Origin of the sequence: Rahnella sp. PD4, from assembly GCF_049199325.1 — a bacterium.
In the GTDB taxonomy this organism is placed as follows: Bacteria; Pseudomonadota; Gammaproteobacteria; order Enterobacterales; family Enterobacteriaceae; genus Rahnella; species Rahnella perminowiae.
On record NZ_JBLZQF010000005.1, the window covers coordinates 19,264 to 249,949 of the forward strand.

Here is a 230,686-nt window from a genome sequence, read left to right on the forward strand (position 1 = left end):
GCATTTAAATTTCCCGTCTCCGCTAACCTCCCCGCCCCAAACCCCCCAAACTGGGCTAGTCATAGCCCTCTTTGGTCGGTTTCGGCGCAAGAGACCATGTGATAAATGTTAGTGGGAAACCGAAATTTTCTCGATCAAGCGTTTAAAGACGGGGCCGTGGGGATCACCCCCCACAAACTTTCCCCACCGCCTTCTCAAACCTTTCCATCCCTTCGCTGATGTCAGCGAAATCAATCACCAGTGAAGGCGCAAACCGCATCACGTTTGGTCCGGCGACCAGCATCATCAGCCCGGCTTCTGCGGCGGCGGCATGGAATTCTCCGGCACGGTTTTTATACGCATCGGCAAGCTCGGCGCCGATCAGCAGCCCCTGACCACGGAACTCGTTGAAGATGTGATATTTCTGATTGATGGCATCCAGCGCGCTGATGAATTTCTCGCGGCGTTCGTTGATGCCAGCCAGTACATCAGGTGTATTGATGATATCCAGCGCAGCTTCAGCCACCGCACAGGCCAGCGGGTTGCCGCCGTAGGTGGTGCCGTGTTTGCCCGGCTCCATAACGGAAGCCACTTCTTCAGTTGCCAGCATGGCACTGACCGGGAAACCGCCGCCGAGCGCTTTGGCTGTGGTCAGAATATCGGGCGTCACGCCGTAGTGCATATAGCTGAACAGCTTGCCGCTGCGTCCCATACCGCTTTGTACTTCATCCAGAACCAGCAGCGCCTGATGTTTGTCACAAAGCTCGCGCAGGCCTTGCAGAAACGCCTGGGTAGCGGGGGTAACGCCGCCCTCCCCCTGCACCGGCTCAACCACAATGGCGCAGGTGTGGTCGTCGATCACCGCCTTTACGGCATCCAGATCGTTGAACGGCACATGCACAATGTCAGCGGGTTTCGGGCCGAAGCCGTCGGAGTATTTCGGCTGGCCACCCACGGAAACTGTGAACAACGTGCGACCATGGAAGGCGTTATGGAAAGCGATGATCTTACTTTTGTACGGGCTGTGACGGTGTGAAGCATAGTAACGCGCCAGTTTAAAAGCCGCTTCGTTGGCTTCAGCGCCGGAGTTAGCGAAAAATACACGGTCGGCAAAAGTGGCATCGATCAGCTTCTGCGCCAGTCGCAGGGCGGGTTCATTGGTAAATACATTACTGACATGCCAGAGGGTTTCGCCCTGCTCATGCAACGCTTTCACCAGTGCCGGATGGCAATGCCCGAGCGCTGTCACAGCAATACCCCCTGCGAAATCAACATATTCATTCCCTTGCTGATCCCAAACGCGACTGCCTTTACCTTTCACCGGAATGAATTTCGCCGGTGAATAAACCGGTAAAATGACTTTATCGAATGTACCCCGATCTACCGCTGATTTTTCTGACATTACTCGTCTCCCCACTGCCATTAATATGAAAATATAATCACAAAATATGCATAAAAAATCACAGACAGGCAAACGAAAATCGCACCCGAGGCGGAAGTAATTTTTTCAGCAATATTAACTGATTAGATTTTAAGGAAATTATCCAGAAGCTGGTGCCCCTGCTCGCTCAGAATGCTTTCAGGATGAAACTGAACGCCATGCAGGGGCAAGGTTTTGTGCATGATGCCCATAATGTCGTCGCGATCACCACTACGTTCTGTCCATGCCGTGACCTCAAAACAGTCGGGCAGCGTCTGTGGCGCGACCACCAGAGAATGGTAGCGCGTCACGGTCAGCGGATTATTCAGCCCGGTAAAGACGCTTCTGCCGGTATGGCGGACAGGTGAGGTTTTGCCGTGAATGGCCTGCCGCGCACGGACGATTTTCGCGCCGAACGCCTGCGCCATCGCCTGATGCCCGAGGCAAACGCCAAGAATCGGTAAACGGTGGGAGAAATGGACAATGGCGGGCAGGGATATGCCCGCCTGATCAGGCGTACACGGGCCCGGAGAAATCACCAGATGTGAAGGAGAAAGTTGTTCAATGTCGGAGAGGGTAAGCTGATCGTTACGCATTACTTTCACTTCTGCGCCCAGCTCGCAAAAATATTGATAGAGGTTGTAGGTGAAGGAATCGTAATTGTCGATCAGCAGCAGCATAGTATACCCGGTAAAAGTCGGAGAATTTACCGGGCAATTCTACGCATTTTTCAGCGCGGGCTCAGTATTTTGTCGCTTAATGTTCTTCCGGGATTTCACTGACAACGGTATTAAAAATTGCCACCAACCCTGATTCATCACCAAATACCGCTGTTTTATTGGCTGCCAGCCAGCTTTCCCGATCCACTTTAGACCAGTCAATGTCGTAGCCAGCATGAATGACCAGTTGCTCGATAAAAATGCGCAGCGCACGACCATTCCCTGTGCGGAACGGATGCAGCAAATTCAGCCCGGTATAATAATGAGCCAGTCGCTCAGCAAGATTATCCAGCGGTAAGCCGATCAGAAATTTCTCCTCTTCCAGTTCCTGCATCAGCGCATTGCCCTCTTTTTCAATGTATTCGAAATGGCAAAACGGCGTGTCATCCTTATAAATATCGATCTCACGGAACTCGCCTGCCCAGGTATAAATATCCTGGAACAAGGACAGATGCACCGCACACAGATGCGGCAATCCCATCACTGAAGGCCCAAGCGGCATCGCTGACGCGCGCAGGGCAGTAAACGCCAGTTCAGCCTGCAACAGCCGATGCTCTTCACGTATTTCCAGCCGGTTTTTGAGCACATTGATGCCGGGATAATAATAAGGGTCGGCACCGGCCACGAGTTTATCGTTCATAGTGCTTCCTCAGTTCGGTGAGACGTTGTGAAATTTGTTCGTTGTCTAACGTGATAACCTCAACCTGCAAACCATCAAGCGCACTGCTGGCCTGAAAGTTCTGCCGCTGACGTTCGCGAAAAAGTTTTTCCTGCTGCCTGAGTGTCAGTTTCTTCGCCATCATTTCCTCCCTGGGTACAGCTATTCGGGCATATACCTTGTGGAGTTAAGTATAGACAGAGAAAAAAGGGCGCCAGCCTCAGCGCCCTAAACTCGGATTATTCAACAGCGATAGGGGTCTCGTTCACGTCTGTTTTATGATCTGCCTGAAGTGTTTTCACCCGATCCTCAAGCTGTTTCACCGCCTGCGCATCCGGCAGAAGTGAATATTTCAACTCAAAGACCGTGCTCTGGCCGGGTTGCAGTTGTTTCACGCGGCCTTGTTTACGTTCGATAGTCACCGGATAGGCATAGTTAGTGCCCGGTTCGATACCCGTAACGTAACCCTGCTTCAGGGTGTCGGTATTTTTCCACAGCGTCAGCAGCGGCAACTGATGGGTATCGAATTCAATCGATGCGCCCTTGTTCCCCGCTTTGTTCACTACGCCGGCAATCGTTTTACCCTGCGCATCCGCCAGCGGCACCATGTTAAAGACCATCTCATCAAAGCCTTTGGTCGGCCCGGCGTAAGTCTGCCAGTCTGCTAAACCTTTTTTGGCGTAATCATTGAACGGAGAGATTGATTTCAGCGGCGCAATGAAACGGGCACCCTGCTCAAGGATCGGCTGACCGAAATTACTGTGATAAATAATCTGATAGTCGTGCGGATAATCCGACTGGTTAGTCAGGGTGTCGTGAATAGTCCACGAATGGCTACCCGGCACGTAACGCAGTTCAGTCCAGGTTTCCAGCTTGGCTTTCTTAAAGGTATCTTCTTTCAGCAAGCCACGCACTGTGATTTCATGAGGGGCTTTATCGGCGATCTCAACCACCACTTTCGAGGCGGGTGTATTGCCTGCCCGGCCGTGCAACGTATAAATCATGCCGTCGGCAGTAACAGGATGTCCGGTCCATTCAAAGCCGCAACGCACCATCATTTCGTTGAAACCTTCCAGCCAGCCCACACCGTTACGGCTTTCAAGATTGATGTACGCAGGATTGACCACTTCCTGAACCGGAGAATCCCAGCCTAAGCGAATGTTATCGCCGGTCACGTGCAATAAATCCATCCCGCGCGTCGGGCTGAGAGCGATGGTCAGTCCCTTGCTGGTAATGGTAATAACTTTTGACCCTTCCTGTTTGCCACCGTGTAACACTTTTTGTTCGATGCTGAAATCGGTTCCCGCAATGTTCAGCTTTTTGCTATCAGTCTTCCAGTTTCCCAGTTCTGTACCGGCTTCAGCATCCGTCAGCACGATAGTTTGTGCAGCAGCTTGCCACGAAAAAAGCCCCAGAACGATCCCGGTTGCGAGTAATTTTTTCACAATAACCCCTTTTTGCTGAATTGATTTAGCCCAAAAGCAATTCAGCCTACAAACTCCGTCAGGCGAAAAATGTGACAGCCTTCAAGTTGAGCGTTTTTGAGGCTAAATGGCAGATGGTAACGTGCCCGGCTTCGCAAAAATTGTTTGGTTGAGGGAAAATTTGCACATGAAATTGAGATCTGAAACAAGAATGAAGGTTCATAAGCTGATGCGTTTCAGCTTAAGCGTGTTAGCAGACAGGCAATAAAAAGCCCCCGGAACCGGAGGCTTAGAAAAACAGTATTCTGGAAGAAAGGCTGAGAAATTAAGGCAGCACTTTCGCAGACAGGATCACAATCGGCGTCGTCGGCACGTTCTGATAAGGCCCGACATTATTGGTTTTGACCTGAGACATTTTGTCTACCACATCCATCCCTTTGATGACTTTACCGAATACGGCATAGCCGAAATCACGCTGACCGTGATCGAGGAAGGCGTTATCTGCCACATTGATGAAGAACTGGCTGGTCGCGCTGTCTTTATCGGCAGTACGCGCCATGGCGATGGTGCCGCGCAGGTTGCGCAGGCCGTTATCCGCTTCGTTCTTGATGGGCTCTTTGGTCGCTTTCTGCTGCATGTCAGCCGTAAAACCGCCCCCCTGAACCATGAAACCTGGGATCACGCGATGAAAAATGGTGTTGTTGTAATAGCCGCTCTGGGCGTAATCAACGAAATTCTTTACAGAAACCGGTGCCTTCGCACTGTCGAGTTCCAGTTCGATATTCCCTGCTGAAGTGGTCAGCATGACGTGGGTTTGAGCGGCCGCAAGAACGGGCGACATTGCAGTCAGGGATAGCAGCGCAGTGAGGGCCACTAAAGTACGTTTAAACATGACAGTTCCTTTCTCCAGAATACAAACAACAGATCTTACTGATTCTAAAGAGCCTTTACGCTCAGCGCCAGACCTTTACTTTTATTTACGCTTGAGAATAAATATTCTAATTATTTCAAAATATTACACCCTGTTTTTAACGGTCTTAACTGTTGAAATCTACAGGGTAATCTTCATGAAGATGGATGACCGTTTTTGCGAGCTGTGTTTGCGCGATCAGTACCCCTTCGCGCACGGAATATTGTACCGGCGTCTGGCGGCGTACGGCATCAAAACCACTTTGCGCCGGCAGGATCACCAGGCTGGCAGCATTGCCGCTTTCAAGACCATAACCTTCCAGATTCATAGTCCGGGCGCTGCAGGTGGTGATGAGCTTCAGCCCGTCATCAATTTGCTGATATCCCATTAACTGGCAGACATGCAACCCCATATGCAGTACCTGCAACATATTCGCGGTACCAAGCGGATACCACGGGTCAAACACATCATCATGCCCGAAACAGACATTGATCCCCGCCTCCAGCATTTCCTTCACACGCGTTATACCGCGGCGTTTCGGATAAGTATCAAACCGCCCCTGCAGGTGGATATTGACCAGCGGGTTGGCGACAAAGTTGATACCGGACATTTTCAGCAGGCGGAATAAACGCGAGGTATACGCCCCGTTGTAGGAATGCATTGCCGTGGTATGACTGGCGGTGACGCGTGGTCCCATATTTTCCCGCAAGGCCAGCGCGGCCACAGTTTCGACAAAACGCGACTGTTCATCGTCAATTTCATCGCAATGGACGTCGATCAGCTTGTCGTATTTTTTCGCCAGTTCGAAGGTTTTATGCAGTGATTCAACGCCGTATTCGCGGGTGAATTCGAAATGCGGAATAGCGCCTACCACATCCGCGCCCAGCCTCAGCGCTTCTTCCAGCAAGGCCTCACCGTTCGGGTACGACATAATGCCTTCCTGCGGAAACGCCACAATTTGCAGCGTGATCCACGGCGCGACTTCGGCTTTCACTTCCAGCATGGCGTTGAGCGCCGTCAGCGTCGGGTCAGACACATCCACATGAGTGCGCACATGCTGGATGCCGTTGGCAATCTGCCACTTCAGGGTTTGCCATGCGCGCTGTTTAACATCTTCATGCGAGAGCAGCGCTTTGCGTTCAGCCCAGCGCTCAATGCCTTCGAATAACGTGCCGGACTGATTCCATGCTGGCTGACCGGCAGTCTGGGTGGTATCAAGATGGATATGCGGTTCGATAAAAGGGGGGATTGCCAGCCCGCCTTCAGCATCAAGGATATGTTTGCCGTAATCGGCATTGTCCAACTGGGGGACAATCTGGCGTATCACGGTGTCGTCGATGTCTATCTGCCATAACCCTTCACGGCCAGGCAACCTGACATTTTTAACGGTACGCAAAAGAGTTTTCTTCACGCATTACCTCACCATTTTTAGAAAGACTGTGTTGTGGTTTTTTAAAAGCCAATCCTAGAACAATAGCCTGAAAGTGTTTATAAATCGAAAGGTTACACAAAAACCCAATGAAATCAGTTAAATACCCCCTAAGGAGTATATTGGGATCGGCTTGATTTGCATCAATACCCCCTGTTACGCGCGGGTTATGTTTAGCCTCAGAAAATCAATATTGAGGCAATTATGAGCAAAGTCAGAATCGCGATGATTGGCAACGGCATGGTCGGCCATCGCTTTATCGAAGATTTACTGGATAAAGCAGAACCGGATCAGTTCGATATCACGGTGTTTTGTGAAGAGCCGCGCGTGGCCTATGACCGCGTCCATCTTTCCTCTTATTTTTCCCACCATACTGCGGAAGAGCTGTCACTGGTTCGCGAAGGATTTTACGAAAAGCATCATGTCAATGTGCTGATTGGCGAAAGGGCAATTACGCTCAACCGCAGTGAAAAAGTCATTCACTCCAGCAGCGGTCGCACGGTGTATTACGACAAACTGATTATTGCTACCGGCTCCTACCCGTGGGTGCCGCCGATTACCGGTTCTGATGGTCAGGATTGCTTCGTTTACCGCACCATTGAAGACTTACATGCCATCGAGGCCTGTGCCCGTCGCAGTAAACGCGGTGCGGTGGTCGGGGGCGGTTTGCTCGGCCTCGAAGCAGCCGGGGCACTGAAAAACCTTGGCGTAGAAACGCACGTTGTCGAATTTGCGCCTGGCCTGATGGCGGAACAGCTTGATACACAGGGTGGCAGCCAGCTTCGTCAGAAAATCGAAAGCATGGGCGTACGCGTTCATACCGCCAAAAATACGCGCCAGATTGTTCAGGGCGGCAGTGCTGCCCGTAAAACAATGGAATTTGCCGACGGTACTTTCCTCGAAGTCGATTTCATCGTGTTCTCCACCGGTATCCGACCGCAGGACAAACTGGCACGTCAGTGCGATCTGCAGATCGCCCCGCGCGGCGGCATCGTGATTAATGATCAGTGCCAAACCAGTGACCCGGACGTCTATGCCATCGGCGAATGTGCCTCGTGGAATCAGCGGACTTTTGGACTGGTCGCGCCGGGTTACAAAATGGCGCAGGTCACCGCCGACCATTTACTGGGTCGCGATAACGCTTTCACGGGTGCCGACATGAGCGCCAAACTGAAACTGTTAGGCGTCGATGTGGCCGGTATCGGCGACGCCCATGCCCGTACGCCAGGCGCGCGCAGCTATGTCTATCTGGATGAAACCAAAGCATTGTATAAACGCCTGGTCGTCAGCGAAGATAATAAAACGCTGCTTGGCGCAGTGCTGGTCGGCGACACCAGTGATTACGGCAATCTGCTGCAACGGGTACTGAACAGTATTCCTTTGCCGGAAAATCCGGATGCGCTGATCCTGCCCGCTCATGCAGGCAGTGGCGGCGCAGTGATGGGCACTGATGCCCTGCCGGAAAGCGCACAAATCTGTTCGTGTTTTGACGTCACCAAAGGCGATATCATCAAAGCAGTTCAGGGTGGCTGTCTTACCGTGGCGGCGCTGAAATCAGCAACGAAAGCTGGCACTGGCTGTGGCGGCTGTATTCCGCTGGTGACGCAGATACTGAATGCCGAACTCAGCAAACAAGGCATCGAAGTTAACCATCATCTTTGCGAACACTTCGCGTATTCGCGGCAGGAGCTTTATCACCTGATCCGCGTTGAAGGCATCCGCTCATTCAACGATTTGCTGAATAAATACGGCAAAGGCTACGGCTGCGAAGTCTGTAAACCAACCGTCGGCTCGCTGCTGGCCTCCTGCTGGAATGATTATGTGCTGAAATCGCAGCACACGCCGTTGCAGGACACCAACGATGTGTTTCTCGCCAACATGCAAAAAGACGGCACCTATTCCGTTATACCGCGTTCGCCGGGTGGTGAAATCACGCCGCAAGGCTTGCAGGCAATAGGTGAAATCGCGGCTGAGTACAATCTCTACACTAAGATTACCGGTTCACAGCGTATCGGCATGTTCGGCGCGCAAAAAGACGATTTACCGGCCATCTGGCAGAAACTGATCAGTGCCGGATTCGAAACCGGTCAGGCGTACGCCAAAGCCCTGCGCATGGCGAAAACCTGCGTTGGCAGCACCTGGTGCCGTTATGGTGTGGGCGACAGCCTCGGTTTCGGCATCAGCCTGGAAAACCGCTACAAAGGCATCCGTACCCCGCATAAAATGAAATTCGGCGTATCCGGCTGTACCCGTGAATGCTCTGAAGCACAGGGCAAAGATGTCGGGATTATCGCGACAGAAAACGGCTGGAATCTTTATGTCTGCGGCAACGGTGGCATGAAACCACGGCACGGTGATTTACTGGCCGCCGATCTGGATAATGACACCCTGCTGCGTTATCTCGACCGTTTCATGATGTTCTACATCCGCACCGCCGATAAGCTGCAACGCACCTCGGTCTGGATGGATAACCTCGAAGGCGGTATCGGCTACCTGCGCAAAGTCATCATCGATAACAAACTGGGGCTTAACGATCAACTGGAAGCCGAACTGGCACGCCTGCGTGAATCGGCCGTTTGCGAGTGGCAGGAAACCCTGAACGACCCGGCTGCGCAAACCCGCTTCAGCCATTTTATCAACAGCAGCCAGCGTGACCCGAACGTGCAGTTTGTCGGTGAGCGTCAGCAGCATCGTCCGGCGCGTCCCGACGAGCGTATTCCGGTGAGACAAATCGCCGGCGGGGAGGAAGTATTATGAACCAGTGGTTAACACTTTGTTCCGTCGACCAGATCTTACCCGCCTGCGGTGTATGCGCGCTGGCAGGCGATCAGCAGGTTGCGCTATTCCGTCCTTACGCTGATGAGCAGATTTTTGCCCTGTCGAACATTGACCCGTTTGCACAGGCCAGCGTGCTGTCACGGGGGATTATCGCGGAACATCAGGGCGAGTTGTGGGTCGCCAGTCCGCTGAAAAAACAGCATTTTCGTCTGACCGACGGAGTCTGCATGGAAGACGAACAGTATTCAGTTCCGGCTTACGAGGTCCGTGTACAGAACGGCAATGTGGAAATCAATACCGCCAGCCTTCAGTCTGTAGCCGGCTAAACTGCACGCCTTCCACGCCGCCTCCGGGCGGCGTTATTATCTGTTCCGCCACATCAGTTTGATAGAGAAGCGTCCATGGATTATTTGCCCCTCTTTTGTCAGTTAAAAAACAGAGCCTGTTTACTGGTTGGTGCCGGTGATGTTGCTGAACGTAAAGCGCGTCTGCTGCTGGAAGCTGGCGCAGAACTGACGGTGAATGCCCTCACCTTTACACCGCAATTTCAGATGTGGGCAGACGAAGGTAAAGTCCGCCTGTTACGCGGTGAATTCTCACCACTGCTGGTGGATGAAAAATGGCTGGTGGTCGCCGCGACCAATTCCGACCTGGTAAATCAGGAAGTCAGCGAAGCCGCAGATCACCGGCGCGTGTTCTGTAACGTGGTCGATGCACCGGAAAGTGCCAGCGTGATTATGCCGTCAATCATTGACCGTTCTCCGCTGATGATCGCCGTGTCTTCCGGCGGCAATGCGCCGGTGCTGGCGCGTTTACTGCGCGAACGTCTGGAGTCCATTCTGCCGCAGCATCTGGGCAAACTGGCGCAGATTGCGGGCGGATTGCGGGCGCGGGTCAAGACATGCTTCCCTGATGCCTCCGAGCGCCGTCGCTGGTGGGAAAAACTGTTTAACCATCATCGCCTGGCGCAGTCGCTGGCGAATAATGACACTGCGCAATCCCACGAATATCTTGAAGCATTATTCCATGAACCCGTGGATAAACATGGCGAGGTCATTCTGGTCGGTGCCGGACCGGGCGATGCCGGATTACTGACACTCAAAGGCTTGCAGCAAATGCAACTGGCCGATGTGGTGGTTTACGACCGTCTGGTTTCCGACAGTGTGCTGAATCTGGTTCGTCGTGACGCAGAGCGGATTTTCGTGGGCAAGCGCGCGGGACATCATTGTGTACCGCAGGAAAGCATCAATAAAATCCTGCTGGAACAGGCCCAGATGGGCAAACGCGTTGTCCGGCTGAAAGGGGGCGATCCCTTTATCTTTGGTCGTGGTGGCGAAGAACTGGAAGCGCTGAAAGCCGCAGGCATCGCGTTTTCCGTGGTGCCGGGCATCACGGCGGCCTCCGGTTGCTCCGCTTACAGTGGCATTCCGCTGACCCACCGCGACCATGCACAAAGCGTGCGGCTGATCACCGGTCATGCGAAGCAGGACGGCATTGTGGACTGGGCCTGCATGGCGCAAAGCCAGCAAACGCTGGTTTTTTATATGGGGCTCACGCAGGCCGGAGAGATTCAGCGCCGTCTGCTGGAAAACGGTCTGGCTGCAGAAACACCTGTCGCACTGGTAGAAAACGGCACCAGCCAGCAACAGCGGGTGGTGACAGGGATGCTCACAGAGCTCGATAAGCTGGCGAAAGAGGTGCGCAGTCCCAGTCTGATTATTGTCGGCAGTGTGGTGAGCTTACGTCAGAAACTTAACTGGTTTGCCAGCGAAACCGTGGTGGTACAACAGAATTGAGCACACCGCTTTCCTGAGGTCTTAAAGCAAAAAACCACGTCCGCAGACGTGGTTTTGATTTAACAATCGAAGTAGAAATTATGGAAGCGTGACGAAGCCAATCGCTTCATAAGCTTTCTTCAGTGTCACGCTGGCACGGGCACGGGCTTTCTCAGCGCCCTCTTTCATTACCTGTTGCAGATAAGCCTCGTCGCTGCGGAAACGGTTAAAACGTTCCTGCACGTCGGTCAGCATGCCTGAAACCGCTTCGGCAACCGCACCTTTCAGATGACCATACATCTGGCCTTCGAATTCCGCTTCCAGCTCCGGAATGCCTTTGCCGGTCACACCGGAAAGAATATCCAGCAGGTTAGAAACACCCGGCTTGTTTTTAATATCGTAACGGATGACAGGCGGCTCTTCAGAATCCGTCATCGCGCTTTTAATCTTCTTGGTCACCGCTTTTGGATCTTCCAGCAGGCCGATCACGTTTTTACGATTGTCATCCGACTTAGACATCTTCTTGGTCGGTTCCTGCAATGACATAACCCGCGCACCGGATTTCGGAATAAACGGCTCCGGCACAGTAAATACATCGCCATACAACGCGTTGAAACGGCTGGCAATATCTCGGCTGAGTTCCAGGTGCTGTTTCTGATCTTCACCGACCGGTACCTGATGGGTCTGGTACAGCAAAATATCCGCCGCCATCAATACCGGATAATCGAACAGACCAGCGGTAATGCTTTCGCTGTTGGATGTCTCATAGCGCGCAGATTTATCTTTGAACTGCGTCATACGGCCCAGCTCACCGAAATAGGTATAGCAGTTCAGCGCCCAGCTTAGCTGGGTATGTTCAGGAACATGAGACTGCACGAAGACAGTACTTTTCTTCGGATCAATACCGACCGCCAGATACAGCGCCAGCGTATCGAGGGTTGCTTTACGCAACTTCTCCGCATCCTGACGTACGGTGATCGCGTGCAAATCGACGATACAGTAAATGCATTCGTAATCGTCCTGCATTTTGACCCATTGACGCAGCGCACCCATGTAGTTGCCAATGGTCAATTCGCCGGAGGGCTGTGCGCCACTAAATACGATGGGTTTACTCATTTTATGCTTCCTGATCTTTTAAAGATGACAGCCCTAACGTGGGCAAAAGGTCGGCGAAATTATCCAGTACGCGATCGGGTTTGGTCAGCGCGATAGTTTCACCGTAGTTATAGCCATAAGTCATGCCCACACACGGACAGCCAGCGGCTTGTGCAGCGTGAATATCATTGCGGGAATCCCCCACAAAGACCATTTCACTGGCACGCAATCCAAGCAGTGCCAGCGTCATATAGACCGGCGCCGGATGCGGTTTTTTCGCCACGACATCATCACCGCCAATCACGACCGTGAAATAGCTGTCGATGCCTAACGATTGCAGTAAAGGCGCAATGAAAGGCGTCGGTTTGTTGGTCACCAGCCCCATGGGCATGCCTGTGGCTGCCAATGCTGCCAGCGTCTCTTTGACTTGCGGGTATAAGCGGCTGCCACCTGCGGCGGTATCGGCATAATAATGATCAAATTTATCGCGCACCGTCTGCAGGAAAGCTGGCGATAAATCGCCTCCGGCCCAGCGGACGGCACGTTCTACCATGACATCAGCGCCATTGCCAATCCAGGTACTAAGACGCTCAACGCCTGCGGCAGGTAAACTGAAATCACGCAGCGCCATATCCATCGCTTCGGAGAGACCCGGTGCGCTATCGACCAGCGTACCGTCGAGATCAAAACCTAAACCGCGCGCCTCAAGGAGCTCAGACATGCGAGACCTTAGCCAGTTCACTGCGCATATGGTCGATCACCGTACGGTAATCCGGCTGATTAAAGATAGCGGAACCGGCGACAAACATATCTGCACCCGCTGCGGCGATTTCACCGATATTTTCGGCCTTCACTCCGCCATCAACTTCCAGACGAATGTCATAACCGCTGGCGTCAATGATCTTGCGAACCTGACGCAGTTTATCCAGTGTGCCCGGAATAAACGACTGACCTCCGAAGCCTGGATTCACCGACATCAGCAGGATCACGTCGAGTTTATCCATCACGTATTCGAGATAGCTCAGGGAGGTCGCCGGGTTAAACACCAGACCGGCTTTACAGCCATGGCTTTTAATCAGCTGCAGTGAGCGGTCAACATGTTCAGACGCTTCGGGATGGAAGGTAATGTAAGAGGCACCGGCTTCGGCAAAATCCGGGATCAGGCGATCAACCGGTTTAACCATCAGATGAACATCAATAGGTGCGGTAATGCCGTAGTTACGCAACGATTTAAGAATGGCTGGCCCCATCGTCAGATTGGGAACGTAGTGGTTATCCATCACATCAAAATGGACAACATCTCCGCCCGCTTCCAGGGCTTTGGCTGTATCTTCACCCAGACGGGCAAAATCAGCAGACAGAATGGACGGTGCAATCAAAAACTGTTTCATCCGCTTCTCCAAACGATAGGTTTACCCGATGATCACCGGCTGACCGGCCATCAGCGATATAGCGCTAAAAGTTCATTCACCATGCTGCGCTGGGCAACTTTACTGCTGATAGTACGGCGCGCTGACACACGGTGCAGCTGTTTCGCCTGAGCGTACCATTCCAGCGTCAGAGGTGTTTCGTGGTTGGAAATCAGCACCGGCACATCGTTCTCATTAGAAAGCTGATACGCCAGACGAGCCAGATTGCGCTGATCATCCATGCTAAAACTGTTGGTGTGGTACGCCGTAAAATTTGCTGTCGCAGAAAGCGGGGCATAAGGCGGATCACAATAAACCACCGAGCCAGACTGTGCTTTCAGCAAGGTGTCCTGGTAATGCTCACAAACAAATACCGCATGCTTCGCTTTTTCAGCAAACCAGTAGAGTTCTTCTTCAGGGAAATACGGCTTTTTATAACGCCCGAAAGGCACATTAAACGCGCCACTGAGATTATAACGACACAGGCCGTTGTAACAATGGCGGTTAAGATAGAGGAAAAGTACCGAACGACGATAAATATCGCTGCTGGCATTAAACTCAGCCCTCAGGACGTAAAAACGATCTGATTCGTTAAACTCTGGCGTGAACAGCACACGTGCATCACGCACGAATTCTTCAGTGCGTGTCTTCACAATGTTGTAAAGATTGATCAGGTCGTTGTTGATATCCGCCAGAATATAAGCGTCATACTCGGTATTCAAAAATACCGAGCCCGCGCCAACAAAAGGCTCAATCAGACAATCTCCCACCGGAAGATGACGTTTGATGTCATCAATCAGCGGGTATTTGCCGCCAGCCCACTTCAAAAACGCGCGGTTCTTCTTCATGCCGTCAGTTAGCTACTTATACAATTCACAGCCGCGGATTGTATCCTGTTTTTAGACAGCAAATCGCGTTGAGATCAGTTTCATTTTTTCAGGTCTTGCTGTACCTGATGTACAGGTTTGACCCACGGTTTTTTAGCCTGAACTTCCGCAGGCAGACTGGAAATAGCACGTTTGGCCTCTGCAGAAGAAGCATAGTTACCACTTACCAGTACAAACCACGGCTTCCCTTCGCGGGCGGTCTGATAAACCAAATAATTTTTCAGGCCCTGCTGTTTTGCAAACGCATTCAGTGTATTGGACTGAGAAGCACCGCTCAGTTGCAGGGTAAAGTGCGTACCTGGTGCAGACTTAATGCCCGACATGCTACCAGAAGCTGCGGCCGGTGCAGATGCAACCGGAGCAGATGACGCAGTGGACTTCGTTACCGGCGTTTTCGCTGTATGCGATGCCGTAGCGGCTGTTTTATGCTCAGCAGGCTTCGAAGTATGAGCAGGTTGCGCATTTCGCGAAGCTTGCGCAGGGCGTGTATGGGTGGCTGACGGCTGAGAACCTGCCGGGGCCTGAGTACGTGCTGAACCATTAACGGTTGCGGGTGCGGTCGGCAAAGAAGTCAGTGACTGAGCTGCGGGTGCCATGCTGCCTTGTGCCACACCATCGACCTGATTTTGCTGGGAAGAGAGCGCATCACTCATATCACCCGGCAAATCGACACGTTCTTTCGCCTGACCATTATCCGGAACAGGCTGAGCTTCAGTTGGTGTCGGGGAAACTGGCGGTAAACCGATACTCTTCGGTTGCTGGCCATCGGCTGGCTGCTGACCGTCTATAGCTTGCGCTGTATTGGCCTGAGCCTGAGCAGAAGGCTGAGCAGGTGCCGCCGCATCATTACCCGCGAGACTAATGTCTTTCGGACCATTGTTCTGCTGAGCAGGCTGGCTGGAGGAAGATGACTTCATGGCAGAGCCGATACCGACAATCAGCAATACCAGCACCACAATACCGATGCCGATCATCACGTACTGACGGGATACCGCAACTTTTGGAATGGAAGGAGACGGTTTGCGCGCGCGCGGTGGGCGGCGATCGCTGGTGTCTGGTTTGAGATCGTCTTCCGGTGTTAAATCATCCATCTAAAACCTCCAACCCGGCAAAAGCCTCAAGAGGCTTTACGCGGAGCAACTATCCTGACTAAAAATATAAAGCTTTGCTGGCAAACGTAAAATCGATCGTTATGTGGCCACCATGATGACCACTGTCTTAACGGCAATCTTCAATCGAAGCCAGCACCATTTCATGCGATACGCCGGAGCGTACTTCCGACTGACCTATTGCTTTCGGCAAAACCAGACGCAGCTCGCCAGCCAGTACTTTCTTATCACGCATCATGTGCGGCAGATAGGACTGCGCCTCCATAACTTCAGGGCCGGTCACAGGTAAACCCGCACGGGTCAGCAAAGTTTTTACCCGGGCTATGTCACCCAGACTGAACTGCCCAAGGCGATGGGCCGTATAACAGGCCATCACCATACCGGCTGCCACAGCTTCGCCATGCAACCAGTTACCGTAACCCATTTCGGCTTCAATAGCATGGCCGTAAGTATGGCCCAGATTCAGCAAGGCGCGCATGCCGTTTTCACGTTCATCGGCGGCCACAACCTCGGCTTTCAGCTCGCAGCAACGGCGGATGCAATATGCCAGCGCATTCATATCCAGCGCCAGTAAAGCTTCCATGTTGTCTTCAAGCCAGACAAAGAAATCAGCATCCAGAATAATGCCGTATTTGATAACTTCTGCGAGACCCGAAGACATTTCACGGGCAGGCAGCGTTCGCAGACAGTCGAGATCAACCACTACCGACGCAGGCTGATAAAACGCGCCGATCATGTTTTTTCCGAGTGGATGGTTTACCGCCGTTTTACCGCCAACGGAGGAATCAACCTGAGAAAGCAGCGTGGTTGGCACCTGAACAAAGCGCACACCGCGCTGATAACTGGCTGCAGCGTAGCCGGTTAAATCACCGACGACGCCACCACCAAGGGCGATCAGAGTCGTATCACGTCCGTGCGGCTTTTTGAGCAACGCGGAGAACACATCATTGAGAACAGTCAGGGATTTGTATTGTTCACCATCAGGCAAAATAACCTGATCAACACGAACGCCTGCCTGCTCCAGCACTGAACGAATAGCGTCCAGATAGAGAGGGGCCAGGGTTTCGTTGGTCACTATCATGACCTGATCGCCTGCCTTTACCGGCATAAAAGAAGCCGGATCGTGGAACAATCCGGCAGCAATCGTAATGGGGTAGCTACGCTCCCCTAACGTTACGGTAATCCTCTCCATGTCGTGCTCTGTGACCTTCTTTAACTGACACCCTCAGGCAATGATGAACACCAATAATCAGTTACTTTCCAGCATATTGATAATCTGGTTGGCAACGACTTTGGCACTTTGATCATCGGTACGAATAGTGACGTCGGCAATCTCTTCATACAAAGGATTGCGTTCTCTCGCCAGTGCTTCAAGCACTTCACGTGGCGGAGCACTCACTTGTAATAATGGACGTTTTTTGTCGCGTTGTGTACGCGCCAGTTGTTTTTCGATAGTAGTTTCAAGATAGACGACAACGCCACGCGCTGACAAACGGTTACGGGTTTCACGTGATTTCACGGAACCGCCACCAGTCGCCAGAACAATGCCTTGTTTTTCGGTCAGTTCGTTGATCACTTTTTCTTCGCGGTCGCGGAATCCGTCTTCGCCTTCCAAATCAAATACCCAGCCCACATCAGCTCCGGTACGTCGCTCAATTTCGTGATCGGAGTCAAAAAACTCCATATTGAGTTGCTGAGCTAACTGTCGACCAATAGTGCTTTTGCCGGCACCCATAGGCCCAACCAGAAAGATATTGCGTTTCTCTGCCATGTTTTTCGGTATTACTAAGACAATTCGTTGATGATAACCCGCCCCGCCAATCAAATTAGCGGCGGGACCTAAACTGAAACCTCATGAGCGATATAGTGCGAGATCAGAAAAAAATTATCTCAACACTCTTGGTAGTTTGGCAACCGAATAAATCACTTTGCACGCCGCAGGAGGGAAACCGTACGTTTTTATCGGCGTGTCTGTCGTAATAAAAAGATCACGGTGCTCAATTCGGTAACCCTTGTAAGCTAAATCGACGGCAGCGTCAAACTCAGAAGCCTCTTGCGACACAAAAAGTTGCATACGCTCAACGTTATTGTGCAATTTACAGAGCGTCAGAATGCCCTTTTAACGGGTAAGGATTAAGGTCGGGGTGATGAAAATCACCAACTCACGCCGCTGTTCATGGGTGTACTGGTGTTTAAACAAGGAACCGACCCCGGGAAGGTCGCCGAGGACAGGCACTTTTGTGTCCGTTTTTTGGTTTTTACGCTGAAATATCCCGCCAAGCACGATAGTTTCTCCGTCTTTTACCGTAACCTGAGTTTTGATTTCCTGCTTATCAATCGCCAGCGCCTCACCTTCGGACTGCTTAATGCTCCGGCCCGGCATGTTCTGGCTAATCTGCAATGCCAGCTGGATACGACCGTCACGCTGAATTTTCGGCGTAACCTCCATTCCCAGCACCGCTTCTTTGAATTCAATCGACGTGCTGCCACTCGCCCCGCTGGAAACCTGATACGGGATTTCCGTACCCTGTTTAATGCTGGCAGTCTGCATGTGCGCCGTCAGCAACCGCGGGCTGGCGATAATATCGACCTTGTCTTCCTGCTCAAGCGCCGTCAGTTCAAGCTCAAGGATCCGCCCGCTGATATGTGCAAGATTAAAACCCGCAGTAAATATCGGATTTTCGACCGGCATGCCCATACTAAAATTATTCATACGCACGGCTTTTGTAATGGGTTCCTCACCGGTAAACCCCCAGCGCACACCCAGTTCGCGCAGGCTTTCACTGTTCATTGTGACTATATGTGCTGCCAGTTGAACCTGCTGAAGAGGTAAATCCATTTCCTTTATCCAGGGTGCCACAACATCCAGCGCAGCCTGCGTGTCACGTAATAAGAGTGTATTGGTGCGGGGATCTGCAGAGGCATTACCTTTTGAAGATAACAGCGAGCCTTTCTGCGCGTTCAGGCTAAGCGCCGTCTCTTTCGCATCTGCGTATTGCAGAGGAACGGTAAGGCTGATCAGCGGGCTGTGGAGCGCCTGCTGGTCGGCTGCCTCTTTCAACCGCTGTTGTACAACCTGCGGATCTTGTTCAGGCGACACAATTAAAACGTTGCCCTGCAACTGGCTGGTGAGATGGTTCATTTGCAGAATAATGTCGAGCGCCTGCTGCCACGGCACTTCCTTGAGTTTCACACTCATCTGCCCTTCAAGACCCGGTGCAGTGATCAGATTCAGTTGCCGGAAATCTGCCAGCGCCTGTAATACCAAACCGACCGGAGAGGACTGAAACTCCAGCGAAATCAACGGTGGTACATCAGCTTTCACCGGGCTGAGGTATAAACACAGCAAACACGGTACAATCCGCTTAGTCACGTATTTCATTATTTCCCTTTCCCTGGAGAATCCTTGCCTTTACCCAGCCTGATAATCTGACGCAGTGCACCGCAACGCGCATCACTGAGGCTGAGTTCAACCTGCGAACTGCTGAGTGCTTCAACCGTCCATTGCGGCACTCCAAATTGCGTACCCGTTTCGACTTTACTCCAGCGCCCTTGCGGTGAAAGCAGCCAGCCATAACGCTCCCCGCCGGCATCTGAAATCCCGCTAAGGCGCCATTCAGATACCGTAGAAAAATCAGCACAGGACGGCGTCTGTGGCACACTAAACGGATCACGTACGACATGCGGCGCGACGGCAGCGGTAAAAAATCCTGCCGCTGACGTGGTTTGAGTCAGTAACACTGAGGCTTTCATCCCGGCATCACCGGTGGTGTGTAAATTCAGCTCGCTGAATGCAGGCTGCCCGGGACGTTGCATCAGCGCATAAAGAAAATCCATCAGTCCGGCAAAAGTCACCTGCAATTGCAATTCACCCTGTGGTTCTTGTTTCGGTTGCAAAACTGGCTTCCAGCGAATCAGTACGGCCTGAGCGTCTTTCAGCGGCCGGGAAAACGCTTGCTCAAGCGGCAGGATTTCGTGTTGCAATGTCGCATTGCCGGCCAGTTCCTGCTCCAGGCTTTCCAACGGAACCCTGAGCATCAACGCCCTCTGAGCCTGGGAAAGGGTCTGCCGTGCGGTGTAAATCTCCCGTTTCAGTGTGTCGTGTTGCTGCCATAACCCGCGCAATACAAGCTGATACAGCGTCAAAGCCAGAATGAGCAGACATGCAGTCAGTATGCACACCCGCTGCCAGCCGGGTTTTTCCATCAGCGGATCAATATGCTCTGCCAGTAAACCGGTCATTGCACTACTCCCGGCGCAGGCAGGGCTTTTTCAGGGCGAAACTGCGTTTTCATCACGAAACTCAAGTTATTGTTGGGTTGCTGCTGTACATCAGAAAGACTGACTTTACTGAGCAACTCTCCTGCTGACAGCATTTCGCTCAATGCCACAATGTCGTGATATATCCGCCCTTCGCCTTTTAACGTCATCACTCCCTGATGCTCCGTCAGTTCCGTCAGCCAGAGTTCTTCGGGCATCTCTGACGCGAGTAACACCAACAATTGCAGATAATCCCGGCTCCGTTGCACACGCTGGTGGCTTAAAAGACGCGATTCAGCCAGAACCTTTACCTGTTCCGATGCTGCCTCCACACGACGCTGACGGAGCGTAATCTTTTGAATATCTGAATGTAACGCTGACAGTTTCACCTGTAACAGCGCCCGTTCCTGCACCAGGAAAGTGGCCAGAAGCAAAGCACCGGCCACCACAGAGACAGGAACAGAAATAAAAATTTTCAGCCAGAAACGCATCAGCTTTTGACGGCGCAACTTTCGCCACGGTAATAAATTGACCTGTAGCATCAGTTATCTGCCTGCCGGATAGCCAGCCCGACGGCAGGCGCGAATGCACCGGGATTTGCCGGCAAAGGCGCGGACAATTGCACGATCGCGCTTAATGGCGACCAGCATTGCATTACCGCAGAGGACGATTCACCGCTGTAATAGTCCTCCGCATGGCATAACGCAGCCGCGCGATACTGTGTGCGAATCTTCTGAGAGACCGTGTTTTCAGCGCCGGCCTCTGCATAATCCAGCATGCCAAACTGGAACGGCAAACTGTGCGGCGAAGCCCAGAGAAAGAGATCATCAAGGGGATGGATCAGCAATGCATCACCCGGAACGCCTGCAGCACAGGCCGCCATCTGAAGGGCGCAGGGAGTCAGCTCAATAGTGTCCGGGAACAACCGGGCCTGCGCCATGCAGTGCATCCACTGTTCGATTTCCTGCTGCCTTGCCGCCGTAACCACCAACTGATTATCGCCCTGCGGGTCAGCCCGGTAGTCCATCACCAGATGCTCCATAGCCAGAGGAAACTGTTTTGCCGCGTTAGCGAAGATAAACGCACTGCGCTGCGGCTCACCCAAACGGGCATCGGGCGCGGCCATGCGTTGTTGCATAATACGTTGCGCAGGAAGGCTGATTCGTAATGAAAAAGACGTCGGCAGCGTTTTTCGCCAGCACGATAAAATGGCGATCAGCGGCGCGCTCTCATGTAATATCCCCTCCCGCAATGTGAAAGGAGGCAAAGGATGTTGCCACCAGTGACGCAATTGCCAGCCATGACGCCGCCGCTGAACGGCGATCGCACGGGCAAAACCGGCTTGAATATCCAGACCTACCTGCCATGCTTGTAGTCGCATTTTCGCCCAATCTCCATATCGTCAGGTAAATAAAAGAACGTATCCATGTTGCTGGCTTGCCTTTATACTACCGCGCGGTTGTTTATAAACTGCCCAATTGACACTTAATGGGAAATCTCAGGTGAAGTTCGTAAAGTATTTATTGATTCTTGCAGTGTGTTGCATTTTGCTGGGAGCCGCCTCGATCTTCGGTTTGTATAAATATATCGAGCCTCAGTTACCCGACGTCGCCACGCTTAAAGACGTGCGCTTGCAAACACCGATGCAGGTTTTCAGTGCCGAGGGTGATTTAATTGCCCAGTATGGTGAAAAGCGCCGTATCCCACTGAAACTCGACCAGATCCCACCGGAACTGGTGCATGCGTTTATCGCGACTGAAGACAGTCGCTTCTATGAACATCATGGTGTGGATCCGATCGGTATTTTCCGTGCGGCTTCCGTTGCGATGATGTCAGGCCACGCCTCACAGGGCGCGAGCACCATTACCCAGCAGTTGGCTCGTAACTTTTTCCTGAGCCCTGAACGCACACTGACCCGTAAAATTAAGGAAGCATTTCTGGCCATCCGCATTGAGCAGATGATGTCCAAAGATGAAATCCTCGAGCTGTATCTGAATAAAATTTATCTCGGTTATCGTGCTTATGGCGTCGGTGCCGCTGCACAGGTTTACTTCGGTAAAGATGTCAGCCAGCTAACGCTCAGTGAAATGGCAGTGATTGCCGGGCTGCCCAAAGCACCGTCAACCTTCAACCCGCTGTATTCGCATGACCGTTCTCTGGCCCGTCGCAATACCGTACTGGCACGTATGCTGGATGAGAAATACATCACGCAGGCCCAGTATGATCAGGCGCGTGCTGAGCCGTTGGTCGCCAATTATCATGCTCCGCATATCGAGTTTTCGGCGCCGTATCTGACCGAAATGGTGCGTCAGGAAATGGTGAAACGTTATGGCGACAACGCTTATAACGATGGCTACATGGTTTACACCACCATTACCAAAAAAACCCAGCTTGCTGCCCAGGAAGCCCTGCGTACCAACGTGCTTAATTACGATATGCGCCACGGTTATCGCGGTCCGTCAAATCAGCTATGGAAAGTAGGTGAACCGGCGTGGGATCAGAACAAGATTGTCCAGTCGCTGAAAACGCTGCCGGTATATGGTCCGCTGTTCCCGGCCGTTATCACCGCAACGGATGATGCTCAGGCCACGGCGACGATGTCGAACCGCGCGGTTATCAGCCTGCCGTTCAGCGGCATGCGCTGGGCGCGACCTTATCGTAATGACAATGCTCAGGGCCCGACCCCGAAAAAAGTCACTGACGTGGTACGTCCGGGTCAGCAAGTTTGGGTACGTAAAGTGGGTGATGACTGGTGGCTGGCGCAGGTGCCTGATGTCAACTCAGCCATTGTTTCGCTCAATCCAAACGACGGTGCCATTGAAGCGCTGGTTGGCGGGTTTGACTTCAACCAGAGCAAGTTTAACCGCGCCAACCAGGCGGTTCGCCAGCTCGGTTCGAACATCAAGCCTTTCCTGTACACAGCAGCAATGGACAAAGGTCTGACCCTGGCGACCATCCTGAATGACATGCCAATTACCCGCTGGGATGCCGGTGCCGGTACTGACTGGCGTCCGAAGAACTCACCGCCAACGTATTACGGTCCGATTCGTCTGCGTCAGGGGCTGGGTGAATCCAAGAACGTGGTCATGGTACGTGCTATGCGTGCGATGGGAGTGGATTACGCAGCTGAATATTTGCAGCGTTTTGGCTTCCCGGCTGCGAACATTGTTCATTCCGAATCACTGGCGTTAGGTTCTGCTTCATTCACCCCGTTGCAGGTTGTGCGCGGTTACGCCACCTTGACCAACGGCGGTTATCTGGTTGACCCGTATTTCATCACCAAAATTGTGGATGAATCCGGTCAGGTGCAGTTTGAAGCCAAGCCTAAAATCGCCTGCCGTACCTGTAATATTCCCGTTATTTATGGTGATACGCAGAAATCTGCCGTACTGTCGGATGACAATGTAGAAAACGTTGCCACATCCACCACCAATAATAATACCAGTGTGCCAACGCCACAGCTTGAGCAGGTTCCACCGAACTCGCCGCAGGTTGATGCCGCACAGCAATACGCGCCACATGTGATCAGCACACCGCTGTCATTCCTGATCAGTGATGCGTTGAACTCCAACATCTTCGGCGAGCCCGGCTGGATGGGAACAGGCTGGCGCGCAGGACGTGACCTGAAACGTCACGATATTGGTGGCAAAACCGGTACAACCAACAGCTCGAAAGATGCCTGGTTCTCCGGATATGGCCCTGACGTGGTGACCTCAGTCTGGATTGGCTTTGACGATCACCGTCGTGATTTGGGTCGCTCAACGGCTTCCGGTGTGATTGCGGATCAAATCTCCGGTGCCGAAGGCGGCGCGAAAAGTGCTCAGCCGGCCTGGGATGATTACATGAAAGCCGTGCTGGAGGGCGTGCCGGAACAGCCGCAGACCCCGCCTCCTGGTATTGTGACGGTGACTATCGATAAGAGTACCGGTAAGCTTTCTGACGGCGGTGGCAACAGTCGCCCTGAATACTTTATCGACGGGACTCAGCCGACAGAACATGCTGTGCATGAAGTCGGGACAACCATCATGGATAACGGTCAGGAACACGAACTGTTCTGATGCCTGAGCTGTAAAGCAAAAAGCCGGTCTGCGAAATGCATGACCGGCTTTTTTAATAGTGTTTACCGCGGGATCAGCGGGCGTTACGCATCAAAAAATCATGCGCCAGGAATAATGCACTCACGTTGCGGGCTTCGCAAAAATCCGGATGCTGCAGCAGTTCCATCATACGTGACACTGGCCAGCGAGTTTGTGGCAAAGGTTCCGGTTCGTCACCTTCCAGACTTTTCATATACAAATCTTTGGCAATGACGATATTCATGCGGCTTGAGAAGTAAGAAGGCGCCATGGTCAGTTTTGCCAGCACATCAAAGTGCCGCGCGCCATGCCCCACTTCTTCCATCAGTTCACGGTTCGCCGCCTCAAGTACGCTTTCACCCGGGTCGATCAGTCCTTTGGGGAAACCCAGCTCGTAGCTTTCAATGCCTACGGCATACTCCTGAATTAACAGCAGTTCATCATCAATGATCGGCACAATCATCACTGCTTCACGATCGGAAGGACGCATGCGTTCATACACGCGTTCGACGCCGTTGCTGAATGTCAGATCAACAGATTCGATGGTGAATAATCGCGAACGGGCTACGGTTTCCACCTTCGTAATTTTCGGTTTTTGCAGGTGTTGTGTCATCTTATCCCCAACTTATTATTCACCTGACCAGAGGTGTTCTAATGGGTTCGTTTGTCTGTTCAAAGGCCACTAACGGTAGTCATTGTGCGTTAATGAACGCCAGCATCGCAATCTTTACTGAAAAACTGTCTTTGTCCCGTGTATTTTTCGGACAAAATATCATTAAAAAATCACCGTCATTCGCGCAAAAAAAACACGTTACCTCATGGCTGTCACATTTTTGCTTTAACAAAAACACTCTCACTTCAAAATAGGATTATACCGATACCCGCCGATTCCCAAATGCAGGTATTCTCTAGCATGGTATTTTTATGCGCACGATTCAGGCAAACAATAATAAAATTCCTATCAAAAAGGCGTTCATGCGCAAAATGTGCATTTCGTTTATGTATAATACTTTCACAGAGTTGACGTAAGTCACCCACGTCTGAACGGGGATCGGATGAGCACAGTAGTCGTGACACTGGTGTTGTTGTGTATCGCAATTATTGCTACAGCGTCTTATTTTTGGCTTGTATTGCGTCGCCGCCAACGCGACGAGTCCGTCGTGCGTTTCTCCACACCGAGTCAGCGCAAACTCTCTCAGAAAGAACGCGATGCAGTTGAACGCTATCTGCGGCAAAATGAAGGCCTCGGCCAGACGCCAATTACCCACCGCAATAATCTGATTATCCTGCGCGATAAACTGACGCTGACCACTAAAAGCGAAAATGTTTATAGCCTGACCCGCGCAATCACCCGCTATGGTGTAGCGAGTGAAGATCCTAACAAATGGCGTTACTTCCTCGATTCTACTGAAATTCACCTGCCGCCATTCTGGGAGCAATACATTGCTCAGGAAAATCAGGTCGAGCTGATCAAAACGCAGAGCCTGCCGCTGGTCATTTCACTCAACGGCCATACCCTGACCGACCACGTTTACGAAGGCCCCGCGCCGGTTTCAGCGGTGATACCTTCGCAGCCGCAAAATGCGTCTATCCGGCACGAAGAAAGCGAGCATATAGAACTGGTCAAAGTGCGCCGCGAAACGCGTGAAGAGCATGCGCTGACCCGGTCGAACGGCGTAAAAGAAGCGGTGGCCGTTTCCGCCATTCTGCTGCTGCTTTTTATCACGCTGCAAAGTCCGGTGATATTTCTACCCTGGTTGCTGACGCTTTCGGCAGGGTTAGCTGTCTGGGTTATCTGGCGCTTAGTGTCCGAACGTTTAGGTAAAAATCGCAAGGAAATCCATTGCCTGCGTGGCTTACCTAAACGCTGGGGTTTGTTTGGTGAATCCAAACAAGGGGATATCAGTAATATTTCACTCGGTGTGGTAGACCTGATTTATCCGCCTCACTGGCAGCCCTATATTGGCCGTGATCTCGGACAGCCTACGGATGTAGAAGTCTATATGAACAGCCACGTCGTGCGTCAGGGGAGTTATCTGACACTCCACGAGGAAGTGAAAAAATTTCCCCTCCAGCAGTGGGGAAGAAATCTGGTGCTCGCCACCAGCGCCTTCCTCCTGCTGCTGGCGTTACTGGTTTATGTGCCGCTTGGCCTGCCGCTCAAACTCAGCGTTGCCTGGTTGCAGGGAGCACAAAGTTCGCAGGTTAACAGCGTACAGGAACTCGAAAAGGCGGCTCTGCGCGTCGGCGATACCTTGAAAGTTCAGGGTTCCGGGATGTGTTATGTACCACCGTCGGGCAGCCGTTCCGCAACGGGTTTTATGCCTTTTGATTGTTCAGCGATTTACTGGAATACCGCGACGCCTCTTCCGGTTCCGCAGTCAGAAATTATTGATGCCGCTACGGCGCTGCAAACAACGGTGAACAACCAGCTGCATCCCGGTCAGAACCAGACGCCTGAGCAAAACATTAATCCGCAGCTGGCCACCGCCATCGAAAAATCCGGGATGATCCTGCTTGATGATTTCGCAGATATCGTGCTGAAAACCGAAACGCTGTGCGGAAACAGCAATGATTGTGTTCGGCTGAAAAACGCGCTGGTGAATCTGGGCAATTCGAGCAACTGGAACTCACTGGTGAAGCGGGCACAGGCGGGCACATTGCAGGGGATTAACGTTCTGCTACGTCCGGTCAGTGCGCAATCGCTGAGCGAACTGGTGAATAACGCAACATCTTCTTTCTTTGTTCAGGAGACCCGTCGTGCTGCTGACAGGCTTAACAGTCCGCCACCGGGTGGGTTCCTGATAAGCAATGATGAAGGACGTCAGCTGATTGAGATGCCAGCTCCTCCGGTGAGTGTATTCGCTAACCCGCCGCAGGAACAGTGGAAGCAGTTGCAACAGTTATCAACACTCTTGCTGCATACCCCTTTCAGTGCGCAGGGCGTGATCACCAGTATCAGTATCGATGCTAACGGAACCCGTCACATTTCGCTGCACAGCGAGCCGGATATCTCAACGCTCTGGCGTTATCTGGGCACCAGCTTATTACTGTTATTGTTGATCGGTGTTCTGGTGGTTAATAGCCTGCTGTTTATCCGCCGCTTCATCAAAGATAAGCGCCGGATAGACGATATTCAGCAATACTATAATGCCTGCTTTCATCCCACGCTGATGCCCATACCCGCGCAAAAACTGGGTTGAAAAGCACCGGGCGTCCCTGCGTCCCCCGGTCAGATTATGCTACCCTGACGCCCTTCCCTGCTTTCATATATTTGTCCCTGCGGCTTCTCACAGCCGCAAGAACATGGAGTTTTCATGTCCCCTGATTTTGACTGGCAATGCATCGATACCGTTTTACTGGATATGGACGGTACATTGTTGGATCTGGCTTTTGACAGCCAGTTCTGGTTGCAGGATGTCCCGCTGGCCCTCAGCCAGCAGCGTGCGATCCCGCTTGAGAACGCACGCCAGTTAATTCATACCGAATACCTTGCCGTTCAGCACACCATGAACTGGTATTGCTTCGATTACTGGAGCGAAAAGCTAAGCCTGGATATCTACCAGATGACGACAAACATCGGCAAAAATGCGCGGCTTCGCGACGATACCCTGCCTTTTTTAGCTCATCTGCGTGAAAGCGGACGGCAAACAATTCTGCTCACTAATGCGCATCCACACAGCCTTTCCGTTAAAATTGAACATACCGGATTAGATCAGCACCTTGATTTACTCCTTTCCACCCACACATTTGGTTATCCGAAGGAAGATCAGCGGTTGTGGTCTGCCGTTCAGCAGCAAACGGGCTTTAATCCCGACAGAACCCTATTTGTCGATGACGGTGAACCTATCCTCAATGCGGCAAAAACCTTCGGCATCCGCTATTGTCTGGGTATAGAAAACCCAGATTCGACCATGGCAAATAAGTCATTTGATGGACATCCTTCCATCAATGACTACCGCAGCCTGTTGCCTGCAATTCACCCTGTAACAGGCCCGGCGAAGTAATACCGGTATGCTCAGGGGAGGGTTATGAAAGGTAAAACGCAAGACGACGATAATGCAGTGCGCCTCGATAAATGGTTGTGGGCGGCTCGTTTTTATAAGACCCGTGCGCTGGCACGCGAGATGATTGATGGCGGCAAAGTGCATTACAACGGTCAGCGGGGGAAACCCAGCAAGCTGATAGAACTGAATGCCGAAATTACCTTGCGCCAGGGAAATGATACAAAAACGATCATCGTTTTGGGGCTCACCACTCAGCGCCGCAGTGCGGAAGAAGCACAGAAACTGTATCAGGAAACCGGTGCGAGCATTGCCAGCCGGGAAAAAATTTCCGAGGCGCGCAAAATGAATGCGATGCCGCACCCGGACAGACGTCCGGACAAAAAGGAACGCCGCAACCTGATCAAATTTAAATATGGCGATACTGAATAAATCTTCAATCTTTCGATGAAAGAGGAAGGATTTACGTTCGCTAAACAGAGAGAAAACTATGTCTAATCACGACCAACTGCATCGCTACCTGTTCAGTCATCACGCCGTTCGCGGTGAACTGGTCTCACTCAAAGAAACCTTCCAGCAGGTTATTGCCGGTCACGAGTATCCGGCCGAAGTGCGTACTCTGCTGGGTGAAATGTTGGTGGCGACCAGCCTGCTGACCGCCACCCTGAAATTTGACGGCGATATTACCGTGCAGTTGCAGGGCGATGGCCCGCTGAAACTGGCCGTGATCAACGGTAACAACAAGCAGGAATTGCGCGGTGTGGCACGTCTGCAGGGTGACATCATCGAAGGCAGTACACTGAAAGAGATGATTGGCAACGGCTACATGGTGATCACTATTTCTCCGACCGTTGGCGAACGCTATCAGGGCGTCGTGGGGCTGGAAGGCGAAAATCTGGCAGAATGTCTGGAAAACTATTTCATGCAGTCTGAACAGCTACCCACCCGCATCTTCATCCGTACCGGTGAAGTGGAAGGCCAGCCTGCTGCAGGTGCCATGTTGTTACAGGTTCTGCCAGCGCAAGATACAGACCCGGAAGAGTTCAGCCATCTGGCACAACTGACCACCACCATCAAAGCGGAAGAACTGCTGACTCTGCCGGCAAATGAAGTGCTTTATCGTCTGTATCATCAGGAAGAGGTCACGCTGTATGAGCCACAGGATGTGTGTTTCCGTTGCACCTGCTCCCGCGAGCGTTGTGCCGCCGCGCTGCTGACGCTGCCGGATGAAGATATTCACGAAATGCTGGAAGCTGATGGCAAAATCGAGATGCACTGCGATTATTGTGGCGCAGACTATGAATTTGATGGGATGGATATGGCGACGCTGAAAGCCAGCGGTGATGTCCATTCCGGAGATGATCACATTCATTGATCGTTGATACGCTCAGCCTGAGGGACTTTTCACTGAAAGGTCCCTTTTTTATTGCTTTTTCATAACCTCGCTTGCACACCTTTCGGGTTTTTCATCACAATTCTGGAAAAACATTCACATCTGCCGTTATTCTTTGAGACCTGTCGCGGCACAAAAGCGATATATACCTACAATAACAACTGATTTATCCCTATTGACGGGATCCAAGTTCAGCAAGGAGCAGGGAAATGCCAACCACTATCGGTATCACCGCCGAAACACTCTCCCAGTATGGGATCCACCAGAATAGCGAAATTGTCTATAACCCTGATTACGAAACTCTTTTTGCAGAAGAGACAGCCCCGGGCCTGGAAGGTTATGAACGCGGGCAGGTGACAGAGCTTGGCGCCGTGAATGTCGATACCGGCATTTTCACCGGCCGCTCGCCGAAAGATAAATACATCGTCCGTGATGACACCACCCGCGATACGCTCTGGTGGGCTGATCAGGGCAAAGGAAAAAATGACAACAAACCGCTGTCGCAGGAAATCTGGACCTCATTGAAGACGCTGGTCGGCAAACAGTTATCCGGGAAACGTTTGTTTATTGTCGATGCATTCTGCGGTGCTAATGCTGACTCCCGCCTGAAAGTACGCTTTATCACGGAAGTCGCCTGGCAGGCGCATTTCGTCAAGAACATGTTTATCCGCCCGGAAGCAGGTGAACTGGAAAATTTCGAACCTGATTTCATCGTGATGAACGGCGCCAAATGCACCAATCCGGACTGGCAGACACAGGGCCTGAATTCTGAAAACTTCATCGCCTTCAACCTGACCGAGCGCATCCAGCTGATCGGCGGCTCGTGGTACGGCGGCGAAATGAAGAAAGGCATGTTCGCGGTCATGAACTATCTGCTGCCGTTGCAGGGTATCGCGTCAATGCATTGCTCGGCAAACGTGGGCGAAAAAGGTGATGTAGCGGTATTCTTTGGCCTCTCCGGGACAGGTAAAACCACCTTATCCACCGATCCCAAGCGTAAGCTTATCGGCGATGATGAACACGGCTGGGACGATGACGGCGTGTTTAACTTTGAAGGTGGCTGTTATGCCAAAACCATCAGACTCAGCCAGGAAGCCGAGCCGGAAATTTTCGGTGCGATAAAACGCGATGCCTTGCTGGAAAACGTGATGGTCAGCGAAGACGGAAAAATCGATTTCAACGACAGCAGCAAAACCGAAAATACCCGCGTCTCTTATCCGATTTATCATATTCAGAATATCGTAAAACCGGTATCGAAAGCCGGCCATGCCCGCAAAGTGATTTTTCTGACGGCCGATGCTTTTGGCGTACTGCCGCCGGTTTCACATCTGACACCTGCACAAACGCAATACCACTTTCTGTCAGGTTTCACCGCCAAACTGGCCGGTACCGAGCGTGGTGTGAATGAGCCTACCCCCACCTTTTCTGCCTGCTTCGGTGCAGCATTTCTGATGTTGCACCCGACGCAATACTCTGAAGTACTGGTGAAGCGTATGGAAGCCGCAGGGGCTCAGGCTTATCTGGTTAATACCGGCTGGAACGGCACCGGCAAACGTATTTCGCTGAAAAATACCCGCGCTATTATCGATGCGATCCTCAACGATACCCTTGATGAAGCGGAAACCTTCACGTTGCCGCTGTTTAATCTGGCAGTGCCGGTGGTTCTGCCAGGCGTTGACACGCACATTCTGGATCCGCGCAATACTTACGCCAGTCGTGAGCAATGGCAGGAGAAAGCCGAGCACCTGGCACAGTTGTTTATTAATAATTTCGATAAATACACCGATACTCCGGCCGGAGCTGCGCTGGTCAGTGCAGGGCCGAAACGTTAAGTTTCAGACACTTTTAACAGGCGCGGGCTCCCGCGCCTTTTTTATTGCAACCGGCACAGCCGCATTTCAGAATAACAGTATTGCTGACAGAGGAGCCTGTTATGGCGACAATTACCGTTCGTAACCTGGATGATGAAGTGAAGGAATTACTGCGCATCGCTGCAGCCAGAAAAGGCCATTCGATGGAAGAAGAAGCACGTTTAATACTGAAACAGGCGCTGACCACTGCGGTGCCTGGTTTTGGTCTTGGCAGTCAGCTTCGACAACGTTTCTCTTCCCTGAGCGTGGAACACCTGGAACGACCACCGAAATGATTATCCTCAATACCGCCGTCATCCTTGAGATGATTAGCCCCGGACCGCAAAAGAACGTGCTGCAATGGCTGGATGCGCAGGACGCAACACAACTGTACCTGACCAGCCTGAACGTCGCGGCGCTTTTCACCTGGGCGGATAATCTGCCGGAGAACCAGCCGAAGGCCGCACTTTCCGATGCCTTACTGGAGATGTTAAACCAGGATTTCGCCGGGCGTCTGCTGTCATTTGATGCTGCCAGCGCACTGTATTACCCGGAGGTGCTGACATTATCAAAGGCGGCCAATATCGTGATGTCGGAGCGTGATATGCAGCTTGCGGCGATTTGCCTGCACCATCAGGCGAGGCTGGCTACGGATCACACGGAAGTGTTTGCCCATACGGGCGTGGTGTTAGTTAATCCGTGGGATACAGCGGAGACGCCGAGATGGCGGGAAGAAGCGGCAGAGTATTATGTGATGAGCAGGAAGAGTTGAGGGGTGGATTGCCGGCACTGGCCTTTCACTGCACGCTTCGCCCGCTGACTTTGCTTCCGGTGCTGCAGCGACAACCGTAAAACGCCCTCCCTGCCTCCCCTTCGCAGGGGGAGGAGCACAACTGCCTTTGAATTTAAGATCGTGCGGGCGGTTCAGAAACGTGCTGAATGACAGGTTGCAGACTTGAGGCTGCAATCCCGAATTAAGAAACCGAAACTTTCACCTGCCTGAATAAAAGGGACTATTAAGGCCCCCCTTAATCAAACCGGTTTCTGCTGAACCGCCACCGCTTTCAGCATCTCCACCGGCAACGGCAAATATGCGCGAATCCGCAATCCTCCCCGGTCACTTTTCCCGATATCCAGCGTGCCCGAATGGGCATCAATAATGCGCTGAACAATCGCCAGACCGAGTCCGGTTCCGCTGGTGGTTCGCGCACTTTCACCACGCACGAAGGGCTGGAACAAATGCTTAAGCTGGTCAGGTTCAATGCCCGGACCATCGTCCTCCACCTGGAACCAGGCCCGCTGCAGTTCGCGGCCACTGCTGACTTTAATCCAGCCGTCGCCGTATCGGGCGGCGTTGACCACCATATTGACCACCGCACGTTTGATCGACAGCGGATGCACATTAACCAGCAATTCACCGTCGGCCAGATCAGAATCTATTTCACGCTCATACCCGCTTTCCGTCGCGATCACTTCACCCAAAATACTGTTGAGATCGGTGATTTCTGTCGGCATCTCCTGGCCGGTGCGCAAATAATCGATGAACTGCTCGATGATGGCATTGCACTCTTCTATGTCTTTATTGATCGACTCAGCGAGATAGCTATCATCATCACCCATCATTTCTGTCGCCAGACGAATACGCGTCAGCGGGGTACGCAAATCGTGGCTGACACCCGCCATCAGTAAAGTACGGTCATCAGCCAGCAATTTGACACCGGCTGCCATCTGATTGAAGGCTCGCGTAACAGAACGCACCTCAGACGCACCGTATTCACGCAGTGGTGGCGGAATAATACCTTTACCGACCTGCAACGCCGCATGTTCCAGCTCGACCAGGGGTCGGTTCTGAATACGGATAAACAGCCAGGCACCACCAATCGCCAACAACATAATCGCCAGCGTATAGCGGAATAACGGAGAGAAATCGCCCTGATGGATTTCGGTTAGCGGGACACGCACCCAGATGTCAGGCGACAACCAGGTTTTCAACCACACCACCGGGGTATTTTTATTGACCTCGACGCGCACGTCGGTAGGGCCACCGAGCTGCTGTGCCATCTGCTGACTGAGGAATTCGTAATGCTGCGCCCAGCGCAAACCACTCTCCTCTGCCGCAGAGTTGGTATAAAGAGAAATGCCCAGTTCGCGGTAGATTTCGCGACGAAATGCCGGTGGCACAGCCAGCAACGTCCCATCCTCCAGCTGCAACCGGTCGGTCATCAGCATACGCACTTCGTATGCCAGTACCTTATTGAACTGTTGAAGGCTGGGCAGAATGGCGAAATTCAGCACCACCAGATAGGTCGTCACCAGGCTGACGAACAGCAAGGTGACGATTAATAACAGGGTTCGGGCAAACGAGCTACGCGGTGAAAAGCGTATTCGCTTCATGCCTTACTGCCGTCCGGTACAAACACATAGCCCAGGCCCCAGACTGTCTGGATATAGCGCGGATGCGCCGGATCTTCTTCTACCATGCGGCGCAGACGGGAAATCTGCACATCGATAGAACGTTCCATCGCACTGTATTCACGGCCACGCGCCAGATTCATCAGCTTGTCACGGGACAGCGGCTCACGCGGATGGCTTACCAGCGCTTTCAACACGGCAAACTCGCCACTGGTCAGCGGCATAGGTTCATCTTCGCGGAACATTTCGCGGGTACCGAGGTTCAGTTTGAATTTACCAAATGAAATGACCGCTTCTTCCTGAGAAGGTGCGCCTGGCAGTTCATTGGCCTGACGGCGCAGGACAGCACGGATACGGGCCAGCAATTCACGCGGGTTAAATGGCTTAGGAATATAGTCGTCGGCACCAATTTCCAGCCCCACGATACGGTCTACTTCTTCACCTTTTGCCGTAACCATAATGATCGGCATCGGGTTGCTCTGGCTACGCAGGCGACGGCAGATCGACAAACCATCTTCACCGGGCAGCATCAGATCCAGAACCATCAGGTGGAATGATTCACGGGTCAGTAAACGGTCCATTTGTTCAGCATTGGCAACGCTACGCACCTGGAAGCCCTGTTCAGTCAGATAACGCTCAAGAAGTGCGCGCAGACGCATATCGTCATCGACCACCAGAATCTTGTGATTTTCTTGCATTTAAATCTCCCAAAGGCGTGAATGCCTGAAGCTTGTATTGTTAGAAAAGTCAGCTAAAACAGACAGCGTTTAATGGTATATATTCTAGTCGAAATTGTAACAATGATTATGGATTTCCTAATTTATCAACAATATCAGAGGAATCTTCCGCACGCGAAGGATGGTTTGTTACCGTTTGTCCCCCTCATCCCCGTTACCGCTCCTGCGCTGGGTTGTTCACTACCTGACCATTTATGGCAAAAAGCCCCCTTTCGGATGACTTCAGTAAAGAAATTTGCGGAAATTTCATAGAATCTAATCATTCGTTTAATTAATAATAAAGAACTTATAAATAACACTCCCTTTTAAAAGCCGATCAATTAATGATCAATTGATCAAGGAAATAAATCAATCAAACATTAATGATCATTAATAACTATATATCCGCAGGGAAAATAAAAGTGCTTTAAATTCATAAGCCGCCATCCTCTATTCAATGGATAAAACTGTTGATAGAATCCGACGAGAAAAGGTGAGTGATAGGTTTTATTAAAATCTATTCAACTTATCTTTTGTTAACCTTCACTTTTTATTTCAGAATGGATGCAAAATGAAAACTAAGCTCAAACTCTTAGCGGGTGGGATATTTATGGCTATGGCAGTCAATAGCTATGCGACTGATGGCGCTATTAACTTTCACGGCGAAATAATCACTCAGGCGTGTATCATAAATGGCTATCAGGATATTGATGTTCCACTAGGGACTTATTCAGCTGCCCAATTTGTGAGTGTCGGCGATCCTTCACCAAAAATACCTTTCACTATTCCATTAACGAATTGCCCCTATGCAGAAGATGGCAGTGAGGAAACAGATCATTTCCGTATCTGGCTGGAAGCACCTACTGTACCCGATCACCCGAATCTGATTCAGATTGCGGATGAATTCAAAGATGGCACCTCTGCGACAGGGGTCGGCATCCGTATCGTAGATGCAAAAACACCAAGCACACCTTTAGAAATCAACACACTACCGACATTGACTTATAACATTGAAGGCGACGTCATGAATGTGAATCTGATGGCCTATTATGAGTCTTTTGCTGCTGCTACGGCGATCACTGCTGGTCTGGCCGATGCTGTTGTTAATGTCACGTTAGATTACCGTTAATTTCTACCCCCCCGTTCAGGCAGGCATATCAGCCTGCCTGTTTTATGTTATGACAATTAATTGTTGTTAATTGCAGGATGCGATGACATGCCTAAAATAATTAGATTATCAATAAACATTCTCCTTATTTATTTGCTTGGCTGTCAGCTGTGTTACGCTGGCGGTATCATTGTTGGCAGAACACGAATCATTTATGAGGCGGATAAAAAAGAGGCATCACTCCCTCTGACAAATAATTCAGAAAATATACCTTTCCTGATTCAGTCATGGATTGACACAGGGGATGGGAAAAGTCGAGGGCCTTTTGTTGTCACGCCGCCATTGTTCAGACTAAATGCAAAACAAGAAAATGCTCTTCGTATTTCGTATACGGGCAGTGAATTACCATCCGATAAAGAATCCATATTCTATATAAATGTTCGGGCAATTCCCTCTTCTCCCAAAAATAATACAAATGAACTTAAGTTGGTGTTTAAAAGCCGCATCAAACTTTTTTACCGACCACAAAATCTGTCGGGTCGTAGCGCTGAAGCTTACAAATCACTGACGTTTTTCCGGGACCATAACGAGCTCCGAATTACCAACCCGTCTCCTTATTACGTCGTTTTTAGTTCACTTAAGCTGGGAAATACGCCGTTGAAAGATACTGACATGATTGCGCCCGGAGCTCAGATAACGGTGAAACTGCCCCCCGATATTTCTGGAAATATCATCCGCTGGGGAGCCATCAATGACTTTGGCGGCAGTTCTGCTTTTGAAGAACGCACTCTGTAATTCCCCATTTTCTGGCAACCAACATTACGTTTTCCATAAGAGATTCTATGACGATATCGTTTGATGACAATCATCGTGCAATACGCCAGCAGGCACACGCCGTCTCTTCTTGCCGGCGGCGTATTCTTTTTAAACTGTGCATTGTGAGTATGCTGGTGCACATTGCGCTGACTTGTCAGGCACATGCAGAAACATCTGGTGAAGTCTATTTTGACCCGAGATTAATGGAGCACTCCGGTCCTGAAACCGGACCCGTGGATTTGTCGATCTTCACCCTCAGTGATAAAGCCCAAATAGCCGGGACTTATGACACCACGATTTACGTTAATCAGAAAAAAATCCTGCAGCAGCAGATACGTTACGATCAGGCAGCCGATGGTTCGCTTGTTCCGCAAATCACCCCGGATTTACTGCGTGCGTTAAACGTGAATGTTGATGCTTTTCCTGTATTAGTCGCGCATGAACATAATGCCCCTTTGCAGCATCTCTCCGTCTATATTCCTGCTGCGGATGCAAAACTTGATTTCAACCTGATGAAACTCGATATCAGTATTCCTCAGGCCGCGATGAACAACCGGGCGAAGGATTTTGTTGATCCTGCCAGATGGGATGACGGCGTTCCGGTCTTGTTTTCCAACTACACTTTTTCGGGCGCAAAGCGCGAGAACAGGAATGGCGGTGGTGATTCCAGCCAATATTTGAATCTTCAGAATGGATTTAATGCAGGCCCCTGGCGTTTTCGTAACTACACCACTTACAGCAGTAACGAGGGAGAGAACTCATGGGATGTCATCTCCACAAACGTTGAGCGGGATATCAAATTTCTTAAATCTAAAATGATTATCGGAGAAAGCTCCACACCTGGAGATATTTTCCCCAGCCAGCAATTTACCGGTATTCAATTGTCCTCAGACGACAACATGCTGCCCAACAGCATGAAAGGATTTGCGCCCACGATCAGGGGGATCGCTAACTCCAATGCTGAAGTTACCATTAGACAAAATGGCTACATCATTTATCAAAGTTATGTCGCGCCAGGTGCTTTTGAAATAACAGATTTGTATCCCACGGCCTATAGCGGAGATTTAGAAGTTACAGTTAAAGAAGCCGACGGGACTGAGCGACGTTTCAATCAGCCTTTTGCTGCCGTACCGGTTATGCAGCGTCCGGGGCGGTTAAAATACAGCGCGACTCTGGCCAGGTACCGTGCGGCAGATAAAAATGACCGCGAACCTGAGTTCGCACAGGCCACCGCAATTTATGGGGTGACTAACGATATCACTTTATACACCGGCACCCTGCTTTCAACCGATTATTTGGCCGGAATTGCTGGCACAGGTTTTAGCCTTCATTCATTAGGTTCAGTCTCTTTAGACATGACTTATGCCCAAACGACTTTGGATAACGATCAACGTCATACCGGGCAATCTTATCGAATACAGTATTCCAAAAATATCGAAGCCACGGAAACCAACGTGACATTGGCTGGGTATCGTTATTCAACGGCAGGTTTCTATGACTTCGATGAAGCGAATGAACACCAGGACGACAACGAATCCTCTTCTCTGGACGGTCATAAGCGCAGCAAATTTCAGGTGAGTGTTAACCAGGGATTATGGGAAGGCACGAGCATGTATCTTTCGGCTTACCAGCAGGATTACTGGCAGAGAAGTGACACAGAGAAAAATCTCGCACTGGGGCTTAACTTCAGCCTCTACGGAATCAATTATAACCTGACGTACATCTACAGCCGTCTGGAAGATGAAGACAGTGATCAGCAGTTCGCGCTGAATGTCCGTATTCCGTTAAGTCGCTGGCTGCCAAACAGCTGGGCATCCTATAACGCGACGCAGCAAAAAGGCGGTGATACCCGTCAGCAGGTCGGATTAAGCGGAACAGCATTAGATGACAATCGGCTAAGCTACAACTTGCAGCAAAGCCACACGGATCACGGAGGCGGCAACAGCAGCAGTCTTTATTCTTCATACCGTGCGGCTTTCGGTACACTCAATGCAGGTTATAACTATGACGATGTTACCCGGCAAACCAGCTATGGCATGTCGGGTGGCCTTGTAGCCCATTCGCACGGTATTACCTTATCTCAGCCTCTCAGTAATTCTTTCGCCCTGATAGATGCAAACGGGGCCAGTGGTGCGCGGATACAAAACATCCCGGGGTTGAAAACAGACTGGCGTGGTTATGCGATCGTCCCTTATCTGACGCCTTATAGCGAAAATCGTATTTCTATCGATACCACGACTTTACCGGAAGATGTTGATGTCAAAAATAATTCAGAAATAGTAATTCCTAATAAAGGCGCCATGGTCACGGCTCACTTCGATGCGCATATCGGCGTAAGAGCATTAATCAAACTGGTTCAACCCGGTAATAAACCCGTCCCCTTTGGAGCCGTTGCGGTAAGTGAAGATCAGACGCTGGAAAATATTGTTGATGATGGCGGTATCTTGTATCTGACAGGGCTCACCCCGGAAAAAATGACCGTGCTGCATGTGAAATGGGGATTTGCAGCAAGCCAACAATGTCGTGCGAATATCAAAGTGAAAACATCCGGGAAGTCTGTGCAGACTCTCACGGCTCAGTGCATTTAAGGATGAAGATGAAGATAAACAAAGGGAAGCAGAGGATCACCCTCCTCGCGCTGGTATTAGCATTGTCAGGTACGTATTCCTCTTCAGCCCTTGCAGGGTCGGAAGCCTGCGAGCCCAGCACGGGCAGCGCGCTGTCTTATGACAATTCGCTCAATGAAGACATGAAAGCAGAAGAGAATACCGTGGGTAAGTCCTATGAACGTGCATTTAATGCAGGTCATCAGGGTTACCAGATAATGTGTAATTGCTCAGATGCCGATGTGAGTACCGATGCCATACTGATCCTTTATGCCCTGAAATCCTCTTTACCGGCCGGACATACAAACAATTATTATAAAATTAATGATCATCTGGATGTGATGACACGTATCGCTATTCCTAAAACGTCAGAGCCAGTGATTGTTCCGGCGAGTAAAATCAGTGATGCCACACGACACTGGGATAAGGACGGAACGGGAATTTGCCCACAGCAAAGTACACAGGACACCTTGACCACTGGCTCGGAAGGCAGCCTGTCGTTCTACGTCACAAAACCCTTTGTGGGTCAGCTGGAAATCCCGCGTACTGCGGTAGCTGAAATCTATGCAACGTCTGCAACATCATCCTCATACAGCACAAAATCGACTGTTCCGGTCGCCATTGTTTATATCGGCGGTACCATTACGGTTCCTCAAAGTTGCGAGATCAATAAAGGTGAAATTATATCGGTAGATTTTGGCACCATTAGCGCGGCCACATTTACCCGGCTCAAACAACCACCGGAGAATTTCCGACCTAATACATTCGATATCGTTTACGACTGTACGCAAAATGGTCTTCCGGTCATTCCTTCCGGCAACAAATTAACCATGACGCTCGAAGCAGAAGATGTGGTTGATCAGTACTATCTGGTGGGCAGACGCCGTGCTAAGGATAATGTGGCCGATATTGGCATCACTGTTTTAGATAGTGGCGGAATATCTATCCCGTTCAGAAACGGCATACTGCCTATGAATCAGAACGGTGAGGGGCAGATAACCCTGAGTGCCTACCCCATCAATCTGGTCGGCGGTAAGTTGGAAACCGGTGAATTCAGCGGGGTCGCGACCCTGAAAATTGATATTAAATAAGTGCTAAAAAGGCAGCCTTGATGCTGCCTGTTCTCTTCAGAGCATCCTTCTTCAGTTCACAATCTCTATATTCACTAACCGGCTGTCCGCCCTTCCATGATCGTCGACCGCACGGATACGGTACTGGCCGTTATTGATGGGCCGCCAGTTGATAGCAGATTTGCTGGCAGAGCTGCCGAGGTAGATGTCATCGACAAACCAATACACCGTTTTACTGTCCGCATCCGTGACCGCATTAAAGGCAATCCGGTCACGACCTTGCAGTGACTGCCGCAGCGTGTAAGTGGTATTTTTCAGTGGTGATGTGATGCGCGGAGGATTACCGCTGACATCCACCCCCTCATCTTTGCAGTGATTGACCGGGGGTTTGCGTTTTGGCAGGCCTGCCTGTGCAAACACATTCGCCAGATCCGATGGCCAGAACTCAAACACTTCCGTACGGGTTTCGTCTTCCTCATAAGGTGGGCAGGCCACCTCACCGGTGAGTTTATCGAGACGTACCGGCCGGTAAACCGTATCAACTTTGATCGGCGACTTGCCCGGAATAAACCAGGTTTTCCCTTTTTGCTGGCACCACGGGGTTGGTAAATCACCACTGGCGAGGCAGATATCAACCCGCTTCAGCCGCTTCGGAAACGGGCGTTCAGGCTCCTGCAAATCAGGATAACTGGCGTTAATGTTGTCGATAATATTGAAAAATAACGGCGCCGCCGCCTCTGCGCCGACAAACACGTTGTTGCCTTTACTGTCAAAATTCCCTTCCCATACGACTAACACATAAGGCCCGAAAACCCCCACGCTCCAGGCATCACGAAAGCCCCAGGAGGTGCCGGTCTTCCAATAAACCGGCAGCGAAGACGGCGCCTGTGCCAGCGTATCGCCAGGTCGGCGGTGCTGGCGCAGCATGTCGAGTGTCATAAAACTGGCTTCCTCACTCAGCAAACGCACTGGCACCGTCTGGCGTGGATCGGACTTTTGCATCCGCAGTGGTTGCAACACACCCCGGTTCGCCAGCAGGGCATACAGTTTTGCCAGTTCCTGCATCGTCACCTCCCCGCCGCCCAGCACCAGCGACAAACCGTAGTGATTTTCGCCGGACATATTGGCGATGCCGGACAGACGCAGGAACTGATAGAACGTTGGCTGGTGAAGCTGTGACGCGACATAGACGGCAGGAATATTGCGACTGAAATTCAGTGCATCAGTTGCGGTCACCGGACCGAGAAAGCGGCGATCAAAGTTCTCCGGCGCGTAGGCACCAAACGCGGAAGGCACATCCTTCAGGATAGTCATCGGGTGCAGGACACCCTGTTCCATGCCCAGCGCATAAATGAAGGGCTTGAGCGCTGATCCCGGCGAGCGTTTGGCATTGGTGCCATTTACCTGCCCCTGAATCGCACGATTGTAATAATCCGCAGACCCAACCAGCGCACGCACACCCATATCACGGGTGTCGACCAGTAAAACGGCGGCATTGTGAATACCACGGTTTGTATTGCGGGTGATAAATGCATTGACCTGACGCTCGGTCAGCCGCTGCAAACCCGCATCCAGGGTAGTATCAATTCGGGTATCCGTGCGGATAACCTGCGGGTTTTGCTGACGTAACTGTTCAATGAAATGTGGTGCAATGTATGGCATCCGCTCGGGCTGGCGCATGGCCAACGGCAATCGGAATAATGAAAGCTGGCTGCTGTCTGTCGCATAATGCGCCTGCCAGCGCAGGAAAAGCCGATTACGTGCCTGCGTCAGCGCCGCACCGACAACACCGGTTTTAGGGTCGATACGGTTGCTCGGCGATTGCGGCAAAACTGCCAGCGTCATGGCTTCCGGTAACGTCAGGTATTTCGGGGCTTTGTTAAAATAGATCAGGCTGGCCGCGCCAATACTTTCAATATTTCGTCCGTACGGCGCGTTGTTCAGATAGGCTTCAAGAATGTCATGTTTGGAATAACTCAGCTCCAGTTGCACAGCACGCAACACCTGCATGAATTTACCGGATGGCGTGCGGGTATTCAGATGCCAGCGCATTCGCGCGAGTTGCATTGTGATGGTCGAGCCGCCCTGCATCTTTTCGCCAGCGATATAGCTGCGCCAGAAACCCCGCATCAGGCTGAACGGATTGAAACCGGGGTTATAATAGAACTCGCGATCTTCGTGCAGCAACAAGCTTTTCACCGCCAGCGGAGACACCTGTTCCAGCGGCGTCCACAGCCGGTAGCGATCATCGTTCGCCAGCGTGATACGCATCAGCGTGCCCTGCCGGTCATAGTAAACGGTGGAAAAAGGTTGCCCTTGCGAAAGAGGCGGATGCGGCCAGAGGCGACACGCCACCATAATCAGCACCAGTAAAAAAACCGCCATTGCTATGTTTTGCAGTTGACGTTTGGCTGTTTTGGAAAATGCGGGAAAGGTGATCATCTTGCTACTCAGAACAGGTTACGCCCCGCCGTAAACGACGGGGCTCTGCGTTTTGTTATTTTTCAGCCACTGCTGTGTCATCCGCCGGCACGACCACCAGTTTTTTATCACTGACGGACAAAGCCTGAACATCACGATTGTACATCGCCTCACCGTAGGCTGGCGGAATGAGGAAGCTGCCGGTATTGGTGGCTTTAATCTGATACACAAACTCCTGCACATCGGTACTGGCGCTGCCATAAATCACCACGCGATCTTCACGAATATCGCTGTAATCCGGTGCCCATGTCGAACCCGATGCCGCCAGTGGTGACTGCCATGACGTAGAAGCCTCTGCGCCATTGTTTTCCTCATCACTGTCAGATTCCGGCTCCGGTGGTGTTTGCTGCACCACTTCAAAACCACCCGGCAGCAAATCAACAATCGCCAGATTACTTTGTCCTTCCTGCGAATTAGCGCGAACTTTCAGATGTACATTGATCTTCTGCCCCAGCGTAATCTGCGTCACCGGCTTACCCTGCTCATCGGTGTAATCGCGGGTGATTTCCAGACCACGGGAAATGGCTTTCTCCGGCGCGGCCAGATCGTAGCCCGCCTGCGTCACCACATACCAGGCTGGCGCATTGTTGCTGTTTTCTACCCGGATAGCCTGCGCGTCAGCAGTGAAATTCGCTTTCGCAAACAGCCCCTGAACCTGAGAAATCAGCTGCGGTTCGACGTTTTTCGTTTTGCTGATCTGCGTGATTTTCAGCGCATCCGGCACTGTCGCCTGCGCCGCCACCTGTGTGGAATAACTCTCCAGCGCCAGAATGCTCATCGCCGAGGAATACGTCGTATAGCGCTCTTCTTTCAGCGCTTTAACCATATTTTCCAGTACCTGCGGCGGAATGGCCGACACTTTTTCCGGGAAGTGACGGGTGATCAGATACAGCCGCGTCGCGTCCTGCACCAGCGGATCAAAATAACTTTGCGTCCACCAGGCTGTGTCATACGCCTTGCTCAGTTGCTTCCAGGTTGGCTGTAACAACGTATTCGCCTCATCATCCATTTTCAGCAAACGGTATGACGACGCCAGATACATCGCGCTCAGATCGGTTTCCCAGCTCTGTGGATAACGCTGCTGTAATGTGTCCTGCACCGAGGCCAGTAAACTGGTGGTGATTTCACCCTGACGGGTTAGCAGATATACCGCCCATGCCCGCAGACGCAGGGTATACAAATCATCGTTCTGATTGGCTGCCAGTTCGCGCAGCGCCGAATTGGCCTCTTCCAGCATACCTGCAGGCAACGCGATGCCCGCCGCTTTGGCTTCCAGCAAATATTGCACCACGTACGGTGTGACAAACGGATCGGTTTGCGGCGATGAACGCCACAGGCCAATCGCGCCGCTGTCGTTCTGACGTGAACGCAGCACCGCCATCATGTCTTTCAGTTGCTTGCTGCTGTCCGCCGGGCTGAGATTGCCGCGCATTTCCGGATGCATTGTTTCGAGGATCAACGGCACGGAGCGGCTGACAATCTGCTCAGAACAGTAATACGGATAATCCGCCAGATATTGGGATAAGCCGCGGGTCAGCACTAACGGCGAGTTGGATACCGCTGCCGTGCGCACCGCATAAGCATCAAACATCTGGCGCAGGTTATCGACGTTCTGACTGCTGCCGCTCATACGCCCCATCACTGACTGCGTGCGGAACGGCATCGCCGGGCGCACCGACGTACTGATCGTCCGGCGGCTGGTTTTATCTGCATACTTCGCGACAAACACCAGCGGTGCATCGCCCGGCAACGCTTTGGCGCGCAGACGGAAGTTAATCACGCCTTCGCGTTTTTCTGCCAGTGACACGTTTTGATCGGCGTTACCCACCACTTCAAGCTGCGGCGGTACGGTCAGGTGAATCGCAACCGGGATGCTTTTGCCGTTCAGCCCTTCGAGGTTATTGCTGACCCCGACGCTGACATCAAACTCATCGCCCGGTGCCACCATCGACGGCACGTTTGGCGTCATGATGAAGTTGTCGCGCACGGTCGCCGAGGTCTGCGCTTTCCCTATTTTGTCCGGCGTGACGGAAATCGCCATCACGCGGATTTTACCGTTAAAGTAATCCGGCACCGGATAATTAAACTGCTTCTCACCGTTCACGTCGGTAATACCCGACCAGTACGCAACGGGCTTATCGCGCTTACGTTTGAACGGATTGACGTTCAGATCCAGCCCTTCACCAGCATCGCCGCCCGGCGCGGCGGCCAGCTGCATCAGCTTGCTGAATTCCGGCAGGATAAGATCCAGAATCTGCGCGCTTTCCACACCCAGTTCGCGTTTACGGAAGAAATACTCCAGGGGATCTTTCAGGCGATAACGCGCCACCTGCAAGATACCTTCATCCACAGCAAACAGCGCCACCTGTTGAGGCCCCTCGGTTTTCACCGTCATGACCAGATTTTCGCCGGGTTTAATCACTTCAGGCGCGTTGACTTCAAGACTGTTCTGCCGTGCTTTGGTGCTGATTTTGAACGGCATCACCCCGTAGCTCAGCGGACTCATGAAGATTTCATTGGAATTCACATCACGCACGAACTGCACGTTAATGTAACCGTTGCCTTCCATTCCCGCCGGTACGCGAATTTTCTGCACCGAACTGGTGGTGTCGGTATGGAACCACTGCCAGCTGTACACTTTATCTTTCTCAATAGTGATCAGCCCGCTGCCGGTGTACGGCGCGTTAACGGATACCTCGATTTCCTCACCTGGCTGATATTCCGCCTGATTGAGTTTCAGCTTCAGTTCAGCATTTCTGTCCAGCGAACGGCTGAGATTGGCGTTACCGGCCACGGTATAGCCAATGCGGTTCAGCACATTGCCTTTCGCATCTTCAATGACCAGCACGAAATCACCGGGTTTATCCGTCGCCAGCGTCAGGTTGTTGCACTGCGCCGTCAGCGAAAGCGGTTGTTCCGACAACGGCACTTCCTTCATTTTCGACTGATATTTGTAAACGCCGGAATCCTGTTTGGTCAGCACTGAAATGTATTTCTGTTCAATCAGCGCAACTTTCAGGTCCGGCAGCGCAATCTGTTTTAGCGACGGGTCGATCGCAATAACGTTCAGATGTCGTGCGGCATCGCGGTTTATATAGCCTAAATCACCGTCGGCTTTTACGCCGATCAGAGAGTCATATGGCGATACCAGCACCCGCGCCGTCGCAGCCACGGAACGGCCACCACCGGCCACAAACGCCTCGGACAGCAGTTGCAGCTGGTACGTCGCGTCAGCATAAGATTTCAGATCCAGCGGGATATTCGCCGCACCATTTTCGTCGGTCTTGCGGTCTTCCAGCTCGGTTTCGAAACCGTCGCTGTTCTGACGGTTCTCGTAAAAAGCGTAATCCGGGAATTGATCGAAGCTCGGATACATCGGGCGCAGCGTCAGTCTGGAGGTCACACGCCTGTCCTGCGCGGGCGTACCGAACAGGTTCTGTACGTCGATACTGGCCTGCAATTCTGACGGTTTCACCCAGCCCTGCCTGCGGTCCGGCGTCAGTTGCAGTTTCACCTTCAGTTGATCCGGCTCGAACTCTTTGACGTTGACCGAGGTATGGCCCAGCAAAGTGGAAGAGGCATTGTCTTTGCCAATCAGATACAAATAGATGTTCCATTCACCGGTTGGTGAATTATCGTCAGTGGTATAACTCAGCTCATTGAAACCGCTGGCACCGAGCGTCAGCGGAATAGTGCTCATCAGCTTGTCGCGCGGATCGTGAATTTCAGCCCGCACCGGCACACCCGCCAGACCGTTGCTCCAGTCGGCGGCGCGGGTAATCAGTCCGATATTGAAGGTGTCCCCCGGACGGTAAACGCCACGATCAGAGAACAGATAGCTGCTCAGCGTGCGCGGGTCGTTCGGCGTGATTTCGCCATCGACATCAAAACGGGAGAAGTCGAGACCGCGATCGTTATTCCGGTCCGCCGGCAGGAAGGAGACATCGCCCTCCTTTTCCACCAGGAACATCACCGGCTGGCGTTCAAGGGTATAAACGTCCAGCGCAGGGAAGCGCACATGACCGTCAGCACCGGTGGTTTGTGTCAGAAGGGTAATGCCGTTTTTGGCAATCACGGAAACTTTCGCGTTCGCCACCGGCGCACCGCTGTGGATCGACTGCACAAACACATCACGTGTTTTATCCTGTGAACGCTTGGCAATAATCCCCAAATCGGTGACGACAACAAAACGTGAGTCGCCGACCGGTGCTTCTTCTTCGCCCTGCCCATCGTCCTGATAGACATTGCCGGCGTCATCAGTTTCCGGTTTATTTTCTTTCTTCTTCGGATCCCATTCCGACAGCGTCAGCAGGAATACGCCACGATGTGACGCCGGATCAGTGGAGAGGTAACGCGAAAGATCGACGCCCTGATAATTCACGTCGCCCGGTTTGTCGTTATTGACCGCCGTCTGATAGGTAAAGTGCTCGGTAAAATATTCGTCATTCAGGCGGTTAAATTCCGCCGATGAATACTCACGGCTTTTGAATGACACAATGTGTTGCAGCTGGCTTGGGATCACCCGTTTAATGTCCAGACGCAGGCCCGGCACGTTGCGTGCCGCCACGCTGATTTGTTTGTCACCGCTGACCGATAACAGCGAGCCCTGCGACATAAATTGCAGGGATTTCGGATAATCCGGAACCGCGACGATGCGGTACACTTTTTCCGGCATTTTGTAGCCACCGGAAGAGGTCAGAATATTGTCAATTTCCACCAGCATAGCGCGGCGGGCAGGCGCATCGAAGCGGAAGCTGAACTGCGGCTGATAATCGCTTTCCGCATCATTAAGCTGGATATTCAGCGGCGTGGACTGCGCGAGTACATTGTTTTCGACGCTGTCAACGGCCCAGCTGGCATAATCATCCGGGCCTTTGGCCTCGTCCTGATCATTTGGATTGTGCTGTGGCAATAGCCAGACTTTGACTGCCTGGCGGATATCTTTATCTTTCACCGCGTCGCTGAAACCGACGATCAGCGCCCGCTGACCTTTCGCCCCATCGGCATCCACCACCTGCGCACTGGCTTCATTCACCGCCAGGCTGTAAAGCGTCGGCACAGACACCACGGCATTTTTAGTCTGCGCAGTCGCATTCGACGGCACGGTCGATGTAATGCCTTCGCCAAGGGTGACACGCACCGAACCGCCGTGATCGAGCGGTTTCAGCGGCTCGGAATGTACCCAGGCGTTGAGTTTTTTCTGGTCATAGACCACAGAGTAATTGAGTTTCGACTCAGTTTTCGCTTTACCTTCGGTCAGGCCAAGCGAAATCTGTTTTTCGAAACTGGCAACATCCACCGGTGCATTGAATTTAACGTTAAAAATCGCGCTGCGTTTTTGCGGGTCCTGTGGATCCTGATAGTACTCAGCCTGCCCCAGCTGATAATCGAACGCAGGGGCGGTGAATTCATAACGGGTTTTCGCCAGCTTGATTTGCGGCGCAAGCAGGACATCAGGCGTAAAGTTCACGTCATATTTTCTGCCCATCGGCAGCGGATTTTTAGGGATGAAAACCAGCGTGTAGCCACTCACCCATTTCCATTCACCTTCGGCGGCAGGTTTCAGGGAAATCCCTTTTTCAACCACTTTGCCAACATCAGTTACGGGCGCGGCAGAATGGCGGAAATTGAAAATCACCTGCTGTGATGCAGGTTTTTGCGCGGCGTAATTCACAGCTTCAGGTCCGCTGACACGCACGCTGGTGTCCTGATACACCCTCGGGGCCGGGTCGATAGGCTGCGGGCGGCTGAGCCACCAGTGCCAGCCGTAAACGCCCGCCCCTGCGGCGCACAGCAAAACAAGAATCGCCAGGCTGATGGTTTTCGGGTAGTGATCTACGCCATTTTCCATGCGCGTAACACTGCGCTTAAGCCAGCCGGAAGTGGCTGCCCACCAGGCAGGCGCACGCCAGTCGATATTGCCGACCACCGGTTTGAAGACGCGACCCAGCAGGCTCAGTATAAAAGCCAGCACGCGGAAAAAACCTTTTATCAATATAAAAGGCAGACGAAGTAAGAATTTTAATAAATCCATTTGCTGCTGTACCTCTAATCCCTGTGAACTATCGCCAGAAGTGATATTTTTATGTGAATCAGGACTGTTATTAAATTCAACGCATTGCGCCGCAGGATAAAGATTATTTGCCCGCAAAGCCATCAGATATAGCGTAGCAGTAACGCAGAATTTCCGGCTGATTTCTGCGCTGCCAGCGGCGCCATTGTATGAAACAATAGCCGGAGAATGTTGAGGAAAGCGACAGGTGACATGAAAACCAAACTGATTACCCGTGAAGGCTACGACAAGCTCAAAACTGAACTGGACTTCCTGTGGCGCGAAGAGCGACCGGAGGTGACCAAAAAAGTCACCTGGGCCGCGAGTCTGGGCGATCGCAGCGAAAATGCTGACTATCAGTACAATAAAAAGCGGCTGCGCGAAATCGACCGCCGCGTGCGTTATCTGACGAAATGTCTGGAGCAACTGCGCATCGTCGATTACTCACCACAGCAGGACGGAAAAGTGTTCTTTGGCGCGTGGGTGGAGGTGGAAAACGACGACGGCGACATCAAGCGCTTCCGTATTGTCGGCTATGACGAAATTTTTGGCCGCAAAGACTACATTTCTATCGATTCGCCGATGGCGCGCGCCCTGCTGAAAAAAGAAGTGGGCGACAGTCTGGTGGTGACCACGCCGGTCGGCGACGCAACCTGGTACGTCAATGAAATTGAATACGTGAAATGATCAGCTAACTCCCAAAACACGCAGGTGGATGGCCTGATGACTGGCATTTTATGTCTTCAAACCGTATAACTGTGCCCTGCTTTTTTAAACGAAAAAACTGATACCAGACCTATGAATGATCAACTGAGCCGCATTATCGCAAGTGAATTGCAGGTTCGCCCGGAGCAGGTTGCTTCCGTGGTGCGTCTGCTGGATGAAGGTAATACCGTGCCGTTTATTGCACGGTATCGTAAGGAAGTCACCGGTGGGTTGGATGATACCCAACTGCGTCAGTTGGACACCCGTCTGGGTTATCTGCGGGAGCTGGAAGACCGTCGCCAGACCATTCTCAAATCCATTGAGGAGCAGGGAAAACTCAGCGACGATCTGGCGAAAGCCATCAATACCACGCTGAGCAAAACCGAGCTGGAAGACCTTTACCTGCCGTTTAAACCAAAGCGTCGCACGCGCGGACAAATCGCCATTGAAGCCGGACTGGAACCGCTGGCCGAACTGTTGTGGAACGCGCCGCAAAATGAGCCGGACGCTGCTGCCGCAAAATTTGTCGATGCAGACAAAGGCGTAGCGGACGCCAAAGCCGCACTTGACGGCGCACGTTATATTTTAATGGAACGCTTTGCAGAAGATGCCTCGCTGCTGGCAAAAGTCCGTGATTATTTGTGGAAAAATGCCCATCTGACCTCCCGGATGGTGGAAGGTAAAGAGCAGGAAGGCGCGAAATTTCGCGACTACTTCGATCATCACGAACCGATTTCCCAGGTACCTTCGCACCGTGCGCTGGCGATGTTCCGTGGCCGCAACGAAGGTATTTTACAGCTGGCGCTGAATGCCGATCCACAGCATGACGAACCGCCAAAAGAAAGCTATGCCGAACAACTGATCATCGACCATCTGGGTTTGCGCCTGAACAATGCGCCTGCTGACGTCTGGCGTCGCGCCGTGGTCAACTGGACATGGCGTATCAAAGTCCTGCTGCATCTCGAAACTGAACTGATGGGCACCGTACGTGAACGCGCAGAAGATGAAGCAATTAACGTTTTTGCCCGTAATATGCACGATTTGCTGATGGCCGCGCCGGCCGGTATGCGCGCCACCATGGGGCTTGATCCGGGTTTACGTACCGGTGTGAAAGTCGCCGTTGTGGATAACACCGGTAAACTGGTGGATATCGATACCGTTTATCCCCATACCGGTCAGGCGGCAAAAGCCGCGCAACAGGTTGCCGCGTTGTGCATCAAACACAACGTCGAACTGGTGGCGATCGGCAACGGCACCGCGTCGCGGGAAACGGAACGTTTCTTCCTCGAGCTGCAAAAACAGTTCCCGGCGGTAAAAGCGCAGAAAGTGATTGTCAGCGAAGCCGGTGCATCGGTGTATTCCGCTTCCGAACTGGCGGCACTGGAATTCCCGGATCTGGACGTTTCTATTCGCGGAGCCGTCTCCATCGCACGTCGTTTGCAGGATCCGCTGGCTGAGCTGGTAAAAATCGACCCGAAATCCATCGGTGTCGGTCAGTATCAGCACGATGTCAGCCAGAGCCAGCTGGCGAAAAAACTCGATACCGTCGTGGAGGACTGTGTGAACGCCGTGGGTGTCGATCTCAACACCGCTTCCGTTCCTCTGCTGACCCGCGTGGCGGGCCTGACCCGCATGATGGCGCAGAATATTGTCAGCTGGCGCGATGAAAACGGTCAGTTCCGTAACCGCGGGCAGTTGCTGAAAGTCAGCCGTCTGGGGCCAAAGGCCTTTGAACAATGCGCGGGCTTCCTGCGCATCAACCACGGCGATAATCCGCTCGACGCCTCGACAGTTCACCCGGAAACCTATCCGGTCGTGGAACGCATTCTGGCAGCGACACAGCTGGCACTGAAAGATCTGATGGGTGATTCCAATGTGTTACGCGGCCTGAAAGCCAGCGAATTCACCGATGAGCAGTTCGGTGTGCCAACGGTCACCGACATTATCAAAGAGCTGGAAAAACCGGGGCACGATCCGCGTCCTGAGTTCAAAACCGCCACCTTTGCCGATGGCGTCGAAACCATGAACGACCTGATGCCGGGTATGATCCTCGAAGGTTCTGTCACTAACGTTACCAACTTTGGTGCGTTCGTCGATATTGGCGTCCATCAGGACGGTCTGGTTCACATCTCATCGCTTGCGAACAAATTCGTCGAAGATCCTCACACAGTGGTGAAGGCGGGTGACATCGTGAAAGTCAAAGTGATGGAAGTCGATCTGCAACGTAAACGTATCGCGCTGACTATGCGACTGGACGAACAGCCCGGCGAAGCACCGGCACGGCGTCCTTCCGCACCGGCGACAGATTCCCGCGATAATCAGAAGCGTCATTCACCGGGCAAACCGGCGGGGCGCAATGCGGCTCCTGCCGGTAACAACGCGATGGCCGATGCGCTGGCAGCTGCACTGAGTAAAAAACGGTAATTTTCCTTTTGCTCCTCTCCCTGTGAAAGCCGCTGATAATCAGCGGCTTTTTTTACGCCTCTTTTTTCGACACTTTTTAAACTCTCTCCTAATGAATCAATCACTGAGGTAAATCAATAAAACGCACATCCCGCAGGCATAGGATAGCGACGCGGTGGAGATACCCGCGAAGAGGCCCACCTCTTTTCTTTTGTCTCCATACGCGTACTAATTATGATAATTATTCTCATTTGTACTTCTTTGTGTATTCAGTGCACCGCCAGTTTCAGGCTGGCCATTTCGCACCAGGGACAATTTCAGAGCAATATTTTTAGCAACATAAATCGCCAGTCAGTGGAACCACCGGGCAAGGACGCACGGCGCAAAATCACTAAAACGCCGTCATCCATTAATGCCTGATCGCCTCGCGAGGAATTATGCAACTTCAGTCAAAACGTGCTTATAAAATTACCGGCTTTTCACACGAAATCAGCCCGGCTTACCGGCAGAAACTGCTGTCACTCGGGATGTTGCCGGGTTCATTTTTCAACATAATCCGCGTGGCGCCGATGGGCGATCCGGTACAAATTGAAACCCGCCGTACCAGCCTGGTGGTCCGCAGAAAAGATCTCGATCTGCTGCAGCTCGAGATGATGGCCTGATCCCCCGTCAGGCCGGTGACAGTACATTTTTCGCGGCGGGCCTTGCGCTTGCATATTCACCTTTTCTCACACGCAGACTTTAACGTATGAAACCATTAACTATCGGCCTGATTGGTAATCCGAACTCAGGTAAAACCACCCTTTTCAATCAGTTAACCGGTTCCCGTCAGCGTGTCGGTAACTGGGCAGGCGTCACTGTCGAGCGCAAAGAAGGTCAGTTCGCCACCGCAGAACATCAGATTACGCTGGTGGATTTACCCGGTACCTACTCCCTGACCACCATTTCCGAGCAAACCTCGCTCGATGAACAAATTGCCTGCCATTACATTCTTAGCGGCGACGCGGATCTGATGATCAACGTCGTGGATGCCTCAAACCTCGAGCGTAACTTGTACCTGACGCTGCAACTGCTGGAACTGGGCGTACCGTGCATCGTGGCGCTGAACATGCTTGATATCGCCAAAATCCAGAACATCAATATTGATATCCCTGCGCTGTCTGCCCGTCTGGGTTGCCCGGTGGTGGCGCTGATCTCTACCCGGGCCAGTGGCATCCAGGAACTGAAAGTTGCCATCGACGCATTGCCTCAGGTGGCTGAGCTGGAGCGTGTGCAATATCATCCGCTGCTGCAACAGGAAGTCGATGTGCTGGCCGCCGGCATGCCGCAAGACATGTCGCTACAACAACGCCGCTGGCTGGCGCTGCAAATGCTTGAAGGGGATATTTATAGCCAGACACACGCAGGCAACGCGCACGCTTTATTGCCGCAGGTGAAAGCCCGGCTGGCTGAGCAAAAACTGGAAGACCCGGCGCTGCTGATTGCCGATGCGCGTTATCAGAGTATCGCGACACTCTGCGCGGAGGTCAGCAATTCTCATCTCACGGCACCGAATAAACTGACGCAGGTGCTCGATCGGGTGATCCTCAACCGCTTTCTGGGCGTGCCGGTTTTTCTGCTGGTGATGTATCTGATGTTCGTACTGGCCATCAACATCGGCGGCGCGCTGCAACCTATTTTCGATATCGGCTCAGCTGCGATTTTCATTCAGGGTATGCAGTGGATAGGCTTTACCCTGCATTTCCCGCAGTGGCTGACCATTTTTCTGGCGCAGGGGATAGGCGGCGGTATCAACACCGTGCTGCCGCTGGTGCCTCAAATTGGCATGATGTATCTGTTTCTGTCATTCCTTGAAGACTCCGGTTATATGGCGCGTGCCGCGTTCGTCATGGACAGACTGATGCAGTCACTGGGTCTGCCGGGCAAATCCTTCGTACCGCTCATTGTTGGCTTCGGCTGTAACGTGCCGTCTATTATGGGCGCCCGCACGCTGGATGCACCGCGTGAACGTCTGATCACCGTGATGATGGCGCCGTTTATGTCATGCGGTGCACGTCTGGCGATTTTCGCGGTGTTCTCCGCGGCCTTTTTCGGACAGGACGGCGCATCCGTAGTGTTCTCGCTCTATCTGTTAGGCATCGTGGTCGCCATCCTGACCGGCCTGCTGCTGAAATACACCATCATGCGCGGCGAAGCCTCACCGTTTGTGATGGAACTGCCGGTGTATCACGTTCCGCATCTGAAAAGCCTGCTGCTGCAAACGTGGCAGCGTCTGAAAGGTTTCGTGTTGCGGGCCGGTAAAGTGATCGTCATCGCCAGTGTTTTCATCGGTGCACTGAACAGCTTCTCGTTCAGCGGCAAGGCGGTGGATAACATCAATGACTCGGCGCTGGCGTCAGTCAGTAAAGTCCTGACACCGGTGCTCTCACCGATGGGCGTCCATCCTGACAACTGGCAGGCGACCGTGGGGCTGGTGACCGGTGCCATGGCAAAAGAAGTGGTGGTCGGTACGCTGAATACGCTCTACACCGCCGAACACATCACCCATGAAGGTTTCGATGCGGCCAGTTTCAATCTGTTCGATGAACTGGGCGGTGCGGTGAAAGCAACCTGGCAGGGCCTGAAAGACACCTTCAGCATCAGCGTGCTGTCAAACCCGATCGAAGCCAGCAAAGGTGACGGCGAAATGGGCGTCAGCTCGATGGGCGTCATGAGCACCAAATTTGGCTCGGCGATTTCGGCTTACAGCTACCTGATCTTCGTATTGCTTTACGTGCCTTGCGTCTCGGTGATGGGGGCGATTGCCCGTGAAACCAGCCGCAGCTGGATGACGTTCTCCATCTTCTGGGGACTGAATGTGGCGTATTCGCTGGCCACGCTTTTCTATCAGGCGGCGACGTTCAGCCGTCATCCGGCACACAGCGCCGGTATGATCCTGAGCGTGCTGATTTTCAATGCCATCGTTTTAACCGCCCTGCGCAAAGCCCGCAGCCGGGTCAGCATCCATCTGCATCCGCGCAATGTGGCGGCCTGCTGTAAACCCGCTACCGGCAGCGACTGTCACTAGGAGATAAAATGACCAGTCTGATTCAGGTTCGCGACACTCTCGCACTGGCCGGACGGGCAGATGCCCGCCAGCTCAGCCATCAGCTTAATGCCCCACAGCCGCTGGTGCAGGCGATGCTTGAACGGCTGGTCGCCATGCACAAAGCAAAAGTCATCGAAGCCGATGACAACTGCCTGAGCGGCAGTTGTCAAAGCTGCGCCGACGGCAAGAAGTGCCTGACAATTTCTTACACCCTCATTCCCTGATACCGGCCTTTCCGCCCTTCCTGAATAGTCGCCCGGCGGCTATTCAGCTATCATTTCAGACCGCAACGGCCTACAACGCGCCGCAGGAGCCTGCATGATCGACAGTGAAATCACCTTCCGTAAACTCGAAATTTTTCTCGCCTATATGGAAAAGCAAAACATCACCCGCGCTGCCGAACAACTCGGTCTGAGCAGCGTCAGTGTGCATCGCGCCCTGCATTCACTGGAAGAAGGCTTGCGCTGCCCGCTGTTTATCCATCGTGGCCGCAATCTGCTGCCGCTGCCTGCCGCTGAAGCGCTGCTGGAGCACGCGACGCAGGTCATTGAGCAAATGGAGCACGGGATTCTGGCGACCCGGCGTGCCGCCGGTTATGGCGATAAGCGGCTGAAAGTCGGCACGTTATATTCACTGACACTGGAAACCATTCCGCGTCTGATCATGGGGCTGAAACTGCGCCGTCCGGAGCTTGAACTGGAGCTGGTGATGGGGTCCAACAATGATTTACTGCACAAGCTGGAAGACGGTCAGCTGGATGCCATTCTGATTTCGACCAGTGATTCCAACGTTGATGCCCAGCGTTACGATCAGTTGCCCCTGTTTCAGGACGATATTTTCCTCGCTGCCCCGGCCAGCGCTGAGCTGGCTTCAGAAGGCACAGCAGACTTACGCGATTTCAGACAGAAGAAATTCGTGTCGCTGGCCGAAGGGTTCGCCACCTATCACGGCTTTCAGGAAGCCTTCCAGGTCGCCGGTTTCGAGCCGGACATCGTCACGCGGGTGAATGATATTTTCTCGATGCTGAGTCTGGTGCAGGCGGGGGTTGGCTACACCCTCATTCCAGGCAGAATGAAAGGCGTGTATGAAAATACGGTGAGATTACTGCCACTGGCAGAAGCCTATCAGATGCGCCAGACCATCTCGCTGGTCTTCCCGCACAGCCGCGAGCACGACCCGAATTTGCTCGCCCTGGCCGCTGAAAGCCGGATGTATGCGTTAACGAGCAGAAAGCGCTGACAAGCGCTCGCTGTTTTGCGCAATCAGCACAACCGGCCAGTGCGTTTTATCAGGATGGTGGCTCCAGATAGCTGATTCCGGAATGCTCACGCCGTCATAACGCATTTTCGAACCGTCATAAGGGTAAAACTGTCCTTTTTCCGTATCATGTTGTTGAATCGTATTTCATCGATGATTTCAAACCGTCTGGTCAGAGTGGTTGGACAATAGCACGTTGCACAATAATCAAACAATGCAATGTGTTTTCATCACCAACCTGTCATGCCTTTACTCAGCGTTCGTTTTCCCGTAACCGTGTTGCGAGACGTGCCGCAACCTGCATGCCCGACTGACAGACAGACAGCGCTTCACCCTGCTCCATCGCGCGGCGTGTCAGGCCGGTCAGCACCGAGCCCGGCGGCATTTCTATCGCCAGCCGCACATCACGCTGATACGCAGCGACCATGGCATCCCGCCAGTTAACGGTACGCGCCATGTTCATTGCCAGATCGCCGGCGATTTTTTCCGGCTGCCAGTACACACGTCCGGTCGTTCCGCTGAGATAACCGCAGGCCGGACGGGAAAGATGAATCTGTTTAAACGCCTCCGCCAGTTTTGTCGCAGGCTCATCGAGCAGCGCACAGTGTGACGGCACACTGACCGCCAGCTGATGTGTTTTCTGCGCGCCCCGTGTTTTGGCGAGCTGCATCACCTGTGCCATGGCGGCATCGCTGCCCGCAATCACCAGTTGATCTTCCGCATTAATATTTGCCAGATACACCGGTGATGTGGCGCTGTTGACCTGAGCCACCAGTTCCTCAATCTGCGCCTGACGCAGGCCGGTGATCGCTGAAAGACCAAAGCCATGGGGATAAGCCTGCTGCATCAGTTCACCACGCAATGCCACCAGCCGGACGGCATCACCGAAGCCTAGCGCACCGGCAATCACCGCGGCTGGAAACGCGCCAATCGACAGCCCGCTGCAAAAATCCGCCTCAATCCCTTCGGCCTGACATTGTTTCGCCCAGACCACACCGGCAATCAATAAGCACAGTTGTACCGCACGGGTGGAACGCAAAGCATCGGTGCTGTCGAGCAACAGGACGTCTTCACCCAGTGCGAGACTTGCCTGTTCGATAAGAGAATGCGTGAGCGGATTATCCGGCAGGCGATGCAGCATCTGCGGCACCTGCGGCCCTTGTCCGGGGAAAGTAAATAAGATTTTCATCGTGCTCCTTGCTTCTTTTGGCCGGTATCACTCTGCCGGCAATTGCCACGGGTCGCGCACCAGCAACGGGCCGGACGCCGTTTTCAGCATGATGTCACCGCCACGCAGCCATTCGCTGAGCGCAAATCCACCCCGTGGTGTATTGATCTGAACATCGGCGCGGCAGGGCAGCCGCTGAAGCTGGTCGTAAAAATCAGAAAACTGAGAGGGTTCTGCCGGCGTGTCGCAGCGCACCAGTAAATCGAGATCGCTGTCGGCGTGCATCACCGGGAGATCACTCACCAGCGCATACGCACAACTGCCTGTCACCCCCCAGACGAAGGGCCATTGCAGACTGCACAACGTAATCAGCGCCTGCACCGGTTGCTGAGACACAAACGGCGAGTGTAAAAGTGCGTTGACGTCGCTGATCAGGGATTCCGGTGTGACAACCCGCATCACCGCCGCCGGATCAATCCAGGCGGCGGCCCGCTGAATGCGGGTCAGCCCGCGAATACCCACCGGAACCGCACCGTCAGCACGCTTATCGCGACGCACCACCAGCGGCAGCGCCGTGCGCCAGCAGGTGTTCACCCATTCGGGTAAACCGCCGTCGTTCTCAAGCGCTGAACGGTCACTGATCCAGACAAAATCATGGGCACGCGGGTCAGACATATTCAATCCTTGTTTAATGCAGGGCTGCCGTTAACGAGATAAACAGCGGCAGGGTCACGATACACAAAACGGAACTGATCAGCAGTGAGGCTTCAGCATCCGGAGACTGCACGCCGAAACGGTTACCGAACACGATACCGAAGAAACCGGCAGACAACGCAATCATCAGGATAGCGGTCACCGCAACCTGACCACTCAGGCCAAACGCCAGAACCAGACCCCAGGCGATGAACGGCTGGATCAGATTTTTCGCCACACAAGATAACAGCACCGGACCGTTAATTTTCAGTTTACGGGCTGACAGAATTACACCGGTCAGGAACAGCGCAGACGCAGTCGCTGACAAACCCAGCGGCTTGATCGACGCCAGGAAGATTTCCGGCATTTTAATGCCAATCGCTGACAGGATCACGCCCAGCAACGGTGCCCAGACGATCGGTTTTTTCACGGAACGCCACATCAGAACCGGCAGCAGTGTCAGGGAAGACCCCTGATTTTCACCACTGAGACGCGCTTTTTCACGTTCCAGAATCAGCAGACAGAACGGTGTCATCAGCACGGAACCGCAGGCGATAGAGACCGCAACGGACAACGATGTTGATGGCGCATCACCCAGCACGCTGCTCAGAATAGGCAACCCCAGCGCCGCATAGTTTGGCAGGGCTACGGTCAGCGTCAGAACGGCAGCGTCCTGCGGCGATTTTTTAAAGACTTTGGTGCAGATAAAGTAAATCGCCGCATAGGTGATCCACATGGCCAGCACCAGCACCAGAATCAGCGGTGACTGCTCCACAATGCCTGACCACGGGGTCTGTACGGTGGCGGCAAACAGCGCAGCGGGTAAAGCAAAATCCATCACGAATATATTCAGTAAAGAGACATTCTGGTTATCCACCATTTTCGCTTTCCCGGCGTAAAAGCCGAGGATCATGATGACGAAAATAGGGGCAAGCGCGTGCAATATTACGTAAGTCATAGCGTTTTTCCTGAGGCAAACAATGATTGCTCAGTCGGCGCCGGTGCGATGGTTTTTTTAGTATGACAGTCCAGTAGCAGACAACAGCAGGCCCTCACCCTGACGGATATGTCAGGGCGGGAACCCGCAATGCGGCTGCGTCACGCTGTTTGCAGGTGCGTTACCGGTTGAGACTGAAAGTGTTAAAGAATTACCATTCCTGACGCATCTGCTGGCGAACGCGCTGCGAACTTGCGCGGTTTTCTGCACCCAGACGGTTGCTGAGGCTAACGCCTTCTTTGCGTGCGTCCTGGATATTTTGCCAGACAGCGTTTTCTACGCTGCTGATGTCATCGGGTGTGGCGTTGTCCGGGTCAGCGATGTCGAGTAATTGCGACAGCAGACCCAGCGTGGCGTAGTTTTCGATGTCGTAAGCCATCGGCGGGATGGTGGCAGCCAGTTTTTCCAGGGCATCCACAGAACGCAGGGTGATACGTGCGGCAGATTCTTTGCCCATTGCATGGATCATTACGCCGTTGTTTTTGAAGGCGATCAGTTTGTTGGCCTGATAACCGTGCGCCAGAAATGCGCCTGACATCGCTTTGCCGACAATCAACCCGACCACCGGATGTCCGGCCAGACGGGCTTTGGCATAAGCGCCTGCAGCACCGGCCAGCGCCTGATGGATGCCGAATGCTTCTTCGCGACGACCATACGCCTGACTTGGCACGTCAATCACCGCCACAATGGCACGTTTAGTACTGGCATTGGCGTCAGCGTCAATCACGTTGTTGACCACTTTTGCCAGATTCCAGCCTTCAAGCAGACCGACCTCGCCGCCCGCTGCACGCGGATACTGATTATTCTTGTCCGGTACCACGGCGATAAAACGCACGGACTGGTCATTTATTTTGCCGTCTGCCGCTTTCACGGAAGGGCAAAGACCGCTGACCGGAGTGGCGTCTTTGGTCAGTTCAGCGAACCAGTAATCACCCCGACTGGCTGCGTTACTCTTTACATTGCTCATGCGCGATCCTCCCGGTTAAACAAGGCTTCCGTCACTTCACGGCTGGCCTGCTGCGCGGTGTCAAAACCGGTCAGTTTTGGCAGATAATAATCATATTTATCAGAACGATGACTCACCGGAACGCCTTTTTTGATGAAGGCCAGCATGCTGTCTTTCACCTCAGCGAGGGAGTCTTTCACCAGTGCATCAACAAAACCGCTGTGATAACGCACTTCGCCACCGGTCATGCTCCAGATGAACGGGCGGTCACGGGAATCGTATTCATCGATACCGGCTTCCTGTTCAATTACCTGCGGACCGTTCAGACCGAGGCGGGCTTCACGGGTGACAATCAGATAGCTGCACAATGCGGCGGCAATCGACATGCCACCGAAGCAGCCGACGGTACCGGCAACCACGCCGATCACCGGCGTATAGCGGCGTAAATCAACAATAGCAGCATGAATATCAGCGATGGCGGCAAGGCCCAGATTGGCTTCCTGCAAACGCACACCGCCGGTTTCAAGCAGCAGAACGGCCTGCGTCGGGATACCATTACGGTTATCTTCTGCCGCCATTTCCAGCGCAGCGGCCATTTTGGCCCCGGACACCTCCCCCATGCTCCCCCCCTGGAAGCTGCCTTCAATTGCCACAACCACCGCCGGCTGACCGTTAATCTGGCCTTTAGCAACGACCATGCCGTCATCGGCCTGCGGCACGATACCCTGCGGTTCCAGCCACGGTGACATAATGCGTTCAAACGGCCCGAGCAGTTCGCGGAACGTTCCGGCGTCCAGCAGTTTACGGGCGCGCTGACGGGCGCTCAGTTCGATAAAGCTCTGATCCTGAACGGAAGTATCAGTTGGCATGTTCAGCCTCCTCAAAGACCTGTTCGATACGCAGACGGGCCACCCCTGGTGTAGCGCCAAAATCATTGATGTCGAGATGGCCTGCCGGTAATTCACGCAGTGCGTTCAGACGGTTAAAAAAGTTCTGCCATAAGGTATGGCTGCCGTCGACGGACGTGGTGACGATAATTTTCAGCGTATTGGCTGTGTCAGGTTCATACAGCGCTTCTAAATCGCCGGACCCTACCACGCCTGCTTCGGCGCGGCCTGCCAGCGGTTTTGCCGCCGGGTAGTTAAATTCAAAACGTTCCATAACACCTCTTTGTACTGATGTTAGTTAATGCGTATCCGGTTCAGACCACGCTCACGCGGTCCAGGAACAGCGTCGCGGCCAGTAAATCAGCAGCACCGCCGGGAGATGTGTTGTCCGCCAGCATCCGGTGTTCGAGATGACGCAACAGCTGTTTACCTGCCAGTGTGCTCATCCCACCCGCTTCCAGCACGGCCCGCGCGCCCTGATGCATCGCTTGCAGGGCAGGCAAACCACCGCGGGACAATACGCAGGTATCTGCCAGCGAGGTCATCACCGCCAGTAAGGCATCGACCTGTGCTTCGCTTTCGCTCGCACCACGGGCCCGGCTGTCATGAAGCTGCGGCAGTGCACAACCGATAATGTGCGGGAAACCGCTTTGCGCCTCTTCGCGTGCACCCGGCACCTGATAACGCTGCACGGCGTGCGAACCTTTACTGAATTTTTTCGGACTGAAAGCATCGGGCAAGGCCGCAATTTTCGCGGCGCGCTGCGCAATATGCCCCGGCAGTAAACTTTCCGGCTGCATGGCGACGGCGCTGACCAGCAACCCCATCGCCCAGATAGCGCCCCGGTGAGTGTTCACGCCGCCGGTTTCCGCCATCATCTGCGCTTCTCCCGCCCGGCCTAAACGTCCCACTTCCTGACGCAGGGCGATATCCGCCGGACGCTGCCAGCTGTGTAACGCCAGCAAAGAGAAAGTGGACGTCAGGCTGCGTGCCGAACGCACCATCAGATTTAAACTTAAATCCTGATGAGCCCCGGCACTCCGGCTGTCTACCAGACCCGGTTTCGGACTCAGCCGCGCTTCGTCGATCAGCGCCTGCGTCGCCGTTTCTGCCAGCCTTTCGGCCAGTTCTTCCGCTGTCAGCACAGCGCCAATCGCTAAAGTTTGCGGCATCGTGATCACCAGCTACGGAATTTGGCTGGCGGGTTATACAAACCGCCTGACCAGTCAACCAGTTCGCTCACGCTGCCAGCCGCCAGTAAAGAGCGGGTGGCGTCAGTGCGGCGAATGCCCATGTCTTCCGGGAAGACCACCAGTTCCTGACGGCGCAGATCGGCAACGCGTTTGGCGTCAACACCCAGACCGATATCAGTGATACCGGCGACTGCCGCCACCATCGCACGGCGCTCTTCGAGAGAACGGGCGCGGTAAAGATAGGCGATGCCTTCTTCGGTCAGCACGTGGGTCACGTCGTCGCCGTAAATCATCACAGGTGCCAGAGGCATTCCGGATTCTTTACCCACATCGACGGCTTCCAGTTTCTCAACAAATGTCGGTTTGCCACCGGCCTGGAAGGTTTCCACCATCTGTACAACCAGTTTTTTACCGCGTGCCATCGGGTCCGGCTCTTCAATCATGTCGAGCCAGGCTGGCGTGGAGTGACGACGACCGTGCGGGTCATGTCCCATGTTAGGCGCACCACCGAAACCGGCCAGACGACCACGGGTCACGGTGGAGGAGTTCGCCAGGCCATCAACCTGCAAGGTGGAACCGATGAACATATCTACGGCGTACTGACCTGCCAGCTGGCAGAACGCGCGGTTAGAACGCATGGAGCCGTCGGAGCCAGTGAAAAACACGTCAGGACGGGCGCGGATATATTCCTCCATTCCCAGCTCGCCACCGAAGCAGTGAACGGTTTCCACCCAACCGCTTTCGATGGCCGGGATCAACGTCGGATGCGGGTTCAGTGTCCAGTGTTTACAAATTTTGCCGCGCAGACCGAGCCGTTCGCCGTAGGTTGGCAGCAGCAGTTCGATGGCTGCCGTGTTAAAGCCGATACCGTGGTTCAGCGACTGCACGTTGTGCTTCGCGTAGATGCCTTTAATGGCCATCATGGCCATCAGCACGTGAACCGGTTTAATCAGACGTGGGTCACGGGTGAACAACGGTTCGATGAAGAATGGCTTGTCGGCGACGACCACAAAATCGATCCAGTCACCCGGGATATCCACGCGCGGCAGGTCGGTATCTTCATCAACCAGTTCGTTAACCTGCGCAATCACGATGCCGTTTTTGAAGGCTGCGGCTTCGACCAGCGCCGGGGTATCTTCCGTACTTGCACCGGTATACAGGTTGCCTTTGCGGTCAGCTTTGAAGCCCGCGATCAGGGCAATGTTCGGCACCAGATCAACATACAGGCGGGAATACAATTCGATGTAAGTGTGGATCGCACCGATTTCCATCTGACCGTCTTCCAGCAGTTGCGCGATACGCAGGCTTTGCGGGCCAGAGAAGGCGAAATCGAGCTTACGGGCGATACCGCGTTCGAAGAGATCCAGATGTTCAGCGCGGCTGACGCTCGGCATGATCATATGCAGGTCATGCAGCTTTTCAGGGTTCACTTTCGCCAGTGAGCGGGAAAGGAAGTCAGCTTGTTTTTGGTTGTTACCTTCCATCACCACGCGGTCGCCGGAGGCAATCAGCGTTTCGAGGATAGGGATGATTTTATCTGTGGGTAATACTTTACCCTCGGCCACGGAACGGACACTGTCGATACGCCGTTGTTTTTCATTGCGGCGGGTGTCCCACACTTTCGTGGTCTGCGGATGTTGCGGCATGCCAAACCTCCCTGGGTTGAGCTTGCTGAATACTTCCCGGCGTGATGAAACGAGACGATGTTGGGAAGTTCAGTCAAGTGGCGGTTGCATCACATTTGACCTGTTTTGATAGCCTGCTAAGTGTAAGCAGCGAAGAATATTCCATCAATTAAGCGGCCTGACACTTCATTACCCTGAGAGTAACGATCTGCCGTATTTCTTTAAAAACAAATTGATACCGGACAAGGAAAGAGAAGGAGTGCACAGAAAATGAGAAATAAAAAAGGGATGCCCGCAGGCATCCCGGAAATCAGAACAGCTCAAAAGGGATTATTTGAAGACTTCAGCCGTTGCTGTGATTTTCTTCTTCTCCTGAGCCGCAATCACAACATAGTATTTGCCACCCTTTTCATCAGCCAGTTTGGACAGCTCTTCTTTCGCATCCATCGGCGCGGTGTATTCATTGCTGGTCGTGATCACGCCCAGGCTGGTGTAACCTTTATCTTTGGCTTCTTCTTTCGAGATCATCTCAGCCGCCATTGCGTTGAGTGAGAATAACCCCGTCAGAATTGCCGCAACGATAATTTTATTTGATTTCATGACTTTACCTCTAAATTGGATGAATAGTTCTCAAAGAAAGCAGTCAACATATGAACAGCAGGTGCATCTGCGCTGGCATGACCTTCATGGTTAAACACCAGTAAACTCCCCAGAGACGCAAACAGGCTCGCGCAACAATTTACGCCCGCCTTTCACCCCGTCATCATCGGCTTAAGTATTAGTCACCCTTGGGAATTAGCCAGAAAATTGAAAAAAATATTTACATTGGTTTTCAATCTGCAATCAGGAACCGCCCGACAATTTCACAAAACGTTTCCGGATGGGAGATAAACGGCGCATGCGCGGCCTTTTCGATAATTTCCGAACGGGAACCAGGCAGAATCGCATCCAGCAGGGGTACCATTTTGCGGGGCACCAGTCCGTCCAGCGCGCCGTAAATCCGCAGAACAGGCAACGTCAGTACAGTCATCGGCTGGCGTAAATCCACATTGCGTAAGATCTCCAGCCCGCCATTAAGCACATCGACAGAAGGCACCGGCTGACCCAGCACAATGGATTTCAGCAGGCGCGCATCCTGACGTGCGCTGTCGCTGCCGAGCGTCTGCAGTGCCAGAAAGCGCTCGACCGTGCGCTGAAAATCTTCGCTCAGCTGATGCTGGAACCCCTTCAGCACATCGGGGCGGATACCCGGCCAGTCTTCATGAGCCGTAAAACAGGGTGATGACGCCACGGTAATCAGTTTTTCCACACGTTGTGGCACACTCAGGGCTATCTGGCTGGCCACCAGACCGCCCAGTGACCAGCCCAGTAATGAGGCTTTTTCCGGCATGGCGGTGAGCACGGTTTCTGCCATGTCTTCCAGCGTCATCGCCCCGAATCCCTCACTGCGGCCATAGCCCGGCAAATCAATCAGATGCAGACAAAAATGCGGCGCAAGTCGCTCTGCCGTGTAACGCCACACTTCGGCATTCAGTCCCCATCCGTGAAGCAGCACAAGATGGCGATCTCCTTCGCCGATAGTCTCCCGATAAAGCGTATTCATAGCGTATTGTCCGTGTCTGTCTGTTTGGCAAAAGGAACCCGCCACTATGCTAACAATTGCCAGCCGCTGTTGGCTATGCCAGTGTCCGCTGCATCTCCCGGTTCAGGGTATTTGCAGCCTGTGCATGAAATATCTGCCGGTTGCCCCGCCCTGCTGTCTTCGCTGCGGATTGCCTTCCGCCGGGGGCAAAACCGATTGCGGACGATGCCTGTTGAAACCGCCACCCTGGGACGCGATGATCTTCGCCAGTCCTTATGAAATGCCGCTGAGCGAGCTGGTTTTGCGGTTCAAATTCTCAGGACAACCGGAACTGGACACCACGCTCGCCCGTTTGCTGTTGTTACGCTGGCAGGAACGCTACCGGATGAGCAATCTGCCCAGACCCGATGTGCTCCTCAGTGTACCGCTGCATCAAAAACGCTATTTTTCGCGCGGGTATAATCAGAGTGAATTGCTGGCGAAGCCGCTGGCACGATGGCTACATTGTAAATATCTGCCCAATGCCCTGAGCCGTGACCGGCGTACACCGCCGCAACAAAGCCTGAGCGAGCGAGAAAGAAAGTGGAATCTGCGTAAAGCATTCACCTGCCATGTCAGCCTGCGCGATAAGCACGTGATGTTGCTTGACGATGTGGTTACGACCGGCAGCACGGTGCGGGAAATCAGCAAAATTCTGCGCAATCAGGGCTTTGCTTCGCTGCAAATAGCTTGTATTTGCCGGACTTTACAGGCTTGAGCACGTGCTGCTAACACACTGGCAACGTGAAGGGTGACGGGTAAAAACAAAGGGCGTATTATAACCAACCAGAGTAGTCAACTATTGAGCGAATGTTATGATCCTTATTACCGATGCTGCCCAAGAGCACTTTGCCAAATTACTGGCAAACCAGGAAGAAGGCACCCAAATCCGCGTATTCGTGATCAATCCCGGTACGCCAACCGCAGAATGCGGTGTCTCTTATTGCCCACCTGACGCCGTGGAAGCGACGGATACCGAACTGAAGTTCGAAAAACTGTCTGCTTTCATTGATGAATTAAGCGCACCTTATCTGCAAGACGCCGTGATCGACTTCGTCACCGATCAGCTCGGTTCCCAGCTCACGCTGAAGGCACCGAATGCCAAAATGCGTAAGGTTTCTGATGATGCACCGCTGATGGAACGTGTTGAATATCAGCTGCAATCGCAGATTAACCCGCAGCTCGCCAGCCATGGTGGCCGTGTTTCCCTGATGGAAATCACCGATGACGGGATTGCCATTTTGCAATTCGGCGGTGGCTGCAATGGTTGTTCAATGATTGATGTCACACTGAAAGACGGCATCGAGAAAGAACTGCTGCAAAACTTCCCTGAGCTGAAAGGCGTTCGCGACCTGACCGAACACCAGCGCGGCGAACACTCGTTCTACTGATCGCCTGAGCACATTTCAGTCTCCATCATCAAGGGTTCAGCACTGCTGAGCCCTTTTTATTGCCTGTTTCCCCCCTTCCGGATGTGCCCTTGATGGTACAACCAGACCCGCTGTCAGCGCCTGCGGATTGCGCATAAAACAGAGGCAGGGGAAAAGGAATCGTGTAATACAACACGTCTCAGACCTGCTTTTTGCCGCAGGCGTCAGGCACGGAACACACACTTCCCCGGATGTCATTTCTAAGGAAATCACTGTCTGTCCGGAGTCTGTTATGAAAAAAATCTTACGCGTTTTAGTGCCTCTCGCAGGTCTGTTCGCCCTGACACCGCTGGTGTCTCATGCGGCGTCCGGCCAGTCGAACGTCTCCTGTTCCTACAGTCACACGCTGGGCGACGATGCCATTCTGATGTTTGGTATGCCCAATCATGCGATGCTCCATGACTTCTTCGGTAACACCAGCACGGATGCGTATTCCACCTACGATACGTTGCAGGCAAAACCGGAAACCACCTGCGACAACAGGGCAGATTCCACCGCCTATTGGGCACCGACCATGAAACTGCCTTCAGGTGAAGTGGTGAAGCCGTCGTATCAGAAAACCTACTATCAGGCTAACTCGGTAGAAAAGTATCCGCTGACGCCTTTCCCAAAGGGGTTACAGTTGCTGGCAGGGGATCACGTGGGCACCGCACCCAATCCGCACGTCAGCTTCTTGTGTGCCAATGGGAACGGCTACACAAACACCGCCGATCAGGTCTGTGGTTTGCGCTCAGGCGGGGATGCCGTGCAATTCAACATCGGCATTAACTTCCCTAACTGCTGGGACGGCGTTCATCTGATACCGGTAAATGGACAAGCGAATGCCACGTATGACTCAAACAATGTCTGTCCTGCGGCTTTTCCGGTGAAAATACCTAAGGTCAACATGAACATTGCCTACGTGTTGCCGCAGATCACCTCACTGGATACCAGCAAAATACAGCTTTCGCTGGACCCTGAAATGGTCGGTGATCAACGCATCGAGAAGTGGGGCAGCATTTACACCGCCCATGGAGATTTTGTGAATGGCTGGCCTGAACAGTCAGCGAAATACATGACCGACTTGTGTATGAATCTGGCTTTCGATTGCAGTAACAGTATTCCTTTCAGTTACGAGCCTGCACTGGAAGACACGGTCGTCAGCAGTACCAACAGCAGCACCAATTACGGCACCAGCACGTTGCTGACCGCCAGCGACAACTGGAAAAACGGCGGTCATGCCAGTAACCCGGAAAGCCTGATCCTGTTTAAGTTTAAAATTCCTGCACTGCCGGAAGCCATCCCGGCCTCTGAAGAGGGATTGTTCGTCTACCGTCTGCGGGTGTTTGGTGGCAATGCGGCTTCCAGCGCCACCGGCAAGCTGAATGTCTACAGCACATCCACGGACTGGGATGGCAAAACAGTGAACTGGGATAACCATCCGGCAACGGATTACCAGTCAGCTGGCACCATCTCGATGAATAATAACCGTCAGTATCGCGACGCTATCGTGGATACGGCTGTTCGCCAGGCGCTGGCAGAAGGCAAAACGGAAGTCGCTTTCTACCTCGGTGGTGACCAGAATGGCGGAACCTATACCTTCGATTCCACCGAAACCAACCATCCACCGTTGTTGATCGTGAAAGGCTACAAGGCGGTAACAGAGAATTAATCACAGCGGCCTGAGGAAACTCAGGCCCTTTTCTGCCTCCTGGATTACCCCTTTCGCCGTTTGCTCAAATCGGCCAGCAGCGCATCAATATGCTCATCGCCAAACATCTCCTCCAGCGTCCGCGACAACTTGCGTCGCCAGTTGGGGTATTCGGTATTGGTGCCCGGCACGTTCACTGGTGTGGACATGTCCAGCCAGTCTTCCGGTTGCAGGCCCAGTAATGCGCTGGCACTGCCCGCCAGATAACGTTGTAAACCCCGGTTGAGCAGCGGTGTCATCGGCATATTTTCAGCACTGCGGCGGGTCGATTTCGGTACACATTGTTTCAGATGCAGCGCATTAAGAAGCCCCTGCTTGCTACGTTCGCGCTCCCCGCGCAGTTTTTCCAGCACGTGTGGATCCGGGTATATCCCCAGAGATGCGCCCAGTGTTAAATCACCGCCTTCCCAGTAACCCCGCAACGTGGGTAAATCATGCGTGGTCACGGTCGCCATCGCTTGCGAAACATAGTCTTCCGGCGGGTGGTACCGGAAGTTTTTATCGTGTTCGAAATACAACACTTTGTAGGAATACACGCCGCTATCACGCAGACTGGCGAGGATTTCTTTCGGCACGGTGCCCAGATCTTCACCAATCACCATGCACCGATGCCGCTGGCTTTCCAAAGCCAGTACGCCGAGTAAATCCTCCAGCGGGTAACGGACATAGGCACCGCTGCCCGCGTCCTGGTCAGCAGGTATCCACCACAAACGCAGCAACCCCATCACATGATCGATACGCAATGCGCCGCATTCCGCCATATTTGCCCGTAGCAAATCAATAAACGGCTGATAGGCACGGGCTTTCATTTCGTGTGGATCAATGGGTGGAAGCCCCCAGTTTTGCCCCTGAGGTCCGAGAATATCGGGCGGCGCGCCGACTGTGGCATTCAGACAATACAGCGCCGGATCGGACCAGGTTTCCGCACCGCCTTGCGCCACGCCCACCGCCAGATCGCGGTATAAACCAACGGGCATCCCCAGCTCCACGCTGCGCTGATAACATTCAGACAGCTGCGTATGCGCCAGCCATTGCTGCCACTGATAAAACGCAATTTCACCGGCGTAACGCTCACTGAATTCATGTACGTCTGCACTTTTCGCATCGCGATAGGTATCCGGCCACACCGGCCATCCCCACTCGCCCAGCCCCTGATCGCGCAGATGCACATGCAATGCATCGAACAGTGCTTGTTGCCGCAGACTGTCACCGCCTTGCGCCACGAACTGCCGGAAATCCTGCTTACGCGTACTGTTTTCCGGCAGCCCGCAAAACAGCCGCCATGCCAGTTTCAGCGCCGCCAGTTTCAGTTCCATCACCCGCGGATAATCAACAAACCCGGCGCTGCGCACCTGCAATAACGCATCACGCGTCTCAATAGAATGCCACCAGGTTTGTGCCTCGCTGCTGCTGGTAAATTCCTCCACGGCACTGACATCGATATAGGTCAGATTCAGCCAGCGGCGGGACGAGGGACTGTACGGGCTGGCACTTTGTGGATTCGCCGGGTAGAGCGCGTGTATCGGATTCAGTCCGACGAATGCCCCGCCGCGCTGGCCGACTTCTTCGACCATTTTTTTCAGGTCACCAAAATCGCCGACGCCCCAGTTATTCTCCGAGCGCAACGTGTAAAGCTGAACGGTCGCGCCCCACAGTTTTTTTCCTGCCAGCAATGCTTCAGGCTCATAACAGCGCGGCGGCACAACGATTATCCGGCAGGGCCAGACGTTGCCGTTTTGCGATAACGTCAGCAGGTGATAGCCGGCAGGCAGCAACACACCGAGATCCAGCGCCTTGCCTGCGGCGATCTCACCCTGTGTCTGGCTGCCATTTTCCTGCGTCAGTTGCCAGCTAAATACACCACTGACTTCCGGTGTCACCAGCACTTTTTTGCCTTGCGTAAATACTTTAACGGGCGGCACAGGTGTAACCTCCGGCACATAAGCCGGATCACGCCCCATAGCGGCCAGCAAGGCGACACGCGTGTCATCGGACACTATTTCCACGTCATCCGTCATATTAATGAAACTGTCTACAATGCCTGCCCGGCGCGCGGCCTCAGCAAGTTGCTTATTCTCCATATCGGCTCCTATCTTTTAGCCTGCCAGATGCGTTGCTGGTAATCGCGGACGGAGCGGTCGGCGCTGAACATACCTACGCGGGCCGTGTTGAGCAACGTACGGCGTGTCCATTCATCGGCATTACGGTAAAGCGTATCCACTTCTTTTTGTGCCTCGCAATACGCGGCAAAATCCGCCAGCACCAGATACGGATCACCGCCATCGAGCAGACTGTTCAGCATCAGATCGAAGGCTTTTTTGTCACCATTGGCATAAAAGCCGCTGGCAAGCTCATCGAGAATCGATTTGAGATGTTTGTCCTTTTTGACCCACGCTTTCGGCTTATAGCCTTTTTTCAGCTGCGCTTTCACTTCATCGACCGTCAGACCAAAGATAAAAATATTGTCCTCACCGACCTGTTCGGCAATCTCGACGTTTGCGCCGTCGAGCGTACCGATAGTCAGCGCACCATTCAGCGCCAGTTTCATGTTGCCGGTGCCGGAGGCTTCCTTACCGGCAGTTGAAATCTGTTCCGACACATCCGCCGCCGGGATCATCAGTTCTGCCACTGAGACACAATAATCGGGAATGAACACCACTTTAAGACGATCGGCGACGATCGGATCATTGTTGATCTTCTCCGCCACCTGATTGATCGCATAGATAATGTTTTTTGCGAGGTAATATCCGGGCGCAGCCTTCGCACCAAACAGAAAAACGCGCGGCACGATATCCAGCTTAGGGTTATCGCGTAACTGGCGATACAGCGAAAGAATGTGCAACAGATTGAGATGCTGACGTTTGTATTCGTGCAGACGTTTAATCTGCACATCGAAAATCGCCTCGGGATTAAGCCTGATGCCCATGCGCTGCCAGACATATTCCGCCAGCCGCACTTTGTTATCGTGCTTAATTTTGCGGTACTGTTTGCAGAATTTTTTGTCTTTGATGCCGTCTTCCAGACCTTTCAGCAGGTCAAGATTGTTGACCCAACTGTCGGTTTTCAGCCGTTCATCAATCAGTGCCGACAGCGCCGGATTACACTGTTTCAGCCAGCGGCGTGGCGTGATGCCGTTGGTCACGTTATGGAACTTTTCCGGCCACAACTGGTAATATTCCGGGAACAGATCTTTGACCACCAGATCTGAATGCAGCGCCGCAACACCGTTTACGGCAAATCCGGCAACCACGCACAGATTCGCCATACGCACCTGTTTGTCATGATGGACAGCAAGCTTCGCCCAGACCGCCTCGTCGCCGGGCCATTGTTTGCTGACCCGTTTCTTAAAGTCAGCATTAATCTGTTTGATAATCTGAAAATGACGCGGCAGCAGACCGCGCACCAGACGCTCGTCCCAGGTTTCCAGCGCTTCCGGCATCAGCGTATGGTTGGTATATGCGAAGGTACGGCTGGTGATACGCCACGCGTCATTCCAGCTCAGCTGATGTTCATCGATCAGTACGCGCAGCATTTCAGGAATGGCGATAGTCGGATGTGTATCGTTGAGCTGGATAACTTCATAATCTGGCAGCTCGCTGATTTTACGACCCAGGAAATGGTGACGCCGCAGGATATCGGCCACCGAGCAGGCACACTGGAAATACTGCTGCATCAGTCGCAGACGTTTACCGGCCTGATGGTTGTCGTTCGGATACAGGACTTTGGTGAGTTTGGCGGCATCGATACCCTGTTGTTCGGCTTTCAGAAACTCGCCGTCATTAAACTTTTCGAGATCAAACGGATGAGGGTGCGTGGCTTCCCACAAGCGCAACGGTTGCGTGATGCCGTTGCGATAACCCATCACCGGCAAATCCCAGGCTTCACCGCGCAGGGTAAATTCCGGTTCCCAGCGTGAAACGCCCTGCTCATTCTTTACAATTTTACCGCCAATACCGACATTTACCGCCAGCGAGCTATTATGGCGGAACCACGGATATTCGCTGCGATGCCAGTCGTCCGGTGATTCTTTCTGTTTACCATCGACAAAACGCTGGCGGAATAAACCGTACTGATAATTCAGGCCGTAACCGATACCAGGTTGCCCGACCGATGCCATCGCATCGAGATAACAGGCCGCCAGCCGCCCCAGCCCGCCATTGCCCAGTGCCGGGTCGATTTCTTCTTCCAGCAGATCGGTCAGGTTGATATCAAAAGATTCCAGCACAGTGGCAATTTTTTCATACCAGCCGAGATTAATCAGGTTATTGCCGGTCAGACGGCCGACCAGAAATTCCATCGAAATATAGTTAACGTGGCGGGTAATTTTTTTATTTTTACTGCTGACCGGCTCGCTTTGCGGGGGAAGTTGCTCAGCAACGGCGGCACTGACGGCATGCCACCACTGGTGACGGGTCATATCAGAAGCTGAAGTAAGTCCGAACGCTTGCCACTGGCGGGTGAGTGCTGACAAAAAAACATCTTGCTTGAACGTGATCTTCGACATAGGGCAGTCTCTTTTCTGTCTGAGGGGACGGAATACTTCCGTGAGAAAAAGCCTGATTGCAGTAAAAAGCGTGATCCCAATATCTATGTATAAACCCTATGCTGGAAAAATGCTCACTGCGGGAGAGGGGAAAAATGCATGAAATCATGTCGGAGGGGTGACGGTGATGCCATTAATACCCCATCCCTGCCTCCCCTGCGAAGAGGGAGTTGAAGTGGAGTTTTAATGGCCTCTCAATAGCTATTATTTCTGCCCGTAATACGCATCCGGCCCGTGTTTACGGCTGAAGTGCTTGTGCAATAAATAATCGTCCATCGGCAATAGGTCGCGCCGGATTGTACCGGTGATCCACGCCATTTTAGCCACTTCTTCCAGCACCACAGCGTTATGTACCGCCTGCTCCGGCGTAGTGCCCCAGCAGAACGGACCATGCTGGGCAACCAGGATGCCCGGCATATGCAGCGGATCGGTGCCGGTCAGCGACGCGGCGATCACCTTACCGGTTTCCAGTTCGTACTCTCCGCCGACCTCCTGACGCGACAATGGTCGTGTGCACGGAACGGCACCGGCAAAATAATCCGCGTGCGTGGTGCCGAGCGGCGGGATGGCGATCCCGGCCTGCGCCCATGACGTCGCATAGGTCGAATGGGTATGCACAATACCGCCCAGCTGCGGAAAACGGGCGTACAGCTCAAGATGCGTTGCGGTATCTGAAGACGGTTTGTAATGCCCTTCCACGATGCCACCTTGCAGGTTCAGCACCACCATGTCACGGGCCTGCATTTTCTCATATTCCACACCGCTCGGTTTAATGGCAACCAGGCCGCGTTCGCGGTCGATACCGCTGACGTTGCCCCAGGTAAATGTCACGAGGCCAAAAGCCGGTAGCGCCATATTGGCTTCAAACACGCGTTGTTTCAGGGCCTCCGTCATAAGGTGTCCTCCATGTTCAGCCCGGCTTTTTGCATTTTATCGATCACCCAGGCGCGGGCGTTGCGCACTTCCTGTATCGGATCGGCAGCGGTTTCACTCCACATTTCGATAAGATACGGCCCGCGATAACCGCTTTTTTGCAACGTCGCAAAGCAGCGTTCGAACTCCACCACACCGCTGCCGAAGGGTACGTTTTTAAATATGCCGGGCTGCGTGTCTTTAATATGTACGGCAACGATATGCCCCGCGCCACTTGCCAGTTCCATCTGCACGTCGTTATCCCATGCCGACAAGTTGCCGATATCAGGGTAAAGCTGAAACCACGGATTGTTCAGATAATGTGTGTAGCCGAGCGCTTTGCTGATCGAATTCATCAGCGGATAATCCATGATTTCCATCGCCAGCGTGACCTGCGCACGGCTGGCCATTTCAACCGATGTCTGTAAGCCATCACGAAAACGTTCACGGGTATTTTCATTAGCCTGCTGGTAATACACGTCATAACCGGCAAGCTGGATCACGCGGATGCCTAAATCCTGCGCCAGCACGATAGCCTTGCGCATGATTTCCAGGCCCTGATTGCGGGTTTCATCGTCTTCGGCACCAAGCGGAAAGCGTCGGTGTGCGCTCAGGCACATCGACGGAATGCGGATGCCGGTATGCGATATTGCCTCCACCACCCGCAAACGTTGCCCGCGTGACCAGTCAAGCCGTGCCAGCCGGTTGTCGGTTTCATCCACCGACATTTCAACGAAATCGAAGCCCAGTTCTTTCGCCAGTGTCAGGCGCATCAGCCAGTCTTCGCCCGCAGGCAAGGCTTTTTCATAGATACCGAGCGGAACGGCTTTATGCATCATGCGGTGTTCCTTAGCCCCAGAGCTGGCGAATGGATTTTTTAAACTGACGTGCTGCATCAACCGGATCTTTGGCGTCGCGGATGCTGCGACCGGCGATAAAGACGTGCACAGGAATGTCTTTAAACAGCGGCAAATCTTCCAGTGCCAGTCCTCCGGTAATGGTCACTTTGAAACCCATGGCAGAAAGATGTTTAATCGCCGTGATATCAGCATCGCTCCAGGCCACACCGGCGGCCTGCGCGTCGCGGCTGCGGTGATAAACCACCTGCTGAATGCCTGCGTCACGCCATTCCTGCGCCTGCTCCCACGTCCAGTAACCGGTCAGTTCAATCTGCACGTCGCCGTTGAATTCTTTCGCCACTTCCAGCGCACCTTTGGTGGTGTTGATGTCAGCACAACAAATGACCGTCACCCAGTCAGCATTAGCTTCGAAGCACATCCGCGAGAGAATCTTTCCTGCATCCGCGATTTTGGCATCGGCCAGCACAATTTTTTCCGGATACAAAGCTTTAAGGTCGCGTACCGCACGCACACCTTCGGCGACGCACAAAATAGTACCGACTTCGATGATGTCGACTTCACCGGCGATCAGACGCGTGGTCTTGTAAGCGTCGTCCATTGACTGGTTATCCAGCGCCACCTGCAACATAGGTAATGAATGAGACATAATGAATTCCTTCTCTGCTAATGAATTAGTGAACCGCCGTGGCGGAGGTCAGGTCGATCAAATCCAGTACCTGTTGCGCGGTGGTACAGGCGCGCAGGCGGTCAAAATTGGCTTCATCATCAAAAAGGTTTACCACCTGCATGATGCCAATCTCCTGATGTGCGTTGGCATCCACCGCCGCCAGCGTAATAAGAATGTCCACCGGATCGTTATCTTCGTGGTTGAACACCAGCGGTTTTTTCAGTGTCACCAGCGCAAAGCCAGTTTTAATCACACCTTCTTCCGGGCGACCATGTGGCATGGCAAGCCCGGGCGCGATCACGAAATACGGTCCGAAACGTCCGACACCATCCAGAATCGCCTGGTAATAACGCGGCTCAACCACACCCGCGACGACCAGCATATCGACGCCAATTTTCACCGCGTCCTGCCAGGTTTCTGCCTCAGCATTCAGGCAAATCGAGTTATTTTCAGCCAGTGAATCTCTCAGTTTCATGGCATGTTCCTTATTTTCTCAGATCAGCAGAAAAATGAGCGTTGATGACGGCCATCACTTTCGGGCCGAAGTCCGCCGCCGACAGCATATTGCGGACACCGACCACATATTTATTGCCGCTGACAGTAATTTCATCCGCCACGTGGGTAGACGCGACGATAATGTCCGCACTGCCCAGCTCTGATTTGTATTCACCCACCGCGCAACTGTTCATGGTGTGGTCCACACCCTCCTGTGTCAGGAACTGACCGATTTTCATCTTCATGATCATCGAACTGCCTTGCCCGCAACCGCATACCGCCAGAATTCGTACTGTCATGGGAACCTCATTGGTTTGTGAGAAGTCATTAGTGAGAAGTGGATTGATTAAGGGTTTGTTTTTCCGCGTCTTCTTCAGCGCGCAGTGCGCGACCGGCAAAAAACATATACAGCAGTGCGATCACCACGATAATGCCCATAAAAGCAATGCCGATACTGAAGAAGCCCTGCATCATTGGCGGTGCCAGAATCGACCAGTCGGCCATGCCCATCCAGGCACTCAGGCCGGTGAGTTTAATGGCCCATACACAGCCGAAAATTTCGATCATTCCCATCACCAGACAGATTTTCAGCGCTGCGCGCCAGCCGCCGAAGTGGTTGGCAAACACGCCGATTGTGGCGTTGGAGAAGAACATCGGGATAAAGCCGGGAATAATCATGATCGAAGAGCCCATGCCGAACAGAATGCCGACGGCAATCAGCTGGCCGATAGTGCCCCACATAAAGCCCCAGACCACGGCGTTCGGTGCAAAGCTGTAGATGGCCGCACAGTCGATGGCCAGAACGGCACCGGGAATTAAGCGTTGAGAGATGCCGTTAAAGGCTTCGGTCAGTTCAGCGACGAACATCCGCACGCCCTGAATGATGATGAAAATCGCCACCGCAAACATCAGACCGGTTTGCAGAATGTAGATGGTCCAGTGAGTTTTTCCGGCCATTTGCTGCAGGGTGTCGAGGCCGAAGGAACACAGGATGATGCCAAAGAACACCGTCATCACGATGGCGGTGGAGACGATATTGTCATGGAAGATATTCAGCCAGCCGGGCAATTTGAGGTCTTCCACGCTGTCTTCTTTTTTACCGAGATATGGCGCGATTTTATAGGCTATCCACGACGCAAATTGCTGCTGATGACCTATCGAGAAACCGCTGTTTTCAGTCACCGCCTGCGTCGGTTTGTACATCATGTTTGAGGTGATGCCCCAGTAGAGCGACACCAGAATGGCCGTTGACCAGATGGTCGTCCACATCGGATAGCCCATGATGAAGAAGAACACCGCAATCAGCCCCGCCTGCTGGAACATGATGTGCCCGGTGAGCATGATGGTGCGGATGCCGGTGATACGGCGGAATATCACCATCAGGATATTCAGTGCAAGGGCGATCAGCACCGCATATCCGACCCAGCTGTAAGCCTCACCCATGCGTTCGACTGTTGCCATCATTGAAGCGTAGGTGTCTGAAATGGCACCATTAATGCCATACACTTCTGAAAGTTTCGCCACCACCGGTTTGAACGTCCCCGTGAGAATGCCGGAACCTGCCTGTAGCAACATGAAGCCGATGATGGTCTTGATCGTGCCTTTGATGATCACCGTGGCGCTCTTTCTGAGCAGGATGTAACCGAGCATGGTCACAATACCCAACAGCAGCGGCGCGTTGGTCATTACCTGATTAAAAAATACGGTGAAGATGGTGTAGAGGAATTCCATAAGACTCTCCGTCTGACCTTGTTTGATCTCTTCAACGCGCTCACACATCAAACTTCGCGCTAAAAAGTGAGGGACAGACGCACTCTAATGCTCACATCGAATCAGATAAAGATTCACAATGATTATTTGTGAGCAGTCTCGCAAGATATCGTCATGAGCTTGAATTTATTTATGCATCCGAAACTTTATATTTATTCGATATTTCAGTTATATAACTCTATAAAAAACATCTCATCATACCCTAGATCCGGTCACTCCCCCTGCTGGCAGGCATTTCTTGCCATGGAAAAACCCGCTTTAAAATCATTGTCACAATGAATTTTCAATGATAACTTTCGCACAAATAAATCATATTTAATCATTAAATGATTTATTGTGATTCTATTTTCAAAGCAAATTCAAATGAGGAAATATTATGAGCAAAGTAGAAACGATCAGCCGCGAGTCCTGGATCCTCAGTACCTTTCCGGAATGGGGCACCTGGTTAAACGAAGAAATCGAGCAGGAAAAGGTCGCGCCGGGCACGTTTGCCATGTGGTGGCTGGGCTGCACGGGGGTCTGGCTGAAATCAGAGGGCGGTGCGAATATTTGTGTCGATTTCTGGTGCGGCGTCGGCAAGCAAAATCACAGCAGCCCGTTGATGAAAACCGGCCACCAGATGCAGCGCATGGCCGGTGTGAAGAAGCTACAGCCGAATCTGCGCACCACGCCGTTTGTGCTCGATCCCTTTGCGATCAGGGAGATCGACGCAGTGTTATCCACTCACGATCACAATGATCATATTGATGTGAACGTCGCCGCTGCCGTCATGCAAAATTGTTCTGCCGACGTGCCCTTTATCGGCCCGCAAACCTGCGTGGACTTGTGGATGAGCTGGGGCGTACCGGCAAACCGGTGCATCGTGATGACGCCGGGCAAAGTGGTGAGAATCAAAGATGTGGAAATCCACGCGCTGGATTCTTTTGACCGCACGGTGCTGATCACCCTGCCCGCCGGCCAGAAAGCTGCGGGCGTATTACCCGATATGATGGATCAGCGTGCAGTGAATTATCTGTTCAAAACGCCGGGCGGAAACCTGTATCACAGCGGCGACTCGCACTATTCCAACTACTATGCCAAACACGGCAATGAGTACCAGATTGACGTGGCACTCGGCTCGTACGGCGAGAACCCGCGCGGCGTGACCGACAAAATGACCAGCGTCGATATGCTGCGTATGGCGGAATCACTGAGAACCAAAGTGGTGATCCCGTTCCATCATGATATCTGGTCTAATTTCCAGGCCGATCCCCAGGAAATACGTGTGCTGTGGGAGATGAAAAAAGACCGTCTGAAATACGGCTTCAAGCCCTTTATCTGGCAGGTAGGCGGCAAATTCACCTATCCGGATGATAAAGATAATTTCGAATATCATTACCCGCGTGGTTTTGACGACTGCTTTAGCACAGACACGGATTTACCGTTCAAATCCTTCCTGTAAGACATCTTTCTAAAAGGCGGAGGCAACAGACTCCGCCGTTTTATTAACAATGTAATTGCCATTACTGCTCGTTTATAATCACGCGGTAATCACCTATTCACCTGCGGAGCCACCATGACTGAGCCACAACGCCACAATGCCATTCTCGATCTGCTACAACGCCAGGGGCAGATTTCCGTTGCCGATGTGATTGATCAATTTGATATTTCACCGGCCACGGCGCGTCGTGACATTACCAAGCTCAATGAACTGGGGAAGTTGCGTAAAGTGCGCAACGGCGCGGAAGCCGTTAATCAGCCACGTCAGAACTGGACACCGCTGAATATTCACCAGACGCACAATCTCAACGAGAAAATGCGTATCGCTAAAGCAGCAGCCGAACTGTGCCTGCCGGGTGAAAGCGTGGTGATTAACTGCGGTTCGACGGCATTTCTGCTGGGCCGTGAAATGTGCGGAAAAGACATTCAGGTCATCACTAATTATCTGCCGCTGGCTAATTACCTGATTGAGCAGGAGCACGACAGCGTGGTGATCATGGGGGGGCAATACAATAAAAGTCAGTCCATTACGCTGGCACCTCAGGACGGCGACGCCAGTCTGTATGCGGGGCACTGGATGTTTACCAGCGGTGCCGGGCTGACCCCCGACGGCCTGTACAAAACTGATATGCTTACCGCAATGGCCGAACAGAAGATGCTCAATTATGTGGGAAATCTGGCGGTGCTGGTCGACAGCAGCAAAATCGGTCAGCGTGCAGGCATGTTGTTCAGCCGCACCGAACAAATTGATGTGCTGATCACCGGCAAAGAAGCGAACGATGAAATCATCGGACAGTTACGCCAAAAAGGCGTGAAAGTGATCCTGGTTTAACTTTATCCCTTCTCTTTGTCTGGTCTTAGTTGTGCCATTATTGGGTAGAATGTGGGCATCACCTTTTATGAGGCACGACCAGAATGGAACAATTTGAAGCAATCAGCGTAGAACAAGCCCGTAACCGCCTGACAGCTGGCGAAGCGGTGATGGTCGATATCCGCGACCCGCAAAGCTTCGGCGCAGCACATGCACCGGGTGCCTGGCATCTGAGTAACGACAGCCTGCCTGAATTTATTCAGCAGACCGATGCCAAAACACCGGTGCTGGTGATGTGCTATCACGGTATCAGCAGCCGGGGTGCCGCACAGTTTCTGATCTCTCAGGGTTTCGAATCGGTCTACAGCGTTGACGGCGGTTTCGAAGCCTGGTCAAAAACTTTTCCGCAAGATATTGAAGTCTGATCCTCTCTTTATTTGTCCCTGGCGCAAGCTATAGTCTTTATAACCAGGCTATCGGGTTTGCGCCGAAAATATTCTTAAGCCGAAAAAGCTACCTTTCTCCAGTGTTGATATAATTTCCGCCTACTATCGACAGGATTTCAAGATGAAAAATCTGAACACTTCACGTTCTTTAGGGTTGCGTACGCTCGCCGTTCATGGTGGACAGCAGCCCGATGCTCTGACCGGCGCCATTGCCACGCCAATCACCGCCGCATCGGCATTTTCATACCCGGATTTCGACAGCGGCGCACGCCGTTTCAGCGGTGAAGAACCGGGCTATATTTACAGCCGTTTCGCCAATCCGACCGTGGCCGTTTTCGAACAAAAACTGGCAGTGCTCGAAGGCGCAGAAACCGCCGTCGCCTGTGCCAGTGGCATGGCGGCGATCAGCGCCACGCTGTTTGCCCTGCTGGTTCCCGGCGATGAAATCATTCATATCGGCACGCTGTACGGCGGTACCGAAGGCGTAGTGCGTAATTTGCTGCCGCGATATGGTATCAAACCGGTTCACGTTGCGAATGTGAATGAACTGGAAGCCGCATTCACCAAAAATACCAAAGTGGTACTGGTGGAAACTCCCGCTAATCCGGGGCTGGATATCGCCGATCTGGCAGAAATCGCGCGTCTTTCCAAAGCGGCCGGTGCGGTCAGTGTGGCGGATAACACTTTCGCCACGCCGTACCTGACACGTCCGCTGGCGCTGGGTATTGATATCGTTCTGCATTCCGCGACCAAATACATCAGCGGTCATGGCGATGCGACCGGCGGTGTGGTGGCCGGTTCGGCGGCGTTGATCACGCCCATCCGTACCCTGAGTCTGAAACAATTTGGCGGTAACCTGAGCCCGTTCGAAGCCAGTTTGCTGATCCGCGGCCTGAAAACACTGCCGCTGCGCGTCGAAGCCAGTTCGCTGAGCGCACAGGCGGTGGCGGAATTCCTCGACAGCCACAGCGCGGTAGATACCGTGTTCTATCCGGGGCTGAAACAGCATCCGGGACACGCCACCGCCTCACGCCAGATGAAACTGTTTGGCGGCATCATGGCGATTGAGCTGAAAGGCGGGCTGAACGCCGCACGGACTTTCCTTGATAAGCTGAGCATTATCACGCAGGCGGTCTCGCTCGGCGACACCGATTCGCTGGCCTGCCATCCGGCATCCACCACGCACAGCGCCGTCGCGCCGGAAGTCCGCCGTCAGAGCGGTATCACCGACGGGCTGGTGCGCATCAGCATCGGTATCGAAGACACCGAAGACCTGATTGCTGATCTGCAACAGGCGCTTGAAGGGCTTTAAGGGCTTGATTTTGCAACACCGTCATCCGGCGGTGTTGCAAAAGACTTCGATCCTCATCACATCACTATAATTTTCTATTCGCAGATAACCGCACAGCATGCCTAAATTCCCCTCCTTTATCCTTCTGACGTTATAATCGACATCCCCCACGCTGGCAGATAAGGTATTGCCCTAAAATGACGGCAACAAATCAAACAATTAGGGAAACCGCTTAACGCTATGGTGCGCATTCTTAATCTGAACAACCCCCGCCTCGCTCAGGCTTTTGTCGATTACATGGCAACGCAGGGTTTTACGCTGACGATGAAACATGAAAGTCAGGAAGTGCAGCTCTGGCTGGAAGATGAATCCCGCCTGGAAGAAGCCGAAAAGCAGGTGGCGCTGTTTGTGCGCGATCCGCTGCATCCGCGCTATCAGGAAGCCAGCTGGAAAACCGGCAAGGCGCAGCCCAATTTGCGGATGTCACATACACCTTTTCTGAAAACCCTGCGCAGCCGCGCCGGCCCCCTGACGATTGGCATGATTGTGCTGAGTCTTGCAGTGTTTATCCTGCAACAGATGGTCGGCGACGAACTGGTGATGAACTGGCTGGCCTGGCCGGACAGTTCACGCGTTTTCCAGTTATGGCGCTGGTTCACTCCGGCTCTGATGAACTTCTCCTTTATTGCCCTGCTGATTAATCTGGCCTGGTGGTGGTATCTCGCCAGCCAGATTGAGATGCATCTGGGCAGCGGCAAACTGTTTACCGTGACTCTCATTTCAGCCCTGATCAGCGGCTGGGGCCAGTCAATGGTCAATGGTTCGTGGTTCGGTGGTTTGTCCGGTGTGGTTTACGCGCTGATGGGTTACGCCTGGCTGACCGGCCAGCTGAAACCGGAAAGTCGTCTGTACGTCCCCGGCGGATTACTGGTCATTTCGTTGATTTTCATGTTCATTGGTTATGCAACCGGCGGCGCGGCCGTGTCGAATGCCGCCCATGCGTTTGGTCTGGGTCTCGGCCTGGTCATGGCATTTGTTGATACGCGCACTCCGCGCAACAAAAAAAGTAAGTAGGGGATTCGGGTGAAACAAACACAACGCCATGATGCCATTATCGATTTAGTTCGCCAGCAAGGCTATGTCAGTACCGAAGAACTGGTGGAACATTTTGCAGTCAGCCCACAGACTATCCGCCGTGATCTCAATGATCTGGCTGAACAGAATAAAATTCACCGTCACCATGGCGGCGCGGCCTTGCCGTCCAGCTCAGTGAATGCGGCATACAACGACCGTAAAGTGATGTGGTCGGAAGCGAAAGCGCGTATCGCCGAACGCGTCGCCAGCCAGATCCCTGATGGCTCAACGCTGTTTATTGATATCGGTACCACGCCGGAAGCCGTGGCACACGCACTGCTTAACCATAAAAATCTGCGCATCGTGACCAATAATCTGAACGTTGCGACACTGCTGACGGCCAAGGAGGATTTTCGTTTATTCCTCGCAGGCGGCGAAGTACGTGCCCGCGATGGCGGTATCATGGGCGAAGCAACGCTGGATTTCATCTCACAGTTCCGCCTTGATTACGGCATTCTCGGCATCAGCGGCATTGATATGGACGGTTCACTGCTCGAATTCGACTATCACGAAGCCCGTACCAAGCGTGCCATTATCGAAAACTCCCGCTGCGTTATGTTGGTAACCGACCATTCCAAATTTGGTCGCAATGCGATGGTTAACCTCGGCAAAATGGATCTGATCCATTACCTGTTCACCGACAAACAGCCGCCGGACAGCGTGAAGCAAATCATCGATAAGTACGACGTACATCTCGAACTCTGCTGATTTTCCTGGATTTAGGGAGCGTCGCTCTGGCGCTCCTGCTTTTCTTCCCCCCCATCCGCCAGACCAAAACGAACAATTTCGAAAAATTCCACGCGTAGCAGCGTTCGGTTTCGTCCTCCCTTTACCATTTTGCTCGAAACCGCCACAAAAATGTTACCTCCATCACGCATAATTGTTTTTATTTGGTTAACGCTTGGCTTGTATGTCGATTCTCGATTACAATCATGAGCGAAAACGAACATAAAAGAGCTATTGCGAACATCTGGAGGAAGATGACGTGGAAACCAAAGACTTGATCGTAATTGGTGGCGGTATTAATGGTACCGGCATCGCAGTAGATGCAGCTGGCCGCGGGCTGTCTGTTCTGCTGCTTGAAGCGCAAGACTTGGCCTGCGCGACCTCTTCGGCCAGTTCTAAACTGATCCACGGTGGCCTGCGCTATCTGGAACATTACGAATTCCGTCTGGTCAGCGAAGCGCTGGCCGAACGTGAAGTGTTGTTGAAAATGGCACCGCATATTGCTTTCCCGATGCGTTTCCGTTTACCGCATCAGCCGCATCTGCGCCCGGCCTGGATGATCCGCGCCGGTTTGTTCCTGTACGACCATCTGGGCAAACGCACCAGCCTGCCGGCCAGTAAAAGCCTGAAATTCGGCAGTGATTCTGTGCTGAAGCCAGAACTGACCAAAGGTTTTGAATACTCGGACTGCTGGGTTGACGACGCGCGTTTAGTGGTCGTCAATGCCCAGGAAGTGGAAGCGCGTGGCGGCGAAGTCCGCACACGTACCCGCGTGACCCGTGCATGGCGTGAAGACGGACTGTGGATGGTGGAAGCCGAAGAGATCGATACCGGCAAAACCTTTACCTGGCGCGCCAAAGGTCTGGTGAACGCCACCGGCCCATGGGTAAAACATTTCTTCGACGACGGCCTGAAGTTGAAATCACCCTATGGCATCCGTCTGATCAAAGGTAGCCATATTGTGGTGCCGCGCGCGCACAATCAGCCTCAGGCTTACATTCTGCAAAACGAAGATCACCGCATTGTGTTTGTGATCCCGTGGATGGATGAATTCTCGATCATCGGGACAACCGACGTGGAATATCACGGCGATCCGAAAGAAGTAAAAATTGATGATAAAGAGATCGGTTATCTGCTGAAAGTTTACAACGATCACTTTAAGAAACAGCTGACCACAGAAGACATTGTCTGGACCTACTCCGGCGTGCGTCCGCTGTGCGATGACGAATCAGATTCACCGCAGGCTGTCACCCGTGATTATACCCTCGACGTTCACGATCAGGATGGCAAAGCGCCGCTGCTTTCTGTATTTGGCGGCAAGCTGACCACCTACCGTAAACTGGCGGAACACGCACTGGAAAAACTGGTGAAGTACTATCCGAAAGCCGGCCCGGCGTGGACCAAAACGGCAATACTGCCTGGCGGGAAACTCAATGGTGACCGTGATACTTACAGTGCTAATTTGCGTAACCGTTTCAAATGGTTACCGGAACCTCTGGCTCGCCGTTATGCGCGCACCTATGGCAGTCAGACAGAGTTGCTGCTGAATGGCGCAACCAGTCTGGCGTCGCTGGGCGAAGATTTCGGTCACGGATTCTACGAAGCAGAACTGCGTTATCTGGTGGAAAAAGAGTGGGTTTCACAGCTTGATGATGCCATCTGGCGTCGCACCAAACTTGGCATGTGGCTGGATAAAACCCAGCAACAACGCGTTGCTGAATGGCTGGAAACACACAAACAGCAGAAGAAACATTTGTCGCTGGCTTCTTGATTTAATCAGCTCCCCCCCTTCGCAGGGGGAGGAGCTGAAAGTCCCATCTTTATTCCCGTTCTACAACTTCACCGGCTTAATGTTCCAGATCTCATCGGCGTATTCCTGAATGGTACGGTCCGAGGAGAAATAGCCCATATTGGCGATGTTATGTAACGTGCGTCGCGTCCACTCCTCCGGCAGTTTATACAGCTCATCGACTTTATCCTGCGTATCGACATAACTGCGATAATCCGCCAGTACCTGATAGTGATCACCGAGGTTGACCAGCGTATCGAACAAATTGGTGTAACGCTTCGGCTCGGCCGGACTAAAGACGCCAGTGGCGATTTGCGTCAGCACCTGATGCAGTTCGGCATCCTGCTCGAAATAGATATGCGGGTTGTAGCCCTTGCGGCGTAATTCCTCGACCTGTGGCGTGGTGTTGCCAAAGATAAAGATATTCTCCTCACCCACATGTTCGAGCATTTCGACATTGGCACCGTCCAGCGTGCCTATCGTCAGTGCGCCGTTAAGGGCAAACTTCATGTTACTGGTGCCGGATGCTTCAGTGCCCGCCAGCGAGATTTGCTCGGAAAGATCAGCTGCCGGGATAATCAGCTGGGCCAGACTGACACTGTAGTTCGGAATGAAAACGATCTTGAGTTTGTTAGCCACACGCGGATCGTTGTTGATCACCGCCGCCACGTCATTGATCAGCCGGATGATCTGCTTCGCTGCGTAATACGCCGAGGCCGCTTTACCGGCAAAAATCACCGTGCGTGGCACCCATTCGGCGTCCGGTTCTTCGAGGATACGGTTATAGCGGGTGATGACATGCAACACGTTCATCAGCTGACGTTTATATTCATGGATGCGCTTAATCTGCACATCAAAAAGACTTTTCGGATCAACCACGATGTTCAGCTTCTGGGCAATATACAGCGCCAGCCGTTTTTTGTTGTCCAGCTTGGCCTTACGGATTGCCTGCAGGAAGCTCGGATAATCCAGATTCTGCTCCAGTTCCGCCAACTGGCTCAGATCAGAACGCCAGGTCTTACCGATAGCATCATCAATCACCGCTGACAGCGGTTTATTGGCCAGCGCCAGCCAGCGGCGCGGCGTGACACCATTGGTTTTATTACAAAAACGGTCAGGATAAACACGGGCGAAATCGGCGAACAGCGATTGCACCATCAGTTCGGAATGCAGTTCGGAAACACCGTTAACTTTATGACTGGCGATCACAGCAAGCCACGCCATCCGCACTTTACGACCGTTGCCTTCATCGATAATCGAGACCCGTGACAGCAGGCCATTATCATTGGGGATCTTTTCCGCCACTTCTTTCAGGAAGTGATCGTTAATCTGGAAAATAATCTCCAGATGACGTGGCAGGATCTTACCGATCATGTCTACCGGCCAGGTTTCCAGAGCTTCACTCATCAGCGTGTGATTGGTGTAAGAGAAAACGTGACACACAGTTTCCCACGCGGCTTTCCACTCGAATTTATGCTCATCGATGAGCAGACGCATCAGCTCAGGGATCGACAGCACCGGATGCGTGTCATTGAGGTGAATGGCGATTTTATCGGCCAGATTGTCGTAAGTATGGTGCGTGGTGTAATGCCGGTTGAGGATATCCTGCACGGTTGCCGACACCAGGAAATACTCCTGCCGCAAGCGCAACTCGCGACCGGAGTAGGTCGAGTCATCGGGATACAACACGCGGGATACGTTCTCAGAGTGGTTTTTGTCTTCCACCGCCGCGAAATAATCACCCTGATTGAATTTACCCAGATTGATTTCATTACTGGCCTGCGCGCCCCACAAGCGCAGCGTGTTGGTGGCGTCGGTATCGTAGCCGGGAATGACCTGGTCATAGGCGCAGGCAATGACTTCTTCCGTTTCCAGCCAGCGGGTTTTGATGCCTTCATGTTGCACACGTCCGCCGAAACGCACTTTATAACGGGTGTTATAACGCTGGAACTCCCACGGATTACCGTATTCCAGCCAGTAATCCGGCGCTTCTTTTTGCTCACCGTTGATGATGCTTTGCGCGAACATACCATATTCATAACGGATGCCGTAACCACGCCCCGGCAGCGCCAGCGTTGCCAGTGAATCAAGGAAACAGGCCGCCAGCCGCCCGAGGCCGCCGTTACCTAAACCGGGATCATTTTCTTCCCCGATCAGTTCTTCCAGATCAAAGCCCATTTCATCAAGCGCGTTTTTCAGGTCATCGTAAATGCCCATCGCCAGCAGCGCATTGGAAAGCGTCCGTCCAATCAGAAACTCCATCGACAGGTAATAAACCTGTCGTACGTCCTGTGAGGTTTGCGCCCGGTTAGAACGCAACCAGCGTTCCACCATACGGTCGCGCACCGCAAACAATGTGGCGTTCAGCCAGTCGTGTTGTGTCGCAATAGACGGATCTTTGCCGATGATAAACATCAGTTTATAGGCAATAGAATGCTTAAGCGCTTCGACACTGACTGTCGGTGAGTTGTAATTAAACGGTGAAGTCATAACGTTACATTCCCGATCAAGTTAGCTGCGTTCAGGGTCAGGACAGCAGGCGGTTGTACAGGGCAAGATATTCCTGTGCAGCCACCTTCCAGCCGAAATCAATACCCATGGCGTGTTGCTGGACGTGTCGCCAGTGTTTCGGTCGGCTCCACAAAACAAATGCCCGGCGGATCGCATTTCCCAGCGATTTCCCCGTTGCTTCTTCAAAGACAAAACCACTGGCCGTTCCGTCGGCCAGATTTTCCAGCGCACAATCGACCACCGTATCAGCCAGCCCACCGGTGCGGCGCACCAGCGGTAATGTGCCGTATTTAAGGCCATACAACTGGGTTAAACCGCAAGGTTCAAATCGGCTTGGTACCATAATGACGTCCGCCCCACCGATAATACGGTGGGAAAACGCTTCGTGATAGCCAAGTTGCACGCCAACCTGCCCCGGATTATCTGCCGCTGCCGCCAGAAATGCCTGTTGCAGCACCGCATCACCCGCGCCCAAAAGCGCTAACTGGCCCCCGCGTTCGAGCAAGTCCGGTAAGGCTTCAAGCACCAGATCCAGCCCTTTCTGGCTGGTCAGACGACTCACAACCGCAAACACCAGACGCGAATCATCAACATCCAGTCCCATCGCCCTTTGCAGATAGGCTTTATTGACCGCTTTGGCGCGTAAATCCTCCGCATCGTAGCGTGCCGACAGCAACACGTCATCACGTGGCTGCCAGATGGCTTCATCGACCCCGTTAAGGATCCCCGTCAGTCGCCCCTGCATTTCACGTTCCAGCAGCAAAGATTCCATGCCGTAACCAAATTCGGGACGGGTGATTTCTTTTGCATACGTCGGGCTGACGGTCGTCACGTGATCAGAATAGAACAGACCGGCTTTCAGAAAAGATATCTGGCCATAGAATTCCAGCCCGTGCATCTGAAAGAACTCGCGCGGGATATACAGCTCATCGAGATGATGTGCACCAAACAATCCCTGAAACGCCAGATTATGTACGGTGAAAATCGTCCGAACGGGCGCATTGCGGGCGCGGATATAGGCGGAACACAGCCCGGCGTGCCAGTCATGAGAATGGACAATGTCAGGCCGCCACTGCGGATCGAAATTCAGGGCCAGTTCACAGGCCATCCAGCCCAGCAGCGCAAAGCGCAAATGGTTATCCGGATAGGCGAACGACGATTGATCGTGATACGGGCTACCGGGACGGTCATACAATCCCGGTACATCAATAATATAAATACCCACGCCATCAAAATAACCCAGTGAAAGGGTGACATCCCCGGCAAAGGTGGCCAGCGTACCAATCACCTGCGTTTCCCCCAGCCCTTTTTTGACGTCAGGGAAAGCCGGAATGAGTACGCGGACATCCGCGCCCTCCGCAATCTGAGCGGCGGGTAATGCACCGGCGACATCCGCAAGGCCGCCTGTTTTTAATAGCGGAAACAGCTCAGAACAAACATGTAAAACCTGCATTCGCGCTCCTGATTATCCCGGTCATCCCGGCGCTCACCAGGATGACGAAAATTCGTATTAATATCGTCTGTTTAAAGCTTCGCCAGCATTGCGCGGGTCACCAGCACTACGCCACCTTCCGAACGGTAGAAACGCCGGCTGTCTTCCTCGGCATTCTCACCAATCACCATGCCTTCAGGGATCTGACAAGCGCGGTCAATGACGCATTTGCGTAAACGGCATGAACGACCGACATTCACATCCGGCAGGATGATGGCCGAATCGATATTGCAGAAAGAATTGACCCGTACCCGCGGGAACAGTACGGAATGCACCACCACCGAACCGGAAACAATCACACCACCGGCTACCAGTGAATTCATGGTCATGCCGTGACTGCCGGAGCGATCCTGTACAAATTTGGCGGGCGGCAGCGGCTCCATATGAGTCCGGATCGGCCAGTCGCGGTCATACATATCCAGCTCCGGCGTGACGGAAGCCAGATCCAGATTGGCGCGCCAGTATGCCTCCAGCGTACCGACATCACGCCAGTACGGCGGCGCCTCATCGTTTTGCGTGACACAGGAAAGACCAAACGGATGCGCACGGGCAACGCCCTGACGGGTCAGTTTGGGGATCAGGTCTTTGCCGAAATCATGGCTCGACTCTTCACTCGCCATGTCTTCTTCAAGCATGCGAAACAGATAATCTGCATTAAAAATGTAGATGCCCATGCTCGCCAGCGCCATATCGGGATTGCCGGGCATCGGCGGCGGGTCTTTGGGTTTTTCAACGAAACTGGTGATGTGATAATCCTCAGTGACGCCGATAACACCGAATTCACTGGCTTCGGCGCGCGGTACTTCCAGGCAGGCGACGGTACATTCACCGCCTTTCTGCACATGGTCGATCAGCATCCGTGAGTAATCCATTTTGTAGATATGATCGCCCGCCAGGATCACCACAAATTCGGCCTTATAACGACGGATAATATCCAGATTCTGATAAACCGCATCGGCGGTCCCTTTGTACCAGTGCTCGGTACTGTGGCGTTGCTGCGCCGGGAGTAAATCCACAAATTCGTTCATTTCTTCATTGAGGAAAGACCAGCCACGCTGGATATGCTGAACCAGCGTGTGTGACTGATATTGTGTGATTACGCCGATGCGGCGGATGCCAGAGTTCAGGCAATTTGACAGGGCAAAATCAATGATGCGGAATTTCCCGCCAAAATGAACGGCGGGTTTTGCCCGGGTTGCGGTCAAATCTTTCAACCTTGAACCCCGTCCCCCGGCAAGGATTAATGCCACGGATTTCAGCGGCAACTGTCTTGCCAGCATGACCGGGTCCCGGTTATCTAATGTCGCCATATCTGACTCCTTCATTTTTATAATGACCGGCTCTGTGGAGTGAAATCTTGTAGGACACAGAGGGTTTTTGCTGCCGCCCGCCATTGCGAGCCTTCCATGACACGCCGGGGTTCCTCATCAAAAAGCACGCTGTTGAACGGTGCCACCGGCTGCCAGTTTCCCGACGGCAGGTGCAAATCTACCTCGTGCAGTGAGGCATTAACGATAACCAACCAGCGCTGTGACAGGCAGATTTGCAGCCACTGCTGCGGACCCTGCTCCCAGTCACCGGGACTCATTGGTTGCCCTTGTTGATTCAGCCATTGCACCTCCCCGCTGCCCTCCTGCCACCAGCGGTTTTGCGCCAGTGCCGGAATTTTCCGGCGCAGCGCAATCAGTGCGCTGGCATAGGCCATCAGGCTTTCATCAGCGCTTTCCCAGTCGAGCCAGGTCATCGGATTGTCCTGGCAATAAGCATTGTTATTACCCGACTGGCTATTACCGAGTTCATCACCGGCCAGCAACATCGGTGTACCCTGTGATAAAAACAGCGTCGCCAGCAAGGCCCGCTGGCTGAGACGGCGCTGCTGTAATATGTCATCAGGCGCCTCCAGCCCCTCCTGACCGTGGTTTTGGCTGAAATTTTCGTTATGGCCGTCGCGGTTTTCTTCACCGTTAGCCTGGTTATGTTTGTGGTTAAAACTGACAAGATCGCGCAACGTGAAGCCGTCATGTGCCGTCAGCATGTTGATGCTGGCGTAAGGTTCACGCTGTGCCGGGATGAACGTGTCGGCAGAGCCTGCAAAACGCCCGGCAAACCGACCGAGGGCAAGATCGCCATGCAGCCAGAACTGACGCATATTGTCGCGCCATACATCACTCCATTCGGCAAACGGTGCCGGGAAATTCCCCAGCTGGTAACCGCCGGTACCGATATCCCACGGCTCAGCAATCAGTTTGATTTTTGAGAGAACATCATCCTGCTTAATGGCCATGAACAGCGGTGACTGAGCGGAAAACTCCGGCGTTCTGCCGAGAACTGTCGCTAAATCAAAGCGGAACCCATCAACGTGACATTCGCGTACCCAATAATGCAGGCTGTCGATTGTCCAGGCGATCATCTCCTCATCCACCAGCCGCATTGTGTTACCGCAACCGGTCATGTTGTTGTCAGAGCCGTCGTCGTTGAGCCAGTACAGGCTGGCGTTGTCGATGCCGCGAAAAGAAATAAACGGACCGTCGATATCCAGCTCGGCGCTGTGATTAAACACCACGTCCAGGATCACCTCGATACCCGCCTGGTGCAGCGCTTTGACTGCCGATTTAAATTCATTCAGCGCCGATACACCGCCCAGTCCGCTGGCATAACGCGGATCCACAGCGCAAGGCGCCAACACGTTGTAGCCCCAGTAATTGCTCAGTCCGAGGCGTTGCAGGCGCGGTTCGTCGGCATGATGCTGCACCGGCAACAGTTCTATTGCGGTAATGCCCAGATGCTGCAAGTATTCAAGCATCACCGGATGTGCCAGCCCGGCATAGGTGCCGCGTATGGCGGCCGGAATATGCGGATGCTGGCGCGTCAGGCCGCGGACATGTGCCTCGTAAATCACCGTTTCGCCCCAGGGTTTCGCCGGGGGTTTATCATCACCCCAGTCGAAATTTCCGGCGACCACCACCGACTTAGGCGCAACCACGGCGCTGTCTTTCTCGTCCGGAGCACCGGTACCGCCGGTGAACCGTGCGTTGTCGAGCAGTACGCCGTCAATCGCGCGGGCGCTCGGGTCAATCAGCACTTTTTTCGGGTTAAACCGGTGGCCCTTTAGGGGATCGAATGGCCCGTAAACGCGGTAACCGTAGCGCTGCCCGGCTTTGAGATCTGGCACAAATCCATGCCAGAGGTTGCCGGTTCGCCCGGTCAGGGGCAGATGCTGCTCACTGCCGGTCTCATCAAAAAGACATAACTCCACTTTTTCCGCATGGGCGGAGTACAGGCAAAAATTGACGCCGTTATCTCTGAGATGCGCACCAAAAGGCGCGGGCAGACCGGGACCGGGCTGTTTCATTACGCCTCCCTTCGCAAATAAACCGTCGCCAGCGGTGGAATGGTCACGCTGATCGAATGGTCACGCTGATGATGGCTGATATTCTCACTGTAAATATCGCCGCCGTTGCCGACATTGCTGCCACGGTAGTAATGCGAATCTGTATTGAGGATTTCGTGATAGCGACCCGGACGGCTGATACCGATGCGATAATGCTCGCGCGGGACCGGCGTAAAGTTACTGATGACGATCACTTCACCGCCCTGTTCGTCACGGCGGGCAAAGGCGAAAATCGAGTTTTCATGATCGTCGACCACCAGCCATTCGAAGCCACGGGGATTGTAATCCAGCTCATATAACGGCGCGTTAGCCTGATAGACCAGGTTCAGGTCGCGTACCAGATGCTGTACGCCGCTGTGCCAGCTGCTCGGATCGTCGAGCAGGTGCCAGTCGAGACTGGCGTCGAAATTCCACTCACGCCCTTGTGCAAATTCATTGCCCATAAACAGCAGTTTCTTGCCCGGGTGCGCCCACATAAAACCGTAGTAGGCACGCAGATTAGCGAATTTCTGCCAGACGTCGCCGGGCATTTTATCCAGCAAGGATTTCTTACCGTGCACCACTTCGTCGTGCGACAGCGGCAAGATAAAGTTCTCGCTGTAGGCGTAAAGGACGCCGAATGTCATGAGATTGTGATGATATTTGCGGTGAACAGGATCAAGCTGCATATAGGTCAGGGAATCGTGCATCCAGCCCATATTCCACTTGTAATGAAAACCCAGCCCGTTGGCATCCGGTGGCATGGTGACGCCAGGATAATCGGTCGATTCTTCTGCCAGCGTCACCGCACCACCGAGTTCACGTCCGATTGTCTGGTTGGTGTATTTGAGGAAAGAAATGGCTTCCAGGTTTTCGCGTCCGCCGTAATAATTCGGGATCCACTCTCCGGGTTTACGGCTGTAATCGCGGTAAATCATGGAAGCCACTGCATCGACACGCAGGCCGTCGATACCAAACCGCTCAATCCAGTAAAAACCATTGCCTGCCAGGTAGTTACGCACTTCATGGCGACCGTAGTTATAAATCAGCGTATTCCAGTCCTGATGATAGCCTTCACGCGGATCGGCATATTCGTACAGCGCGGTGCCGTCAAACTGTGCCAGACCGTAGGCGTCGCTTGGGAAATGTCCCGGCACCCAGTCAAGAATCACGTTCAGCCCGGCGTTATGCGCCGCATCGACAAAGGCTTTAAATTCCATGGGCGTACCGAAACGACGGGTCGGCGCGTACATACCAAGCGGCTGATAACCCCAGCTTCCGTCGAACGGATGTTCATTGACCGGCATCAGTTCAATGTGCGTAAAGCCCATCCATTTAGCATAAGAAACCAGTTGCTCGGCCAGTTCGCCATAGCTCAGCCAGAAATTATCATCAGCATGACGACGCCATGAACCCAGGTGCACTTCATATACCGAAACCGGCTGATTCAGCGCATTGGCTTTCTTTCTGCTTTCTGAATGCGGCACGACGTCGGGTAATTTCCGTACGCACGAAGCGGTGTCCGGACGCATCTGCGCCTCGAAAGCATAAGGGTCGGCGCGCAGGCTGACCTGCCCGCGGCAGTCGATAATTTCGAATTTATACAGCTGACCTTCGCGGACAGCGGGAATAAAGAGTTCCCAGATACCGTTTTCTCGGCGCTGACGCATCGGGTGCCGGCGGCCGTCCCAGAAGTTGAATTCACCGACCACGGAAACCCGCATGGCGTTCGGTGCCCAGACGGCAAAACTCACCCCCTCGACGCCGTCCAGCGTTTGCAGATGCGCGCCGAGTTTTTCGTAAGGCCGCAGGTGTGTGCCTTCTGCCAGCAGCCAGATATCCAGTTCCTGCAACAGCGTGCCGAAACGGTACGGGTCATCAATCACCTGGAGATTCTCGCCCCAGCGGACCTCCAGCTGGTAACGAAACGCATTTTTACGGCGTGGGATCAGGCCGACAAAGAAACCGCGGTCGTCGTAGCGACGCAGTTCTGCCACCTGTTTACCTTTTTCTACATCAATGACCCAGACCTGATCCGCATCCGGCAACAGGGCACGTACTTCCAGCCCGGCAGCCACAGAGTGCATTCCCAACAGAGAAAAAGGATCAGCGTAGTGGCCAGATATGATTTGATTAATGACGTGCTGATCGGGAAGTACAGACATGTATTACGTCCTATGATTAATTAAATCAATAAATCCAATAAAATCAGTCAAGTATTCAATGCGAAACGTGATCCTAGTGTGCTCCCCTTTTTATCGCCGCTTTGTGATCCGGCTATGTTTCAGTTTTGCCAAAAGGTGCGTGATCACGCTTACGGTCACAATTTCCAAATAAGTGCTTATTTCAGCTTCTCAAAGAGGCAGAGCTCTTCTACTAAGCATAGACAAAGGTTCGAAAAATCAGCGTGAAGAAACCAATGAATTTTTCACAAAATGAAATTCAGAGAGTTGCGCTGGAAAAAGGCGGATAAAGGGGGAAGAGAATGATGGCAGAATTAAAAACGGGACACCGTGCTGGTGTCCCGTGAGAAGTCATCGTGAAGAAAACAGGGCAGTTTTCAACCTGGCGGCGGATTACAGAAGAATTCGCAACATACGTCGTAAAGGTTCTGCCGCGCCCCATAGCAGCTGGTCACCGACGGTGAACGCTGAAAGATATTGCGGGCCCATGTTCAGTTTACGCAGACGGCCGACCGGCGTGTTCATGGTGCCGGTGACTGCCGCTGGCGTCAGTTCACGCATCGATAATTCGCGGTCATTCGGGATCACACGAACCCAGTCGTTATGCGAAGCCAGTATCTGTTCGATTTCCGGCACCGACACGTCTTTTTTCAGTTTCAGCGTAAACGCCTGGCTGTGGCAGCGCAGCGCGCCGATACGGACACACAGCCCATCTACCGGAATAATGCTGGAAGTGCCGAGGATTTTGTTGGTTTCCGCCTGACCTTTCCACTCTTCTTTGGTCTGGCCATTGTCGAGCTGTTTATCTATCCACGGGATCAGACCGCCCGCCAGCGGAACACCAAAGTTATCGGTTGGCAACGTGCCGCTGCGGGTCAGCGCCGTTACGTTACGTTCGATATCCAGAATGGCGGAAGCCGGGTTTTCCAGCTCTTTCGCCACGCTGTTATGCAGCATTCCCATCTGGGTCAGCAGTTCGCGCATGTGCCGCGCACCGCCGCCGGAGGCCGCCTGATAGGTGGCGACAGACGCCCATTCGATGAGACCATGAGCGAACAGGCCGCCGAGCGACATCAGCATCAGACTGACGGTACAGTTACCGCCCACAAAGGTTTTGATGCCTTTATCAATGCCCTGACGGATCACGGCGTTGTTGACCGGGTCGAGGATGATTATCGCGTCATCTTCCATTCTCAGAGAGGATGCTGCGTCAATCCAGTAGCCAGACCAACCGATTTCACGCAGCTTCGGATAGATTTCATTGGTATAATCGCCGCCCTGACAGGTGATTATAATGTCCAGTGCGCTCAGGGCGTCCAGATCATAAGCATCCTGCAAGGTTCCGGACTGACCCGTGAAAGAAGGCGCGGCCTGACCGTGCTGAGAAGTGGAGAAGAATACCGGACGGATAGCGTCGAAATCGCGTTCTTCAATCATGCGTTGCATGAGTACAGAACCGACCATTCCACGCCAGCCAACGAAACCTACATTTTTCATAATATCTGTCCTGCCCTGAGGGTGATAACTGCTTAAAACGGCTTGAACGCGCGTTTGCACTCAGTGAGTGCCTGTTTTGATGCACTGCGCCCCATTAACGCGCGGGTCTACCACCTTACAAAATGTAGTAGAAGTGGCAAGTGAATTTAATCAATAGTGCGGCTTTTAATAGCAGCGCAACTTATACCCTCAATAATTCGAGTTGCAGGACAAAAGTTTCCGCTTTTGAACAGCGCTTGCGCTGGCCCTGCGAGTAACGCGACAAGCTCAGGAAGTCTGGGGAGCTTAGACAACTAAGTGACCGGCGTGAGTGAGCGCAGTCAACGCATCTGCGACTTGAAGTATGACGGGTATATAACTGGCATTTTTTCTGAGGTAGTTATGACCGAAATGATTTCAGCAACTATTTTGCTGTTTTTAATTATGGATCCGCTGGGTAATTTACCGATTTTTATGTCGGTATTAAAACATCTCGACCCGAAACGTCGCCGTGTGGTGTTGATCCGCGAAATGCTGATCGCACTCATCCTGATGCTGATCTTCCTGTTCGCCGGTGAAAAAATCCTGTCGTTTCTGAATCTGCGCACTGAAACTGTGTCGATTTCCGGCGGTATTATCCTGTTCCTGATCGCCATCAAAATGATTTTCCCGTCGGAAGAGAAAAGCAGCAGCGGACTGCCTGCCGGTGAAGAACCCTTCCTCGTCCCGATGGCGATCCCGCTGGTCGCCGGTCCGTCGATTCTCGCCACGCTGATGCTGCTTTCGCACCAGTATCCAAACCAGATGAGTCACTTAACGCTGGCGCTGTTTATCGCGTGGGGCATGTCGATGGCAATCCTGTTGCTCTCAAACTTGTTCCTGCGCCTGCTGGGTGATAAAGGCGTCAGCGCCCTCGAACGCCTGATGGGCCTGATTCTGGTCATGCTCTCGACGCAGATGTTCCTCGATGGGATCAGGGCGTATCTGAAGATTTAGCGACAGAAGAAATGAAAAAGGCGAGCCATCTGGCTCGCCTTTTTTACGCTATCCGTTTGCCGTCAGACGACCATCGACAGCAGCAGGCATCCCGCCAGACCGCACAGGGAAATGATGGTTTCCAGCACCGACCAGGATTTGAAGGTTTCGACAATGCTCAGGTTGAAATATTCCTTGAACAGCCAGAAGCCCGGATCGTTGACGTGCGAGAAAATCACGCTGCCGGAACCGACGGCGATCACCATCAGTTCAGGACTGACGCCGGTCGTGGCGATCAGTGGTGCGGCAATACCGCCCGCCGTAATCGCGGCCACGGTGGCAGAACCCAACGCGATACGCAGAACCGCTGCGATAGACCAGGCCAGCAGGATTGGCGACAGGTTGCTGCCGTGCATCAGAGCCGCGATGTATTTTTCAATACCGCTGTCCACCAGCACCTGTTTGAACGCCCCGCCACCGCCGATAATTAACAACATCATCGCGATGATTTTGATGGAGTCGGTCACAGTCGCCATCACATCTTCCATCTTGCGGCCACGGTTCAGACCAAAGGTGAAGATAGCGATCAGCACCGCAATCAGCGTTGCCATCACCGGGTCGCCGAAGAATTCAGCATACGCCAGCACCGGATGGCCTTTCGGCAGGATCATTTCGCAGAGCGCGCGAAACGCCATCAGAATGACCGGCACCAGGGAGGTGGCGACACTGACGCCAAAGCCCGGCATCTCTTCTTCCGTGAAGGTTTTCGGGTTAAACAGACCTTCCGGCACCGGTTTGTCGATACCTTTCAGGAAACGCGCATACACAGGACCGGCCAGAATAACGGTCGGCACCGCCAGCAGCGAACCAAACAACAGCGTTTTACCCATATCCGCATGGAAAATCGTCGCAATTGCCGTCGGGCCAGGGTGCGGAGGCAGGAATCCGTGTGTGACGGATAACGCGGCCGCCATCGGAACGCCGACATACAGCAAAGGCAGACGCGCTGCCGCCGCCACAGTGAAGACCAGTGGCAACATCAGCACGAAGCCAACTTCATAGAACAGGGCAAACCCGACGATGAAACCTGTCAGCACAATCGCCCACTGAATGTGCTCACGGCCAAACTTTTCGATAAGGGTGGTCGCGATACGTTGTGCACCACCGCAATCTGCCAGCATTTTACCGAGCATGGCACCGAAGCCCATGATCAGCGCAAGACTGCCAAGCGTGCCACCCACCCCGTTTTTGATTGAGGTGATAACTTTATCGACCGGCATTCCCTGCATAATCCCCACCGCCAGCGCGACAAGAATCAGTGCAATGAAGCCATTAAGCTTAAATCGGATCATAAGTAACAACAGCAGTGCGACACCCACCGCTACAATAACTAATGGCATATTCTTCCCCTTATGCTGTCACTCAGGTATGGCTAAAAACCGGGTGATGCATTATTTTTAGTTTTCAAGATGTTGTAGGAATTAACAGTGCAACGGGTACAGACCGCGACCGCTAAAACAGCAGTGCATTCCTTTGTGATATTAGTCACATCTCCATTTGTTACCGGTATCATGATACCGGTAACATGCTAATATTAGGACTCACTACGCAGTCAAAATGTTCATTTTGGGATAGAGATCATACTTATGGCAGGACAAAGCATCATTCTGATGGGCGTGTCAGGCAGCGGTAAATCCACCGTCGGCGCGGCACTGGCCCGTGAAATTAACGCGAAATTTATCGACGGCGATGATCTTCATCCCCGCGCCAATATTGAAAAGATGGCCAGCGGCACGCCCCTGAACGACGATGATCGTGCACCGTGGCTATTACGCCTCAACGACGCGGCTTACAGCCTGCGCCATAAAAATGAAACCGGCATCATTGTCTGTTCCGCACTGAAGCGCCGTTACCGCGACGCCCTGCGTAAAGACAACGAAGGCATGGTATTTATTTACATGAAAGGCAGTTTTGAGGTGATTGCCGAACGTCTGAAAGCACGCGCCGGACACTTCATGCCGACCGATTTGCTGCGCAGCCAGTTTGAAGCACTCGAAGAACCCGGCGAAGACGAGCCGGACGTGTTGCGCGTAAATATCGATCACAAGTTTGAAGGTGTGGTGGATCGCTGTATCGCGGCTTTGAAGACGGTACAGAAGTAAGACTTTCCCCTGCGAAGGGGGATGTTAAGACCGGGGAAGTCGGGAGCGGGGTTTAATGGCAGCGCTGTCATCCGCAAAACCAACACCCCATCCCAGCCTTCCCCTCGTGAGAGGGGAAGGCGCAAAGAAATCAGATACTTCCGCCCGCAGAAATCGTAAACCCTACATCCACCATTCTCGGCACCACTTCTTCGCCGCGAAGTCTCGCCAGCAGGCGTTCGGCGGAGATTTGCCCCATTTTTTCACGCGGCGTCAGGACGCTGGCGAGCGGTGGCTCCATCGTTTGTCCCATGTTGTGTCCATGAAAACCGGCAATCGCCATTTGTGAAGGAATTTTCAGTCCCTGACGCTGGCATTCAAAGAATGCACCTGCCGCAAGGTCATCGTTGGTACAGAAAATACTGTCGATTTGTGGCCAGTCTTTTTGCGCCTGTCGCAATAACTCAGCACCACCACTGTAACTGGAAGAGCGGCTGGTCATCACACTGTAAGGCTCCAGACCGGATTCACGCATCGCCTGCTCGTAACCCTGCTGTTTAATAAGGGTACGTTCGTCCTGACGTGCGCCGAAATACACCACATGACGATGGCCGCGCGCGATAATTTGCTGAGTCATCTGCCGTGCGGCTTCAAAGTTGTTGAAACCGACCGCCAGATCCACGCAAGGCGATACGCAATCCATCATCTCTACCACCGGAATACCGGCTACTTCGATCATCTTCAGCGTACGCGCAGTGTGATGCCGCTCGGACAAAATCAGTCCGTCGATATTGTAGGAGAGTAACGAGGTCAGACGCTGTTCTTCACGTTCCTGGCTGTATCCGTAGTGCGCCAGCATGGTCTGATAGCCATGAATATCGGTCACGCTCTCAATGCCGCGCAGCACTTCCGCAAACACCTGATTGGTCAGCGACGGCAGCAGCACGCCGATAGCGCGACTTTTAGCGTTAGAAAGAATGTCAGGGGCGCGGTTGGGGATATAACCCAGCTCATCGAGTGCTGCTGAAATTTTTTCCTGCAACGCGCCGGAAACCTGTTCAGGATTACGCAAATAGCGGCTGACCGTCATTTTTGTGACGCCCACTTTGTCGGCAACATCCTGGAGTACGGGTCTTTTTTTCTTCATATTCATCAATGGGATGGTGCCGCTGAAAAGGTTAAAGGATCAGAGAGTGATGTTAGCAAACATTCGCGCAGGCGGATATCCGTTGCTGCGCGACATGAGAGGTTTGTCAGGAAGGTAAAGAGAGCTGGCCGCGAACCGGCGCGCTGATGTTGGCGGAAAACTGGCCGGTCAGCAGCGCCATCGCCCGTTGTGCCAGCGTTTCCAGCGGATAGGCAATGGCCGGAACGGCAGAAACACCCGGCGGCAACGTACTGTCGAGGCTAAACACCATCACGTTTCCCGGCACAGTGCGCCCGTGATGCATCAGCTGACGAAGTGCGTCCTGTGCCGACGAGTCATCCGGCACCAGCAGGGCATTGAACGGCACATTCTGTGCCAGCAGTTGCGTCAGTGCGTGTGAGCCGCTGTGAACCAGCCGGCGGTCGTAGGGCAGCAGGAATTTCTCCAGCGCCAGATGATATCCCTGCAGAATTTGACCTGCCGTATCATCATTTTCCGGGTTAATCAGGGCAATCTGTCTGCGCCCTTGTTTCAGCACATACTGACAGGCGGTTTCGGCCGCAAAGCTGCGGTCAAAATGAATACTGCGTGCAGAATCCGCATCCAGACAATCAATGGTAATGACGTTGTCGGGCAGCGTTGGCAAAGGAAAGCGTGCGCCGATCACAATCATCGCATCGCACAGGCCGCGGCCAATCTCGTCCACAGAATGCCTGAGACTTGCCGCGTCAGTGGCAAAACGCAGCAGCAAATATTTCTGATTCAGCCGCAACTCTTTTTCCAGAGCGTGGAGATAACCGGTCGACTGATTGATGTTTTCGGTCGCGCAAATGACCCCGATACAACCGGTGGATTGTGTAGACAGCGACTGCGCAATCACACTTGGTTTGTATTGCAGTGTTTCAACCGCCTGCATCACAGCCAGGCGGCTTTCTTCTTTGACACCGCGGCTGCCACTGAGGACACGGGACACCGTCGCTTTCGACACCTTCGCCAGCCGCGAAACGTCGTTAATGTTTGCCATGTCTTTCCTTGTGTTAATCGAAACCGTTATTTTTAGAAACTGCCGCGAACCATTCGCCGCTTTTCTTCACCGTGCGTTTCTGCGTTTCCAGATCCAGCTGGATGAAACCATACCGGTTTTTATAGGCATTCATCCATGACCAGCAGTCAATAAATGTCCACATGTGATAGCCGAGACAACCGCTGCCTTCCTGTAAGGCACGGTGCAACCATTTCAGGTGCCCGCTGACAAACTCGATGCGGTAATCATCATCAATCCGCCCTGCCTGTTCAAAGCGCAGTTCATTTTCCACACCCATGCCGTTTTCGGAAATGAAACAACGCGGATTACCGTAGTTTTCCCGCAGATTAGTCAGAATATCGTAAATGCCCTGCTCATAGATTTCCCAGCCACGATGCGGGTTCATTTTACGCCCCGGCATGACGTAGTTATCAAAGAACCATTCCGGCATAAACGGACTTTCAGGATTAACCATACTGTCGCGGCACTGAATGCGGCGCGGCTGGTAATAGTTAATGCCGAGCAAATCTACCACGCCCTGTTGCAGCAGTTCTTTATCGCCCTGCTGACAGGCCGGAAGCTGACCGTGTTTTTTCAGCAATTCCACCAGTTCCTGCGGATATTCACCTCGCAGCGCCGGATCAAGGAAACTGCGGTTAAACATCAGATCAGCAATATTCGCGGCTTTCAGATCAGCCGGATTCTGCGAACGTGGATAAGACGGCGTGAGGTTAAGAATGATACCGATTTCGCCACCGGGATCACGGGCGCTATAAGCTTTTACCGCCAGGGAATGCGCCAGCATGGTGTGATACGCCACGGTGGCGGCACGTTTGAAATCCACCACATTCGGATAATGGAAATCATACAGATAACCACCTTCCACCGGCACCACCGGTTCGTTGAACGTAAACCAATGCTTGACCCGGTCACCAAACAGTTCAAAACAGGTATCGGCGTATTTTGCATACGCCTGCACCACGTCGCGGTTTTCCCAGCCGCCGATTTCCTGCATCGCCATCGGCATATCGAAGTGGAACAGATTGATAAACGGCTGCACACCCTGCGCCAGCATTTCGTCGATCACCTGATTATAAAACGTGACCGCTTCCTGATTCACGTCGCCACGTCCGTTGGGAATTAAACGTGCCCAGGAAATCGACGTGCGGAAGGTGTTGTGATTCAGCTGTTTCAGCAGCGCGATATCCTCGCGCCAGTTTTTATAAAACGTTGAAGTATCCTGCGGGCCGACGTCATTGTGAAAGCGTGTTGGCTGCTGTGAATACCAGTGATCCCACACCGTGGCACTTTTCCCGTGGCTCAGGGATTCACCTTCGGTTTGTGGCGCCGAACTGGCACTGCCCCACCAGAATTCTTTTGGAAATGCGTATTTCATCGTTATCCTCGCTGTCCGTTAGCTGTACGTTTTAACTGATATTTAACTGTTTGCCGGCACGGCATTGCCCGCCGTTTGTGCCGTGGCTTTTTCCGCTTCCTGTTTCAGCAACGTACGTTCATAGGCTTTCAGGAACGGGTAGTACATAACGGCTGATAACACCATACAGAACAGGCACATAATTACCGGACTGAATGCCCAGTTTGCGGCCCATGACGCACCAATCGGTGCAGGTGTTGTCCAGGGTGTGAGCGAGACCACTTGCGCGACCCAGCCGAGTTTTGTGGCGGTGTAAGCAAAAATAGCATTCAGCATCGGCACCAGCGTAAACGGCAGGAAGAATACCGGATTCATGATAATCGGCGTGCCGAACAGGATAGGTTCGTTAATGTTGAAGAAGCTCGGTACCACCCCCATCCGGCCAATAGTACGCAGATGCACGGCCTTGCTGCACAGCAAGAGAATCGCCAGCGGTAAGGTCGACCCTACGCCACCAATCAACAGATAGTGATCCCAAAATCCTTGCAGGTAAATATGTGGCAATGGCGCACCGGCCTGTAACGCCGTCTGGTTAAGCGCCAGATTGGTCATCCAGAACGGGTTCATGATGCCAGTGACAATCAGTGCGCCATGAATCCCTGCAAACCACAGCACCTGGCAAATAAACACTGAAATTAAAATCGCCGGCAGCGAATCCGATGCAGAGACCAACGGTGCCAGCAAATGCATGATGGCTTCAGGAATAATCATGCCGGTGGTGGACTGAATAAAGAGATTCAGCGGATGCAGCGTGGCGACAATCACTACCACCGGGATCAGAATTTCAAATGAACGTGCCACACCGGTCGGCACTTCTTTCGGCAGGCGGATGGTGATGTTGCGGCGTTTGAGCAACGCATACACTTCAGCGGCATAAATCGCTGTCAGAATGGCGGTGAAGATACCTTCGCCGGAAAAATATTGCGTGGAGATTTGTTTGTCATGATACGGCGCGGCCACCAGCAGAAACGCCATAAATGCCAGTAAACCGGTCATGATCGGGTCAAGCTTATAATGCTTACCGAGGCTTGCACCGATACCTACCGAAATGAAAAACGTCATGACGCCCATGCTCAGATACCACGGCAACATCAGTTGTTCGCGGTATTTCAGCGACAAGTCCAGCCAGCCGCGCGCGAAGCTCATGGTCGTGTCCGGCGAGAAAGGCGGGAAGATAAAGACCAGCATGAACGAGCCAATAATCATAAATGGCAGCGCTGCGATAAAGCCGTCGCGGATGGCAATCACATGCCGCTGCTGACCGACACTGCCCGCCAGTGGCGTGATATGTTTTTCGATGACGTTAACCATCGCCTGATAGAGGCCACTCATACGCGGCTTCCTTCCTGTGCGATCAGACCAAAGGCAAAGTCGAGCACGTTATCACCGCGCTGCATGCCATAATCCATCATGTTGATGGTCTCGACCGGAATGTTGAATTCTGCCGCTCTGGCAGATAAATCAGCCTGCATGTAACGCACCTGCGGACCGAGCAGCACCACCTGATAATCACGGAATTTTTCATCAAACTCGCTGGCACCGAATGCGTCAATCTGCACCTCTTCTCCGCGTTCCGCAGCCACTTCTTTCATCTTCCGCACTAACAAACTGGTCGACATCCCCGCTGAACAACAAAGCATGATTCTTTTCATTTTGCTTCACTCCACGATGATTTATGTTCTGCCCGTTTTAATCTGCTGAGGGTATTTGAGGTGTTATGGAAACCGGTTTCCATCGCTATACCCTCGATGTGCGAACAGGCTCAAAATTTTGACGGGGGATTTGTTGCAGGTGTGAATGGCGTCACGAAGCGCAAAATTAAACAATGCAAAAGCGGGGAAAGAGGCTAAGGGAGAGAGCGGCATTGATACAAAAGAAAAAGGCGACCGGAGTCGCCTTAATAACCGTGAATCCTCAGACTGGCGGCAGATCGAACAGCAAGATTTCGCTGTCTTCATCTGCATGAACGGACAATGCCGTTTCATCCCAGACAGCCAGCGCATCACTCTGCCCGGCTTTCTTACCGTTGATGGAAACGGTGCCTTTTACCACCTGGATCCACACGCGGCGATCAGCTTGTATCTGGTAAACCGACTGCTCATCTTTTTTCAGTGCCCAGCGGGACAACTCCATATCCTGGAACACCTTCAGCGAACCCTCGCGGGCATCCGGTGAAAGCACTAACTGGCGGCCCTGCGGCGCATCGAACATGCGCTGTTCGTAACGCGGTTCCAGCCCTTTCTGATTTGGAATAATCCAGATCTGATACAGGTGCAATTTACGGTCGCTGTTACCGTTGTACTCCGAGTGCGTCACCCCGGTACCGGCGCTCATAATCTGGAACTCACCGGCCTGGATTTGTTCTTTATTGCCCATGCTGTCCTGATGTTCCACGGTGCCTTCCAGCACATAGGTCAGAATTTCCATGTCTTTATGCGGATGCTTACCAAATCCCTGCCCTTCATCGATGAAGTCTTCATTAATCACCCGCAATGCGGAGAACCCCATGAATTGCGCATCGTAATAATCGGCGAAAGAGAAAGTGTGCCAGCTTTCGAGCCAGCCGTGACTGGCGTGACCGCGTTCTTGTGCCTGACGTAAGTAGATCATGTTCAACTCTCCTCAATGTTTTCTCTAGTCTAGTCAACGGCTGAGAATAAGAAAGCGTAAAAACTTCACTCCTCTGTTCAAAAAATATGAACAAATGCAGGCCATTCAATCCAAAGGATTTGTGGGAGATGAGGCAAATGTTCGTATGCCGGTTGCTTAATTGCCTATCCGTACAATACTCAAAGAATAAATTCCTTAAGGTAAATTAATGTGACTTCTGTTCCCGGAAATTATCATGATTAACCACTGCAAGTTAATCGCAGGGATCACCGGCGGTATTAATCATTATCAGGCGCATCACGTGATATTCACGCACGGTAAGCGGTTATTCACAGATAAGGCATTTTCCTGGCCGTCTTATTTTATCGGACAGAACAATATCATGATAAATACCACATCCGTTGTGCCAGGCCGTACAGGGCCACATATTGTGGTTGAAAATACGGAGATATAACAAAGTAAAAAGCTCACCCTGAGCCTTAAAAGGATCCGCCCATGAAAACGTTAAATCGTATATCGGCACTGAAGGATTATAAATTACGGCAAGATCATAATGTCTTCGTTAATGGTTATTTTCAGGCCGGTGACGGCGGTGGCGGCCATTATTACTGGGACAAAAACTGCGTTCTGCCCGCCAATAACGGCACCGTCATCCGTTCTGATCACTCGGACACTGGACGCTGGCTGCTTATCCATCAGGGCGTGGGCGATTTCCGCACTTTCGGTGTTCTCAATGCTGATCAACCCGCCGACGATGCGCTGGATGCATTAGTCAATGACCCGGCCATCAGCCAGATCTTCGCTTTTTCAGATTTGCTCTTTCAGCGCCGTCATCGCTTCTCACGTTCAGACATCACCCTGGATTTCCAGAACAACCGAATTTTCACCACAGGCATTGCCAGCGCACCGGCCAATGACCCCTTTGCTGCTGTGCTGTTTTTCCAGGGCACGGTGACCGGCATGCCTGTCACCTTCACGCTGACGGAAACGTTACAGGAGCAAACAGATATTTTCCCGGTAGCGGATTCGTCAGTTTTTCAGGTGGGCGACTGGTATGCGGTTCAGGTGACGGCGGTGAAAGGCGCGGCAGAACGGGAACTGCAAAAACTGGTGGAAATTATCGCCATTCCTGACAGCACACATATTCAGATTGATTATTACAACGGCTGGGAATTGCTGGCCGGCAGGATAATCAGCTGGCAGAAAGTCGCACCGGTCAAATTCGTCACCGTCAAAAATATACAGTTCTTTGGCGCGGGTGCTGATCAAATCACCGGCAGCCATCCGGTGGCGTTTGAATTCGCGGTGTATGCCAACGTCGAAGGTATCCATTCGACGGGCTCCTTCTGGCCGGTGGTAATGCGCCGCTGGAATACCCATTATCTTACGAAGCAATGTTCTCTCATCAATCCGCCGAACACAGCTTTTGGCGGTGCCGGATACCTGACCCAGCAAATCTATTGTCTTTACGGCCAGGTCAGTGATTGCAGCGTCGCCAACGCGCGGCATTTAAATGATTTCACGGCGTCGGCGTATTGTCTGGTCGAAAATTGTCATGCAAGCGGACAAAGCGCGGAAAAAGGGCCGTTTGTGACCCACGGTCAGTACGAACATGATCTCACCTATACCGGCAACTCAGGCCTGATGACTTTTGCCAATTCCGGTGCGACCTGGGGAGGCAGCGCCAAACGTATCAATGTACGTAAACACGTCTGCCCGTGGTTTGTCGCACGCACCGGCGTGAGTGAACTCACGCTGGAAGATGTTGTGGTGATGGCTAACGACACTATCCCGCAGTCCGGGATGTTGTGGGTGAATGCCGACGGTTTGCAGATGACCGGCTGTACCGCTGACCGCACGCTGATTATCAGTCAGGCATCGCAACGCGCTGCGCGCCCGAATGTCATCCGTCAGTGCCAGTTTTCCCTGCCGGAGGACGGCGCACCGGTAGTACAAAGCAACGTCACCGCCGCTCTCACCTTTACCGATACAGTATTTAACGACATCAACGGGCAGGCTTTTGACAGCACCGCGCCGCTGAATTTTGTCCGCTGTACGTTTAATGCCACCACAGAATTTGCACCGCTCACCCTGAAATCCTCCACGCTGTCGGTTCAGGCATCACAGTTTAATCAGGCCGGTTTCGTCCTTTCCGGCACTGGGGCGAAGCAAATTGATATTCTTTCCTCGACGATGGTGCAGGCTACATTGGATTTCACTGCTTTCACCTCACAGCCCGCCGGTTCATTGATGTTTCTTAACAACCGCCTGTCCGGCAGCGCTGTCATTGCACAGCCTCCCGCCGGAGAACGGGTAATATGGCAGCAGAATATGATTTTTGCCTGAAACAGGCTCGCCAGAAATATGAAAGGTTTTTCGAAATAGTTTGAGTTGTGGAAAGGCGACCAGCGAGCGAATCCCCGGGAGCATACACAAGTATGTGACCGGGGTGAGCGAACGCAGCCAACGCATCCACAGCTCAAAATATGAAGAAAAAAAAGCCAGCACCCGGCTGGCTAAGTAATACTGGAAGCAATGTGAGCAATGTCGTGCATTCATGGGGACCCGTTTGACCTTGGTGTGAGGCCATCCCCGGAACGCATGGCAATAGTAATCATTATCATTCGCACTTGTAAAGCTTTATTTTTATCCAACATTCGATTGACACTTTTCCTAATCCTGATAAATCTGGTGGATATTCAAACGGTAACCACCATAAGAGGAGTGTCGCCATGAGCGAAATAGTCATTCGTCACGCTGAAGCCGCAGATGCAGAGGCGCTTCATCACCTATACGCTCAGGTTCCTGTTTACAGCGACACGCTACAACTCCCTTATCCATCTGCCACGCTATGGGCAGACAGGCTTGCTAATGCCACACCGGGTCGGTTTGCGCTGGTGGCGTGCATCGACGGCAAACTGGTGGGCAACCTCACCCTGATGGTCGAGCAGCCCTGGCGCCGCCGCCATGTGGCAACTTTCGGCATTGGTGTGGATACACAATTTCAGGGAAGAGGCGTCGGCAGCAAGCTGATTGCCGCCGCCCTTGAGTTGTGTGACAAATGGCTGCACGTGATCCGCGTCGAGCTGACAGTTTATGCCGATAATGATGCCGCAATCGGGCTGTATAAAAAGTTCGGTTTCAGCGTGGAAGGCCTTAGCCCGAGCTACGCAATGCGCGACGGCGAGCTGGTGGATACGCTGCACATGGGCCGCATCCGCCGCATCCCGCAGCCGGCTTAACCGGCAGAGGCGCTGGTTTCATGTGCGGGCTGACGTAACAGCAACCGCACTACCAGCGCCATTGCCATCAGCACCAGTAACGCCGAGCCAGGATAAATCGCATCAATCCCGGCCTGTGCCATCAGCATTCCGGCCAGCGGGCCGGTAATCCCCAGTGATAAATCAAGAAATGCCGAATAAGTCGCCAGTGCGCTGCCCTGATTTTCCGGCGGCAACTTTTTGACTGCCACCACGCCCAGCGCCGGATACACCAGCGAAAAGCCTACGCCGGTAATGAAAGCACCGGCCATCGCTGCCCACGCTGTCGGGGCGAGAAACACCATCATCAGCCCGATAATTTCCACCACAAAACACACCAGCGCTACGCGTAATCCGCCAAAACGGTTGATACTGTTGGGTAATAACAGCCGCATACCGACAAACGCCACACTGAAAAATGTCAGGGAAAACGCTGCGCCCGGCCAACCTTTCACGGCGTAAAACAGGGTGATAAAGGTGGCAATCACGCCAAACCCGGTCGAGGCCAGCGCCAGCATCATGCCATAAGGCAATATTTTCCCCAGCACCTGCCGGAACGGGATTTGCGTTGAGGCTTTCGCGACCACCGGCGGCTTGCGCCACGCGGTGACCAGTGCCGTCAGCGCCACCAGCATGATGCACACCGACAACAGTGTCAGGCCGCCGAAACTGAAAATCAGTACGCCAAGCGGGGCGCCAATCGCCATCGCGCCGTACGTCACCACTCCGCTCCATGAAATCACTTTGCCGATATGCAGGGAGCCGACCACGCTGATCCCCCACAATGTTGAACCGGTTCCGGCAAAACTTTGTCCGACACCCAACATCACGCGGCCGAGACATAATAACGCCAGACTGACCGCCGGCGCGGCGTCAAATCCCAGCGCCAGCAGATAGCACACGCCGCTGAGCAGACAGCCGCTCAGCCCGAACATCACCACCCTTTTTGGCCCGACTTTATCCGCATAACGCCCGGCATACGGACGGCTCAGCAACGTCGCGAAATATTGCAGGCTGATCACCAGTCCCGCCCAGAAGGCGCTGTAACCGAGATGCTCGTGCACATAACCCGGCAGGATCGCCAGCGGCAGGCCGATGGTCAGATAATTGGCAAAATTAAATACCAGAATGGAGAGAATTCGCAGCGTGGTCTTTGCCGGATGGGTGGCCGTTAAATCAGGCGAAGCAGCGTCAGGCATGGAAATTTGCATCTCACGAAAAGAGGGTTCAGGCATGTTACGAAGCCGTAAAGGAATATTTGACTTTATTAGTAATAGCGTCCTTTCGCAACAAATTGAACCGCTGTTTTACTCAGGCTTCCCGGTACTGCCATCAAAGTGACACATCACTGTCATGCGCGCTGATTATGGTCGGTAGACTTCAACCGGAGGACATCCTATGTTCAGCATGGATACCCTGTTTCAGGATCTCGACCCGCAGCATAAAACCCCTTCCTGGCAACGCCGTCTGTTAAAAATCCTGTTCCGCGAAAAAGAATTCCACCGTTTTGCCGATCAGTATCCGCACCTGAAAGGCATTGATATGGCCGAGCAGGTGCTTGAGCATTTTAATATCCGCTGTGAACTGACAGAGCGCGACCGGGAGCAGATCCCGAGCTACGGCCCGGTGGTTATCGTGGCGAATCATCCGATTGGCACGCTGGATGGACTGGCGATATTGCATGCGGTGGCGTCGGTGCGTCCGGATGTCAAAGTGGTGGCAAATCAGTTGCTGTCACTGGTGTCCTCACTCGGCAGCCTGATGATCCCGGTGGATAATATGGGCAACCGCACACGGCGCAATCAGGTCACTCAGATGCAGGAACATCTGGAAAATCAGGGCGTGCTGATTGTCTTCCCGGCGGGCGAAGTCTCGCGCATGAGTTCGAAAGGTGTGCGCGACGGAAAATGGCACACCGGTTTTATCCGCCTCGCCGCCAAAGCCCGTGCGCCGGTCGTACCGGTGCATATCAGCGGCAGTAACAGCATGCTGTTTTATATCAGCTCCATGATTTACCGCCCGTTCAGTACGCTTTTACTGGTGCATGAAATGTTTGGTCAGCGTGGCAATAGCCTGACGCTTAAAATCGGGGCGCGCATTCCTTATACCAGCTGGCACGACGGACAAATGCAGGCGGGCGATCTGGCGGCGCGTTTTCGTAAACATCTTTACCGCCTCGGCGCCGGCAAACCGGGTTTGTTCCATACCGAGACGTCGATTGCCCGCGCGGAAGACCGTGCAGTCTTGAAACACGCCCTGGAAGCCAGCGAAGTGTTGGGCAAAACGCCGGATGGCAAAATGATTTACCTGTATCGCCGCCACGGTGAAGACACTGTGCCGATTTTGCGCGAGCTGGGGCGCTTACGCGAAATTGCGTTCCGCGCCGTTGGCGAAGGCAGCGGACGCCGTCGTGATCTCGACGGCTACGATGACGATTACTATCATCTGGTTTTATGGGATCCGCAGGCGCTGGAAATTGTCGGCGCATACCGGTTTATCCCGACCGCAGAACAAGTCGCCAGCAAAGGACTGAACGGGATCTACAGCCAGAGCCTGTTTCAGTACGGCCATCAGATGGACCCGATTCTGGCGCAGGGTATCGAACTCGGGCGCAGCTTTATTCAGCCCGCCTACTGGGGTAAACGCGGGCTGGATTATCTGTGGCTCGGTATCGGGGCGTATCTGGCGAAATATCCGCAGACACGCTACCTGTTCGGACCGGTATCGATTTCCGGCGGGATGCCGCTGCCCGCCCGTGATTTACTGGTCGCGTTTTACCGCCTGTATTTCTCTCCGGCCTTACCGCTGGCGACATCCCGGCGCCCCTATCCGGCGTCGTTGCCCGACGTGTTAGCCCAGTTTTGCGGCGATGATTATCAGGAAGATTTGCAACGCCTGAAACGCCTGCTGGCAAATCTCGGCTGCAGCATTCCGGCGTTGTATAAACAATATTCCGAACTTTGCGAAACCGGCGGCGTGCAGTTCATTGATTTCGGCAGCGATCCTGAATTCAATAACTGTATCGACGGGTTAGTGCTGGTAGATCTCAGCCAGCTAAAACCGGCGAAGTTTGAGCGTTATATTGCGGTGCATCAGATAAATGAAACGCATGCAATGCATGAAAATTTATAGGAAGGCATCACGCAACTTCTTGATTTGATGTTTGGCAGGCGATCAGTCGTTACTGTATTATTCCCGGGCTGCGGCACATCCGCAGTCCGGGAATTGCAGCCCGGCTTGGAAAACAACAGTGCGATAATATATAGCTATCCTCTGTTGCAGCCTTGTCACATCCGTCGGAAATTATCTGATGTTCTATGGTGGCTCAGGCGGGGCTGACTTCGGTCAGACCGGGGTCCAAGCCGGTACTGCAATCTCCGTCTGGGCTACCACCCAAAAGAGTATTGCAGCTCTTCTTAGGGGTAGTAATCACTGCTTAACTTGGACAAGCAACATGAAACATGTTTCTCATAATCCTACCTTTCTACCGTTCCCCGATTGCTCAACGAGCCCGAACATTTGGGGAGGTGTGCAATGAAAACCTACCAATATGAAGATTGGCATTCCGCCGATATCATCGCCGGGCTACGTAAAAAAGGCACCACACTTGCCGCCGTTTCACGCGCCGCAGGTTTATCTTCCTCTACACTGTCCAACGCACTTTCCCGCCCATGGCCGAAAGGCGAATTATTGATTGCAGAAGCACTTGGCCTGGTGCCTGCGCAAATCTGGCCGAGCCGATATTATGATCACAGAGGCGCAGAGATCAGGAAAGTGCTCAGAAAATAAAAAATGAAGTCATTAAATAGTCGGGAGCGGCATTCCGGCGCTGTATAAACAAGACTCCGAACTTTGCGAAACCGGCGAAGTTTGAGCGTTATATTGCGGTGCATCAGGAGATGCAGAAAGCGTAATTCCCCTTTCGGAAGCCGGCTTAAAACCGCCAGTATCGTATGCCTCCCCGGCACCGGGGAGGCATTTTCGTGCAACACCCCCTGCCGTTTAATACATCCATCGAATCAATAAATAATTAATTTTTATTCACAGGGGATATTTAATTATTTTTTACAATGACGCAGACGTTTTTCTAGCAGGAAACTCCATTCCCCTCGAGCAATTTTTGCATTAGCCTTAATTCTTGTTTATAAATATAACGTAGCGGGTCAGCACCACCAATAACGTTGTGGGAGTCAACCAATACCAGGCATGGAAATGATCTGGGCGCGGCTTCAGAAAGAACACATGCCAATTCCTCATCAGTAAAGATAGAGGAATTCAGGGGATCGTTATTAATATTTAAATAATCTTTTATAAACCATTTTTCAAATGAGGCGTTATCAGTAAGGACTTTCATAAAACCTTTTCTGCTCTGTTCAGTGAATGCCATTATTAGGCCGCCCTCTGAGTTCATACACAATAGAAATTTTTAAAAATCGTGATTTGAAATATTTTGTGACCTACATCATGTATTTGATTAAAAGGATGATAATACTCTTGTGAGCAATAAATTTGACTATAATTTGATCAAAACTCTGGTCCTGGTTTATGAAACCAAAAGCATGAGTAAATCGGCGAAAGCACTGGGGCTTTCTTCCCCAACGCTGACCTATGCATTAAACAAATTGCGTGATTACTATAACGATCCGTTATTCATCAAATCCTCCAGAGGGCTTAAAGCGACGCCCGTTGCCAATCAGCTATATCCGAATTTCAAGAAAATTGACGAAGACATTGCGAACTCTGTGATGATAAGCGGCAAAAATTATCCTGAGGTTGCTGATGTTATCATCAGAACTAATACTATGGTTGAATATTTCCTGATGGATAAACTGCTAAAAAATAATAAATTGCGGGAAGGTATTAATTTCACGTTTAATAACCGGATCATGCTTGAAGAACAACGACTCACCGCACTGGTCTCACGGGAGGTGGATATTGATATTGGCTCGGCCATAAAGCATAACCACTCGTTTATTTCTACCCGTATCGCACAATCAAAAATTATTGGCTTATGCCGTCAGGGACATCCGCGGATTAAAGAAAATTTAAGCCTGGAACAGTGGATGAAAGAAGAGCATGCCGTACTCAGTTCTGCTGAAACACACGCCTATCTGCCGGAGAAATTATATGCAAATTTCCATCAGCGAAATATCCGTTACCGCTCAAATTCATTGCTTAATATGCTGCATTGCATAGAGAAAAGCGACTTTGTTATGTTCTTCCCGGAGTTCCTGCTGAAACATATTCCGCACTATTTTAATTTGCAAACGGTTGCTATACCCTGGATGGAAAAAGATACGATGGATGTTTATGCCTATATTCATAGCAAGGCAAAAAATGACGAACGACTGCTGCATATAATTGATTTACTGAAACTGTAGAAGCGGGAAAACTCACCCTTGCGCGCAAAAACGGAAGGGATTCTTTGTTATTTCAACGTCTCTTCCATCACCGGCAACGGCCTTTGAAATCGTCCGCCATTGCCATTTTCAGTAACAAATCATGGCCGACATAATTGCTCCAGTTGAAGGAATTTTGTAGAACCACTACCGCATTTTTATGCTTTTTATCGAAGCCAATATAACTGGAATACCCACCGATATAGCCGACCTGATAAGTAATAATCTGTCCATCTTTATAATCTGTGACCCAGGCGATGTTAGCGGCTTCCATTTCTCTCTGGAAATAAATCTTTTCCGTGGTCTGAATAGCGGCACTGAGAGCCGCAGATTGTGAATCATCAATATGCGCCCGCAAATATTTCAGCAAATCATCAGCATTACTGTAAAGGCTGGCCGCCGCCACCATATTGTTCGAGAAATGCCAGTCAGGCACCACGTCGCCACGGCGGATAAGTTTAGGCTGATCCCCTGCATGACCAATCGCGCGGTACGGATAGGTTTTTAACTGGCTGGCATAAAAACTGGTGTTACCCATTTTTAAGGAATCAAAAATAAAGGTATAAGATAATTGCTGAATATCTTCACCGGTTTTTAATTTCAAAATATAACCGAGCAGTGCATAGCCTAAATTAGAATATTGTGGCTGACGTAATAACGGCCTTTTAAAAGACGACAGGTCATCGACCACGGCATCGCTGTCCAGCTCATGATAGAAATTGTCGCCGGTATATAAATACTTAAGGAAACTTTCCAGCATATCTTTGGTCATGTTCTGACGGGGCAAACCCGAAGTGTGCGTCGCCAGTTGCAACAGGGTGATTTTTTTGGCGTCCTCGCTCAGCGGGGTATTTTTTGGCAGGAGATCCACCAGTTTGTCATCCCACTTGAGCTGTCCTTTATCGACCAGCCCCGCCACCACTTCTCCCGTCACACCTTTACTGACCGAACCGAGTGCAAACAGGGTTTCGCCATCAATCCTGTAACCGTTCACCGCGTTGGTATAACCATAGCCCCAGGTTCTGGCCGCGCCGTTATTTCTGATGATCCCGATCGCCATGCCGCTGGATTTTTCTTTGTGCAGGTACCGCCGGGCTACGGTATCCACCATGTCGTCAAGATTTTGGCTACAGGCCAGCTGCTTCACTTCATGCGGATTTTCTTCAACCTGCATATCGGAAAGTGTGCCGCACGCTGTCAGAAGCAGTGGAAGCATGATACTTAAGCCCGAAAATCGTCCCGTGATTCTTTTCATTTTATTGATTTATAAAGATAAATAGCACGGTGGCAATTATGAATAAACATCAGGTGACCTTGTGACAGAGAAAGAGACATGCCGGATGGGCGCGGGCAGGTCGCAGACTGTGTTATTTCCTCGCGCTTTTCAATGAGAAATTGCCGTGTTCCTGATGTTCTTTTTAACAACCTTCCTGATCCGTCGGAAATGATTCAAAAACCGATCCAATGAGAATGAAAAATCTCTTTAGATGCATAAAAAATCATTCGCAACATTATTTATGAACATTTTATTAACGTAAATTATTGAATTAGATCGGTTTAATTAACGTTAACGCAATTTTTGCCGATAACCGTGATTCACATCCTGTCTTTTTCCTGAAGGCGGGACTTTTAAAATCAGGGGAAAATATGAACATCACACAACGTCTTTTACTGACGTTCTCGCTGCTTTCTGCGGCCCTTATCTCAATGGGCGTCGTCGCAATCATGTTGATTTCGGGTTTCCAGGACCGGTTTGAATATGTTCAGGTCAATACGATCCCTTCAATTAAGGATCTCAATAATCTTATTGATCAAAGCAATAAGCTTTCTCTCACCCTCTATAAACATCAGAGCCAGACCGATAACGGTAAAATGCCTGAAGTAGAAACCCGCATTCAGCAGCAGATTGCCGGGCTAAAAACGCTGACGGATTATTATCTGCAGCACAACATCTCAGATGCTGAAGATGAAAGGCTGACACACGTGGCTTTTGACAATATTCGTAAAGTGGAAGAGAAACTTCCCGCCTTTCTGACCTCTTCACGAGCGCATCAGGACGATGTCACTCTGGCAATGATTGAGGGCGACGACAGTATCGGCGGGGCTATCCGTCAGCTCATCGCCGATTATCGCAAACAGCTTACCTTAAATATCAACATCGGTGAGGGGCTGCGGGCCATCAACCACAGCATTTTCAACACCACATTGTGGGGAATGGGCGGCAGCGTGACGATCATTATTCTGCTGTTGGGATCCTTCGCACTGGCCACCATCCGTCGGGTACGAAAAAGCCTGCTGGACATCGGCGGGATTATGGCCGTCGCCAGCGAGCGGCTGGATCTGACCGTAAGCGCCGATGACAGCCGTCATGATGAAGTGGGCAATATGGCCCGCGCGTTCAATAGCCTGATGCAACGCGTATCCGGAGCGCTGCTGTCTGTGAGCGCGGCTTCCCAGTCCGTCAGCAGCGCCTCGGCACAAATCGCGGCCGGTAACGAAGACCTCTCCTCGCGCACCGAGCAGCAAGCAGCTTCTCTGGAACAAACGGCCGCCAGCATGACCGAGCTGAGCGAGACGGTTCGCCAGACGGCTGACAACACGCGTCAGGCCAGCCAGCTGGCGGGTAACATGAATGCACTGTCGGAGAAAAGTGCATCATCACTTGAGACGATGCTGGGTACGATGGGTGATATCCGCAGCAGTTCACGCAAAGTCACTGAGATCATCACGCTTATCGAGGGCATCGCCTTCCAGACCAATATTCTGGCGTTAAATGCCGCCGTGGAAGCGGCACGTGCCGGTGAGCACGGTAAAGGCTTTGCTGTTGTTGCAGGAGAGGTCAGAAATCTTTCTCAACGTTCGACCACCGCCGCGCGTGAGATAAAAGAACTGATCGACCTTTCCTACAGCCTGATCGAAGCCGGTGCCCATCAGGCGGGCGATGTCGGCGAGAACATGAACTCCATGGGTAATGCCATCCGTCAGGTGACTGATTTGGTCAACGAGATTGCCGCTGCGGCAACAGAACAGAGTCAGGGGATTTCTCAGGTACATCAGGCGGTCAATCAGATGGATGACGTGACTCAGCAGAACGCCGCGCTGGTAGAGGAAGCCTCTTCAGCCTCGCGCTCGTTGCAGGATCAGGCTGACGGCCTGGCGAGACTGGTCGGCGAATTCCGTCTCAGCGACGCCACGGCTCAGCATCAGTCCCGGGCAAAACCGGCGCGGGCACTAGCCGCCCTTCCACGCACGGAAAAGCCGGGTGCGCACTCCACAAATGAGTCCGACTGGCAAAGCTTCTGATCAGGCTTTTGCCGTCGTCTCGTTACCGGGAGAACGTCATTATGGAAAATCTTCAGGAGCATGCCGGCCATCTGGAAAAACACAGGGCGCTGATCGAGAGCTTCGAACAGATGGCGGTGCTGGTGAATCAGCTTGCTACGGGAGAATACCGTTCACTGGATTTGTACATTAATAACTGCCGACATTTCCGCGATCGCAGTCTGGAAGTTCAGGCGGTGCTGGCAGATAAGCGTTTTGAAACCTACCTGATGCGCAATGATATTACGCTGTATTACAGCATTCACAGCGTAAATATGGCCTTCGGCATGATGACCAATATGCTGGAAAATTTGAAAGGTTTTTTGTCCTGAGAAGGTGTTACCGGGGGACTCCAAAACGCCAGTCAGGCTGCCGTTCACGACAGGAGACTATGAGTTCAAAGTGACCGTATCCTAAAAGTACGTTTTAGCTGACCCCGCTACCTCAGAAAGGGTGGCGGGGTTTCTTGTGGTTCGTATTATTGGGTTTTACGCGTAGACTGCCCAACCTCACAAACCCGCTGTGATTATCCCGTAATAAAAACAATACCGCCCACAGGTGGCATTAAAACATCTGGACAGATAAACGCGGCAAGCCGCTAGCCTGCTTATGCAACCCAGCGGCCTTGCTCACCGGCGTGAACCGCTCGCTAAACACGACATAGGATCTGTCGGTCAGTGGCGACCACTACCCTATGTCGTGTTTTTCTGCTTTTGAGGGGGGAGATTTTCCTGTTTGACATCAAAATTAGATTTTTTGTCGAGGTGCTCTGGATCACGAACTTTAATGTCTCAAATGCAGGTGAGATCACCAACTATTTATTCAGATCACCATTTTTATTATTGCAAAACACCACCAGATCCTGCGCACAGGCCCACGCCGAACTCCACGCCCACTGGAAGTTATATCCACCCAGCCAGCCGGTGACATCCACTACTTCACCGATAAAATACAAGCCCGGCACCTTAGCGGCGGCCATGGTTTTGGACGACAACTCTTTGGTATCGACGCCGCCAAGCGTCACTTCTGCCGTGCGGTAACCTTCGGTGCCGTTGGGCTGAACCTGCCAGTTTTGCAGTTGTTCAACCAGTTCCGCCTGCTGCGGCACATTCAGCTGTTTCAGCGTGACGTCCGGCAACTGACCCAGCGTTTGCAGGCACTCCACCAGACGTTTCGGCAGTTGCATCGCCAGCGTATTTTTCAGGCTCTGATTCGGGTGTTCCTGACGCTGCGTATTCAGAAACGCCGCCAGATCAACATCAGGAAGTAAGTTAACGCTCACAAACTCACCCGGCTGCCAGTAGCTCGAAAGCTGTAAAACTGCCGGACCGGACATGCCACGATGGGTGAAAAGAATGCTTTCACGGAAAACCGTGCCGTCTTGCGCAGTCAGAACCGCAGGCACTGACACGCCGGAAAGCGTCTGCAAATGATCGAGCAGCGGTTTGTGCAGGGTAAACGGCACCAGACCGGCGCGGGTCGGCAGCACTTTCAGGCCAAACTGTTCCGCCAGACGGTAACCGAAGGGTGTCGCGCCCAGCCCCGGCATGGAAAGCCCGCCGCTGGCAATAACAAGTGAGTGAGTGCTTACAGTGGAGCCATTCACCTTGATGACAAAGCCATTTTCGGTTTTCTGCACATCGGAAATCTCGCTGCGCAGGCGTACATCGACATTGCCCAGCCCGCATTCTTTATCGAGCATGCTGACGATTTGCTGTGCCGAGTCGTCGCAGAACAACTGCCCGAGGGTTTTCTCGTGCCAGGCGATGCCGTAACGGTTGACCATATCGATGAAATCCCACTGGGTGTAACGCGCCAGCGCGGATTTACAAAAATGCGGATTTTCGGAAAGATAGGCAGCGGGTTCAGCATAAAGGTTGGTGAAATTGCAGCGTCCGCCGCCTGACATCAAAATTTTGCGTCCGGTTTTTTTGCCGTTATCCAGCAGCAGAACCCGGCAGCCACCTTGTCCGGCCTGCGCCGCGCAGAACATGCCTGCCGCACCTGCACCAATGACTACCACATCAACCTGTTCCACTTTCGGCCTCTCTTTTACGGAAATTCAACTACGTTTTACATAAGGTTCGCCCTGTTTACCGGGGCGTTGAGCCGCGGATTGTAAGGGACAGGCGCCTGTTAAACCAGCCAACAGACCGTTTCCTGAACGTCGTAAGTAAATGTTTCAATCACCAAAGGAGGAATAACTTTTTGATAAATAAAAACTTAACCAAATCCAGGGTAGATATTGGACTGTTTTTAGTCAAAAAAATGTCATATTTTCCTTTTCCCCTCCCCCTGTTCTCGCAGATAATGCGCGGCGTTCATGACCACTAACTGGCGTAACAATTATGCTGCATCTATTTGCCGGATTGGATATTCATACCGGTTCGTTATTGATTCTCGCGTTACTGTTTGTTCTGTTCTATGAAGCCATTAACGGCTTCCATGATACGGCCAACGCAGTGGCAACCGTCATCTATACCCGGGCAATGCGTTCGCAATTAGCGGTCGTGATGGCAGGGGTATTTAACTTCTTTGGCGTCCTGCTCGGTGGTTTGAGTGTGGCTTATGCCATCGTTCATTTACTGCCAACTGATTTGCTGCTCAACGTGGGTTCTGCTCATGGCCTTGCCATGGTGTTTTCTATGTTACTGGCGGCGATCATCTGGAACCTTGGCACCTGGTATTTCGGCCTGCCGGCGTCCAGTTCCCATACCCTGATCGGCGCCATCATTGGCGTAGGGCTGACCAATGCATTAATGACTCACACCTCTGTGGTCGATGCGTTAAACATCCCCAAAATGATCGGTATTTTTGCCTCACTGATCGTCTCCCCGCTGGTCGGGATGATTATGGCAGGTACCATGATTTTCCTGCTGCGCCGTTACTGGAGTGGCAACAAGAAACATGCACGTATCCACCTGACCCCTGCTGAACGGGAAAAGAAAGATGGCAAGAAAAAGCCGCCATTCTGGACACGTATCGGCCTGATCCTGTCGGCTATCGGCGTGAGTTTCTCTCATGGCGCTAATGATGGTCAGAAAGGTATTGGCCTGATCATGCTGGTTCTGATTGGTGTGGCTCCGGCGGGTTTTGTGCTGAACATGAGTGCAACCGGTTACGACATTACCCGTACCCGCGACGCCGTGACCCACCTCGGACAGTATTATCAGCAACATGCTGATGCCGTACCGCATGTGGTAGCACTGACACCGATAGTGCCTGCACCTGATGTTAATATCGCACCGACTGACGAGCCCAAAGTGTTCCACTGCGACAGCAGCCACGCACTTGACGCCATTGGTCGTGCGCAAAGCCTGCTGACTAATCTGCAATCTTATAGCGACCTGTCACCGGACGAACGCAGCCATATGCGTCGCCTGCTGATGTGTGTTTCTGATACTGCGGATAAAGTGGCGAAGCTGCCGGAAACTTCCGCCGCAGATAAACGCTTCCTCGGCGAGCTGAAAACCGACATTCTGCAAACCGTCGAATATGCACCTATCTGGATCATTATCGCGGTAGCGCTGGCGCTGGCACTGGGTACCATGATTGGCTGGAAACGTGTTGCGACCACCATCGGTGAGAAGATTGGTAAGAAAGGCATGACTTACGCACAGGGGCTGTCAGCACAGCTTACTGCGGCAGTGTCCATCGGCGTAGCCAGCTACACCGGCATGCCAGTTTCCACCACGCATGTGTTGTCGTCTGCCGTCGCGGGCACCATGATTGTCGATGGCGGCGGTGTGCAGTCGAAAACCGTGAAAAACATCGCGATGGCGTGGATATTAACCCTGCCGGTGTCGATTGTGCTTTCCGGTGTCCTGTACTGGATTGCCCTGAAGCTGATCTGATGCTTGTCTGACAGGCAGTAAAAAGGCGACCTTGCTCAGCAGGTCGCCTTTTTTGTTTCCTTATTCACTCATCCTCCCTCACGTTTCTTTCAGTTTCTAATACCAGATCAGCATCGCTAACATACTGATTAATATTAAACCGACCAGTGCCGTAGTCAGGATAAACTGACCGCGAACCCGCTCACAACGGCGAATAAACTCAGGATCGTGATGTTCAACGTAGCGCTGAGCATAAATATAGCGTACCAACCTTATTTGCTTGCCAGGCTGACCGTGAGCCGTAAAAAACCCTCCGCCATCGACGTACTGATACAACAGCGGATCGCACCCCCGCAGAACCACCAGCAATGCGCGCAAAGAAGAGTAATAGCGCAGCATATTCACTACACATACAAAACATAAAGCCCAAAACAGCGCAACGGGACTGATCATGATTCCCCCTCAAGGCGAACTGACACCGCGCAATGCGCCCGTCATGCTGGCACACACCCGGCGTTTCGCCCTGCCTTTCCGCAATTTCACACCCCCGGGCTACCTTCGCCCGCCCTCTTTTCGTACCACAGAAGATTGCCAAAGCAGGAGACGCCTGCATTATTGAGTGTAGGAAACGAATCCGAAACTGTTCATATTATTTATATCTATGGATTCTCAGATAAGGAAATGGGATCTGTATGCTTGATTTATTTAACCATTTTGGCGCTATACTGACGTCATGACATCCGCATGACGCTGATATTGCTATTAACCGACTTATGGAAGGAGTTTTCTTATGGCTTACAAACACATACTTATTGCTGTGGACCTGTCGCCGGAGAGCAAAGTTCTGGTCGAGAAAGCCGTTTCCATGGCGCGCCCGTATAACGCCAAAGTGTCCCTGATCCACGTTGATGTGAACTATTCAGACCTGTATACGGGTCTTATCGACGTTAACCTGGGCGACATGCAGAAACGTATTTCCGAAGAAACCCATCACGCGTTGAACGAACTGTCGCAAAATGCCGGCTATCCGATTTCGGAGACCCTCAGCGGCAGCGGTGATCTGGCGCAGGTGCTGGTAGATGCCATCAACAAATATGGCGTGGACTTAGTGCTGTGCGGCCATCATCAGGATTTCTGGAGCAAGCTGATGTCCTCAGCACGCCAGTTGATTAACACCGTTCATATCGACATGCTGATCGTGCCATTGCGCGATGAGGAAGAAGAAGCGTAAGAGGCGTTGCTGTTAATATTGTAAACAAGCCCGCTGGTTTTCACCTGCGGGCTTTTTTTGTCTTTTTGCCTGGAGAATACGGGTCGATTCCTGAACAAAGGATTAATCTGTATATACAGAATAGGTGATTATCAATATATAAATCACATCCCTCTGTTAATTATGAAGAATATTCAAACAGCATGGGTATATACGGAAGATGTTTTCATACAGGATGTATTATGAAAATCCAGTGTTCACCGGCAGTGAAAGAGAAATTGTTCGTAAAATATAATGTTGTGGAGAAAGAGGTCTTCGAATGCTTTGCTAACCGCGAGGGGCATTATCTGAAGGATACCCGCGAAAAGCTGGCAGCAACACTCCCAATTTAGAGGAAGATATTATGACGACCCGCCATGACGCTCAGGATAATGCAGAAATGTGGGATAATCGCGAACTCGGAGCATCGGAGGAGCATGCAGAGGCAGTTAACCCTTCTCTGGCCGCTGAATTTGATGACATGATGGAGCTTCAGGCCATCTCAATAAGGTTGCAAAAATCGCTGCTGAATAACCTGAAAACCATCGCGGCACATCACCAGATTGGATACCAGCCGATGGTCAGGGATTTACTGACGCGTTTTGCAGAAGCAGAAATGAAAAAGATCCTGATTGACCAATTAAACAAGATCGACGAAGCACAGCGGGATCGCGAAAAAACGGTGCCGGTTACTGAGTTTATTGAAGATTTGCGTAATCAGGCATGAAAATAAGAAACCAGAACGTATGTGCAGCGCTTTCTGGTTTCTTATTAATCATGCGATGCCTTTGGTTACAACGGCGTATAGATATCAAACCGGTGACTTTTGGTCACGACAGCGGCCTGGGCGGCGATATCAGCCATCGGCGGTGCGTAGTCCGGGCGTTTGACCACAATACGTTTAGTCGCTAAACGGCGTGCCGGTTCCAGCAGGCCATCCGCATCTTCATCCGGGCCGACTAATCCCTGAAATACCCGCATCTCTTTCTTCACCAGCGCACTTTTCTGTTTATGCGGATACATCGGGTCGAGATACACCACTTCCGGTTTTGGCGATAGTGCAGCCAGCGCTGTCAGGCTTGAGGCATGCAGCAACGTCATACGCTCGCGCAGCCACGGGCCGATTTCTGCATCGCGATAGCCGCGCGCCAGCCCGTCATCGAGCAGTGCCGCCACTACCGGATTGCGCTCCAGCATCCGCACCTTACACCCCAGGGACGCCAGTACAAACGCATCACGGCCCAGCCCTGCGGTGGCGTCAACGACATCCGGCAGATAGCTGCCTTTAATGCCGACGGCTTTGGCTACTGCCTCACCGCGTCCGCCGCCGAATTTGCGACGATGCGCCATCGTGCCGCCGACAAAATCGACATAAATCGCGCCGAGTTTTGGCTCGTCACGTTTGCGTAATTCCAGACGTTCAGGCGTCAGCACCAGCGCCATTACGGCATCCGGGTCAGACGTCAGATCCCAGCGCTGCGCCAGAACAGATAAGGCGCCTTCATCGGCGCCTTCTTCACACAGTAAACACACACTCACAGGCAGAGGTTATCCTTTGATTCCGTAGTGGCGCAGCATAGCATCCAGCTGCGGCTCACGCCCGCGGAAGCGTTTGAACAGCTCCATCGGCTCTTCGGAACCGCCACGCGACAGAATGTTATCCAGGAATGACTGGCCGGTTTCGCGGTTGAAAATGCCTTCTTCTTCAAAGCGGGAATAGGCATCGGCAGACAACACTTCCGCCCACAGATAGCTGTAATAACCCGCCGCATAACCGCCCGCAAAGATGTGGCTGAAAGCGTGCGGGAAACGTCCCCACGACGGTGACGGTACCACGGCCACCTGTTTTTTGATTTCTGCCAGCGTTTGCAGGATTTGCGCACCTTTGGCCGGGTCGTACTCTGCATGCATACGGAAATCGAACAGACCGAACTCCAGCTGACGCAGGATAAACAGCGCCGCCTGATAGTTTTTCGCCGCCAGCATCTTATCCAGCATCTCTTTCGGCAGGGGTTCGCCGGTTTCAAAATGACCGGAGATAAACGCCAGAGCGTCCGGCTCCCAGCACCAGTTTTCCATAAACTGGCTTGGCAGTTCGACAGCATCCCACGGTACACCGGCAATACCGGCAACCCCCGGCGTGTCGATGCGGGTCAGCATATGATGCAGTCCGTGACCGAATTCATGGAACAGCGTGGTGACTTCGTTGTGCGTAAACAGTGCCGGTTTGTTGCCCACCGGACCGTTAAAGTTACAGGTCAGGTATGCGACCGGTTTTTGCAGTTCGCCGTCCGCTTTGCGCATACTGCCCACGCAGTCGTTCATCCATGCGCCACCGCGCTTGTGTTCACGGGCATAAAGATCGAGATAGAAGCTGCCGCGCAGGTCGCCGGTTTCATCGAACAGATCGAAGAAACGCACATCTTTGTGCCAGGTTTCCACATCTTTGCGCTCTTTGGCGGTGATACCGTAAATACGTTTCACCACTTCGAACAACCCTTCCAGCGCACGCTGTTCAGGGAAGTAAGGCCGTAACTGCTCGTCGTTAATGGAGAACAGGTGCTGTTTCTGTTTTTCGCCATAGAACGGCAAATCCCAGGCTTCCATCTCATCCACGCCGAAATGTTCTTTGGCGAAAGCACGCAACTGCGCCAGTTCCTGCTCGCCCTGCGGACGCGCACGTTTTGCCAGACCGCTCAGGAAATCGATCACCTGTTTCGGGCTTTCCGCCATTTTGGTGGCAAGCGACATATCCGCAAACGAATCAAAACCTAACAACTGGGCCAGTTCGTGACGCAGCGCCAGCTCTTCGGCCATGACCTCACTGTTGTCCCACTTACCGGCATTCGGCCCCTGATCGGAGGCACGGGTGGCAAACGCACGGTACATCTCTTCACGCAATTCACGGTTTTCGCCGTAGGTGATCACCGGCAGATAGCTCGGGATATCCAGTGTTAACAGCCAGCCTTCCTGCTCTTTAGATTCTGCCAACGCTTTTGCAGCGGCCAGTGCGCTTTCGGGCAGACCTTTCAGGTCATTCTCATCAGTGATGAGTTTGCTCCAGCCCATGGTGGCATCGAGCACATTGTTACTGTAGGTCGAACCCAGTTCAGACAGGCGCGCGGAAATTTCGCCATAACGCTTTTGTTTGTCCATCGGCAAGCCAATGCCGGACAACTCAAAATCACGCAGCGCGTTATCGATGGCTTTTTTCTGAGCCACGGACAGTGTGCTGAAATGTTCGCTGTCTTTTAAATCGCGATACGCCTGATACAAACCGGCATGCTGCCCGGTCCAGGTGCTGAATTCAGACAGAATTGGCAGACATTGCTCGTAAGCTTCACGCAATTCCTGGCTGTTTTTTACGGCGTTGAGATGCCCGACCGGCGACCAGATGCGGCTCAGGCGATCGTCACTTTCGGCCAGCGGCTGACACAGGTTTTCCCAGGTATAAGGTGCGCCCTGGGCAACAACGCGTTCAATCGTCTGACGGCTTTCTTCGATAGCGGATTTCATCGCAGGGACAATATGTTCGGGCTTGATCGCAGAGAAAGGTGGCAGGGAGAACGGTGTTAAGAGCGGATTCGACGCATTTTGCTGTTCAGTCATAGGGCCAGTCCTTCGTAATAGCGTTTGGGGCTGATGCGCCTGTGGCGCACCACGCCGTGAATTCGGGTCGTCTTAAAGATGACGTAACTTCTAACATGCGGTCAAGTTACGGTGAAATCAATGGGTGGCGGCGGGATAGTCTTTAATGGATAATGCCGCGAAGCCGCAGGAGAAGCCGCACATGTTGAGTTACCGCCACAGTTTTCACGCAGGCAACCATGCCGACGTACTGAAACACACCGTTCAGAGCCTGATCATTGAATCTCTGAAAGAAAAAGAAAAACCCTTCCTTTATCTCGACACCCACGCGGGTGCCGGGCGCTATCAGCTGAGCGGCGAGCACGCCGAACGCACCGGCGAATATCTGGAAGGCATCGCGCGCATCTGGCAGCGGGACGATATTCCTGAAGAACTGGCGGCATATATGTCGGTCGTCAATCACTTCAACCGCAATGAAAACCTGCGTTATTACCCGGGTTCGCCGCTGATTGCCCGTCAGCTGTTGCGCGAAGATGACAAGCTGCATCTGACTGAACTGCACCCGAGCGATTTCCCGCTGTTGCGCAGTGAGTTTCAGAAAGATGACCGCACCCGCGTTGCCCGCGCTGACGGTTATCAGCAACTGAAAGCCCAGTTGCCACCGCCTTCACGCCGTGGGCTAATCCTGATGGACCCGCCGTATGAAATGAAAACCGATTATCAGGACGTGGTAAAAGGCATTCAGGAAGGCTACAAGCGTTTTGCCACCGGCACTTACGCGCTGTGGTATCCGGTGGTGATGCGTCAGCAAATCAAGAAAATGCTGCGTGATCTCGAAGCGACCGGCATCCGCCGTATTCTGCAAATCGAGCTGGGCGTGCGCCCGGACAGCGATCAGCGCGGCATGACCGCTTCCGGCATGATCGTGATTAACCCACCGTGGAAACTCGAGCAGCAGATGAACAACGTGCTGCCGTGGTTGCTCAAAGTGCTGGTGCCTTCCGGTACCGGTCACACCACAGTTAACTGGGTTGTGCCTGAGTAAAAGCCTGCATAAATTGCCGGAGCCTTTTTTCAAAGGTTCTGGCTATCAAACCTATCACAATCATTGATCCAATCTTTTCCACAACACGTTAAACTCTTAGCCAAATTTTGAGATTAATGACGCTGTATCAGTGTCTCCATTTTTCACAACTTACGGATAAAACGATGACCAAACATTATGACTATCTGGCAATTGGCGGCGGCAGCGGCGGTATCGCATCAATCAACCGTGCAGCCATGTATGGGAAAAAATGTGCGCTGATCGAAGCTAAAGAGCTTGGCGGCACGTGCGTCAACGTGGGTTGTGTTCCGAAAAAAGTCATGTGGCATGCCGCGCAAATCGCAGAAGCGATCCGCAACTACGGCCCGGATTACGGTTTTGATACCACCGTTAACAGCTTCAACTGGAAAACGCTGGTCGCCAACCGTACCGCTTACATCGACCGTATCCACACCTCGTACGACAACGTACTGGGCAAAAATAACGTGGATGTGATCAAAGGTTTTGCCCGTTTCGTTGACGATCATACCGTTGAAGTGAACGGTGAGCAGATCACCGCAGATCACATTCTGATCGCCACCGGCGGACGTCCGAGCCATCCGGATATTCCGGGTGCAGAATACGGCATCGATTCAGACGGTTTCTTCGATCTGACCGAAATGCCAAAACGCGTTGCGGTTGTCGGTGCAGGGTATATCGCGGTGGAGATCGCCGGTGTGATGAACGCACTGGGTGCCGAAACGCATCTGTTCGTGCGTAAACATGCACCGCTGCGGACTTTCGATCCGCTGATCGTCGAGACGCTGGTAGAAGTGATGGAAACCGAAGGTCCGGCACTGCATAAAGAATCCATTCCGAAAGAAGTGGTGAAAAATGCCGACGGCAGCCTGACGCTGAAGCTGGAAAATGGCCAGGAATTTGTTGTCGACAGCCTGGTCTGGGCGATTGGCCGCGAACCGGAAACTGACAACTTCAACCTGAAAGCGACTGGCGTGAAAACCAACGATAAAGGTTACATCGTCGTCGATAAGTTTCAGAATACCAGCGTAAACGGCATTTACGCCGTGGGTGATAACACCGGTGCGGTTGAACTGACCCCGGTGGCTGTTGCCGCCGGTCGTCGCCTGTCAGAACGCCTGTTCAACAACAAGCCGGACGAACATCTGGATTACAGCAACATCGCCACCGTCGTGTTCAGCCACCCGCCAATCGGTACAGTGGGCCTGACCGAACCGCAGGCGAAAGAGCAGTTCGGCGAAGACAACGTAAAAGTCTACAAATCAGCCTTCACCGCCATGTATACCGCCGTCACGCAACACCGTCAGCCATGCCGCATGAAGCTGGTATGTGTCGGTAAGGAAGAGAAAATCGTTGGCATCCACGGCATCGGTTATGGCATGGATGAAATGTTGCAGGGCTTTGCGGTCGCACTGAAAATGGGCGCAACCAAGAAAGACTTCGACAATACCGTCGCTATCCACCCGACCGGTGCCGAAGAGTTTGTGACCATGCGCTGATAGCGTCATGCTCTTGCCGGAAAAGTGTTATCTCCGGCAAACAAAAGGCTGAGGATCTTATGATCCCCGGCCTTTTTTTATAGCGCTATTTACACTGCAGGAAGCAAAGAACACAGCCGGTTATCACCGTAGTGATCTCAGTCCAGCAAAATCACTTTCGGGCTGTCTGCCTCGAATAAAGGTTTGCAGAGGATTTTATAACTGTCGCGGTCAAAATGCGGCACAGCAGTATCAAAGGCTTTGGCGGCTTCCAGCGTTTTCACTGTCCCCAGGTAAAACCAGTGATTAATGACGTGATAATCGGTCAGTCCGTTGGCTTCTTCGGCGATGGCAATCCGTCCCGGATACGGCCAGCTACGAATTTTCAGGGCGCTGAGTGCTTCCCGCAAACGTGCCTGATGGGCCTCCTGTGATTCTTTGCCACAACAGACTCCGGCGCATTTGCCCAGTGAAAAGCGGAAACATGCGCGATTTTTTGACAGCTTTTCCAGCCCCAGCGCGCCGTAACATAGCTTTTCCTGATCGGCGATCTCACGGATCTTTTCGACTGCCGACATCCTGGTTTTAAACAACCCAAACAGGTCTTCGCTGTGCGAAAAATCCACATCATCGCTGAAAACGATGCTGGCCGTCAGCCCCTGAAGCCGGATGGAACACAGCTTACGGGCAGTGCGCAGACGCTTATTAAACAAAGGTCTCCGGGTTTTGATCAGATCAGATTCCAGCAATAAGGCGCCGACTTCCCCGATCGTTTCAATAAATTCAATATCACGGGTCATATGCAGGAGTTTGGCTTCGCCAGGATTGCGGAAGTGCGACATGACCCGGCTGCGGATATTCACGCTTTTACCGATATACAGCGGAAAGGCATTATCATCACCGTAAAAAATATACACGCCGCTGCGGTTGGGCAAATTTTCTAAGGTATGACGAAGATGCTCAGGGTACTGATAGAGCTCGGTAAAAAGCTCTTTCTCGGGATTCCACAAAATAGCTGACCTGTTTTTCTCTGATAACTTTTCTCTGACACCTTTTTTGAAACTTTTCTAAAACAAAAAATGCCGTATAAAAAACAGACGGATAATACTGGTGATTTATACAGCCTTCAACCTTTGTAGGAAAAATCTTGTGTAAATATTGAACGTCAGGATTTACGCCTGGGTACGCAGCTCTATATATTCCTGACCATTCAGCAGGTTAGCTAAGGTTTTTTCACGGTTTTCCCGCTGTCCGGATTGTATCCACTGGTAAAGATTATCAATGTTATCGAAACGGACCAGCACGGTGTAGATAGTTTCCCCATGAACCGGCCGCAAGATTTTTACACTTTGGTAACCGGTAAAACTTGCCGCATCGGCCATCAGTTTCTCCAGCCAGGATTCATATTCCGTCAGCTTATCCCGCCGTACGCCATGGGTTATCACCAGAGTAATGTGGTCAGGTTGGTGCGGATAAGTCATCAGATATTCCTTCTCATTAACCGTTGTTCTGGTTAACTGAATGTTGCGTTATATTCATGAACGATACGAAATCAATACAGTCATTCATAACGGAAATATTTTGGGTTGTTGTTAAACAATTTTTGGGGTGGGGGAAATAATGCGATTAAGCCTTGAAGCGCTGCTGATCCTGGATGCGCTGGACAGACACGGCACTTTTGCCGCTGCGGCTGCCAGACTGTTTAAAACCGCTTCTGCACTGAGTTATACCGTGCAGAAAATGGAAAGTGATCTGAATATCAAGCTTCTGGACCGCTCAGGCCACCGCGCGACATTCACACCCACTGGCCGTCTGATGTTGGAAAAAGGCCGCGTACTGCTGCGGGCCGTCAGTGAGCTGGAACAACAGGCGCAGTACGTCGAAAGCGGCTGGGAAAGCAAACTGACCATCAGCGTCGATGCTTCCGTCCCGTTCGCGCTGCTTGCGCCGCTGATCGACCGTTTTTACGCAGAACATCAGCACACCCAGTTATTGTTCCGCCACGACGTACTGGCGGGTTGCTGGGAAGCGCTGAGTTACGGCGAAGCCGACATCGTATTCGGTGCCGTGCAGGAGCCGGTGACGCGCAGCGGCATTGAATACCGCCCGATCGGCTGGCTGGAATATGTGTTTGCAGTAGCAAAGCATCACCCGCTCGCCTCACTGCCGGAACCGCTGGTGCGTGAGCAAATCCGTCAGTATCGCGCGGTGGTGGTTCACGACACGTCCCGCCACGGTACAGGGGCTGATTTACGCGTGCTTGATGAACAGAAAATGCTGAGCGTTCATGATTTTAACGCCAAAGTTCACGCACAAATTGCCGGGCTGGGTTGTGGCTATTTGCCGCGTTACCTCGCCGCGCCGCATCTCGAAAGCGGTGCGCTGGTGGAGCGTCGTCTCGATACAGAAACCCGTCGCGATCAGGCTTTTATGGCCTGGAACGAAAATGCCACCGGCAATGCCGCCATGTGGTGGCGCGAAAACTTACAGAATTTCGACGGTATCGCAGCGGTGTATAGCCTGGAATAAAAAAAGCCGCATTATGCGGCTTTGTACTGCGACTAACGTACCGAAAGGTAATGATGTACCTGAGGTTTATTTTCTCCACGGTGATAACGTGTCACTTCGCTTTGCAAATCGGCATCGGCATGCGACACACGCTGATGCTGACGCAGATGCTCTTGCCAGGATTCCACCAGGAACCATTCCACCAGACGCAACGGATCATCGCTGTGCTCGGTGATCCCCCACGCATAAGCCCCGTCACGGCGGCGTGCCAGCGAAAGTTTGCGGATTTCAGCCAGAAACGCCGGACGATCTTCCTGTGCAATCATATATTCAATCTGGATCATCACCGGACCGCGATCGCCCTGCACATCCCCTTCCACGACCGGATTATCCCAGTGCCCGGCAGGTTGTAAATCCGCCTCGCCAGCGGGCAATTTCAGCCGCCAGCATACCAGCGCGGCGATAACTAATCCGCTGCCGGCGAGTAACAGCGCCCCGACCAGACCGGTTTCCCGGGCAATTAAACCCCAGAACAAACTGCCCGCTGCCATCGCACCGTTAAACACCATCAGGTACACTGCCAGCCCGCGGCCACGCACCCAGTCAGGCAGTACCGCCTGCGCCACACCGTTCATGGAGGTCAGCGCGATAATCCAGCCAATCCCTAATACCACCATCAGCACCACGGCCAGCCATTTTTCCGGTGATGTTGCCAGCAGCAACATGACGGCGGCGGACAGTAAGGCGGAAAGCAGCACCAGTCCGTCAGCGCTCAGTTTCCGGCGTAAACGGGGCAACAGCAGCGCACCGAAAATCGCGCCGACGCCCACTGCGCCAAGCAGAACACCGTAGAATCCGGCAGTACCGTGCAACATATTACGGGCAATCAGCGGCAACATCGCCCAGATGGCGCTGGCGAAAGCGAAGTAAATCGCGGCACGCAGCAGCACACGGTGAAGTTCCCGGCTGGCTTTGACATATCGCAGCCCCGCACGGAACGCACCCAGGAAGTGCTCCGATAACTCATTTTTCGCTTTAACCGGACGCTTCCACCACAGCAATGCGCCGATGACAAAAACATAGCTCATGACATCTGCGCCGTAAGCCGCACCGGCACCGAGGCTGGCCAGCAGCAAACCTCCGCCAGCGGGACCCACCGCCCGGGCAATGTTGATCCCCAGTGAATTCAGCGCGACGGCATTTCTCAAATCTGAACGGGGCACCAGTTCCGGCACAATCGCCTGCCAGGCAGGCCCCATCAGCGCGGCACCGATACCGCCGATAAAGGTCAGTGCTACCAGGTATTCTACGGTCAGCAAATTATTGTGTGACAACAGAAGCAAGGTTCCGCTGACACCTGCCAGCAACAACTGAACAAAAATCAGCAGGCGGCGACGGTCAAGAATATCGGACAGCACACCCGCGGGGATCGCCAGCAAAAAAATCGGCAAGGTTGCTGCGGTTTGCATCAGCGCGACCGCCGCAGGGTTTGATGACAGCCCGGTGACTAACCACGAGCTGGCCACATCACGCATAAAACTGCCGGTATTACCGAGAATGGTTGCCACCCAAATCGTGGCAAATAATCCTTGTTTCAGCGGTGAAAAAGCGCCGCCGGTCGCAACAGTATTCTGGCTCATACCCGCCCCTTAAGGTCATCCCAGGCAACATAGATAAAAGCGCCGGACAGCCCGATATGCTCGAAGAAACCGTTCATCATCATGGCGCGTTCCTGTCCCGACACCTGCCAGAAGGCATTTGCCATAAAATTGGCGCTGAAAGTGAACAGCGCCAGCGCCAGCGCACCCGCCCGGCGAAAGCGTCCGGTAAGAATCAGTGCCGAAGCCGCCAGTTCCAGCACAATCACCGCAGCGGCCATGGGCGCGGCCGGTGACAAACCGAAATGTTGCATCTCGGCAATCGCGCCGGGAAAATCGAACAGTTTGACGATGCCACCCTGCAAATACGCGGCACATAAGGCCAGCAGGGCCAACCAGCGGATGACCGCGAAAGGGATAACAGGTGCCGACAGGCGGGAAACAGGGGCATGACGCATGATGTCTCTCCTGCCGGAACCCGCCTGAGCACGGTTCCGGCTTAATGGATAAATGAAGAAGGTTACGCTTTACGCTGCGGGGCTTTGTGCACCATGGTGTAGGCGTAATCGACACCCATACCGTAAGCACCGCTGTGTTCACGCACCAGATCCATAACAGCGTCGTATGTCTCTTTACGTGACCAGTCGCGCTGATACTCGAGCAGAACTTGCTGCCAGGTCACCGGCACTGCACCAGCCTGCACCATACGGTCAATGGAACGTTCATGAGCGTCCACGCTGGTGCCGCCGGAGGTGTCGGTCACCACATACACTTCATACCCTTCTTTCAGCGCCATCAGTGCCGGGAATGTCAGACACACTTCGGTCCACAGGGCGGAGATGATCAGTTTTTTGCGGCCTGTGGCTTCAACGGCTTTCACGAATGCTGCGTCTTCCCAGGAATTCATTGAGGTACGCTCAATCGGTTTCACATCCGGATGCACCGCCAGTAATTCCGGCCAGATATAACCGCTGAAGCTTTCCGTCTCGACCGAGGTGTAAATCACCGGCACGTTAAAAACTTTGCCCGCTTTAGCGAGAGCGACCGTATTATTTTTAAGCTGCTGGCGATCGATATTCGCAACGCCGAAGGACATTTGTGGCTGATGGTCGATGAAAATCAGGGTGGAGTTCTGTGGGTCCAGCAGATCGAATTTAGACATTTTCATTTCCTCTCAGAGTGCATTGTTAGATTGAGTGTTTGTATTTAACGTCGTGCTGTTGTGCTGCTGGAATTAACAATAGGTCAGGACATTAAAAGCGGATAGCGGAAAGAATTTGGCAACTTGTTCAGATTTTTTTGACAGGTATTACCCTCTCTATATGCCCGATAATACCCATTAATTTCAGCGCGATAGGAACAACAAAATCTTTTAACAACTTATCAAAAACATCCTGTTATCAATATTTCCCTGCCACGCCTAATGTTGTTTTCAACACAACACACGACCCGTATAAAACCTGCAAAATAATCGCTGAGGAAATCTATAAATGAGCACATTCAATACACAAGACGGCACTCAAATTTATTTTAAAGACTGGGGTAAAGGTAAGCCGGTATTATTCAGTCACGGCTGGCCGCTGGATGCTGATATGTGGGACAGCCAGATGAATTTCCTGGCCGATCGCGGCTACCGGGTTATCGCTTTTGATCGCCGTGGTTTTGGCCGTTCAGAACAACCATGGGAAGGTTACAACTACGACACTTTCGCCTCTGATATCAATGATCTGATTGAACATCTCGATTTGCAGGACGTGACGCTGGTCGGCTTCTCCATGGGCGGCGGCGACGTCACCCGTTACATCAGCCGTTACGGTTCAGAACGCGTCACCCGCCTGGTCCTGCTGGGTGCGGTCACACCGCTGTTTATTAAAACGGATGATCATCCGCAGGGTGTGGATAAATCCGTATTTGATGGTATCAAAGCCGGTTTACTGAAAGACCGTGCACAGTTCATCAGCGATTTTGCGACACCGTTCTACGGCACCAATCAGGGGATGACCGTTTCTGATGGCGTGATGACGCAGACGCTCAACATTGCACTGATGGCGTCGCTGAAAGGAACTGTTGATTGTGTTACGGCCTTCTCTGAAACGGATTTCCGCCCGGACATGGCGAAAATTACCGTACCGACGCTGGTTATTCACGGCAGCGCGGATCAGATAGTACCGTTCGAAGCCACAGGCAAACTGGCAGCAGAAATGATTAAAAACGCAGAGCTCAAAATCTATGAAGGCGCACCGCATGGTTTTGCTGTGACGCATCAGGATCAGCTGAACGACGATTTACTGGCATTCCTGACCGGTACTGCTCAGCGGTAAACAACGTCATCCGCAGAAACGAAAAGGCATTCCCGCAAAGGAATGCCTTTTTCTTTTGAGCCTGTTTTAAGCACTTCTTTTAACAAAGCAGCCGTCAGACTACCGGCAGTCTATCCAGAATCGCCTGTGCGGTATTCACGTCCGTCACTAATGAATTAATCATGCCTGAACGCACGGCACCGATAATCCCTGCCGCTTTTTCCGGCGTTGCCGCCACGCCGATAGTCAGCGGCGTTTTGCGCAACTGTTCAACCGAGGCCGCAATCATTCGCTCCTCGCCTTCCCAGTGCAATAACTCGCCCGTTCCCGTGAAGTAATGGCGCAGCACATCGCCTGCGGCATCGCTCAGCGCCTGCTCGCCGGGTGTCGCGGTGGTGGATTCGCTCGGCTTCGGCGTATGCGTCAGTCCCACACCGACAATCGCCGCATCGAGCCTGTCCCACAGTGAAATGATTTCCTGCACACTCGGGTCCGAGAGAAACGCATCACGCAATTCCGCAGAAGAAAGATAAGGGGCATGCAGGAAATACGGCGTGCCTTCCATCTGTTCCGCTGCGCGGCGCACGAACTCGGTTATCTGAAAATGCGGCGCAGATTGTTGCATACCGCCGTTGAGCGCCACGGTCATGATCCCCGGCAGACGAGGCATACCGGCCAGCGTGACTTCGCGCACCGCCCTTCCCCAGCCAATACCGAGCACCGATCCCGCCCCTAAACCGGCGTCCTGTAAAAGAGAAGCCAGCGGCGTCGCCAGTGCGCCGAGCACATTGCCCGGCGGCGCATCCACAACATACGCCTGTTTGAGCCCGAGACGTTTTATCAGATCTGCCGTCATGTCTTCCGGTGAAGATAATCCCACCACTTCGATGCGTACAATCCCCGCCGCGCGGGCTTTATTCAGCAACCGGGAGATGGTTGCCGTCGACACATCCAGCTTGCGTGCAATCTCCACCTGAGACATATCAGACTCGTAATGCAGCTTCGCTACCAGATGCATCATGGCACGCGTTGCTGCAATATCTTGCAAAATTGGCTCTTTCAGCTTGAAATTCCTTTCAGTAATGAATTACACTCAAATCGTCGATTGAGGGATTATTGCGCAACACCTGTAAAAATGCAATGTGCCGGATCGGGCTTCAACCCTTGTAATACGGCATGTTACGCGATTTTCCACCCCGTTTATCCAGGGGGTAAACACAGAACGTCCAGTGTAATCGAGATTTTTTCATCTGTAATAAATTTCACGCAAAGGAGAGTTCCATGTCAAAAATGTCCACCTCAGAATTACGCAGCTATCAGCAGATTTGCGGTAAAAATGGCGCAATGATGGTGATCGCCTGTGACCAGCGCGGCGCCATGCGCAGCCTGCTCGCCAGCGATCCGCAACAACAATCTGCCATTTCAGAGCACGAACTCGGGCTGATTAAAGCCGACATCACGCAATATCTTGCCAGCAAAGCCTCCTGCGTACTGGTCGATCCGGTCTGTGCCGTGCCGCAACTGGTGGACAACGGCATCATTGCCCGCGACACCGCGCTGCTGATTGGCCTGGATGCATCAGGCTGGGATAATTCGCCGGAAGGTTATCGTCTGTCACGGCTGGTGGAGAATGTCGATGCGCGTCGTGTGCGTGAGCTCGGCGCGACCGGCGGTAAAATCATGGTGTATCTGCGTTCCGATCAGGAAGCGGCAAACCGTCATAACATTGATATTCTGCGCCAGTGCATTGAAGATTTCGCCCGCGAAGACCTGCTGCTGGTGGTGGAGTTCCTGACCTATAAACTCGACAACGAAACCGGGGAAGAATATAAAGAAAAAGTCCCGTCTCTGATTTATGGCGGCACGAAGATTTGTCTGGAATGCGGGGCTAAGGTGTTGAAACTGCCCTATCCTGGCTCAAAACAAGCCTGTGCTGACATCACGAAACTCGCGGGTGACGTGCCGTGGGCCGTGCTTTCTGCGGGCGTTGACCATTCCACCTTCCTCAAACAAGTGGCGGATGCCATGAGCGAAGGCGCATCAGGCGTTATCGCAGGCCGATCATTGTGGAAAGACTGCATCTCACTGGACCGCAATGCGACAAAATCCCGTCTGGAATCGCTGGCTGTACCGCGTCTGAACGAACTTCAGGCCGTCATTGAGCAGCATTTCCATGCACCGGCACACAACCAGACACAACAGGTGGAACATGTCTGAAAACAGAAGCGCCTCACGAAATGGCTTTACCGGCAAACGCGTCATCCTGGTGAACGGGATCCCGGCGTCAGGTAAAAGCCGACTCGCCGTTGAGCTTTCTGCATACAGCGGCTGGCTGCAACTGTCGCTTGATGGCATTAAAAACCCATTTCTTCAGCGATTAGAGAATGTTGACCGTCCTTTTAACCGCGTGCTCGGGCTGGCAAGTTATCAGGTTATCTGGGACATCATCGGCGGCGCGCCTCAGGGCAGCACTTTTATTGTCGATGCGTGGTTTGGTTTTCAGCCCAAAGAGGTATTGCAGGATTATCTGCAACGGGCGGGCGCATCACAGGTTGTGGAAATCTGGTGCCAGATTGATGCTGAACGTGCGGCCGAACGATTTTCCTCACGACTGGGCGAACGTTTACCGGGACATGTCGGGGCAGAATATATTCCCGAATTAAAAATTCTCGCCGGAAATGCACGACCAATAACCTCAGGGCCAGTGTATTCTGTGGACCAGAATGTTATCGGACAAAATAAGCCTGTGAACATTGTTGATATTCATACGTGGATAATTAATGCATTCCACACACAACTCCAATAAATACCTGAACAAAGGAAATATTTATTTACTGAAAAAGTAAGTTAATTCTGATATCGGGATATTGTTAACCCTCTACTATCATTCATTCTTTCAGGTTGTTTGAAATTATTATCGTTCATTGATGGCTAATAGGATTGGACAGATCACAGTTTTTATTTTAATTAAATATCATACTGAGAAAAGACCCTATTCATATGAAGAGGTATTATGTTAAGCGACTGGATTAATGAAAACAACACGCAAATCATTAGCAAAACAGATGACTGGAAAAGTGCAGTAGCAGTTGCCGTACAACCGTTAATTGATTCGGGCGCAGCGGAAAATCGCTATCTTCAGGCTATATATGATATGCACCGGGAGATCGGACCTTATTATGTTTTGGGCGAAGGTATTGCGATGCCACACGCCCGGCCTGAAGAAGGGGTTAACCGGACGGCACTGTCTTTGGTCATTGTTTCAGAAGGCGTTGAGTTTGGCAGTGAAGGTAATGATCCGGTTTACGTTATCTTCGCGCTGGCCGCGGTGGACAGCCATTCGCACATCGAAATGATTGCCAGCCTTTCCCATCTGTTCTGCGATGACGAGGCAGCGGAACGATTAAAACGCAGTAAAAACAAACAGGAAGCATTAGAGATTATCCGGCAGTTTTAGACGTGAAGTGAAAAAGATAAACATAACCCTTTATGAACACCTACAAAGAACGTAAGGAAAAATGATGAAAAAGCTATCAATCCTGGCGGTATGCGGTGCGGGTCTGGGCAGCAGTTTTGCCTGTGAAATGAGTATCGAAGCGGCACTGAAGGATCTGGGTGTGGAAGCCGATTTATCACATTGTGATATTTCCAGCGCCACGTCTTCAAGAGCTGACATTATTATGACCGGCGAGAATTTCAGATCGCAATTTCAGCATTACACCATTAATGCCAATATTATTTATCTGAAACGACTGGTGGATAAAAATGAAATAAAGACCAAGCTGACGCCTATTCTTCAGGAGATGGGGCATCTGGCCACGTAATAACACGCTGTCTTAATTCACAATACGTATAAATTAAATCAACAGAACAATTACCGTGAACTCTACAGGGGACGCTTATGTCTTTCCTTCACTTTATTGTCAATGATGTATTAGGCCAGGCATCAATATTAATATCACTGATCGCCATGATTGGTCTGATAGCATTAAAGAAAAGCACCGGGCAAGTTATTACCGGCACATTAAAAACGCTTCTGGGTTTTTTGGTTCTGCTTTCCGGTGCAAGTATTATTGTTAATGCCCTGACCTTTCTGGGTGAAATATTCCAGAAAGGGTTTCATATGCGCGGGATTGTTACCGACGTCGGTTCTATTGCCGGTATCGCACAGCAAACCCTCGGGCGTGAAACCGCATTAATTATGGTTCTGGCGTTTATCGTCAATATCCTGATTGCCCGCCTGACCCGTTTCAAATATATCTTTCTCACCGGACAGGCATCCCTGTGGATGGCCACGGTGTGTTCCGTTATCGGGTATATGGGCGGTTTGCGCGGTACGGAACTGATCCTGACCGGCGGCATTATTGCGGGCATTATGGCCGTCGGGATGCCGGTGCTGGCTCAGCCGATCGTGCGTAAAATCACCGGTTCCGATGACATTGCACTCGGCCATTTTTGCACCATCGGTTATATCGTGCAGGCGGGTGTGGCGAAAATCACCGGCGATGTCAGTAAAAGCACCGAAGATTTCGAGCTGCCGCAATCTTTCTCTTTTCTGCAGGACACCTACCTGTCGATGATGGTGGTGATGATCCCGATTTACCTGATCCCGGCGATTGCCGCAGGGCCGGAAGTCGTCGCGCCTTACGCCAATAACGTCAACTATCTGGTCTATTCGTTCCTGCAATCCATTCAGTTTGTGGTCGGCGTTTATGTTCTGCTGTCGGGTGTCCGCCTGTTGCTGGCGGAAATCGTACCGGCATTTCGCGGCATCGCCCTGCGCATTGTCCCGAACGCCATTCCGGCACTCGATTGCCCGGTGCTGTTTCCGTATGCACCGAACGCCGTCATTATCGGCTTCATCTCCACCACCATTGGCTCCGTCATCGGCATGTTCCTGTTTCCGAGCCTCGGGCTGGCGATGATTTTACCGGGCATGCTGACCAACTTCTTCGCGGGTGGCACAGCGGGCATCTTCGGCAATGCTGTCGGCGGGCGGCGCGGCGCAATTATCGGCGGCATCTTCCACGGCCTGTTTATCACCCTGCTGCCTGCGTTGCTGCTGCCGCTGCTGGGTAAGTTCGGCTTCTCGAACGTGACGTTCAGTGACTCAGACGTCATCAGCGTCGGGCTGGTATTCGGCCACATTCTTAACTTCTTCCACTAAGCGAACCGGAGAGCCTTCTTATGGATAAAAGTTTGGACACACGCATCGGACAAATTTTAGCGCAACAGATGCCGCCGCAGGCGTCGGCGAAAGCACTTAATGAACTGGGAAAACAGTATCAGGAACAGCAGGATCTGGACGCGGCCATTGCCTGCTGGGAGCAAAGCATGGCCTGTTATGGCAAACCCGGGTTTGCCCAGGCTCAGCTGATGAAAGCCTACAATGCCCGGCGGCGTCAGTGCTCTGAAGCCGGTGACGGCAAAGGGCTGGAGCAATATTCTGAGAAAATCGATGCGCTGATGCAGCAAAGTAAGGATGCAATCCGCTACGGATTCTGAGGGAGCCAAAAGCCAGAACAGAGGTTCCGGCTTTTGTTTTTCACGTCTTTATTCTTCTCAATCCTTCCGTAGAATAGATTTTGCCCCCGTCGTGAGGGCCTAATAACGAAGGATTTACTATGCCGATGATCCGTTTGGAAATGTTGCCGGGCCGCACTACTGAACAAAAACGCGATTTTGCCCGTGAAGTGACCCGCCTGGCGGTAGAAACGCTTAACTGTAAGCCTGAAAGTGTGGATGTGATAATCACTGAAATACCAAAATCACATTGGGCAAAAGGGGGCGTATTACCGGAAGAATAATAGGCGGGATTAAACGCCGTCAGCCAGCACAGAGAATGTGCTGGCTGAGCCGATAAAACGGCCAGAAACGTGATTACTTTTGCAAAGATTTCGTCCGCTGCGCAAAGCTCTTGCGCAATTTTTGCAGTTTCGGCGGGATCACCGCCATGCAGTAACGGTTCTGCTGTCCTGCGCCATCCCAGTAATTCTGGTGATAACCCTCGGCCACGTAGACTTCACCGAGCGGTTCAATGCTGGTGACAATCGGATCACTGTGATCATGTTGCGCACGCAGTATTGCCGCTTCCGCCTCTGCTTTTTGCTGGTCGTTAGCCGGGAAAATCGCTGAACGGTATTGCGTACCGACATCATTCCCCTGGCGGTTAAGCTGGGTCGGATCGTGCGTCGCAAAATGGATATCCAGTAAATCGCCGTAGGTCAGTTTTTCCGGGTCAAACCCTACACGGATGGCTTCCGCATGGCCGGTCGTGCCGGTGCAAACCTGTTCATAATTCGGATTCGGACGACGCCCGCCGGTGTACACACTTTCCACCGACTCCACGCCGATGACGTCTTTGAACACCGCTTCCGTACACCAGAAACAGCCGCCACCGAAAATAGCGTATTCGATTGTCATACAGACTCCTTCACTGAGGGGGTAGAAGAAATATGGGGACGAATAGCATTGAGATAAAGGTATGGCATTAAAAAAACAGAATGTGAAATTTTATCCCCGGTAAATGATATTATTTTGCACCCGCTTATTTCCCTGTAAATAGTGTTGATATTTCGTCTGATTGATCTGGCTTTTTTTTCGTGGCAGACTCACTGGCATTGAAATACATGGAATTCCCCTATGAAAGACGTCATTGAAGGTTTCCTCAGATTCCAGAAAGAAGCGTTTCCGCAACGCTCTAACTTATTCAAAAAACTCGCGTTAAACCAAAATCCTAAAACCTTGTTTATCTCCTGTTCTGACAGCCGGCTAGTGCCGGAATTGGTCACGCAGCGTGAACCGGGCGAACTGTTTGTTATCCGTAATGCCGGTAATATTGTGCCGCCATTCGGGCCGGAACCGGGCGGCGTTTCCGCCACGGTAGAATATGCCGTCATGGCGCTGGGCGTGAAAGATATCGTGATCTGCGGGCACTCCAACTGCGGCGCAATGAGCGCCATTGCGAACTGCACCTGTCTGGATCACATGCCGGCAGTCGCCCACTGGCTGCGTTATTCCGATGCCGCGAAAGCCATCAATGAATCCGTCGAACACGAAAACCCTGAGGCCCGCGTCAACGGTATGGTGCACCAGAACGTCGTTGCCCAGCTCAGTAACCTGCGCACACACCCTTGCGTTGCCGTCGCGCTGGCGAAAGGGGAAATTACCCTGCACGGCTGGGTTTATGATATTGAATCGGGTTCTATCGAAGCTTTCGATGCGAAAAGCGGCGCTTTTATTTCGCTGTCTGATAACCCTGAAGTCAGAGCCAGTTAATTAAAACATCCGGAACATTTGTAAATAATGTTCCGGATGATAAATCATCGACTTAAGTCTTATTATAGTGTTGTCTTCACCTCTGCCGTAATATCCCCCTGCCTGAACGACAGTTAACCGATTTCTCTTTTACGCCACAGCGAGAATAATTGATGTCTGTTATTACGTTAAACCGTCTGGCCAATTGTCCTGCCGCACAGTGGGATGCGCTGGTGCCTGCGCAGCAGCCTTTCCTGAGTCATGCATTTTTATCCGCGCTGGAAGACAGCGGCAGCCTGGGGCCACATTCCGGCTGGCGTCCGCAGCACCTTCTCTGGCAGGAAAACGGCGAAATCTGCGCCGCCATTCCCGGCTACCGCAAGCACCATTCTTATGGCGAATATGTGTTTGATCAGGGCTGGGCAGATGCCTGCCAGCGTTCAGGCATTGCTTATTACCCGAAATGGCTGGGCGCCGTACCCTTCAGCCCGGTGACCGGCGCAAGGTTGCTGGGTGAGGAATCGGCGGTGATCAATCTGTTACAGACATTGCCTGATTATCTGGAAGAGAATGGACTGACCGGTGCGCATATTAATTTTACTGACGAACGCGCCAACCGGCTGATGGGCGATCAGGCGGTCTGGCAGCACCGTCAGGGCCTGCAGTATCACTGGCAAAACCGTGGCTACCGGGATTTTCAGGATTACCTCGACGCGCTGACGTCGCGTAAGCGCAAACAGTTTCGCAAAGAGCGGGAACAGGTGGCGTCACAAGGAATCAATTTTGTCTGGCGGGAAGGTGCGCAGGTCACAGAAGCGCAATGGGATTTCGTCTATGCCTGTTACAGCAATACCTATGCAGTTCGCGGCCAGTCGCCGTATCTGACCCGCACTTTTTTCAGCCTGCTGGCGGAAAGAATGCCGCAGGCTATCCGCGTGGTGTTTGCTCAGCAAAACGGCCGCGACGTGGCGATGGCCTTCAGCTTAATCAGCGGCGATACGTTTTATGGCCGCTACTGGGGATGTGTAGCGGAATTTGACCGGCTCCATTTCGAGACCTGTTTTTATCAGGGAATGGAATATGCGATTGCCAGCGGACTGGCGCGTTTCGACGCGGGGGCACAAGGGGAACACAAGCTGCTGCGCGGTTTTGAACCGGTGATCACCGACTCCTGGCACTATTTACGGCATCCGGGTTTGCGCGATGCCGTGGAGGATTTTCTGGTGGAAGAACGTGCCGCCGTGCAGCGCTGGGCCGATGAAGCCCGTGAAGTGCTGCCCTACCGGCACGACGTCTGTTAAGTGCGGCCTTAATCCATACCGACAAAACCGCCGGTCTGGTGTTGCCATAAGCGCGCATAAAGACCACCGTGCGCCAGCAGCTCGGCGTGATTGCCCGTCTCGACAATCTGTCCTTTTTCCAGCACCACCAGGCGATCCATTTTGGCGATGGTCGATAAGCGGTGTGCAATCGCAATCACCGTTTTGCCGCCCATCAGCGTCTCCAGACTTTCCTGGATTGCCGCTTCCACTTCGGAATCCAGCGCCGACGTGGCTTCATCCATGATCAGGATCGGGGCGTTTTTCAGTAATACACGGGCAATCGCAATACGCTGACGCTGCCCGCCGGAAAGTTTAACGCCGCGTTCGCCGACATGCGCATCCAGCCCGGTTCTGCCCAGTGAATCATAAAGCTGCGGGATAAATTCATCGGCACGCGCCTGACGGATTGCCCGCTGCAACTCTTCTTCCGTCGCGCCCGGCCTGCCATAAAGCAGATTATCGCGGATTGAACGGTGCAACAGTGAGGTGTCCTGCGTGATCATACCGATTTGGGCGCGCAGGCTTTCCTGAGTGACCTCCGCAATATTCTGCTGATCAATCAAAATACGGCCACCGTCGATGTCATAAAGACGCAACAGCAGATTGACCAGTGTGGATTTCCCCGCGCCGGACGGTCCGATCAGACCGATCTTCTCGCCGGGGCGAATCGCCAGATCCAGATTCGGGATCACCCGGCCACCTTTGCCGTCATTCTCTTTTCCATAGTTAAATTCAATATGATCGAAATGGATCGCACCCTGATCCACTTTCAGCGCTTTCGCCTGCGGAATATCCGTTACCGTCAGCGGCCGCGCAATGGTGTGCAGGCCATCCTGTACCATGCCGATATTTTCAAAAATACCGTTCACCACCCACATGATCCAACCGGACATATTCACGATACGAATAACCAGACCCGTCGCCAGCGCGATAGCCCCGACGCTTATCAGCGACTGCGTCCACAACCACAGAGCCAGACCGGTGGTGCTGACAATCAGCAACCCGTTCAGCGTGGTGATCGACACATCCATCCCCGTGACCAGGCGCCCTGCCAGCTGGGTTTTCTCGGTCTGTTCAGTGATCGCTTCGCGCGCGTATTTCTGTTCAAGATCCGTATGGGCGAACAGTTTAAGCGTTGTGATATTGGTGTAACCGTCAACGATACAACCCATCAGCTTTGAACGCGCTTCCGATGATTGCACCGAGCGTTGTTTCACGCGCGGCACGAAATAACGCAGACAGATACCGTAGCCAAAAATCCAGATAATCAGCGGGATCATCAGCCGCCAGTCCGCCTCGGCAAACAGGAATAACGCACTGGCGGCATAAATGACCACATGCCAGATGGCGTCCACCGCCTGCACCGCCGAATCGCGCAGCGAGTTACCGGTCTGCATAATGCGCTGGGCAATGCGTCCGGCGAAATCGCTCTGGAAAAAGTTCAGGCTCTGTTTGAGGACATACTTGTGGTTCTGCCAGCGGATCATGCTGGTCATGCCCGGACTGATGGTCTGGTGAACCAGCAAATCATGCAGCCCGATAAATACCGGCCGCAGGATCATCGCGACCGCCGCCATCCAGAGAAGCTCGCCCCTATGGTCGGTGAAAAAACTGCCCGGCGGGGTGTCCTTGGTCAGGTCGATAATCTGGCTGAGATAGCTGAACAGCGAGACTTCGATCAGCGCACCGATCAGCCCCACCACCAGTAAAATAGCGAAACTCGGCCAGACCTGGCGCAGATAATAAACATAGAAAGGCAGTACCTGATCCGGCGGCTCAACGGCCGGTGCCTCACGGAAGATGTCGATCATTCGCTCGAAACGGCGAAACAGCATAGCGGATCCCCTTTATGATATCCCTGTCGGCGTTGCTGGTTTCCATGCCATTTCAACGCCGTAAAGGGCAAAGCTTAGTGCAAATCACGGGGAGTATGGCCGGTTATTTCTTCAGCACAGCATCTTTTTGTAACAGCGACAGGACAAACGCCAGCACCATCACGCACGCGGCTATCAGATACACCGAGTGCAGCGCCGAGCCAAAGGCCTGCAAATAATCAGCACGGATGGCGGCCGGTAATTCCTGCACCGCCTGCGCACCCAGCGAGCGCGGAAGCACCGTGCCTTCGGGGATCAATGCCCCCAGCTGATCACGCAGCACATGGGTAAAAATCGCACCAAACATTGCCACGCCGATGGAACCACCGATAGAACGGAACAGCGTCACCCCGGATGTTGCCACCCCCATCTGCTTCATCGACACCGCATTTTGCACCGCCAGCACCAGCACCTGCATCACCATGCCCAGCCCGAGACCGAGCACACCGATATAGAGATACAACATATGCACCGGTGTGCTGACTTTCAGAAAGCCCAGCAACACCATGCCGGCAAAACTCAGCAACGTCCCGATAATCGGGAAGATGCGGTAGCGCCCGATGCGGCTAATCAGACGTCCGCTGATAACCGAGCTGACCAGCAGCGCGGCCATCAGCGGCAACAGTTGCATCCCGGCTTGTGACGGCGACGAGCCTTTCACCACCTGCAAATACAGCGGCAGAAAGGTCATCGACCCCATCAGAGACATACCGATAATAAAGCTTATTGCACAACTCAGCAGGAACGTACGGTCACGGAACAGGCCCAGCGGAATAATCGGCTCTGCCGCCAGCGTCTCTTCATAAATGAAGCCACCGAGGGTCACAATACCGAACGCCAGAATGCACCACAGCTGAGGATCTGACCACTGATACACCGTGCCCCCTTCGCTGGTGAACAAAATAATGCAGGTCAGCGCCGCCGCGAGATAACCCGCACCGAGAAAATCAATTTCATGGCGGATACGCGCGGTCTGCGATTTCAGGGCCACACCAATCACCAGCAGGGCGAAGATCCCCAGCGGCAGATTGATATAGAAAATCCAGCGCCATGAAATATGCTCAACCAGAAAACCGCCAATCAGCGGCCCGATAACTGTCGCAAGGCCAAATACACCGCCGAATAACCCCTGATATTTACCGCGCTCTGCAGGCGGAATCACATCACCGACCGCAGCCATACTGACCACCATCAGCCCGCCGCCGCCCAGCCCCTGTAAAGCACGCATCAGGATCAGCTGAGTCATGTTCTGCGCCAGTCCGCACAATACGGAACCGAGCAAAAACACGATAATCGCCGTTTGCAGCACAATTTTGCGGCCGAGCAGATCACCAAACTTACCGTACAGCGGCACCACAATCGTGGAGGCCAGCAGATATGAGGTCACCACCCACGAGAGCTGTTCCATCCCGCCGAGTTCACTGACGATGGTCGGCAGCGCGGTGGAGACTATGGTCTGGTCAAGTGCGGCCAGCAACATCACCAGCATCAGCGCAGAGAACAGCAGCTTTATCGAAGGCTTCTGTTGCACTACCTCGCCTGGTGCCGAATTTATTGTCGTCATGAATGAGATCCTGACTTGTAATTAATTAACGATATAATTAATATTGAAGCATCAAACTCATCTGGTCAATGGATCATCTTTCTTATGGCAGACAGAAAAATCTCAGAAACGCCAGGATCTGCCCAAAAAGATCCCACGGCAGCCGCGCGTCGTCCGGGTCGTCCCCGCAGTGGCAAAAAAGGCGCAGACAAGCGTGAACTGCTGCTGGACGCCGCCCTGAAACTGTTTGCCCAATACGGCATCGCCGAAACACCGCTGAGCATGATCGCCAAAGAAGCTGGCGTCACTACCGCCATGCTGCATTACTATTTCAAGACCCGTGAACAGTTGCTGGACGTGATGATCGACGAACGTTTTCAGCCGGTGCGTGCCGGATTTACGGACATTTTCGAAACGCATGCCGATGACCCGCTGATGGCGATCACCAACATGGCGCAATGCATGATTGATGCGGCAGAAAAATACCCGTGGGTAGCACCGCTGTGGGTACGCGAAGTCATCAGCGAAAGCGGTATGCTGAAAAAACGCATGGAAGAACGTAACGGCGATAAAAACCGGAAAATCGTACAGGAGTGCATTATCCGCTGGCAGGCAGAAGGACGGCTAAACCCGGATCTTAATCCGGCATTGTTGTTCATTTCCCTGTTCGGCCTGACGCTGTTCCCGATGGCCTCAATGAAAATGAGACAGGGAGGCGTATCGCCCATTTCCCCCGACATGTTGCGTAAACACGTCACCCTTTTGCTGTTCCACGGCGTTGCACCGCAGAAGCCGTAAGCCGGATCACGATAAGCGCGGGTCAAGCCGCGCAACTCTCTTAATTCCCTCTTTTTTGTAATGAAAAAAACTGTGCAGACTGTTTTATGATGTAAATAAAATGTTGCTGTTAATCAGGGAATACCGTTCAACATGAAGGGAATGCCACCGTTAATTCTTGCTTTGCTCGCCAGTTCGTTAGTACTCACTATCGGGCGTGGTGTCACGCTGCCGTTTATTACTATTTATCTGACCGGGCACTATCATCTGCTGCCCAAAAGCGTCGGAATTATTCTCGGTGCCAGTCTGGCGATAGGTATTCTCAGCAGTCTTTACGGTGGCTATCTGGTGGATAAGTTCAATCACCGGACGCTGATTACCGCCTCAGTCAGCCTGTTCGGGCTGAGTTTTTTGCTGTTGCCGTTTCTGCCGGATGTGACCGGCGTACTGCTGGTTCTGGCATTGCTGAATGCCTCTTACGCCCTGCTCAGCATTACGCTCAAAGCCTGTATCGCCAGCTGGCTACCGGTGGAAAAGCGGGTGAAGGCCTTCTCAATGAACTATACGCTGGTGAACGTCGGCTGGGCTGTGGGCTCATCGCTGGGTGTCTGGCTGGCGGGTTTCAGCCCGATGCTGCCGTTTGTGATTTCCGGCATGCTGGCACTGGGTACTGTGTTGTCCCTGACGTGGGGGCTACGTAATATTCCCCATAAACCGCCACAAGCAGAACAGGAACAGCAACCCCTGCCGAAACCCAACCTTCGCCAGACACTGAGCATTCTGGCTCATGACCGTCGCCTGATTTACTTCACACTGGGCAGCACACTGGGTTCGGTGGTGTTCGGGCAATTCGCCGGTTACCTCTCGCAGTATCTGATTCTGGTGACCAGTGCGGCCTTCGCCTATAAAATTATCGGCGCGGTGATGATCACCAACGCCGTGATTGTTATCGTCTTCCAGTACGTATTAAGCAGCAGGATGAAACAAAACAGTCTGCTGAAATGGCTGCTTCTCGGTACTCTGTTCTTCATCATCGGTCTGACCGGCTTTATGACTGCCGGACAATCGGTGTTGTTCTGGGTGGTCGCAATGGCGATTTTCAGTTTTGGCGAACTGATTGTTATCCCGGTGGAATACATGTTTATCGACTTTATCGCGCCGGAAAACTTGAAAGGCAGCTATTACGGCATGCAGAACCTGAGCAATCTGGGTGGCGCGATAAATCCGGTCATGTGCGGTTTGCTGCTCAGTTACGCCGCCCCGCCGGTGATGTTTATCGCGCTGATCGCCGCCTCCGCTGGCGGGCTGATATTCTTCTGGATGGGGCACAGGCTGGCGGCTAATACAACGCGCGCGCCTGCTGTTTGAGGTTCTCCATCAGCCCGATATAAGGGTGCGGGCCATAGCTTATCCGGCTGACACCCGCCGCCGTGAGATCAGCCAGCGGCGGGGTCAGGTTGCTGGTCATAATATTCACCGGCAGCGCTGATACCTCACAGAGTTCGGCAATCAGTGTCAGATCGCTCAAACCGGGAGCAAAAAAACCGCTGGCACCCGCATCCTGATAAGCGCTCAGCCGCTTTTTGGCTTCGGCCATCAGTGCAGGATGCCGTGACTGATCACTTTCCTGTAAAAAAATATCGGTTCGTGCGTTGATAAACAAAGCAATTCCCTGAGTTTCCGCCACCTGACGCAGTGAGCTCAGCATCCCGCATTGTTCACGGATGCCGTTCAGTGCGGATAATCCCATTCGCTGATCTTCAACATTAATGCCCACCACACCGGCCTGCAAAAGTGCGCTCAGATTATCGCGACGGTCAGCACCATAACCCGTTTCGAAATCCACCGTGAGCGGCAGACTGACAACACAGGCAATACGTTGCACCGTCTGCAACAAACGGGCGAAAGGCATGGCTTCGCCATCCTGATAGCCCTGCGCTGCCGCACACGACCAACTGCCGGTCGCGATGGCTTTTGCCCCCGCCTGTTCCACAGCCAGCGCACTTCCCGCATCCCAGATGTTGTATAAAATGACCGGATTGTTTTTGCGGTGAAGCTGTGAAAATGCCAATGCCTGACGTTGCTGACTCATACTCTGCTCCTCATTTAGCGGCTCAGCGCCATTCTTCTTTCGTGTTCAATCAGCCACCGCTTTCGCCATAGTCCGCCGCCATAACCGGTCAGCGAACCGTCGGCACCCATCACGCGATGACAAGGGATCAGAATTGAAATTTGGTTAGCGCCGTTAGCCCGGGCGACTGCGCGGCAAGCCGTTGCCTGCCCGATATCGGCAGCCAGCGCGGAATAACTGCGTAACTCACCTGCCGGAATGGCTTTGAGCGCATCCCAGACTTTGCGGGTAAACAACGAGCCGAACTCCGCCAGCGGCGTGACGAATGTGTATTTTTCGCCTGCGAAATACGCCTTCAGTTCGTCTTCAACCTGATCAATTAGCGGATTACGGCCAAAAATGATTTCAGATGACGTCAGCTGTTTCAGCCGCTCGATTTCATTGGGCAATGCCGGACGATCAATAAACTCCAGCAGATACAGCGCATCCCCGCTGGCAATCGCCAGCATGGAACCGATCGGCGTATCCAGCCAGTCAGCTTTCAGAAACTGATGCTTTCTGGCCTGGCTGGGATTCAGCCCGATTTGCCGGCTTATCGCCGCACGGAATCCGCTCCCGGATTCAAAACTGGCATCCAGCTGGGCGTCAATGACCGGCTCACCGCCGGCCAGCGCATCGACACCTTTGCCGATCCTGCGCAAGCGCGCCATTTCCAGAAAAGTGATGCCAAACTGTCGTTTAAAGGCCCGGCGGACAGTGGAAGGATCAACGTTCATTGCCTGAACATCCCCTTCACTCCACTTTCTTTCCGGTTCTTTCTCGAGTGCAGCAAGCAATTTCAGCACCAGCGGGTCTTTTTCTCCGCCCTGCATCAGCGGCCTGCAGCGTTTACAGGGACGAAATCCTGCTTCCATCGCGCTGACCATCGACGGGTAAAATACCGAGTTCTCACGTTTAGGCTTTCGTGCCGGACAAGTCAGACGGCAGAAAATACCGGTGCTTTTAACGCCGACAAAAGCAAAGCCGTCATAGGCCGGATCACGGGCAATCAGCGCAGCATAAAGCACATTATCGTCAGGCAAATCGAAAAGCATGATTTCACTCACAGGCGGGATACATGAGGAAAAGCATAGGGGAATTTCAGCAGAGGAAGCGACGTTTTTCGGGCGTTGATTTAAATATTTATGACAAGATAAACCATGCCCGGCCTGATACCGGGCATGGCCATGTTTACTCCTCCAGCCCGCGATTTTTCAGCATCGGTTCAATCGACGGCGCTTTGCCACGCCAGGTTTCGTAGAGTTTTTCCAGGTCTTCGCTGTTGCCGCGTGAGAGGATCTGATCACGGAATTTCTGACCATTCTCCCGCGTCAGTCCCCCCTGTTCGGTGATACCCGCAAAGGCATCATCGGCCAGCATTTCGGTCCACAGATAGGCGTAATATCCCGCCGCATAACCGTTACCCCAGATATGCTGGAAATAGCTGGAACGGTAGCGCGGTGGCACATACGCCAGATTCACCTTGTCTTTCGCCAGCGAATCCGCTTCAAACTTATCAACATCCTGCTGCGGTGCGTCCGCGCTCAGGCTGTGCCAGTGCATATCCAGCAGCGCGGCCGCCAGAAGCTCGGTCATGTCATAACCTTTGTTGAACTTACTGGCTTTCTCGATTTTGTCCTGCAAGGCCTGCGGCATCACCTGGCCGGTCTGATAATGTTTGGCGAAGTGAGTAAATACTTTCGGATCACTCGCCCAGTGCTCGTTAAACTGCGACGGGAATTCGACAAAATCACGCGGCGTCGCCGTGCCGGAAAGGCCCGGATATTCCTGATCGGCAAACAGGCCATGCAGCGTGTGGCCAAACTCGTGGAACACCGTGATCACGTCATCCCATGACAGCAATGCCGGTTGTCCCGCAGCCGGTTTCTGGAAATTCGCCACGTTATATATCACGGGCTTGTTACCCAGCAGTTTCGACTGATCGACGTAATTACTCATCCATGCGCCGCCACCTTTATTATCGCGCTGATAGTAATCGGCGTAGAACAACGCCATCGATTTGCCATCCTTATCGAATACCTCAAAAACCCGCACGTCAGGGTTATATACCGGCAGGTCTTTGCGTTCTTTAAAGCTAATGCCATACAGCAGGTTAGCGGCATAAAACACACCGTTTTCCAGTACATTATTCAGCTCGAAATACGGTTTGATCTGCGCGTCGTCCAGATCGTATTTTTCCTTACGAACCTGCTGTGCGTAATGCTGCCAGTCCCAGGCAGCCATTTTGAAGCCGCCGTTCTGTTTATCGATTTCCGCCTGGATATCGGCGGCCTCACGCTGCGCACGGGCGGTCGCTGCCGGCACAATCTTATGCATAAAATCCAGTGCAGCCTGAGGCGTTTTCGCCATCTGGTCTTCCAGCTTCCACGCCGCATAGCTCGGGAAGCCCAGCACCCGGGCCTGCTCCGCACGCACTTTTGCCAGCTTCGCAATCAGTTCACGGGTGTCATTCGCATCGCCTTTTTCAGCACGATTGACGGAGGCTTCATACAACGCTTTACGCGTTTCACGATTATCCAGCGACTGCAATAACGGCTGCTGGGTGGTATTTTGCAGCACCAGAAGCCAGGCGTTATCCAGCTTGCGGTCTTTGGCGGCCTGCGCGGCAGCCGATAATTCGGCATCGCTCAGCCCGGCCAGCTGCGCTTTGTCTTTCACCGTCAGCCCGCCTGCTTTGGTCGCGGCCAGCAATTTGTTGGTGAACTGTGTGCTGAGTGTCGCGGCCTGCTGGTTCAGCGCCTTAAGTTTATCTTTATCCGCATCAGAAAGATTAGCGCCTGCCAGTTCGAAATCCTTAAAGGTCACCTCAATCAGACGCTGTGATTCAGGAGAAATTTTCAGACTGCTGCGCTGGTCATAGACAGCTTTCAACCGGGCAAAAAGCTTGCTGTTAAGATGGATGCTGTCATCCATTGCCGCCAGTTTTGGCGAAGTCTCTTCATCAATTTTTTGCAGCGTGTCGTTGGTGTTCGCACCGGTCATCGCACCAAAAACATTCAGCACGCGCCCGAGCATAACGCCGGATTTTTCCAGCGCTACGTAGGTATTTTCAAAGGTTGGTGGGGCAGTATCACTGGCGATTTTATCGACTTCAGCGAGTTTCTGCCGGATACCTTCGAGGATCGCCGGTTCGTAATCGCTGTCTTTATAGAGATTAAATTGTGGCGCCTGATATTCCAGCGGGCTGGGCTTCAGAAACGGATTATCGGCACTGATGGTGTTTTTCATGACGTGCTCCTGCGTTGATACCGGTGCAGATGGGGATTGTTCAGCGGACGCGTATTGGCCGTATGCCAGAGTAATAGCCAGAAAAAGAGGAGAAAGACGCATAGGGGATTTTCCTTTACCTGAGTTCCTTTAAGTCTTTGAGCATAGTAACAGGCAGGGGATTGGGCAAAATTAAGGGGGAGAAATTTACAGATAACCTTATGTTGCCCAATAAGAATGTACTTTATTCCCCCCGCCTCAGCCGGCAGCAGACGATCAGTCTTCAGCCCCTGAGTCGTCGGATCCGGAACTTAAATAATCGAGATCAGAGTCTTCATCAATCCCGCTTGAACTTAAGCTCCTGACTTGTGGCTTGTAATACTCATTGTTTATCGTGTATTGCTCAGATTGGATACCCACCATTTTCGGAACGCGAATTTCCGGCCGGTAAAAACTGTTAACGACGTTAGAAAGCTGGGCATCACTTCTGGCAGAAAGGATAATTTCCTGGTCAGCTGGCGGCAAAGTTCTGTTAGTGAGAATAATAGAATAAGCCAGCCCCAAAACAGAGAACATTTTCCCGTTAAAAATTATCGAAAGGCGGTTAAACTCACGGGCTTCTAATAATCTGATCGCTTCCCTGCTCAGAGCCGGAATATGACACCTCGGCTTCACCAGAGCCACCTGGTCAGTTAAAACCAGCGACGAATTCCGAAAAACAGGATGAGAATAGGCTATTTTATAAAAAATACTGCCAAAGCGACTTGAAGATTTCAGTAAGGGTAATCCAACTTCTAAAGAAAAAAACACATAGCCATCATTTCCCAACATGGAAATATCGATAGGCTGAGTGTTGCTGTTATTAAACCTGATCCCCTTGCCCGTTAGTTCCTTCCTGGAATATAAAATCAGATCACCCGCCTTATTAACCACATCGGGGGAATTTGTACAGTGAACGGCATAGAAAGAGGACTGTGTAAGTACATTGAAAAAAATCTGCTCCTGAACGGTCAGTTTCCCCAGAGCAATACGTAATTCGTGGTAATTATGCAAGGAATAGCCATCGAGTGTTTTGTTACCTGACTTCCATAAAATGCCATTGCGCATCATGCTCTCACTCGTCTGAGAAGACCATCGGTTGCGTATATTATGTAAGAGCTTTTTGCCTGCGGCATTCTGAGTGAGAATTTTATTATCCGGCGTAAGCATATATTAACACTCCATGTTAAACAGAAAATAATAAACACTTTAAAATAAAAAAATATAATTAACCACTTATATAATCATTAACCACGCCGAAAATTCTATAGTAAACCTGAGCACAGCCGGAAAAATTATTATACGGAACTGAGTATTTCTGATAAATTATTCATAAACGAAATAAGAACTATAGGGATTGATAATGTTCACCAATCAACTATTTACTGACCAGCGTTTTAGCATGAAGCAATTTACCGGCGAAACGCTGGAGAACTGCCGTTTTTATCGCTGCCGTTTTGACAGCACCGATCTGTCGGAAACAGCGTTTGTCGATTGTCTGTTTTACGATGATGAAGAGCAAAAAGGCTGCTCTTTCCAGCATGCCAAATTGCAGGATGCCAGCTTCAAACGCTGTGATCTGACGATGGCTGATTTCAAAAACATTCAGGCTTTAGGCTGTGAAATCCGCGAATGCAAAGCTACCGGCGCAGATTTCAGCGGCGCGAGTTTTATGAATATGATCACTTCACGTACCTGGTTTTGCAGCGCGTTCATGACCAAAAATAACTTCAGCTACGCCAACTTCAGCAAAGTCATCCTGGAGAAATGCGAACTGTGGGAAAACCGCTGGACGGGCGCAAATGTGCAGGGCGCAAACTTCAGTGGCTCCGACCTTTCCGGTGGCGAATTCACCGAATTCGACTGGAACAATGTCAACATCACCCATTGCGACCTGACGAACTCCGATCTGGGCGAGCTGAACATCCGTAAGGTCGATCTGGATGGCGTGAAAATCGATGACTGGCAGCAGAGTCATCTGCTGGAGAAGTTGGGGATGATTGTGGTCTTTTCAAAGTGAGAGTATTCGAAATAAATATTGTTGACCGCGTTACGCCCGATGGCTGCCATTCAATAACGCCGCCGCCATGCCATCCAGATGCGTTTTTACCTTCTCCCAGTGCGGCATCACCTGTTTCATCAGGCGGTAAAACTGCTCGCTATGGTTGTGTTCTGCCAGGTGGCACAATTCATGCAAAATTACGTAATCAATGCTTTCCCGTGGCGCTTTGACCAGATGGGGATTCAGGGTAATACGTCCCTGAGGAGAACAACTGCCCCATTGTGTTTGCATGGTTTGTACGCGCAAAGGTGGCCGCTCACTGACCCATAATGCCTGCACCAGCATCTCTTCCAGCCTTCGGGCGAACACCTCTTTGGCGCGGTCTTTATACCATTCATTAAGCAAAACGCGGATACGCTCCGGGTTTCTTTCCCGCACCGTAATTTCGAGCTTACCGCGCAGCATTTTGACCCGTGGCTTTTCTTCCGGCTCCACCAGAATTTTCAGCATGTATTGTTTGCCGAGATAATAATGGCTTTCACCGCTGATATATTGCCTTTCGGTCAGATGCTCCTGCTGGGCACGGAATTCGCGAAGTTGCTGCCAGATCCAGCGCCCGCGTTTTTTAACCGCACCGAGAACTTCTTCGTCGGAACTGTTTTCCGGTGCAGCCACCTGCACCCGGCAATCCGGATGCACCTTGATCAGTACCTTACTTTTCTGGCTGCACCGGCTGCTGATTTCAAAACAAATGCGCTCATCGCCATAGTGAAAGCACTGATCAGGCGAATATTTACGTGGCCGGGGGATCGCAATTCTTACGCTCATATTTGCCTTATATACCAGACAAGCCAACGCGGGTGATTTGTACCACGCTTTCGATAATTTTATTGACCTGGTGGATACCTGCACCAACGTCTTTACATTCCTGGAACAGTCTCGGTAAAAGGCTGGTCCGGATAGCCGCCTCAATATTTTGGGTATTAATGGAATTCTCAGTCACGGCACGTCCGACGGCCTGATCAATCACAAAAGCTAAACCGACCCATTTCTTCTCAACCTGTTTATCTGCGATATCAAAAACCTGAGGCAAGGTTTTTTTAAACACACCAAAATAGGCCTGCGCATGTTTATTGCTGCCGAACGCGTCAGGGATTTCCTGTAAGCGGCGGTTTTCTACGTCCTGCATAAATTCGGTGTACAACAGATATTGCTTTAAAGGATGTTCGAACTGTTTTTCCGCTTCGGCGATAGTTTTCAGCAACAGAGCAGAAAATGCTTCCTGCGCATAAGGATCATCATGCAGTTCCTGTTCAATCATTTTGGTAACACGGGTTTTGATGATGTCGGTTTCGTTTCGGGTTTTATCTTCAGTCCAGGTAGCATCCGGCGTTTTGACTTTTTGTCGGCCCATTTTTGATACGGCGTATACCGCCTCAGGCTCCCTGATTTGAACGCCGACGACATGCTTATCCAGCAGCTTTTTCACCTGATCGGCATATTCATCGTAATCGACTGTCTCACCCGCATCTTCTTTAATCTGCAGGCGTAATTGCGAAAGTTGCCTGACCGTATCTTTGTAGTGTCGCCTGTCGGCATCGGTAAAATCATTGTCTTCGAAGAATGTGGCTGACTGCAACGCCACTTTCAGGCAACTGGCAAACGCGCTGAGGGCCTCATAGAAATCTTCGCGTGGCTTCAGATGGATATCGACAAACTCGCCATTGCGCTGTTCCATTTTAGGCACCAACGCCTGACGCAATTGCTCAGAATCGCTTGTATTGACTACGCCATCAAATATCGACCACAGCGTTTGATACAATAACGGCAGGCGTTTATATTCGCTGCTCATCTGATGATACAAGCCGTCGATGTCATTAATGTCATAACCGCCCTGCGTACGCGAGGCGAGATCCTGATACAGGGCAATGGTGGTATCCAGCTCCGACAGCACACCCCGATAGTCGATCAGCAACCCTTCTTTTTTCTTATCGTGAAGCCGGTTGACACGGGCAATGGCCTGGATCAGGTTATGTCCTTTGAGGGATTTATCGATATACAACACGGCATTTTTCGGCTCATCAAAACCGGTGAGTAATTTATCCACCACGATCAGCAACTTCAGGTTTTCATCTTTCTCAAAACGGGCGATCAGTTCCTGCGTATATTTCCGCTCATCCTTGCTGCCGACGTTATCCTTCCACCATTTTGAGACTTCGGGCAGTGTGGCTTCGTCAATGTCAGTGTTGCCCTCGCGGGTATCCGGTGGGCTCATGACCACGGCAGATTCAAATAAACTGGCTTCATCGAGGTACTTTTTGTATTTGATGGCCGAGAGCTTGCTGTCACAGGCCAGTTGTCCCTTCAGCCCTTCCGTGATGTGTTTGCTGAAATGATTCGCGACATCCAGCGCAATCAGATGAATGCGGTCATCAGAGCTTTGCACCGCCCCTTTACGGGAATATTTGCGTTTCAGGTCGGCGCGTTGCGCTTCACTCAATCCCAGCGTGATACGGTCAAACCAGCTGTCGACGGCTTTTTCATTCACATTCAGCTCGGGCTGGCGCTCCTCGTAAAGCAAAGGCGTCACGGCTTTGTCTTCCACCGCGCGTTGCATGGTGTAGGCGTGAACAATCGGACCGAACTTTTTGGTGGTTTTATCTTGCTTAAGCAATGGCGTACCGGTAAACGCCACGAAGGCGGCCTTCGGTAACGCCAGCGTCATACGGATATGGTTTTCGCCGCCCTGACTGCGGTGGCCTTCGTCGATCAGCACCACAATATTCGGATCGTCGTTAAAACACTCCGGCATTTCCGTCGCGGAAGTAAATTTCTGGATCAGAGAAAAGATAATCCGCTCTTTGCCTTTACCTATTTGCTCTGCAAGACGTGCGCCGGAGGTCGCCATCGCATTGCGAAAATCATGTTTACCGGCGAGCTGACCGCCCGATACAAAATTGTTGCTCAGCTGGCTTTGCAGATCCACACGGTCAGTGACGATGATAAAGCGGCAGGCTTTCAGCGACTCATCCAACAACAAGGCTTTGCTGAACAACACCATCGTCAGTGATTTACCGGATCCCGTCGTATGCCAGATAACGCCACCCTGACGCCCGCCCTGCGCATTTTTGAGTTTGATGCGTTCCGTCAGTCGTTTGATACCAAACACCTGCTGGTAACGGGCAATCACACGACCCATCTTTTTATCAAACAGCGTATACAGCCGGACCATATCCAGTAAACGCGCCGGTAACAGCAGGCTTACCAGCATCTGATCCTGACCAGTGACAGCCAGCTGACCGCCTGCAATCAGGTTCTGATACCAGCTTAAATCTGCCGCTTTACGGTGGCTGAACAGGCCGGATACCTGCGATGTACTGAGCTTTTTATTCTTCACCGCCAGCATATCAGCATCAGTGATATCTTCTTCCCGCCAGCCGCCCCAGAATTTAAGCGGTGTCCCGCAGGTGGCGTAGCGCCCGTCGTTGCCGTTAACAGAAAGCAAAATCTGGCTATACACAAACAGATGCGGGATTTCGTCATGCATCTGGTTACGCAGGTTTTGGGAAATACCTTCTTCGAGGGTCGGGCCTTTTTTGCCCTGACTGACCGGGCGTTTGGCCTCAATCACCACCATCGGAATGCCATTCACAAAACCGACGATATCCGGTTTACGGTAATCCTGATGCGATGAACCTATGCCTGCGGTGCGGGTGACACGAAATTCTTCGGTAACCAGAAAACGGTTGCTGGCGATATTATTCCAGTCCACCAGTTCAATGGTCTGGCTGGTTTTGCGCCCGTCAACAAACTCGGTGACGGTAATGCCATACACCAGATGGTTATGCATGCGCTGGTTGGCCTGCATTAATCCTTCGTTGAGCGCCGGGCTGCACACCTCGCTGATGATGTTTTCGATAGATTTTTCAGAAAGCGGATGCTCTTTGCCCGCATAATGGAAACGACGGGTTTCCAGCACCCGGCGCAACTCCCCGCGCAATACCACCTGATCCGGTTTGCCATCGCGGGCATCCATCGCCTGTTGCGGAGAAAGAAAATGCCAGCCCATGTTGGTCATCAGCGTCAGCGCGGGTAATTTAGCGATGTATTCTTCTTCAAACTTCGGCAGAGATTGCAGCTCGGGTTGCGACATCCGTTAATCCTTTTTCTGCTGTAAACGCTTTTCGAGCTGATCCAGTTGTTCCAGTTCAATCCGGTCAGCCTCCAGGGCATCATGCTTTTTGCGCTGCTGATCAAAAATTTCATAGCACTGATGTGCTTTTAAGGTCATTTGTTCACGACTCACTGAACCCGCGCGTTTTAAAATCGGCTGATCGTTAAATGCCATGAATTTATCGATGTATTCCTGCCAGTCACTTAATACTAAGTGCTGTTTTCTTTCCGCACGGAATTCTGCAAATTCAAAGAACATTGAAACCTGACGGTTAAGGCTGTCCAGTTCATCGTTACTAAGATAATTCTTCGCCACCACCACATCGGCTTTACGTACACGCTGCCCTTTGAAACTGAACAGGTTCATATTCGGCTTATCCGGGTCAGCTCTTTGTACAATTAATTCAGCAGCCGTAAAACCCGTTACAGCAAAAAACAACTTATTTTGTACTTCGGCAAACAACAGAGAGGTTTCTTTTTCATTGGCGCGATAATCTTCAGACAGCGCCAGCAAGTCACGAATTTTTTGATAGAAACGTAATTCCGAAGAACGTATCTCACGAATGCGTTCAAGCAGTTCATCAAAATAGTCCCATTTAGGATCTTTAAGACGCTCGTCATCCATTACCACGCCTTTAGACAAATACTCACCCAGCGTCTGAGTCGCCCAGCGTCTGAACTGTGTGCCTCTTGTCGAGCGAACCCGATAACCTACGGCAAGAATTAAGGGCAGCGCATACAGCTGAGTCAGGTACTCTTTTCCGTCACTGGCAGTTGTCAACTTACGGTTGACAACTGCCTCCTCAGCCAGCTCCTTCTCTGAGAAAATGCTTTTCACATGCTTGCTGATATTTTGCTTACTGGTCTGGTAAAGCTCGGCGATTTCCAGCTGTGTCAGCCACACCTGACCGCCAAGCTGACGCAGGGTAAACTGCGCCATGCCGTCTTCACTGGTATACAAAATTACATCATTTTCAGGCATCCATGCATTCCTCTGTGGTGTTAATTTTCACCCGGCGCTTACCGGTCAGTAATTGCTGCATCAACGCGGCCTTTTCCTGTTTCAGGAAGGCCAGTTTCTTTTGCAGCAGATCGATTTCATTATCGGCAGCGGTAAGAACGGCGGCGATTTTTTGTTGTTCCGGGAGTGGGGGAAGTTTTACAGGATAAAGTTTCAAGTAATCAGTAGTAACACGCTTCTGCCCTGCAGAACCTTGCATATTTGCCTCACCTCTAACGCGAAACTCATCTGTATTTGTAATGAAATAAATAAATTTAGAGCTAGTATTTACCTTTGAGCGCAATACATGAAATTCTGTACTTCCAAACCCAATTTCGTTTATTAACTTATCGAGGTAAGCCCCTTTACCATTTTCAAAACAAGGCGTTATTTTTGCGACTAAAACATCCCTAATTGAAAATGAGGTAAACCCTTTTTCAACATCATCATAATTCCGTACTTCTGTTTTGAGAAGCTTCGCACTTTCTGAAACTGAATCCATTGAGATAAATGAGACCAAACCATTCTCAGGGCGCGGTGCTTTTCGGGGATTAATATAGCAACAGTCTTCTAAAGTTGTGTTCGACCACTCCCCCTCAAACCCCGGCAACCGCTTTTTCCCCGTCAACAAAGTCTGCATCAGGGCTTTTTTTTGCTGCTGGCTGTTGCCGATCAGTTGTTCGGTGGTCGCAATCGCTTTATCCCAGGTTGAGAGGATTTGGGCGATTTTGGTTTGTTCTGGGAGTGGGGGGAGAAGTATAGGAAAATTACATACATCGTTCCTGGTAATATTTGGATCCTTTCTGCTACTCGCTGCGAATTCCTTCCACTTAGAGACGTTCCCATTTAGGTAGTTGAGTACATATTTGGGATCTGCGATTTCCTCATTTAAGATAAGTCCTGATAGCGCTTGGTTACTTGCAGATGGCTTCGTTATTAGGCCGGTACGACCAATTTGGTTAAAACCGCCATACATAGCTACAAGAACCGTATTAGCTGGAAATAAAGTACATGAAGTTTCTTTTAAAGCTAAGTCAGTAATTTCTTCATCAGTAATATGGATTTCGGAGTTATTTAAATCTAGGGTTTTCACCCAAGGAGTTCCATTTTGAGTAAAGTATCGCGTTCCCTTCGCCCTCAACGGTGTAGAACCAGACTTAATTTTAGCGATATTTTGAAGCTTTGTATTAACCCACCCCGCCGGAACCTTACTCATAACCCAGCTCCTTGAGATATCCCGCCATTTCCGCTTCCAGCGCATCAAGCTGAGCGGTTAACGCCAGACGCTCTTCACGCACTGCCGCCAGATCAATCTCTTCTTCTTCCTCGAAGGTATCGACATAACGCGGAATATTCAGGTTGTAGTCGTTTTCCTGAATTTCTTTCAGGCTGGCGATATAGGCGTATTTCTCTACGCTGCCGCCTTCGCGGTAAGTCGCGATGATTTTGGCGATATTTTCCGGGCTGAGCTCGTTCTGGTTTTTACCGGATTTATATTCCCGGCTGGCATCGATAAACAGCACGTTGTTGTCGATTTTATCTTTCTTAAAAATCAGGATCGCCGCCGGAATGCCGGTGCCGTAAAACAGTTTTTCCGGCAGGCCGATCACCGCATCGAGCAGGTTTTCTTCTATTAATTGCTGACGAATTTTCCCTTCACTGGAGCCACGGAACAGCACGCCGTGCGGCACGACGACGCCCATGCGACCGGTGGCAGGTTTCAGGGTTTCGATCATATGCGAGATAAACGCATAGTCGCCTTTGGTTTTTGGCGGAATACCCCGTTTAAAGCGGTTGAATTTATCAGTTTCCGCATCCGCATGGCCCCACTTATCCAGGCTGAACGGCGGGTTGGCGGTGACGATATCAAACAGCATCAGGTCGCCGTTTTTATCCAGCAATTTCGGGTTGCGGATAGTATCGCCCCACTCGATTTTATGGTTGTCTTCGCCGTGCAGGAACATGTTCATTTTGGCCAGCGCCCAGGTGGAGCCGATGGCTTCCTGACCGTACAACGCATAATGCTTTGAACCGTGATTAGTGCGCACACGGGCACCGCATTTGATCAGCAATGACGCCGAGCCACAGGCCGGATCGCAAATGGTATCGCCCGGTTGCGGATCCAGCAGCTCGGACATTAAATCCGACACTTCCGGCGGGGTATAAAACTCACCGGCTTTCTGCCCGCCACTGGCGGCAAATTTCTTGATCAGGTATTCGTAGGCGTTACCGATGACATCCAGCGTGCCGACGCGGCTCGGTTTAAGGTTCAGCTCCGGTTTATCAAAATGCTCGATAAGTTCGCGCAGAATGCCGTTCTTCTGCTTTTCTTCACCCAGTTTATCGGTGTTGAAAGAGATGTCCTGGAACACGCTTTTACCGGCATCCTTAAGTTTGGTGCCGTTGGCTTCTTCAATGGCGTGCAGCGCCTGATCGATACGTTCGCCGTTTTTGGCTTCGTGACGACGGGCGTAAATGGCGTAATAACTGGCATCACGCGGCAGAACAAAACGCTCACTTTTCATCAGCGCTTCGATCAGTTCCGGCGAATCACCATGCTCTTTCGCGTAGGTGTCGTAATGATCCTGCCAGACGTCGGAGATGTATTTCAGAAACAGCATCGTCAGGATGAAATCTTTATAGGTGTCTGCGCTGATGGTGCCACGGAACGTGTCACAGGCATCCCAAAGTGCTTTGTTAATGTCGTCTTGTTTAACTTTATCGTTCATTCGGGTCCGTCACTCTTTATCGTTCGGTGAAAAGCATGGCGGCATTCTACCCTTATCGCCACCGGGTCAAAATAGCGGTTTGGCCGGAGCGGGAAGATGCCCGCTGAAAAGTGCGCCTCTCCCCCGCCCTTCATCAGAATTTCACCGTAATATGCTATAACAGACATTCGCTTTAGCCACTAAATTAACCTCATGAAAAATAATGGCATTTATTCTCCTCAGGCGGCTGTCCCTGAGAAATCACGGGTGCTGGGCTGGCCTGATTTATTCTCGCTGTGGTTCTCGCTCGGTATGGGTCTGATGGTGTTGCAGGCCGGTGCTATTCTGGCGCCGGGCCTCGGGCTGGCGGGCTCGCTGGCAGCTGTTGTGCTGGGGTCCGCCGTCGGCGTTGCCCTGCTGGCGCTGGCCGGGGTGATCGGCGGGCAGACAGGTATGTCATCAATGGCATCGCTGAAGCTGAGTCTGGGCAAGCGCGGTGTGGCGCTGCCGGTGCTGTTTAATCTGATCCAGCTGATCGGCTGGGGCGCATTCGAAATTGTGGTGATGCGCGATGCCGCCAGTCTGCTGGCGAAACGGGCATGGGGCGACGGCAGTTTTTGGGCGAATCCGACGCTGTGGACGTTTATCTTCGGCGCCGTTGCCACGCTGCTGGCGGCCAGCGGGCCGCTGGCGTTTATCCGTCTGGTGCTGCGCCGCTGGGGGATCTGGCTGCTGTTGGCCAGTTGTGCGTGGCTGACCGGTTATCTGTTCCTGCATGCGGATTTATCGTCGCTATGGCATAAAGCCGGAGACGGTTCGATGCCCTTCGCGCTGGCCTGCGATATCGTGGTATCGATGGCGTTTTCGTGGCTGCCGCTGGTGTCGGATTACACCCGCTTCGGCAAATCTGCGCGGCAAAATTTCTGGGGGACTGCCTGCGGGTATTTCCTCGGCAGCGTGTGGATGATGGCTCTTGGCGTCGCGTATACCCTGGCCTTTGTCAGCATCTCAACCGATGCCAATGCGCTGCTGCTGGCGCTCTCAGGCGTTGCACTGGGCATCCCGCTGCTGTTGATTCTGGTGGATGAGCATGAAAATGCCTTTGCGGATATTCACTCGGCAGCGGTTTCTGCGGGTACTTCAGTACCCGTCAGCGTCGGTAAACTGACGCTGGGTATCGGCCTGCTGTGTACGCTGATCGCCTGGTCAGTGCCGCTGACGCAATACGAGAATTTCCTGCTGCTGATTGGCTCGGTATTTGCGCCGCTGTTCGGCGTGGTGCTGACGCATCATTTTGTTCTGCGCAGGCAGAGCCACGAGAATCTGAATATCCGTTCTGTCGCGGCCTGGTTTATTGGCATTGCGGTTTATCATCTGATGGCAAATCTGCTGCCGGATATCGGCGCGACTATACCTTCACTGCTGGTGGCGGGGCTGGTGTGCTGGGGATTAGGGCGTAAAGCCTGAGTTAACACCAGAAAAAAACCGCTCACCTGAGCGGTTTGTATTTTCAGAAATCAGAACTTACAGCGCAGAACTTACAAAGCAATATCCGCAGGCTGTTTTGGCTCTTGTTTTGCCTGAACATCGAGCGGACGCAACTGAACCACCTCGGCCACCGGTGTCGTGTTCATCGACGGCGTTTCCAGTTGCAGAATACGGCTGGTTTCCAGCAGTTCTTTTTCGGTCGCTTCCACATTGCCGTTCAGTTTGGTGCCATAAGACGGGATAATTTCCCGGAATTTGGCCTGCCATTCTGCACTGGCTGCGCGCTCCTTAAAGACGGTTTCCAGCAATTTCATCATGATCGGTGCGGCGGTTGACGCGCCCGGTGATGCGCCCAGCAACGCGGCGATACTGCCATCTTTCGCGCTCACCACTTCGGTGCCCAGACGCAACACGCCGCCGTGCCTGCCATCTTTTTTGATGACCTGCACACGTTGTCCGGCGACCCAGCGTTTCCAGTCTTTCTGTTCGGCCTCGGGGAAAAATTCTTTCAGCGCGGCATGACGGTCTTCATCGCTGAGCATCACCTGCCCGACCAGATATTTCACCAGATCAAAGTTACCCATGCCGACATGCGTCATCGGTAACAGGTTCGAGCTGTTGACGCTGCCAAACAGGTCCCAAAGGGAACCATTTTTCAGGAATTTACTGGAAAAGGTAGCGAATGGCCCGAACAGCAGAACCTGTTTGCCATCGATAATACGGGTATCGAGATGCGGAACAGACATCGGCGGTGCGCCCACGGCCGCTTTGCCGTACACCTTCGCCAGATGACGTTTCACCACATCCTGATTCTCTGTCACCAGGAATTCCCCGCCGACCGGGAAGCCGCCGTATTCACGCGCTTCCGGAATACCGGATTTTTGCAGCAGCGTCAGAGACGCCCCGCCCGCGCCGATGAACACGAATTTCGCATTCACCACATGGTGTTTGTGGCTGTGTTTGAGATCGGTAATGGTGACGCGCCAGGTTTTGTCCGGATTGCGCTGGATATCACGCACTTCCTGACAGTTTGCCAGCGTGAAGTTGGATTGTTTCTGCAACGCCTCGACCAGCTGACGGGTCACCTCACCGAAGTTTACGTCGGTGCCTGCCGTGGTGCGGGTTGCTGCCACTTTTTGCGCCGGATCACGGCCTTCCATCACGGCCGGGATCCACTGTCTGATTTGTTCCGGGTCTTCTGAATATTCCATCCCGCGGAACAGCGTGCTTTCCTGCAGCGCAGCAAAACGTTTGCGCAGGAAATCGATGTTGTCATCGCCCCAGACAAAGCTCATATGCGGCACGCTGTTGATGAACGAGCGCGGATTATTCAGCACACCTTTCTTAACCTGATACGCCATAAACTGACGGGAAACCTGGAAGGCTTCGTTGATCGCCACGGCCTTGGTGATATCGACAGTACCGTCCGGCATCAGCGGGGTGTAGTTCATTTCGGCGAGCGCGGCGTGGCCGGTCCCCGCATTATTCCAGCCGTTGGAGCTTTCCTGCGCCACACTATCCATGCGTTCGATCATATGGACTGACCAGTCCGGCTCGAGTTCCTGGAGATAAGTCCCCAGGGTTGCACTCATAATTCCGCCGCCGACCAGCAATACATCAACGGATTTTTCGTCTTCTGCGGCCGCAGGCTCGCTGGCACCCAGTGAGTCACGGTTGAGAAGCATACCAAGTATCTTTCTCATGACGTCTGTTTCTCTAAATGTTCAGTTTTGTTATGAATCGTTGTTGTGACTATCGAACAAGAAATTAGCAAAAAAACACGCGGGATCGTTACTGAAACTTCATTTTTTCAAATCATGACTAAGAATATAACATTATCACTACAAAAATTAAAAAAGGATTTAACGTTTCAAAAAAACAGGCAAACGGGATGTCGGATAGCGCTTCAGGCCGCATCACAGCTGGATTTGAAGGGGATTGGCAAGGTCATTCCGGGGGGCTTTCAGACGGTCAAAGAACGCGCTATTCGTGCTAAATCGGGTTTTGTGGGGAAAGCGAGATGTTAAAAAGGCGCGGTTGCCCGCGCCTTTGAAGGGTGGAGTGACGATACGGCTTAAAGCGCGACGTCAGCCACCACTTTTTGTTCTTTCTTCGGTGCAGAAGCATCCGCAGCCGGTGCCGGCTCTGCAGCTTTCGGTTGCGGATTGTCGAGCATCAGAACGCGGCTGGTGTCGCCCAGTTCTTTCTCGGTCGCCGCCACGTTGCCGTTCAGTTCGGTGCCATAAGACGGGATGATTTGCTTCAGCTTGGCCTGCCATTCCGGGGTGGCAACTTTGTCTTTAAACACTTTTTCCATCAGGTGCAACATGATCGGTGCTGCAGTAGATGCGCCCGGCGAAGCGCCCAGCAGCGCGGTAATGCTGCCGTCTTTCGAGCTGACCACTTCGGTGCCAAGACGCAGAACGCCGCCTTCTTTCTCATCTTTTTTGATGATCTGCACGCGCTGACCGGCTTCCCACAGACGCCAGTCTTCTTTCTTCGCATCCGGGAAATATTCACGCAATGCATCGAAACGGTCATCGTCGGAGAGCATCACCTGACTGACCAGATATTTCACCAGATCAAAGTTGTCGATGCCCACATGGGTCATCGGCATGATATTGGAGAAGTTCACGCTGCCGAACAGATCCCACAGGGAACCGTTTTTCAGGAACTTGCTGGAGAAGGTGGCGAAAGGCCCGAACAACAGAACCTGTTTGCCGTCCAGAATACGGGTATCAAGATGCGGAACGGACATCGGCGGGGAGCCAACTGACGCTTTACCGTACACTTTTGCCAGGTGGCGTTTCACCACGTCCGGGTTTTCGGTCACCAGGAACTCGCCGCCTACCGGGAAACCGCCGTAGTTATCCGCTTCAGGAATACCGGATTTTTGCAGCAGTGTCAGGGATGCGCCGCCTGCACCGATAAAGACAAACTTCGCTTTGATGACACTTTCTTTATCACCGTTTTTCAGATCGGCAACGGTTACGTTCCAGGTGTTATCCGGGTTACGTTTAATATCGCGGACTTCATGGCCGAGGCTCAGGGAGAAGTTAGGTTTCTTCTGTAATGAGGCCACCAGCTGACGGGTGATTTCACCGAAGTTCACGTCAGTGCCGATCGGGATACGGGTCGCCGCCACTTTCTGTGCCGGGTCACGTCCTTCCATTACCAGCGGGATCCACTGCTTGATTTGCGCCGGGTCTTCTGAATATTCCATGCCACGGAACAGCGTGCTTTGTTGCAGCGCGGCAAAACGTTTACGCAGGAAGTTGATGTTGTCGTCGCCCCAGACAAAACTCATGTGCGGCGTGCTGTTGATGAAAGAACGCGGGTTGTGTAACACGCCGTTCTCAACCTGATAGGTCCAGAACTGACGGGAAATCTGGAAGGATTCGTTAATTTCAACCGCTTTGGAGATATCGATGCTGCCGTCAGCTTTTTCCGGCGTGTAGTTCATTTCTGCCAGTGCAGAGTGACCGGTACCGGCATTGTTCCAGCCATTCGAGCTTTCCAGCGCCACGCCGTCCAGGCGCTCCACCATGTCGACTGACCAGTCTGGTTCTAATTCCTGAAGGTATGTCCCCAGCGTCGCGCTCATAATGCCGCCGCCGATCAGTAACACATCAACGGGCTTTTCATCTTCTGCGAACGCTGACTGGCTGAAAGCAACCACGTTAAGGCAGAGGATCATGGCGAGTATCTTTCTCATGACGTCTGTTTCTCTGAATGTTTAGTTTTAATTTTGCAGGTGAAAGCTATCCAGATTTCCCCTGGATAAACGAAATCAACAACCCGTTGCGGTGGGAAATAAACGATTATTTCCACAAATGATGAAAGGACAATAATGGGGAGTAACGAAAACCGCGGCTAAAAACGACAAATCAACCACATAAATGTTGCCGAATACTCATATTATTGAGATTTCGTAAACAATTTAACATTGTCGTTACGTGCATTAAAAATAGTTTAATACTTTAAATAATTACATAAGTTAGTGACGTGACGAAATTACTCACACCAGATTCGCCTGTAAAGCTGCGGCATGCGCGGCCAGAGTCGTTGCCGGGCTGTGGCCGATCAGCATGAAGTTGTAACCGGCAGTACGCCAGTAAACCACGTTCATACCCCGGCGTATTTCACGCTGCAATGACGTATTTTCAACGCTTTTGCTGCGCGTAATACACAACGCCATCGGGCCGTAACGCGCGTCAAGATAGGTAATTTGCGCAATATCATCATCGTCATAATGCAGCATACGGGCATCTTTAAGATCCGCGCCCTGCACCGCCAGCGCCGCAGGGCTCAGCGGGATCCCTAAGGTGTTTTGCACCCGCGCGAGCTGTATTTTTTGTTGCCCGGCAGAATCATAAACATCGGCCAGCGTCTGCGCGGTATACAGCGACATATAATCCGCCACGCGCGTCCGCCAGTTATCCTCAGAAGTAAAAAGTGTGGAGTAGCGTCCGGCCAGCAGCCCGACAGCCAGAAAACTTAACGACGCCGCAAGCAATGCGCGGCGGCTTAATCCAGGCGAACCGGTACCCCGTGCGTCAGGGATCGCATCGAGTGCGGCCTGCAATTTCCCGACCGGCGCTTCCTGCAACATCGCGCCAAACGCATCGTGGAACGGTAAATTGCTGCGTGACATCTGTGCCAGCCGCCGCGTCAGCACGTCATCCTGGCTCAGCTGTGCGTCAAACTTCGCGCGCTGAGATTCACTGAGCTGGTTATCGAGATAGGCAACCAGAACTTCATCAGCATAAGGCGCAGGCGCGATTTCACGGGTCATTTTTTCTCTCCCTGCTGCGGTTGAGTGGCGAGGTCTGCGTCTTTTGCCAGCGTCAGCCGCGCGGTCGCCAGACGGCTCATGATAGTACCGGCGGGCACAGACAGCGTCATCGCCGCCTCCTGATAGGTGAAACCTTCGACATACACCAGAAATACCGCATTGCGCTGGGCTTCAGGCAGGCGGTTCACCCGCTGCATCACCTGCGTGTGCCAGTGACGCTCTTCGAAAGACAGCGTATCAGCGGGGGTTTCCGTTTCGCTGACATCGGCAAAACCCTGTCCCTGACGGACGTGCTGCGCCCTGAGTTCATTCACCCATATGGAGTGCAGTATAGAAAAGAGCCAGCGGTCCGTGCCGGTACTGTCCTTAACCTGCGCGCAGCGTTCCAGCGCCCGCACGCAGGTGGATTGCACCAGATCGTCTGCCACATCGTGCTTGCGCGACAACACCATCGCGTAGCGCCACAGACGTGACAGGCACTGGCTCAGTTCAGAACGTAAGTCTGCCGGTGAGATTTATCGTTTCTCCGTGATCAGGATTCCGGATGGCCGGCGATGGCTGCGCTCAGATCGCGATATTCTTCGCAGCCGGTTCCGCACAAGCCTTTGATGGTCGCCAGCTGGGCTTTGGCGAGATCAGGACGCCCTTTAATCATATAAGCCTCGCCGAGATATTCCCGGACTTTGGCGTAATGCGCGTCAAGGGCAATCGACTTATGATAGTAGCTGATGCCTTCGTCGGTACGCCCGAGTTTACGCGTGGCGTAACCACGATAGTTCCAGGCCTCTTTGGTGTTCTGATCTTTGAGCGTATCCAGCACCGTCAGCGCTTCCTGATAACGGCCGGTTTTCGCCAGATGATAGGCGTACTGGGTTTTATCCTGATCGGAGATCATGCTGCCTTTATCCACCATGCAGCTTTTGGTTTTGCTGTCGTAGATTTGCCCCTTCGGGCAATCCGGCGTTTTTTTAGCGTCGGAATCATCCCCCATTGCATTCGCTGCCACGCTGAAAAACAGCAGATTGCCCGCCAGACACACAACTGACAACGCCTGCATTACCGTTTTTGTCTTCATAATGATGTCCTGTAGAGAATGAACTGATGACTTACGGGCGGCCCTGGCTGCCCGGTAACATGCGGCGCAGAATGCCGTCGCGAAGAACGTAATGATGGAAAAGTGCCGCCAGCGCATGCACGCCCGCAATAATAATCAGTGCCCAGGCCACATTGTTATGTAATGAGCCAAAGGTTCGGGTCATTATGCTGTCAAAATTAAATACGTCCGGGATCGGGAATAAACCGAAGAAATAGAAGGGTTCAGCCTGCGACCAGCGAAATAAAAAGCCCAGAATGATCTGCGTGATCAGCAATAAATAGAGCGCCAGATGGGTCAGATGTGCGGCGGCTTTCATCAGCGCGGGCATGGCGACGGGTTGCTGTTTACTGCGTCCGGTGCTGACTGTGAATAACCGCCACAGCAGACGCCCGGTGATAATGGCCGCCAGCAGAATCCCCACCGAAATATGCACGGATTGCAGCCCTTTACGCAGCGGTGTCCCGTGATCGAGGACTTCCCAGATATGTGCGCTGGCAAACAGAAAAATCACGGCCAGTGCCGTCAGCCAGTGCAGCAAAATCGTCAGCCCGTCGTAACGGTTGCGGAGAACAGAAGATGGAGTTTGCATAAAAACCGTGCCCGTAAGTGTTCGATATAAAGTAAACACCTGAGCACCGGTTTCTATTCGGTTAGGCGGGAAAAATAATTTTCCCCTGTTATGTATTGAGTGATAAAAAAGCTAAGGAAAAAATACACGTCAGCACATGAAAAGATAGCCTATATAAAGTCAGGGGGGGAAAATGGCCTGCCCGGCGCTGTAATTTCACTTTTTGATCCATAAAAATATCCGTTATTAGCGGATAAAGTTTTGTTCTGAGCCGCCGATAATCCGTAGCAGGTGCCCTGTATGGCAACGGCTGCGCCATAATTTTGCATTTATTTCTTATGAGGTGTGTCAGGTGAGCGAAGTGTCGAAAGAATCGTTTGCGAAGCGGAACACGCTGGCAATCTTGTCCGTTCTGCGTGACTTAAAGAAGAACCAGACCCTGGTCATGGTCAGCCATTCACGCGGGCAATTTATCAGTAAGATTCTGGATGTTGATGCTGACAATCATCAGTTCCTGTTCGATCTGGGCAGCTCAGATTACGAGAACAATCTGGCCGCTGAGGCCGACACACTGACGTTTGTTGCGGAACCGGCCGGGGCCAAGGTTGAGTTTTCCTGCAGCAAAGCCCGCCAGGTCAGCTACGAAGGTTTACCGACATTTACCTGCGATATTCCCCCGGTGTTGTATTTTATTCAGCGTCGTGAATATTTCCGCGTGAGTGTGCCGTGGATACCGGATTACCGGTGCAGCGGAACACTGCCTGATACTTCTGAGTTTGCTTATCGCGTGCGTGATATTTCACTAGGCGGGCTGGGGCTGGAAATTGAAGGAGCAACGCCACCGGAAATCACCGAAGGGTCAATGTTGAAAGATTCGCTGATTCAGTTAGCGGAACTGGGAACCTTCACATTGGATTTGCAGTATCTCGGCGCGATGGTGCGTAAGACAGTGAGCAACAAAGGCGAAACCGTGACATCGCAACGACTGAGTTTCAGGTTTCCGCATTTATCGCCCGCACAGGAACGCGACCTGCAACGGGCGATTTTCGAGCTGGAAAAACAGCAACATATGAAAGCAAAGCGTTTCCAGCACGATTAACGTTTAGATAAACATACCGCCTGAAGCCTCGACGCGCTGGGCGGTCATCCAGCCAGCTTCATCACTGAGCATCAGCGCCACCATATCACCAATATCGTCCGGCAATCCGGCCCGGCCCAGCGCAGTGTTGCCGGCAACCAGTTTGTTCACATCCGGATTGTCCCGCACCATACCATTACTGAAATCCGTTTCAATTGCGCCAGGCGCCAGCACATTAGCAGTGATGCCCCGCGCGCCGAGTTCTTTTGCCTGATAGCGGGTCAGCACTTCGATGGCGCCTTTCATCATGGCGTAGGCCGATGAACCTGGCAGGGCAAAACGCGCCAGTCCGCTGGAAATATTCAGAATGCGTCCACCGTCGGCCATCAGCGGTAACAGCTTTTGGGTCAGGAAGAACGGCCCTTTAAGATGGACATTCATCATCAGATCAAATTGTGCTTCCGTGGTATCGGCAAACGCCTCATGTAAACCGACACCGGCATTGTTGACCAGAAAATCAAAAGTGTCGCGTTGCCAGACCTGTTGCAATTGGGTTTTGATTTCCGCAGCGAACGCATCAAAACTGCCGGACTCGCCGGTATTGAGCTGCAACGCCACAGCTTTTCCCCCCTGCGCTTCGACAGATGCCACCACTTCCCGGGCAGCACCGGCCTGATGGTGGTAAGTCAGAATCACGTCAATGCCCTTTTTTGTCAGTTTTTCAACGGCATTCTTACCTAAACCACGACTTGCGCCGGTCACTATAGCGATTTTACGGTTCATAACAGGCCTCATTCAATTTTGCTTCTGTTGCATCGGATGAAATACAGCCTATTGGATTACCGGAGAGTGATAAATGGTTCATAATGAATTTCACTGTCTCATTTTCAACAACAATCGGACAAGATGTGGATAAAATTCAATCAATGCAGGTTTTCGTGCGTGTCGCTGAGCTGAGTAATTTTACCCGCGCGGCAGAAAGTCTGGGATTGCCAAAGGGCAGCGTGTCGCGGCTGGTGCAGCAACTGGAAACGCGGATGTCTGCACGTTTGCTACACCGTTCAACGCGCCGTGTGCAACTGACGCAGGACGGCCAGGTGTTTTATCAGCGCTGCAAAGAGTTGCTGGCCAGCATGGATGAACTGGAATCGATGTTTCAGTCGAATCCGGCCAGTGTCAGCGGACGGTTGCGGGTCGATATGACTACCGGAATGGCGACGCATCTGGTGTTACCGCGTCTGGCGGAGTTTCTTAACCGCTATCCGGCACTGGAAATTGAACTGAGCTGCACCGATCACCGCGTGGATGTGGTGCGTGAAGGGTTCGACTGTGTGATCCGCTCCGGCACCCTGAAGGATTCCGGGTTGATTGCGCGTCCGCTCGGACATCTCAGCATGATTAACTGCGCCAGCCCGGGTTATCTGCGCCGCTATGGTACGCCGGATCATCCTGACCAGCTGGCGCAGCACGCCATGGTGCATTATGAACAAATCCTCGGCAGCCATACGTCGGTCTTTGAATATCTCGACGGCAAACAGGTAAGAACAGTCAAAAGCGGCGGTGCCGTCACGGTTAACAGCACCGAAACCTACGCCAGCGCCTGTATTAACGGTTTGGGTATCATTCAGGTGCCGCTGATTAGCGTGCGAGACGCACTGGCAGGAGGGCAGCTGGTGAGCATTTTGCCGCAATTTCGCGCGCCGCCGATGCCAGTGACGCTGGTTTATCCGCACCGCCTGAATTTGTCACGCCGCGTCAAAGTGTTTATGGACTGGCTGACCGACATCACCCAAACGTTCATTGCCTGAGCGGTTAAACCACCGCCCCGACCCCTGAGCCGCTCAGGCGTCTATACTTAAAGGCGGATGCACTTTTAAGGACAACATGGATCAATGCCCAATCTTTCCAAACAAAAAGTTTCCACGCAAAAAACCGAAACGCAGGCAAAACCGACCCCGCTGATCAACATCAAAACCGGTAATCAGGCGGTGGATAAAAACATTGGCCGTTTCTCGCGGCTGGTGGAACGCATTCAGTCCTGGGGATGGGTGGCACATCTAGTGCGTGCCACGGAACGCTTTAATGATCGCCTTGGCAGCCAGTTTGGCGCGGCCATCACCTATTTCTCCTTTCTGTCACTGATCCCGATACTGATGGTGTCCTTCGCCGCAGTCGGGTTTGTGCTGGCCTCCAATCCTGATTTACTGGCAGAACTGATCAACAAAATCGTCAACAGCATCAGCGACCCGAATCTGGCAAATACGCTGAAAAGCACAGTGAATACCGCCATCCAGCAGCGTACCGCCGTAGGATTATCCGGTTTACTGATTGCGCTTTACTCCGGCGTAAGCTGGATGGGTAATCTGCGCGAGGCGATCCGTGCCCAGTCGCGCGATGTCTGGGAACGTAACCCGCAGGATCAGGAGAAAATTTACCGCCGCTATCTGCGCGATTTTATTTCACTGACCGGACTGGTGCTGGCGCTGATTATCACGCTGTCGCTGACCTCAATCGCCGGGGCGGCGCAAAAAACCATTGTCGATGCGCTGGGGCTGGGGGGTATCGACTGGCTTCGTCCTGTCATGACCAGCATCACGCTGGTGATTTCCGTTGCTGCCAACTATCTGCTTTTTTTGTGGATTTTCTGGATGCTTCCGCGCCATAAACCCCGTAAAAAAGCCCTGCTGCGCGGAACATTGCTGGCGGCGATAGGTTTTGAGGTGATTAAATTTGTGATGACCATGACGCTGCCAAAGCTGGCAACCTCGCCTTCCGGTGCAGCCTTTGGTTCCGTAATCGGCCTGATGGCTTTCTTTTATTTCTTCGCCCGGCTGACGTTATTCGTCGCCGCGTGGATAGCGACGGCGAAATACAAGGATGACGCGCCGGTAGCGGATCGTAAGCCAAAAGCCGCAGACGCAAACCAAAAATCGACCGGAAACGACAGTGAATACACGCCAGACAACCTCATCATGCCAGACGAAATGCATATAACCGGAGTTAATGCTGATAACAAAGTAGAAAAGCAGTGAATAACACCAAACAATCCTGCGCACTGCCCTGAAAACCAGAATAACTGACTGAGGGCCGCACTTTTATTTCGCGGTTTTGCAGTCAGTTACTCTGACTTTTATCCATTCATCAAACTTATGACTGGCGAAATCCTGCCCGGATAAAATAATCCCCCGATCGCGCTTTAAACGCTTTATTTCCCTGCTTCCGCTGCGTTGAAATACCGCCACGCTCTGCATAAGATGCCTTTTCGATATACATTTTTTTACATTAGATCCCTCCCACTCATTACAAATAAGAAACACTTATGCAAGCCACTATCACTCCAGAATTAGAAGCTGACGCGCAATTGGTGAGTCAGAACTCCCGCAGCAAAGTCATCGTGGCATCGCTTATCGGTACGGCCATTGAATTCTTCGACTTTTATATCTATGCCACCGCTGCGGTGATTGTTTTTCCGCATATTTTCTTCCCGCAGGGTGACCCGACTGCCGCCACGCTACAGTCTCTTGCCACCTTCGCCATCGCCTTTATCGCCCGGCCAATCGGCTCTGCGCTGTTCGGCCACTTCGGCGACCGCGTCGGGCGTAAAGTCACGCTGGTGGCTTCTTTGCTGACAATGGGCGTTTCCACCGTGGTGATCGGCCTTCTGCCGACTTACGCCACAATTGGCGTATTTGCACCCATGCTGCTGGCGCTGGCGCGTTTTGGCCAGGGTCTGGGGCTGGGCGGTGAATGGGGCGGCGCGGCGCTGCTCGCGACTGAAAATGCACCGGCGAAGAAACGTGCGCTGTACGGTTCTTTCCCGCAGCTTGGCGCGCCGATTGGTTTCTTCTTCGCAAACGGCATGTTCCTGCTGCTGTCCTGGCTGCTGACTGACGAACAGTTTATTTCCTGGGGCTGGCGTGTGCCGTTCCTGCTTTCGGCAGTGCTGGTTATCGTCGGTCTGTATGTGCGTGTTTCCCTGCACGAAACGCCGGTGTTCGCCAAAATCGCCAAAGCCGGGAAACAGGTCAAGGTGCCGATCGGTACACTGTTTACCCGATACAAAAAAGCGACGATTCTCGGCACCTTTATCATGGTCGCCACTTACACGCTGTTTTACATCATGACCGTGTACTCACTGGGTTACGGCACAGCAGCCAAGCCGGTGGGTCTGGGTATTGCGCGTAATGAATTCCTGCTGATGCTGATGATCGGCGTGGTCGGTTTCGGTGTCATGGTGCCGGTTGCCGGTCAGCTGGCAGATAAGTTTGGCCGTCGCAAAACCATGATTTGTATTACGCTGCTGATGATTGTCTTCGCTCTGTGCTTCCCGACCATTCTGGGTGCGGGCTCTCAGGCGCTGGTGATGGTATTCCTGCTGTGTGGTTTCATGGTGATGGGGCTGACTTTCGGTCCGATGGGCGCGCTGCTGCCGGAACTGTTCCCGACAGAAGTTCGCTATACCGGCGCATCCTTCTCCTATAATGTGTCTTCGATACTGGGCGCGTCCGTTGCGCCGTACATCGCCACCTGGCTGGCAACCCATTACGGATTGTTCTATGTGGGCGTTTATCTGGCTTCAATGGCAACGCTGACGCTGATCGCACTGCTGTTGTCCAAAGAGACCGCCCATCAGTCATTGTAACTGACCCGGACACCGTGCCCGGTTTGCGCCCGGCACGGTGCCTTCTGCGAAGGTTTCTTATGCGCTTGCGTCGATTTATCCTGCCCGTCCTGATCCTGCTAATCGTTATTGCCGCGGCCTTCTGGTATTTCTGGCCTCACTCCTCCAATCCGAACGCCCTGTGGAACATCATCAGTACGAAATGCGTGCCTAATCAGCGCGGCAGCGGAAAGCCCGCTCCCTGCGCACAGGTGGATGAACAACAAGGGTTTGTGGTGCTCAAAGATCTGAACGGCCCGCTGCAATATTTGCTGATGCCCAGTGCGCGCATCACCGGTATGGAAAGCCCCGCACTGCTCGAACCGTCAACGCCGAACTTTTTCAGTCAGGCATGGAATGCGCGGCATTTTATGGCGGATAAATACGGTAAACCGATTGATGACAGCAATGTTTCGCTGGCGATTAACTCGCAATACGGACGTTCGCAGAACCAGCTGCACATCCATATTTCATGTCTTTTACCGCAGGTGAAAACCACGCTGAGTAAAGATGGCGGGCAGATGGGATATAACTGGCAGGAATTGCCCGATAAGCTGCTTGGCCACACCTATCTGGCGCGTAAAGTCACGCAGGCCGAACTGAATGAGAAAGGTGCATTCCGTCTTCTGGCGGAGGGCGTACCGGACGCACAGAAAAAAATGGGTCACTTCGGTATGGCGATGGTCAGTTTGCCGGGCGGCGATTTCCTGCTGCTGGCCAGTGAGCGTGACTTACTCAAACTCAATAATGCCTCCGCCGAAGAAATCCAGGACCACAAATGTGCAGTACTGGATCCGCTGCCTCAGCCTTAAAACCTCCTCCCGGCCTCCCCCTTCGCAGGGGAGGCGTTAATCCAACACGATTACTTCTGTTTCATCTGCTGCAAGATCGGGCCACACTGGTTTTCTTCGTTATCGCTTGGAGAGATCAGCGCCAGCAACGCGGCGGCGGGTGCAACAACAGCACCGAGCGCGACAGCCGCAGCACCGCGGGCAATCAGCGGCCCCGGTTTCACTCCCGCATCCGGATTTTTATAGGTGCCGCGAACATACAGCGGTGAACGTAAGGTCAGGACACGCACCCCCTTACTTTCCGGGTTGACCGACAGATCCAGTCGTTCGGTCGCCATATTGGTGTTGCCGGTAATGTTGATCACCGCATTCTCGGTATCGAACACAAACAGCCGTGGCGTGACCACGCCGTTCCTCACATTGACGTTGGCGGCCGCACAGTTGATGGCCACCTCGTCATCACCGAACAGTTTGCTTACCACATAGTTACCGACATTCAGCCCCGCCAGTTCCATCAGACCACGGCTAATTACGCCGTCATTGATGAGGATTTTCATGTCGCCGTCACTGGTACCGAGCAGCGCGGCAACGGAGTTACCCGTACCGGTCAGCGTGGCGTCACCGTTCAGGTCGCCCAGACTGCGCTCCATCGACTGTACGCGTGGCAGCAGTTGTTTGAGCTTCAGCTTACGGGCATGGATATCGGCGCGCGCCTGCATCGGTGATTTGTCACCTTCGAGGCGGATAGTGGAATTCAGATTACCGCCAGCCACACCGAAACGTAGCGGGTCAAGCAGGATCACACCGTCATTCAGTTTCAGATGGGTGCTTAAATCGCTCAGCGGCAGGGACTCACCGTGCTCGATGCGTTTGGCGCTGAATTTCACATCAGCGTCCATCACACGCCAGCTTTTGGTATCGAATTTCTCTACCGGCAACACTTTGTCGGCAGGCTGACGGGTGGTTTCACCACGCTTAGCTTTATCTGTGTTGGAATCGGCACCAATCAGCGGAGCCAGATCAGCAAAGCGCAGCTGTTTTGAAGCGACCTCACCGGTCAGTTCAGGCCGCGGTTTGCTGGCCTGATAAGTCAGTGAGCCGTGAATATCGCTGTCACCGATTTTGCCGTTAAAGTTCTGATAACGGTAAACTGCGCCGTCTTTATCATGCAACGTCGCCGATAAATGGCCGTCTGTAGAATACGGCGGTGTTTGCGGCAGCAGCACGCCGGTCAGACCATACAAATCAGACAGCGTCTGGCCGGAGAATTTCAGGCGTAAATCCAGGCCGCCAAGATTCATCGGATCCTGCAATGTCCCCGCGACAGCCACCCGCGTATTCCCGGAACGCACATCTGCCTGCAACGGGAACAGCGCATCCGGGTCTTTCATCGCCAGCATGCCACCGATTTTGCCGCTGCCGGAAAGCGATTCGCCGTTGTATTTACCGTCAACTTTCCAGCCAAATACGTAAGGCGGGGTTTTGGTTTTTGGTGCATCTTTCTTATCACCGACCACTTCCGTGAACGGCAGCGGTTTACCCAGCGGATCAATCACGGCGCGGAAATCGGCTTTCAGTTTCGCGTCTTTATAGTCGATTTGCCCGCGATCAAACACGATATCATTGATCGTAAATGACCAGGCTGACGGCGGCTGTGCCGGATCCTGGGTATCGCTGTTGGCGAGATTGAACGTCCAGTTATTTTTGCCATTATCCAGACGCAGCAACGAAGCATCAGGCTGCTTCAGCCAGATACGCGGGATCAGCACTTCTTTATGCAATAAGGCGAGTGGCGCAATGCTGGCGTCAACGCGGGCGAGTTTCACCATCTGCGCATCTTTTTCACCGGTTTGCACGTCGGAAGGGTTGCCGAGTACGATATCTTCAGCATGAATGTGCGGCCAGGGCACCCACGCGCGCCACCCCGCTTCGTCTTTCTGACGCGACCAGTCCACGCCTAAATCACCGCGGATCGCGAATGCACGGTTCAGTTCGGTGCTGACTTTTTGATTAATGGTCGGTTTGAGGCGGTTCCAGTTGAATGTCGCAATGAAAATTACGATAGCAATCAACAAAATGATAATCACACCCACCACCCAGGAAATCACTTTACCTGTGCGCGTCATAAATCTGTTCCTTTCAGACAGTTAACGAATTCCGGAGTTTAACTATAGTAGAATTCTCAACAACTTGCCGGGAACGGCATCCGCAAAGGGGGCTCACAGACAGGAAGGCGGAGAGTAAGGTTTTGGAAATCAATGAAATGGAGATGTATCACACCACAACGCCTCACCGGCAACGTTGAGAGTTCGCCTCAGCAGGTCAGGTGTGATCCATTATCCTTTAAAATGTATAGGCAGATTATTCAGATTATCGAAAACGGTGGGACGTGCCAGATAATAACCTTGTGCAGCCAGCGCATCAGAATTGCAGACCATTGCCCATTCCGAAGCCGTTTCAACCCCTTCAATAATCACGCCTTTGCTGTAGCGGTTCATCAGCGTCACCAGCGTGTAAAATAGCCGGGATCCCTCCTCACTCTGCCCAAGCAAAATAAACAGATCACGGGCGATTTTGATGTATTCGTAATGCCATGTGGTGAAGGAGGAGAAGTTAGCGATACCCTGACCGAAGTCATCGAGCCATAGCCGGTCAGATTGCTCGATTTGCGACAGCGGAATACTCAGCGCATTTTCGGCGCTTTCAACCAGTTCAAAACGCACATACGGCATCGCGCTGATTTGTGTGCGCAGCGCCGAATCTGTTTGCAGCATTTCCAGGACCTGACCATCGACGTTAATCGACGCCAGTAATTCGTGTTCGATGAACAGATGCTGACAGCGCTGCAACAGATCAAGTTGTTCCTGCACGATTTGCAGGCGTTTACCCACCGCAATCGCGACAAAATATTCTTCCGGTGAAATAAATTTGTGCGGGTCCGCAGGGTGAAATACCCCAGTCAGTAATTCAATTCCTAACAGCTTTCCGGTCGTGCGATAAATGGGCTGAAAACGGTACACTCTCTGACACTGACGCCAGTAAGACTGTGCTTTTACGCGCTCTATCGCGGTAAAAGAAGGCGTAATCAGCCCTAACATCATCTTAGTTATCATATTTTTCTGCCGTCATGAATAAGAGTCAGATCATCAGGGACGTGCGGCAACCTATGTTGCGTGACTACAATGTAATTCATGTCAACAACGTGTGTTCGCAGCACACTGTGTTTCATGGAGGCAAAGTAGCCTGATTTCCTGGCTTTCTTTAGTAGGGTTATCTATCGGCGCTGCGCGGAGAAACTTTAATCACTCTGCGCTCCCCTGCAATCTGTGTGCTGAATGCGTCAAAAGCCTGACTGGAAGTTCTTTTACGCACGTTCTACAGTGGGAGCGCTGAAACATTTCATTAACGCTCATTCACAATCCGGAGAAACAATGCCTTACGTTAATATCAAAATCACCCGCGAGGGTGCGACGGCCGAACAGAAGAAAGCGCTGATCGCCGGAGTGACGCAATTACTGGTGGATACACTGGGCAAAAATCCTGCGACGACCACAGTCATCATTGACGAGGTCGATACCGATAACTGGGGCCTGGGTGGCCGTCCGGTGACCGAACTGCGTCTGGAAAATAAGTAACGGCTTCAGGTGGAAGTGCTGTCGCTTCCACTTTTCCCTTCGTTTTACTGCCTTTTTTTGCCCGCCGCTTACAAAAAATAAAACCTTGTTTTAATTTGTTTGACTGACCGCATTCTTATGAAGAGACTAGAGCGTAATAATGACCGTCTTTTCTTTCCTTTCGTTTTAATGCTTCAGACATAGGCCAGGTACAATGACCAGCAAAAACATTGCCGTTATCGGCGAATGCATGATCGAATTATCTCAGAAAGGCGATGCGCTACACCGCGGTTTTGGTGGCGACACGCTGAACACGTCTGTTTATATTTCCCGCCAGGTTTCCCCTGATGCGCTGAAAGTGCATTACGTCACGGCGCTCGGCAATGACAGTTTCAGCAATGAGATGTTACAGGCATGGCAGCAGGAAGGGGTACACACTGACCTGACCCAGCGCCTTGAAAACAAGTTACCTGGCTTGTATGTGATTGAAACGGACAGCACCGGCGAACGCACCTTCTATTACTGGCGCAATGATGCGGCTGCACGCTACTGGCTCGACAGCCCCCAATCCGAAGAGATTTGTCAGAAACTGGCAGAATTCGATTATCTGTATCTGAGCGGCATCAGCCTGGCGATCCTCAGCGATGAAAGCCGCGACCGTCTGATGACTTTGCTGAAAGCCTGCCGTTCACGCGGCGGTAAAGTGATTTTCGATAACAATTACCGTCCGCGCCTGTGGGCCAGCAAAGACCAAACGCAGGCCGCGTATAACGCCATGCTTTCCTGCACCGATATTGCCTTCCTGACCCTTGATGACGAAGATATGTTATGGGGCCAGAAGCCGTACGATGAGGTGATTGCGCGCACTCATGCGCTGGGCGTCAGCGAAGTGGTCGTCAAACGCGGTGCCGACAGTTGCATCGTCTCCAGCGCTGAAGGCGAACTGCATGATGTGCCAGCGGTGAAATTACCGAAAGAGAAAGTTATCGATACGACGGCAGCAGGCGATTCCTTTAGCGCCGGATATCTGGCGGTCAGACTCACCGGCGGCAGCGCGGCAGAAGCGGCAGTGCGCGGGCATGAGACTGCGAGTACAGTAATTCAGCATCGCGGGGCGATCATCCCGAGGGAGTTTATGCCAGACCGGGCATAAGGGTTTTTCACTTGCAGTGGGGCTGGGTCGTAAGACGGTGAAAGTTTCGGTTTCTTAAGTGCTGCGCTCACTTAACTCGCTGCGCCGAAACCGATAAAGAGAGGAAAGTGCTTTTCCTCTCTTTAATCTCTCCTCGCTTTTTTACTCCGCGCTACCGCTTGCTGGCTATGTTTCAGCAACCGCAGTGACAGGCTGGAAATCTTGCCGCTCTGCGGTTCCTTCTCTCGGTCTTCGAGCCATAGGTCTCGAAGCCGCTCCGTTCAGCAAGATTTCTGAATCGCCCGCACGATCTTAAATTCAATAGCAAGCTGATGTTTATCTTTTAGAAAAGTGGATTGGCGTACTCAAAAATGGCACCGAATGAACGGTTCGAGACCTATGGCTCGAAACCCGAAATTCGGGAATCGCGCAGCGATGACATTTTGCGCCACTCGCTTAAGTAACAGAACATGTTCGTCGTGCCTGCGATAGCGCGCAGTAAAAAGACGTGGGAGATCCAAGAGGGGCCCGTCATGGCCCCTTTTGGGCGGTTTCGGCGCAGCACGATAAGTGATCACTGCACTTAAGAAACCGAAACTTTCACCCATCCCAACCGGGAATAAATAAGGGATTCTCCCTTATTGCGCACTCGTCGCAGCGGATGCCGCCGGCACATCCGCAGCAGGTGCCTCCGCCGCCGGAGAGGTCTCCGCCGGGGCCATCACTTTGTCATACACAGCCCGCAGTTCAGCTGCATTCATCTCCGGTTCCCCTTTTGGCTGCGCCACTAATAACGCCGGGTCACGGGAAAGCTGTTGCTTCAGTTCCTGGTTCAGCACCGGCAGGGTTAGTGTGGAAAGGAACTGCTGACGCAACTGCTGATACTGTTCCGGGGCGATATCCACCACGCCGTTTTGCTGGGAGCGCAAACGCTGGCTCATCAGCACATCGGTATCGGTACGGGCGTAAGTCGCGAACAGTTTGCTCAGCTGATCGTTTTTCTGAGCAATCAGGGCGTCAAATTCAGCCTGAGAAATGCCTTTATCGCGAACGACCAGAAGTTCTTCTGCCAGACGTTTAAACAGCTCCGCCAGCTTAGCCTGCGGTGCGTCGATGCGGATGGCACACTGGGCGCGCTGGTATTGCACATTGCAGTCGAAACCCAGCCCCGCTGCCGGTACGTCTTTTTTGGTTTCAAACGCACTTTTCAGCTGCTGCTGCAAATGCCAGAACAGCGCTTCGCGGGCCAAATCACTGCGCCAGTAGGCGGCAATGGCCTGAGAATCCTGAATGGGCTGCCAGGCGTTATCCCACATTAATGAGACACGATCCTGAGTCAGATTTTCATCCATGACAGTCATAGATTTGGTTGTGACTTCAGACAGCGTCGGCAACGTCTGCGGAGTCTGGCGACTGCCTTTCAGTGATGAAAACGTCCGGTTAATTTGTTCACTCAGGCCACGGCTGTCAACATTACCGACCACAAATAAGGTCATCGCATCCGGTGTATACCACTGATGATAAAATTTGATTAATGCATCGATATTGACGGGTTTAGTGGGCAACTGGTGGGGATTGTGGCCGACCAGCGTCGAGCCGGCCATACGTGCACGCCACCAGGCATCCTGCGTATTTTGTGGCAGTGAACCTACCGGATCTTCCGATTGCTGCCGGGCTGCACTGATCAGCGCCGGTGTGACAGTCATTTTACCGGCCGTATTTGCCAGCCAGTTCAGCGCATCTTTAAGAAGATCAGGGCGGTTATTTGGCAGGCTCAGATTGTACATCGTGAAATCATAAGAACTGACAGCCGGCGGCAATGGCCGCTGCGGATTAATGCTTTGCTGCCACAGAGACTGGAGCTGAGCCGTGCTGAAACCTTCACTGTGCATCAGCGCAAGACGGGGAAGGAAATGGGCGTAGCCCGTTTGCTGGGCTGATTCAGCCAGCGAGCCGGTGCGAACCACCAGGCGTAATTCAATGCGATCGCTCGGGCGTTGCGGTGTAGTCAGCAACTGCCAGGTAAATCCATTGTCCAGTTTCCCCTGCTGCCAGGCCGGATCTGGTTGTAATGCTTCAGCTTGCACATGACTTGCGGCTGTTGCCAGCAACAATCCACCAATGAGTAAACGGATTTTGGTGCCCTGCATGTGAACCCCTACGTAATGACAATCCAATTTTCAATATACTGTCCTGCCGGTGTCAGTCGACTGGCCCACAGGAATTGAATGCGTAAGTTTAAGGACAGAAAATACAGCCCTTCGTTAGACCGCGCATTTTTCGCAATGTCACGCAGCCCGCAAAAATATTATGGGAAATAACGCCCTGTGAGGCGTTTGAGGGACATATTATGAAGATAATCCACCGGTTACATCAAGTAACCGGTGGATATTAGGCAGGATTGGGGCTAAATAAATGCGTTTTTACACAGCTTTCTCACTATTTTCTGCCATACAGCCATCATTTCTCAGAAATTTCAGGCGGACTTCTCGGCTTCTGTCAGACCTTTCTGGCCGTTTAACGTCGCTTTTAACTGCCCTTCGTCCAGCTGATCACACCATTTAGCCACCACGATGGTGGCCACGCCGTTACCGACCAGGTTGGTCAGCGCACGCGCTTCGGACATGAAACGGTCAATGCCGAGAATCAGTGCCAGTCCCGCCACCGGTAAATGCCCCACCGCAGACAGCGTGGCCGCGAGCACGATGAATCCGCTGCCTGTCACACCTGCCGCCCCTTTTGAAGACAACAGCAGTACCACAATCAGGGTGATCTGATGCCAGATATCCATATGTGTATTGGTTGCCTGCGCGATGAATACGGCGGCCATCGTCAGATAAATCGAAGTACCGTCCAGATTGAAGGAATAGCCGGTTGGGATCACCAGCCCGACCACTGATTTTTTACAACCCAGACGCTCCATTTTATCCAGCATGCGTGGCAGCGCGGATTCGGAAGATGAAGTGCCCAGCACGATCAACAGTTCTTCTTTAATGTAATTCACAAACTTAAAGATGCTGAAACCGTTGAAGCGCGCGATAAGACCGAGCACCACCACCACGAACAGAACACAGGTCAGGTAGAAACACAGGATCAGTTGCCCCAGTTGCACCAGCGAACCGACACCGTATTTACCGATGGTGAACGCCATGGCCCCGAATGCACCAATCGGTGCGAGACGCATGATCATATTGATGATGCCGAAAATAACCTGCGAGAAACTCTCGATCACATTGAAAATCAACTGCCCTTTGTGACCCAGACGGTGCAATGCAAAGCCAAACAAGACAGCAAACAACAGGACCTGAAGAATGTTCCCGCTGGCGAACGCGCCAATCACACTGGAAGGGATCACGTCGAGAAGGAACGGAATGATGCCCTGGCTTTGCGCCTGCTCGGCGTAAACCGCCACGGCTTTAGCATCCAGCGCAGCAGGATCTACGTTCATTCCGGCACCCGGCTGAACGATATTAACAATCACCAGCCCGATGATCAGCGCAAGCGTACTGACAATTTCAAAGTACAGCAGCGCAATCGCCCCGGTACGGCCGACCGCTTTCATGCTTTCCATGCCCGCAATACCCGTGACAACGGTACAGAAGATCACCGGCGCGATGATCATCTTGATTAATTTAACAAAACCATCACCAAGTGGTTTCATTTGAGCACCCAGCTCAGGGTAGAAATGCCCCAGAAGAACACCGACGGTAATGGCTAAAAGCACCTGAAAATACAGGCTTCTGAAGAGTGATTTTGTCATGAATACCCATCCTGAAGTGAATGCGCCGCCTTCTGTTTTTGTAAGGTCAAAGGTAATGAGCGGCAGCAGGGAAATAACACACGCACAACATGATGGAAATATTTCGTTTCCCTCTGCAATCACGGTTCATGAAAAACCGGAGCGGAAAGCATTCAGCAGGAACTAATGTAAGTAAAAAAATCATCAGGCGGGAGAAATGCCGGACAGAAAGAGATTTTCCTGTCCGTTGTACCGGTCAGGAAAGCGGGCAGAATTTCCGTTCAAAGTCAGTTTTGGAAAGTGGCGCTGAAAATAAATACCCTTGCCCGAGCCGGATATTTTCCTTAAGTAGCCACTGACGCTGCTCCTCAGTTTCTACGCCTTCAGCGACCAGTTGAATATTCATGGCGCGGCCAATCGAGGCCACTATATTCACCATTACCTCATCCTGCGGCAGAACGCTGACGAAGCTGCGGTCAATTTTGATCACATCAATAGGCAACGTACGCAGCCTGCTGAGGTATTCAAGCCCGGAATAACCCAGACCAAAATCATCAAGCTCTATGGAAACACCCACGGCGCGAAGTTCGCTGAGCAACACCAGCGCGCGGTCAAGATCGTCAATGCGGGCCGTTTCCGTAATTTCCAGCACCAGCTGTCCCGGGTTAATTTTGTAGCGGCTCAGCAGGCTGCGCAGCTCCGGCAGGAAGTTACGCTGCTGTACCTGAGCGCCGGAGAGATTCACTGACAGTGGCAGGAGAATACCCCGTTGCTGCCAGTCCGCCAGGATCTGGCAGCCCAGCTCAAGAATTTTGTACCCGAGCAAACTCATAACGCCAATTTCTTCGGCCAGCACAATAAAATCACTTTCCAGCCCGTAACTCCCGTCAGCCATTTTACGGCGCAGCAGGGCTTCCGCCCCGACCACCGCGCCGGTTTCCATATTCACCTGCGGCTGTATAAACAACGTGAAATCATTTTGTTCCATCGCATGCAGGATTTCGTTTTCCTGCAATAAGCGTTTCTGAATTTTTGCGGTCAGTTCCGGTTCGAAGAACAGGATTTGGTTTTTCCCCTGCTGATAGGCCGAGACTCTGGCCGCACGACCGTTCACCATCAGTTGCTGCGCACTGACCGGGAATTCGCCGGTGTATTGCACGATGCCAATGCTGCCGGTCGGGTGCAGCGACATATTGCCAGCATGACTTTCCTGGGGTGCATTGATGCGTTCCATGATTTTCCGCGCCAGGCGCATCGCCATAAAGGGCCGGGGAATATCTCCCGCCAGCAAGGCAAATTCGTTGTAACTCAGACGTGCCAGCAGGCTGTTCTCGGGCAACGCTTCCATGATGGAACAGACCAGCGGGCAATCAACATGGCCGTCGTCACGCAAGCTTTCAATGCCGATTAACAGCAAGTGAAACCCTTTTTCCGGCTCGGCAGAATGCAGGCGGTGTTGCAGGTGCTGCATAAACTGTTCTTCATTGATGAGCATATTTTGTGAAGGCAGCCAGGCATTAGTGGCCTGGTCTTGAGGCTTCTCCCGCTGCTGTTGGTTGCGGTTGTAGCTGCGCACCAACATGCCGATTTCATCGTCTTCGTGATGTTGCGGCAAGGTCAGCTGATGATATGGCACTTCACTTTCGGGCAGGGCTTCCAGCTCACTGGCAATTGCGCGAAGCGGTTTGACAATCAAACGGTTGATAACCCAGCTCAACGAAATGGTCAGGATCAGCGCCAGCAGCAGGTACGTCGTCAGCATGGTCGAGAGTGCGCTGACGATAAACTGATACATGCGATAGGAATCAGCCTGAAGCACCAGATAAGCCAGAGGCTTGGGAGCTTTAGGGCTGGCAGCCGCAGAATAGAGAGGAACGGAGATCGTCACTGGCAGATTGAAACCCCGGGTCACCCATTGTGGTACCGGCCGGCCGGGGGGGAAATGCGTATGCAGCGCGGCGATCTGGTTTGGCATCACGACGTCAGCGCGGCTCAGAATGCCCACGGGTTGCAGCGTATTCAGAATGTCCTGCGTTTCTTCCAGATCAACGTCCAGCACGGCTTGCGAAAGCGGAACACGGACAGAATGTGCAATATTTTCAAGTTGCTGGGCGTAATCATCCCTCCGCTGCTGTACAAAGTGGAACAGCTGGATGACGATAAAAATACAAATGGTGATGGCCGCAATGCTCGACACAGCCGCCATCTGTTTAATCGTTAATGAACGCCTGACCCGCAACTTTATTCTCCGTCAACCACTGACATGATTTTCCGCGCCCCCCGGGCTGAAACGGTACTTGTGCGCAGTATACCTTATAACGGGTTATTTCGAGGTTAAAGACGAAACTTTGACTATAAAAAACAACATGTTTGCTGCTACACATCTACACTGAATAGTGTTTATGTTATTTAACCAGAGAAAACATACATTACCCGGGTTAATCGAATAATGCGAAACGTAAGAACATCCTGGATACTGCGCGTCCGATGAAGTTTATGTGCTATTTATCACATTAAAAACCAAATTTTATACTATTTTAATGCAAACCTATGAAAAAATTTCATCAAAAAGCTTTTGCGACAGGCAGTTATGTTGGCGTTGTTTTTTATGGTGTAAATCCGATTTTTTGTAAAAACTGCTCTATGCTGTAAAAGACCTGATATATTAAGACCAGTCCTATTCCCCTATAAAACTTTAAAAATATTCATCTTTTTACACCCTGTGCTAACGGCCAATCATTGTCGTTTTGACGTCCAGAAAACACCGAAATATATAATCCTATCGGGCGGGATTTATGAATAAATATGATGACATTAAACGTTTTATGGATAAGGCGAAGTTGGAAAATATTGATTATAAAGAGCTTAATGAAAAATCAACGGGTGAATCCATTACTGGCTCAATGAATCAATGGACGTTGATTAAACAAGTCTCTGCCAGTGAAGAACCTGCCGGTCCGCTTGATAATGGCCGTACCACGCAGCCAACACCGCAATCCATTTCGGCGGATGAGTTTTCGCTTTCTGACGTTCACCCCGTCCATACGCAGCAGGAGCCGAACTCTTCTGCCGCACGACCTGTTACACACCAGCAAGCCCCCCCCCTGTCTTCGGAGGTGCCTCATCCGCCAGCCGGTTTTGGCCTGCTTGATGCCCTGCGCGAAACGCTGCCACCGGTTCCGTCTCAGCCAGCACCGGTGACCATACAACCCGCGCAACCTCAGCCTGTTCACACGGCACCGGTATTGCATGCCCAGTCTGTCGTTCCTGACAGCGGGTCGGGTTTACTTGATTCATTGCGTAAAGCGATGCCCGCAGCGCCGTCGAAACCTGCCCCGGCGCAGGTTCAATCTGTGCCGCTTCAGGCATCTCAGTCAGTACCACAACCCGTCGCGCCGGTTTATCACCAGCCGCCGGTACACAATCCAACGCCCGTTCACAGTCCGGTGCCCGCGGTGTCCGCATCCCCGGCGTCTGCTGATGCTAACCAGCGCTTTAAACAAATGTTTAAACAACGGGCTCCGCAGCCTGCCAGCGCTTATTTACATCGCGACACACCGCTTCAACCCCTGTTAGAGATGATTGCCTCATGCCGTTAGTTTGCGTTTGTTCACCGAAAGGTGGGGTAGGAAAAACCACGGTGGCCTCCAACCTGGCCTATTCACTTGCCCGCAGTGGCAGTAAAGTGCTGGTCATCGATTTTGATGTACAGAACGCCCTTCGCCTTCATTTCGGGGTGCCTATTGCCGATACCCGCGGTTTTGTGGCCGGTTCGGGTAATGAATCCGACTGGAGCCAGTTTATCCTGAAAGCGGGCTCCAATACGTTTGTTTTACCGTATGGCGAAGTGACGGAAGATCAGCGACTGGAGTTCGAACATCAGCTTGCCAGCGATCCGCTTTTTTTACAGCGCGGATTAAATACGGTCCTGAATTATCCTGGCCTAATTATTATTGCGGATTTTCCTCCGGGCCCGAGTCCGGCATTAAAAGCGGTTCAGGCGATTGCTGATTTACATGTTGTGGTGATGCTGGCCGATACCGCGTCATTATCTTTATTACCCTTAATGGAAAAAAACAAACTCATTGGCACACCTTTGAATAATAAGAAGGGTGAGTATTACGTGGTTAACCAAAGTGATACCCGCCGGACATTAAGCCGCGACGTCACCCACTTTTTCGAACAGCGTTTAAATGAAAGATTATTAGGCACCATCCACAGGGATGAGTGTGTGCCGGAGGCCAATGCCTCGCAGCGCTCTATTATTGATTTCAGTCCGGTATCAGCTTCGGCATTTGATATTGAACTGATCAGCAAAAAAGTCGCCGCCATTTTAGGAATTAAAGTCGGTGATGGTGAATTACACGCCGCACCTAAATCTGGCAGTTATTAACTATCACTGTTAACAGCGACCCCAAAAGCGATGAATAAATTTCTGTTTTCTTTCCTTGTGCTTCTGTTGCTGCCGGTGGCAGCAGTGATCATTATTACCCCGATGGACAGCCAGAAGCAGTACATTTTTGGCCTGATCAGCATCGGGCTTTTATTTTTGCTTGGCATCAGTAAAAGCCGCAGGATTAGCGTGGTGATGGTCATCATGTCCATCATGATGTCGACGCGTTATATTTACTGGCGTGCGACAGAAACGCTGCATTTCAATTCAACAATAGAAGCTATTTTAGGGATTGGATTATTCCTCGCCGAACTCTATGTCTGGCTAATTTTATTGCTGGGCTATCTGCAAACGACCTGGCCATTAAAACGCACCATCGAACCGTTGCCGGATGACACCACGCTGTGGCCAACCGTCGACGTGTATATTCCGTCTTATAACGAAAGCCTCGATGTAGTACGAGATACCGTTCTGGCGGCGCAGTGCATCGATTATCCGAAAGACAAAATCAAAATTTACGTGCTGGATGACGGTAAACGCGACGAATTTGCGGTGTTCTCTGCGGATGCAGGCGTGGGTTATATTACGCGTGATGACAACTCCCACGCCAAAGCCGGCAACCTGAACCATGCGATGAAACTCACCAAAGGCGAGCTGATTTGCGTATTCGACTGTGACCACGTGGCTACCCGCGCTTTCCTGCAGGCGACGGTCGGCAGCTTCCTGAAAGATCCGCGTCTGGCACTTATCCAGACGCCACACTATTTCTATTCGCCTGATCCGTTTGAACGTAACCTGTCCGCTGGCCGCACCATGCCGAATGAAGGTGCCCTGTTCTACGGCCCGGTTCAGCAAGGTAACGACAACTGGAATGCGACATTCTTCTGCGGTTCCTGTGCGGTTATCCGCCGTGTGGCCCTGGAAGAAGTCGGGGGTTTTGCGGTTGAAACGGTGACCGAAGATGCGCACTCGGCGCTGAAAATGCAGCGTCGTGGCTGGAATACCGCGTTTCTGGATATCCCGCTGGCAGCCGGTCTGGCAACTGAACGCCTGGGGCTGCACGTTATTCAGCGTACCCGCTGGGCGCGCGGCATGACGCAGATTTTCCGCGTGGATAATCCGTTGCTCGGCCGCGGCCTGAAATGGCAGCAACGCCTGTGCTACCTGAACGCCATGCTGCACTTCCAGTTTGGTTTGCCGCGCGTGGTGTTCCTGACTGCACCGCTGGCATTCCTGCTGTTTAATCTGAACATCATTTCCTCATCGGCCAGCCTGATTTTTGCTTACGCGCTGCCGCATCTGGTGATGTCGCTGTACATTAACTCCCGTATGAACGGCCGTTTCCGTTACACCTTCTGGGGTGAAATTTACGAAACTGTCATGGCCTTCCACCTGATCCTGCCCACGCTGGTGACGATGTTCGCGCCAAAACGCGGCAAGTTTAACGTGACGGATAAAGGCGGTTTGCTGGATGTCGGTTTCTTCGACTTCAACATCGTCAAACCTCACCTGATAGTCGCGCTCATGATGCTTGCAGGGATTGGATACGGCATCGTACGCGCCGTATTTCATGATTACTTTGCCATCGATCCCAGCGTTATTGCGCTGAATATCGCCTGGGGCAGTTTCAGTGTGCTGATTTTGCTGGCAGCGATTGCCGTGGCGAAAGAAACCCGTCAGGTACGCAAAACGATCCGTATTGATGTCGAGATCCCAGCGATTATTCACTACGCCAATGGTATTTCACTGCGCACAACCACTATCGATATGTCGATGGGCGGCGTGCAGCTGGTGACGCCGGACGTGCGCTATCTGGATGAAGAAATTGAAGAAGTGGAAATTCAGTTGTCTTCCGGTGCGGAAAGTTTCCCGGTGACACAAATCAGCGGAGACAAAGCGCGGTTACGTCTGCAATTTGAAAATCTGCCATTATCGAAACGTCGTGAACTGGTGCGCGTGGTCTTATGCCGTGCTGACGCCTGGATTGGTGAAGAATACCCGCCGGATAACCCGTTTAAATCCCTGCTAAGCATCATCCGTTGCGTGTTCGAGTTGTTCTACAACACGTGGAAGGAGCGCCGTGTTAAAAATAAACCCGCTGACGCCGCCAGCAAGAGTGAAGCAGCATGAACCGACCTTATAACCTGATGATTAAGTGCCGTTTATCTGCTGCGCGCAGTGTATCCCTGTTCAGGAAAATCACTGCCGGTTTGTTGCTGATGTTCAGCAGCCTGCCATTGTCGCAGGCGGAAGACGCGCCGGCACCGGCCGTTGATCCGGCCACCAGCCTGCCAGCCGCGCCGTCATGGCTACCGCCGGTCACGCCCGTACCGGGTGAAACGGCACCCGCCAGTGATGCCACGCCAGCCCCTGCTGCGGATACGCCGCAGTCTGATACCACACCGGTGAATAACAGCACGGCGATACCTGATGCCTCTGCCGCTGCGCCGGTGATGCCACTGGTTCAGCCGGTGACCAGCAATATCACCGTTGCCGAAATGGGCCAGCCAAACGGCCTGACGCTCAGCGGGGGTCAGTTGCAGTCCGGTATCATTTTCACCCTGCCCGCCGATGAGGTGGTGACCAACGCGCACCTGTCGCTGGCACTGAAAATTTCTCCGGCACTGATTGCCCGCGATACCACGCTCGAACTGATGCTCAACGGCCAGCCGCTGGGTAACCTGCCACTGAACCAGAGCAGCAACGGCGGCGACGTTTACGATCTCGATATTCCGTCGGCAATGGTGGTATCCAACAACAACCTGAGCTTCCGCGTACATGACAGCAACACCATGACCTGCGAGAAAGATCAGTCAGATAAATACTGGGTCACTATTTTGCCGACCACCAGCATCGGGCTGGAAGGTCAGCAACTGAATATTGGCCGGAATCTGGGTAACTTCCCGCGTCCGTTCTTTGATGGTCTGCAGATGCAGGAATCCAAAATTACCCTGGGTTTCTCTGCGTCTATGAAACCTGGCGATGTCAGCGCTGCGGCGATAGTCTCTTCTTATCTCGGCATGTTGTCCGATTATCGCAGCATAGATTTTCCGGTCATTCTTAACGACCTGCCGGATCAGAACGGCATTTTGTTTGGCAAGCCGGGCGATAAAATAGGTTCGCTGACCTTGCCGGCGAGCAAAGGTGCCTCGCTTCAGATTATCGATAATCCGATCAATCCGGTCTACAAACTGCTGCTGGTGCTCGGCAACGATGATAACGAACTGCGTCAGTCCGCGTATCGCCTGATCAGCGGCGGTATGCCGAACAACGTCGATCATCTGGATGTGGCCCAGCAAACTATTCCAACCAGCAAACTGTATGACGCGCCGCGCTGGATTGACACTTCCCGCCCGGTGACGCTGGGCGAACTGGCGGGTAAAGATCCGGATTCGCTGATTTCTAACGGCATTTATCACGACGGCATTCAGGTAGCTTTCCGCGCTGCGCCGGATCTGTTCATGTGGGACGGACACAATATTCCGGTGCGCATTGATTACCGTTTCCCGACGGAAAACTGGATTGATGAAGATAATTCAAGACTCAACGTTTCCATTAACAGCAACTTCCTGCGCAGCCTGACCGTCAACAAAGTGGGTCTGGTGGAAAACATCTGGCGTCGCCTTGGCGGTGACAGCCGTCAGGAACGTTATACGCTGCAACTCGCGCCCTACCTGATTTATGGTGACAACCAGCTGCAATTCTATTTTGATATCAAGCCGAAAAAAGAGGCGCCGTGCGGCATCCTGACCAGCGATAATATCAAGAGCCGTATCGATCCAAAATCCTTCATCGATCTGAGCGGAAGCTACCATTTTGCCCAGTTACCAAACCTGTCGTATTTCGTCGGTGCATCTTATCCGTACTCCAAACTGGCTGACTTCTCCGATACCCTGATGTTGCTGCCGCCAGCGCCGACGGCAGATGAAGTCCATACGTTGCTCAACCTGGCCTCCCGCGCCGGTAAAGCCACAGGCATGCCGGTGAATCATGTACAGGTGGCCTTTGGTCTGAAAGGTGATGAACAAAATAATCCGCTGTTTGACCGCGATGTTTTGGCCGTCGCCACGCTGGGCGACACCTCGTTTACTCAACAGTTACTCGCGGATTCCCCTTTCAGCATTAACGGTGGTGCGATGGGCGTAAAAACGCCGACCGATATCCAGCGCGTTGTCGCCTGGCTGACCGGTGACTGGTACCGCCAGCCGGTCGATGCAGACCGTTATCTGTCCTCAACCGGCGCATGGCGTGGCTTCGTCAGCTACCGTTCGCGCTGGTCTGCCGATCATGTGGTCGTGCTGGCAACCGGTACGGACGATCAGCAGTTGCTGAAAATCCATAACGATTTGAAATCACCCAAAATCAACGCCAATGTGCGGGGTGACCTGGCAATTATTACCGATGAAAATGGCATCCGCAGCTTCTCAGTCGGCCAGCAATTTCCGACCGGGCAAATGCCGTGGTACATGATGGTGCTGTGGTACGCCAGCAACCACATCGTGATCCTGTCATTGATTGCGACCCTGCTTTCTCTGGTGATTGGCCTGAGCCTGTTCGTCGTCCTGCGTCGTCATGCGGCCAAACGACTGGGTCAGAAATGAAAAGCATCGGCTTTATAACAAAAACAATGAAGATCGCACCGATATCGGGCGGCGACTCTCTGGCGATTACCGGAGCTGGAAAATGAAAAAACATAAACTGTCCCTGGCGGTGATCAGGGCTATTTATCTGGTAGGGATCGCCGGAGTAGCAAGTTTTAGTGCTGCCACCTTGGCAGCGGATACCGCCAATCCTGCTATGAAAGCGTTGTTCGATCAGGCCGCTTACTGGCATGAGCGTGCTCATGATGATCTGGCAAAAAATGCCTTACAGAAAGTGCTGCTGGTTGAGCCAAACAACGTGCAGGCGCTGTACCTGATGTCGCTGTATTCCATGCAGGGCGGGGATAAAACCGCAGCCAATCAGTGGCGTGAAAAACTGGCCGCCGTCTCGCCCGACGATCCACGTCTGGCATCGCTCAACAGCGCCAAAGCCATGCAGTCAATTCCGCCGGCTCAGTTAGCTTCTGCCCGTCAGATGGCTGCGCAGGGCAATGTCAGCGGTGCACTTTCGGCGTACCGTACCATTTTTAACGGCAACCAGCCGCCAGACAGCCTGGTGACTGAATATTATCTGACCATGGCGGGTGATAAGTCGCTCCAGCCGCAGGCAATTGCCGGGTTGCAACAGCGCGTTGCCTCGCGTCCTGACGACACGCAGGCGCGTCTCGGTCTGGGCAAGGTGCTCACTTATCAGGAATCAACCCGCCGCGACGGCATCAAACTGCTGAGCACCATGGCCGGTTCCAGCACCGAAGCGGACCGTTCACTGCGTCAGGCATTGCTGTGGATGACGCCGCAGGAAGACGACCGTGATTTATATCAGGGCTATCAGGCGCGTCACCCGAACGATACCAGCGTGATGGCATACTTCCAGAAAAACATTGGCGGCGCGGCAAAAGGTCAGGGCTTCACCGCACTCAACAGTGGCGATGTCACCAGCGCGAAAGCTAAGTTTGAAAGCGTGCTGGCCGATAACCCGAACGACGCCGATGCGCTGGCAGGTTTGGGTTATATCGCTCAGCGCAGCGGTAATTTTGAGCAGGCATCACAATACCTGAGCAAAGCCGCCGCACAAGGTGGCCCGAACAGCGCCCAGCTGAGCAACCAGGCCCAGGATTCCGCGTTTTATGCTCAGTTAGCGAAAGCCAAAGAGGCCGCAGGTTCCGGCAGTTACGATGCCGCACTGGCTGCCGTCACGCCTCTGACGCAGGTCGGCGGCGAAAAAGGTCAGTCAGCCAGCCTGCTGCGTGCTGATATTCTGCGCCGGAAAGGCGATCTGGCTGGCGCCGAGCAACAATACAGTGCACTGGGCGATAACGCCGATGCCCGCGCCGGATTGTATTACGTGCTGCGTCAGCAGAACAAAACCGCCGAAGCTAATCAGGTGCTGAAGACGCTGCCAGCGGCCATTCAGACCAAGATGAATCCGCCAACCGTGGCGGATGTTATCGAGCCAATGCGTCGTCAGGCTGCACAAGCCATGGCGAGCAACGATCCGCAGCGTGCACTGAATATTCTTCAGCAGGCCCTTGAACGTCAGCCGTCTAATGTCTGGGTGAAACTGGATATGGCGCGCATCCTGCAATCGCAGGGGCAGACCGCGCAGGCGCAGTCGCTCATGGCGCCTTCTTCGCGTCCGGGTGCATCTTCTGCCGATTTATACGCAGCAGCCTTATTCGCCTCAGAAACCAAAAACTGGTCCACCGCCAATGCCCTGCTCTCACGTATTCCACGTAGCAGCCAGAATCAGGGTATGCGTGAACTGGCACAACGCGCCAATTTCAATGCGCAAATGGCGGATGCGGAAAACTATCTGCAACAGGGTAATACTGCCGCTGCATCCAATACGTTGCGCGCACTGGCACAGAATCCTCCCGGAGCACCGGCGGATGTCGGTGCACTGGCGAAAAATCTCGCGGCGTCCGGTCAGCTTCCGTTGGCAGTGCAGCTGGTCCGCCAGAATATGCGTCAGGGCGTCAACGGCAATGCCGGGGATTACGCCGATCAGATCAGTGTGCTGAATCAGGCTGGCCTGAGCAACGAGGCGCAAGCCTTCCTGCAAAATCCGCAAATCCAGTCCGGCACCTCCCCGACCGCACTGGCGAGCCTGCGTGACGGTTTCGTGATCAATCAGGCTGACCAGTTGCGCGAACAGGGTCAGTACGCGGCAGCCTACGATAAGCTGGTCGTTGCGTTGCAGGCGGATCCGCAAAACCGTGACCTGATGCTGGCGATGGCGCGCCTGTATCAGTCAGGCAAACTCAATAAACAAGCCGGTCAGGTCTATAACTACCTGATGAGTAACGATACACCTACGCAGGATGCGCGTGTCGGTGCGATCAACGTTGCGCTGGGTGAAGGCGATAACCAGCGTGCGAAAACACTGATGGAAGGCCTGCACGGACCGCGTACGCCGGACCGTTTGTTACTCGAAGCGCGCGTCGCCGAAGCGCAGGGCGATCATCAGCAGGCGCTGGCGTTATTGCGGTCCGCGAAGGGGAAGATGATTGGTCTGGAAGGCACAGACAGTTCGGCACAGGTCGCGGGATTGCAGATCAGCGACAACCCGTTCATCAACCGCTCAACGCGTACCTCGGCCTCGCGTCCGGCGACACAATCCTCATACGGTACCGTGTTGCCATGGCAGGTATCGGACCAAGTCTCCACCCCGGGGAATATTCCGGTAGCAACCACCGCACCGACGGCGGTGACACAGCGTAATGCCACTGAAAAACAGATCGACGACATGCTTGACGATTTACAGGGCAAAACCGCGACCTGGGCACAAGGTGATATGTCGATTCGTGGCCGTGACGGTGAAAGCGGCCTCAGCCAGCTGACCGAAGCCAAAGCGCCGATGACCTTTGCTTTCGTGCCGTTTGATACCTCGCGTCTGAGTATCGGCGTCACGCCGGTTTCCCTCAGCGCAGGCAGCCCGTCCGGCACCGCTAACGCCCGGTTTGGTCAGGGCGCACTGGCACAGGCGCAGTCGGCACAGAAAGATGTGGCTGCCGCCGCAGCCGCAGCCGGTCTGGATATTGCTAACTACAGTACATTTGCCAAATTGCAGACAGCCGCAGCGACTAACGCCAGTACAAATTGTACATCGGCTAACGCCACCTCTGATCAGTGCGTGGCGTACAACACCATTGCGGGTACTGACCCCACGACTTATGCGGCACCGGCTGCCGGTAATCAAAGCGCGACAGGCGTGGAAGTTAACGCCGCACTGACCGGTGACAGCTATAAAGCCGATGTCGGCAGTACGCCACTCGGGCAGGATCTGAACTCGCTGGTCGGTGGCGTGCAATGGGCACCGAAACTGACTGACTTCACCACTCTGCGCGTGACCGCTGAACGTCGGGCCGTCACTGACAGTATTCTGTCCTACGTCGGCACTAAAGATAATTACAGCGGCAAAGAATGGGGCCAGGTCACTAAAAACGGCGGCAGTGTCAATCTGTCATACGATGACGGCGACGCCGGTTTTTACGCCGAAGCGGGTTATTACAGCTATCTGGGTAATAACGTGAAGAGCAACAAATCGGTGAACGCCAATGCCGGTCTGTATGTCCGTCCGTTCCGTTATGACGATCGTGAACTGAAAACCGGCATCAACGTCGGTTACATGGATTTCGACAAAAACCTCAGTTATTACAGCTTCGGTCAGGGCGGTTACTTCAGCCCGCAAAACTATGTCAGTGTCTCCTTCCCGGTGGAATACACCCAGAAGTATGACGACTGGGATCTTAAATTGTCCGGTGCGGTGGGTTATCAGTCTTATTCTCAGGATAAGAGCGCCTACTTCCCGAATAATCCGGACCTACAGAAACAGCTGGAAGATCTGGTGGCGGCAGGCTATGGCACTGAAGCCTACTACAGCGGCAAAACGCAAAACGGTATCGGCTGGAATGCCGGCGTGGGCGGCAATTATCACCTGAACAAAAGCATGCAGATTGGCGGACAGGTTGGCTACGATACTTTCGGTGATTACAACGAAAGTAAAGCGCAGGTCTACTTCCGTTATCTGATGGGTCAAAATTAATCGCGGTGAGATAAAACCATGCAAGAACATAGCTATTCACAGGTCGCGCAGGAATATTATCGACAGCGTCATACCACACCCGGCTGGCAAAGCCTGGTGCAGGTGCTATTTTCAGGTATTCTGGCGTCCGCCGATGACGAAGATGGGCGCCGTTTTCTGACCCTGATGGGCAACAATCTGGCACGTCAGCATCCGTTGCCGGGTTCTGCGACACTTGGCGAGCTGGAAGACAATATCAATCAACTCCTCAGGCATTTCGACTGGGGAGTGGTGAAGCTGGAAGCGACACAACAACAACTGGCGCTGGTGCACATTGCCTGGCCGGTCTCACCGCAGGGGCAGGATGATGAGTTGTGGTCCATCGCGCTCATCTCCTTGTTTGAAGGACTGTATGCTGAGTGGTTGTTATCACAAGGCGGGCAACCCTATGTTCCGCTGCGCTGGCAGGAAATCACGCCGGAAGGTGCGTTCGTTTTCCGTTATCAAAATGGTTTGTAAGGAATCTCTATGTTGTTATTTCGGCGCTACGGCCTGGTGCTGTGGCTCAGCCTTATTTTCGCGTTTTTCAGTTCCGCTGTAATGGCGCAGGAAGCCGGCTGGTCTGCTTATAAAAGTCGCTTTCTGATGCCAGACGGGCGAATCATTGATACAGCCAATAAAAACGTCAGTCACACCGAAGGTCAGGGTTTCAGTATGCTGCTCGCGGTATTTAATGACGATCAGGCTGCCTTCGACAAACTCTGGCAATGGGCAAACACCACCCTTTACCGTAAAGATATCGGCCTCTATTCGTGGCGTTATGACCCGAACAGCACCCCGCATGTGGCAGATATCAACAACGCCTCTGATGGCGATACGCTGATGGCGTGGGCGTTACTGCTGGCCGGCGACAAGTGGAACGATGCCCGTTACACCAAAGCCTCTGAAAAATTACAAGCCGCGCTGATCAAATACAATGTGATTGATTATGCAGGTTACAAAGTGATGCTGCCGGGCGTAAAAGGCTTCAATCAGACCAGCAACGTGACCGTCAATCCGTCCTATTTCATCTTCCCGGCCTGGCAGGCGTTTTATGCGCACAGTCATTTAAAGGTATGGAAAGATCTGGATGAAAGCAGCACGGCGATGCTCAGCAAAATGGCGTTCGGTGATTTCCGCTTGCCGACCGACTGGGTCGAGCTGCAGGCCGATGGCACCCTGAAACCCGCCAGCCGCTGGCCAACGCGTTTCAGTTACGACGCTGTGCGTATCCCGCTGTACCTCGGCTGGGCGCATCCGGGCAGCCCGCAGATGGCACCGTTCATTCTGTGGTGGCAGAAATCCCCACGCGACGCGACACCGGCCTGGATTGACGTGATGACCGGCACCAAAGCGGGCTACAACATGTCGCCGGGATTATTAGCCGTGCGCGATTTCACCATGGCCAACGCTGCCGCCATCAGCCCGAACCTGGCCCCGAAAGACGATTACTACTCTTCCTGCCTGCAATTGCTGAGCTGGTGGGCGAGTCATAAAGGGTAAATAATCCCCTTTGAAATATGAAGGCCAGTCAGGGAAATCTGACTGGCCTTTTTTATTATGTGTAGACCTTTAATTAATATATTCACCATCGAAAATATATCCTATTTTCCCATTTGTCCCAGCCGTCATTTCCATAAGAACATTTTTTTCTATGCATCTGCTTTCTGATTTTATCTCATCGAAACAAATGAGATCATCTCTGGAAAATGAATGCCAGGATGTATAATCTGCCTCAGAGAATTTTTTAAAACCATCATTTACATCTAAAATAGCGATATAGTAAACGCCATTTTTATCACAGCAGGTAATCTGATTTGCGACATCATAATTCCTTTTAATTGACGTGCTGAATGTATATTAATCATTAAACTGAACAAATCATTCACGAAATAAATATCATCTATCTATATATATTATTTTCCAAATAGTCAGATAATTAGTGCTATCAGGGAGGGTAATATTATTCGCGTTTTTTAATCTGTTGTTGATCTGAGTTGCATTAATAAGAGTTTTCATCGTGAAAATCCCCCACAAAAAAGCCCGCTTTTGGACTGCAGTCCATTTCGCGGGCTTGTATTTTTCAGTGAGATGTCAGCAAGGCTACTGATTTACGGCAACAGTCTGCGTTGTGCCGGTTTCATCCTGATCGACGGCAAAGCAGGCGACGAGCTGATCGCCGTACTGTTTCAGCTGTGGCTGGAACTGTTTGCAGGTGCCAAACGCACGGCGGCAGCGGGCATTAAACGCACAACCGGCTGGCGGATTCAGCGGACTTGGCAGTTCGCCGGTCAGTTTGATGCGTTCACGGCGATCATCAGGATTCAGGCGAGGCGTCGCAGACAGCAAGGCCTGGGTGTACGGATGGCGCGGATTACTGAAGATGGCGTCTTTCGGCCCCTTCTCCACGCAGCGGCCCAGATACATCACCATCACTTCATCAGCGATATGTTCCACCACGGACAAATCATGCGAGATGAAAACGTAAGACAGCCCTAAATCCTGCTGCAAGTCCATCATCAGGTTCAGCACCTGCGCACGCACGGAAACATCCAGTGCGGAAACCGGTTCATCGGCGATCACCACATCCGGATCCAGCATCAGACCGCGGGCAATAGCAATACGCTGACGCTGACCGCCGGAGAACATATGCGGATACCGGTCGTAATGCTCGGTTTTCAAGCCCACTTTCGCCATCATTGCCAGCGCTTTTTCGCGACGTTCTTCGCGGCTAAGTTTGGTGTTGATCAGCAAGGGTTCTTCGAGGATCTGTCCGACTTTCTTACGCGGGTTGAGCGATCCGTACGGATTCTGAAACACGATTTGGATCTTCTGACGACGCAGCTTTTCTGCCGTGGCGTCAGGTTTCAGTAAATCCTGCCCGCGGTAATACAGCTCACCGCCGGTCGGCACTTCAATCATAGTCAGCAGGCGGCCCAGCGTGGATTTCCCGCAGCCGGACTCTCCCACTACCGCCAGCGTTTTACCGCGTTCGAGAGTGAAAGAAACGCCGTCAAGCGCCTTCACGGTACGTTCCTGGCCGAAGATGCCTTTCTTCACCGGGTAATGTTTTTTCAGGTCAATCGCATACAACAGCGGCTGAGGTTGGGTGTTATCAGGACTCATAAGTAGGTCTCCCGGCATCATCCAGCGGATAATGGCACTTCGACTGACGCCCGTTTGCGAGGTCACGCAGCGCAGGTTCTTCTTTACGACAACGGTCGGTTGCATACGGGCAACGCGGATTCAGCAGACAGCCGTTCGGACGGTCATACTTGCCCGGCACCACACCCGGCAAGGATTGCAGACGGGCTTTATCCACCGCAAATTCCGGCAGGGATCGTAGCAGCGCCTGCGTATACGGATGGCGTGGCGCACGGAAAATTTCCGTGGCTTTTGCCGACTCCACCACCTGCCCGGCATACATCACGATAATATGCTGCGCGGCTTCGGCCACCAGCGCCAGATCATGGGTGATCAACATCAGCGCCATGTTTTCGCGTTGTTGCAGGTCGAGCAGCAACTCGATGATTTGCGCCTGAATGGTCACATCGAGCGCGGTGGTCGGCTCATCGGCAATCAGTAATTTTGGCCGACAGGCAATCGCCATCGCGATCATCACACGCTGACTCATGCCGCCGGAAAGCTGGTGCGGATAGACATCAAGTCGTGAAGCCGGATCCGGAATGCCCACCAGATTCAGCAAATCAATGGTGCGCTGGCGACGGGTCTTTTTATTGCCGCCCTGGTGTACTTTAATGGCCTCCATAATCTGAAAACCAACCGTGTAACACGGATTGAGGCTGGTCATCGGATCCTGAAAAATCATCGCGACTTCGGCACCGACAATCTGACGGCGCTCTTTTTCGCTCATGCCTTGCAGGTCACGACCACCGAACTCCAGTTTTTCCGCCATCACTTTACCGGGGAAGTCGATCAGCCCCATCAGCGCCAGTGAACTGACCGATTTACCGGAGCCGGATTCGCCGACAATCCCGACCACCTCGCCCTGTTTTACGCTGTAACTGATACGGTCTACGGCGCGGAACGGCGTCCCTTCGTCACCAAAGTGCACGGAGAGTTTATCTACGGTCAGCAACGTTTTACCGACCTGAATATCATTCGTTAATGTTGTTTCCATCTCCAACCCCTTACTGCTTAAGTTTAGGGTCGAGGGCATCACGCAGGCCATCACCCATCAGGTTAAATGCCAGCACCGTCAGCAGAATGATCACGCCGGGGAAGGTCACAACCCACCAGGCACTTTGAGCAAACTGTAAGACGTCCGACAGCATGGTGCCCCACTCCGGCGTTGGCGGCTGTGCGCCCATACCGAGGAAGCCCAACGCTGCCATATCAAGGATGGCGTTGGAGAAGCCGAGCGATGCCTGAACGATCAGCGGCGCTAAGCAGTTAGGTAAAATATTGACGAACATCTGGCGCGCAGAACCGGCACCGGCCACGCGCGAAGCGGTGACGTAATCGCGGTTGACTTCCACCAGCACCGCCGCGCGGGTTAAGCGGACATAATGCGGTAAGGCGACGAACGTCAGTGCCAGCGAGGCGTTGATAATCGACGGGCCGAAAATCGCCACCAGTACCAGAGCCAGCAACAGGCTTGGCAAGGCCAGCATGATATCGACCACACGCATGATGATGGCGTCAACCACACCGCCGTAGTAGCCGGCAAACAAACCGAACACTACGCCGAGGATCAGAGAAAGCACCACCACCAGACACCCGACCAGCAGCGATAAACGTGCGCCGTACATCAGCCGCGACAGAATATCGCGGCCCACGTCGTCAGTGCCCAGCAGGAATTTCCAGCTGCCACCTTCCATCCAGACCGGCGGACGCAGCAGCGCGTCACGGAACTGTTCAGCAGGCAGATGCGGAGCGATCACGTTTGCACCAATCGCGATCACCAGCATGATAATGATGTAAACCAGGCCAACAACGGCCCCTTTGTTACGCTTGAAGTAATGCCAGAATTCGCGCATCGGCGGCATCGGCACTGGCGCAGCCGTCACTAATTCATTAGCGACCGGCTCAGTGGTTTGAGACATTGTGCGCCCCTTATTTCTTGTGGCGAATACGCGGGTTGACCACGCCGTAGAGCACATCTACCAGCAGGTTAACCACAATGATCAGAGTAGCGACCAGCAACACCCCGCCCTGCACGACCGGATAGTCGCGGCGCTGGAGTGCGTCGATCAGCCACCGGCCGAGTCCCGGCCAGGAGAAGATAGTTTCGGTCAGGATCGCGCCGCCCAGCAGCGTACCGACCTGCAAACCAATGATGGTCACCACCGGCAACAACGCATTGCGCAGAGCGTGGACGACAATCACCCGCATGCGGCTGACGCCTTTGGCGCGCGCGGTACGGATGTAATCCTCACCCAACACTTCCAGCATGGAAGAACGGGTCATACGCACAATCACGGCCAGCGGAATGGTACCCAGTACAATGGCCGGTAAAATCATGTGCATCACGGCATCAACGAAATCACCCGGTTCGCCCCAGAACAGCGTATCGATCAGCATAAAACCGGTCAGCGGCAGGCTGTCATCCAGGAAGACGGTGTCGCTTATTCGACCTGAGACGGGCGTCAGATTAAGCTGCACCGAGACCAGCATGACCAGCATGATCCCCCACCAGAATATCGGCATCGAATAGCCGGTCAGCGAGATCCCCACGGCCGTGTGGTCGAATATCGATCCCCGTTTTACCGCCGCCAGCACACCCACCGGAATACCGACAATGATCGCGAAAATCATCGCGCAAATGCCCAGTTCCAGTGTCGCTTTAAAGCGCGGTACGAATTCCTGCCAGACAGGGGTGCGGCTTTTTAAGGACGTGCCCAGGTCGCCATGCAGCACCCCGTTCACGTAGTGGAAATATTGTTGATAAAGAGGCTTATCAAGCCCCATTTCTGCCATCAGCTGGGCATGACGCTCGGGGGAAACACCGCGCTCGCCTGCCATGATGGTGACCGGGTCGCCTGGTATCATATGTACGAAGGCAAAAGTCAGCAAAGTAATGCCGATAAACGTTGGGATAACTAACCCCAGACGTCGGAGTATGAACTGCAACATATCCCGTACTCTCTGTATAAAATGCCCGGCGAACCGTAGCTCGCCGGGCTTATTGATAGCTCACAAAACTTTATATCGCTGAACTAAAAGACGTAGTGAGCGCTCAGCGAGCAAGGCGGAGGAGCAGAGCAATTGAGACATACCATTAGGTAGGCGAAAATTGCGAGCACCGCACAACGCAGCTCCCTGTGCGCTCAGTAGTCAATTATTCCATTGAGACGTTTTCGAAGTGGTGTTTGCCGAGCGGATCTACGACATACCCTTTAACTTCTTTACGAACAGGTTCATACACGGTGGAGTGAGCGATGATCAGCGCAGGTGCCTGGTCATGCATCACAACCTGAGCCTGTTGGTACAGCGCAGCACGTTTGGCGTGATCAGATTCAGCACGGGCTGGCTGGATCAAATCTTCAAACGGCTTGTAGCACCAGCGGGAATAGTTGGAACCGTCTTTGGCAGCAGTACAGCTGAACAGGGTAGCGAAGAAGTTATCCGGATCCCCATTGTCGCCGGTCCAGCCCATCATCACAGACTGATGCTCACCGTTTTTCGCACGCTTGAGGTATTCGCCCCACTCGTAGGTCACGATGTTGGCTTTCACGCCAATTTTCGCCCAGTCAGCCTGGATCATTTCAGCCATACGACGTGCGTTCGGGTTATACGGACGCTGTACAGGCATCGCCCACAGATCGATAGTGAAGCCATCTGGGTGACCTGCTTCTTTCAGCAATTCTTTGGCTTTAGCCGGATCATAGGGGTAATCAACGATATCTTTGTTGTAGCCCCACATTGTCGGTGGGATCAGGTTTTTAGCAGGCTGGCCAGCCCCCTGATAAACCGCATCGATGATGGCTTTTTTGTTCACAGCCATGGTCAGTGCCTGACGCACTTTCACTTCATCCAGTGGTTTCTTCTCAACGTTGAAGGACAGATAACCCACGTTCAGACCCGGTTGTTGCATCAGGTTGATGGATTTATCTTTCTTCATTGCCGCGATGTCAGCCGGGTTCGGGTATGGCATCACCTGGCATTCATTTTTCTGCAGTTTCGCGTAACGCACGGAAGCATCAGGCGTGATGGAGAAGACTAAACGGTCGATCTGCGGCTTGGTGCCCCAGAAGCCCGGGAAGGCTTTGTAGAGGATGCGTGAATCTTTCTGATATTGCACAAGCTGGAACGGACCGGTACCGATCGGATCCAGGTCGACTTTTTCAGGCGTTTTCGCTTTCAGCATGTTGTCAGCGTATTCCGCAGACAGGATAGAAGCGAAGTCCATCGCCAGATCGGCCAGGAACGGAGACTCAGGGCGGTTCAGTACGAACTGCACGGTATTGTCATCCACTTTGACGATCTTGTTGATCAGATCACCCATGCCCATACCTTCGAAGTATTCGTAGCTGCCGCCAGAAACGCCGTGGTATGGGTTATTTTTGTCCAGCTGACGTTCGAAGGAATAAATCACGTCGTCCGCATTGAAATCACGGGTCGGTTTGAATTCCTTGTTGTCCTGCCACTTCACGCCTTTGCGCAGATGGAAGGTGTAAGTTTTACCATCAGCAGAGATGTCCCACTTCTCAGCCAGACCCGGCTGGATTTCCGTGGTGCCGATCTTGAATTCAACCAGACGGTTGTAGATAGGTACGGAGCTTGCGTCATACGTAGTGCCTGAGGTGAACAGCTGAGGGTTGAAGCCTTCAGGTGAACCTTCGGAGCAATACACTAATGTTTTTGCCTGGACACTGGCCGCAACGGTCAGCGCAATCAGGCCCATACTGAATTTCAGTAGCCCCGACTTACCTAAAGAGATTGTCATCGCTTCTGCTCCATCGATTAATGGTGATGTGGATGTGTGTGTTGTGTATACAGCTCACGTCACCCTTTGTTTTTATTTGCGGGTGACTGTGTTTGCTCGTGCGCTGCAATAGTCCAACCAGAGCATGGTGAACTGCCATTTTTTTCCTTCGAAGTGTAAAGATTACTTTACAAAATCTTACCGGAAATAATCACTGGTCTTCCTTGGGGCTATCAATTTGGCAACTCCTTTCCTTGACGTCAATATAACCATCAGGCATTTACACAGACTGTGAGTTACAACAAACAAACATAAAAAAACATTTTGTTAACCAAATCAGGATGAATGTTCAGTCTGAGCACGGAATAACCACACATTCCCCTTTATAAAAGAATATTCACGGGGGTTTCACCCATTTTAAAACCCTAAAAATTTCTGGCTAAATGATGAATATATGAACGGTTATTTTTGAGATAGGGGTGGAAACCAGCGGAAAATGCTGAGAAGTGCAGCAAACGGCGTCGACCCGTCAGTGAAAGCCGTTGAGCCAGCACCCTTAAAAAACCCCAAAATAGCGCAATTGCACAATGATGGTGCAGATGATTTTGCGTACTGCTTTTGGTTGTTTTTCCGGCATGAAGCCGGTAGCGGGTGGACAGGAATTGAAACCAATATGTTATAGGGTTTTTAAACTCTGGCTCATAAATTGCAAGCGGAAAAAGGCGAAAAAAAACCTGCTTTAAAAGCAGGTTTTTCAAATATGGTCGGCGAGAGAGGATTACGCGCATCTGCGATGCTTGCCCTGCGGGCCGTTGCTAAAGCAACGTGGTCTCGCTTCGCTCGGCTCAAACCTCCTTCGGAGGTTCTCATCCTCTTTACTACAGCCGAAAAAAAACCTGCTTTAAAAGCAGGTTTTTCAAATATGGTCGGCGAGAGAGGATTACGCGCATCTGCGATGCTTGCCCTACGGGCCGTTGCTAAAGCAACGTGGTCTCGCTTTGCTCGGCTCAAACCTCCTTCGGAGGTTCTCATCCTCTTTACTACAGGCGAAAAAAAACCTGCTTTAAAAGCAGGTTTTTCAAAAATGGTCGGCGAGAGAGGATTCGAACCTCCGACCCACTGGTCCCAAACCAGTTGCGCTACCAAGCTGCGCTACTCGCCGAATGGGGCGCATCTTACTGCGACCCCCTGGGAGCGTCAATGGCTTTTTGAAACATCCGAACTGACTGGCCAGAAATTATCCGATACGCCGCCAAAATGACCTACAACTTCTGTTCTGCCTGAGGTTTGGCACACCAGTTATTCGCCGGATTGATACCACCGTCTGGCGAGGTGTAGCCCAGGCAGCCCAAAATTGAATCGAATAACTCCACATGGCGTTTCTTTGCGCCCACACGTTGCTGCGCCTGTAACTGCTCAAATGCCAGTTTATGGTCCGGTTGTTCAAGGAAACTATCCGAAGCCCATACCATCATCGGCACGCGGAACTGCTCCGGCGGTGCCATCTCGCGTGGTGTACCGTGCAGATGCGAATTCTCATCGATAGATTCACCGTGGTCCGAGGCGTAAAACACCAGCGCTTTCTTATCACGCAACTGATCAATCACGTTGTCGATAAAGGTATCGGTATACAACACGCTATTGTCGAAGGCATTAATCAGTTCCGCTTTGGTGCAGGTATTGCTCTTACACTCCGGTGTGTACCGGGCGTAACTGCGCGGATAGCGCTGGGAATACAGATAGTGCGAGCCTTTGGTATGCAGGATCACCAGATGCTTGCCTTTAGGATGCGTTGCCAGTGATTGCTGTAACTCATTGACCAGCAACATGTCATCCACCGGTTTGCCATCGTTGCGCTTTTCCGAGGCGATGATTTCGCGGAAGGAGAAATTATTGGTGTCAGCATTATTATAGAACCACAGCTCGCTTTGCATCGCGAACAGCTCAGAGGTGAAGCCCAGCGACTTCATCACTGCAAATATGTTCTGCTCTTTCAGTGTACGCTGCGGGTTATCCGCCGTACCGCCTTCACGCACGAACATACAGCGCAGTGACAACTTAGTGGCCGTATCGCAGGATGTCCCGCGAAACGCGACCAGATTCTTCTCTTTGGACAGGCGCGGCGTGGTATCGCGCTCATAACCCAAAATTCCCATGTGATCCCAGCGGGTGGTTTCACCGATGATAAACACCACATAGGTGTCATCAATACCGGCGGGTGGCACATAAGTAAATTCTTTTGCAGGATCAAAATAATGGCTGGCATCCTGACTTTCATCCACCTGCGTATAGGCGTACAAACCCAGTGCAGCCAGCCAGTTAGAGGGCAGATAGGAGTGCGCGACCACGCCGCCATAACTTGGCAGATCCACGTTAGTTTTCTTCTCATTGACGCTCTGGGCGTGATCCAGAGAACGCAGCGGCAACCAGACCAGCAATGCCGCCGCCAGCAGCACAGTTAAAGGCAACGCCCGCTGTCCCGGCGTTTTCATCTGCTCAATCAGTGTAAAGCGCAGATTGTTTTTCCAGATGAGGAACAGGGGGATTGCGCTGACCAGCGCCATCCAGATAAACAGGTGATAACCGATGATCTCTTTGCTCAGATCGATGTCAGTGGTCATCACCGACACCACGATGCCGTAACCGATCACCACATTGAACATCACCATGTAATAACTGGCAGCAACGGAAATCAGCACCAACAAGCTGGCGATAACGCGGAAGAACAGCCGCCCGCCCAGTGAGAGGAGACGCAGAACAAAGAAGGTGAATAAGACGATGGCGCAGACTTCAGTGACGGCCTGCACCAGTTCAGCTGATGTGAAATGATTGACCAATGCAGCAAAGCGGCGCTGGAACACAGAGACATTCAAAAAAATGCCAATGTAAATCGCTAACAATAAAGAGATATTTTGCTGCGATAGAGTCTTCACTCTATTCATGAAAAGTAACTTTCCTAACGTATTTTGAAAGATTTGGAATCATTGTGACATTTTTATAGCGGACTGGTTCACAGATTATGCTGAGAATGAGGTGTATATGGCGTTCAGAAGGGTTATGCCTGTACGGCGACATCAATTTTTTTTGAATGTTTTCTGTTTGTCAGGGAATACACACGGAAAAAGCAAAAAGGAGGCCGGAGCCTCCTGAGATTTTTGTTTTGATACATCACAACATTCCCCTGGTGAAGGCGTTGTGGATCAGAACACTATTTAACGTTCAGCGTGACGTCGATATTGCCACGGGTCGCGTTGGAGTACGGGCACACCTGATGTGCTTTAGCCACCAGCGCTTCGGCTTCGCTGCGCTCAAAGCCCGGCAGGGTAATATCAAGCTGCACTTCAATACCATAGCCGCCAGGGATGGCTCCAATCCCTACCGCACCTTCAATTTTAGCGTCAGCCGGGATCTTAATTTTTTCCTGCGCGGCCACGGCTTTCAGTGCACCAAGGAAACAGGCGGAATAACCGGCAGCAAAAAGTTGCTCAGGGTTAGTACCGCCCCCCATGCCGCCCATCTCTTTTGGCACACCCAGTTTGACGTCAAGAACGCCGTCATCGGAAGTCGCACGGCCATCACGGCCACCGGTCGCGGATGCATGAGCACGATACACAACTTTTTCAATAGACATATTTCGTTCCTTATCGGTGATAAACACTTATTAGTTTTAAACGATTTAATCGCGTACTACTTTATTAATACTATCCGACACTCCGAAGAAGCACTTGCGGAATCGTCTGTTTCATACGGCACTCAGACTTACGCTTTATCCTGAAGCTTAGCCCGTAATACTTCGAGCTGCTGTTTCAGCGCCACGATTTCGCCGACATCGCATTCTGTCGCACACAGAATGGCTTCAGGGATACCCTGCGCTTTTTCGCGCAACATCTTACCCGCAGCGGTGAGAGAAATAATCACCTGACGTTCGTCGGCTTTGGCGCGCTGACGCACCAGCAGCTCTGCCGCCTCGAGGCGCTTTAACAGCGGCGTTAAGGTCGCTGAATCCAGAAACAGTTTTTCGCCAATTTCCGACACCGTGACTTCATCACGTTGCCACAGCACCAGCATCACCAGATATTGCGGATAAGTGAGTCCGAGCTGCCCGAGCAACTTACGGTAAACCTTATGCAGTGCCAGATTCGCAGAGTAAAGCGCGAAACACATCTGTTGATCCAGATGCAGCATGCGGTTTTGTGTCGGGTCGGTATCTGTTTTCATGTTCATGTCGCCAATATATATAGCGCACGATATTATCGCAAGCATATTTTATTGTTCATCTGCTTTGCCTGCATCAAAAACCTTCAATACGCTGCAACATGTACGGATAAAACGGATTGGATGAAACCCGCATCAGTTGATCCATACTCACCACCAGTGCGCCATTTTCCCCGCGGGCCGCCAGTGTTCCCAGCCTGATGCCAAATTGCGCCGGGCCTTGAGGACTGCGCCCGTACAACGAATCGTCCGTCGGGAAAGGCAGCGAGACATGCGATAAGGAATAAAACTCTGAAGGATAATCCAGCCCCAGCGGGCTGACCGTCGCAGCACTCTCCCCCGCTGCGGTAGTTTTCGCGACAGCGGCGGCATCGTCCGGAGAGGCATTGGTGACAACCGTTGTCTGATACGTGCGCGGTGGCGCAGGTAACAGGCGCTCTGCTGCAGCTTCAGAGGAAGGACGCAACAGCGGGCCGACATAAGCACTGCGGTTGATATCAAACAGCACCAGCTGGCTGCCGTTGGCGGGAAGCTGATTAAACAACGCTGTCACCACCGCACGGGAACTGACGGTGGAATCGACAACTGACTGAAACGCCAGCAACGGCGGTAACTGCGCCAGCTTGCCAGTTTGCGCATCCTTGCTGATCTGCTGCTGTAAAACATGAGTAAGCAGATAGGACTGACGGGCGGCTTTTACAGGGAAGGAATTGTATTTAAAAGGATTAAATTCCGGCATCAGGTTCAGCCAGGCCGTTTTGGCAAAGGCCGGGAAAATAGCCGGCCAGCCCGCATAGCCTGCAAAGCGCGCAAAACTCGTCACACCAATCATCGGGGAAATCAGCACCACGCGCGTAGGCCTCGCCAGTGCAGGGTTATCAAGGGCATCCAGCGTGTATTTCATCGCCAGCGCTCCCCCGTTTGAAAAACCCACCAGTTGCAGTGGCACATCTGTGCCAGCTGCGCGACGCGCCTCACGCACCGCCAGCCGGGTGGCCGCCAGCCACTGCTCCCAGTCCACCCGCGTCAGCCCGCCGGGTACGGTGCCGTGGCCGGGCAGACGGATACCGACAGCCACAAATCCACGGCGGCGATAATCCTGCGCAATATGCCTCAGGCTGTAAGGGGAATCCGTCAGGCCGTGTAACAACACCACAGCGCCGACCGGCTTACCGTCGGGCATCAGTTCATAAGAACGGTTCCAGTCCTGTGCAAAACGTTCCGGATAAATCGGGCTGCGGTCATAATAGCGGTTGAGCGGGATACGGTCCCCGCTGTCCAGCTTATCCGTCACCTGCTGCTTCACTTCAACAAAAGCCTGTTGCTCGGCACGTAAATAGGCAGGCCAGTCGCTTTTATCAAGCTGTTCGGCGCTCAGCTCGTCCGGCACCAGTTTATGCCATGGCTCAAGCGGCGGCCCCTGTAAGGCATCATAAGTACGCACCCCGAAAAGCGTAATAACCACCAGAATCAGTGCCAGTAACAGTTTTTTCAGGCGTTCAGAGAGACGACGAAGTTGCATTAAGCAGGGGTTTCCTAAAAAAGTTTTGCAGAAAGACAGCCTCTTAAAGATATGTCCTTCCGGAGCATTATTGGGAAAATAATAATGCAATTACCTGGAACGGTGGCTGCACAAAGCGAAAATTTTCGCCCCATTTTTGTTCAGTTGCATTCCGTCCATGGTGCAACAAATATACAGCCCGGTTATATAACGAACCCTAAACCCATTAATATCAATAACTAATGATTTGGCACAGGCTTTGCTTAGATGAATTCAATCTTGTATACCAGATGGGATTCAGAAAATGGCCTCAGTTTCAGACACCGTTGCGTCACCCTTTCGCGGCTTTACCTTACGGGAATGGCAGCAACATTATCGCAGCGCGCCGGACAGCCTGCGCACCACGCTTTCCCTGGTTTTGGCAAGCCTGAGTAAAACAGACACCGCCTGGATTTATCTCGCCACGGCAGAGCAGCTTGAAGCACAAATCACCCGTCTTGAAACCCTGCGCGATCAGGCTGAAGGTTCCCTGAGCGCCCTGCCGTTGTTTGGCGTGCCGTTCGCCGTCAAAGACAATATGGATATCGCTGGCTGGCCGACCACGGCAGCCTGTCCGGCATTTGCTTATACCGCAGATGCGGATGCCACCGTTATCGCCAACCTGAAAGCCAAAGGCGCGGTGGTGATCGGTAAAACCAATCTGGATCAGTTTGCCACCGGTCTGGTGGGCACCCGCTCACCGTACGGCGCCGTACGTAATACATTCAATCCGGAGTACGTCAGTGGTGGTTCCAGTTCCGGTTCTGCATCGGTGCTGGCCCGCGGTCTGGTGGCATTTTCGCTGGGTACCGACACCGCCGGCTCCGGACGCGTTCCGGCTGGCTTTAATAATATTGTCGGGCTGAAACCGACCAAAGGCTGGCTGTCGAATACCGGTGTGGTGCCGGCCTGTCGCCTGAATGATACCGTCTCGATTTTCGCCCTGACCGTCGCCGATGCCCAAATCGTTGCCCACGCCGCTGGCGGATATGATGCCGCCGATGCCTATTCCCGTAAAAATCCACATACCGCGCCGGTGGCCTTACCGGCACAGCCGCGCATTGCCGTGCCCGATCGTCTGGAATTCTTTGGCGATACACAGGCAGAAGCGGCGTTTAACCAGGCCCTCGATCACCTGCGCCACCATGGGGTGACACTGGAACCCATTGATTTCACGCCGTTCCGCGAACTGGCTGAACAGTTGTATTACGGTGCGTGGGTGGCAGAACGTACCGTGGCGGTTGGCGAAATATTTGAGGAAAGTCCGGAAGCGATGGATCCGGTCGTGCGCGGGATAGTGGCTAATGGCGTGAACTATACCGCCTGTGACGCCTGGCGCGCCGAGTATTTACGGGCGGAACTGGCGCGCAAAATTCATCTGGCGCTGGAAGGATTTGACGCGCTGGTCGTGCCGACATCGCCAACCATCCGCACACAGGAAGAGTTGGTACAGGAGCCGGTGCTCTACAACTCGCAGTTCGGCATTTACACCAACTTCACCAATCTGGCGGATTTGTCAGCGCTGGCGCTACCTGCCGGTCTGCGTGCGGACGGCCTGCCCGCCGGTATTACCCTTATCGCTCCCGCCTGGCACGATGATGCGCTGGCGGGTTTTGGCCGTCAGTGGCAGAGCAGCCTGAGCCTGCCGCTCGGTGCGACCGGGCTTATGATGAAACCTGAAGAATTCATGACTGCCACGCCGGTGAATGCTGCCTGCGTGCGCGTCGCCGTAGTCGGCGCTCACCTGACCGGTATGCCACTCAATTTCCAGCTCACCAGCCGCCATGCGGTGCGCGTCGAACAAACCACTACCGCGGCTACCTACAAGCTCTACGCCCTCGCCAACACCACACCGCCCAAACCGGGGCTGGTGCGGGCGGAAGGCGGCAGCACCATCATCGTCGAACTCTGGGATATCCCGCTGGCGCGCTTTGGTGAATTTGTCGCTGAAATCCCGGCACCGCTTGGTATCGGCTCTCTCGAACTGGCAGATGGCCGCATCGTAAAAGGGTTTATTTGTGAACCGTGGGCGATCAGCGGAGCCACGGATATCACGGCGTTTGGCGGCTGGAGAAGTTACCTCCACAGCCTCAATTCATCACCGGTAAAAAGCTGAGGAACGCACATGTTCAATATCGTATTGATTGCTAACCGTGGCGAAATCGCCTGCCGTGCGATCCGCACGCTGAAACGTCTGGGCATTACCAGCGTGGCCGTTTATTCCGATGCCGACCGCAATGCACCGCATGTCACACAGGCGGATATCGCCATCGCGCTGGGCGGCGAAAAGGCCAGTGATAGCTACCTGATGATCGACAAAATTCTGGCCGCCGCCAAAGAAACCGGCGCGCAGGCAATTTATCCGGGATACGGCTTTTTATCCGAAAGCGCAGAATTCGCCGATGCCTGCGAAGCCGCCGGGATTGCCTTTATCGGCCCGACCGCCGGACAAATCCGCGAGTTTGGCCTCAAGCATCGCGCCCGCGAATTAGCCGGAGCCGCAAATGTGCCGATGACGCCGGGCACCGGTTTGCTCGACAGCATTGATGACGCGGTGAAAGCTGCCGCTGAAATCGGCTATCCGGTGATGCTGAAAAGTACCGCGGGCGGCGGGGGGATTGGCCTGACGCGCTGCGACGATGAAGAGGCATTACGCGCCGCGTGGGACAGCGTGAAACGTCTCGGCGAGCAGTTTTTCCGTGATGCCGGTGTGTTTCTGGAACGCTTTGTCGATCGTGCCCGCCATGTCGAAGTGCAAATTTTTGGCGACGGCAAAGGCCGCGTGGTGGCCCTCGGCGAACGGGACTGTTCATTGCAGCGCCGCAATCAGAAAGTCGTGGAGGAAACGCCTGCACCGAATCTGCCGCAGGCCAGCCGCGAAGCGTTACATCGCGCCGCCGTGCAGCTGGGTGAATCGGTCAGTTACCGCAGCGCCGGTACCGTTGAATTTATCTATGACGCCGCGCGTGACGAATTTTATTTTCTCGAAGTGAATACCCGTTTACAGGTTGAACATCCGGTCACCGAAATGGTCACCGGTCTGGATTTGATCGAATGCATGCTGAATGTTGCCGCCGGTATCCCGCTGAACTGGTCTGCCATGGAAAAAGCCCCGCAGGGCGCGTCCATGGAAGTGCGTATTTACGCTGAAGATCCGCTGAAGAATTTCCAGCCAAGTCCCGGCGTGCTGACTGAAGTATTTTTCCCCGGCGATGTGCGTGTCGACGGCTGGGTCTCTACCGGCAGCGAAGTGTCAGCATTTTATGACCCGATGATCGCCAAGCTGATTGTTCACGGCACCGATCGTCAGGATGCACTGGTGAAAATGTCCGCCGCGCTGGCCGCCACCCGCCTGCACGGTATCGCCACCAATATCGATTATTTGCGACAGGTGGTTGCCACGCCGGTATTCCGCGAAGGTCAGATGTGGACACGCATGCTCGACAGTTTTGCTTATGCGCCAAACGCCATCGAAGTGATTGCCCCCGGCACCTACAGCAGCGTGCAGGATTATCCGGGACGTCTCGGTTACTGGGATATCGGCGTGCCGCCTTCCGGCCCGATGGATGATTTCGCCTTCCGTCTCGCCAACCGCATTGTCGGTAATCATCCGGATGCCGCTGGCCTGGAATTCACGTTGCAGGGGCCGGTGCTGCGTTTTCATTGCGACACCGTTATCGCACTGACCGGTGCACGTTGCCCGGCAACGCTTGACGGCGAACCCGTGTCTTACTGGCAGCCGGTGGAGGTGAAAGCCGGTCAGACGCTGACGCTTGGCCGCGCCACGCAGGGTTGCCGCACTTATCTTGCCGTGCGTAACGGTTTCGACGTGCCGGTCTATCTCGGCAGCCGCTCAACCTTTGCGCTCGGGCAGTTTGGCGGTCACGCCGGCCGCACGCTGCGCGTCGCCGATATGCTGACCGTCTCGCAGCCGGCACTCGCGGCCTGCACTACGCCTGCGCCGGTCAGTTTACCGCAGGCAGCAGCGGAAAATATCGTGCCGCCTTACGGTGAACTCTGGAATATCGGGGTGCTTTACGGGCCACACGGCGCACCGGATTTCTTCACGAAAGAATCCATCGATGCCTTTTTTGCTGCCGAATGGCAGGTGCATTACAACTCCAACCGCCTCGGTGTGCGGCTGGTCGGTCCGAAACCGCAATGGGCGCGACAGGACGGCGGCGAAGCCGGTCTGCATCCCTCGAATGTTCATGACTGTGAATACGCCATTGGCGCGATCAACTTTACCGGCGACTTTCCGGTGATTCTGACCCGCGACGGGCCAAGCCTCGGCGGTTTCGTTTGCCCGGTGACCATCGCCAAAGCCGAACTGTGGAAAGTCGGACAGGTAAAACCGGGCGATAAAATCCGTTTCCATCCGATCAGTTTTGAGCAGGCGCAGGCGCTGGAACAGGCACAACAAGCCACGCTCGATTCACTGATGCCGGTCAACGCGGTAGCGCTGCCCGTCCCGTCCCTGCTGCCGGACAACACCGCTTCCGCCACGGTTCTTGCGGCTTTACCGGCGACGGCGGAACGCCCGTCGGTGGAATACCGGCAGGCAGGTGACGGCTACGTGCTGATTGAGTACGGCGATAACGTGCTGGATCTGGCGGTGCGCATGCGCATTTATCTGCTGATGAACGCCATCAGGGCCGCCGGTCAGCAAGGTATAGAAGAACTGTCGCCGGGTGTGCGCTCGCTGCAAATCCGCTACGACAGCCGCGTGCTGCATCAGACCGCGCTGCTGCAACATTTACTGACGCTGGAACACCATCTGGCCGATGTCAGCCAGCTGAAAATCCCGACCCGCATCGTGCATATGCCGATGGCGTTTGAAGATTCAGCGACGCTCGGTGCGGTCGAACGCTACCAGCAAACCGTGCGGGCCGATGCGCCGTGGCTGCCCAATAACGTTGATTTCATCCAGCGCACCAACGGGCTGGCAAACCGTGAAGAGGTGAAAAACATCATTTTCGACGCCAGCTATCTGATCCTCGGCCTGGGTGATGTCTATCTCGGCGCACCCTGCGCGGTGCCGGTCGATCCGCGCCATCGCCTGCTCAGTTCCAAATACAACCCGGCGCGGACCTTCACCGCCGAAGGCACGGTCGGCATCGGCGGCATGTACATGTGCATTTATGGCATGGATTCGCCGGGCGGCTATCAGCTGGTCGGCCGCACGCTGCCGATCTGGAATAAGTTCCTGAAAAATGAGCAGTTCAGGAATGGTGAGCCGTGGCTGCTGCACTTCTTCGACCAGGTGCGGTTCTACGAAGTTACTGAAGCCGAACTGGAGGTTCAGCGCGAAGCTTTCCGTGAAGGGCGCGCACAAATCCGTATCGAAGAGACGGAGTTCGATTTTGCGCGATATACGCAATTCCTCGCGGATAACGCCGCCGATATTGCTGATTTTCGCACCCGGCAAACTGAAGCTTTTACCCGCGAAGTGGCGCACTGGCACGAAGCGGAAAGCGCCGCCGTGGAAGCGGCTGCCAACGCCGTGCAGTTAGTGGAAGACGATGCAGATCAGGACGGGCATTTGGTCAGCGCCGACCTCAACGGCAATGTCTGGAAAATTCTGGTGCAGCCGGGGCAGCAGGTCGAAGAAGGCCAGCCGCTGATCGTGGTGGAGGCCATGAAAATGGAGCTGTCAGTGAACGCACCCTGCGCCGGCACTGTCCTGAAAATCAGTTGCCAGCAAGGCCGTCCGGTCGGGCCAGGTGATGCATTGTTGTGGCTGGACACCGCCGTCTGAAGCCGTTCAACACTGTTTTAAAAACCTAAGGGAATATTTTATGCAACTGACTGGCCCGAAATCTTCACGCAGTAAAAGCCGTCCGGAAGGGCTGGCGGAACGCATTTATCAGCAACTGAAAGACGACATTTTCAGTTTTCGCCTGCTGCCGGGTGACCGGTTCAGTGAAAACGACATTGCCGACCGGATGGACGTCAGCCGCACACCGGTACGTCAGGCGCTGTTCTGGCTGGAGCACGAAGGCTACGTCGAAGTGTTTTTCCGCAGCGGCTGGCAGGTGCGCCCGTTCGATTTCGACTTTTTCGAGCAGCTTTATGACTTGCGCATTGTGCTTGAACTGGAAGCGGTAAAACGGCTGTGCGCATTGCCGCCTGCCGCCCAGCCCTTGCAGCTGGCCGAACTGAAAGCGTTCTGGGTTGATCAGCCTCAGCTGGCAGATGGTCAGGTGGTATCGCGTTATGACGAAGCGTTTCACATGACGCTGGTGGCTGCAGCCGGTAACGCCGAAATGGCGCGAATCCACCGCGAGCTGACGGAGAAAATCCGCATCATCCGGCGTCTGGATTTCACCAAAGGTGAGCGGGTTAACGCCACCTATAAAGAGCATGCGGGCATTTTGCTCGCCATCATTCAACAACAAACCGGGGAGGCACAACGCCAGTTACACGACCACATTGCCGTCAGTAAAGCCGAGGTGCGAAAAATTACTTTGCATATGTTGCACCGGGCGCGGGCGGAGAGTGACGAGGGCAACCCGTCATGACTTTTTTAAATGTTGTTTCGACTTTCATCATACCCGCGTTCTCTTAACGTATTTAAATCACAGCATTTTACAGAGGATTCATCTATGCAACGTCGACGTTTTATTAAAGCCTTTGCTCTTTCCGCCACCGTAGTCAGCATGGGCCTGGCCTGGAGCGCGCAGGCTGCCGACACCATCAAAGTCGGTATCATGCATTCGCTTTCCGGCACCATGGCCATTTCAGAAACTCCGCTGAAAGACGTGGCGCTGATGACCATTGACGACATCAACGCCAAAGGCGGCGTGCTGGGCAAAAAACTGGAACCGGTGGTCGTCGATCCGGCTTCCAACTGGCCACTGTTCGCCGAAAAAGCCCGCCAGTTGCTGACGCAGGATAAAGTCGCGGTAGTGTTTGGCTGCTGGACCTCGGTGTCGCGTAAATCCGTGCTGCCGGTGTTTGAAGAACTGAACGGCCTGCTGTTCTATCCGGTGCAATACGAAGGCGAAGAAATGTCGCCAAACGTGTTCTACACCGGTGCAGCGCCTAACCAGCAGGCGATCCCGGCGGTGGAATATCTGATGAGTGAAGACGGCGGTGCGGCCAAACGCTTCTTCCTGCTCGGCACCGATTATGTGTATCCGCGAACTACTAACAAAATTCTGCGCGCCTTCCTGCATTCCAAAGGCGTGAAAGACAGCGATATCGAAGAAGTCTATACGCCGTTCGGTTACAGCGATTATCAGACTATCGTCTCCAACATTAAGAAATTCTCCGCAGGCGGAAAAACTGCCGTGATTTCCACTATCAACGGTGATTCCAACGTGCCGTTCTACAAAGAGCTGGCAAATCAGGGTGTGAAAGCGACCGATGTGCCGGTAGTGGCGTTCTCTGTGGGTGAAGAAGAACTGCGTGGGATCGACACCAAACCGCTGGTGGGCGATCTCGCGGCGTGGAACTACTTCGAGTCCGTCGATAACCCGACCAACAAGAAATTCGTGGCCGAATGGAAGGCCTACGCTAAAGCCCACAAACTGCCAAACGCCGATAATGCGGTCACCAACGACCCGATGGAAGCGACTTATGTCGGTATCCATATGTGGGCACAGGCGGTGGAAAAAGCCGGTACGACGGACGTGGATAAAGTCCGCGCCGCCATGGCCGGGCAGACCTTCGCCGCACCATCCGGCTTCACGCTGACCATGGATAAAACCAACCATCACCTGCACAAACCGGTGATGATCGGCGAAATCGAATCCAACGGTCAGTTCAATGTGGTCTGGCAGACCGACAAACCTATCCGCGCCCAGCCGTGGAGCCCGTACATCGCGGGTAACGATAAAAAGCCAGATACTCCGGTAAAAACGACTCACTGATCATTCATGAGTCGCCATTAATACCCCATCCCAACCCTCCCCTTCGCAGGGGAGGGAGCAGATCGGCGCTTTTCACTCCTCCCCCTGCGAAGGGGGGACTGGGGGAGAGGGTTTAGCAACGAACTCCGGGCAACAGGAAAACATCATGACGCATTTTTTATCTCACTTCAGGCCACTGGTTTTCCTGCTTGGTTGCCTTCCGCTTCTGGCCGTGGCGGGGGCGGCGAATGACTTTGCTGCCGCCAGCCGCAGCCAGCAGGCCACGTTATTACAGCAATGGGCGGCTGATCCGCAGCCGGAAAGACTGCCCCTGCTCGAAGCACTGAAACAGGAAAACGTCGTTACCGACGAAGCGAAACATGCGTTTGTGCAAAAGGGTGAGCAGCTGGCACCGCTGGAAGGTGACGTGAAGCCGCAGGGCGAAGTCAAAAAAGTCTGGCTGAATAACCGTCTGCGTATCCTGATTGCCAATGCGCTTTCCGCACACCGTCTGGTGAGCACAGACAGCGCCGTCCGGTTGCAGGCCGCCAAATCTCTGCAACGCGAAGCGCAGGCCGATCAGTTGCCGCTGCTGACCCGTCGTCTTGAGCTGGAAAAGGACAGCACGGTGCACGACGCCCTTTCCATCGCGCTGGCGAATTTACAGCTGGCCGATACCCGTCCGCAGGTGCGCCTGAAGGCCGTTGAACTGCTCGGCACGTCGGGCGATCCGGACACGCAAGGCCGTCTGCAAAGCCTGACGGATCCGAAAACCGAGCCTGACGCTACGGTGCGCAACGCCGCGCTCGCCAGCCTGAAAGCGGTGCAGCATCGCCTGATGATTGGCGATTTGCTCGGGCAGGCGTTTACCGGTTTGTCGCTCGGCTCGATTCTGCTGCTGGCTGCCCTCGGTCTGGCGATCACTTACGGTTTGCTGGGCGTGATTAACATGGCGCACGGCGAAATGTTAATGATCGGCTCCTATTCGACCTATATGGTGCAGTCGCTGTTTCAGCACTACGCGCCGGGTCTGCTGGCGCTGTATCCGCTGGTCGCGCTGCCGGTAGCCTTTTTCATTACCGCCGGGATTGGCATGGCGCTGGAGCGCACCGTCATCCGCCATTTATACGGACGCCCTCTGGAAACCTTGCTGGCAACCTGGGGCATCAGCCTGATCCTCATCCAGGGCGTGCGCATGCTGTTTGGCGCGCAAAACGTCGAAGTGGCGAACCCCGGCTGGCTCTCCGGCGGCATTCAGTTGCTGCCAAATCTGGTGCTGCCGTACAACCGCATCGCGGTAATCATCTTCGTATTGCTGGTGCTCGGCCTGACCTGGTTGCTGCTCAATAAAACCCGGCTGGGCATGAACGTACGTGCCGTGACGCAAAACCGCGCCATGGCGGCCTGCTGCGGCGTACCGACCGGACGCGTCGATATGCTGGCGTTCGGTCTTGGTTCCGGCATTGCCGGTTTAGGCGGCGTGGCATTATCGCAGCTCAGCAATGTCGGCCCGGAACTCGGCCAGGGCTATATCATCGACTCCTTCTTAGTCGTGGTGCTTGGCGGTGTCGGACAACTGGCCGGTACCGTGGTGGCGGCTTTTGGGCTGGGCATCGTGAACAAAATTCTTGAGCCGGAGATCGGCGCGGTATTGGGGAAAATCCTGATCCTCGCGCTGATTATCCTGTTTATTCAGAAACGTCCTCAGGGACTCTTCGCCTTCAAAGGCAGGGTGATTGACTGATGAGCCAGCCTCTGACGATTACCGGCGTACAAAAAGCGCCAAAGATTGCGATTTCGGTGGGCACGCTGGTGCTTATCGGTCTGATTGTGATGCCGTTTCTGGCGCTGTTGCCCGCCAGTAATCCGCTGGCGATCTCCACCTATACGCTGACATTGATCGGCAAGATCCTCTGCTACGCGATCGTGGCGATCGCGCTCGATCTGGTCTGGGGTTACGCCGGTTTGCTGTCGCTCGGCCACGGGTTATTTTTCGCCCTTGGCGGTTATGCGATGGGCATGTATTTAATGCGGCAGGCCGCAGGCAGCGGACTGCCGGATTTTATGTCGTTTCTGTCGTGGACGGAGCTGCCGTGGTTCTGGGCGGGTACCCAGCATTTTGCGTGGGCGTTGTGTCTGATCGTACTGGTGCCCGGCGCGCTGGCGTTTGTTTTCGGTTATTTCGCCTTCCGCTCAAAAATCAAAGGTGTCTATTTTTCGATCATGACGCAGGCGCTGACTTACGCCGGTATGTTGCTGTTTTTCCGCAATGAAACCGGCTTCGGCGGCAATAACGGTTTCACCGGTTTCACCACCCTGCTCGGCTTTCCGGTTACCGCTACCGGTACCCGCGTGGGATTATTTTTAGCCACGGTTATGGTGCTGGTCGCCAGTCTGGCGCTCGGCTTTGCGCTGGCGCGCAGTAAATATGGCCGCGTGCTGACGGCGGTGCGCGACGCAGAAAACCGGTTGATTTTCTGCGGCTACGATCCGAAAGGCTTCAAGCTGTTCGTCTGGACAATTTCCGCCATGCTATGCGGCCTGGCGGGTGCGCTGTATGTGCCGCAGGTCGGAATTATCAACCCGGGTGAAATGTCGCCGACCAACTCCATCGAAGCGGCTATCTGGGTGGCCCTCGGCGGACGCGGCACGCTGATCGGCCCGATTATTGGCGCAGGCATCGTCAACGGCGCGAAAAGCTGGTTCACCGTCGCCATTCCCGAATACTGGCAATTTGTGCTCGGTGGCATGTTTATTCTGGTGACGCTGTTCCTGCCGCAAGGTGTGATTGGCCTGCTGCGCAAGAGGAAATCCTGATGGATCCGCTCAACATGACCGAAGACCTGTTTACCCGGCCGCAGCTGGCGGACCGACATCGCGAACAAACTGACCCGATTTTGCAACTGGAAAACATCAACGTCAGTTTTGACGGATTTAAGGCGCTGACCAATTTGTCGCTGAACATCGGCGTCGGTGAATTACGCTGTGTGATCGGCCCGAACGGCGCGGGAAAAACCACGCTGATGGATGTCATCACCGGCAAAACCAAACCGCAAAGCGGCCGCGTTTTTTACGATCAGCGTACCGATCTGACGAAGCTGGATCCGGTGCAGATTGCGCAGTCCGGCATCGGGCGGAAATTCCAGAAACCGACCGTATTTGAAGCACTGACCGTATTCGAAAATCTGGAAATCGCGCAGAAAACCCATAAATCGGTATGGGCCTGTCTGCGTGCCAAAATGAACAGCGAACAGCGTGACCGCATTGATGAAATGCTTGGTACGCTGCGCCTGGCAGCGGAACGCCACCGGCCAGCAGGCCTGCTTTCGCATGGCCAGAAACAGTTTCTGGAAATCGGCATGCTGCTGGTACAGGAGCCGCATCTGTTGCTGCTCGACGAGCCGGCGGCAGGCATGACTGATGCCGAAACCGAATACACCGCCGAGTTGTTCAAACAACTGGCGGGCAGACATTCGCTGATGGTAGTCGAGCACGATATGGGGTTTGTGGAAACCATCGCTGACCACGTCACCGTGCTGCATCAGGGCCAGGTACTGGCTGAAGGCTCGCTGCGTGAAGTGCAGGCCAACGAGCAGGTCATCGACGTGTATTTAGGACGCTGAGGAATCGCATTATGTTGCAGGTAAATGAACTGAATCAGTTTTACGGCGGCAGCCACATTTTGCGCGGCCTGTCTTTCGAGGCAAAAATCGGTGAGGTCACCTGCCTGCTCGGGCGTAATGGTGTCGGGAAAACTACACTGCTCAAGTGCCTGATGGGACTGATTCCGGCGAAGTCCGGCACCATCAGCTGGCAGGATCAGGTGATCAATAACCGCAAACCGCACCAGCGCGTGCAGGCAGGGATCGCTTACGTCCCGCAGGGACGCGAAATTTTTCCGCGCCTGACGGTGGAAGAAAACCTGCTGATGGGATTATCGCGTTTCTCCGGCAGTGCGGCAAAGCAGGTGCCGGATGAAATCTATCACCTGTTCCCGATCCTGCTGGAAATGAAACATCGCCGTGGCGGGGATTTGTCCGGCGGCCAGCAGCAGCAACTGGCAATCGGCCGCGCGCTGGCCTGTAAGCCGGGCCTGCTGATCCTCGACGAACCGACAGAAGGCATTCAGCCATCGGTGATCAAGGAAATCGGCGCAGTGATCAAACAGCTCGCCGCCCGGGGCGACATGGCGATCCTGCTGGTTGAACAATTCTATGATTTCGCTGCCGCTCTGGCCGACAGCTATCTGGTGATGTCGCGCGGCAGCATTGTGAAACGCGGTCGCGGGGCAGAAATGGAGGCGGAAGGAGTTCGGGGGCTGGTGGCGATTTAGTCGCACTGACTTTTTAGAAGACAAGCCGACATTTTTCCGCCACATTTAGACCCTTTTTAAGTCCGCACTGAAAAGAATAAGAGTATGAAAATCAAAAGTCAGGAAGCCCTGATGCGTCAGCGTAAGCGCTGGATCATGCTGGCGGTGCTGGTGGCGGTTATCGCCGGGTGCCATCAGTGGTGGAAACAGGGGAAGCTGGTTTCGGAGCAGTGGAGCCCGAATAAACAGTACGTGGTGCGCGAGTATAAAACCTTTGAATTTATCCCGCGCATGACCATGCCGGGCGATGGCGGTCATTACTCCGGCTACATGCGCGTATATAACCGTGACGGTAAGCAGTTTTACGAAGAGTATTCCGATCTTCTCGACTTTATCGAAGGCCCGTTCTGGGCGAAAGAAGGCGTCTACTGGATGGGCAATGAAAATCAGGACATCGTGCGGCTGCCGACGTCGCCGGTGGAGTGAAACTTCACTGATGAAACCTTAGGCAGTTTAGGATTAACAGCCGTACAATATTTCGAATGAATCGAACGAATCATTCGAAGGAAGTCAACATGAAGTCACTAAGCGCTAATGAAGTCAAAACTCAATTTGGTGATGTTCTTTTGAGAGTCCAGCGGGAACCTGTGTAAATCAATCGGAACGGCAAACCCGTAGATCTCTTCCGGTTTCTCCATCAGCACCATGTGGCGTACTTTTTAACCACTCCTGCCGGGCTCGTATTTATGGTAATCATGCATAAGAGCCGATCTCCTGCCGATACTCTTTCCATGAGATTGCATGAGCCTGAAGCCAGTTATCAGGTTATGCTTCGGGATTAACAGACACAAAAAGCCGCGACTTGCGCGGCTTTTAACATTTCAGCATCAGAGCAAATCTTTAACTTCTGACTTTACGGTAGATAAACAGCACAACAATTGCACCAATCACCGCGACAACGAAGCTGCCGAAGTTGAATCCGTCCACGCGACCAAAGCCGAAGAAGGTACTGATATAACCCCCTACAACAGCACCGACAACACCCAGAACGACAGTCAGAATGAATCCGCCGCCATCTCTGCCTGGCATGATCCACTTCGCCAGAATACCTGCGATCAGACCAAAGATAATCCAGGATAAAATTCCCATTTTTCGACTCCTCCGAATAAATTTCCGTTACCGTGAATATTGTTCAGCCAAGTTAGCCAAACAAGAGCAGAACGATTCAGGCCCTGCGAGCAGAACGCGTGTTTTACACGCATGCCCTCCTTCTTGAACTACAGATAAAGTCTAGCACCATTCTACAAAACCGCCCAAAATCAGCAGGAAGGGAAGAAATGCAGAGAAATCTAAGGCACTTTCAGACAGTGTCAGCACGAATGCGGTTTCGTCAGTTGCCTGCACGGGGACGTAAAATTGCGTAAAAAGTAGAGCAAATTTTTTGAACGAGATACTCAAATCAATCCGTTTTTCATCCCTGAAGATCACGCCTATTATACATTCATCGAAAGGCAACCACCTTTCACTCTCATAACCTGAATGGATAAATCATCATGAAAAACGTCAAAATTTTTGCTGTAGCTGCCACCCTTTCCCTGATTTCTTTCGGCAGCTTCGCGGCTCAGCAGATTAATCAGCCAACAAATGACATGCAGAAAATCGGTGTAATTTCCGCCGCCAACTCCACCTCTATCAGTGGCCTGGAAGCGAAACTTTCTCAACAAGCACAGGAAGCCGGTGCCTCTTCTTACCGCATCATCTCCGTGACCGGTAACAACAAACTGCACGCTGACGCTGAAATCTATAAATAATCTCCTGCATAAAACCCGCTGAAAAGCCTGTGGAAGCCCGACTTCCACAGGCTTTTTTATTTGCCCGTATTTTTATGCCGAATTTCATTTAAATTCGTGATTGCATCTGTGCCGCACGTTTCACTATTCTGGGTTTTTCGCTCATCAGGAAAAGCCATGACCCTCACCGAATCCCTGCTTTCTTACGCGCTTGCCGCCGGTATTTTAACGCTTACGCCCGGTCTCGATACCGCACTGGTGTTGCGCACTGCTGCCAGTCAGGGCAGTAAAAAGGCGCTGTTTACCGCTTTTGGCATCAGCACAGGATGTCTGGTCTGGGGCGCAATGGTGGCACTCGGTCTCGGTGCCGTGCTGGCTGCCTCTGAAATCGCCTTCAATGTTTTGAAATGGATCGGTGCCGCGTATCTGGCCTGGCTGGGACTGCAGATGTTGTTCAAACCCCGCAGCGAAATGAACATGAATGCGCCGGAAAGCCGCCACAAAGCCTTGCGTATCGGAAACTCGCCGTTCGTTAAAGGTCTTTTTGGCAATGTGCTTAACCCGAAAGTCGGCGTGTTTTATGTCTCCTTCCTGCCGCAGTTCGTCGCCACCGGCTATCCTGTCGGGCCATATATTTTCGGCCTCGCCGCCATGCATGCGGTGATCGGGACGTTATGGTCAGTCACGATGATTTCGGCCACCCGCCCGCTGTCGCGCTGGTTGCGCCGTCCGGCAGTGGTCAGAACGCTGGATCGCCTTACCGGCACCGTATTTATCGCTTTTGCAGTTCGCCTCGCTACGACAAAACGTTAACAATAAAAGGAAAAATGTCATGAAGACCCGTCTCAGCCATGCCCCGACCGAAAGCGATCTCGAGGAGATCAAAACGGCACTGCGGGATTTCAACAGAAACTTTATCCCGAAACCGACATTCCGCGAGTTGGGTATTTTTGTGGAAGATGAAAATGGAAAGAAGCTGGCGGGTATCGTAGCGGAAACCGTCGGTTACTGGATGTACATAAAAATGCTATGGGTCGATGAATCGCTGCGCGGCAAAGATGTCGGCACGCAGCTGATTACAGAAGCAGAAGAAGAAGCCAAAGCACGGGGTTGCCGTTACTCGCTGGTTGATACGTTCAGTTTTCAGGCGCGGCCTTTCTATGAACGTATGGGCTATAGCATGCAAATGGCGCTGGAGGATTATATCCCTGACTCCCGTGCGCCGGACGATGCGCCCTCAACGCATACGCGGTTCTTTCTGACAAAAACGTTAAGCTGAAAGCGCCAGCCATTCCTTAACCGATGGCCGCTGCCATTGCGCATCTGCATACGCGGCCAGTTTTTCCGGTACCGGATCACCGTTCAGATGCAGACGGTTAATCATCAGCGCCAGATCCACGTCCGCAATACACCATTCGCCAAATAAATGTTCTTTGTCGCCCAACAAAAACGCGGCGGCGGCATACAGTTTTTCAGCCGCCTGCTGTCCGTTTGTACTGAGCGCCGGACGTTTCGCACCGGCAAACACCACTTCAGTTGAGCGCTCTTCGCGAATGGGCATCAGATCACTGCGCAGCCATGCCTGTACTTCACGGGCCTTGGCGCGGTTTTCAGGGTCAGCCGGGTAAATCGCCGGGAACGTCGGCGCCGGGAATAACTCTTCGACATATTCATCAATCGCAGAAGATTCGGATAAGACAAAAGCGCCGTTGGTTAATGTCGGTACGCGGCGGGTGATGGAAATCGCCGAATAATTTTCTTTCAGGTTTTCTGCATTAGCCAGATCCACCTTTTCCAGTTCAAAGGGAATGCCTTTTTCGGTTAACGCGACAAAAGCCGACATCACGTAAGGACTGAAAAAATTGGCGTCGGAATACAAAATTAGCGAAGGCTGGCTCATAGCAAACTCCTGAAAGAAAGAGAACAAAGGAGAAAAACATAGCGCAGAAAGAGGGAGGTGTCGTTAAAAACTCATTCAGATGATAAACCCGAGTGGAGTTGTTGGGATACGGGCAAATTTTCTCATTCTAAAAAATGCGTACATCATCTTATACATTCAGCTAATTTTCAGAAACTGATTAAACAAGATATTTTCCGCACCAAACTTTCGCACGTTTTTTAGCCATTGCCATTTGGCTTAAGTCAATATACCCTCTAAAAAACCGCCAAACAAACGGACTTCAAAGGGCGCCTTATGGATAATTCAGAAGAGATAGCACAGCGCATTACCGACATAATTATTTCACCTGATTCAGCTATTGGTTTGGTACATGGAATACTTTCCGTGCCAGTTGATCTGGGATATCTTGCGTATGGTTTTTTCGATACAGACTATACTTAACGATTTCAATAAATATGTTTCAGAAAGCGAAAAAAACAAAACATACAGCCGATCTTTTTTCTCAGTTGTCGGCAGAACTGCAACTAACACAGTTATTGCCGGGAAAGTTGCTATCGCGATAGCTCAAGGAACAAGCTTTTTTGTGAAAGTAAGAGGCGGGGTCATTGGAAACATATTATTAGTCTGAGGAATGAAAGAACGCTGCAGTAGGTCAAATAGGCGCAATCCTTGGTGGTGCATCAGTCTGGTTTTCGTTATTCTTTGTATTTTATTTTGATACCTGGCTGGAGAGATTGCTCGCCATTTCAGCTATGGTATTTGTCATATGGATTATTGGTAAACTAATCGATAAATATTACCCGCAAGATAACTAAACATTAAAAATAAGGATATTTCATGTCAAATCCAGCATATTTATTTCTAACCGGAGTAGATGGTTCGCCCATTGTTGGTGGTTCGTTGAAGCCGAATACTTCAATATCATTTTGGAAAATGTAAAAGTTACATCCATTGCACCAAATTTATACCCAGGCAACCAGACTGGAACACATTTTGAAACTATCCAACTACGCTATGAAAGCATTACATGGAAGTATGTAAACGGGAATATCATTTATAAAGATACCTGGAATGAACGCATAACCGCCTAATAGATCGGCGACAACCCACTACAGCCTCCCTCTCTGCTTCTGAAATCCAAAAACGACATATAAAGTCGGCATTTTTACGCCTCCAACCCGGCCCATCCTTATTCATTGTAACAATGAATAAGGATGAGGTCCGCCAAAGATAAACATTCGCATCCTGCGCCGGTCTCCCTATACTGCTGTTATGTCGGCTGATTCAGCACCTGTTCAGGAAACTCCTATGAAGTCATGGCTCTTACCTCTTCTGCTGCTTGCGCCGCTCTGCTCGCAGGCGGCATCCACGCCGAAAGAAATCAAAGCACGGTTCAGCCAGTTCAAGGTCGGGGATAAAACCATTTGCCTCGATGACGTGACTTACGCCAACAACAGCAAAATGAAAGTGATCGAGAACGGTTTTGTCGTCTCGAAGCGCAAGAATGTGCTGGTTTACCAGAGCAACACGTTATTTCTGCTCGGTAATGACGTCACGGTGAACATTAAGGCCGTGATTGAAAGCCGGGCGGGGAAAACAGGATTCAGTAACCAGTTTAAACAGGCGATGATCCGGGTCGACGGAATGGATGATCCGACACGCGCCAGTGAGAAGGCCAAAATCATTCAGTCTTTTGAAGACGTGATTGCAGATAAAAATAATGAAACCCCTTACAGCTCGGTGGCGCTGACGGATAAAGGCTACATCATCACGCAGATGGAAAGTCATTCCACCACCATCAGCGAATGCTACGTTACGCCGTATAAAAAATCGCCGAAGGAGTGATTCTGATGACCTTTTTATCCGCTATGCGTGATACTTTTTACCCGCAATTTTTTGATCGGCTGGTCAGCGATTACGCCAGAGAAAATGTTAGTTCAGGCCGCTGGCAGCAGGAAAATGCGCTGACACGATCACAAGGTGAAATAACGCGTTTGCTGCCGCAGGGCCTGGCCACACCGGATAATTATTTGTTTGAAATAAGAACAGAGGCCGACGGGGAAACTGCGGGGTATATTTGGTTTGCGGTCAGTGAGCGTCAGGGCGAGCGTAGC

General features: G+C 52.7%; 195 protein-coding genes, 1 tRNA gene, 2 other RNA genes and 2 pseudogenes (1 of these 200 cut by a window edge). 93 read left to right on the forward strand and 107 right to left on the reverse strand.

Features of this window, described 5'->3' with window-relative positions; all coding sequences use genetic code 11:
• Window positions 1-163: 163 nt before the first annotated feature.
• The 7 genes from argD to ACOZIO_RS14175 all read right to left on the reverse strand — a co-directional run bounded on the left by argD (window position 164) and on the right by ACOZIO_RS14175 (window position 6,521).
• Window positions 164-1,381, reverse strand: a complete 1,218-nt coding sequence (argD, locus tag ACOZIO_RS14145; protein ID WP_129953773.1) for a bifunctional acetylornithine/succinyldiaminopimelate transaminase — start codon at window positions 1,379-1,381, stop codon at window positions 164-166.
• A 122-nt stretch (window positions 1,382-1,503) separates the two neighbouring features.
• Window positions 1,504-2,079 carry an aminodeoxychorismate synthase component II gene (locus tag ACOZIO_RS14150; RefSeq protein WP_129953774.1) on the reverse strand — a complete coding sequence of 192 codons (576 nt, stop codon included), beginning with the start codon at window positions 2,077-2,079 and terminating at the stop codon, window positions 1,504-1,506.
• A gap of 76 nt (window positions 2,080-2,155) precedes the next feature.
• On the reverse strand, window positions 2,156-2,758 hold the full coding sequence (locus ACOZIO_RS14155) for a putative adenosine monophosphate-protein transferase Fic (RefSeq protein WP_129991447.1): 603 nt from the start codon (window positions 2,756-2,758) through the stop codon (window positions 2,156-2,158).
• Window positions 2,748-2,921, reverse strand: a complete 174-nt coding sequence (locus tag ACOZIO_RS14160; RefSeq protein ID WP_235173559.1) for a YhfG family protein — start codon at window positions 2,919-2,921, stop codon at window positions 2,748-2,750. Before ACOZIO_RS14160 ends, ACOZIO_RS14155 begins: the two co-directional genes overlap by 11 nt.
• Before the next feature lie 94 nt (window positions 2,922-3,015).
• Window positions 3,016-4,221 (reverse strand): aldose 1-epimerase family protein, encoded by a 1,206-nt coding sequence (locus tag ACOZIO_RS14165; protein WP_129953776.1) that lies wholly within the window; start codon window positions 4,219-4,221, stop codon window positions 3,016-3,018.
• 304 nt (window positions 4,222-4,525) lie between these two features.
• Window positions 4,526-5,092, reverse strand: a complete 567-nt coding sequence (gene ppiA, locus ACOZIO_RS14170) for a peptidylprolyl isomerase A (RefSeq protein ID WP_129953777.1) — start codon at window positions 5,090-5,092, stop codon at window positions 4,526-4,528.
• Window positions 5,093-5,237: 145 nt separating this feature from the next.
• A complete protein-coding gene (locus tag ACOZIO_RS14175; protein WP_421595424.1) occupies window positions 5,238-6,521 on the reverse strand; it encodes a cytosine deaminase in 1,284 nt (427 codons plus the stop codon).
• Window positions 6,522-6,743: 222 nt separating this feature from the next.
• Here ACOZIO_RS14175 and nirB point away from each other — a divergent pair, with 222 nt between their 5' ends.
• The 3 genes from nirB to cysG all read left to right on the forward strand — a co-directional run bounded on the left by nirB (window position 6,744) and on the right by cysG (window position 11,113).
• Complete coding sequence (gene nirB, locus ACOZIO_RS14180) at window positions 6,744-9,296, forward strand: nitrite reductase large subunit NirB (RefSeq protein WP_129991449.1); 2,553 nt, start codon at window positions 6,744-6,746, stop codon at window positions 9,294-9,296.
• Window positions 9,293-9,643, forward strand: a complete 351-nt coding sequence (nirD, locus tag ACOZIO_RS14185) for a nitrite reductase small subunit NirD (protein ID WP_129953780.1) — start codon at window positions 9,293-9,295, stop codon at window positions 9,641-9,643. Before nirB ends, nirD begins: the two co-directional genes overlap by 4 nt.
• 75 nt (window positions 9,644-9,718) lie before the next feature.
• Window positions 9,719-11,113 carry a siroheme synthase CysG gene (gene cysG / locus ACOZIO_RS14190; protein ID WP_129953781.1) on the forward strand — a complete coding sequence of 465 codons (1,395 nt, stop codon included), beginning with the start codon at window positions 9,719-9,721 and terminating at the stop codon, window positions 11,111-11,113.
• A 78-nt stretch (window positions 11,114-11,191) separates the two neighbouring features.
• Here the strand turns inward: cysG and trpS are convergent, their stop codons facing one another.
• From trpS to pilM, 11 genes are all read right to left on the reverse strand, one after another.
• On the reverse strand, window positions 11,192-12,208 hold the full coding sequence (gene trpS / locus ACOZIO_RS14195) for a tryptophan--tRNA ligase (protein WP_129953782.1): 1,017 nt from the start codon (window positions 12,206-12,208) through the stop codon (window positions 11,192-11,194).
• A 1-nt stretch (window position 12,209) separates the two neighbouring features.
• Window positions 12,210-12,908, reverse strand: coding sequence for a phosphoglycolate phosphatase (locus tag ACOZIO_RS14200; protein ID WP_129953783.1), 699 nt, complete (start codon window positions 12,906-12,908; stop codon window positions 12,210-12,212).
• Window positions 12,901-13,578 (reverse strand): ribulose-phosphate 3-epimerase, encoded by a 678-nt coding sequence (gene rpe / locus ACOZIO_RS14205; RefSeq protein WP_129953784.1) that lies wholly within the window; start codon window positions 13,576-13,578, stop codon window positions 12,901-12,903. Before rpe ends, ACOZIO_RS14200 begins: the two co-directional genes overlap by 8 nt.
• A 50-nt stretch (window positions 13,579-13,628) precedes the next feature.
• The gene (gene dam / locus ACOZIO_RS14210; RefSeq protein ID WP_129953785.1) at window positions 13,629-14,444 is read right to left on the reverse strand and encodes an adenine-specific DNA-methyltransferase; all 816 of its coding nucleotides are present in this window, start codon (window positions 14,442-14,444) and stop codon (window positions 13,629-13,631) included.
• An 80-nt stretch (window positions 14,445-14,524) separates the two neighbouring features.
• Entirely contained in the window at window positions 14,525-15,574 is a 1,050-nt protein-coding gene (locus ACOZIO_RS14215; RefSeq protein WP_129991450.1) for an SPOR domain-containing protein, read from the reverse strand.
• 127 nt (window positions 15,575-15,701) lie between these two features.
• The gene (gene aroB / locus ACOZIO_RS14220; RefSeq protein WP_421595425.1) at window positions 15,702-16,784 is read right to left on the reverse strand and encodes a 3-dehydroquinate synthase; all 1,083 of its coding nucleotides are present in this window, start codon (window positions 16,782-16,784) and stop codon (window positions 15,702-15,704) included.
• Between the two features lie 57 nt (window positions 16,785-16,841).
• The gene (gene aroK, locus ACOZIO_RS14225) at window positions 16,842-17,363 is read right to left on the reverse strand and encodes a shikimate kinase AroK (protein ID WP_014333540.1); all 522 of its coding nucleotides are present in this window, start codon (window positions 17,361-17,363) and stop codon (window positions 16,842-16,844) included.
• 348 nt (window positions 17,364-17,711) lie between these two features.
• A complete protein-coding gene (gene hofQ / locus ACOZIO_RS14230) occupies window positions 17,712-18,974 on the reverse strand; it encodes a DNA uptake porin HofQ (protein WP_129991451.1) in 1,263 nt (420 codons plus the stop codon).
• The gene (locus ACOZIO_RS14235; protein WP_421595426.1) at window positions 18,974-19,834 is read right to left on the reverse strand and encodes a pilus assembly protein PilO; all 861 of its coding nucleotides are present in this window, start codon (window positions 19,832-19,834) and stop codon (window positions 18,974-18,976) included. The genes hofQ and ACOZIO_RS14235 overlap by 1 nt, the downstream gene beginning before the upstream one ends.
• On the reverse strand, window positions 19,831-20,394 hold the full coding sequence (locus ACOZIO_RS14240; RefSeq protein ID WP_421595427.1) for a PilN domain-containing protein: 564 nt from the start codon (window positions 20,392-20,394) through the stop codon (window positions 19,831-19,833). The genes ACOZIO_RS14235 and ACOZIO_RS14240 overlap by 4 nt, the downstream gene beginning before the upstream one ends.
• Window positions 20,394-21,233 (reverse strand): pilus assembly protein PilM, encoded by an 840-nt coding sequence (gene pilM, locus ACOZIO_RS14245; RefSeq protein WP_129953791.1) that lies wholly within the window; start codon window positions 21,231-21,233, stop codon window positions 20,394-20,396. Before pilM ends, ACOZIO_RS14240 begins: the two co-directional genes overlap by 1 nt.
• Window positions 21,234-21,354: 121 nt before the next feature.
• Here pilM and mrcA point away from each other — a divergent pair, with 121 nt between their 5' ends.
• On the forward strand, window positions 21,355-23,910 hold the full coding sequence (gene mrcA / locus ACOZIO_RS14250; protein WP_129953792.1) for a peptidoglycan glycosyltransferase/peptidoglycan DD-transpeptidase MrcA: 2,556 nt from the start codon (window positions 21,355-21,357) through the stop codon (window positions 23,908-23,910).
• A gap of 73 nt (window positions 23,911-23,983) precedes the next feature.
• Here mrcA and nudE read toward each other — a convergent pair whose 3' ends face one another.
• Window positions 23,984-24,541 (reverse strand): ADP compounds hydrolase NudE, encoded by a 558-nt coding sequence (gene nudE, locus ACOZIO_RS14255; RefSeq protein ID WP_129953793.1) that lies wholly within the window; start codon window positions 24,539-24,541, stop codon window positions 23,984-23,986.
• A 442-nt stretch (window positions 24,542-24,983) separates the two neighbouring features.
• Between nudE and ACOZIO_RS14260 the strand changes: the two genes are divergently transcribed.
• The 7 genes from ACOZIO_RS14260 (at window position 24,984) to ACOZIO_RS14290 (ending at window position 31,947) form a co-directional block, all read left to right on the forward strand.
• Entirely contained in the window at window positions 24,984-27,131 is a 2,148-nt protein-coding gene (locus tag ACOZIO_RS14260; protein ID WP_205951597.1) for an intracellular growth attenuator family protein, read from the forward strand.
• Between the two features lie 114 nt (window positions 27,132-27,245).
• Entirely contained in the window at window positions 27,246-27,935 is a 690-nt protein-coding gene (gene yrfG / locus ACOZIO_RS14265; RefSeq protein ID WP_421595428.1) for a GMP/IMP nucleotidase, read from the forward strand.
• 24 nt (window positions 27,936-27,959) lie between these two features.
• On the forward strand, window positions 27,960-28,364 hold the full coding sequence (hslR, locus tag ACOZIO_RS14270) for a ribosome-associated heat shock protein Hsp15 (protein WP_217138457.1): 405 nt from the start codon (window positions 27,960-27,962) through the stop codon (window positions 28,362-28,364).
• A gap of 58 nt (window positions 28,365-28,422) precedes the next feature.
• The gene (gene hslO / locus ACOZIO_RS14275) at window positions 28,423-29,307 is read left to right on the forward strand and encodes an Hsp33 family molecular chaperone HslO (protein WP_129953796.1); all 885 of its coding nucleotides are present in this window, start codon (window positions 28,423-28,425) and stop codon (window positions 29,305-29,307) included.
• Window positions 29,308-29,534: 227 nt separating this feature from the next.
• Window positions 29,535-31,157: a phosphoenolpyruvate carboxykinase (ATP) gene (gene pckA, locus ACOZIO_RS14280; protein ID WP_421595429.1), complete on the forward strand. Its 1,623-nt coding sequence runs from the start codon at window positions 29,535-29,537 to the stop codon at window positions 31,155-31,157.
• Window positions 31,158-31,258: 101 nt separating this feature from the next.
• Window positions 31,259-31,471, forward strand: a complete 213-nt coding sequence (locus ACOZIO_RS14285; protein WP_129953798.1) for a FitA-like ribbon-helix-helix domain-containing protein — start codon at window positions 31,259-31,261, stop codon at window positions 31,469-31,471.
• Complete coding sequence (locus ACOZIO_RS14290; RefSeq protein WP_129953799.1) at window positions 31,468-31,947, forward strand: type II toxin-antitoxin system VapC family toxin; 480 nt, start codon at window positions 31,468-31,470, stop codon at window positions 31,945-31,947. The genes ACOZIO_RS14285 and ACOZIO_RS14290 overlap by 4 nt, the downstream gene beginning before the upstream one ends.
• Before the next feature lie 260 nt (window positions 31,948-32,207).
• Here the strand turns inward: ACOZIO_RS14290 and envZ are convergent, their stop codons facing one another.
• Both envZ and ompR read right to left on the reverse strand, forming a co-directional pair.
• Window positions 32,208-33,569, reverse strand: coding sequence for a two-component system sensor histidine kinase EnvZ (envZ, locus tag ACOZIO_RS14295; protein WP_129991455.1), 1,362 nt, complete (start codon window positions 33,567-33,569; stop codon window positions 32,208-32,210).
• Window positions 33,566-34,285: a two-component system response regulator OmpR gene (gene ompR / locus ACOZIO_RS14300; RefSeq protein ID WP_009635740.1), complete on the reverse strand. Its 720-nt coding sequence runs from the start codon at window positions 34,283-34,285 to the stop codon at window positions 33,566-33,568. Before ompR ends, envZ begins: the two co-directional genes overlap by 4 nt.
• Before the next feature lie 589 nt (window positions 34,286-34,874).
• Here ompR and ACOZIO_RS14305 point away from each other — a divergent pair.
• The 4 genes from ACOZIO_RS14305 (at window position 34,875) to ACOZIO_RS14320 (ending at window position 39,924) form a co-directional block, all read left to right on the forward strand.
• The gene (locus ACOZIO_RS14305) at window positions 34,875-35,432 is read left to right on the forward strand and encodes a fimbrial protein (protein WP_129991456.1); all 558 of its coding nucleotides are present in this window, start codon (window positions 34,875-34,877) and stop codon (window positions 35,430-35,432) included.
• An 87-nt stretch (window positions 35,433-35,519) separates the two neighbouring features.
• Window positions 35,520-36,206, forward strand: a complete 687-nt coding sequence (locus tag ACOZIO_RS14310; protein WP_129991457.1) for a fimbrial biogenesis chaperone — start codon at window positions 35,520-35,522, stop codon at window positions 36,204-36,206.
• Window positions 36,207-36,253: 47 nt separating this feature from the next.
• Window positions 36,254-38,815, forward strand: coding sequence for a fimbria/pilus outer membrane usher protein (locus ACOZIO_RS14315; protein WP_421595430.1), 2,562 nt, complete (start codon window positions 36,254-36,256; stop codon window positions 38,813-38,815).
• Between the two features lie 8 nt (window positions 38,816-38,823).
• Entirely contained in the window at window positions 38,824-39,924 is a 1,101-nt protein-coding gene (locus ACOZIO_RS14320; RefSeq protein WP_129991458.1) for a fimbrial protein, read from the forward strand.
• A gap of 51 nt (window positions 39,925-39,975) precedes the next feature.
• Here the strand turns inward: ACOZIO_RS14320 and pbpC are convergent, their stop codons facing one another.
• Complete coding sequence (gene pbpC / locus ACOZIO_RS14325) at window positions 39,976-42,345, reverse strand: penicillin-binding protein 1C (RefSeq protein WP_421595431.1); 2,370 nt, start codon at window positions 42,343-42,345, stop codon at window positions 39,976-39,978.
• Window positions 42,346-42,400: 55 nt separating this feature from the next.
• Complete coding sequence (locus ACOZIO_RS14330; RefSeq protein WP_421595432.1) at window positions 42,401-48,418, reverse strand: MG2 domain-containing protein; 6,018 nt, start codon at window positions 48,416-48,418, stop codon at window positions 42,401-42,403.
• Window positions 48,419-48,649: 231 nt separating this feature from the next.
• On the opposite strand from ACOZIO_RS14330, the gene greB reads away from it, so the two are divergent.
• The 6 genes from greB (at window position 48,650) to ACOZIO_RS14360 (ending at window position 55,871) form a co-directional block, all read left to right on the forward strand.
• Window positions 48,650-49,123, forward strand: a complete 474-nt coding sequence (greB, locus tag ACOZIO_RS14335; RefSeq protein WP_129953807.1) for a transcription elongation factor GreB — start codon at window positions 48,650-48,652, stop codon at window positions 49,121-49,123.
• Between the two features lie 111 nt (window positions 49,124-49,234).
• Complete coding sequence (locus tag ACOZIO_RS14340) at window positions 49,235-51,565, forward strand: Tex family protein (protein ID WP_129953808.1); 2,331 nt, start codon at window positions 49,235-49,237, stop codon at window positions 51,563-51,565.
• 416 nt (window positions 51,566-51,981) lie between these two features.
• On the forward strand, window positions 51,982-52,206 hold the full coding sequence (gene feoA, locus ACOZIO_RS14345; RefSeq protein WP_013573590.1) for a ferrous iron transporter A: 225 nt from the start codon (window positions 51,982-51,984) through the stop codon (window positions 52,204-52,206).
• Between the two features lie 86 nt (window positions 52,207-52,292).
• Window positions 52,293-54,611, forward strand: coding sequence for a Fe(2+) transporter permease subunit FeoB (feoB, locus tag ACOZIO_RS14350; protein WP_217138463.1), 2,319 nt, complete (start codon window positions 52,293-52,295; stop codon window positions 54,609-54,611).
• 8 nt (window positions 54,612-54,619) lie between these two features.
• Complete coding sequence (locus tag ACOZIO_RS14355; protein ID WP_235173547.1) at window positions 54,620-54,856, forward strand: FeoC-like transcriptional regulator; 237 nt, start codon at window positions 54,620-54,622, stop codon at window positions 54,854-54,856.
• Window positions 54,857-54,950: 94 nt separating this feature from the next.
• Window positions 54,951-55,871 carry a LysR family transcriptional regulator gene (locus ACOZIO_RS14360; RefSeq protein WP_129953811.1) on the forward strand — a complete coding sequence of 307 codons (921 nt, stop codon included), beginning with the start codon at window positions 54,951-54,953 and terminating at the stop codon, window positions 55,869-55,871.
• On the opposite strand, the gene ACOZIO_RS14365 is transcribed toward ACOZIO_RS14360, so the two are convergent.
• From ACOZIO_RS14365 to bioH, 11 genes are all read right to left on the reverse strand, one after another.
• Window positions 55,851-55,976, reverse strand: a complete 126-nt coding sequence (locus ACOZIO_RS14365) for a hypothetical protein (protein ID WP_421595433.1) — start codon at window positions 55,974-55,976, stop codon at window positions 55,851-55,853. The genes ACOZIO_RS14360 and ACOZIO_RS14365 overlap by 21 nt on opposite strands.
• Before the next feature lie 166 nt (window positions 55,977-56,142).
• On the reverse strand, window positions 56,143-57,078 hold the full coding sequence (gene mdcH, locus ACOZIO_RS14370) for a malonate decarboxylase subunit epsilon (RefSeq protein WP_421595434.1): 936 nt from the start codon (window positions 57,076-57,078) through the stop codon (window positions 56,143-56,145).
• Window positions 57,079-57,105: 27 nt separating this feature from the next.
• On the reverse strand, window positions 57,106-57,732 hold the full coding sequence (locus tag ACOZIO_RS14375) for a malonate decarboxylase holo-ACP synthase (protein WP_217138465.1): 627 nt from the start codon (window positions 57,730-57,732) through the stop codon (window positions 57,106-57,108).
• 13 nt (window positions 57,733-57,745) lie between these two features.
• A complete protein-coding gene (locus ACOZIO_RS14380; RefSeq protein WP_129953814.1) occupies window positions 57,746-58,708 on the reverse strand; it encodes an AEC family transporter in 963 nt (320 codons plus the stop codon).
• Between the two features lie 190 nt (window positions 58,709-58,898).
• Entirely contained in the window at window positions 58,899-59,714 is an 816-nt protein-coding gene (gene mdcE, locus ACOZIO_RS14385) for a biotin-independent malonate decarboxylase subunit gamma (protein ID WP_129953815.1), read from the reverse strand.
• Window positions 59,711-60,562, reverse strand: coding sequence for a biotin-independent malonate decarboxylase subunit beta (locus tag ACOZIO_RS14390; protein WP_129991466.1), 852 nt, complete (start codon window positions 60,560-60,562; stop codon window positions 59,711-59,713). Before ACOZIO_RS14390 ends, mdcE begins: the two co-directional genes overlap by 4 nt.
• The gene (locus ACOZIO_RS14395; RefSeq protein WP_129953817.1) at window positions 60,552-60,854 is read right to left on the reverse strand and encodes a malonate decarboxylase subunit delta; all 303 of its coding nucleotides are present in this window, start codon (window positions 60,852-60,854) and stop codon (window positions 60,552-60,554) included. Before ACOZIO_RS14395 ends, ACOZIO_RS14390 begins: the two co-directional genes overlap by 11 nt.
• Window positions 60,855-60,894: 40 nt before the next feature.
• Window positions 60,895-61,752 (reverse strand): triphosphoribosyl-dephospho-CoA synthase, encoded by an 858-nt coding sequence (locus tag ACOZIO_RS14400; RefSeq protein ID WP_129991468.1) that lies wholly within the window; start codon window positions 61,750-61,752, stop codon window positions 60,895-60,897.
• Window positions 61,753-61,757: 5 nt separating this feature from the next.
• Window positions 61,758-63,419: a malonate decarboxylase subunit alpha gene (gene mdcA / locus ACOZIO_RS14405; protein WP_129953819.1), complete on the reverse strand. Its 1,662-nt coding sequence runs from the start codon at window positions 63,417-63,419 to the stop codon at window positions 61,758-61,760.
• A 309-nt stretch (window positions 63,420-63,728) separates the two neighbouring features.
• On the reverse strand, window positions 63,729-63,998 hold the full coding sequence (locus ACOZIO_RS14410; protein WP_129953820.1) for a YdgH/BhsA/McbA-like domain containing protein: 270 nt from the start codon (window positions 63,996-63,998) through the stop codon (window positions 63,729-63,731).
• 232 nt (window positions 63,999-64,230) lie between these two features.
• Window positions 64,231-65,001 (reverse strand): pimeloyl-ACP methyl ester esterase BioH, encoded by a 771-nt coding sequence (gene bioH, locus ACOZIO_RS14415; protein ID WP_129953821.1) that lies wholly within the window; start codon window positions 64,999-65,001, stop codon window positions 64,231-64,233.
• A 46-nt stretch (window positions 65,002-65,047) separates the two neighbouring features.
• On the opposite strand from bioH, the gene gntX reads away from it, so the two are divergent.
• The 3 genes from gntX (at window position 65,048) to ACOZIO_RS14430 (ending at window position 68,100) form a co-directional block, all read left to right on the forward strand.
• Window positions 65,048-65,737 (forward strand): DNA utilization protein GntX, encoded by a 690-nt coding sequence (gene gntX / locus ACOZIO_RS14420; protein WP_421595435.1) that lies wholly within the window; start codon window positions 65,048-65,050, stop codon window positions 65,735-65,737.
• A gap of 97 nt (window positions 65,738-65,834) precedes the next feature.
• Window positions 65,835-66,410: a Fe-S biogenesis protein NfuA gene (gene nfuA / locus ACOZIO_RS14425; RefSeq protein WP_129953823.1), complete on the forward strand. Its 576-nt coding sequence runs from the start codon at window positions 65,835-65,837 to the stop codon at window positions 66,408-66,410.
• A gap of 271 nt (window positions 66,411-66,681) precedes the next feature.
• Window positions 66,682-68,100, forward strand: coding sequence for a DUF7594 domain-containing protein (locus tag ACOZIO_RS14430; protein WP_129953824.1), 1,419 nt, complete (start codon window positions 66,682-66,684; stop codon window positions 68,098-68,100).
• 44 nt (window positions 68,101-68,144) lie between these two features.
• Here ACOZIO_RS14430 and malQ read toward each other — a convergent pair whose 3' ends face one another.
• The 8 genes from malQ to ulaA all read right to left on the reverse strand — a co-directional run bounded on the left by malQ (window position 68,145) and on the right by ulaA (window position 77,347).
• Entirely contained in the window at window positions 68,145-70,220 is a 2,076-nt protein-coding gene (malQ, locus tag ACOZIO_RS14435) for a 4-alpha-glucanotransferase (protein ID WP_421595436.1), read from the reverse strand.
• 8 nt (window positions 70,221-70,228) lie between these two features.
• Entirely contained in the window at window positions 70,229-72,643 is a 2,415-nt protein-coding gene (malP, locus tag ACOZIO_RS14440; protein ID WP_129953826.1) for a maltodextrin phosphorylase, read from the reverse strand.
• Between the two features lie 243 nt (window positions 72,644-72,886).
• On the reverse strand, window positions 72,887-73,576 hold the full coding sequence (locus ACOZIO_RS14445; RefSeq protein WP_421595437.1) for an L-ribulose-5-phosphate 4-epimerase: 690 nt from the start codon (window positions 73,574-73,576) through the stop codon (window positions 72,887-72,889).
• Complete coding sequence (locus tag ACOZIO_RS14450) at window positions 73,573-74,433, reverse strand: L-ribulose-5-phosphate 3-epimerase (protein ID WP_129953828.1); 861 nt, start codon at window positions 74,431-74,433, stop codon at window positions 73,573-73,575. The genes ACOZIO_RS14445 and ACOZIO_RS14450 overlap by 4 nt, the downstream gene beginning before the upstream one ends.
• A 10-nt stretch (window positions 74,434-74,443) precedes the next feature.
• Window positions 74,444-75,100 carry a 3-keto-L-gulonate-6-phosphate decarboxylase UlaD gene (locus tag ACOZIO_RS14455; RefSeq protein WP_129953829.1) on the reverse strand — a complete coding sequence of 219 codons (657 nt, stop codon included), beginning with the start codon at window positions 75,098-75,100 and terminating at the stop codon, window positions 74,444-74,446.
• 25 nt (window positions 75,101-75,125) lie between these two features.
• Window positions 75,126-75,596 carry a PTS ascorbate transporter subunit IIA gene (gene ulaC, locus ACOZIO_RS14460; protein WP_129953830.1) on the reverse strand — a complete coding sequence of 157 codons (471 nt, stop codon included), beginning with the start codon at window positions 75,594-75,596 and terminating at the stop codon, window positions 75,126-75,128.
• Between the two features lie 10 nt (window positions 75,597-75,606).
• The gene (gene ulaB / locus ACOZIO_RS14465) at window positions 75,607-75,915 is read right to left on the reverse strand and encodes a PTS ascorbate transporter subunit IIB (protein ID WP_129953831.1); all 309 of its coding nucleotides are present in this window, start codon (window positions 75,913-75,915) and stop codon (window positions 75,607-75,609) included.
• Between the two features lie 28 nt (window positions 75,916-75,943).
• The gene (gene ulaA / locus ACOZIO_RS14470) at window positions 75,944-77,347 is read right to left on the reverse strand and encodes a PTS ascorbate transporter subunit IIC (protein WP_258452634.1); all 1,404 of its coding nucleotides are present in this window, start codon (window positions 77,345-77,347) and stop codon (window positions 75,944-75,946) included.
• A 415-nt stretch (window positions 77,348-77,762) separates the two neighbouring features.
• On the opposite strand from ulaA, the gene ulaG reads away from it, so the two are divergent.
• The 7 genes from ulaG to glpD all read left to right on the forward strand — a co-directional run bounded on the left by ulaG (window position 77,763) and on the right by glpD (window position 85,044).
• The gene (ulaG, locus tag ACOZIO_RS14475) at window positions 77,763-78,827 is read left to right on the forward strand and encodes an L-ascorbate 6-phosphate lactonase (RefSeq protein WP_129991475.1); all 1,065 of its coding nucleotides are present in this window, start codon (window positions 77,763-77,765) and stop codon (window positions 78,825-78,827) included.
• A gap of 114 nt (window positions 78,828-78,941) precedes the next feature.
• Window positions 78,942-79,697 (forward strand): HTH-type transcriptional regulator UlaR, encoded by a 756-nt coding sequence (ulaR, locus tag ACOZIO_RS14480; RefSeq protein WP_129953834.1) that lies wholly within the window; start codon window positions 78,942-78,944, stop codon window positions 79,695-79,697.
• 83 nt (window positions 79,698-79,780) lie between these two features.
• Complete coding sequence (gene glpE, locus ACOZIO_RS14485; RefSeq protein ID WP_129953835.1) at window positions 79,781-80,101, forward strand: thiosulfate sulfurtransferase GlpE; 321 nt, start codon at window positions 79,781-79,783, stop codon at window positions 80,099-80,101.
• A 142-nt stretch (window positions 80,102-80,243) separates the two neighbouring features.
• Window positions 80,244-81,434 (forward strand): trans-sulfuration enzyme family protein, encoded by a 1,191-nt coding sequence (locus ACOZIO_RS14490; RefSeq protein ID WP_421595438.1) that lies wholly within the window; start codon window positions 80,244-80,246, stop codon window positions 81,432-81,434.
• Between the two features lie 219 nt (window positions 81,435-81,653).
• Complete coding sequence (gene glpG / locus ACOZIO_RS14495) at window positions 81,654-82,487, forward strand: rhomboid family intramembrane serine protease GlpG (protein ID WP_129953837.1); 834 nt, start codon at window positions 81,654-81,656, stop codon at window positions 82,485-82,487.
• Between the two features lie 9 nt (window positions 82,488-82,496).
• Complete coding sequence (locus ACOZIO_RS14500; RefSeq protein WP_013573556.1) at window positions 82,497-83,255, forward strand: DeoR/GlpR family transcriptional regulator; 759 nt, start codon at window positions 82,497-82,499, stop codon at window positions 83,253-83,255.
• Window positions 83,256-83,532: 277 nt separating this feature from the next.
• Window positions 83,533-85,044, forward strand: a complete 1,512-nt coding sequence (gene glpD, locus ACOZIO_RS14505) for a glycerol-3-phosphate dehydrogenase (protein ID WP_129953838.1) — start codon at window positions 83,533-83,535, stop codon at window positions 85,042-85,044.
• A gap of 60 nt (window positions 85,045-85,104) precedes the next feature.
• Here glpD and glgP read toward each other — a convergent pair whose 3' ends face one another.
• From glgP to asd, 6 genes are all read right to left on the reverse strand, one after another.
• Entirely contained in the window at window positions 85,105-87,552 is a 2,448-nt protein-coding gene (gene glgP / locus ACOZIO_RS14510) for a glycogen phosphorylase (protein ID WP_421595439.1), read from the reverse strand.
• 37 nt (window positions 87,553-87,589) lie between these two features.
• A complete protein-coding gene (gene glgA, locus ACOZIO_RS14515) occupies window positions 87,590-89,026 on the reverse strand; it encodes a glycogen synthase GlgA (protein WP_421595440.1) in 1,437 nt (478 codons plus the stop codon).
• A 71-nt stretch (window positions 89,027-89,097) separates the two neighbouring features.
• The gene (gene glgC, locus ACOZIO_RS14520) at window positions 89,098-90,375 is read right to left on the reverse strand and encodes a glucose-1-phosphate adenylyltransferase (RefSeq protein WP_129953841.1); all 1,278 of its coding nucleotides are present in this window, start codon (window positions 90,373-90,375) and stop codon (window positions 89,098-89,100) included.
• Window positions 90,376-90,392: 17 nt separating this feature from the next.
• The gene (glgX, locus tag ACOZIO_RS14525; protein ID WP_421595441.1) at window positions 90,393-92,417 is read right to left on the reverse strand and encodes a glycogen debranching protein GlgX; all 2,025 of its coding nucleotides are present in this window, start codon (window positions 92,415-92,417) and stop codon (window positions 90,393-90,395) included.
• Window positions 92,417-94,600: a 1,4-alpha-glucan branching enzyme gene (gene glgB / locus ACOZIO_RS14530; RefSeq protein ID WP_421595442.1), complete on the reverse strand. Its 2,184-nt coding sequence runs from the start codon at window positions 94,598-94,600 to the stop codon at window positions 92,417-92,419. The genes glgX and glgB overlap by 1 nt, the downstream gene beginning before the upstream one ends.
• Before the next feature lie 411 nt (window positions 94,601-95,011).
• The gene (gene asd, locus ACOZIO_RS14535) at window positions 95,012-96,115 is read right to left on the reverse strand and encodes an aspartate-semialdehyde dehydrogenase (protein WP_421595443.1); all 1,104 of its coding nucleotides are present in this window, start codon (window positions 96,113-96,115) and stop codon (window positions 95,012-95,014) included.
• A 381-nt stretch (window positions 96,116-96,496) separates the two neighbouring features.
• Between asd and ACOZIO_RS14540 the strand changes: the two genes are divergently transcribed.
• Entirely contained in the window at window positions 96,497-97,090 is a 594-nt protein-coding gene (locus tag ACOZIO_RS14540) for a YhgN family NAAT transporter (protein ID WP_013573548.1), read from the forward strand.
• Between the two features lie 62 nt (window positions 97,091-97,152).
• Here ACOZIO_RS14540 and gntT read toward each other — a convergent pair whose 3' ends face one another.
• Window positions 97,153-98,469 (reverse strand): gluconate transporter, encoded by a 1,317-nt coding sequence (gntT, locus tag ACOZIO_RS14545; RefSeq protein WP_129953845.1) that lies wholly within the window; start codon window positions 98,467-98,469, stop codon window positions 97,153-97,155.
• A 246-nt stretch (window positions 98,470-98,715) separates the two neighbouring features.
• On the opposite strand from gntT, the gene ACOZIO_RS14550 reads away from it, so the two are divergent.
• Entirely contained in the window at window positions 98,716-99,231 is a 516-nt protein-coding gene (locus ACOZIO_RS14550) for a gluconokinase (RefSeq protein WP_129953846.1), read from the forward strand.
• Window positions 99,232-99,361: 130 nt separating this feature from the next.
• On the opposite strand, the gene gntR is transcribed toward ACOZIO_RS14550, so the two are convergent.
• The 6 genes from gntR to ACOZIO_RS14580 form a co-directional block, all read right to left on the reverse strand.
• Window positions 99,362-100,357 carry a gluconate operon transcriptional repressor GntR gene (gene gntR, locus ACOZIO_RS14555; RefSeq protein ID WP_129954170.1) on the reverse strand — a complete coding sequence of 332 codons (996 nt, stop codon included), beginning with the start codon at window positions 100,355-100,357 and terminating at the stop codon, window positions 99,362-99,364.
• Window positions 100,358-100,463: 106 nt separating this feature from the next.
• Window positions 100,464-101,381 (reverse strand): LacI family DNA-binding transcriptional regulator, encoded by a 918-nt coding sequence (locus ACOZIO_RS14560; protein ID WP_129953847.1) that lies wholly within the window; start codon window positions 101,379-101,381, stop codon window positions 100,464-100,466.
• A gap of 13 nt (window positions 101,382-101,394) precedes the next feature.
• The gene (locus tag ACOZIO_RS14565; RefSeq protein ID WP_421595444.1) at window positions 101,395-102,777 is read right to left on the reverse strand and encodes a glycoside hydrolase family 1 protein; all 1,383 of its coding nucleotides are present in this window, start codon (window positions 102,775-102,777) and stop codon (window positions 101,395-101,397) included.
• A gap of 42 nt (window positions 102,778-102,819) precedes the next feature.
• Entirely contained in the window at window positions 102,820-104,148 is a 1,329-nt protein-coding gene (locus ACOZIO_RS14570; RefSeq protein ID WP_129953849.1) for a PTS sugar transporter subunit IIC, read from the reverse strand.
• Complete coding sequence (locus ACOZIO_RS14575; protein ID WP_014333474.1) at window positions 104,145-104,468, reverse strand: PTS sugar transporter subunit IIB; 324 nt, start codon at window positions 104,466-104,468, stop codon at window positions 104,145-104,147. Before ACOZIO_RS14575 ends, ACOZIO_RS14570 begins: the two co-directional genes overlap by 4 nt.
• A 262-nt stretch (window positions 104,469-104,730) precedes the next feature.
• On the reverse strand, window positions 104,731-105,426 hold the full coding sequence (locus ACOZIO_RS14580) for a pirin family protein (RefSeq protein ID WP_129991481.1): 696 nt from the start codon (window positions 105,424-105,426) through the stop codon (window positions 104,731-104,733).
• A 495-nt stretch (window positions 105,427-105,921) separates the two neighbouring features.
• Between ACOZIO_RS14580 and ACOZIO_RS14585 the strand changes: the two genes are divergently transcribed.
• Both ACOZIO_RS14585 and ACOZIO_RS14590 read left to right on the forward strand, forming a co-directional pair.
• Window positions 105,922-107,772 carry a hypothetical protein gene (locus ACOZIO_RS14585; protein ID WP_421595445.1) on the forward strand — a complete coding sequence of 617 codons (1,851 nt, stop codon included), beginning with the start codon at window positions 105,922-105,924 and terminating at the stop codon, window positions 107,770-107,772.
• Between the two features lie 386 nt (window positions 107,773-108,158).
• Window positions 108,159-108,668, forward strand: a complete 510-nt coding sequence (locus ACOZIO_RS14590) for a GNAT family N-acetyltransferase (protein WP_129953853.1) — start codon at window positions 108,159-108,161, stop codon at window positions 108,666-108,668.
• Here the strand turns inward: ACOZIO_RS14590 and ACOZIO_RS14595 are convergent.
• A complete protein-coding gene (locus tag ACOZIO_RS14595; RefSeq protein WP_421595484.1) occupies window positions 108,665-109,885 on the reverse strand; it encodes an MFS transporter in 1,221 nt (406 codons plus the stop codon). The genes ACOZIO_RS14590 and ACOZIO_RS14595 overlap by 4 nt on opposite strands.
• 199 nt (window positions 109,886-110,084) lie before the next feature.
• On the opposite strand from ACOZIO_RS14595, the gene ACOZIO_RS14600 reads away from it, so the two are divergent.
• Window positions 110,085-111,818 carry a lysophospholipid acyltransferase family protein gene (locus ACOZIO_RS14600; RefSeq protein ID WP_129953854.1) on the forward strand — a complete coding sequence of 578 codons (1,734 nt, stop codon included), beginning with the start codon at window positions 110,085-110,087 and terminating at the stop codon, window positions 111,816-111,818.
• 402 nt (window positions 111,819-112,220) lie between these two features.
• Window positions 112,221-112,475: a helix-turn-helix domain-containing protein gene (locus tag ACOZIO_RS14605; protein WP_129953855.1), complete on the forward strand. Its 255-nt coding sequence runs from the start codon at window positions 112,221-112,223 to the stop codon at window positions 112,473-112,475.
• A 298-nt stretch (window positions 112,476-112,773) separates the two neighbouring features.
• Here the strand turns inward: ACOZIO_RS14605 and ACOZIO_RS14610 are convergent, their stop codons facing one another.
• A complete protein-coding gene (locus ACOZIO_RS14610; RefSeq protein ID WP_129953856.1) occupies window positions 112,774-113,073 on the reverse strand; it encodes a hypothetical protein in 300 nt (99 codons plus the stop codon).
• Between the two features lie 109 nt (window positions 113,074-113,182).
• Between ACOZIO_RS14610 and ACOZIO_RS14615 the strand changes: the two genes are divergently transcribed.
• On the forward strand, window positions 113,183-114,067 hold the full coding sequence (locus ACOZIO_RS14615) for a LysR family transcriptional regulator (protein WP_129991483.1): 885 nt from the start codon (window positions 113,183-113,185) through the stop codon (window positions 114,065-114,067).
• A 67-nt stretch (window positions 114,068-114,134) separates the two neighbouring features.
• Here ACOZIO_RS14615 and ACOZIO_RS14620 read toward each other — a convergent pair whose 3' ends face one another.
• Entirely contained in the window at window positions 114,135-115,301 is a 1,167-nt protein-coding gene (locus ACOZIO_RS14620; protein WP_240783470.1) for a serine hydrolase domain-containing protein, read from the reverse strand.
• A gap of 431 nt (window positions 115,302-115,732) precedes the next feature.
• Here ACOZIO_RS14620 and ACOZIO_RS14625 point away from each other — a divergent pair, with 431 nt between their 5' ends.
• Together ACOZIO_RS14625 and ACOZIO_RS14630 are read left to right on the forward strand one after the other, a co-directional pair.
• Window positions 115,733-117,388, forward strand: a complete 1,656-nt coding sequence (locus tag ACOZIO_RS14625) for a methyl-accepting chemotaxis protein (RefSeq protein ID WP_129953859.1) — start codon at window positions 115,733-115,735, stop codon at window positions 117,386-117,388.
• A 41-nt stretch (window positions 117,389-117,429) separates the two neighbouring features.
• Window positions 117,430-117,738, forward strand: a complete 309-nt coding sequence (locus ACOZIO_RS14630) for a hypothetical protein (RefSeq protein WP_129953860.1) — start codon at window positions 117,430-117,432, stop codon at window positions 117,736-117,738.
• A 482-nt stretch (window positions 117,739-118,220) separates the two neighbouring features.
• Here ACOZIO_RS14630 and ACOZIO_RS14635 read toward each other — a convergent pair whose 3' ends face one another.
• The gene (locus ACOZIO_RS14635; protein WP_421595446.1) at window positions 118,221-119,444 is read right to left on the reverse strand and encodes an NAD(P)/FAD-dependent oxidoreductase; all 1,224 of its coding nucleotides are present in this window, start codon (window positions 119,442-119,444) and stop codon (window positions 118,221-118,223) included.
• Between the two features lie 310 nt (window positions 119,445-119,754).
• Between ACOZIO_RS14635 and pitA the strand changes: the two genes are divergently transcribed.
• On the forward strand, window positions 119,755-121,260 hold the full coding sequence (gene pitA, locus ACOZIO_RS14640) for an inorganic phosphate transporter PitA (RefSeq protein ID WP_129953862.1): 1,506 nt from the start codon (window positions 119,755-119,757) through the stop codon (window positions 121,258-121,260).
• 96 nt (window positions 121,261-121,356) lie between these two features.
• Here the strand turns inward: pitA and uspB are convergent, their stop codons facing one another.
• On the reverse strand, window positions 121,357-121,692 hold the full coding sequence (uspB, locus tag ACOZIO_RS14645; protein WP_129953863.1) for a universal stress protein UspB: 336 nt from the start codon (window positions 121,690-121,692) through the stop codon (window positions 121,357-121,359).
• A gap of 337 nt (window positions 121,693-122,029) precedes the next feature.
• Here uspB and uspA point away from each other — a divergent pair, with 337 nt between their 5' ends.
• The 3 genes from uspA to ACOZIO_RS14660 all read left to right on the forward strand — a co-directional run bounded on the left by uspA (window position 122,030) and on the right by ACOZIO_RS14660 (window position 123,215).
• A complete protein-coding gene (gene uspA / locus ACOZIO_RS14650) occupies window positions 122,030-122,470 on the forward strand; it encodes a universal stress protein UspA (RefSeq protein WP_014333460.1) in 441 nt (146 codons plus the stop codon).
• 221 nt (window positions 122,471-122,691) lie between these two features.
• Window positions 122,692-122,841, forward strand: a complete 150-nt coding sequence (locus ACOZIO_RS14655) for a hypothetical protein (RefSeq protein ID WP_217138483.1) — start codon at window positions 122,692-122,694, stop codon at window positions 122,839-122,841.
• 11 nt (window positions 122,842-122,852) lie between these two features.
• Window positions 122,853-123,215 (forward strand): hypothetical protein, encoded by a 363-nt coding sequence (locus ACOZIO_RS14660; protein WP_217219234.1) that lies wholly within the window; start codon window positions 122,853-122,855, stop codon window positions 123,213-123,215.
• Between the two features lie 65 nt (window positions 123,216-123,280).
• Here the strand turns inward: ACOZIO_RS14660 and rsmJ are convergent, their stop codons facing one another.
• Together rsmJ and prlC are read right to left on the reverse strand one after the other, a co-directional pair.
• Window positions 123,281-124,027 carry a 16S rRNA (guanine(1516)-N(2))-methyltransferase RsmJ gene (rsmJ, locus tag ACOZIO_RS14665; protein ID WP_129953865.1) on the reverse strand — a complete coding sequence of 249 codons (747 nt, stop codon included), beginning with the start codon at window positions 124,025-124,027 and terminating at the stop codon, window positions 123,281-123,283.
• 9 nt (window positions 124,028-124,036) lie between these two features.
• Window positions 124,037-126,097, reverse strand: coding sequence for an oligopeptidase A (gene prlC, locus ACOZIO_RS14670; RefSeq protein ID WP_129953866.1), 2,061 nt, complete (start codon window positions 126,095-126,097; stop codon window positions 124,037-124,039).
• A 181-nt stretch (window positions 126,098-126,278) separates the two neighbouring features.
• Here prlC and ACOZIO_RS14675 point away from each other — a divergent pair, with 181 nt between their 5' ends.
• A complete protein-coding gene (locus tag ACOZIO_RS14675; protein WP_013573521.1) occupies window positions 126,279-127,121 on the forward strand; it encodes a 23S rRNA (adenine(2030)-N(6))-methyltransferase RlmJ in 843 nt (280 codons plus the stop codon).
• Between the two features lie 164 nt (window positions 127,122-127,285).
• A complete protein-coding gene (gene gorA, locus ACOZIO_RS14680) occupies window positions 127,286-128,638 on the forward strand; it encodes a glutathione-disulfide reductase (protein ID WP_129953867.1) in 1,353 nt (450 codons plus the stop codon).
• Window positions 128,639-128,775: 137 nt separating this feature from the next.
• Here the strand turns inward: gorA and cho are convergent, their stop codons facing one another.
• Together cho and ACOZIO_RS14690 are read right to left on the reverse strand one after the other, a co-directional pair.
• A complete protein-coding gene (cho, locus tag ACOZIO_RS14685; protein ID WP_129953868.1) occupies window positions 128,776-129,627 on the reverse strand; it encodes an excinuclease Cho in 852 nt (283 codons plus the stop codon).
• Window positions 129,628-129,789: 162 nt separating this feature from the next.
• Entirely contained in the window at window positions 129,790-130,098 is a 309-nt protein-coding gene (locus tag ACOZIO_RS14690) for an antibiotic biosynthesis monooxygenase (RefSeq protein ID WP_129953869.1), read from the reverse strand.
• A 139-nt stretch (window positions 130,099-130,237) separates the two neighbouring features.
• On the opposite strand from ACOZIO_RS14690, the gene ACOZIO_RS14695 reads away from it, so the two are divergent.
• Complete coding sequence (locus tag ACOZIO_RS14695; protein WP_217219238.1) at window positions 130,238-131,146, forward strand: LysR family transcriptional regulator; 909 nt, start codon at window positions 130,238-130,240, stop codon at window positions 131,144-131,146.
• A gap of 32 nt (window positions 131,147-131,178) precedes the next feature.
• Here the strand turns inward: ACOZIO_RS14695 and ACOZIO_RS14700 are convergent, their stop codons facing one another.
• The 3 genes from ACOZIO_RS14700 to ACOZIO_RS14710 form a co-directional block, all read right to left on the reverse strand.
• The gene (locus ACOZIO_RS14700; RefSeq protein ID WP_217138487.1) at window positions 131,179-132,765 is read right to left on the reverse strand and encodes an MFS transporter; all 1,587 of its coding nucleotides are present in this window, start codon (window positions 132,763-132,765) and stop codon (window positions 131,179-131,181) included.
• A complete protein-coding gene (locus ACOZIO_RS14705; protein ID WP_421595447.1) occupies window positions 132,762-133,181 on the reverse strand; it encodes a DoxX family protein in 420 nt (139 codons plus the stop codon). Before ACOZIO_RS14705 ends, ACOZIO_RS14700 begins: the two co-directional genes overlap by 4 nt.
• A gap of 62 nt (window positions 133,182-133,243) precedes the next feature.
• Window positions 133,244-133,885, reverse strand: coding sequence for a hydrolase (locus ACOZIO_RS14710; protein ID WP_129953873.1), 642 nt, complete (start codon window positions 133,883-133,885; stop codon window positions 133,244-133,246).
• A 328-nt stretch (window positions 133,886-134,213) separates the two neighbouring features.
• Here ACOZIO_RS14710 and ACOZIO_RS14715 point away from each other — a divergent pair, with 328 nt between their 5' ends.
• Window positions 134,214-135,044, forward strand: coding sequence for an alpha/beta fold hydrolase (locus tag ACOZIO_RS14715; protein ID WP_129991490.1), 831 nt, complete (start codon window positions 134,214-134,216; stop codon window positions 135,042-135,044).
• Between the two features lie 94 nt (window positions 135,045-135,138).
• On the opposite strand, the gene ACOZIO_RS14720 is transcribed toward ACOZIO_RS14715, so the two are convergent.
• A complete protein-coding gene (locus ACOZIO_RS14720; RefSeq protein WP_129953875.1) occupies window positions 135,139-136,071 on the reverse strand; it encodes a sugar-binding transcriptional regulator in 933 nt (310 codons plus the stop codon).
• Window positions 136,072-136,304: 233 nt separating this feature from the next.
• Here ACOZIO_RS14720 and ACOZIO_RS14725 point away from each other — a divergent pair, with 233 nt between their 5' ends.
• The 7 genes from ACOZIO_RS14725 (at window position 136,305) to ACOZIO_RS14755 (ending at window position 140,830) form a co-directional block, all read left to right on the forward strand.
• On the forward strand, window positions 136,305-137,240 hold the full coding sequence (locus ACOZIO_RS14725; protein ID WP_129991491.1) for a tagatose-bisphosphate aldolase: 936 nt from the start codon (window positions 136,305-136,307) through the stop codon (window positions 137,238-137,240).
• Complete coding sequence (locus tag ACOZIO_RS14730; protein WP_129953877.1) at window positions 137,233-137,829, forward strand: AAA family ATPase; 597 nt, start codon at window positions 137,233-137,235, stop codon at window positions 137,827-137,829. Before ACOZIO_RS14725 ends, ACOZIO_RS14730 begins: the two co-directional genes overlap by 8 nt.
• Before the next feature lie 207 nt (window positions 137,830-138,036).
• Window positions 138,037-138,480 carry a PTS sugar transporter subunit IIA gene (locus ACOZIO_RS14735; protein ID WP_129991492.1) on the forward strand — a complete coding sequence of 148 codons (444 nt, stop codon included), beginning with the start codon at window positions 138,037-138,039 and terminating at the stop codon, window positions 138,478-138,480.
• Between the two features lie 64 nt (window positions 138,481-138,544).
• Complete coding sequence (locus ACOZIO_RS14740) at window positions 138,545-138,847, forward strand: PTS sugar transporter subunit IIB (RefSeq protein WP_047606432.1); 303 nt, start codon at window positions 138,545-138,547, stop codon at window positions 138,845-138,847.
• Between the two features lie 77 nt (window positions 138,848-138,924).
• On the forward strand, window positions 138,925-140,190 hold the full coding sequence (locus tag ACOZIO_RS14745) for a PTS sugar transporter subunit IIC (protein WP_129953880.1): 1,266 nt from the start codon (window positions 138,925-138,927) through the stop codon (window positions 140,188-140,190).
• A 20-nt stretch (window positions 140,191-140,210) separates the two neighbouring features.
• The gene (locus tag ACOZIO_RS14750) at window positions 140,211-140,528 is read left to right on the forward strand and encodes a hypothetical protein (RefSeq protein WP_205951598.1); all 318 of its coding nucleotides are present in this window, start codon (window positions 140,211-140,213) and stop codon (window positions 140,526-140,528) included.
• Window positions 140,529-140,647: 119 nt separating this feature from the next.
• Window positions 140,648-140,830 (forward strand): 4-oxalocrotonate tautomerase, encoded by a 183-nt coding sequence (locus ACOZIO_RS14755; protein ID WP_421595448.1) that lies wholly within the window; start codon window positions 140,648-140,650, stop codon window positions 140,828-140,830.
• 73 nt (window positions 140,831-140,903) lie between these two features.
• Here the strand turns inward: ACOZIO_RS14755 and msrA are convergent, their stop codons facing one another.
• Window positions 140,904-141,446 carry a peptide-methionine (S)-S-oxide reductase MsrA gene (msrA, locus tag ACOZIO_RS14760; protein WP_129953882.1) on the reverse strand — a complete coding sequence of 181 codons (543 nt, stop codon included), beginning with the start codon at window positions 141,444-141,446 and terminating at the stop codon, window positions 140,904-140,906.
• Window positions 141,447-141,665: 219 nt separating this feature from the next.
• Between msrA and ACOZIO_RS14765 the strand changes: the two genes are divergently transcribed.
• The gene (locus tag ACOZIO_RS14765) at window positions 141,666-142,301 is read left to right on the forward strand and encodes a carbonic anhydrase (protein WP_129953883.1); all 636 of its coding nucleotides are present in this window, start codon (window positions 141,666-141,668) and stop codon (window positions 142,299-142,301) included.
• Between the two features lie 152 nt (window positions 142,302-142,453).
• The gene (locus ACOZIO_RS14770; protein ID WP_129953884.1) at window positions 142,454-143,581 is read left to right on the forward strand and encodes a GNAT family N-acetyltransferase; all 1,128 of its coding nucleotides are present in this window, start codon (window positions 142,454-142,456) and stop codon (window positions 143,579-143,581) included.
• Window positions 143,582-143,589: 8 nt separating this feature from the next.
• Here the strand turns inward: ACOZIO_RS14770 and ACOZIO_RS14775 are convergent, their stop codons facing one another.
• Together ACOZIO_RS14775 and ACOZIO_RS14780 are read right to left on the reverse strand one after the other, a co-directional pair.
• Entirely contained in the window at window positions 143,590-145,437 is a 1,848-nt protein-coding gene (locus ACOZIO_RS14775; RefSeq protein WP_129953885.1) for an ABC transporter ATP-binding protein, read from the reverse strand.
• 103 nt (window positions 145,438-145,540) lie between these two features.
• On the reverse strand, window positions 145,541-147,040 hold the full coding sequence (locus tag ACOZIO_RS14780; protein WP_129991496.1) for an MDR family MFS transporter: 1,500 nt from the start codon (window positions 147,038-147,040) through the stop codon (window positions 145,541-145,543).
• Window positions 147,041-147,124: 84 nt separating this feature from the next.
• On the opposite strand from ACOZIO_RS14780, the gene ACOZIO_RS14785 reads away from it, so the two are divergent.
• Window positions 147,125-147,817: a TetR/AcrR family transcriptional regulator gene (locus ACOZIO_RS14785; RefSeq protein WP_129991497.1), complete on the forward strand. Its 693-nt coding sequence runs from the start codon at window positions 147,125-147,127 to the stop codon at window positions 147,815-147,817.
• Between the two features lie 132 nt (window positions 147,818-147,949).
• On the forward strand, window positions 147,950-149,164 hold the full coding sequence (locus ACOZIO_RS14790; RefSeq protein ID WP_421595449.1) for an MFS transporter: 1,215 nt from the start codon (window positions 147,950-147,952) through the stop codon (window positions 149,162-149,164).
• Here the strand turns inward: ACOZIO_RS14790 and ACOZIO_RS14795 are convergent.
• From ACOZIO_RS14795 to ACOZIO_RS14810, 4 genes are all read right to left on the reverse strand, one after another.
• Window positions 149,136-149,888 carry an isocitrate lyase/PEP mutase family protein gene (locus ACOZIO_RS14795; RefSeq protein WP_129953892.1) on the reverse strand — a complete coding sequence of 251 codons (753 nt, stop codon included), beginning with the start codon at window positions 149,886-149,888 and terminating at the stop codon, window positions 149,136-149,138. The two genes, ACOZIO_RS14790 and ACOZIO_RS14795, sit on opposite strands and share 29 nt — an antisense overlap.
• Window positions 149,889-149,902: 14 nt before the next feature.
• Window positions 149,903-150,973, reverse strand: a complete 1,071-nt coding sequence (locus tag ACOZIO_RS14800; RefSeq protein WP_235173524.1) for a bifunctional transcriptional activator/DNA repair enzyme AdaA — start codon at window positions 150,971-150,973, stop codon at window positions 149,903-149,905.
• 124 nt (window positions 150,974-151,097) lie between these two features.
• A complete protein-coding gene (gene dcp / locus ACOZIO_RS14805; RefSeq protein ID WP_421595485.1) occupies window positions 151,098-153,155 on the reverse strand; it encodes a peptidyl-dipeptidase Dcp in 2,058 nt (685 codons plus the stop codon).
• 255 nt (window positions 153,156-153,410) lie between these two features.
• On the reverse strand, window positions 153,411-154,343 hold the full coding sequence (locus ACOZIO_RS14810; protein ID WP_129991499.1) for a hypothetical protein: 933 nt from the start codon (window positions 154,341-154,343) through the stop codon (window positions 153,411-153,413).
• A 193-nt stretch (window positions 154,344-154,536) separates the two neighbouring features.
• Between ACOZIO_RS14810 and ACOZIO_RS14815 the strand changes: the two genes are divergently transcribed.
• Window positions 154,537-155,193 carry a Qnr family pentapeptide repeat protein gene (locus tag ACOZIO_RS14815; protein WP_129991500.1) on the forward strand — a complete coding sequence of 219 codons (657 nt, stop codon included), beginning with the start codon at window positions 154,537-154,539 and terminating at the stop codon, window positions 155,191-155,193.
• Window positions 155,194-155,223: 30 nt separating this feature from the next.
• On the opposite strand, the gene ACOZIO_RS14820 is transcribed toward ACOZIO_RS14815, so the two are convergent.
• From ACOZIO_RS14820 to ACOZIO_RS14840, 5 genes are read right to left on the reverse strand one after another with little or no spacing between them, the layout of a single operon-like run.
• A complete protein-coding gene (locus ACOZIO_RS14820; protein ID WP_421595450.1) occupies window positions 155,224-156,003 on the reverse strand; it encodes a M48 family metallopeptidase in 780 nt (259 codons plus the stop codon).
• 7 nt (window positions 156,004-156,010) lie between these two features.
• The gene (locus ACOZIO_RS14825; protein WP_421595451.1) at window positions 156,011-159,328 is read right to left on the reverse strand and encodes a type I restriction endonuclease subunit R; all 3,318 of its coding nucleotides are present in this window, start codon (window positions 159,326-159,328) and stop codon (window positions 156,011-156,013) included.
• A 3-nt stretch (window positions 159,329-159,331) separates the two neighbouring features.
• Entirely contained in the window at window positions 159,332-160,330 is a 999-nt protein-coding gene (gene rhuM, locus ACOZIO_RS14830; protein WP_047609881.1) for a RhuM family protein, read from the reverse strand.
• Complete coding sequence (locus ACOZIO_RS14835) at window positions 160,323-161,564, reverse strand: restriction endonuclease subunit S (RefSeq protein WP_421595452.1); 1,242 nt, start codon at window positions 161,562-161,564, stop codon at window positions 160,323-160,325. The genes rhuM and ACOZIO_RS14835 overlap by 8 nt, the downstream gene beginning before the upstream one ends.
• Window positions 161,557-163,077 carry a type I restriction-modification system subunit M gene (locus tag ACOZIO_RS14840; RefSeq protein WP_421595454.1) on the reverse strand — a complete coding sequence of 507 codons (1,521 nt, stop codon included), beginning with the start codon at window positions 163,075-163,077 and terminating at the stop codon, window positions 161,557-161,559. Before ACOZIO_RS14840 ends, ACOZIO_RS14835 begins: the two co-directional genes overlap by 8 nt.
• Window positions 163,078-163,269: 192 nt before the next feature.
• On the opposite strand from ACOZIO_RS14840, the gene cytX reads away from it, so the two are divergent.
• Window positions 163,270-164,523 carry a putative hydroxymethylpyrimidine transporter CytX gene (gene cytX, locus ACOZIO_RS14845; protein ID WP_217157725.1) on the forward strand — a complete coding sequence of 418 codons (1,254 nt, stop codon included), beginning with the start codon at window positions 163,270-163,272 and terminating at the stop codon, window positions 164,521-164,523.
• A gap of 71 nt (window positions 164,524-164,594) precedes the next feature.
• Here cytX and mqo read toward each other — a convergent pair whose 3' ends face one another.
• The gene (gene mqo, locus ACOZIO_RS14850; RefSeq protein WP_129991502.1) at window positions 164,595-166,247 is read right to left on the reverse strand and encodes a malate dehydrogenase (quinone); all 1,653 of its coding nucleotides are present in this window, start codon (window positions 166,245-166,247) and stop codon (window positions 164,595-164,597) included.
• A gap of 45 nt (window positions 166,248-166,292) precedes the next feature.
• Here mqo and ACOZIO_RS14855 point away from each other — a divergent pair, with 45 nt between their 5' ends.
• Entirely contained in the window at window positions 166,293-166,571 is a 279-nt protein-coding gene (locus tag ACOZIO_RS14855; RefSeq protein ID WP_266059519.1) for a hypothetical protein, read from the forward strand.
• Between the two features lie 47 nt (window positions 166,572-166,618).
• Here the strand turns inward: ACOZIO_RS14855 and ACOZIO_RS14860 are convergent, their stop codons facing one another.
• From ACOZIO_RS14860 to ACOZIO_RS14880, 5 genes are all read right to left on the reverse strand, one after another.
• A complete protein-coding gene (locus ACOZIO_RS14860; RefSeq protein WP_129953903.1) occupies window positions 166,619-168,259 on the reverse strand; it encodes a malate:quinone oxidoreductase in 1,641 nt (546 codons plus the stop codon).
• Window positions 168,260-168,562: 303 nt separating this feature from the next.
• Window positions 168,563-169,339, reverse strand: coding sequence for an anti-sigma factor family protein (locus ACOZIO_RS14865; protein ID WP_421595457.1), 777 nt, complete (start codon window positions 169,337-169,339; stop codon window positions 168,563-168,565).
• A complete protein-coding gene (locus ACOZIO_RS14870; RefSeq protein WP_235173521.1) occupies window positions 169,336-169,791 on the reverse strand; it encodes a sigma-70 family RNA polymerase sigma factor in 456 nt (151 codons plus the stop codon). Before ACOZIO_RS14870 ends, ACOZIO_RS14865 begins: the two co-directional genes overlap by 4 nt.
• An 80-nt stretch (window positions 169,792-169,871) precedes the next feature.
• On the reverse strand, window positions 169,872-170,414 hold the full coding sequence (locus ACOZIO_RS14875) for a tetratricopeptide repeat protein (protein WP_421595459.1): 543 nt from the start codon (window positions 170,412-170,414) through the stop codon (window positions 169,872-169,874).
• A 31-nt stretch (window positions 170,415-170,445) separates the two neighbouring features.
• Window positions 170,446-171,024, reverse strand: a complete 579-nt coding sequence (locus tag ACOZIO_RS14880; RefSeq protein WP_129953910.1) for a cytochrome b — start codon at window positions 171,022-171,024, stop codon at window positions 170,446-170,448.
• Between the two features lie 331 nt (window positions 171,025-171,355).
• On the opposite strand from ACOZIO_RS14880, the gene ACOZIO_RS14885 reads away from it, so the two are divergent.
• Window positions 171,356-172,102: a flagellar brake protein gene (locus ACOZIO_RS14885; protein WP_129953911.1), complete on the forward strand. Its 747-nt coding sequence runs from the start codon at window positions 171,356-171,358 to the stop codon at window positions 172,100-172,102.
• Window positions 172,103-172,105: 3 nt separating this feature from the next.
• Here the strand turns inward: ACOZIO_RS14885 and ACOZIO_RS14890 are convergent, their stop codons facing one another.
• Window positions 172,106-172,864, reverse strand: a complete 759-nt coding sequence (locus ACOZIO_RS14890; protein ID WP_217220192.1) for an SDR family NAD(P)-dependent oxidoreductase — start codon at window positions 172,862-172,864, stop codon at window positions 172,106-172,108.
• 125 nt (window positions 172,865-172,989) lie between these two features.
• On the opposite strand from ACOZIO_RS14890, the gene ACOZIO_RS14895 reads away from it, so the two are divergent.
• From ACOZIO_RS14895 to ACOZIO_RS14910, 4 genes are all read left to right on the forward strand, one after another.
• Complete coding sequence (locus ACOZIO_RS14895) at window positions 172,990-173,889, forward strand: LysR family transcriptional regulator (RefSeq protein WP_205952661.1); 900 nt, start codon at window positions 172,990-172,992, stop codon at window positions 173,887-173,889.
• A gap of 84 nt (window positions 173,890-173,973) precedes the next feature.
• Window positions 173,974-175,113: an inner membrane protein YhjD gene (gene yhjD, locus ACOZIO_RS14900; RefSeq protein ID WP_266059525.1), complete on the forward strand. Its 1,140-nt coding sequence runs from the start codon at window positions 173,974-173,976 to the stop codon at window positions 175,111-175,113.
• Between the two features lie 287 nt (window positions 175,114-175,400).
• On the forward strand, window positions 175,401-176,723 hold the full coding sequence (locus ACOZIO_RS14905; protein WP_129953919.1) for an MFS transporter: 1,323 nt from the start codon (window positions 175,401-175,403) through the stop codon (window positions 176,721-176,723).
• A 59-nt stretch (window positions 176,724-176,782) separates the two neighbouring features.
• Window positions 176,783-177,553, forward strand: a complete 771-nt coding sequence (locus ACOZIO_RS14910) for a CDP-diacylglycerol diphosphatase (RefSeq protein ID WP_129991505.1) — start codon at window positions 176,783-176,785, stop codon at window positions 177,551-177,553.
• A 50-nt stretch (window positions 177,554-177,603) separates the two neighbouring features.
• Here the strand turns inward: ACOZIO_RS14910 and ACOZIO_RS14915 are convergent, their stop codons facing one another.
• Entirely contained in the window at window positions 177,604-179,658 is a 2,055-nt protein-coding gene (locus ACOZIO_RS14915; RefSeq protein ID WP_421595461.1) for an AsmA family protein, read from the reverse strand.
• 210 nt (window positions 179,659-179,868) lie between these two features.
• Entirely contained in the window at window positions 179,869-180,645 is a 777-nt protein-coding gene (gene pdeH, locus ACOZIO_RS14920) for a cyclic-guanylate-specific phosphodiesterase (RefSeq protein WP_129953925.1), read from the reverse strand.
• A gap of 318 nt (window positions 180,646-180,963) precedes the next feature.
• Here pdeH and ACOZIO_RS14925 point away from each other — a divergent pair, with 318 nt between their 5' ends.
• Complete coding sequence (locus tag ACOZIO_RS14925) at window positions 180,964-181,167, forward strand: 2-hydroxymuconate tautomerase family protein (RefSeq protein ID WP_129991508.1); 204 nt, start codon at window positions 180,964-180,966, stop codon at window positions 181,165-181,167.
• A 193-nt stretch (window positions 181,168-181,360) separates the two neighbouring features.
• Window positions 181,361-182,299 carry a sugar kinase gene (locus tag ACOZIO_RS14930; protein ID WP_129953928.1) on the forward strand — a complete coding sequence of 313 codons (939 nt, stop codon included), beginning with the start codon at window positions 181,361-181,363 and terminating at the stop codon, window positions 182,297-182,299.
• Window positions 182,300-182,916: 617 nt separating this feature from the next.
• On the opposite strand, the gene ACOZIO_RS14935 is transcribed toward ACOZIO_RS14930, so the two are convergent.
• The 3 genes from ACOZIO_RS14935 to hmsP form a co-directional block, all read right to left on the reverse strand.
• Window positions 182,917-184,428: a M16 family metallopeptidase gene (locus ACOZIO_RS14935; protein ID WP_129953930.1), complete on the reverse strand. Its 1,512-nt coding sequence runs from the start codon at window positions 184,426-184,428 to the stop codon at window positions 182,917-182,919.
• 326 nt (window positions 184,429-184,754) lie between these two features.
• Window positions 184,755-186,038, reverse strand: a complete 1,284-nt coding sequence (locus ACOZIO_RS14940; protein ID WP_421595462.1) for a dicarboxylate/amino acid:cation symporter — start codon at window positions 186,036-186,038, stop codon at window positions 184,755-184,757.
• A gap of 235 nt (window positions 186,039-186,273) precedes the next feature.
• Window positions 186,274-188,256, reverse strand: a complete 1,983-nt coding sequence (hmsP, locus tag ACOZIO_RS14945; RefSeq protein ID WP_129953934.1) for a biofilm formation regulator HmsP — start codon at window positions 188,254-188,256, stop codon at window positions 186,274-186,276.
• A gap of 556 nt (window positions 188,257-188,812) precedes the next feature.
• Between hmsP and ACOZIO_RS14950 the strand changes: the two genes are divergently transcribed.
• The 7 genes from ACOZIO_RS14950 (at window position 188,813) to ACOZIO_RS14980 (ending at window position 200,577) form a co-directional block, all read left to right on the forward strand.
• A complete protein-coding gene (locus tag ACOZIO_RS14950) occupies window positions 188,813-189,616 on the forward strand; it encodes a hypothetical protein (RefSeq protein ID WP_421595463.1) in 804 nt (267 codons plus the stop codon).
• Window positions 189,607-190,410, forward strand: coding sequence for a cellulose biosynthesis protein BcsQ (gene bcsQ / locus ACOZIO_RS14955; RefSeq protein WP_129953937.1), 804 nt, complete (start codon window positions 189,607-189,609; stop codon window positions 190,408-190,410). Before ACOZIO_RS14950 ends, bcsQ begins: the two co-directional genes overlap by 10 nt.
• Before the next feature lie 30 nt (window positions 190,411-190,440).
• Complete coding sequence (gene bcsA / locus ACOZIO_RS14960; protein WP_129953939.1) at window positions 190,441-192,540, forward strand: UDP-forming cellulose synthase catalytic subunit; 2,100 nt, start codon at window positions 190,441-190,443, stop codon at window positions 192,538-192,540.
• Entirely contained in the window at window positions 192,537-195,011 is a 2,475-nt protein-coding gene (gene bcsB / locus ACOZIO_RS14965) for a cellulose biosynthesis cyclic di-GMP-binding regulatory protein BcsB (RefSeq protein ID WP_129953941.1), read from the forward strand. The genes bcsA and bcsB overlap by 4 nt, the downstream gene beginning before the upstream one ends.
• 82 nt (window positions 195,012-195,093) lie before the next feature.
• Complete coding sequence (locus ACOZIO_RS14970; protein ID WP_129953943.1) at window positions 195,094-199,056, forward strand: cellulose biosynthesis protein BcsC; 3,963 nt, start codon at window positions 195,094-195,096, stop codon at window positions 199,054-199,056.
• 18 nt (window positions 199,057-199,074) lie between these two features.
• Window positions 199,075-199,554, forward strand: coding sequence for a cellulose biosynthesis protein BcsD (gene bcsD, locus ACOZIO_RS14975; protein ID WP_129953944.1), 480 nt, complete (start codon window positions 199,075-199,077; stop codon window positions 199,552-199,554).
• Window positions 199,555-199,563: 9 nt separating this feature from the next.
• The gene (locus tag ACOZIO_RS14980; RefSeq protein ID WP_129953946.1) at window positions 199,564-200,577 is read left to right on the forward strand and encodes a glycosyl hydrolase family 8; all 1,014 of its coding nucleotides are present in this window, start codon (window positions 199,564-199,566) and stop codon (window positions 200,575-200,577) included.
• A 69-nt stretch (window positions 200,578-200,646) separates the two neighbouring features.
• On the opposite strand, the gene ACOZIO_RS14985 is transcribed toward ACOZIO_RS14980, so the two are convergent.
• The 13 genes from ACOZIO_RS14985 to ACOZIO_RS15045 all read right to left on the reverse strand — a co-directional run bounded on the left by ACOZIO_RS14985 (window position 200,647) and on the right by ACOZIO_RS15045 (window position 212,699).
• Window positions 200,647-200,916 (reverse strand): DUF943 family protein, encoded by a 270-nt coding sequence (locus ACOZIO_RS14985; RefSeq protein ID WP_421595486.1) that lies wholly within the window; start codon window positions 200,914-200,916, stop codon window positions 200,647-200,649.
• A 261-nt stretch (window positions 200,917-201,177) separates the two neighbouring features.
• Complete coding sequence (gene dppF / locus ACOZIO_RS14990; protein WP_129953948.1) at window positions 201,178-202,200, reverse strand: dipeptide ABC transporter ATP-binding subunit DppF; 1,023 nt, start codon at window positions 202,198-202,200, stop codon at window positions 201,178-201,180.
• Window positions 202,190-203,215 (reverse strand): dipeptide ABC transporter ATP-binding protein, encoded by a 1,026-nt coding sequence (gene dppD / locus ACOZIO_RS14995; RefSeq protein WP_129953950.1) that lies wholly within the window; start codon window positions 203,213-203,215, stop codon window positions 202,190-202,192. The genes dppF and dppD overlap by 11 nt, the downstream gene beginning before the upstream one ends.
• A gap of 10 nt (window positions 203,216-203,225) precedes the next feature.
• Window positions 203,226-204,140: a dipeptide ABC transporter permease DppC gene (gene dppC / locus ACOZIO_RS15000; protein ID WP_129953952.1), complete on the reverse strand. Its 915-nt coding sequence runs from the start codon at window positions 204,138-204,140 to the stop codon at window positions 203,226-203,228.
• Between the two features lie 10 nt (window positions 204,141-204,150).
• Window positions 204,151-205,170 (reverse strand): dipeptide ABC transporter permease DppB, encoded by a 1,020-nt coding sequence (gene dppB, locus ACOZIO_RS15005; protein WP_129953953.1) that lies wholly within the window; start codon window positions 205,168-205,170, stop codon window positions 204,151-204,153.
• A gap of 205 nt (window positions 205,171-205,375) precedes the next feature.
• Complete coding sequence (gene dppA, locus ACOZIO_RS15010) at window positions 205,376-206,983, reverse strand: dipeptide ABC transporter periplasmic-binding protein DppA (RefSeq protein ID WP_129953955.1); 1,608 nt, start codon at window positions 206,981-206,983, stop codon at window positions 205,376-205,378.
• Window positions 206,984-207,723: 740 nt separating this feature from the next.
• Window positions 207,724-207,853, reverse strand: a non-coding RNA gene (locus ACOZIO_RS15015) — RtT sRNA.
• A gap of 32 nt (window positions 207,854-207,885) precedes the next feature.
• Window positions 207,886-208,015, reverse strand: a non-coding RNA gene (locus ACOZIO_RS15020) — RtT sRNA.
• Window positions 208,016-208,047: 32 nt separating this feature from the next.
• Window positions 208,048-208,124: transfer RNA gene (locus ACOZIO_RS15025), tRNA-Pro, on the reverse strand.
• Between the two features lie 100 nt (window positions 208,125-208,224).
• Window positions 208,225-209,904, reverse strand: a complete 1,680-nt coding sequence (gene eptB / locus ACOZIO_RS15030) for a kdo(2)-lipid A phosphoethanolamine 7''-transferase (protein WP_129991513.1) — start codon at window positions 209,902-209,904, stop codon at window positions 208,225-208,227.
• Between the two features lie 266 nt (window positions 209,905-210,170).
• Window positions 210,171-210,593 carry an organic hydroperoxide resistance protein gene (locus ACOZIO_RS15035; RefSeq protein ID WP_013573432.1) on the reverse strand — a complete coding sequence of 141 codons (423 nt, stop codon included), beginning with the start codon at window positions 210,591-210,593 and terminating at the stop codon, window positions 210,171-210,173.
• Window positions 210,594-210,721: 128 nt separating this feature from the next.
• Window positions 210,722-211,180 (reverse strand): MarR family winged helix-turn-helix transcriptional regulator, encoded by a 459-nt coding sequence (locus tag ACOZIO_RS15040; protein ID WP_129991514.1) that lies wholly within the window; start codon window positions 211,178-211,180, stop codon window positions 210,722-210,724.
• Between the two features lie 73 nt (window positions 211,181-211,253).
• Window positions 211,254-212,699, reverse strand: a complete 1,446-nt coding sequence (locus ACOZIO_RS15045; RefSeq protein WP_421595464.1) for an alpha/beta hydrolase — start codon at window positions 212,697-212,699, stop codon at window positions 211,254-211,256.
• Window positions 212,700-212,982: 283 nt separating this feature from the next.
• Between ACOZIO_RS15045 and atzF the strand changes: the two genes are divergently transcribed.
• From atzF to ACOZIO_RS15095, 10 genes and pseudogenes are all read left to right on the forward strand, one after another.
• A complete protein-coding gene (atzF, locus tag ACOZIO_RS15050) occupies window positions 212,983-214,833 on the forward strand; it encodes an allophanate hydrolase (RefSeq protein ID WP_421595465.1) in 1,851 nt (616 codons plus the stop codon).
• A 9-nt stretch (window positions 214,834-214,842) separates the two neighbouring features.
• Window positions 214,843-218,475, forward strand: a complete 3,633-nt coding sequence (uca, locus tag ACOZIO_RS15055; RefSeq protein WP_421595466.1) for an urea carboxylase — start codon at window positions 214,843-214,845, stop codon at window positions 218,473-218,475.
• Window positions 218,476-218,515: 40 nt separating this feature from the next.
• Window positions 218,516-219,238: a GntR family transcriptional regulator gene (locus ACOZIO_RS15060; protein ID WP_129953966.1), complete on the forward strand. Its 723-nt coding sequence runs from the start codon at window positions 218,516-218,518 to the stop codon at window positions 219,236-219,238.
• Window positions 219,239-219,322: 84 nt separating this feature from the next.
• Window positions 219,323-220,591 (forward strand): urea ABC transporter substrate-binding protein, encoded by a 1,269-nt coding sequence (urtA, locus tag ACOZIO_RS15065; protein WP_129953968.1) that lies wholly within the window; start codon window positions 219,323-219,325, stop codon window positions 220,589-220,591.
• Window positions 220,592-220,736: 145 nt separating this feature from the next.
• Window positions 220,737-222,314, forward strand: coding sequence for an urea ABC transporter permease subunit UrtB (gene urtB / locus ACOZIO_RS15070; protein WP_129953970.1), 1,578 nt, complete (start codon window positions 220,737-220,739; stop codon window positions 222,312-222,314).
• Window positions 222,314-223,387, forward strand: coding sequence for an urea ABC transporter permease subunit UrtC (gene urtC / locus ACOZIO_RS15075; RefSeq protein ID WP_129953972.1), 1,074 nt, complete (start codon window positions 222,314-222,316; stop codon window positions 223,385-223,387). Before urtB ends, urtC begins: the two co-directional genes overlap by 1 nt.
• Entirely contained in the window at window positions 223,387-224,193 is an 807-nt protein-coding gene (urtD, locus tag ACOZIO_RS15080) for an urea ABC transporter ATP-binding protein UrtD (RefSeq protein WP_205951600.1), read from the forward strand. The genes urtC and urtD overlap by 1 nt, the downstream gene beginning before the upstream one ends.
• Before the next feature lie 11 nt (window positions 224,194-224,204).
• Window positions 224,205-224,903 carry an urea ABC transporter ATP-binding subunit UrtE gene (urtE, locus tag ACOZIO_RS15085; RefSeq protein ID WP_129953974.1) on the forward strand — a complete coding sequence of 233 codons (699 nt, stop codon included), beginning with the start codon at window positions 224,205-224,207 and terminating at the stop codon, window positions 224,901-224,903.
• Window positions 224,904-224,987: 84 nt separating this feature from the next.
• Complete coding sequence (locus tag ACOZIO_RS15090; protein WP_129953975.1) at window positions 224,988-225,368, forward strand: hypothetical protein; 381 nt, start codon at window positions 224,988-224,990, stop codon at window positions 225,366-225,368.
• A gap of 89 nt (window positions 225,369-225,457) precedes the next feature.
• A pseudogene (locus ACOZIO_RS15095) lies at window positions 225,458-225,532 on the forward strand (antitoxin); the annotation flags it as partial.
• Between the two features lie 250 nt (window positions 225,533-225,782).
• On the opposite strand, the gene ACOZIO_RS15100 reads toward ACOZIO_RS15095, so the two are convergent.
• Complete coding sequence (locus ACOZIO_RS15100; RefSeq protein ID WP_129953977.1) at window positions 225,783-226,031, reverse strand: GlsB/YeaQ/YmgE family stress response membrane protein; 249 nt, start codon at window positions 226,029-226,031, stop codon at window positions 225,783-225,785.
• Between the two features lie 404 nt (window positions 226,032-226,435).
• Between ACOZIO_RS15100 and bhsA the strand changes: the two genes are divergently transcribed.
• The 3 genes from bhsA to ACOZIO_RS15115 all read left to right on the forward strand — a co-directional run bounded on the left by bhsA (window position 226,436) and on the right by ACOZIO_RS15115 (window position 227,951).
• Window positions 226,436-226,693 (forward strand): multiple stress resistance protein BhsA, encoded by a 258-nt coding sequence (bhsA, locus tag ACOZIO_RS15105; protein WP_129991521.1) that lies wholly within the window; start codon window positions 226,436-226,438, stop codon window positions 226,691-226,693.
• A 156-nt stretch (window positions 226,694-226,849) separates the two neighbouring features.
• Complete coding sequence (locus tag ACOZIO_RS15110; RefSeq protein WP_129991522.1) at window positions 226,850-227,485, forward strand: LysE family translocator; 636 nt, start codon at window positions 226,850-226,852, stop codon at window positions 227,483-227,485.
• A gap of 19 nt (window positions 227,486-227,504) precedes the next feature.
• Complete coding sequence (locus ACOZIO_RS15115; protein ID WP_129953982.1) at window positions 227,505-227,951, forward strand: GNAT family N-acetyltransferase; 447 nt, start codon at window positions 227,505-227,507, stop codon at window positions 227,949-227,951.
• On the opposite strand, the gene yfcF is transcribed toward ACOZIO_RS15115, so the two are convergent.
• Window positions 227,943-228,572: a glutathione transferase gene (gene yfcF / locus ACOZIO_RS15120; RefSeq protein WP_129953984.1), complete on the reverse strand. Its 630-nt coding sequence runs from the start codon at window positions 228,570-228,572 to the stop codon at window positions 227,943-227,945. The genes ACOZIO_RS15115 and yfcF overlap by 9 nt on opposite strands.
• A gap of 294 nt (window positions 228,573-228,866) precedes the next feature.
• On the opposite strand from yfcF, the gene ACOZIO_RS15125 reads away from it, so the two are divergent.
• The 4 genes and pseudogenes from ACOZIO_RS15125 to ACOZIO_RS15140 form a co-directional block, all read left to right on the forward strand.
• Window positions 228,867-229,013, forward strand: a complete 147-nt coding sequence (locus tag ACOZIO_RS15125) for a hypothetical protein (protein WP_205951601.1) — start codon at window positions 228,867-228,869, stop codon at window positions 229,011-229,013.
• Between the two features lie 458 nt (window positions 229,014-229,471).
• Window positions 229,472-229,663, forward strand: a pseudogene (locus tag ACOZIO_RS15130) (type VI secretion system tube protein Hcp); the annotation flags it as partial.
• A 217-nt stretch (window positions 229,664-229,880) separates the two neighbouring features.
• Window positions 229,881-230,417, forward strand: a complete 537-nt coding sequence (locus ACOZIO_RS15135; protein ID WP_129953986.1) for a hypothetical protein — start codon at window positions 229,881-229,883, stop codon at window positions 230,415-230,417.
• Between the two features lie 5 nt (window positions 230,418-230,422).
• Window positions 230,423-230,686: the 5' portion of a GNAT family N-acetyltransferase gene (locus tag ACOZIO_RS15140; RefSeq protein ID WP_129991523.1), read on the forward strand. It continues 216 nt past the right edge of the window; only the first 264 of its 480 coding nucleotides appear in the window; it begins with the start codon at window positions 230,423-230,425; the stop codon falls past the right edge of the window.

Bases quoted from the DNA above. Each gene is read 5' to 3' on its own strand.
- argD (WP_129953773.1), bottom strand. From the start codon at position 1,381: ATGTCAGAAAAATCAGCGGTAGATCGGGGTACATTCGATAAAGTCATT.
- ACOZIO_RS14150 (WP_129953774.1), bottom strand. From the start codon at position 2,079: ATGCTGCTGCTGATCGACAATTACGATTCCTTCACCTACAACCTCTAT.
- ACOZIO_RS14155 (WP_129991447.1), bottom strand. From the start codon at position 2,758: ATGAACGATAAACTCGTGGCCGGTGCCGACCCTTATTATTATCCCGGC.
- ACOZIO_RS14160 (WP_235173559.1), bottom strand. From the start codon at position 2,921: ATGATGGCGAAGAAACTGACACTCAGGCAGCAGGAAAAACTTTTTCGC.
- ppiA (WP_129953777.1), bottom strand. From the start codon at position 5,092: ATGTTTAAACGTACTTTAGTGGCCCTCACTGCGCTGCTATCCCTGACT.
- nirB (WP_129991449.1), top strand. From the start codon at position 6,744: ATGAGCAAAGTCAGAATCGCGATGATTGGCAACGGCATGGTCGGCCAT.
- nirD (WP_129953780.1), top strand. From the start codon at position 9,293: ATGAACCAGTGGTTAACACTTTGTTCCGTCGACCAGATCTTACCCGCC.
- cysG (WP_129953781.1), top strand. From the start codon at position 9,719: ATGGATTATTTGCCCCTCTTTTGTCAGTTAAAAAACAGAGCCTGTTTA.
- trpS (WP_129953782.1), bottom strand. From the start codon at position 12,208: ATGAGTAAACCCATCGTATTTAGTGGCGCACAGCCCTCCGGCGAATTG.
- ACOZIO_RS14200 (WP_129953783.1), bottom strand. From the start codon at position 12,908: ATGTCTGAGCTCCTTGAGGCGCGCGGTTTAGGTTTTGATCTCGACGGT.
- rpe (WP_129953784.1), bottom strand. From the start codon at position 13,578: ATGAAACAGTTTTTGATTGCACCGTCCATTCTGTCTGCTGATTTTGCC.
- dam (WP_129953785.1), bottom strand. From the start codon at position 14,444: ATGAAGAAGAACCGCGCGTTTTTGAAGTGGGCTGGCGGCAAATACCCG.
- ACOZIO_RS14215 (WP_129991450.1), bottom strand. From the start codon at position 15,574: ATGGATGATTTAACACCGGAAGACGATCTCAAACCAGACACCAGCGAT.
- aroB (WP_421595425.1), bottom strand. From the start codon at position 16,784: ATGGAGAGGATTACCGTAACGTTAGGGGAGCGTAGCTACCCCATTACG.
- aroK (WP_014333540.1), bottom strand. From the start codon at position 17,363: ATGGCAGAGAAACGCAATATCTTTCTGGTTGGGCCTATGGGTGCCGGC.
- hofQ (WP_129991451.1), bottom strand. From the start codon at position 18,974: ATGAAATACGTGACTAAGCGGATTGTACCGTGTTTGCTGTGTTTATAC.
- ACOZIO_RS14235 (WP_421595426.1), bottom strand. From the start codon at position 19,834: ATGACCGGTTTACTGGCAGAGCATATTGATCCGCTGATGGAAAAACCC.
- ACOZIO_RS14240 (WP_421595427.1), bottom strand. From the start codon at position 20,394: ATGCTACAGGTCAATTTATTACCGTGGCGAAAGTTGCGCCGTCAAAAG.
- pilM (WP_129953791.1), bottom strand. From the start codon at position 21,233: ATGCGACTACAAGCATGGCAGGTAGGTCTGGATATTCAAGCCGGTTTT.
- nudE (WP_129953793.1), bottom strand. From the start codon at position 24,541: ATGACACAACACCTGCAAAAACCGAAAATTACGAAGGTGGAAACCGTA.
- ACOZIO_RS14260 (WP_205951597.1), top strand. From the start codon at position 24,984: ATGAGCACAGTAGTCGTGACACTGGTGTTGTTGTGTATCGCAATTATT.
- yrfG (WP_421595428.1), top strand. From the start codon at position 27,246: ATGTCCCCTGATTTTGACTGGCAATGCATCGATACCGTTTTACTGGAT.
- hslR (WP_217138457.1), top strand. From the start codon at position 27,960: ATGAAAGGTAAAACGCAAGACGACGATAATGCAGTGCGCCTCGATAAA.
- hslO (WP_129953796.1), top strand. From the start codon at position 28,423: ATGTCTAATCACGACCAACTGCATCGCTACCTGTTCAGTCATCACGCC.
- pckA (WP_421595429.1), top strand. From the start codon at position 29,535: ATGCCAACCACTATCGGTATCACCGCCGAAACACTCTCCCAGTATGGG.
- ACOZIO_RS14285 (WP_129953798.1), top strand. From the start codon at position 31,259: ATGGCGACAATTACCGTTCGTAACCTGGATGATGAAGTGAAGGAATTA.
- ACOZIO_RS14290 (WP_129953799.1), top strand. From the start codon at position 31,468: ATGATTATCCTCAATACCGCCGTCATCCTTGAGATGATTAGCCCCGGA.
- envZ (WP_129991455.1), bottom strand. From the start codon at position 33,569: ATGAAGCGAATACGCTTTTCACCGCGTAGCTCGTTTGCCCGAACCCTG.
- ompR (WP_009635740.1), bottom strand. From the start codon at position 34,285: ATGCAAGAAAATCACAAGATTCTGGTGGTCGATGACGATATGCGTCTG.
- ACOZIO_RS14305 (WP_129991456.1), top strand. From the start codon at position 34,875: ATGAAAACTAAGCTCAAACTCTTAGCGGGTGGGATATTTATGGCTATG.
- ACOZIO_RS14310 (WP_129991457.1), top strand. From the start codon at position 35,520: ATGCCTAAAATAATTAGATTATCAATAAACATTCTCCTTATTTATTTG.
- ACOZIO_RS14315 (WP_421595430.1), top strand. From the start codon at position 36,254: ATGACGATATCGTTTGATGACAATCATCGTGCAATACGCCAGCAGGCA.
- ACOZIO_RS14320 (WP_129991458.1), top strand. From the start codon at position 38,824: ATGAAGATAAACAAAGGGAAGCAGAGGATCACCCTCCTCGCGCTGGTA.
- pbpC (WP_421595431.1), bottom strand. From the start codon at position 42,345: ATGATCACCTTTCCCGCATTTTCCAAAACAGCCAAACGTCAACTGCAA.
- ACOZIO_RS14330 (WP_421595432.1), bottom strand. From the start codon at position 48,418: ATGGATTTATTAAAATTCTTACTTCGTCTGCCTTTTATATTGATAAAA.
- greB (WP_129953807.1), top strand. From the start codon at position 48,650: ATGAAAACCAAACTGATTACCCGTGAAGGCTACGACAAGCTCAAAACT.
- ACOZIO_RS14340 (WP_129953808.1), top strand. From the start codon at position 49,235: ATGAATGATCAACTGAGCCGCATTATCGCAAGTGAATTGCAGGTTCGC.
- feoA (WP_013573590.1), top strand. From the start codon at position 51,982: ATGCAACTTCAGTCAAAACGTGCTTATAAAATTACCGGCTTTTCACAC.
- feoB (WP_217138463.1), top strand. From the start codon at position 52,293: ATGAAACCATTAACTATCGGCCTGATTGGTAATCCGAACTCAGGTAAA.
- ACOZIO_RS14355 (WP_235173547.1), top strand. From the start codon at position 54,620: ATGACCAGTCTGATTCAGGTTCGCGACACTCTCGCACTGGCCGGACGG.
- ACOZIO_RS14360 (WP_129953811.1), top strand. From the start codon at position 54,951: ATGATCGACAGTGAAATCACCTTCCGTAAACTCGAAATTTTTCTCGCC.
- ACOZIO_RS14365 (WP_421595433.1), bottom strand. From the start codon at position 55,976: ATGCGTTATGACGGCGTGAGCATTCCGGAATCAGCTATCTGGAGCCAC.
- mdcH (WP_421595434.1), bottom strand. From the start codon at position 57,078: ATGAAAATCTTATTTACTTTCCCCGGACAAGGGCCGCAGGTGCCGCAG.
- ACOZIO_RS14375 (WP_217138465.1), bottom strand. From the start codon at position 57,732: ATGTCTGACCCGCGTGCCCATGATTTTGTCTGGATCAGTGACCGTTCA.
- ACOZIO_RS14380 (WP_129953814.1), bottom strand. From the start codon at position 58,708: ATGACTTACGTAATATTGCACGCGCTTGCCCCTATTTTCGTCATCATG.
- mdcE (WP_129953815.1), bottom strand. From the start codon at position 59,714: ATGAGCAATGTAAAGAGTAACGCAGCCAGTCGGGGTGATTACTGGTTC.
- ACOZIO_RS14390 (WP_129991466.1), bottom strand. From the start codon at position 60,562: ATGCCAACTGATACTTCCGTTCAGGATCAGAGCTTTATCGAACTGAGC.
- ACOZIO_RS14395 (WP_129953817.1), bottom strand. From the start codon at position 60,854: ATGGAACGTTTTGAATTTAACTACCCGGCGGCAAAACCGCTGGCAGGC.
- ACOZIO_RS14400 (WP_129991468.1), bottom strand. From the start codon at position 61,752: ATGCCGCAAACTTTAGCGATTGGCGCTGTGCTGACAGCGGAAGAACTG.
- mdcA (WP_129953819.1), bottom strand. From the start codon at position 63,419: ATGCCGCAACATCCGCAGACCACGAAAGTGTGGGACACCCGCCGCAAT.
- ACOZIO_RS14410 (WP_129953820.1), bottom strand. From the start codon at position 63,998: ATGAAATCAAATAAAATTATCGTTGCGGCAATTCTGACGGGGTTATTC.
- bioH (WP_129953821.1), bottom strand. From the start codon at position 65,001: ATGAATACGCTTTATCGGGAGACTATCGGCGAAGGAGATCGCCATCTT.
- gntX (WP_421595435.1), top strand. From the start codon at position 65,048: ATGCTAACAATTGCCAGCCGCTGTTGGCTATGCCAGTGTCCGCTGCAT.
- nfuA (WP_129953823.1), top strand. From the start codon at position 65,835: ATGATCCTTATTACCGATGCTGCCCAAGAGCACTTTGCCAAATTACTG.
- ACOZIO_RS14430 (WP_129953824.1), top strand. From the start codon at position 66,682: ATGAAAAAAATCTTACGCGTTTTAGTGCCTCTCGCAGGTCTGTTCGCC.
- malQ (WP_421595436.1), bottom strand. From the start codon at position 70,220: ATGGAGAATAAGCAACTTGCTGAGGCCGCGCGCCGGGCAGGCATTGTA.
- malP (WP_129953826.1), bottom strand. From the start codon at position 72,643: ATGTCGAAGATCACGTTCAAGCAAGATGTTTTTTTGTCAGCACTCACC.
- ACOZIO_RS14445 (WP_421595437.1), bottom strand. From the start codon at position 73,576: ATGACGGAGGCCCTGAAACAACGCGTGTTTGAAGCCAATATGGCGCTA.
- ACOZIO_RS14450 (WP_129953828.1), bottom strand. From the start codon at position 74,433: ATGATGCATAAAGCCGTTCCGCTCGGTATCTATGAAAAAGCCTTGCCT.
- ACOZIO_RS14455 (WP_129953829.1), bottom strand. From the start codon at position 75,100: ATGTCTCATTCATTACCTATGTTGCAGGTGGCGCTGGATAACCAGTCA.
- ulaC (WP_129953830.1), bottom strand. From the start codon at position 75,596: ATGAAACTGAGAGATTCACTGGCTGAAAATAACTCGATTTGCCTGAAT.
- ulaB (WP_129953831.1), bottom strand. From the start codon at position 75,915: ATGACAGTACGAATTCTGGCGGTATGCGGTTGCGGGCAAGGCAGTTCG.
- ulaA (WP_258452634.1), bottom strand. From the start codon at position 77,347: ATGGAATTCCTCTACACCATCTTCACCGTATTTTTTAATCAGGTAATG.
- ulaG (WP_129991475.1), top strand. From the start codon at position 77,763: ATGAGCAAAGTAGAAACGATCAGCCGCGAGTCCTGGATCCTCAGTACC.
- ulaR (WP_129953834.1), top strand. From the start codon at position 78,942: ATGACTGAGCCACAACGCCACAATGCCATTCTCGATCTGCTACAACGC.
- glpE (WP_129953835.1), top strand. From the start codon at position 79,781: ATGGAACAATTTGAAGCAATCAGCGTAGAACAAGCCCGTAACCGCCTG.
- ACOZIO_RS14490 (WP_421595438.1), top strand. From the start codon at position 80,244: ATGAAAAATCTGAACACTTCACGTTCTTTAGGGTTGCGTACGCTCGCC.
- glpG (WP_129953837.1), top strand. From the start codon at position 81,654: ATGGTGCGCATTCTTAATCTGAACAACCCCCGCCTCGCTCAGGCTTTT.
- glgP (WP_421595439.1), bottom strand. From the start codon at position 87,552: ATGACTTCACCGTTTAATTACAACTCACCGACAGTCAGTGTCGAAGCG.
- glgA (WP_421595440.1), bottom strand. From the start codon at position 89,026: ATGCAGGTTTTACATGTTTGTTCTGAGCTGTTTCCGCTATTAAAAACA.
- glgC (WP_129953841.1), bottom strand. From the start codon at position 90,375: ATGGCGACATTAGATAACCGGGACCCGGTCATGCTGGCAAGACAGTTG.
- glgX (WP_421595441.1), bottom strand. From the start codon at position 92,417: ATGAAACAGCCCGGTCCCGGTCTGCCCGCGCCTTTTGGTGCGCATCTC.
- glgB (WP_421595442.1), bottom strand. From the start codon at position 94,600: ATGTCTGTACTTCCCGATCAGCACGTCATTAATCAAATCATATCTGGC.
- asd (WP_421595443.1), bottom strand. From the start codon at position 96,115: ATGAAAAATGTAGGTTTCGTTGGCTGGCGTGGAATGGTCGGTTCTGTA.
- ACOZIO_RS14540 (WP_013573548.1), top strand. From the start codon at position 96,497: ATGACCGAAATGATTTCAGCAACTATTTTGCTGTTTTTAATTATGGAT.
- gntT (WP_129953845.1), bottom strand. From the start codon at position 98,469: ATGCCATTAGTTATTGTAGCGGTGGGTGTCGCACTGCTGTTGTTACTT.
- ACOZIO_RS14550 (WP_129953846.1), top strand. From the start codon at position 98,716: ATGGCAGGACAAAGCATCATTCTGATGGGCGTGTCAGGCAGCGGTAAA.
- gntR (WP_129954170.1), bottom strand. From the start codon at position 100,357: ATGAAGAAAAAAAGACCCGTACTCCAGGATGTTGCCGACAAAGTGGGC.
- ACOZIO_RS14560 (WP_129953847.1), bottom strand. From the start codon at position 101,381: ATGGCAAACATTAACGACGTTTCGCGGCTGGCGAAGGTGTCGAAAGCG.
- ACOZIO_RS14565 (WP_421595444.1), bottom strand. From the start codon at position 102,777: ATGAAATACGCATTTCCAAAAGAATTCTGGTGGGGCAGTGCCAGTTCG.
- ACOZIO_RS14570 (WP_129953849.1), bottom strand. From the start codon at position 104,148: ATGAGTGGCCTCTATCAGGCGATGGTTAACGTCATCGAAAAACATATC.
- ACOZIO_RS14575 (WP_014333474.1), bottom strand. From the start codon at position 104,468: ATGAAAAGAATCATGCTTTGTTGTTCAGCGGGGATGTCGACCAGTTTG.
- ACOZIO_RS14580 (WP_129991481.1), bottom strand. From the start codon at position 105,426: ATGATCTACTTACGTCAGGCACAAGAACGCGGTCACGCCAGTCACGGC.
- ACOZIO_RS14585 (WP_421595445.1), top strand. From the start codon at position 105,922: ATGAAAACGTTAAATCGTATATCGGCACTGAAGGATTATAAATTACGG.
- ACOZIO_RS14590 (WP_129953853.1), top strand. From the start codon at position 108,159: ATGAGCGAAATAGTCATTCGTCACGCTGAAGCCGCAGATGCAGAGGCG.
- ACOZIO_RS14595 (WP_421595484.1), bottom strand. From the start codon at position 109,885: ATGCCTGACGCTGCTTCGCCTGATTTAACGGCCACCCATCCGGCAAAG.
- ACOZIO_RS14600 (WP_129953854.1), top strand. From the start codon at position 110,085: ATGTTCAGCATGGATACCCTGTTTCAGGATCTCGACCCGCAGCATAAA.
- ACOZIO_RS14605 (WP_129953855.1), top strand. From the start codon at position 112,221: ATGAAAACCTACCAATATGAAGATTGGCATTCCGCCGATATCATCGCC.
- ACOZIO_RS14610 (WP_129953856.1), bottom strand. From the start codon at position 113,073: ATGGCATTCACTGAACAGAGCAGAAAAGGTTTTATGAAAGTCCTTACT.
- ACOZIO_RS14620 (WP_240783470.1), bottom strand. From the start codon at position 115,301: ATGCTTCCACTGCTTCTGACAGCGTGCGGCACACTTTCCGATATGCAG.
- ACOZIO_RS14625 (WP_129953859.1), top strand. From the start codon at position 115,733: ATGAACATCACACAACGTCTTTTACTGACGTTCTCGCTGCTTTCTGCG.
- ACOZIO_RS14630 (WP_129953860.1), top strand. From the start codon at position 117,430: ATGGAAAATCTTCAGGAGCATGCCGGCCATCTGGAAAAACACAGGGCG.
- pitA (WP_129953862.1), top strand. From the start codon at position 119,755: ATGCTGCATCTATTTGCCGGATTGGATATTCATACCGGTTCGTTATTG.
- uspB (WP_129953863.1), bottom strand. From the start codon at position 121,692: ATGATCAGTCCCGTTGCGCTGTTTTGGGCTTTATGTTTTGTATGTGTA.
- uspA (WP_014333460.1), top strand. From the start codon at position 122,030: ATGGCTTACAAACACATACTTATTGCTGTGGACCTGTCGCCGGAGAGC.
- ACOZIO_RS14655 (WP_217138483.1), top strand. From the start codon at position 122,692: ATGAAAATCCAGTGTTCACCGGCAGTGAAAGAGAAATTGTTCGTAAAA.
- ACOZIO_RS14660 (WP_217219234.1), top strand. From the start codon at position 122,853: ATGACGACCCGCCATGACGCTCAGGATAATGCAGAAATGTGGGATAAT.
- prlC (WP_129953866.1), bottom strand. From the start codon at position 126,097: ATGACTGAACAGCAAAATGCGTCGAATCCGCTCTTAACACCGTTCTCC.
- ACOZIO_RS14675 (WP_013573521.1), top strand. From the start codon at position 126,279: ATGTTGAGTTACCGCCACAGTTTTCACGCAGGCAACCATGCCGACGTA.
- gorA (WP_129953867.1), top strand. From the start codon at position 127,286: ATGACCAAACATTATGACTATCTGGCAATTGGCGGCGGCAGCGGCGGT.
- ACOZIO_RS14690 (WP_129953869.1), bottom strand. From the start codon at position 130,098: ATGACTTATCCGCACCAACCTGACCACATTACTCTGGTGATAACCCAT.
- ACOZIO_RS14695 (WP_217219238.1), top strand. From the start codon at position 130,238: ATGCGATTAAGCCTTGAAGCGCTGCTGATCCTGGATGCGCTGGACAGA.
- ACOZIO_RS14700 (WP_217138487.1), bottom strand. From the start codon at position 132,765: ATGAGCCAGAATACTGTTGCGACCGGCGGCGCTTTTTCACCGCTGAAA.
- ACOZIO_RS14705 (WP_421595447.1), bottom strand. From the start codon at position 133,181: ATGCGTCATGCCCCTGTTTCCCGCCTGTCGGCACCTGTTATCCCTTTC.
- ACOZIO_RS14710 (WP_129953873.1), bottom strand. From the start codon at position 133,885: ATGTCTAAATTCGATCTGCTGGACCCACAGAACTCCACCCTGATTTTC.
- ACOZIO_RS14715 (WP_129991490.1), top strand. From the start codon at position 134,214: ATGAGCACATTCAATACACAAGACGGCACTCAAATTTATTTTAAAGAC.
- ACOZIO_RS14725 (WP_129991491.1), top strand. From the start codon at position 136,305: ATGTCAAAAATGTCCACCTCAGAATTACGCAGCTATCAGCAGATTTGC.
- ACOZIO_RS14730 (WP_129953877.1), top strand. From the start codon at position 137,233: ATGTCTGAAAACAGAAGCGCCTCACGAAATGGCTTTACCGGCAAACGC.
- ACOZIO_RS14735 (WP_129991492.1), top strand. From the start codon at position 138,037: ATGTTAAGCGACTGGATTAATGAAAACAACACGCAAATCATTAGCAAA.
- ACOZIO_RS14740 (WP_047606432.1), top strand. From the start codon at position 138,545: ATGAAAAAGCTATCAATCCTGGCGGTATGCGGTGCGGGTCTGGGCAGC.
- ACOZIO_RS14745 (WP_129953880.1), top strand. From the start codon at position 138,925: ATGTCTTTCCTTCACTTTATTGTCAATGATGTATTAGGCCAGGCATCA.
- ACOZIO_RS14750 (WP_205951598.1), top strand. From the start codon at position 140,211: ATGGATAAAAGTTTGGACACACGCATCGGACAAATTTTAGCGCAACAG.
- ACOZIO_RS14755 (WP_421595448.1), top strand. From the start codon at position 140,648: ATGCCGATGATCCGTTTGGAAATGTTGCCGGGCCGCACTACTGAACAA.
- msrA (WP_129953882.1), bottom strand. From the start codon at position 141,446: ATGACAATCGAATACGCTATTTTCGGTGGCGGCTGTTTCTGGTGTACG.
- ACOZIO_RS14765 (WP_129953883.1), top strand. From the start codon at position 141,666: ATGAAAGACGTCATTGAAGGTTTCCTCAGATTCCAGAAAGAAGCGTTT.
- ACOZIO_RS14770 (WP_129953884.1), top strand. From the start codon at position 142,454: ATGTCTGTTATTACGTTAAACCGTCTGGCCAATTGTCCTGCCGCACAG.
- ACOZIO_RS14775 (WP_129953885.1), bottom strand. From the start codon at position 145,437: ATGCTGTTTCGCCGTTTCGAGCGAATGATCGACATCTTCCGTGAGGCA.
- ACOZIO_RS14780 (WP_129991496.1), bottom strand. From the start codon at position 147,040: ATGACGACAATAAATTCGGCACCAGGCGAGGTAGTGCAACAGAAGCCT.
- ACOZIO_RS14785 (WP_129991497.1), top strand. From the start codon at position 147,125: ATGGCAGACAGAAAAATCTCAGAAACGCCAGGATCTGCCCAAAAAGAT.
- ACOZIO_RS14790 (WP_421595449.1), top strand. From the start codon at position 147,950: ATGAAGGGAATGCCACCGTTAATTCTTGCTTTGCTCGCCAGTTCGTTA.
- ACOZIO_RS14795 (WP_129953892.1), bottom strand. From the start codon at position 149,888: ATGAGTCAGCAACGTCAGGCATTGGCATTTTCACAGCTTCACCGCAAA.
- dcp (WP_421595485.1), bottom strand. From the start codon at position 153,155: ATGAAAAACACCATCAGTGCCGATAATCCGTTTCTGAAGCCCAGCCCG.
- ACOZIO_RS14810 (WP_129991499.1), bottom strand. From the start codon at position 154,343: ATGCTTACGCCGGATAATAAAATTCTCACTCAGAATGCCGCAGGCAAA.
- ACOZIO_RS14815 (WP_129991500.1), top strand. From the start codon at position 154,537: ATGTTCACCAATCAACTATTTACTGACCAGCGTTTTAGCATGAAGCAA.
- ACOZIO_RS14820 (WP_421595450.1), bottom strand. From the start codon at position 156,003: ATGAGCGTAAGAATTGCGATCCCCCGGCCACGTAAATATTCGCCTGAT.
- ACOZIO_RS14825 (WP_421595451.1), bottom strand. From the start codon at position 159,328: ATGTCGCAACCCGAGCTGCAATCTCTGCCGAAGTTTGAAGAAGAATAC.
- rhuM (WP_047609881.1), bottom strand. From the start codon at position 160,330: ATGCCTGAAAATGATGTAATTTTGTATACCAGTGAAGACGGCATGGCG.
- ACOZIO_RS14835 (WP_421595452.1), bottom strand. From the start codon at position 161,564: ATGAGTAAGGTTCCGGCGGGGTGGGTTAATACAAAGCTTCAAAATATC.
- ACOZIO_RS14840 (WP_421595454.1), bottom strand. From the start codon at position 163,077: ATGAACGATAAAGTTAAACAAGACGACATTAACAAAGCACTTTGGGAT.
- cytX (WP_217157725.1), top strand. From the start codon at position 163,270: ATGAAAAATAATGGCATTTATTCTCCTCAGGCGGCTGTCCCTGAGAAA.
- mqo (WP_129991502.1), bottom strand. From the start codon at position 166,247: ATGAGAAAGATACTTGGTATGCTTCTCAACCGTGACTCACTGGGTGCC.
- ACOZIO_RS14860 (WP_129953903.1), bottom strand. From the start codon at position 168,259: ATGAGAAAGATACTCGCCATGATCCTCTGCCTTAACGTGGTTGCTTTC.
- ACOZIO_RS14865 (WP_421595457.1), bottom strand. From the start codon at position 169,339: ATGACCCGTGAAATCGCGCCTGCGCCTTATGCTGATGAAGTTCTGGTT.
- ACOZIO_RS14870 (WP_235173521.1), bottom strand. From the start codon at position 169,791: ATGGTGTTGTCGCGCAAGCACGATGTGGCAGACGATCTGGTGCAATCC.
- ACOZIO_RS14875 (WP_421595459.1), bottom strand. From the start codon at position 170,414: ATGAAGACAAAAACGGTAATGCAGGCGTTGTCAGTTGTGTGTCTGGCG.
- ACOZIO_RS14880 (WP_129953910.1), bottom strand. From the start codon at position 171,024: ATGCAAACTCCATCTTCTGTTCTCCGCAACCGTTACGACGGGCTGACG.
- ACOZIO_RS14890 (WP_217220192.1), bottom strand. From the start codon at position 172,864: ATGAACCGTAAAATCGCTATAGTGACCGGCGCAAGTCGTGGTTTAGGT.
- yhjD (WP_266059525.1), top strand. From the start codon at position 173,974: ATGCCCAATCTTTCCAAACAAAAAGTTTCCACGCAAAAAACCGAAACG.
- ACOZIO_RS14905 (WP_129953919.1), top strand. From the start codon at position 175,401: ATGCAAGCCACTATCACTCCAGAATTAGAAGCTGACGCGCAATTGGTG.
- ACOZIO_RS14910 (WP_129991505.1), top strand. From the start codon at position 176,783: ATGCGCTTGCGTCGATTTATCCTGCCCGTCCTGATCCTGCTAATCGTT.
- ACOZIO_RS14915 (WP_421595461.1), bottom strand. From the start codon at position 179,658: ATGACGCGCACAGGTAAAGTGATTTCCTGGGTGGTGGGTGTGATTATC.
- pdeH (WP_129953925.1), bottom strand. From the start codon at position 180,645: ATGATAACTAAGATGATGTTAGGGCTGATTACGCCTTCTTTTACCGCG.
- ACOZIO_RS14925 (WP_129991508.1), top strand. From the start codon at position 180,964: ATGCCTTACGTTAATATCAAAATCACCCGCGAGGGTGCGACGGCCGAA.
- ACOZIO_RS14930 (WP_129953928.1), top strand. From the start codon at position 181,361: ATGACCAGCAAAAACATTGCCGTTATCGGCGAATGCATGATCGAATTA.
- ACOZIO_RS14935 (WP_129953930.1), bottom strand. From the start codon at position 184,428: ATGCAGGGCACCAAAATCCGTTTACTCATTGGTGGATTGTTGCTGGCA.
- ACOZIO_RS14940 (WP_421595462.1), bottom strand. From the start codon at position 186,038: ATGACAAAATCACTCTTCAGAAGCCTGTATTTTCAGGTGCTTTTAGCC.
- ACOZIO_RS14950 (WP_421595463.1), top strand. From the start codon at position 188,813: ATGAATAAATATGATGACATTAAACGTTTTATGGATAAGGCGAAGTTG.
- bcsQ (WP_129953937.1), top strand. From the start codon at position 189,607: ATGCCGTTAGTTTGCGTTTGTTCACCGAAAGGTGGGGTAGGAAAAACC.
- bcsA (WP_129953939.1), top strand. From the start codon at position 190,441: ATGAATAAATTTCTGTTTTCTTTCCTTGTGCTTCTGTTGCTGCCGGTG.
- bcsB (WP_129953941.1), top strand. From the start codon at position 192,537: ATGAACCGACCTTATAACCTGATGATTAAGTGCCGTTTATCTGCTGCG.
- ACOZIO_RS14970 (WP_129953943.1), top strand. From the start codon at position 195,094: ATGAAAAAACATAAACTGTCCCTGGCGGTGATCAGGGCTATTTATCTG.
- bcsD (WP_129953944.1), top strand. From the start codon at position 199,075: ATGCAAGAACATAGCTATTCACAGGTCGCGCAGGAATATTATCGACAG.
- ACOZIO_RS14980 (WP_129953946.1), top strand. From the start codon at position 199,564: ATGTTGTTATTTCGGCGCTACGGCCTGGTGCTGTGGCTCAGCCTTATT.
- dppF (WP_129953948.1), bottom strand. From the start codon at position 202,200: ATGAGTCCTGATAACACCCAACCTCAGCCGCTGTTGTATGCGATTGAC.
- dppD (WP_129953950.1), bottom strand. From the start codon at position 203,215: ATGGAAACAACATTAACGAATGATATTCAGGTCGGTAAAACGTTGCTG.
- dppC (WP_129953952.1), bottom strand. From the start codon at position 204,140: ATGTCTCAAACCACTGAGCCGGTCGCTAATGAATTAGTGACGGCTGCG.
- dppB (WP_129953953.1), bottom strand. From the start codon at position 205,170: ATGTTGCAGTTCATACTCCGACGTCTGGGGTTAGTTATCCCAACGTTT.
- dppA (WP_129953955.1), bottom strand. From the start codon at position 206,983: ATGACAATCTCTTTAGGTAAGTCGGGGCTACTGAAATTCAGTATGGGC.
- eptB (WP_129991513.1), bottom strand. From the start codon at position 209,904: ATGAATAGAGTGAAGACTCTATCGCAGCAAAATATCTCTTTATTGTTA.
- ACOZIO_RS15035 (WP_013573432.1), bottom strand. From the start codon at position 210,593: ATGTCTATTGAAAAAGTTGTGTATCGTGCTCATGCATCCGCGACCGGT.
- ACOZIO_RS15040 (WP_129991514.1), bottom strand. From the start codon at position 211,180: ATGAAAACAGATACCGACCCGACACAAAACCGCATGCTGCATCTGGAT.
- ACOZIO_RS15045 (WP_421595464.1), bottom strand. From the start codon at position 212,699: ATGCAACTTCGTCGTCTCTCTGAACGCCTGAAAAAACTGTTACTGGCA.
- atzF (WP_421595465.1), top strand. From the start codon at position 212,983: ATGGCCTCAGTTTCAGACACCGTTGCGTCACCCTTTCGCGGCTTTACC.
- uca (WP_421595466.1), top strand. From the start codon at position 214,843: ATGTTCAATATCGTATTGATTGCTAACCGTGGCGAAATCGCCTGCCGT.
- ACOZIO_RS15060 (WP_129953966.1), top strand. From the start codon at position 218,516: ATGCAACTGACTGGCCCGAAATCTTCACGCAGTAAAAGCCGTCCGGAA.
- urtA (WP_129953968.1), top strand. From the start codon at position 219,323: ATGCAACGTCGACGTTTTATTAAAGCCTTTGCTCTTTCCGCCACCGTA.
- urtB (WP_129953970.1), top strand. From the start codon at position 220,737: ATGACGCATTTTTTATCTCACTTCAGGCCACTGGTTTTCCTGCTTGGT.
- urtC (WP_129953972.1), top strand. From the start codon at position 222,314: ATGAGCCAGCCTCTGACGATTACCGGCGTACAAAAAGCGCCAAAGATT.
- urtD (WP_205951600.1), top strand. From the start codon at position 223,387: ATGGATCCGCTCAACATGACCGAAGACCTGTTTACCCGGCCGCAGCTG.
- urtE (WP_129953974.1), top strand. From the start codon at position 224,205: ATGTTGCAGGTAAATGAACTGAATCAGTTTTACGGCGGCAGCCACATT.
- ACOZIO_RS15090 (WP_129953975.1), top strand. From the start codon at position 224,988: ATGAAAATCAAAAGTCAGGAAGCCCTGATGCGTCAGCGTAAGCGCTGG.
- ACOZIO_RS15100 (WP_129953977.1), bottom strand. From the start codon at position 226,031: ATGGGAATTTTATCCTGGATTATCTTTGGTCTGATCGCAGGTATTCTG.
- bhsA (WP_129991521.1), top strand. From the start codon at position 226,436: ATGAAAAACGTCAAAATTTTTGCTGTAGCTGCCACCCTTTCCCTGATT.
- ACOZIO_RS15110 (WP_129991522.1), top strand. From the start codon at position 226,850: ATGACCCTCACCGAATCCCTGCTTTCTTACGCGCTTGCCGCCGGTATT.
- ACOZIO_RS15115 (WP_129953982.1), top strand. From the start codon at position 227,505: ATGAAGACCCGTCTCAGCCATGCCCCGACCGAAAGCGATCTCGAGGAG.
- yfcF (WP_129953984.1), bottom strand. From the start codon at position 228,572: ATGAGCCAGCCTTCGCTAATTTTGTATTCCGACGCCAATTTTTTCAGT.
- ACOZIO_RS15125 (WP_205951601.1), top strand. From the start codon at position 228,867: ATGGATAATTCAGAAGAGATAGCACAGCGCATTACCGACATAATTATT.
- ACOZIO_RS15135 (WP_129953986.1), top strand. From the start codon at position 229,881: ATGAAGTCATGGCTCTTACCTCTTCTGCTGCTTGCGCCGCTCTGCTCG.